Source organism: Microbulbifer mixtoriginis (SeqCode) (genome assembly GCF_052466765.1).
In genome coordinates, this window is the sequence record NZ_CP174289.1 from 57,672 (window position 1) to 288,357 (window position 230,686).

A 230,686-nucleotide genomic window follows, 5' to 3' on the forward strand; every position below is an offset into this window, starting at 1 on the left:
CCCGCCTTTGCTGCGAAGGCCAGTAAGGCCCCCTCCATGGGATCACCCTCGACGAGCCAGTTGTCATCCTCTTTTCTGAGCTCGGCGTCATTACAAAGAACCGCGACACGGGCTAACTCCTGCAGTGGGTTTGGGGCTGACATCGCTACCGGCGCGCCGCCGAGCATGACTTCACCCCGCGGTTCATAGCCTTCGCCCTCTACTTCATAGCGTTGTGCGCCTGTAACTACTGTGGCGACGCACATCTCGTTGCGGGTGAGCGTCCCAGTTTTATCGGTACAGATTACCGATACTGATCCCAGGGTTTCGATTGCCGGCAGGCGCCTGACAATGGCGTTGCGCCGCGCCATCGCCTGGGCCCCGACCGCTAATGTGATGGTTAGAACTGCCGGTAAGCCCGCGGGAATGGCCGCTACCGAAAGCCCAACAATGGCCATAAACAGTTCATTAAAATTGTGCTGCAATACAAACAGCCCAAAGGCGAAGATCAACGCAGCAACGGCCAGAATAAAAAGGGCCAGCCATTTGGCGAAGAAACCCATCTGTTCAACCAACGGAGTGGTTAAAGTTTCAACACTGGCGAGCATGCCACTGATATGACCGATCTCAGTCTCTGCTGCGGTGGCCACTACTACCCCCACTCCCTGCCCATTGGTGACAGTGGTTCCGCTATAGGCTAAGCAACTACGGTCCCCCAAGGGGGTATCGGTGTTAACCGGATCGGTATGTTTTTCTACCGGGATGGATTCCCCGGTCAGGATGGCCTCTTGTACCTGCAGACCGTGCGTTTTTAACAGCCGCAAATCGGCAGGTACTTTGTCACCAGCCTCAATGAGCACAATATCGCCGGGTACCAGTTTCTCTCCCTCCACAGTGAGCCGCTGATTGTTGCGGAGGATTGCGGCACGTGGAGCCAGCATATGGCGGATAGCATCCATGGCCCTTTCCGCTTTACCCTCCTGAGCAAAGCCGATAATCGCATTGACGATAACCACCGCCAGGATGACCCCGGTATCTACCCAGTGTTGTAGTAGGCCTGTGATAAGCGCCGCCCCGAGCAGGACGTAGATCAGGAGGTTGTTGAAATGGGAGAAGAAGCGCCGCAGAAACCCTTTGCGAGCTGGCGCTGGCAGGCAGTTAGGCCCGTAGGTTCGCAGTCTTAGCGCAGCTTCGTCCTCACTGATTCCGGCCATACTGGTCTTCAGCTCGGAGAACACCGTATCTGCGGACATTGAGTGCCAGTTTTTCTCAGGCCTTGTCTGAAGCACGGTTCACCTTTATCGGATTACCTTTCACAGTTTTCGACTGAGCTTAGTTTCGACTGATCTTAGCAATGAATAGTCATGCATTTAGACTGGGAAGCTTAGTAAAAATCAAGCCAGCCGCTTGCTGTGACAAAACGCCACTGTCATCTAATAGCGCTCTAGCATTTAGTTTAATCAGAACCTTACCCGATACTTCGGGGCGGGAATCAGGGCGATGCATGGCATTAACATGAACAAGGCCAGGGAGGTTGAGGCTGCCATCAATGTTTCTGCACGATGTTTATAAATTCTATTGGCTAACAAATTCTTGGCAATTGCTCTCCTGGCAAGCGCTGTAACAGGCGATCACACCCCAGGCTGTTTTTCAGAATAACCTGGGCACTGGGCTTGCCAGTGACTTTCCCAATAATTGCACAGGATGCCCCTACCCGTTCCTCTCTTAGGATAGCGCTGGCCTGATCTGCGCACTCTGCGGGAATAACAGCAACGAAACGCCCCTCGTTGGCCACGTAAAGGGGATCTAGGCCCAGCATTTCGCAGGCTCCGTAGACTGATTCGCAGACTGGGATCTGCGCTTCATCCAGTTCGAAGGCCTGCCCACTGGTTTCGGCCAGTTCCACCAGGGCCGTCGCGAGACCACCGCGAGTGAGATCCCGCAAACAGTGAAGCGGAATACCACCCTGGAGCAATGCTGAAATTGCAGCATTGAGCGGGGCGCAGTCACTGGTGAGTGCAGTTTCGAATTCCAATCCCTCACGGCTTGCCATAACGGTGATGCCGTGTCGGCCAATATCCCCGGACAATAGAATTCTGTCACCGGGGCGGATATAACTGGGGTCTATTGGATGATTACTCAGTAAGCTACCCACTCCGCTGGTATTGATATAGATACCATCGCCCTTGCCTCTCTCCACGACCTTGGTGTCCCCGGTAACCAGCTTTACACCGGTTTCCTCGGCTGCGCCAGCCATGGATTGCAGCACTCTTTTTAATGTGTTGAACGGCAACCCTTCTTCCAGTATCAAGCTGCAACTCAAGAATTTTGCCTCGGCACCGCCCATGGCCAAGTCATTGACGGTTCCGTAAACGGCCAATTTGCCGATATCCCCACCGGGGAAAAACAAAGGGGTAATTACGAATGAGTCGGTGGTGAATACCAGACGATCAGAATCCCAAGGCAAGGTAGCGCTGTCGTGGGCTTGGTCGATCCAGGTATTGTTAAACACCGGTTGGATAAACTCCTTCAGAAGTTGCTGGGTCATCTCGCCACCACTGCCATGCCCCAGGCGGATGCTGCCCCTATTGGTTGTTGGGAGAGGACATTGAAGATTCACGGGTTTTTACCTGTTGGCTATAGCGGTGGTAGGCGGAGCAGGCACCCTCGGAGGAAACCATGGGGGCGCCCAGGGGGTGGTCTGGGCGGCAGGTTGTGCCGAAATGGGGACAGTCGCCAGGCTTTTTGAGGCCGAGCATAATGGCACCACTAATACACTGGTGTTGCTCTCGGGGTTTGATCTCTGGTAATGCAAATTTCTTTGTTGCATCGAGATCTGAAAACTCTTCAGCAAGTGCCAAGCCACTCGCTGGAATTTCACCCAGGCCGCGCCAACACTGAGCAGAAACGCTAAATACATTGTTCAGTAACACTTGTGCCGGGCGGTTGCCGGTTCGCTCTACCGCTCTTAGATACTGGTTTTCCACCTGATAACTGCCCTGCTCTAATTGGCGCAGGCACATCAACAAACCTTCAAGAATATCCAGGGGTTCAAAGCCGGTAACGACAATCGGCACCTGATACTTTTCGGCAAGGGGCAGATATCTTTCGTAACCGGTAATTGAGCACACATGACCAGCGGCAAGAAATCCCTGCACACGTGTATCCTTGGCGGCGCATATAGACGCGATGGCCGGTGTCACCAAAAACTGGGAAACCAACAGGGAAAAATTCTTAAGCGACTTTTGTTTGGCTTGGGTGGCTGCCATGGCATTCGCGGCTGCGGTTGTTTCAAATCCTACGGCAAAAAAGACCACCTGCTTTGTTGGGTGGTCCTCGGCAATCTTCACCGCCTGTAGGGGGGAATAGATTATGCGAATGTCGCCACCATTGGCTTTCACATCGAGCAGGCTGTGCTCTGACCCAGGTACTCGCAACATATCGCCAAAGGAACAGAAAATCACTCCCGGCAGTGCAGCGATGGCAATGGCCCGATCAATGGTCTCCAGGGGGGTCACACAAACCGGGCAGCCCGGTCCATGAACCAACTTTATTGCTTGCGGTAGTAACTGGTCGAGGCGATTCTTAACGATGGCGTGAGTTTGTCCACCGCACACTTCCATAATCGTCCAGGGGCGCGTGGTTTCTTTGTGAATTTCTGTGGCTATCTTTTGGATAGTCTCGCTCTGGCGGTATTCATCGACAAATTTCACGGCATCACTCCTGGCCGCTCGGCCCGCTCAGGGATTCCAGGTCGCGAAAAACACGTTCGGCTTCTTCTTCCCGTATCTGACTGATGGCAATACCCACATGGACTACCACATAATCGCCAACGCTGGCATCTGGCACCAGGGATAAGTTGACTTGCCGGGCTATGCCGCCAAAACGTACCTTGCCCAGGCGTTCCAGGGGGGAATTGTCTGTGATCTCTTCAATAAGGCCGGGAATACCTAAGCACATGCCCACTTAATCCCCCGCAGGTTGTCCGGCTGCAGCCATGCAGTGGGCATAGTGAAGTTGCCCAAGAGCAATACCGCCATCGTTGGGGGGAACCTGGCTGTGGCAATGCACGGTAAATCCCCGCTCACGCAGCAGTGTCGCGGTGCGTTCCGTTAGTCTTCGGTTTTGGAAAACACCGCCGGAGAGAAAGACCTGACGCTCCCCGATCTCATTGACCACTGCCAGAATCATATTTGCCAAGGTATTGTGGAAAGCCGCAGCCCGCTGCGGCAGGGACTTCCCTTCATCGTGTATCAAGGCGCTAATACAGGGGGCCCAATCCAACTCCCACTTGCTTTGACGCTGATACAGGTCGAATGGATAGCTGTCACTGCTCTGAATTCCTCGGGCACTATATTCCAGCACCATGGCGGCCTGCCCCTCATAGCTCGACTGGCTACACAGCCCCAATAGTGCGGCCACTGCATCAAACAGGCGCCCGGCACTGCTACACAGAGGGCTGTTGACCTCACCTTCGAGCATGGTGACCAGGTTACGGCGTTCACTGCGGGTAAAGCAGCGCTTGAGCAGCTGGTGTTGCAGCGCCATGTATCCGGAAATTTCATATAGCAGGCCCGCCGCAGCCCGCCGTGGTTCGCGCACAGCCTTTTCTCCACCTGGCAGGGGAAATGTGCGCAGGCTGGCGACGTGTTCTACTTGCGATTTACCGTCCCAGAGGAGGAACTCCCCGCCCCTCACTATGCCGCTGCTGTCATAGCCAGTGCCGTCCCAGCAGACGCCAAGTGCGGCACCACTGTGACCGTGTTCGGCCATACAGGAAAACAGATGGGCAACATGGTGTTGTACCCCCAGGCGTGGAGCCTGCTGTTGCAGTGCCCAGCGATGAGAGCTATAGCCTGGGTGCTGGTCGTGGATCAGAGTTTGCGGTCGACGCTGTTGTAAGCCAGTGAGGTCCGCAATCGTGCGGTCAAAGTGCTCAATTGCGGTGGCGCTACTCAGGTCGCCAATATGTTGGCTCTGATAAATCCAACCATTGTGGGACAGCGCCACGGAATTTTTTAAATCTGCTCCCAGGGCTAAATAGGATTGAGTGAGTGCCTGTTGTGACAGTTTTGCCTGGGTAATGGGTAGTGGGGCATAGCCGCGTGCACGGCGTAACATCAAGGGGCGGTCTTCTACTACGCGCAGTACCGAGTCATCCAATGGCCTCACTATGCGGCGGTTATGCAGTAAAAAACGGTCGGCAATTTTGCCAAGGCGCCGCAAAGCCTCCGTATTTTCAATGCAAATTGGCTCTTCAGCCAAATTGCCGCTGGTGGCGACAAGGGGGGCCGCATACTCTTCGGCAAGTAGTAGGTGCAGTGGTGAGGCTGGCAACATCACCCCCAGATCTGGTGAACCCAGCGCTACCAGCTCGTGTACCCTGGCATTCGCTTCCGGTTTTGCTTCCAGTAGTACGATGGGGCGTGCCGGTGAAGTAAGCAGTTTTGCCTCCAACTCAGAAATCCGACAATCACGTCGCGCTGCCGATAAAGAGCAATACAACAGGGCAAAAGGTTTGTGTGGGCGCTGCTTGCGTTTGCGTAATGTCTGTAATGCCTGGCTATTGCCGGCATCTACCAATAGTTGGAACCCCCCTACACCTTTCAACGCAACAACTTTTCCACTGGCCAGGCTGGCGAACGTCTCATTCAAGGCTGCCAGGCCGGTGAGAAGCACCTTGCCTTTGCTATCACAGAGCTGCAGCTGTGGGCCACATTCTGGGCAGGCATTGGGTTCGGCGTGAAAACGGCGGTCTTCGGGATTGGTGTATTCAGCTTGGCATTTGGCGCATTGAGGAAACTGCTGCATTGCAGTGTTGGCGCGATCATAGGGCATCTTATCAATGATGCTAAAGCGCGGGCCGCAGTGCGTACAGTTGATGAATGGGTATTTGTGCCGGCGGTTACGGGAATCCTGCAATTCGGCCTGGCAGGAGTTACAGGGAGCTATATCTGGCAGCACCTGGGTAGATTGTGCGGCGGCAACGGTGCTCTCTCTAATCTCAAAATCGTTGTCACCCTCGGCAGTAATTACCTCACTATCAATACTGAGTATTAGGCTGTGCGGCGGCTTTTCCATTGGAAGACGCTGCAGGAATTTCTCGATGCCTGTGCTTTTTCCCTCAACCTCCAACTGTAATCCACCACTATGGTTGGCAACCCAGCCGGTCAGTTGGCAATCCCGCGCCAAGCGATAAATATAGGGTCGAAACCCTACGCCCTGTACCAGGCCTTTAATCGCTAGCCGGCGGCGCTCATTGTCCATCACTGGCCTCAAATTGCAGATTTTCCAGGATAATGTCCTGGGCTTCGGCGTGATGAATATCGGTGAGCTCTTCAATTTCCAGTTGCAATCCTTCCAGGCTGGTCCCGAAAGTTGCCTGCTCGAAGTGTTCCCGTAGGTGTGGGGCGGAGATATGTGCAAGGGCACCTAGGCGCAGCTTGGCACCCACTACCCTGGCGCCTTCGTTCTCGGCAAGCTGCTGTATTTTTTCGATCAGATTGCTGATCAAGGACTGTTCATGCATCACTGGTCTCCGTTGTCAGCTTTGTCCGTTATCGCCTTGTAGAAACGCAAGTAGCTCCTGCTCGGCACGCTCCGCGCCTAACCTCACTGCGGCAGTGAGATGATCACAGGAGCTGATGTTCTCGACACAGATGGAAAAAATTTCCAGCCTGCGGGGCAATGCCCCCAGCACTCTGCCCAAGTCGATCGCTTCTCTGAGGTTAAAACCGTGGCTGGAGGTCGTGCAGTTACTGGGCGCGATAATATCGGCCAGGCCATCGGCTCGGATTAGTTCGCCCGATTTTTGCTCATCGGACAAAATCGCATCTACCAGGCAAACCTGACGATCTTTCCAATGCCCCACAAGGGTTACCATGTCATTGCCGCTCTCCAGAAAATCTGCGCTTCCTTTTAATTGGCTGCGCAGCTTGTCGAGCAGATAGGGCCCCACACCATCGTCTCCCCGGAAGCGATTGCCAAGGCTGACCAGCAGCCAGCGCTCAGGAGATTCTTTTTGGCTCATGTTGCAAATGTAGCTGCAGGAAATGGGTTGAGCAGGAAATACAGGGGTCATAATTGCGAATGGCGCGCTCACATAAACCCTGTAATTGTTGCTCGGGCAGGTGCATGAATTTTGGCAGCATCAGGCGTAGATCATCTTCGATAGTTTTTTGATTTTGAGAGGTGGGAGCGACGATCTTGGCAAAAGTAATTTTGCCTTGCTCATTCATGGCGTAGCGGTGATAGAGCAATCCGCGGGGGGCCTCGGTAGCGGCACAGCCACTAGCCGCTCTAGGTTCTACAGCCAGGTAGGGTTCATCGGGGGGTTGAAACGTATCGATAAGGCGCAGTGCCTCTTCCAGGGCGTAGAGTACCTCCAGGCTGCGCACCACAATACTTTTGAAGGGATTATTGCAGGGGCCTCGGAAACCCAACGCCTCGGCAAGGCTTCTCACTTCTCCTGAGAGTTGGGGGTAGTTGAGGTTGTAGCGCGCCATGGGCCCGACAAGGTAGGCGCCCCGCTCGATCAATATACTGTGCAATGCCGTACTGTGCGGTACCTGCTGTTCGCGAAAGTGTTTTTCGTAGTCCTGTACCGAAATATCCAGCCCGCGACTGGAAACAATACGCCCCTCATTCATGGGGTATTCACTGGGGTTGGACAGGGCGACGCATTCATAGGATTGCTCACAATGGGGAAATGGCAGACCCGCCGCCCAACGCGTCATGAGTTCTGCCAGAGTATGGGCTTCTAACAATTGGGGACGCAGTGCTTGAAAGGACTCCAGGCCGGGCACTCGATAAAAGCCCCCTACGCGCACGTTGATTGGGTGGACCTCCCTACCCCCAAGCAGACGCACCAACGCATTTCCAGTTTTTTTGATTTCCAACGCTCTCTGTACAACCTCTGGGTGGTCTTTGGCCATGGCCACGGCATTGGGATAGCCGAGAAAGTCCGGTGCATGCAACATGCTGATATGCAGCATATGGCTTTCGATCCACTCTCCACAGTAGAGCAAGCGGCGCAAATTTCTCAGGGGTTCTGTAGGAACCAGACCCAGCGCGTTCTCCATGGCGTGCAGCGCGCTCATTTGATAGGCCACTGGGCAAATGCCGCAAATACGGGCGGTGATATCCGGTGCTTCGGTGTAATCGCGCCCCCGCAAAAAGGCTTCAAAGAAGCGTGGGGGTTCAAAGATCTTTAATTGCACTTCGTGCACACCATGATCGTCGTAGCGTATATAGAGCGCACCCTCGCCTTCAACGCGTGCCAAATAATCGACTTTGATGGTTTTACTTTTATCGGCCATTAGTTGCTCTACCCGTTAGGATTTTCCCTTTTGGCGATGCTCTCTATCTTGACTAATTTCTTTAAAATGAGGTGATAACCCATTGAAATTACGCAGATTTTCAATGACGGTTGATCTGTCTGCTCCTAAATTTTGTTCCCACCAGTGACACAGGGATTCACCATTAGGGTTCTCCTTCGGGCCATAGCAGGCATAGCAACCGCGGTTGTAACTAGGGCAAAGCGCGCCACAACCGGCGTGGGTTACCGGTCCCATGCAGGGGGTGCCGTGGGCTACCCATACACAGACATTGTTCTTAAGTTTGCATTCGATACATACTGAATGACTGGAAACCTGAGGTGCACGAGAATTCAGAAAAGCACTGATGACCTCTAACAGTTGCAGTTTGTTGATCGGGCAGCCCTGCAGCTCGAAGTCCACTGGCACATGGGCGGCAATGGGGGTGGACTCTTTTAGGGTGTGGATATAAGAGGGCTCGGCGTAAACCACAGAAGTAAACTCGACGACATCGGCAAAATTGCGCAGTGCCTGGATACCGCCGGCAGTGGCACAGGCGCCAATACTTACCAGGAACTTTGACTGACGCCGCACCTCCTGAATTCTCAACAGGTCGGCGGGCGTCGTAATTGAGCCCTCCACCAGGGAGATATCGTAGGGCCCCTCCTCCACCTTACTGGAGGCCTCCATAAAATAGGCGATCTCCACTTCCTGCCCCAACAGCAACAGCTCATCCTCACAGTCCAACAAGCTGAGTTGGCAGCCATCACAGGAGGTGAATTTCCAGACCGCCAGTTTGGGTTTGTGGGGCTGCCGGCTTATAAGCTGCGAATCTGCAGCCATGGGCGAATATCCTCATAGCAAAAAACAGGGCCATCCTTACAAATAAAGTTTGGACCCCACTGGCAGTGTCCGCAGAGGCCGATGGCGCATTTCATATTGCGCTCCATCGAAAGATAGATAGAGGACTCTGGCACACCTTTGCGCACCAAAACCTGGATACAAAAGCGCATCATAATTTCAGGGCCGCACAGAAATGCTACCGAATTGGCGCCATCTATTTGTGTAGCCTGTAGTGGATCGGTAATCACACCGATATGCCCAGGCCAGGAGCCATCACCGTGATCTACCGAAGTCTCAAGCTCGAGCTGGGTGCTCCATTGAGCGAGCTCCTCTCTATACAGCAATTCACTTGGGCGCCTGGCACCATAAAAGAGACGCACCTCGCGTGCGGTAAGTCGCTCCCGCCGCGCCGCATAGATTACTGGGCGCAACGGCGCCAGTCCGAGACCGCCGGCAATAATCAAAAGATCTTTGCCAGCGGCAGTATCTAGAGGCCAACCGATGCCGAAAGGCCCCCTTACACCTAAAGTGTCTCCCTCCTGTAGGCGCTCTAGGGCCCGGGTGACATTCCCCTGGGCGCGAATGGTATGGATGAGCTTGCCGTCCTCGCTCCCCAGTCCACTAAAGGAAATGGCGGATTCTCCGGTACCAAAGGCGTACAACATATTGAACTGACCGGGAGCAAAATTCATCGGTGGCTTATGCCGCCTACCGTTCTTAGCTTCCAGCTGCAATGTGAAAGTCCCCGGATATTCCACGCGCCGCTGGCACACCCGGTAAACGGAGGGGATCATGTTGGGTGGCCCTGGTGATCTGGGCCGTAAATATCCAGCAATTGAATACGTGCGGACTGCAGCCGTTCAGTAGCAATTCGCGCAAAGCGCTTCATCAGCTCAAAACCCAGTTTAGGTTCCTGTTCGCATTTATTGCGCAAGCATTCCCCGCCCAGGCGCAGGCTGCGAACATCTTCCATGGCGCGGGCATCAAAAGCAGAGATATAGGGAGGAAACAGCCAGGACCACCCGAAAATATCACCGCCATGGAGTGTGAGCAGGCACAGGGGGCCGCGATTGGGAACAAAAGTCTCTACTGCTACCCGGCCACTGCGAATTAGGAAAAAGTGGTTTGCCTGACTATTTTCCCGCGCCAGGTAGTCGCCCTTGTGATAAATACAGTTCTCACCGCAGGAAGCCAGAAACTGCAGATCACTCTCTGCCAAACCTTGAAAGAAAGGATGCTCGTGAAGAAGATCGGCAATGGTCTTCATGGTGACTCCTGGCTGGGCGTCTGTTTTTGATCCAAGGCTCGGATATTTCGGACCTCTTCGGTGAGGTCGATACCCACAGGGCACCAAGTGATGCAGCGACCACAGCCCACGCAACCAGAGCTGTCAAATTGGTCGTGCCAGCTGGCCAGTTTGTGAGTCATCCATTGCCGGTAGCGTGACCGGGTATCGGCGCGTACGGAGCCGCCGGTAATATGACTGAGATCTGCTGTAAAGCAGGAATCCCAACGCTCCCAGCGCTCAGCATGTTCGCCACTGAGATCGGTGGTGTCCTCAACGGTGGAGCAAAAACAGGTTGGACAGGCCATGGTGCAGTTGGCACAAGATAGACAGCGATCAGCGACCTTATCCCAGTTCGGGCTATCGAGGTTTCTATAGAGTAGCTCTTTCAAATCTGAGCTATCGAACTGGCGTGGTCCACGCCGCATTTCCTCCTCAAGGCGCTTCACCTTACATTTAGCCAGTTTACTTTCCCCCTCACTTGCTGGAAGCAATGGGAGTTGCTCAATAATTTCCTTACCGGCATCCGAGCCACTGCTGATCAGAAAAAAGTGCTCCCCGGCTTCAATCACCTCTGTCAAGGTGAGATCGCTGGGCAAAGTGACCTCTGGACCGGTATTCATCGAAGTACAAAAGCAGGTATCTGCTGCCGAGGTGCAATTCACCGCAACGGTAAACAACTGTTTCCGCCTTTGGTGGTAACTCTCACTGGGATATTCCCCCTGGCACAGGATACGATCCTGGATAGCAATGGCGTGCAGCTCACAGCTTCGAACTCCCAGGAATGCCTGCTTTGGGGCTGAATCCTGAATCTCAACGATTTCTATGGTTTGATGTTGCTTGGAGACCTTCCATATGGGCCGGCGGGGTAATTGCAGGTATTTCTTCCAGGAGTGAGGCCCTACGGCATAGCCAAAGTAAGCTTCATCTTCCCGGCGCTTAACTCGGTACTGCCCAGCCTGCTGCTCATCGGTCCAGCCTTGAGGCAGATTTGAGAGTGAGTGAACTTCGCCGTATGTGATGGCTCCATCGGTCAATCTGGGCCCGTACAGCAGGTATCCTCTATCACGGATTGCTTGTATAAGGCACTCCAGATCGGGCGCTTGTAGCCGATAATCCATAGTGCTTAATGCTCAATAATAAAACATGCAGCTTGGTAGCCGATAGCGGCTTTGTTAATCAGTGTAGTGTTAAAGCAGAAGTGTTTTTCAACACTGGGTTACAGGCATAAGGGAAGAAAGTCGTATTGTTATTTTCTTCTGTTTAAGAGCATTGATGACGACAGTTTTTAGGCAGTCCTTTTTATCATGCTAGACATTACAGATTATTAATAAAAGTATGAAGACGCGCCCCTGTAGCACATTAGAAAACAACAATGGTTGCCTTTGTAACAATCTTGCCGGTCCCACAACTGTATATTGAGAGCCAAGCTCCGCAGTAAGAATGCAAGTTGCAGGTGTCACTCATTAGTGCCTCTTTGATATAGTGAGCAGATAGCTGCTAATAGCCATTGTTTTATCTGTTTAACGGATTTTAAAACTGGAGATTCAGGTTGAGTCAACATAATGAAGAAGTGCCTGACATGGAAACCCCTCCGTTAGCCAAAGGGTGGATGCGTTGGCTATGGGGGGCCGTGGCTTGTTTCTTTATGCTTGTCGGAATTATTGGTGCCATCCTGCCTGGGTTACCCTCTGCCGTATTTATTGTTGTTGGTGCCTGGGCGGCCTCTAAAAGCTCTGAACGGCTGCATCAATGGATTGAGGAACATCACTTATTTGGTCACCTATTAAGAACCTGGCGTAGTGGTTACATCAGTAGGAGAACCAAACTACTGGCTACGCTGACCATGGCACTTTCTATGGCTCTTGCAGTTCATCACATTTCCAATCTGTATTTACTTTTTTTCGCTGTTGGCGGCATCGGTTGTGGGCTAATCTGGATTTGGAGTCGGCCTGAGCCAACGGGGTGATGGTCAAGGTGGCCTTTAGTATTTAATAAACGGGCGAAAAAAAAGAATGATTCCGTGAAGTGGAAATGCATTAAACCTGTAACTTATGTCACCAAAGGTTAAAACCTGACTTTGCGTTTATCGTCACAGAAATTTACCACCTAATAGGTATTGCCCCGATTTTTCCTCGGTTTTTCTGTATTCAAACAGTATGAATTTGACTAAAAACAAGAGTTTTCAGGTTGATTTCGCATTGTTATGAAAATGGGGATTGAATTAGTTGACTTTGCCTGGGATCAGAATATCCTCTGCGCCCTCTCGTTGATTGAGGCGCCCACTAATAGGCTCCTTCTTCGGGAAGCTTCAAGGATCTTGTGTTAGTAACATAAGCTTTATTGAACTGCAAAGTAATAACAATAGGGATGTTTCATGCAGGAACTCTACCGGGCCCCAGAGAGTGCTCTTGGTAATGAATCTTTAATCTACAAGCCAAGTGTACTCTGGAAGGTATTGTTTTTTCTTCTGGTTCCGATAGAAGTGATCTCTCAGTATGAAGCCTTTGCTTACAATGAATACAATCAGTCGATCTGGTGGTTGATAGCGAGCCTGATCATCTATACCACTTATTTTGTGGGTTTCTTTGGGTTGGCTTTTGCCAAAAAAATTGGCAGCGCGAGGTTTTGGTCGTTTTTCCTTCCTGTGATCATTGCCACCGATATCTATGAATTGGGGACTGTGATCATCACAATGAATATGGCGGTATTAAAAAACCAAATGGCTGTATTAATGATTACACCATTAGCCCTATTTCTTTGGTTTATTATTTTTAGGTATCGTAAAATTTTTCGGTATATAAAGTAAAAGTTGCCTTTTTAATCGGCAATTTAGTTGCGGGGTTTATGTTGTTAGTAATGAGTCTATGCCCCAATGTTAACAGCCCCTACAAAATTAATGTCCCTGTTGTGAAAGTTGCTATTAGGCTGCATGAGTTTTCAAAAGGGACTCAGCTTTACATAAAAATTTTTAACCGGCTTGCTTTTAGATTCCTCTGAAAAATTGGTACATACTCCCCATTCATTTTTAACCTAAGTATGTATGACGTGCCTATCTTGGAGCTCATTAGCAGGGCCTCTTTTCTTGTATTTTCAAGAGCACCTAAAGTAAGATTTGGAATCTACTTGCATAACATTCAAGTAGATTTGTTATAAATATATTTTTAGTGAGTGGAGTACATGAAAGGGATTCTTTTTTGTCTGTTTTTTGCTTTGATGTCTTTCGATATTCAAGCAAATTCTATAAGCGACGTTACTTTCCATGGTGCAATACCTAATGATGGTATAGATGATACTCTTGCATTTAATGCTGCGATAAAAAAATCAACAGGTGTTGTATATGTGCCAGCCGGGGAATATAACCTCTCCTCCCGGCTAAATTTCAATTCCCATACCCAAGGATTAAAAGGAGATGGGATGGGTATTACATCGCTTATTTGGAATTCAGGCAGTGGTATATATTTTAAACCACCAAAAGGGTTTGATGGCGTTGCTCTTTTACAAGGAGTATCTCTCATAACAAAAGCATCTGACTCTGGAAATGCCTTTCAATATGATGGGGAGAGCTATTTATCGAGTGGTATAATTCAACCACGTACTCGAGCAAAAATTATCGTCCGTGATGTCGAGGCATATGGTCATGATGGTGTTAATAGTGATGGCTGGAATTATGGGCTGATAATTGATAATTCGCTTGGAGCAATGATAAGTGGCTATCGATTTTCAGGACGTAACTCAGGTGATTCACCTATGAGTGATGCGGGTATTTTGATGCGCGGCAGTGGTAAGCCTGTTGAAATCACTATCTCAGAAACATCTATTTACCATGCCAAATCAGCCATTTCAGTATATGACCATGAAGGTCTTTTTGTTGAGAATTCCAATTTAGTGGCTGTTAATGAGGGGGTTCGTATGGAGACAAGAGTCGCTAGCACGAAGCCTCAGCTAAATATTAGCGATAGCCATATAAACTGCAGAACTTCGTGCGTCATTGCAAATGACATAAATGACGTTAGTGTTAAAAACAATCTTTTTTATCTGCGAAAAACAGCAGAAAAAAATGGTTTCGGTGTAAAACTTACAGGGAATGGTGTTAGATTTAATATTTCAGGTAATACTTTTGCCAACACCTCACCAAAGTACAATTTTGACTTGGTGTATTCCTCATCTGATTACGGATTAATCAGCAATAATATTTTTAATAATGGCAATCGAGGTACTGCTATTTGGCTTGGGGTTGGCAGTTCAAATGTTAAAGGGATGGGTAATCTATGTTATAGATGTGGCTCAAGAGTCTATAACCAAGGAGATGCCACTAATTCGATTACTTTTTTAAACTAAGCCATTAACAATAAATGCTTGGCCTGGCAATCTTTATCATATCAATAGTGAAGTGATTCTGTCAGGTCTAGATTAAATGATACTTTTATCACGACCTATAGAGGGTTAATAACTTCCGTGGCCAGGAAAGTAAAGACTAAGATTTTTTATAATTAATATATAGAGTCCATTCTTCACAGCTGATGATTAGAAATTATTGATAGTAAGTTTACTTCCCCCCCCAATGATGAAATAGTCACGGTGTAGACAGCCTCAGAGAGGGTGTGGCCCTAAAGTCAGCTTAGACCTTTGTCCCCTAGGCTAGTATGCTGTATAACCATACAGCCTTTCTGCCACAGCAGACCAACGCTAACCATTTGCCCCCATATTATGGCCGCCACTATCGAGCTAGCTCCTGACTACTATTTGACCAATTTCCGGGCCTTGGTTGATTTTGTAGTGTCCCGCTACAAGCAGCTGCTTTCCCCTGCTGAGCTTAACTTTTATCGTGAGTTCTGCGAGCTCAATGTTGACGGTCAGTGCCTTTATGTTCGGCTGCTATCCCGTAAGGGTATTCCATCATCTTTGGGGGCACTGTTCAGAGAGGGGAAACTGTCTTACAGAGAAATTGACGATCTTGGTGAGGCCATTGACTCTCTTTGCGCTGCTGGTTTTTTAAAAAGGAATCCACCCCTGGCAGACCGCGAACTTATAGCGCTGTTTACCAAGGCGGAACTGTTCTCAGCGGGACCTGCTGGCCTACGCAAGTCCCTAAAACGGGGAGAGTTAGAGGAAGCTTTATTGGCGGCCTCCTTTGAATGGCGAGAACGGTTAATGGCCGATGAGGCATTGCTTGCAGTTCAAAGGGCCGAGTGCTTTCAAACCTTTCAGCTTTGTTTTTTTGGCAATCTGAACCAGAGCCTTACGGAATACGTACTGAAGGACCTGGGGTTATACCGATATGAGCCCTACCCATTAGATAGTCACCAGCTGCCCTTCCAGAGTCGAGAGCAGATTGAGCAATACTTACTCTATTATAGCTGCCTTGAACAAGCTGAGGAGGTACTCTCTGGTGATGCTGGTGGAATCCATAAACTGACTGGTCAACTACCCACTGGCATTCCTGGAGATTTGACTCTGGCCAGGCGAGTAGATCGTCTACGCCTGAAGCTGGCGCGACAACTGGAAAGACTGGATAAGTTGGAAGCTGCAGAGAGACTCTATCAGGATTGTGAGCAGCCGCCTGCCCGTGAACGCCGGACGAGAATTGCCGCAAAGCGTGGTAATTTCGATCAGGCGCTTTCCCTATGCCGTGAAATTCTCGAATCTCCCCTCAATGAAGCCGAACGATGTTTTGCCGAGAGTTTTGGGTATCGCACGGCCAAGCGCATAGGCTGTGCTCAAGCTTGGAAGAATCCCCAGCCTTATCAGCCACCGCAAGAAATATTTACCCTACCCCAGACCCCAGAAAGGGTAGAAATTCTGGCAGCTGCGGAAGTGGCAAGGCAGGAAGAAGGTGTTTGCCACTATGTAGAGAACAGTCTATTCAATGGGGTACTGGGTCTCTATATCTGGGACATTCTATTTGCTTCAGTGCCAGGTGCCTTTTATAACCACTTCCAAATAGCCCCCAGTGATTTCCGTAGCCCAAATTTTTACTCATCACGCCAGAGCTTGTTTGCATCGAGACTGTCAGAGCTTTGTCAAAGCTCGCTAAAGCTGCGGGTTATGCAAACCTACCGTGAAAAACAGGGTATTGCCAATCCTCTGGTAGCCTGGGAAGCACTATCCCTGGAACTGCTGGAGCTGACCCTGGATCGTATTCCTGCAGAACATTGGCACGTACTATTTCAACGTTTACTCAGTGATATCAATCATCACCGCAATGGCCTGCCAGATCTGATTCTGTTTCCCAAAAAAGGAAGTTATGAGTTGTTGGAGGTCAAGGGCCCCGGTGATCGTCTCCAGCAAAACCAGCAGCGCTGGCTGACGTTCTTTGCCACTCACAATATTCCCCACCGGGTGATACATGTGGAATGGTTACAGCCTTGAGGGGTAAGCCTACAGTTGCAGGGCTACTGGCGGAGCCTACTGAGGAGCATGACACCTCCGCAAGCGCCTCTACCCTAAAGTTATCTGTGGGTGAATTAGTGGCTTTCTCTTGCCGCAGAGGGGATTTGATCCATATCGGCGGGCCAGGCCCAACCGCCCAGGAGGGCATTCGCGCTCACCAAAAACTGCAAAAACGTCGCCCCAAAGGCGCAGAAGCGGAATACCGTTTACAGGTTCGGCTGGAGTGCTCAGGCCAGGATATCCTCTTGGAGGGACGGGTCGATATCCTTCACCCGCAAGCTGACTTGCACCAGCCGGCACAACTGGATGAAATCAAAACCACCTATTGCCATCCAGGTAAGCTTCCCGAGACCACCCGCCTATACCATTGGGCTCAGCTTAAAATTTACGGTTTCTGCTATTTGCTACAGCAGCGCCAAAAAGGGAGTTCGGTTGAAGAGGTCTCACTGCAGATGGTCTGGTACAACCTCAAAGAGAAAAAGTCCTACCCGGAGCAAAGCCTGTTCAACTGGGAGGCTTTGGAAAGTTTTGCTGGAGATGCCCTCAGTCTGTATATCCATTGGCATAGGTCCTGGCAAGCGCATCGGCAACAAGTGATTCAAACAGCAAAAAGCCTCTCATTCCCCTTCCCTGATTACAGACCCGGTCAGCGCCAGCTGGCGGTATCCGCTTATCGCTGCCTTAGGGATGCAGGACAACTGGTTGTGGAGGCGCCCACTGGTATTGGCAAAACCATTAGTACACTGTTCCCCGCTATCAAAGCCCTTGGTGAGGAAAAGCTGGACCAGCTGCTATACCTCACGGCGAAAAACTCTGGCAGGCAGGTGGTGCGAGAGACTATCGCTAAGCTACATGGAGTTGGGCTAAAGCTTTCACTACTGGAGCTAAGTGCGCGTGATAAGACCTGCGCTTGTAAACTGGGTTTGTGTAGTCGCGATGATGAAGGCACCTGTCCTCGCACACAGGGCTTTTACGACCGCCTGCCGCAAGCGCGCAAACAACTGCTGGGGCAACACTGGATCACACCGGAAGCGCTCGCGAAGGTTGCAGATCAGTGGCATCTGTGCCCTTTTGAGTTGTCCTTGCAAATGCTGCCCTGGGCGGATTTGGTGGTCTGTGACTTCAATTACGTCTTTGATCCCTTGGTGCATATTTCCACACTACAAGATCCGCGTTACAAGCGCGCACTATTAGTAGATGAAGCGCACAACTTAAGCGAGCGGGCACGGGAAATGTACAGCGCTAGCTTGAGCCGCAGGGATAGTCGCCGCGCGGCCTTGGCCTGTAAAAGCAACCACCCACAGTTGTACCGGCGTATCCAATCCCTGGTACGCGCACTTGCTCAATGGAGCAAACGGTTTCAAGAGCAAAACCTCTATAAGGAAATACGCTCAAGCCAAAATGTACAAGCCTGGTGTAGCCCGCTGGATTCCGAAGAGGATCGCCCTGCAACTGTAACTCGCGCTACCCAGAAGGTACTAGATGCACTGAGTGAATTATCTGAACAGGAAAAATTTCCCCCTGAAGAGATCGGGGAATGGTTGAAAAGTCTTTATCGATATGACTGCATAGAACAAATAACTTCACATCAACACCAAGCCCTGACCCGTGTAATTGATCGGGACGCCCCCTGGCAGGAACACCAGCTAAAGCTGATATGTATGAATGCCGCGGGTTTCCTACAAGAATCTTGCGCCCAGTTTCATGGAGCTATTTTCTTCTCAGCCACCCTACGCCCCACACAGTTTGTCACTGAACAGCTTGGGATTGAGCCAGAAACGCCTTACTTGATGCTGCCATCACCTTTTGAGCCTTCCCACCAGGGGGTTTTTCTTTGCCCTTTTGTGGATACCCGCTATCAGGCTCGGAAAAGTGCACTCCCAGCACTAGTGGACTTGATTGCCCGAGTTTACTTCAGCCGTCCTGGCAATTACCTGGTGTTTTTCCCCTCTTACCACTTTCTGCAAATGGTCGTAGAACGTTTCCAGCAGGATTATCCGGAAATACAGCAGCTACAACAGACGCCAGGCGCCAGTGATCGCGAAAGAGAAGCCTTCCTGACCTCGTTTAGTGAGGGTGCACAGAGCCTGGGTTTTGCCATTATGGGCGGCATTTTTGCTGAGGGCGTTGATTTTGTAGGGGAGAAATTGATTGGCACAATTATCGTAGGTACCGGTCTTCCCCAAGTAAATGAAGAGCAAGAGCTGCTACGACAGTCGGCGGAGCACCCACAGACCCTCTCAGCGGTCAATGGGTTTGATATTGCCTACCGCTATCCCGGCATGACTCGGGTATTGCAGACAGCGGGAAGAGTGATTCGTACAGAGTCAGATCGGGGCGTGATTATTTTAGCTGACTACCGTTTTGCGGATATGTTTTATCAAAACCTTTACCCCAAACATTGGCAAATCCAAACAAGTAAGAGTGGTGAACAACTTTCACAGCAATTAAGCTGTTTTTGGATGCAGCAACGCTTGAACGCGTGTAACGTAGAATAAATATATCGTTTGAATTTAAAAGTGTATCTAACTAATGCCATTATAAGCGAAGTTAAATATTGGATGGTTATATCGAATTGACGCCGCCACTAGCAATGTCCTTCCATTCCACATCGTACTTAATATTGGTTTTTACTTGCCCATAAAGCCTACCATACCCTTTTCACAATAATTTTATAGGGCAGTTATTTTCTATTTCCGTCAAATCAAGCTCGCTACTTGGTAATATTCCCGCTGCTATTTTGAAGGCTATCGGTAAAGCAGATTTGGCAAATTAAATATAGTTAGTATTAACAAAGCGGCTATGAAACGGTTATCAATTCCTGCGGCAAGTGTTAAAAGGCAAAGTGAATTCAATCATAGCAATGGATAAATTACGCCCCGATCTTTCGAGCTACCCGATGGATAGGCTATGATACGCACTGTCCATTAGTTATTTGAACATTAGCGCGAAAGGGATAATAGTGCAGTGCGAGAAAGTTTGTTTACTACTGATCGTTTAATATTTAGGGAATGGAGAGATTCAGATCTCTCTATGATTCAAAAGGTATATGGCGATAGTGAGGCAATGCAATGGGTTGGGGATGGAAATACATTAAGTTATGAGGAATCTAAGGCATGGCTGAAAGTCACCCATAAAAACTATATGAGCCGTGGCTACGGTATGTTCGCTGTAGAATTAAAAAATATTTTAGAGGTTGTTGGTTTCTGCGGTATTGTCCACCCTAATGACCAAGTTGATCCCGAAATTAAATATGCATTTTCCCGAGAGTACTGGGGACAAGGCATAGCGACCGAAGCAGTGGTTGGGTTGATTGACTACGCCACAATAACTTTTGGCATTGACAAATTCATTGCGACTATTGCGCCTGAAAATATTGCTTCAGAACGTGTTTTACTAAAAGCAGGAATGCTGCCAAGGGGTATATGTAATGACAATGAGGGTATTCCGACAAAGTGTTTTTATTTAAATGCTCAGCCCTCTGTCTAAAAAGGCTTACCAAGTGGGCAATATCTATAAAGTTGTCACTAAAAACCCGTTTAAAACCCCTGTGATTTCACAGGGGCAATAGGAGTGGCTAACTGCTCAGTTAAAATGTCGTATCAACTTCTGGTTCACAAACTCTTTGATGCCCAGCTCACCCAGTTCACGGCCGTAACCGGATTTTTTTACACCACCCATTGGCATACTCGCATAGCTTGAGGCCACATGATTGACGAAGGCAGTACCACATTCGAGTTTTTCAGCTACACGCTGCCCCCTCTCGTGATCCTTGGTATAGACCGATCCTCCCAGGCCAAAGCGGCTATCGTTAGCCATCTCAATAGCTGCCTTCTCATCTTTTACCACCCAGACGCAAGCGATGGGTCCAAAGAGTTCCTCCTCGGCCGCAGGTGAGCCTGCCGGTATATCGGTTAGAATACCCGGCTCAACAAACGCTCCGTTGCGCTTCCCGCCTACTAGCAAATGAGCCCCGGCTTTCACTGACTCACTGACCTGCTCTTCTAGTTGCTCCGCAGCTTTTTCGGTGCACAAGGGCCCGTAATCTGTGGTGTCCTCAAGGGGGTCACCCGGTTTCAATTGTTCAAACAGTTTGGTGACTCGGCCAAGGAATTCATCGGCAATAGGCTCCGTCAGGATGATTCTCTTTGCCGCCAAGCAGATTTGGCCGCAATTTCCAAGCTTACCTTCCACAAATCGCTCAACAGTCAAATCCATATCTGCATCTTCGAGTACGATAAATGGGTCCACACCACCGAGTTCCATCACGGTTTTCTTCACGTTGCGCCCTGCCTGCTCAGCAACCTTTGCGCCCGCTGCATTGCTGCCTGTAAAAGATATCCCTTTTACCCGATCATCATCGATAATTGGTGCGGCACCTGCGGAAGTAATTGGCAAGTTGGTGTAGACCCCCTTGGGCACACCGGCATCGAATAACAGTTGCTCAAATGCCTCAGCACACTGGGGAACATTTGAGGCGTGTTTCGTTAGAACTACATTGCCGGCGATTAAGTTGGCTGCGGTAAAGCGGGAAGGCTGGTAGAAAGGAAAGTTCCACGGTTGGATACCATAGACAACACCGAGGGGTTGAAATACCAGCGTGCCCTCCCCCTCCCGGGTAGAAAGATGTTGCGGAGCCAAAATCTTCTCACCTTCCTCGGCATAATAAGCAAAAATCTCTGCGCAGAGCGCTAATTCGCCAAGCCCATCGTTAACCTTCTTGCCCATCTCCTGTGCCATTAATTTGGCGAGTTCATCGGCACGCTCCTCGAATAGCTGACCAGCGCGCCTGAGTATTGTTGCTCGCTCACTAAAGCTTCGTTTACTCCACTCCACGAAAGCGTTATCCGCTCGGCCAATAGCTTTATCGAGCTCATCTGGAGTCATCTCATGAAAAGTCTTTAAGGTTTCACCGTTTAATGGATTGATAGAGATCAGAGGGCGCTTGGACTTAACCATAGTTAGACTCCCGGTGAATTACCGATTTTGACAGGCAAGATAAAACTGCCACAGGCAGAAGTAGGTGTAAAAGCTCTAAGGGCTCTTGATTCGATTTTCCACAATAAGCAACTTCAGGGTATTTAGAGTCACCAAAGGCTTAGCAAAAGGAGCTTTTAGGTGCCTGGCCAAAGTGTAGCCGTTTATTCGGGGGCCCGATCAGGTAATCCTCTTGTAGAGCAGGTCGAGCTTGTAATAGTATCCCGGGCAAATTCCAGTCATCCGTTCTCACCTAAGCTAGCTATGGTAGCAACCCGAAAATTTTATCGCCGTGGACCGGATGTGCGCGGTAGTGAGCAGGTATCCTTTGTCGATGTTCGCAGGCGTTTTGGCTTTAGATCTATAGCCATTGGCCGCTGGGTGACTGCTGAGGAGCGCGATCGCGCAGCAAGGTTGTTTTATGATGCGCTTTCCGACTTAATGGTCATACTGCAGGGGCCCGAAACATTGATTTCCCTGCGCGGGAACCTCTCTTTTCAATACGGTATTGGTGGCCGCCCTGGAGTCTCCGCATTTTATGACCCTTCAGCCAAGTCGTTTTCCCTGGCTAAAAATGCCGGTCCAGGAGCTATTGCCCATGAGTGGTTTCATGCACTGGATCACTATCTTGCGCAAAAAGTATTTAGCGACACTTCGAGTAGCATGTATGCCTCTGAGGCCTGGCTACGCGATGCAACCCCGGTACCCCACCCTCTGAATGACCTGCTTTTTGCATGCTTTAAAACGGTGATGCTGGATGAAGGTGGCAATAACCCAAGTGAACTGGTGAAAGCTTCTGTTAACGTCGATAAAGTAAATGGCTCTATTTATTACAGCCAGCCAGTAGAACTTTGTGCCAGGGCTTTTGAGGCCTTTATTCAGGATTCCAGTATCAATAATAATTTTTTGGTTGCAGGCTCTAAAGCCAGCCAGGAGGCAAAACTAGGCTTATATCCGCAGGGTCAGCAGCGTCTAAGAATTAATCAGGCTTTTACGGCTTATTTTTCCTGCTTGGGAAATAGCCTCTGGTCATTAATGCGAGCCAATCAGTAATATTGACTTGCTTGTATTAACTAGAAGATTCGTCGTCCTTACTTTAAGAGTTTGATTTTATCTTCCAGATGCGTTTTGAATTGATACAGATGAATGGCGTCAAGAAAGCAATGATTTACCTCAGTATGTAATGAGGTCATAAGTCGGTTGGCTTGTTGTTGGTACTTACCCCAGGCAATAAAAGGTATCCCTGGATCACAGTTTTCTTGTTGGACCGGTTTCACTTGCATGCTTGAAAAGTCACCCCAGGGGTAGCAGGTGATATTCAAAATATCGTAGCGATCCATAAATGTATTTACGGGGAGGTATTCTGATTGATCTTTTGAGAGTTGTTTTGCTTTTTTGACGAAGTCAATGAGGTGCGTTTCCATTTCAGCCATGACAAGCCTAAAGAGATCATCATCTTTATTCAAATCAGTGAACAGCGGATGCAAGATATCGAACTCAAAGGGTTGACCATCAACTACCCTATGCCTAAATCCGGCTATCTCATTTGCGGTTTGAGTAACAAGAAAAATAAGGCTGTAATAAAAAGATATTGTATTTTTCTTACAAAAAAAGGCTAACTCCGTGACATCTAGAGGCTGGGTTAAACTTAAACGGGTCGATCCAGCACTACCCATAAAGAATTTAAAGTGGTCCCCTCTATTCCAGCTTTCAATATCTATAGGTGTGGCGGGCATCTTCATTCCTGGTAATCATTGTGTCCCAATATTCAAGAGAATGTTAATAATCTATCTTGACTTCTCATTCGCTCAAGGGGAGTAAAATCAGCTATAGGTTGTTCACAATTAGAGTTCGCGATTGATTAAATCGCAGTCCATTGCTTCATAAAGGCCCGATGGACGGCAGGGATTGAGGAGATTGCTTTAAACGATAACCATAAAAGGGATTTTGCCATGGGATTTGCGGAAGAAATTAAATGCCTTGCCAACTCAGTTTTCTTCACCACAGCTTTACCTGCTGCATGGCGTAACCGCGAGTATTCATCAACGCTCCCGTTAGTGATTGCCATTGCTGCAGCAATCGCATCCGCCATACCAAGATTCATACCCTTCCCACCAACAGGAGAATGACAATGAGCAGCATCCCCTGCCAGTAAAATCCGGCCCTTACGGTAAGATTCGGCCTGCCGTATTGAGATTTTGAAGGCTGCTGTTCGTCGAACGTTGGTGATATCCAAGGGCAGTTTTATTGCTGATAGAGCATCTTCTGTCGAGGATGCGATGCGTGCGCGGTGCTTCTCGATTGGTAATATCAGGGAAAACTGGTTATCAGGCCCATAGAGATCCAAAGTGATCTCTTCTGGATCGAAGTCACCCGCCAAATCCACATCTGCAATGGACCATTTGCTGGGTAAGTCTATTCCCGGATAGGGGATTTTCAACTGTTCGCGGGTTGCTGATTGGATGCCATCGGCAGCTATCACCCAGTCGAATGAGTCGCTGGTATTATTGGAAAAACTAACCAATGCGCTGTCTTGCGTGGTACTTATGCCGGTAACTGAGAGCCCATACTCAACCTCAACACCTTTGCCGGATAGCACATCACGCAGGATTCCCTCGGTACGGTTTTGCGGCAAACCGAGCGGCACCCTCTTCCTGAATTCATTGCCACTGTTATCCAGATAAACGAGGGTCCTCTCATCGCGTAAAATATGCATTTTCTTGAGGGGCATGGCTTCAGCAAGGAGTGGATCTGCAGCACCCAGCTCGCCCAAAGCCTCTATAGTCGCAGGCATAATGCCAACGGCTCGGGAGAGTTCCGAGGGCGCATTTTTACGCTCAACAATACGACAATTCATCCCCTTGTAGGCTAAAGCGTTTGCAGCAGTTAACCCGGTGGGGCCGGCACCAATAACCAGAATGTCCATATTCACCACTTACAATCTATGAAGAGGTGCTCGAGGCAGCAGTACATGCTAGCGCCTCCGCTCAACTACAAAGAGCAATTGCTGCAAGCTTAGACAACTTTGACATGGGGCTCAGCAACCTGGGGTAGAACCGGTTGCTGATATCCACAAAGGGGGGGTACTAGGGTGTTTCTCTCCCAGGCTTTTCCGCTGAATCAGCTACTTCGCCATACCCCAAGGAAGAGCTTGACTTATCCATAGCTGCTCCCTGCCTGTCTAAAACACCGATATCCAGAACAGGGGAGGCATCAATATGCTGGGCATCCATCATCTGGGCTACACGCTGGAGCGAAGCAATGATCATACTCTGCTCCCAATCCTTCAGGTCACCAAATTGGCGGGCGAATTGATCTTGAAGCGGGATAGGTGCATCTCTCAGTGTTTCCGCAGCTTGATCTGTGAGGTAAGCATGCACTTTACGCTTATCTGATTGAGAGCGCTGGCGATAGACAAGCCCCCTTTTCTCAAGGCGATCCAAGATGTTGGTCACTGTAGCTTGGCTGAGGCTCACTTCGTTGGCCAGTTCACCGATGGTGACTTCGCCCTTATTTCTAATGGCCTGTAACAATAACACCTGGGGAGCGGTCAGGCCTGTTGTTTTGGCCAGGTGCTTGGAGTGTAAATCTGTGGCTCTTATTACACGCCGAAGGGCCACTAGCACTTGTTCAATACTGTTCAAAGCTACCTCTCAATCTAAGAATCAGGGCGATTGGGCGGATTATATAACCCTATATCCCAATTACTAAACGCTTATGGTTCTTCCAGGAAAATATCTACAGCACTAAACAATTGCCAAGAACATACCCCTTCGTTTGGAACCCTGAATTACGAAAATCCACCATTCATAGGCGCTTCTGCCCATTTCCAGGACTTTTACCCAATAAATTTGCCCATTTTTAGGGCGGATATTGTGATCAGATTCTCTTCACCCACTAGATTTTATATTTGGTTTGTGTACGATATTTAGCGTTCTAAGTATTTGGTTGTGGTTTTTTACGAAAAAAAACCAAAATAAGTATGAATAATGATCCATCTGTACACTTATCACTCACCAAAATACTTAGAGGTGAAACTATGGGTTGTCGTATAGGAAGTTATTTTGTCTAGTCCAGAAAATATTTTTTTGAGGCCACCATCCCTGGAGGATGGTATGGCTGTTCACAAATTAATCGACAGCTGCCCACCCTTGGATGCCAACTCAAGCTATTGCAACCTCCTCCAGTGCAGTCACTTTGCCGATACTTCAGTGATCGCAGAAGAAGGTGATGAGAAGTTGGGGTTTATCTCCGGATACTTGATTCCAGGTCGTACAGACACTCTGTTTATTTGGCAGGTTGCCGTGGCGGAAAAGGCAAGAGGGCTGGGGCTAGCCTCTATCATGCTCAGAAATATCATCGAACGCCCCCAATGCAGGTCGGTGAGATTTATCGAGACAACGATCACTGAACACAACCTTCCCTCCTGGGCCCTCTTCCAGAGCGCTGCAGAGAAGCTCTCCGCAGGCCTCCAATCCTCCCCTTGGATGGATTCCCAGACTCACTTTGATGGTCTGCATGACTCCGAAACCTGTGTGCGTATCGGGCCTATTGCTCAAACAACAATTTAAAAAAAGAGAGAAGAATGAAAATCTTTGATGAGATTGAATCTGAAGTACAAAGTTATGCCCGCTCCTTTCCGCGAGTGTTCAATCGTGCAAAAGGCGAACTCATGTGGGATGAGGAGGGAAATCAATATCTGGATTTTCTGGCAGGCGCTGGCACTCTCAATTATGGACACAACAACCCGCTGTTTAAGCAAGTTCTGCAGGATTACATTCAGAGTGATGGCATTACCCATGGTTTGGATATGCACACCAAAGCCAAGGGCGAGTTCCTGCAAGCGCTTAACGATAAAATTCTCAAGCCACGCAATATGGAATACGTGGTTCAGTTTACTGGTCCAACCGGGACAAATGCGGTTGAAGCTGCAATGAAAATTGCCCGCAATGTCACCGGGCAGCAAAACATTGTGACTTTTACCAATGGTTTTCACGGTGTGAGTTTGGGCTCCCTGGCAGCTACGGGCAACTCTCATCACAGGGATGCAGCAGGGGTTAGCTTGAATGGCACTCATCGCATGCCCTATGACAACTATCTTGGCAAAAATATCGATACTACAGAGTATCTCGACAAGGTGCTTGCAGACTCCAGTAGCGGGATCAATTCTCCCGCGGCGATTATCGTCGAAACCGTTCAGGGTGAAGGAGGTATCAATGCGGCCAGTATCGAGTGGTTGAGAAACCTACAAGCTGTCTGTAAAAAACACGGGCTGCTCTTTATCGTCGATGATATTCAGGCTGGCTGTGGCCGCACTGGAAATTTTTTCAGTTTCGAAGAAGCAGGTATCGAGCCTGACATTATTACCCTTTCCAAGTCACTCAGTGGCTACGGGCTGCCCTTTGCCCTGGTTTTAATGAAGCCCGAATTAGACCAATGGAAACCTGGTGAGCACAACGGCACATTTCGTGGTAACAACCTGGCTTTTGTTACGGCCAAAGCGGCAATTGATCACTATTGGTCAGATGATAACTTTTCGCGGGAAATCAAACGTAAAGGGAAGTACATCTCCGAGCGGTTGGGAAGTATTGTCAGTCAATATGGTGAGGGTAACTTCACCACTAAAGGTCGCGGCATGTTCCAAGGTATTGATTGTGTGAGTGGCGAACTTGCAGAAAAGATTACCAAACTCGCCTTTAAGCAGGGGTTAATCATTGAAACTAGTGGCGCAGATGATCAAATCGTTAAGCTACTCTGCCCTCTGGTCATCACTGACCAGAACCTTAAGAAAGGTATCGACATTATTGAATCAGCAATTCGAGAAGTTTGTGCTGGAGAGCAGGATATCCCTGAGGAAAGAGTCTATTTCGAGGCCTGCTAGACCCAATTGTATCCAAAACTCAATGATCCAGCTGGAAAGCTAAGCCTGCTGATAACCAGGCTATATAGTTACACATACAACATAACGGAATATTCATGATTGTTAGAAATCTACAAGAAGCCAAAAAATCAAACCGAAGAATCGTCTCGCCGGATGGCAATTGGGAGAGTACACGCCTACTTTTAAAGGATGATGGCGTTGGTTTTTCCTTCCACATCACCACAATATACACCGGTGCTGACTTCCAAATGCACTATCAAAACCACCTGGAAGCAGTTTACTGCGTTTCCGGCAGAGGAGAGGTGGAGACGATGGATGATGGGAAAAAGCACCCTATCGAGCCTGGAACCATCTATGTCCTCGACAAACATGATCGGCACACTTTGAGGGCATTTGAAGAAATGACCATGGCCTGTGTGTTTAACCCTCCTTTAAATGGAAAGGAGGTACACAATTCTGAGGGCGCATATGAACTAGAAGCCGACCCCATTGAATAGGTAGTCAATTACAGGACAGCAGCTGAAATGAAGTACCTGCTAGAACGCATCCATTCGCTCAGAAATGATATGTACCCCTCCAGAAAACGAGGAGTCGCAGGTCGAGTAACACGGCGTAGAGATCCAGTAGTTTACGGTGGGCCAAATCCCCCTCCCCCGCTGGATCTTGAGCAGGTGGATGCCTACAGGCAGCAGGGATATATCGTTCTTGAAAATGTATTTTCTGAGAGGGAGGTTCAGGTCTTTCAAAAAGAGCTGAATACCCTCAAGGAAGACAATGACATCCGCAGCTCTGATGAACTCATTACGGAGTTAGAAAGTGAAGAGGTGCGCTCGATATTTCGAATTCATGAACGCAGCAGCCTATTCAGGAAGCTTTCAAGGGATAACCGGATATCAAATATCGCAAGATATATTTTGGATGATGAGGTTTATATCCATCAATCTCGGGCGAACTATAAACCTGGATTTCGTGGCAAGGATTTCTATTGGCATTCTGACTTTGAAACTTGGCATGTCGAGGATGGAATGCCGCGCATGCGCGCTCTCAGTGTATCCGTAATCTTAACCGAAAGCCGGAATTACAACGGCCCATTAATGCTCATTCCAAAGTCCCACCATCACTACATCGGCTGTGATGGTGAAACCCCTGAGGGGCATTATTTAAGCTCTTTGAAAAAACAAGAGCTCGGAATTCCATCAGATGATCATCTATGCAGGCTGGTATCTGAAGGGGGCATAATATCTGTTACAGGCAAACCCGGTAGTTTAGTCGTGTTTGATTGCAACCTGATGCACGGCTCCAGCAGCAATATTAGCCCATACCCGAGATCCAACTTGTTTTTTGTCTTTAATGCATTGAGCAATAAGGTAGAAGACCCATTTTGTAGCCTCCCACCACGGCCAGAACATATCTGCACGAGGAAATCGATTTCTATTATCTGATATGAAACTCAATCCAGTGGCATTCACCCATTGGATACGCCGTTATCAAGGGAAAGAAAGGACCAGTAAGAGACAATGCATACGATAGAAAAGATTGGTGGCACCTCAATGTCGGACTATGAATCTGTCCGGGACAACATTATTAAAGGTGACTCCAAAAGGCTCTACAATCGTGTTTTTGTAGTTTCAGCTTATGGTGGTATCACCGATCTACTTCTAGAGCATAAAAAGAGTGGCCAGCCTGGTATTTATGGCCTCTTTTCCAGCAGTATTGAGGATGATAGCTGGCTGGTGAAGTTTGGTGAGCTTCGCACACAACTGCGACAGATCAACGATCGTCTATTTGGTGACACTGACTTACTCAAGGAGGCCAACCTCTTCTTGGATGAGCGCCTGGAAGGGGCTAAAAAGTGTCTTCGAGATTTACAAAGCCTCTGCCAGCATGGCCACTTCTCTCTAGATGCCCACCTGGGAACAGTAAGAGAAATGCTTGCCAGCCTTGGCGAGGCTCATAGCGCTTGGAATACATCAAAACTGCTGCAGCGGGATGGAGTCAATGCGTGTTTTGTAGATCTAACGGGCTGGCGTACCAGCAGGCATATACCACTGGATGAGCGCATTCGTGATGCCTTTGCCAACATCGACTTGAATCAACAGTTACCGATTGTTACCGGTTACGCTCACAGCGATAAAGGTCTGCTTATTTCCTTTGACCGGGGTTATAGTGAAATGACCTTTAGCCGCCTTGCTGTACTCACAGGAGCCAAAGAGGCAGTGATCCACAAAGAGTTCCACTTGAGCAGTGCAGACCCTCGCCTAGTTGGACCGGATAACGCTGTGCCTATCGGTCGTACAAATTACGATGTGGCCGATCAACTGGCCAATTTGGGTATGGAGGCAATTCATCCCAAGGCGGCAAAGGGTTTACGCCAGAAGAATATCCCCCTCCGGGTAAAGAATACCTTTGAGCCAGAGCACGCCGGAACATTAATCACCCGTGACTATGTGAGCGATTCGCCCTGTGTGGAGATTATTGCTGGTTGTAAAGGTGTCTATGCGCTGGAACTTTTTGATCAGGATATGGCAGGCACGATCCACGATTATGATCGGGAAGTGCTTACGGTAATTAAAAGGTACAAGGCGCATATTGTGTCTAAAAATACCAACGCCAATACCCTAACCCACTTTTTGGCGACTAATCTGAAAACCATCAAGCGTATACAGGCATCTCTGGAAGAACGTTTCCCGGAAGCAGAATTGAACCAAAGGAAAGTGGCTATTGTTTCCGCTATCGGGAGCGATATGCAAATCCCCGGCGTGCTGGCAAAAGCGGTTCAATCACTGGCTTCCAACGATATTTCAGTACTCGCCATGCACCACTCTATGCGGCATGTGGACATGCAGTTTGTTGTTAGTGAACCAGATTATGACACTGCCATTAGAACACTTCATGAGGCACTGGTTGAGGTTTATGATCATGGGACCGCGATATGCCTCGCCTCCTAAACACCTGTTTTTTGACTTTTCTTTTACTTTCCCCGGCTTCCGTTTCCCAGGAAACGGAAGCGAATAAAGAAGACAGTGCGCAGAAAGAGGTGGAATCTTTACAGAAGCCGCTATATACACCATTTATAGAGCGGTATGTGCTGGATGAAATCAAACAGTTGCGTATCGACCAAGCCAAAGCTAAACAAGAGTTGATACAGCAAATTGTCGATCGTGAACACAACTCTGTCGATCGAGCCGTAGCCTACGCAACCGATACGGTCACCTACTTCTTCTATCTCATAGCTGCCGCCACTTCCATATTGGTCTTAGTGGGTTGGCGATCGCTACAAGATATTAAAGAGCGTGTGCACTCCCTAGCGGATGAGGAGATATCAAAGCTGGTTCAAGAATATGAAAAACGTCTGGAGATCATAGAGAGTCAATTACAACAAAAGACCCAGCACATTGAAGAGAATCGCGAAGAAATTGAGCTGACTCAAGAAGTACAATCTCTTTGGCTGCGGGCTCAACAGGAATCCTCAATCGCCAACAAAATTGCGATCTATGATGAGATTCTGCGTCTTCGTCATGAAGATGTTGAAGCATTGACATACAAAGCTGATGCAGTGCTGGAGTTGAACGAACCCCAATGGGCTGCAAATCTTTGTCAGCAAGCCCTAGGTATTGATCCAGATAACAGCCATGCCTTCTACCAGCTAGCTTGTGCCTATACGGCTATGGAGCAGTTTGATGAAGCTCTACGGTATCTGGCTGAGGCCATTAAGAGGCGAGAAAGTTATCGGGATGAAATTCTCAGTGACAATGCCTTACAGCCACTGGCGGTAAGTGACGTTTTCAAGGATCTAGACAAGGTTATTGCTCAAACCCCACCGCCACATAGCCGCGAAAAAGATACTTAGCAAGCTGTCACCTTGGCATTTTAAAGCTATAAGACTATGTGAGCTCAAGTATCAATACGCGGATCAATAAAGCCATGAGTGAATCAAGCCTTGATGAAAGCCGCCGTGGCTTTCTAAGAGCCATGACCGCAGCTACAGGCGCCTTACTGGCACCCTCTGCAAGTGTTGCCCTTACTCCATCATCAACAGCCAAACTGCCAAGTGGAGTTAATCCCAAAAATTTCATTATTCATGGGGTTAACCCACTGACAATAGAAACCCGTCGGTCTTTGATGGGCATGAGCGCTATTACCCCTGAGGCCCGGTTTTTTGTGCGCAACAATTTGCCATTGCCCTCCCCCCAGATTGTTGAACGACCGGACACTTGGGTGCTTGAAGTCAAAGGCGTAAAGCAGCCCATTGCTATCTCTGTAGCAGAGCTGAAAGGGCTGGGTTTAGATGCCGTCGGTGCAGTTATTCAATGTACAGGTAACGGCCGCGCTTTTTTCGAGCATGAACCGGCAGGCTCTAAATGGGGAGTTGGCGCAGCCGGTTGCGCAATTTGGACAGGCGTTCGGCTGAAAACCCTGTTTGATCATTTTGGCGGTGTGGATGCAGGCATGAACTTTTTGACCGCCACTGGAGGTGAGGTCATTCCTGAGGGGATGGAGCGCAATGATCTGGTCGTAGAGCGATCAATCCCTATCAAGAAGGCATTGGACGATACTATATTGGCTTGGGAAATGAATGGCGCACCAATACCGCTACTGCATGGTGGCCCCTTACGGCTCATCGTTCCTGGTTATTTCGGCTGTAACAATATTAAGTACGTTAAGACTCTCACCTGCGCACCGCAAGAATCCGAGGCCAAAATCCAAAAAACGGGTTACCGCCTTAGACCCATTGGCGCTCCCCCTGGCCCAGACTACCCAAGCATGTGGCGTATGCCTGTAAAGTCTTGGGTAAATGGCCCGGGTGCGGACAATACCCCAGCTCTAGCTGGAGAGGTGACTTTCTACGGTGTTGCGCTTTCTGGTGAACGCGGCGTGAGGAAAGTAGAAGTCTCGCTCGATATGGGCAAAACCTGGCAGGATGCAGCGCTAGAGGATCTGGACCTCGGCCCTAACGCTTGGCGAGTTTTTTCTTATACCGTGAATTTACCAAAGGGTCCGCACACCATCGTCTCGCGCGCCACAGATACCCAAGGGGATATCCAACCTAAAGAACGTGTAGAGAACGAACGCGGCTATGCGCACAACGGCTGGCTAGATGCAGCACTTACGGTAAACCTGTTGGGTGAGTTACCCAAGGAGAAAGTTGCAGCAACCGATCAACATATGGTGAAAGAAGAAAGCACCCCCCCAGAGCGTGAATCGGTCTCTTTATCTGCAGAGGGTCAAGCCGGAAAGCAAATCTACCTCGAGTCTCAACCTTCTTGTGGAGCTTGCCATACCTTGAAAGATGCCGGCTCTGAGGGCCTTATTGGTCCCAACCTTAATGAATTAAAACCTAATGCAGAAAGCGTGAAAAACGCTGTTACCAATGGCGTTGGCGCTATGCCAGCATACAATGACTTGATGACGAAAGAGCAGATTAATTCTTTGGCAACTTATATTGAGGAGGCTACAAAATAGTGAGATGGTCAAATGTATTCCGAGTACATTGTTTATATGATGTAACTAATTGATGTGTTAAATAAAACAACAAAAACTAGAGCGTAAATACGTACGAAATTTGTGTTTCAAAAATAAAAACAAAAATTGCTAAAATAAGGATTATCATTGGTTTATTCATTTGTTGGGTTTTTATTATTATTCGTGCTGGTAGGTGTATTCTCAGCGCTTTTTAGTCGCAACACCAAGGCCGATTATTACCTGGCTAGCAGTGGAGTTCCCCCCTGGTTAGTAGGCCTGTCGGCAGTGGCGACTAACAATAGCGGTTATATGTTCATCGGGGTTATTGGTTATACCTACATGACCGGGTTCGCTTCTATCTGGTTAATGGTGGGCTGGATCGCTGGTGACTTTATTGCTTCACTTTATGTACACAAAAGAATAAGAACTGCCACTGACTCAAGTGGTGAAGTCAGCTATGCCGGCGTGCTTAGCAATTGGTATGGGCAAAATCATTCTGCCCTACAGCGGATTATAGGTATCATATCTTTACTATTCTTGCTCACTTATGCATCAGCACAGATGGTTGCCGGCAGTAAGGCGCTACATGTACTACTGGACTGGCCTCTCTGGTCTGGCGCTGTGGTTGGGGCGTTGCTGGTATGTCTTTATTGCCTGGCCGGCGGCATACGCGCTTCAATTTGGACTGATGCTGCACAGTCGATTGTTATGATCGTCGCTATGGGCACACTTCTAGCCGTAGCCCTTACCAGCCTGGGAGGTGTCTCAAGTGCAATGGGGCAAATGCAAGCCGTCGAGGGATTTACGAACTGGTTTCCCCAAGATCTGACCTTTTCTGGTTGGGGCGGGCTCGTTATTTTTGTCATCAGTTGGGGGATTGCGGGGCTATCTGTGATTGGCCAGCCCCACATAATGGTCCGCTTCATGACTCTGAGTGATCCCGGCAAAATGCGCACGGCGCGGGGCTGGTACTACCTGTGGTTTGTTCTCTTTTACTCCATGGCCACAGGGGTCGGCTTGCTATCCAGGGTTTTCATCGCCGATTCCGGCAGCTTTGATGCTGAGCTAGCATTGCCGACCATGGCCATAGAATTGCTGCCACCAATCGTAGTTGGGTTGATCCTGGCTGGTATCTTTGCTGCAACCATGTCCACTGCAGATTCACTGCTTCTTAGCTGCTCCGCAGCCATTACTCACGATATTCTTCCCCGTAAGATTGAGAAGACTTGGTTTCTTAAGCTCATAACTGTTGTTATTACTGGGGGCGCACTACTTCTGGCGCTTGCCAACAACCAAAGCGTCTTCAATATGGTGATCTTTGCCTGGTCTGGCCTCGCCAGCGCATTTGGCCCCCTATTGCTGGTGCTTTGTTTTGGAGGAAGACCCTCACAAGCGACCTCTATTGCCGCTGTAACCGTTGGGTTTACGACAGCAATCGCCTGGAGAATACTGGACCTTCATAGCCTGATTTATGAGGGCTTACCTGGTATAGCCTTGGGTCTGATTGTGTTTTATTTGGCTAATTTTCTCCCCCAGCCATCGCCTTTGCGCGAAGTAAATAGTTAAGTTCCAAGGGGAGGCTATCCCTCCCCTAGTCACTCAGCATTACGGCTTTCAACTTCCCCCACCCTGGCATCTAATGCCGAGCTATCGAAGTCACGTTTGAGTTTGCGCCCTAAGGATAGGTTAAAATTTGCACAGTTCTTTTTGTAGAGTTCAAATGAGATTTTTGGCCCAATTCAGCTCGGTTTTTATCCTTGTATCAAGGGTTTTTCTCTCAAATTGCAGAAATATAAACCCCCTGTGAACCTGTCGGTTTTGTTGCATTGAGTGCTAACAATTAGAGTTCAAATTAAAAATATGTTATATTTTGTGCCATATAGCCCGACATTTGACCGTCGGGCCGGGGCTGGAGCCTGACGATTTGGCACAAAAGTCTACGTCAGACCAGCCCATTTTTTTGCGATGGCCAATGGGTCACTGGACGGCTATTTACCGCCCTGCCCCATCGCTAACAAATAACCGACTGACCCTCTGTTAAAGCAGTATGGAGAGACAGATGTCACTGGACAAACAACGGAATTTTGTAGACGGCCGCTACCTGGCAAACGAAAGCGGTGAATGTTTTGACGTGTTCAACCCGGCTACCAACGAGGTCAGCTACCAGGTTGAGGTTGCCGACGAGAAGGTACTCACAGAAACCATAGAGAGTGCCAAACGCGGTTTTGCCCAGTGGTCAGCGATGATACCGGTCGAACGCAGTCGCATCCTGCTGAAAGCAGTAGCACTGTTGCGCGAGCGCAACGATGAACTAGCGGCTATCGAAGTGGCTGATACCGGTAAGCCCTGGCAGGAAGCTAGTGTTGTGGACGTGGTGACTGGGGCCGACTCCATAGAATTCTTTGCCGGCCTGGCTGCAGGCATTGAGGGCAATCAGCAGCAAGTCGGTGAGGACTTCTACTACACCCGCCGCGAGCCCCTGGGCATCTGCGCCGGAATCGGTGCCTGGAACTACCCCTTACAAATCGCTTGCTGGAAAGCCGCCCCGGCCCTGGCCTGCGGTAACGCCATGATCTTCAAACCTTCCGAAGAGACCCCCCAAGGCGCTCTGAAGTTGGCTGAAATCTTTATTGAAGCGGGCATGCCCCCGGGTGTTTTCAACGTAATCCAGGGCGATGGCACCGTGGGTGCCTGGCTGACTAACCACCCGGATATCGCCAAGGTTTCCTTTACCGGCGAAGTGGGTACCGGCAAGAAAGTGATGGCCGCAGCGGCTTCCAACCTGAAAGAAGTCACCATGGAGCTGGGAGGCAAGTCCCCGCTGGTGATCTTTGATGATGCCGACCTGGAGCAAGCCGTTTCTGCTGCCATGCTGGGCAACTTCTACACCCAGGGCGAAATCTGCACCAACGGCACCCGGGTATTTGTACACCGCAGCATTCATGATCAGTTCCTCGCTCGCCTGAAACAGCGTGTTGAGCAAAATATTATTGCCGGTGATCCGATGAATCCGGACACCAACTTCGGCGCGCTGATTTCTGCCAAGCACCAGCAACTGGTGATGGACTACATCAGCAAGGGTAAAGAGGAAGGCGCGACCTTGTTCTGCGGCGGCCACACCCTCTCCCCGGAGAATTCACCTAACGGTTACTTCGTTGCTCCCACCGTATTCACCGACTGTCATGACGATATGACCATCTGCCGCGAAGAGATCTTCGGCCCGGTAATGTCGGTACTGGTCTTTGATGATGAAGACGAAGTGATCCGCCGCGCTAACGATACCCGATTGGGCCTCGCCGCCGGCGTATTTACCCGTGATATCACTCGCGCCCACCGTGTTATCCACCAGATGCAAGCGGGTATCTGCTGGATTAATGCCTACGGCGCTTCCCCGGCAGAAATGCCGGTAGGCGGATACAAGTTATCCGGAATCGGACGCGAAAATGGACTTGCGACCCTGAACCACTATACCCAGCTAAAAGCGGTGTATGTGGGCCTGGCACCACTGGAAAGTCCATTTTAAGCGGTACCCTGTATGAGTGAGTTTGACTACATCATTGTCGGCGCCGGCTCTGCCGGTTGCGTTCTGGCCAACCGCCTGTCTGCCCAGGAAGATAAAAAAGTCCTCCTGGTAGAGACCGGGGGCAGCGATCGCAGCATCTTTATCCAGATGCCCACCGCACTATCTATTCCCATGAATACCGACAAGTACGCCTGGCAGTTTATGACTGAGCCAGAGCCGTACCTGGACAACCGCAGCATGCATTGCCCCAGAGGCAAGGTGCTCGGTGGCTCTTCCTCGATTAACGGGATGGTTTACGTACGCGGGCACGCCAAAGACTTTGATGAGTGGGCACAGCACGGCGCCGAAGGCTGGGACTATGCCCACTGTCTGCCCTACTTCAAGCGCTCTGAGACCTGGGCTTTTGGCGGTGACGATTACCGTGGCGACGAAGGTCCACTAGGGGTCAATAACGGCAACGAAATGGCCAACCCCCTTTATGGAGCCTTTATCGAAGCCGGTAAAGAAGCTGGCTACGACTACACCGCAGATTACAATGGTGAGCAGCAAGAGGGCTTTGGCCCCATGCATATGACGGTAAAAGATGGAAAGCGCTGGTCTACTGCCAACGCCTACCTGAAGCCAGCCATGCAGCGCTCCAATTTGACGGTATTGACCCACGCCACTGTGCATAAGGTGATTCTGGAAGATAAACGGGCGGTCGGAATCAAACTTGAACGCAAGGGAAAGATCCTGGAATTCAAGGCGCAACAGGACGTCATCCTCAGCGCAGGTCCCATCGGCTCCCCTCACCTTCTTCAGCTCTCCGGAATCGGAGATCCCGACACACTGGCAGAAGCCGGTATCGAACTCCAACACGAACTCCCCGGCGTCGGCCAAAACTTGCAGGACCACCTGGAATTCTATTTCCAGTTCCGCTGTAACCAGCCGATTTCCCTGAATGGCAAGCTCGACCCCTGGAATAAATTCCTGATCGGCGCTCGTTGGATACTGAAGAAGGATGGCCTCGGAGCCACCAACCATTTCGAGTCCTGCGGTTTTATTCGCTCCAAAGAAAACGTGGAGTGGCCGGACCTGCAATATCACTTCCTGCCAGCAGCCATGCGCTATGACGGCCGCGAAGCTTTCGATGGCCACGGCTTCCAGGTGCATATCGGGCACAACAAGCCCAAGAGTCGCGGTAGGGTCAAAGTGGTGAGCAGTGATCCTAAGCAATCCCCTTCCATCCTGTTTAATTATTTACAGGAGAAAGAAGATATCGAGGGTTTCCGCGCTTGTGTGCGACTGACTCGCGAGATTATCAATCAGCCGGCTTTCGACGAATACCGAGGCGATGAAATCCAGCCCGGCACCGATATTCAGACTGATGAACAAATTGACGCTTTCGTACGGGAATCCGTCGAGAGTGCTTACCACCCATCCTGCTCCTGCAAGATGGGCACTGATGCAATGGCAGTGGTAGACCCGGAAACCCGTGTACACGGTTTACAGGGCTTGAGAGTTGTAGATTCCTCCATCTTTCCAACCATTCCCAACGGCAATCTGAATGCGCCCACCATTATGGTGGCGGAGCGGGCTGCTGACCTGATTTTAGGGCGCCCCGTATTGGCGCCCTCCGAGGCACCGGTAGCGACCAAGGCTACCAGCACTCAGCGACCTGGCCGCCCTGCGCGCTCAGTGAGCTGAATTTACGTCGGCGCTCTGGCAGAGATTTGACTGCCCCCTTCAAACGCGACGGGGATATTCAAATCTCGCACAGCAATGCCCTCTGGGGGCGCCGGCATACCAATAACTAGCTGGAGACTCAGCATGACAGCTTGGCTTTCCGCGGGATTATTATTTACCTTCACGGCAATAATTTTCTCGCTGATTAAATGGGGAAATGTGAAGATGGTCGGGGTAACCCCGGTCAAAACCTTCACTTTTATAGCGATCCTTTTCACCTCCGGCCTCGATGTAGGCCTGATCATGTTCCCTCTCACCGAGTTCGGTGGCTACGCAGACTTGGCCAATAGCCCAGAATATGGTTTCACCAACCCACTCGCGATTGAGTTTGGTTTTTGGGCCTTCCTGATCTGGGGCTTCTACTTCCTCACCTGTTTTTACTTCTGCATTATCGAACCCAAAGTTAAGTTCTTTGAGTTGGGACCAGTAAAACTGATCAACAATGTGGTGATTATCGGAACCTGCGCCTTTACCGCTTACTTGCTGCTTAGCAACTTGCCCTGGTATCTGCCGCAAGTTGGTGATGGTGAAACCATTGTGGGCACCTTCTACCTGATCGTATTTGCAGTGATCGCCGCAGCGGTCTACTCATCTACCAGCCTGCGCTATGTGCGCTTCCTCAGCCTGGCAACTACCTGGATGTTTATTGGCTTGATCGCGGTCATGTGGGTAGGCGCCTTTACCGGTGAAAACGGTAGCGTTGGCGACTTCGCCTCCACTTTTGCGATGCTCGGCGGTTACTTTGGCAACATCCACCAGTTCGTGCTGCCGTTAAATGATTACCACGAGTTTTACCTGTTCTGGTGGTTTGCCTGGAGCATTATGATCGGCCAGTTTACCTCCCGCTTTGTGGGCGGCCTACGCACTTACCAAGTGCTGGCGGCGATGCTGATTTTCCCATCCATCCCCATCGCACTCTGGTTCACCGTGCTCTACTACTACTCCAGCCAAGGCCTGGATACCAGTGGCTTCTACAACCTGGCTATGGTGATTGTGGGTATTACCTTCGTGATCAACTCGCTGGATTCCCTGATTCGCCTGTACACCGACAATCTGGGCATGACCGTTGCGCGCCTGGGCAAGTGGAAGTACTTCGTGCTGAACCTGGCTGCAATGAGCCTGCTCACCCTGTTGTTCAAGCTGGACTTCCTGCAAATCCAGTGGATCGGCGCTCTGGTGATTGGCATCTTCTTCTGCTGCCTGGGTTACATCCTGGTGAAGCGCTTCAGAGCGGTAGCAGCTATCGACTCCTCGCCTAAAGAAAACAAAATCGACTTTAACAAGATCGAACTGGCGAGCTAACTGTTGAAATCCCCCACCCTCTTTGGTGGGGGCTACAAAATATAAATAAGCGGTAATTTAACAATGAAATCGACGTTGAAACTTTCTGCACTCACTTGTGCTTCCCTGCTGGTACTTGCTCAGCAATCCCAAGCAGAGCTGTCTTCTACTGTAAATCTGACCACCGACTACACCTTTAATGGTGTTAGCCAGACCAAAAGCGACCCAGCCCTGCAGGCAAGCCTGGACTACGGCTTCGATAATGGTTGGTACATTGGCTCCTGGGCTTCCAATGTGGATTTTGTAGGTGATGACGTCAATCTCGAGCTAGATTTCTACGCTGGCAAATTCTTACAACTTAATGACAAGGTAAGTCTGGATACTGGTATTGCTTACTACACCTATCATGGTGATAAGGATGTCTCTAGAAACTATGACTACCCAGAAGCCTATACCAAGCTGGGTTATAGCTCCAACCTGGGCGAGTCCGAAGTGAATGGCTGGTACAGCTGGGACTACTTTGGTCTGGGCGGCAGCCACTACATTATGATGCTGGCTCACACTTTTGAATTTGCAGAGGGGCATAACGTTCGTTTCAGTGTGGACCGCTCTACCTCTACAAATTTGGACAACTGGAGTTGGGGCAATAATAAAAAATCCTACAACCACTACCGTGTAGAATACATGACTTCTCTAAACGGTTTTGATTTCAATATTGCCGCCGAGAATACCAATCTGGATTGGGACACGGCTGACGAGCGTATCGTCTTCTCTGTCGCTCGCACTTTCAGCCTGTAAGGCTAGAAGTTTATACCGGGGCCTGTGCCCCGGTATTCTCACTCTTAAAATCCTAAGACCTCTCCCCCGCACTTCCCTGTTTAGCGTTTCCAGAACCCCCTAAAGTGGCTCCATCTTGCTCGCCCGCCTCTTCTTGGCTCCATGGCCCCTTTGCAGATAGCTTTTCAAGAACTATTTCCTTTTCAATTAGAGTTGGGTGGGAGCCCAAGTCATGCCGTGCAACTTTAACGATTGAGAGGCAAAGTAATAGAGCAACTAATAATAGAGGGATGCCTGCAATAATGCTCGCCGCCAATAACGCTTCGAATCCACCCAGTATCATTAAGGCAACCGGCAGTAATGCCAAGGCAAATGCCCAAAAAATTCGGTTCCAGCGAAGAGGCTCTGTATCAACCTCCTTTTGCACAACTGAGGCGAGGATATGGGAAATGGAATCAAAGGTAATGGCAGTAAAAACCAGTGCAATCAATGTATACACCAGTACAACCCACTGGCCTGCTGGCAAAGTTTTCAGTATGGCGAAAATAGTGGCATTGGCTCCCTGGTTGTTTAGGAGCTGCACCAGATCAAGCTTCCCAGAAAACTGTAGGTATACCCCATAGTTGCCAAGCACCATATAGAAAAGAAAACAACCGAGGGTCCCAAAAAATATAGAACCAATGATCATCTCTTTTATTGTCCGCCCCCGAGAGATATGGGCGATAAAAAGGCCAACGCTTGGTGCGAAGACTAACCACCAAGCCCAATAGAAAACGGTCCACTGTTGAGGAAAGCGAAAGTAGGAAAGTTGCTCAAAATAAGAGAAGGATTCAGTCCAGGTAGCCATTCGCAGGAAGCTGTGTAACATCCGTCCTAATGTCTCCAGCCCATTATTGAGTATAAATAGAGTTGGCCCTGCAATAAGAACAAAGAGCAATAATAATAGGGCAAGCCACATAGTAAAGTTGGAAAAGGTTTTGATCCCACGCCTTAAACCAACAAAAGCACTGTAACCAAACAATAGAGCGCAGAGTATAAGTACAGCTATTTGTGTCTCAAGTCTAATAGGTAACCCTAACAACTCATGAAACCCCTGGGTGATTAAGGGTGCAGCTATACCCAACCGGGTAGCAACGCCACCCAACATACCGAACACCAAAGAGATATCAATAAGCTTTCCAGTGGCACCCCTGGCCCTGCGCTCACCCAGCACCGGGACAAGAGCCTGGCTAAATTTTAATACCCTACTTCTGCGCACATAGTAAAAGTAAGCGATTGGCAGCGCCGGGATTAGGTAGATGGACCAAGCCAGGGGACCCCAGTGGAATATGCCATAGGCGACTGCCCAGCGGGCCGCTTCCGGTGTATTTGCTTCAACCTGAAATGGCGGTTGCTGATAATAGTAAACCCATTCAACCATTGACCAATACAGAATGGAGGCGCCGATGCCACAGCTTAGCAACATGGCAACCCAAGAAACTGTCGAGAACTCAGGGGATTCCTTCTTACTTCCAAGCTTGATGCGGCCTATATCACTAAAAGCGATATAAGCCATAAAAAGAATCGACCCTATTCCCAGTAAAAGGTAGAGAATACCAAAACGTTCTGTTACAAACTCCTTTGCCGCCAAAATCCACAGTGAGCCCAAATCTGGAAACAAGATCAACGGCACTGTCGTTATCAGTAACAATAAGATTGCCCCAAAAAAAGTGGGCTTATCAATCAGCTCTCTTGACCCCTTACTCAACGACTATCTCCATTCCGAAGAGCAACAACTTAGGTTTTGGGTGTGGTTAAATTACGCCAATAATGAGAACGACACTTCTAATAACCAATTGGGCGTCAATCATCCACTAGAACGGCACATATCTCCCTGTACGGATATATTTTTAAAAATCAGCCACAATCCAGTATATCTGAACTTATACATGTAATGATCGTAAAGAACGGGCGTCGGAAACGACATGCTATTGGTGCTGAGGTTAGTTAAACATGTCCCACTACATAATTTTTGTTTTGATTCTCTTTGGCCTAATTGCCTGTGGCAAAGACTCTTTGAGAGATATCACGGAGCAAGATTTTCAACCAGGGGCTGAAACAGGCATATTTAATGTATCTCAGAGCGAGTGCGAATTAATGATGTATCGAAAAATAATAACAAAGGAATCCCCGGTTGGTTGCGAAAGATTAAAAAAAGTAGTTTTTGATTTTTATCCTCTACTGGAGGATTCAGATATTGCTGGCGCACTGAACAGTGAGCATGATTTAAAAAATAAAAATGATACAAATAGACAAAAAGGAGCGATTATAGTTCTTGATGTTGTTGCCGATAATGTTCTCGCTCTATTTGGAGAACTCTATCAACGGCAGTTCCCTATTAAGTCTGCTATCCCAATAGAATACTTCAGTAAAAAGGAGCGAAAAACAGAGGATATGAACAATTCTCTGGCATTTGATTCTCGACCCATTACCGATGGCATCAAATGGTCTGAACATGCTTATGGGGTTGCGATTGATATTAATCCAGTGCAGAACCCTTATCTTTATATTGATAAATCCTCTAAACCAATCTTGATACCAAAAAACACGAAGGAAGGTTACTTAAATCGAGCAAAGTATCGAGCAGGAAAACCAGTGCGTGCCGGGATGTCTGAAGATGTAACATCTCTATTTGCTATGTATGGTTTTGCCGTTTGGGGCGGAGATTGGGATGTGCCTATTGATTACATGCACTTCCAGGTGGGATCTCGCCAGTTTATCGAACATCTAGTAGCTCTACCTATTGAGAAGGCAAGGCTACTGTTTGAAAATTACACGAGTCAATTGAGGCAGTGCTTTGAGCATGGGAACAGTATTAGCGATGTTAACTTCCTTAGAAAGTATTGTGTAGACAAGGTAAGTGCAGCTTTTGAACCGCGCCAAGATAAAGTAAAGGGCACCAGTAATATATAGTACCCTTCTGCTCCCGCTGTCTATACTCTTAGCCTAAACCTCCCATAGGTTTCAGCCGTTTGTTATCGTTTATAAACGAGACGGATGACTACCTGGGTCCCCTTCGATATGTGGTTTGTCGTCATGAGATACCCCATGGGGGGAAGAAGCCGGTAACTCCCAATCCCCATCTTTACTCCAGGGGTCATCCTTAGGGAAGTCTTCAATGTAAATTTCTTTTTCTTCGTAACTGGGCTGGTAGCGTAAATCATAGTGAGCCGCTTTAACGATTGAGATGCATAACAGAAGCGCAACAATCAGAAGTGGGACACCTCCAATAACACTGGCTGTTTGTAAGGTATCCAGCCCACCAAGAAACATCAGTGTTACGGGCATAATGGACAGGGCAAATGCCCAAAAGACCCGATTCCAGCGCACTGGTTCCTCATCTACTTCTTTCTGTACTACTGCGGCAAGAATATAGGAAATAGAATCAAAGGTAGTGGCCGTGAAGATCAGTGCAAGAATGGTATAAACCAATATTACGAACTTACTCGCTGGCAGAGTCTGTAAAACGGCAAATATTGCTGCAGTTGCTCCCTGCTGGTTCAATACCTGCACCACATCCAATTCACCTGAAAACTGTAAGTAGACCCCATAGTTCCCCAGAACCATAAAGAACAAGAAACAGCCGAGAGTGCCAAAGAAAATCGAGCCGACTACCATTGCCTTTATGGTGCGGCCTCGGGATATCCTGGCAATGAATAAGCCTACACTTGGTGCGAAAACCAGCCACCATGCCCAGTAGAATATGGTCCAATCTTGAGGAAAATGAGTATCAGGAAACTGTTCAAATTGTGCGAAAGGCTCAGTCCAGGAAGCCATATGGAAGATGTTGTCAAGCACCCTGCCCAAAGCATCCAGGCCAGTATTCAACATAAACAGGGTGGGACCAACAAGAAACACGAATACCAGCAATAATACTGAAAGCCACATATTAATGTTGGAGAGGGCTCGAATACCGTTCTTTAGGCCCACAAAAGCACTGTAACCAAAAATAAGTGTACAGATCATAAGCACAATAACCTGTGTACCCAAGTCTCTTGGTACTCCCAGTAGCTCATGTGCGCCTTCAGTAATCAGTGGAGCGGCAATCCCCAATGTAGTAGCCCCTCCTCCCAGCATGCCAAAGATAAATAGCACATCAATTAACTTGCCAATACCACCCTTCGCGCGTTCTTCACCTAGCACGGGCATTAGCGCTTCACTAATCTTCAGCACACTGTGGTTTCTGACATAGTAAAAATAAGCAATCGGCAGAGCGGGAATCAGGTAAATCGCCCAAGCTAATGGCCCCCAGTGAAAAATGCCATAGGCAACGGCCCAGCGCGCAGCCTCAGGTGTTCCCCCCTCAATTTGGAAGGGTGGAGTTTGATAGTAGTAAATCCATTCCACCATCGACCAGTAGAGGATTGAAGCTCCAATACCAGAGCAAAACAACATGGATGCCCAGGACACTGTAGAAAACTCTGGATCTTCTTCAGAGTTGCCGAGCTTTATCTGGCCTATATCGCTAAATACGATATAAACCATAAAGAGGATGGCCCCTACCCCCAGTAATAGATAAAAGACGCCGAGCTGGTCGGTAACAAAATCCTTTGCGACTTTAACCCATACTGATCCGACTTCAGGGAAAACAATCAGAGGAACTGTAACTAGCAAAAGTAGTGCAAGTGATCCGAAGAATGTTGGCTTGTCGATAATTTCTCTAAAATTCTTAGTCAATGCACTTCTCCGAGCAGTGTACAAAGCCGACAAAATAAAAGTGGGTTCGATCTCCGAAAGGAAATGAAGACAGATAGTAGAGTGGAATAACTTTTATAGAGACGGAATACGATTGATTAGATATCATTATTATTTGGTCTGCAATTTTAACAGGAAGGCCATTAATTTCAATAACAGGCTGTTCTTAGTGTTCAAAAGCAAAACAATCTGGCCATGAAACAAGGGCTTAGAAGATAAGATATAAGACACTAAGCTCTGTAGCCTACAGCTTTTATAACCTCTTTATGAGTACATCCTGACTACACATCATTCCCAAATAGATCAGAATGTATGCAGGCTCTGGAGTTTAAGTGTAAAGCCTATATGCGCACTCATAGGTATTTTATAGTGGGCTCATATACCCTTCTCACTGAATTGCCCCTAAGACTGAGGGTATATAAGCCTTTAAGGATCCTTTTTTCTGGAAGCTTCTTTGCTGCTATCTTTCTTTACAGAGCTACAAGCTGCCCCCCAGTCACCCTCTTCACTCCAGGGGGTATCTTCTGGCGGGTGCTTGATATAGATTTCCTTTTCCTCGTAGCTCGGCTGGTGGCGTAAATCGTAATGAGCTGCCTTTACAATCGATACGCAAAGCATTATTGCAACAAGTAGCAACGGAACACCACCGACAATACTTGCTGTTTGTAGGGCCTCCAGCCCACCCAAAAAGAGAAGCGTAATAGGCATCACGGATAATGCAAATGCCCAAAACAAGCGATTCCAGCGAGCAGGCTCATCATTCACTTCCTTTTGAACAACGGCAGCGAGTATATAGGATATAGAATCAAATGTAGTGGCTGTGAAAATTATCGCGAGTAAAGTGAAAACAATAATGACCAAATTACTCATAGGAAGTGTTTGCAAGATGGCGAATATAGTTGCAGTACCCCCCTGTTGGTTGAGGAGCTGTACCACATTCAGCTCACCTGAGAACTGCAGGTAAACCCCATAGTTTCCCAGGGTTAGGAAAAACAAGAAGCAGCCCAGGGTGCCATAAAATATTGCACCAACAACCATAGCTTTTATGGTTCTCCCGCGTGATATGCGAGCAATAAACAATCCAACACTTGGGGCGAACACCAACCACCAAGCCCAATAGAAGATGGTCCAGTCTTGAGAGACGTAGGTTTGAGGGAATTCTCTGAATCGACCAAAGGGCTCTGTCCATGTGGCCATATGAAGAATACTGTTAAGCATTTTCCCCAAAGAATCCAATCCCGCATTAAGCATAAATAAAGTAGGGCCAGCAATAAGGACGAAAGCCAATAAAAACATCGCAAGCCACATATTCAGGTTTGATAAAGTCTTAATTCCCCTTTTAAGCCCGGCATACACACTGCAGCCAAATATTGCAGTGCAGAGCATCAGAATAAAAATTTGTGTAGTCAGTCCTGTAGGCGCACCCAATAGTTCATGTGCACCCTCAGAAATCAAGGGCGCAGCAATTCCTAATGTCGTTGCCCCACCACCTAACATACCAAAAACAAAACAAACATCTATCAACTTGCCAATAGACCCTTTTGCCCGCTGCTCACCTAAAACAGGCATAAGCGCCTCACTTACTTTTAAGACATTGCGGTGCCTTACATAGTAAAAGTAAGCAATTGGTAGAGCCGGAATCAGGTAAATCGACCAGGCAATAGGACCCCAATGGAATATACCAAAAGCGATTGCCCAGCGGGCAGCCTCCGGAGTAAGCCCTTTTAATTCAAATGGCGGCGTTTGGTAATAATAGATCCACTCCACCATTGACCAGTACAAGATAGATGCCCCAATGCCTGTACAAAAAAGCATGGAGGCCCAGGACAAGGTGCTAAATTCTGGCTCTTCTTCAGGTTTTCCAAGTTTGATTTGACCGATATCACTAAAAATGATGTAGGTCATAAACAGTAATGCACCAACTCCCAGCAACAGATAAAAAACACCCAAGTCATCCGTTACAAAGTTCTTCGCGTTCAGAATCCACTCCGCACCCAGTTTTGGATAAATAATGAGCGGAAGGGTAACCATGAGAAGCAAGCCAAGCGCCCCAAAGAAAGTTGGCTTATCGATGATCCGCTGAAAGTTTCCTGCCAATACTTCTCTCCAGGATACTCAAAGAACTGATCAGGCCAATTAAAAGAAACGTGCTTGTCAGCCTGGAGTTAAAATGTGGGGCTGAATCCGTTTGTTTTGGGTAGAGGCAAACTGAGTGGCTTGCTAGCAAGTTTAGCTGCCTGTGAATTAGTCAGCCAAGGCGATAAGTTCATTTTTAGAGACAGCTTGGGGCGAGACTGCCTGGACACACTGCCGCAAACTGCCATTTGCGGCCTAACAGATTCAAAGTAAGGGCTGGAATTCAGAGAAAGGGTAACTACTTGCCCTGAGTCGCTCAATTAGAGCTTCATCTAGAAGTATAGCCAGCCCAAGACTTATCTAGGGTTTTAGGGAGTTCTCCAGCTGAGAAAACTGCCCCTGAATCACCGCTTTCTGCTGGATAAGGGTGCGGTTCTCATCGGCGAGTTGTTCGAGGCGATCTTTTGTAGTGGTAAGCTCCAGCCCTAATCTGTTTAGGGCGCTCTGTTGTAGTTGCACTTCCTTCTGAGCCGAAGAGCCTTCACTTTGCAGCTTAGAGATTTGCTCGCGCAAGCTAGCCACCTCTGCCTGCCTGTCTTTCAGCTCACACGCCTGCTCTTTTGCCTGCTCCCTTAGGTTTGCAGCCTCTGTACTAGCCACCCCAACCTGTTCGCTAAGCTGCTGCTTCTCTCGATTGATTTCAGCAATCAGCGCCTGTCCCTGCTTGTAAAGCAACTCCTGCTCGTTGAATCTACGCTCTGAGAGGGTCAGCTGTTCAGTAAGTACTGCGATCTGCCCCTTCAGTTGCTCCGCAGCTGAGCGATACTGGTCTCTCTCATATTGCCGGTCATTGGCAGTACGCTGTTGAAAGTGCTCAAAGTGTTCGCGGACATCCCTATTTTCCTGCTTTATTTCCTCAATCATCTCTTTTTGCTCCGCAATACGCTGCAAAGCTTCCTGCTTCTGGTACTCACTTTTTTCCAGGGCAGACTGGGTCTCTTGTAAGGACTGCTTGAATCTACGCTTTTCCGCCTCGGTCGACGAAAGCCTGTGCTCAAGATCACGAATACTGGCGGCCTGCTGGTTACTAGTGGCTCTCAACTCCTCTAACTGTGAAGTTATCTCTTTTTCCTGCACGAGGAACTCCTGCTGAAGCTCCTCTACCTGCTTGCTTGCCGCTTCCTGGATCCTTTGGTGTAGGCCTTTCAGTGCATCCACCAGGTCTCGCGGAAGCCCACTACTATCCGTATTGCTCGCAGATTCACTGCGCCATCTTCTAAGCAGAGGGGCAATAGTGCTTTTGCTGCCGGTTCCCAACTGGGCCCTCACTCGATCAACGGTGGGCTCTTCTCCACGGGCCTTGATGACCTTGGCGGCCTGAACAATATCCAGATACGTGACCCCAGTGCGTGCCATAAGCTTCACCTTAGATTATTTCGTTACAAATTACATAATACGTAATATTACATTATTTTATATTTTTTCATGCCTGAAAAATGCCACCGTATAACCTTCGATAATGACTATTATCGCAGGTTATATTTCTGTAAGATTCCCCTAATAACGTACCTCCAGTACAAACAGGAGGTTTCCCAGCAGTTCGAGCATCATGAAAAATCACAAATCTCTTGCCGCCAGAAAGCACCTCGAAAAGAACACTCCCAGTACACTCGGGGGCACTGGTGAATTGTTGACCGATGAGGACATTCAGAAATACCTGAGTGCCGCCACATCCGATAACACCCGCAGGGCTTATCGCTCGGCAATTCGTCAGTTTGAAAAATGGGGAGGTCGGCTACCCACAGATGGCGGCACTCTGGTGCGCTATGTCCTCGGCCGTGCTGAGGAGCTTAATCCTCGTACTCTAGACCTTCACCTCACCGCAATCGGGCAATGGCATCAATACCAGGGAATGCTAAACCCCATCACAGATCCATTGGTTCAGAAAACCATGCGTGGTGTCCGTCGCACTCACGGCAAACCTAAAGAGAAATCAAAAGCGCTCAGCCTGCAGCACATTGCTAGCATGACCCGATATTTACGCACTCAATCCCAGACGAGGAAGAACGCACGTGATCTGGCTCTTATCCTGGTAGGGTTCTTTGGTGCCTTTCGTCGCAGTGAGCTAGTGGCTATTCAGGTGGAAAACTTGGTATGGGAGGAGGAAGGCGTGATCGTAAGGCTTCCTAAGTCAAAAACAGACCAAAGTGGCGAAGGAATGATGCGCGCCCTGCCCTTTGGTGCTCCTGAGGCTTGCCCTGCAAGAGCTCTGAAAACCTGGCTCAAGGTCAGCGGCATTGAAAGTGGGCCCGTATTTCGAGCGGTGAATCGGTGGGATACGGTGCAAAGCAGGCAGCTAAACCCAGCAGCAATTAATGACTTACTAAAAAACTTGGGTGCCTCCTGCGGATTTGATTTTGTTGACGAGTTAAGCAGCCACAGCTTTCGCCGTGGCTTATCGACCTCTGCGGCTCGTGAAAAGATTGGCTTTGAGCTTATCAAGAAGCAAGGTGGCTGGAAGAGCGACGCCACCGTGTGGGAGTATATTGAAGAGGGGCAGCAGTTTAGTGAGAACGCCTCGGCCATCCTAATAAAGAAAATGGCAGAGCTTCTCTAAGCCGCAACCCTCCCTTTGCTAAATTGTTTCTTTGCGTCTTTCGCTCTTTTTCGAAAGACGCGGCTATTTCCTTTTGCTGGGAGGGCCAACACTTATTGCTTCTTATGTGTCGCCTGGAAGACGGTCTCCCACTCCTGATCAAATTTTGCTGCTGCTGGTATAGGGCCTGGAGCCCTCTTGAAAGTCAAAATTCCCACATGCGCTTCGTGAACTTGAGCATCAGAAGTCACCTCCTCGGTAAACCCCTGCATTATTCCGCTACTGTCGAGAGTAAAGTTGCCCACGCTTTCATCTGAAACGTCGACAGTCACTATACGAGTGGTATCACCGGAGTTCGAAAAGACAAAGATACCGACATCCTTACTGGTAGTCGCTCCATTTTTTGTCTCTTCGTGACCGCCCAATTTATGCTTAAAGTCAGCAGGCTTCTTGAAGCTGTCAATGAAGCGGCCACCCCCACCGGTTTTAGTTTTCTTAAGGACTTTGAAAGTTCGACAATAAATATCCTTACCTACATCCAAAGCGTCTTTTTGGCTTTCATATAAAATAAACGACTCCCCATCGACAGCACACCAAGTGCCATCTAAAGTATTTTTCATGTCAGGATTTGCACTCAATGGAGCAGAGTAAAGAGCTGTCAGAATGAAAACGGCCGGTAGGAACCTATAAGTCAGAGGTAGATTCGCCTTCATGGTGCACCTCGGTAAGTCGCTTGTGAACTTTAAGTAAATAAAGTAGCGGATTAACCCAGGTACCTCCTAAAATTTTCAGACTTTTAGTGGAAGAGAAGCGCCAATTCAAATTTCAGCTAGCAGGCCTGTAGCTCCCTACCCATTTCGCTCTCATTATCAATCGTTGAAGTTCACCACTGGGATCTATGGCAGCGAGAACAGCAGTCGCGCTAATCTCATGCCTTTAGCCATTGGTTGTTGGAACCAACCGACAGCTTTAATAGCTCCCTGGCTGCTATACCTGTATGCAAATCTCGACACTTGCTCAATAGTTGATGCAAAAGGAGCTCTGAGATGCCTCTCAACAATCAACAAATCAAAGAGTGCGAATCCAGCCACTGGGATTTCTCAGATCTGAAAGCACTGTTCCTAAACTGTACCCTCAAGCCAACGCCAGAACTTTCCCATACCGACGGACTAATTCGTATTTCACGAGAGATTATGGAAAGAAATGGCATATCGGTAAGCCTGCTCAGGCCCGTTGACCAAGATATTGCCTTCGGTGTCTATCCAGATATGACCGAGCACGGTTGGGAAAACGATGACTGGCCAAAAATTTATCACCAGGTTAACGAGGCAGATATTCTCGTCATCACAACTCCTATATGGCTCGGTGAAAAATCCTCTATCTGCACACAAGCCATAGAGCGCCTCTACGCCAACTCGTCAAACCTTAATGATCAGGGGCAGTATGCCTATTATGGAAAAGTCGGCGGCTGCCTGATAACAGGTAACGAAGATGGCGCTAAACACTGTGCAATGAATATCCTTTATTCCCTGCAACACCTGGGTTATGTCATTCCACCACAAGCAGATGCCGCCTGGGTTGGCGAAGCCGGTCCAGGCCCCTCTTACCTCGACCCCGGTTCTGGCGGTCCACAAAATGATTTTACCAACCGGAATACCTCCTTCATGACCTGGAACCTAATGCATATGGCCCGAATGATAAAAGATGCGGGGGGTATACCCGCCCATGGGAACCGGCGCTCTGCTTGGGATGCAGGCTGCAAGCCCGACTTCTCCAATCCCGATTACCGATAACAACGTTCAGAGCAGACAGTAATGGGGTGAAATAGCCAATCAAGGCTGTAATTTACTCTGCCCATTTACAAAATGGGCCACCTAAAGATACATTGCGCACCTTCCTTCTTATTACAGCCCACTGATGTCGCCTTCAACTGGCCCAGTGCTCTCAATGCACCTACCTAAACAGAGGGGCTTATAAGGCTACAACCCAAGAAACAACCAAAATAAACTGAGGTCTACCACCCCGAATGAATCCCGAGTTACTGGAACAGATTTTCCACAGCAAACTCTTTATTACTCTCTGTGTAGTTGTCGTCATTCTTTTAGTCCGCGGCTTACTGACCCTTGCCATTGCTCGCAGTAACTGGGCAAAAGCCGATAAGCGTCGTAGGATCAACACCGTACATAACATCGGCAACCTGCTTTTGGTCATCGGTGTAATTGCTGTTTGGGTGACAGAATTACGAGATTTCGCCCTCTCTATTGCCGCCTTTTCTGTAGCGATTGTCCTCGCTCTGCGTGAGGCTGTGCAGTGCTTGGTGGGTGGCCTATACCAAGCCAATATGCGCTCCTTTACTGTTGGCGATTGGATCAAGGTGGGCGACCAATTTGGCGAGGTTACTGATAGTGACTGGTTAAGCACCACGCTTTTGGAGATTGACCCCCATGGCCTCGGCAATGGTTATACCGGAACCACTCTCTATATTCCCAATAATGCTTTTTTTACTCAGCCGGTAAAGAACCTGAATTTTATGCGCCGTTATATCGAGCACACTTTCTCGATAACCCGTGAGCGCAGTGAGATAAACCCCTTTGAAGCTAAGAAGTTTATTGCCGAACGGCTGAAAGAGCACTGCGAATCTTTTCGGGAAGTTGCCGAGCGCTACTGCAAGCTGATTGAGAATCGGATGGGTGTGGAGCTCTCTGGCCCTGACGCAAAAGTAAGTGTGACCACTAATGATCTTGGCCATGATGTCATCACCGCGACCGTATTTTGTCCCCGTGAAGAGGCAACCAATATCGAGCAGCTGGTAACTGAAGATTTTTATGCTTTCTGGTTTGAAAAAACCAAGCAACTAAAAGACAGCGCCTAACGCCTTATCACGTACCAATATGTAAGCTTTCAAGTCGTTGGCGGATTATCTCCGCCAAACGACTCGCTGCGGGCGATATGTCATCGCGATTAGGAAAAATAAGATACAGAGGCTGCCACCTTTCTTGCCCTCCTTTTAAGGGGAGAGGTTTGAGTGTTCCATCGGCCAGCTCCCCAAGAATCTTATCCTGCGGCAACCAAGAAAACCCATAGCCCCTACAAGTTGCCCCGATTACCGTTGCCATATTGCTCAGCGTCCATCGCTTGGCAACTTCAACTGTTAGGGTTTCACTATCGCTTTGGGGGTTTGAATCTCTAACGATCAGGTGCCGATGACTGCGCAGATCCTTCAGGGTTAGTTCGCGTTCCAGTTGATGTAATGGGTGACTGGGGTGGGCCACTGGGATAATGCGTGCCGGTGCCGGCAGTAACTCGCCATTGAAACCGGGAGGAATTCTCGGATCAATCGCAAAGTCCACCTTTCCCTCGGTAAGGGCATCGAGGGCACCGCTAATCACCACTTCGTAAACCTCTACACGGGTATGTGGGCTCTCTTGGCCAAATACCTCCAGGCAATCTAGCAATAGCCAAGTTGGAAACAGCACTTCCACAGAAATTGACACCAGCGACCCCCAACCCACAGAAGCACGCCGGGCAGCCATTTCCATTGCCGAAGCATCTTCCAGTAATTGTTTGGCATGGCGATATAACATTTGCCCAGCAGCCGTAAGTGCCGCTTTGCGGCCAGTGATTGTAAATGCCTTTACATCGAGGATGGATTCCAGCTTTTGTACCGCATAGCTCACGGAAGACTGACTCTTGTGTAGGAGTTCCGACGCCTGTACATACCCTCCCCCTTCAACAACCGCAACTAAACAACGCCATTGCTCCAGAGTGATCTTTGGGCTTAAAGCCGGGTTCGCTAACTGATCAGTCATGTATCGGATTTTTAGATGGATTTCAGCAAAATTTTCTAATTTTTTATCTAATTAATCAATGATTCAATAGTGCTCAAGTTAAATGATTCATAAGGAACCCGTCATGACAAAGTTGCTCAATATCCAATCCAGCATGTTTCAAGCCGGTGGCCAGACCTCCCAATTGGCGGCAAAGTATATTGAGCGCTGGAAGGCGAATAATCCGGAGGGCGAAGTTGTGCAGCGTGATCTGGCAGCAGATCCGGTACCGCATTTATCCTTGGATAGCTTCCAGGCCTTCAATACCCCGGCTGAGCAACGCACTCCAGATCAGCAGGCGGTTGTTGATTTTTCAGACAAACTGATCGAAGAGATCTCTTCAGCAGATGCCTTGGTCCTCGGCGTACCTATGTACAACTTTACAATCCCCTCTACCCTGCACACCTATTTTGACCATATCGCCCGAGCCGGCATCACCTTCCGCTACACGGAAAATGGGCCAGAAGGGTTACTGAAAAATAAAAAAGCGATCATCTTTGTTGCTCGGGGGGGCTACTACGGTGACAACCATGCACAGAGCACATTTTTGCGGCAGTTCCTCGGTTTTGTGGGCATCACTGATGTTGAGTTTGTTTACTCCGAAGGGCTTGCTACTGGTGAAGAGGCAAAAGAGAAAGCCACCACCGCGGCAAATGAACGTATTGCTCAACTTGCCTAAACGAAGAATATTCCTGAATTAAAAAAGCCAGGCTCTATTCTCAAGCCTGGCTTTTACAGCGTAATTTCTGCCAAGTGGCCTTTCATTGTGTCAATGTCAGTAATTCTCGGCATGGAGCTTACAGGCAGGCCAGCAAAGAACACTACCCATAAGAAACCTGTAATGGAAACTCAAGCGGGCGGTATCTACTTCACAAATACAAACTTGTCTTCACTCAAGACCTGCTCACCATCAAAACGATAAGCAACCAGTTTGCCGTTACCCGCTACGGAATAATCGAGACATGCCACATTCTCGGTTAGAGGCGCGGGTACACCTTTCAGCCAATAGTGGCCGATAAAACAAAGCTTTTCCGTTTTGAGATAATGGGGAATATCGAAGGGAACCGGCAAGCTAGCGGCGGAACCGATATCAACACCACGCGGTAACGCTATCTCACCCAGTGCTTTTGCAGAAGCGTTCCACCATTGAACGCGAACGGCAGAGCGGCGATTACCATCCTTATCCAGAAAACTCACTCCTTGAGGCAGTTCAATTTCACACCCTTTGAGCAAAGTTTCCACCGCTTTGAAGGTATCACTGCCCGGGGAGCTAGCTTGCAGCAAAAGCTCAGACGTTAACCTGCCGCTATTGGTTCTCGATGCTAAAAAATTGACTTTCTCCTCATCCCAGCAAGCATGCACCGCTCGCAAAGGGCCCAAATCAAGCCACAGAGGCAATAACCTGAAGAAATCCAAAACCTGAGATTTTTCTGGATCGTTATCCGGGTACTCATTCAAAAAAGCCTGGTGCTGTTTAGTATTTTTATCGGTATGTGGGCGCAGGGGCTTGCCATTGACTTTGGTGTGATAAGCCAGGGCGTTAAACTCGTGATTGCCCATAATTGCTTTGGCATAACCATTTTCTACCATGCTCATGACTATCTTTAGGAGCTTGCGATGCTCCACCAGATGCTCTCCTCGATCGATAAAATCTCCAAGAAAGATAACTTTGCGTTCTGGGTGCGTATAACCGCTGCTTGTTTCCCGATAACCCAGAACATCGAGCAGCTCAATCAATGCGCCGGCGTGACCATGGATATCGCCAATAATGTCGTACTTGCAGTGTTCCATCCTGCTCCTGCCTCTAAAATACAAAAAGGCTTCAGTATCAAAATCCCGCTTTTTTTGTATCAAGGATTACTCTGTTCATTTTATGAAATGAACACATTTCTCGGAAGCAGGGCATGGGGCGAAGAAAATAGCCGAAGCTACTGCCAGCCTGGGAAATACTGAGTTCACTTACATTTATGGTGTGCCCTATCAAAGAGCGAATACAAAAAAGCCAGGCCGGGAAATGCGGCCTGGCTTTTCCCTGGCTTGAGACTTACAAAGCTTCCGCAGCTTCTGTCTTTTTACTGGCAAGAACTTGATCCTGCCGAGTATCAGTACTGCTAGCTTTGCGCCCAAACAGTCTCTGCACCACTACAAAGAACAGCGGTATAAAGAAGATTCCCAGCAGTGTGCCCACAACCATTCCCCCCAGTACCCCGGTTCCAATTGCCCGTTGTGCGCCGGAACCTGCACCAGTGGCTATCGCCAGAGGAAGAACCCCCAAGCCAAAAGCCAAAGAGGTCATCAAAATTGGGCGCAGCCGATCACGGACTGCACGCATGGTCGCCTGCACCAGCTCCATTCCGTTTTCCAGATTTTGCTTGGCAAACTCCACAATCAGAATGGCGTTCTTACTGGTCAAGCCGACAGTGGTCAGCATAGCCACCTGGAAGTAGATATCCCTCTCCATGCCGCGCAAACTGTTGGCAAGCACGGCTCCGAGAATACCGAGCGGTGCCATCAACAATACGGCGGTCGGTACTGTCCAGCTCTCATAAAGAGCCGCAAGGCACAAAAATACAATCAGTAATGACAGGGTATAGAGCAGTGGTGTTTGTGCACCGGCGGCGCGCTCCTGATAGGAAAGACCGCTCCATTCAATGCCAACCCCCGCCGGCAATTGCGCTACCAAGCTCTCCACTTCTGCCATGGCCTCACCAGAACTGACCCCCGCTGCGGCCTGGCCATTGATCTGCATGGAGGGCACACCGTTATAGCGTTCCAAGCGGGGAGAACCATACTCCCAAGAAAAACTGGCAAAGGAAGATAGAGGTACCATATCGCCTTTATCATTGCGCACAGACCAAAGCTGGAAGTCTTCCGGCACCATGCGATATGGCGCATCCGCCTGCATATAAACCCGCTTGACCCGGCCGCGATCGATAAAATCATCGATATAGGCGCCACCCCAAGCGGTACTCAGCGCGCTGTTAATATCGGCAATAGACAAGCCGAGGGCCGCAGCCTTGGCGCTGTCGATTTTCACCCGAAACTGCGGCGTATCCTCCTGGCCGTTGGGGCGTACGTTAGACAGTAATTTGCTCTGCCCGGCCATCCCCAAGAATTGGTTGCGGGCAGCGGTCAGCGCTTCGTGTCCCAGGTTGCCGTTATCTTTTAAGTAAAAGTTAAAGCCACCAGAAGAACCCAACTCTGGCAGAGGCGGCGGCGCAAAGGCAAAAGCCATGGCATCTTTAATTTGCATCAGCGCGCCCATAGCACGCATGGCTACTGCGCCAGCACTTTGCGACTCTTCTTCCCGCTCAGACCAGTCTTCCATATTCACAAAGGCGATACCGGTATTCTGGCCGCTACCGGCAAAGCTAAAGCCCTGCACCGAAAATACTGACTTCACGGTGCCCTGCTCGTTATCCAGGAATTGGTCTTCTACTTTACGGATAGATTCCATGGTGCGTTCCTGGGTCGCGCCCACGGGTGCCTGCACCATAGAGAAGAGCACGCCCTGATCTTCATCGGGCAGGAAGGAGCTGGGCAAACGCAGGAATAAGAAGGCCATCACAGCGGAGAGGGCCACAAACAACAGCATAAAGCGGCCGCTACGTTTTAGGATGCCCTGCACTCCGCCCTGGTAGCGCCGACTGCCGCGCTCAAAGTTGCGATTGAACCAACCGAAGAAGCCTTTCTCACCGTGGCTTTCACCTTTTGAAAGTGGTTTCAGCAAGGTGGCACATAGTGCGGGGGTCAGGATAATCGCCACTAATACGGACAAGGCCATAGCAGCAACAATGGTTGCTGAGAACTGCCGGTAAATTACGCCAGTGGCGCCATCCATAAATGCCATTGGCACAAACACCGCCGACAGCACGACACCGATTCCGATCAATGCCGGGGTAATCTGATGCATGGATTTTTTAGTGGCTTCCTTCGGCGATAAGCCCTCTTCGCGCATCACCCGTTCTACGTTTTCCACCACCACAATGGCGTCATCCACTAGCAGGCCAATGGCCAATACCATAGCGAACATGGTAAGCATATTGACCGAGAAGCCCAGTGCTGCGAGTACGGCAAAGGTACCCAACAGCACCACCGGTACTGCGATTGTAGGGATCAGGGTTGCACGGAAATTCTGCAGGAACAGATACATCACCAGGAAGACCAGCACAATTGCTTCAATCAATGTGCTGATCACGCCTTTAATGGAGACCTCGACAAAGGGCGTGGTATCAAATGGTACGACAGAGGTAAGCCCCCGAGGGAAGAAAGGCTCCAGTTCTTTGAGCTTCGCTTTCACGCCTTCGGCGGTGTCCAGTGCGTTGGCACCGGTGGCCAGGTTAATGGCGATACCGGTAGCCGGCTGGCGATTGTAGCGGGAGATAAATTCATAATTCTCTGCCCCCAACTCAACGCGGGCGACATCGCCAAGCCGCAGTATGGAGCCATCATCATTGGCTCGTACCACGATTTCCCGGAACTGTTGCGGGGTTTGCAGGCGCTCCTGGGAGGTAATAGAAGCATTGAGTTGCTGCCCTGACACTGCCGGTGCGCCACCAAGGCTGCCCACTGTGACCTGGGCATTTTGGGCCCGTACCGCCGCGGCTACATCATTCGGTGTCAAATCGTAAGTAGTCAGCTTGTTGGGATCGAGCCAGATACGCATTGCATATTTGGAGCCGAACACCTGCACATTACCGACACCTGGCACCCGGCTAACCGGGTCCACAATCGCTGAGTTGATGTAATCAGCAATGTCGTTGCGGTTCATACTGCCGTCTTCGGAGACAAAACCTGCAACCATCAAGAAGCCACCACGGGACTTACTGACATTGACCCCTTGTAACTGCACCTCTTGGGGCAACAGCGGCATTGCCAGCTGTACTTTGTTTTGGACTTGCACCTGTGCGGTATCCGGGTCGGTACCATTCTCAAACGTAAGGGAGACAGACACACCACCGTTAGATTGACTGACAGCAGACATATAGAGAAGGCCATCGAGACCTTTCATATTCCGCTCCAGAATCTGCGTCACCGAATCTTCCACCACTTTGGCGGAGGCGCCGGGATAACTGGCCTCAATATTAATAGAGGGCGGTGCGATATTCGGATAGCGCTCCACCGCCAACTTGCTGATGGACAATGCACCTGCCAGCATGGTGATAATTGCCAGAACCCAGGCAAAGATGGGCCGGTTGATAAAAAAACTCGCCATAACCCCTACCCTCAGGAACCCTGCTCAGCAGCAGCGTTGTCGTCACCAGCTGCTGCAGGTACCTTTTTATCCTCACGTTCACTAGGCTGCACCGGCGCACCGGGGCGAATTTTCTGCAATCCAGCCACTATGACACGGTCACCGGGCTCCAGCCCCTCTTCTACCAACCAGCGGTTACCGACTGTGCGACTGACCCGAACAGAGCGTTGGGCAACAATATTCTCTTCATTGACCACCATTGCCGAAGTGTTACCTTTCGGGTCCCTTGCAATACCTTGTTGAGGCACCAGAATGGCATTTTCCCGTACACCGCTACCGACTATCGCGCGCACGTACATACCTGGCAGCAGCATATTGTCTGGATTGGGGACAACGACTCGCAGCAACACACTTCCGGTAGAGGGATCGACACTGGCTTCGGCAAACTCGAGCTTGCCTTGATGTTCAAACTCACTGCCATCTTCCAGCAAAATCTTAACTGGCAGGTTTGTGGCATCTGCCAATGTACCCGCCTGGAGGGCCCGACGCAGGCTGACCAGCTCTGCTGCGGACTGGGTAACATCCACATAGATGGGGTCCAGCTGTTGCACAGTGGCCAAAGTTGCGGCCTGATTGGCCGCTACCAAGGCGCCCTGGGTAACACTGGATTTACCAATACGGCCAGTAATCGGCGAGGTAATCTGAGCGTAGTCCAGCTGGATCTCGGCTCTGTGTAACTCAGCCCTGGCAGCAGCAACAGAGGCGCGGGCTTCCTGCAAATCTGCCTCTGCAACATCATTCTCCTGCTTGCTGACAGCGCCACTCTTAACAAGGCCTGCGGTACGCTCAGCCTTGAGGCGGGCGATATTCATAGCCGCATTTGCACCCTGTAATTTAGCGCGCGCACTATCCACATCCGCTTGGTAAATGGCGTCATCCAGCTGATAAAGTGGCTGATTTGCATCGACACGCCCACCTTCACGGAACAATTGCTGTTTTATGATGCCATTTACCTGCGGACGGACTTCCGCCACCTTGAAAGGTGAAGTGCGACCAGGTAGCTCTCTGGTAAGCGTAACCGGCTCGGATTCCAGCGTAACCACAGTCACCTGTGGCGCGGGCATCGGTGGCGCAGCGGTTCTTTCATCACAAGCGGCAAGTAATGCACTAGTGATCAAAAGACTGATAAACGCTTTTTTATTGAGCATGGTTACCTCGATCAGGGCTGACGGCCTGGATACTGCGGTCAGTTCGGGAGAAAAAGAGATGGCGACAGGAAGGTCTAACTCCAATGGCCACGCATTTTATGTGTAGTGATGAAATCCGATCAACTATTCATCAGCGCATGAATATCGACTAACATGCACTTTTACCCAGTGTTTTCAAGGGTTTGCACTAAAGTCTCATTTGTTTTCATGCGGCGAACAGCCGTGAATATGCGGTCAAATGAGGCGATTACGATAATGAAGAAGCTGCATTGCCCATGGCTAAATATAGAGAAGAGCAAATACTTAACACCCGAGAGCGTATCTTAGACGCCGCGATTCGTGTTTTTCACGAATCTGGCGTCACCCACGCCTCCCTAACGGCAGTCGCAGAGCTTGCCGGAGTCACTCGTGATTCCCTGCATAGCCATTTCCGCGACAGAGTTGGGCTACTCAACGCTCTAACCGAGCGCATGCGCCTGCCCGGTGAAGACCTCTGCGCGGCGGCCGGTGATGAGTTGAAGAGAGACCCTCTAGGCACCCTGCGTACCCGCTGGATATGGCTATTCGATGAGATTGCCTGTAATGATGAATGGCAGCGCTTACTGGAGATTATCTTCCTGCCATGCGACCCAATCAGTGAAGTATGCGAGTCCACTCACCGTATTAAGCAAGGCCGCACAGAGCGGCTGGAGCGAATGGGAGAATTGTTGGAGATTGCACTATCAGCCGGTCAATTACCTCCTGACCTGGATTTGAAACTGGCCCAACAAATGCTTCACGGAGGCCTTTTTGGTGTTCTGGAAGACTGGCTTCTTTCTCCTCGCTTTGTAGACCTTGGCGACTTAGGCGAACATTATTTTGATGCTCTCCTAGATATGATTCGCTTCTCCCCAGAACTGCGTCTAAACAGGCAGCAAGCACGAACTTTGCACTGAGCAGTGTCTTGAGCAAATTCGAATTTTCTTCCTATTGGGGCAAGTCAGCTAACTGCTGCTTGCTCCAAGAAGAAAATCAGCCGAGTTTACTTTTCGAATCTACTAATTGTGCACCGCTCGCATCTCTTACTGCATAATTAAAGCCTGGGTGAATACAGTGAGCACCGTAATTACCGGCTTTATCTAAAGCCAGGAAACCCACCTGGAACTTCTTATAGTCCCCTAGCTTGCGCGCAATACGCTCCACCGCCTCACGACAGGCTTCCTCCGGTGTGTAGCCATGACGCATCAGCTCCACTACTTGATGGCAACCGACAGTCTTGATCATTAGCTCGCCCATACCCGTGGCAGTAGCCGCACCCACTTCATTGTCGACATAGAGTCCGGCGCCGATAATCGGTGAGTCCCCTACCCGCCCGTGCATCTTGAAAGCCGCGCCACTGGTGGTGCAGGCACCTGAGAGGTTGCCGTCCTGGTCCACGGCTAAGATGCCGATAGTATCGTGGTTTTCTATATTGATTACCGGCTGGTAACGGGACTCGCGCTTCCACTCACGCCAGGCGGCTTCAGCTTTTGGAGTTAACAGGTTCTCAATGTCAAACCCCTGTTCAACTGCAAAACGCTGTGCGCCCTCGCCGACCAACATTACATGTGGAGTTTCCTCCATCACCTTTCGCGCAACCGAGATGGGATGCTTGATACCCTGTAAAAAAGCCACTGAACCACAATTTTGTTTGTCATCCATAATGCAGGCATCAAGGGTCACTACACCATCGCGATCGGGAAAACCGCCATAACCAACACTGGTTACCTGCGGGTCAGCTTCCGGCACCCGAGCACCAGCCTCAACGGCATCCAAAGCCCTGCCACCTTCACTGAGAACCTGCCAAGCTGCCTCATTGGCTGGGCCCCCATGGTTCCAGGTTGATATGACTACGGGCTTTTTTCCCGTCTTCGTATAACGCCTTGCCATAGCTGCCACTGAAGGTGTTGCCAGGGCGCCAGCAGTGCCCAGGAAGGAATATTTCAGGAATTTTCTTTTGCTGATCACAATGATTTGTCTCAAATGGAAAGCGCACAGAGACATTACTGTATCTGTGCGCCGAAGTTATGGCGGGATCAGAAGCTGTAAGTCAGCCCCATATAGGCGCGGCGACCTGAGTAAGCTGACTCCCAGACTCGATTTTCCTCCCCCCAATATCTATCCACTCGTTCTTCAGTGAGATTTATAATTGAGGCAGTAAGCGTTAGGTTATCCATCAGGTTGTAAGAAGCATTTACATCCAACTGATCGTATTCGTTGGTAAAAGTGTTCTTGCCATTGTGGAAACCATCTGCATAGGCGCTGCGATAGTTGTATGAAGCTCGCACGCTGAAGTCGTCATTCTCGTAATACACGGATAAATTGTATTGATCCTTGGAAGTGCCCGGAATCTCTGTTTTTATTTTTTCATCATTGAGATCAAGGTCAGCTAACTCTGTATCAGTATAAGTGTAATTAGCGAAAACCCCGAATCCATTATTGAATGCATACTGCACAAACAGCTCAGCTCCCTGAGCTGTAGCATCTGTGCCATTGACCGGCATATTCATATTTAGATTCCAGGCTTGACCATCAATCTCCCTAGTCTCCCGAAAGCTAGCATCAATTACGAAAGAGGCGATATCCTTGCGGAACAGTGTCAATCCAATTGCAGAAGCATCCTCGAAATACCATTCAACTCCCAGGTCAAATTGGTCCGCCTTGAAAGGATCAAGTTCCGGATTACCCGCAAATGCATTTCTTTCCCATTTAGGGTTTTCTGGATCCGTCTCAGGGAGAGGGCCATGAATCGCTTCGGAGCCACCTATATCATCGTATTCTACCCGCGCTACAACCCTTGATAGAGCAGCCCGCATAACCAGGTCATCATTAATATCCCAAGCAATATTTGCGCTTGGTAGAAAATCAATATTACTACTATCGTGAATAGTGGGCTCTTCGGCTATTGCAACCTCTATACTATCGAAGGTCCGTGCATATTGCTTAGTTTCCACCGCGCGAATACCAAAATTGCCTCGCAAGACGGTCGAAGTGAAATTCTGTTGCACATAGGCTGCAGTGACCTCTTCACCAATGCGGTAAACTTGGTTCCTCTCAACAATTACAGTGGGGTCACCATAAGTTTCATAGAGAAAGTCCTTAAGTTTCTCAAACTCCAGATAAGCAAAACTAGGCACATTTACACCACCAATAATGTTATCAATAGGTGCGTTAGACAAGATGTCAACTGTATTCGGTACACCAGCGGGATCGGTGTGGAAAGAATCGTCCGGCCACCAGGGATAGCAAAGACCATCTTTACCGTCTTCATTCGGCCAGTTAATAGTCGGACACGGCGGGTTATTATCATCCCAAGCTTGTTTAGTAATGCGTCGGTTAATTTCGTGGTCGCGGTATTTAAGTCCTACATCAAGGGAAGTCAGCCAGCCGTAATCCATATCGATAGATACATCTAGCTGGTAGTAGTTTTCATCATCTTCACTACTGGTCCAGTGCGAAGAAAACCAATCGTATAAGGGGTAAGTATTGGGATCTCCCAGATCGACACTGGTATCAATCTCTGCAGTGCCACTGCTTAGGTCCCAACTCCAGTCAGTCACAGTGCCATAGCGAGAGTTTACTGAGGCAAACAATTTCTCAGAAGGACCGCCTTCCGCACTGGTGCTGCCCACAATCAATCGTACGCTATAGCCATCTCCCTGATAAATAGCATTAAAATCCAAGGTATCTGACACATATTCTGCTCGCATGTACTCACCAGCGACTTGAGGAGACTGTAATTCGGCCTGGCCTCTGTCCATCATGCCAATACCGAGTAAGGTATCACCGTCCTCATCAAATATAAGACTACCTGGAGCGATAGCATTACCGTAATTCCACTCCGGAAATACAATACGATAATTTTCTGAGTTGCCACCCCGTTCAAAACGGAAGTAATTGACACCAAGCTCGAGTTGCTCTACAGGGCGCCACTGGGCACTGAGCTGGATTCCCTCACGAGTGCGCTCTTCTTCAAAAACGCTACCCACTACGGCTCTGGGGGCATAAAAATCGCGGTACTCATTACCGTCGATATCTACCATGGCCCCCCTTTCTTCTACCCCTTCATGGGGCTTAACGTCACCTTGCCAACCCCAATTTTCTGTAGTGGTGCTAATCACACGATTTTGACGATCCTGCTTGGAATAACCCACCAAGACACCAAAGGTTTCCTGATCATTTTTCCATGAGTAAAAACCCGTGTATTGTGGCTCATACTTCTCAGTGACATCCGCGTAGGTTGTTTCAACCGATAGCATGCCCTCTCCCGCGTCCAGATCCAGAGGTTTGCGGGTATGCAAAATGACAGTACCACCGATTCCACCTTCATCCAGCTTTGCCTCAGGGCTCTTATAAACATCTGTACGGGCAATCATTGTTGCGGGCAACAAGGAATAATCTAGCGAGCGTGATGGCTCATCGCCCGGAGTAGCAATATAGTTACCATTCAGCTGGGTAAAAGTAAGCCCAGGAGCAGTACCGCGGATACTCACTTCCGCACCTTCACCACCACTACGGACGATAGAGACTCCTGGCACCCTCTGTAAGGCATCGGCTACGTTTTTATCTGGGAACTTGCCAATATCTTCAGCGGTAATTGAGTCCACCACCGCATTGGAAAACCGCTTTACATCGAGGTTTTTCTCCATGCTCTGACGAATGCCCAATACCTCTACTTCTTCAAGAGCCAAGTTTTCTTTTTGGGCTTCCTCTGTATTTTGCGCCTGTGCCATGCCGACGACACTGCATAACACCAGTGCACTGGCGGATGTGCGAAGTAACTCCGCCCTGCGGTTTTCTTTTTGGGTTTTCTCTTTCATAGCTAAGCATCACTTTTATTATAATTTTTGAGCCTTCCGTGCACCCTCTAAACTCGGCATACCCTCATACCAAGTTTTCGGAATAAGCCCGGTTTCAGATCTCTCCATCCCTGGCTTACTTTTATAGGCAACCCCTTTCCCAGGGGTTTGCCTTACACGGTTATCAGCTTTCTAAGCCGAGTCGTTTTAATACTTCAGGCGGTGCGCCAGGGAAGCTGGCCATAGGCCTATTACCTACGTAGCCAATATCCGCCATGCCTTCCTCGGTGGTGTAGAATGCGGTAGATACAAGAACCCGTACCTTGGCAAAGAAACGTGCACCGGCTTGGAATTCTGGCTTCGCGTTACGAGTCCATTTGATGTCCTCGCAGATTGCATTTTTTTGAGATTCATTCAGCTCAACAAATGGGCCTTGGTACCTGCGCCTGGACTCTCCATCTAGCCAGACCACCCCTCCGCGAATAGTGACAAGGTCCGCCTTATTGTTGGAATAAGGTGCGCTGACATATTCATTGATGTAATGGTGTGCACCTACTGAAGAAGCGCTCGGTGAAATTTCATCTGCAGGTATAATTACATCGCAAAGTGCTGCGAGTACCGCCAACTCACGCGCATCTAATTGCATTTTCCATGGTACGACGGGGTTAAGCAGATCAGGATCTGTTGGTGTACCCCTGGCTAAAGTTTGTTTAGGTGCGTCAAGATTCTTAACCGCTGGTTTTGTAGCTGCTTTATCTTCCTTCAACTCAACTTTTGGTGCTGCTTTCTCAGAACAACCGATTACTGGGACCGCAGCCGCAGTAGTAGCAATCAAACGCAGGGCATTACGGCGGCTCAGGTTTGTTTTATCCTTGCTCATATCAAATGTTCCTCTTTTTAAACTGTTCCACGATGTAGTCACAGGTACGCCAAGCCAGCGCCATAATGGTCAGGGTTGGGTTTTTATCGGCATTGGAAACAAAGGGAGCGCCGTCGGTTAAAAAGAGGTTCGGAACCTCCCAAGACTGGCAGTAAGGGTTGAGCACAGAATCTTTCGGGTTGGAACCCATTCGCGCGGTGCCAACTTCATGAATAATCGCACCGCCGTTGATAATGGCCTTGGCACCATCGGTCTGTACCGTTGTGGTCACATTGCCGCCCATACCCTCGATAATTTCGGCGAAGGTTTTGTGCATGTGAGCAGCCTGATTGAGCTCCTGGTCGCTCCACTTCCAGTGGAATTTCAGAACCGGGATACCCCACTGGTCAACTTGGTCCTTGTCAATTTCACAGTAACTATCATCATTAGGGATCATTTCCCCACGACCATCGAACCAAACAAAGGAGCCGTAATAGCGTCGGCAGGCCTTTTTCAAATCTTTACCATAGGCACCTTCGGTAAAGTCACCCATACCACCGAAGGCCCCGGCTCCAGGCATACTGCGGCCACCACCGAATTCAATGTGATAACCGCGCGCAAAATTCAGGTCTCCGCGCAACTGCTCTTTATATAGCCACCAGGGCATATACATATGCATTGCCGACGCACCGTCTTCGTTGTGGGCGGGCATATTTTCCAGGGCTGGAATTTGGCCACCGACTCCGGCACCCACAGTATCCATCAGGTATTTACCTACAACACCACTGCCGTTGGCGAGACCGTCTGGGAATAAGGTACTTTTTGAATTGAGAAGAATACGCGATGTCTCGGCGGCACTGGCCGCGACGACAACGGCGCGGGCACTGGCAAACTTTTCCTGACGGGTATCTTTATCAATGTAAACAACCCCGTTGGCTTTGCCTTTCTTATCAACGGTAACTTCGCGCACCATCGCGTCAGTGATGATGTCTAGGTTGCCTGTAGCCAACGCAGGAGGCAGTAGTACTGTGGTGGACTGGAAATTTGCCTTGATGGAACAACCGCGACCACAGGGTGTGGCCCAAAAACAGGCAGCGCGGGATTTCATCGATTCGCGGGTTACATCCTGGGCAAGCTTGTTATCGGGGAACAGCTTCTGCGGAATATTTTCATGGTCGAGGCGCTCACTGAGAATCGCCAAGTGTGAGGGGATCACGGGGATACCCAGCTTATCACAAGCTTTTTTCGCTAGCAGTTCATAAGCACGGGGGTTAGGGGGCGGCAATAATACGCCGTCGGAAGAGTCCGGAGTATTTTCCAATCCCTCATTGGTGCCGTAGACACCAATAAGCATCTCGGTTTTATCGTAGTAGGGTGCCAGGTCTTGGTAGCTGATGGGCCAGTCAAAGCCGAGCCCATCCCTTGAGTAGGGCTTAAAGTCGTATTCACCCATACGCAGGGAAATACGCCCCCAATGGTTCGTGCGGCCACCCAGCATACGCGCTCGCCACCAGTCAAAACGTCGACCTTTCTCTTGAGATCCCTGGGTATAGGGCTCGCCGGGTACCTGCCAGCCACCATCCACTGTCGCATCGTAAAAACCGAACGGCTTTTCTGGCGTACTACCACCGCGCAGGGGTGCGTCTTTGGGCAAATTAAACATAGGGGTTTCTTTGACCGGGTCGTAGGATCGCCCCGCTTCAAGCAGTAGTACCTTTAAACCGGCTGTGGCCAGCACATAGGCAGCCATGCCGCCCCCAGCACCAGAGCCGACTATTAAGGCGTCGTACTCTTTATTCTCGATATCTTCACTCGCCATAACATCTCTCCTACATGATCATTTATTTTTCTTCTGACCGGTTAAATTCTATCAGCTGGAAATATTTTTCTGTAACCGGTTACATTTTTGGGAAATTTTTCTGCTTTTTTTCGGCGTTAATAAAGTCTAAATTTAAAATTTTTAGTGTTGGAGTCTGATTTCTTAAAAAAACAGACATTAAAGTACATATTTTTACGTCTGGAGAATTCAAAAATATGTAACCGGTTACATGCGAAACTAAATTTTATCAATTTTTTTCATTTAGTTGCGCGGACAGCTCCACCTTCCTGCCAAGCTGCTCAAGCAGCTGCTTAGTTGCCAAGATTCCATGGTCCTCATCTCCTGGCCCTTCAAACTCAATGCCGATATAGCCTCGATAACCCGCATCGCGAATTATCCGTAACATCCGAGCAAAATCCGTATTGGTTTCAATTCCCGCTGAATCGAACTCAAAGCTTTTGGCACTAATACCCTGGGCGAACGGCATCAGTTGCTGAACCCCCAAATAGCGATCGTAATCTCCGAAGTTTCCAAAATCCGGCAAGCTGCCACAGTTGGACATATCTACACGCTGAAGGACCTGTGACAACCACTCCCCGTTCGATGAATAGCCACCATGGTTCTCAACAATCACGTTAATATTGAAATCCTGGGCGAATTCCGAAAGCGCACGCAGCCCCTCAACAGCAGCCTTACCGACTTCTTCGCGACTCCCCTGCCCTGCGGCATTGACACGCACAGAGTGACAATTGAGGTACTTAGCCGCTTCGACCCATTTGTAATGGTTCTCTATGGCCTGCTTTCTCTTGCCTTTATTGGGGTCGCCTAGGTCGCCTTCGCCATCAACCATAATCAACAGACTGCGAACATTATGGTCTTCTGCTCTAGCCTTCATTGCAGCGAGAAACTTCAAGTCCTTTGCCTGATCCTTAAAGAACTGATTGACATACTCAACCGCTTCAATGCCAAAGACTTTGCGTGTTTTTACTGGAAAGTCCAGAACCTTGAGAGCCCCACTTCGCAGTTGCCGATGCAGGGACCACTGGGCTAAAGAGATATTAAAAAAGCGTTCACTTGCCGCGCTGTGGCTAAGACGACTAAACCCAATAAGGGGGGCAGCAAGCCCCAAAGCTGCCAGCCTTGCACTATTTGCCAAAAACTGCCTTCTATTGATAGTCATTGCCGCCCTCCTATTTGGGAAACCTCAGCAGCAGATTTTGAGGGAGATTCAGCAGAGAAGCCTTCTTCTCCGTTATCCTTTAAAGAGCGGCGAAAGCCACTGATTGCTCCCCCCAGGTCTTCTCCCATACGACGAATCTTGCCGCTGCCAAACAGTAAAACTGCAAGCACCAGTACTATCAGGATTTGCCAGAGACTGATTCCTGAAATACCCATGAGCTTATAGCTCCCGGATTTTTATATTGCGATACCAGACTTTGTCACCATGATCCTGCAAAGCGATATAGCCGCTTACAGAGCGTGCGAAATCTGGATAATTCGAAAACTTGCTGCCCGCCAAACGCTTGCCCCAATCCTCTGACCAAAGCTCGTAGCTAACAATCTTATTGCCGTTCAACCAATGTTCGACCTTTCCGTTCTCTACGCGTATACGAGTTTGGTTAAACTGCCCCGCAGGTTTGACACTCTCTTCACTGGGCGCATACATATCAAACACTGAGCCGGCGCTGTGGCTTGGCTTTTCCAGATTGGGAAAGGCAGCATTGTCCAACACCTGGTATTCCATGCCACTCATCCAAACAGGTGCATCTCCATCGGCGACACGATAAATAATGCCACTGTTGCCGCCCTCAGAAATTTTCCATTCCAGCTGCAATTCAAAATCCTCGAATTGTTCAGCTGTTACCAGATCCCCAGCACCTCCGGCTGTTAAGACCAGATTGCCGTTAACAACTTGCCAGGCCTCTCCAATTTGCGAGCCATTTGTACCGGTCCAGCCCCGTAACGTTTCTCCATCAAACAGGTAACGCCACTCTCCGTCCACTTGCTGGGCATTCGACACGGGCACCCGCTCGCAACCTGCAGCACCCAGCATCACTGCTGTTGCAATCGCTACGGATAGTTTGGATCTGGCTTTAGTAAGGTTTTTCATCATTATTATCTCCACACCTAACGCTGTTATCTAATCAATGCCGCTCTTCTTAGGGCAACAGTCCATGGGAATCTGCGGCTCTCACTTGTCCGAACAGGGACCTGTGCTCTCCCGTTCCACCAGCTCAAATGGCAAAATAGTCCGGCTGGATTTCAATGGCTTGCCATCGATGATCAATCGCAGCGTTTCCATTGCGTAACGGCCTAACTCCTCTGCGGGCTGGTTGATCGTAGTCAAAGGCGGATCTGTGAATTGTGAGAATTCAATGTTATCGAACCCTGTAACAGACACATCTTCCGGCACCCTGAGGCCCATTCTCTTCACTTGGTGCACAGCACCAATTGCCATCTCATCGTTCATACAAAAAATGGCAGTCGGCCGATGAGGGGTCGATAGCAAAGTCTCTGCGCCTTTCTGCCCAGAGGTCATGGTGAATTCCCCATGAACGACCATTTCAGGATCAAGTTCTAACCCACGTTTTTTTAACGCCTCGGAAAATCCGGACAGCCTGTCTCGCACTATAGGGCTCTGCGAGGGCCCGGTAATAACCCCGATGCGACGGTGTCCCATCTTCATCAAGTGCCGCGCAACTTCCTGGGCCGCACCATGGTTATCCAACTCCACCACTGGATAACGATCATCTTCTACTATGCGCTCACAGGCATTCACTAAAGGAACAGATGCAGCCAGGTTTGCGTCCTTCTCTGCAAACGGATAGCGACTACCAAGCTGAATAACACCATCCGCTTGATTGGTTAGCGCCATACCTGCATAAAATTGCTCATTGCTGGAATCCCCTTTTGTGTCCCCCAGCAGCACCGAATAGCCTTGATCCTGAGCAGCTTTTTCAATCCCGCGAATGACCCGGGAAAAAAATGGATTAGCTATATTGGGAACCAAAACCATCACTGCGTATGACTTGCCCGAACTGAAGTTCCGCGCAAGGAGGTTTGGCCGGTAACCCGCCTCCTCTACAGCCTTTAGCACCCGCTCTCTGGTTCGCGGAGAGACCATCTGCGGATCTTTCAATGCTCGGGATACGGTCGCGACCGATACGCCGGAGCGGCGTGCAACTTCGCGAATGTTTGACATAATTTCCTGCTAATTACCTGTTAGAAGCGGGTTATTTTCGCACAGATGGATACCATCTACGGATTCCCCACTGAAACGGCTGCTTCTGATTTGCTGGCTGCTTGCCTTCGATCCCAAAGCCAAATAAAGGCAAAAATGGGGAGCAGGATAAGTGGAACTACTGCCAATGACTGGAATGACTCAACAGAAGCGGTGGCTAATACCGCATCCAACTCATCCCCACTCAGCTTTTCAAAGGCTTCCAAGCCCCCCGCTGCCTCAATCTTGGCATTGTCAAAAATAGCGCCAAGCTTTGGCAGAACAAATTGGATAGACATACCACCGGCAAAACCCAGCAATCCCAGAAACAATGCCCCACCGCGCACAAAACGCTCGGAGACTGTGGCCAGCATAGTGGGCCACATATAACAAACACCAATGCCCCAGACAGTCGCTGCCAAAAATGCAGTTACTGGCGTCCTAGCCATACCCAGGCAATAGAGCCCAATTGCTGCAAGGAGACTGCTTAACCATAGAAGTCCAATAGGAGACAGTTTCTTTGCCAGCCGTCCGGCAAAGTGGCGCATCACAAACATCAACATACTGACATAAACAAGGATAAGAATACCCTTCATGCCAACAACGCGTGACAGGGTCAGGTCTACCCACTGCCCAGGGGCCAACTCGGTTGCGGCGGTCAGCCACATACACACCCACAGCAGGATAAACATCGGCTGCTTGAATACCTCTTTAAACATTTCGCCATAACTGATACCGGAAGAAACCCGTTCAGTAACTGGGAAATCTGTTTTAGCCACAAGCCAAGCCATAACAACAGCCGGCAGTGCCAACACGACAAGGTTCAACTGCCAGGGAAGCTCGAGGGCAGAGATTGACAACCCCAGTAATCCTCCAACCACAATGCCCGCAGGCCACCAGGCATGTAGTACATTTAAACGTTGCGTTTTATTTTCTGGGTCGACTGCAGCAACCATTGGATTACTGGCTGCCTCCACGGCACCCCAGCCCAAGCCTGTCAGTAGCAGGCCAGCTAGAACCAGACTCTCTACCCCCTCCCCTGGAGTCACCATAGATGCCGCAATAATAAGCAAACTGCCCAATACATAACCTATAGATGAGAGCATCAACATTCGCTTGATGCCGACCAAGTCCACAAGTGCGCTTCCAAATAGAAGTGTGAAAGCAAAACCTGTGAAAGTGAAACCCAGGGCTTCACCAAGCATGGCGGTAGAGTTGGCAAGATCAATATGATCGTAAATGTCGCTTTGGAGATCACCGGCGATTGAAGCCCTCACAGCAAATCCGAGGCCAATCATAAAAATCGAGAGGTTCCCCACAAGAAAGACATTCTTATGCAGGGATTTTGTCTGTGTACTCATCTATCCAGTCTCCGCATGATTTATTGTTATTGGTTATTCACTTGGTTTGGAAAAATTTAATCCAATCCTAAAATCCGACGATTTCGCGCGCGATCTGTTTCTGCACCAGCAAAATCATCAAAAGCCTTGCCTGCCACGGTAATTAGGTGATCGCGAATAAATGGTGCACCCTCACTGGCCCCCTGTTGTTGATCCTTAATGCAACACTCCCATTCGAGTACCGCCCAGCGGTCGTAACCGTATTGGGTTAAGCGGCTGAAAATCCCACGGAAGTCCACTTGACCATCGCCCAGGGAACGGAAGCGGCCAGGTCTATCAATCCAAGGGGCATAACCGCCATAAACTCCGGCCCTACCACTCGGATGGAATTCAGCATCTTTCACGTGAAACGCCTTGATTCGCTCGTGATAGATGTCGATAAAAGCCAGGTAGTCCATCTGCTGCAAAAGCAGGTGGCTGGGGTCATAGAGGATATTCGCTCTTGGGTGGTCCTCCACTTCGTAGAGAAAACGTTCAAAGGTCAACCCGTCGTGCAGATCTTCACCGGGGTGAAGCTCATAACAGACATCAACTCCAGCACTGTCAAACGCATCCAATATAGGGCGCCACAGCCGGCCCAGTTCGTGAAAGCCCTCTTCCACTAACATTGCGGGGCGTTGGGGCCAGGGATAAAAAGTATGCCAAAGTAGTGCGCCAGAAAATGTAGCGTGCGACTTAAGCTTTAGATTGGCACTGGCACGAGCAGCCAACATCAGTTGATTGCTCGCCCACTCGGCGCGGGCTGGCAAGTTGCCCCGCACTTCCTCTGGGGAAAAAATATCCAGCATCTCTTTATATGCTGGATGCGCTGCAACCAGCTGGCCCTGCAAATGCGTGGACAGTTCTGAGATTTCTACTCCCGCCTTCTCACAGATTCCCAAAACATCGTCACAGTAAGCCTGGCTACTGCTGGCTAATTCCAGATCAAAGATGCGCTTGTCCCAAGTGGGAACCTGAATGCCTTTATAACCCAGATCCGATGCCCAGCAGGCCATAGACTCCAGTGAAGCCGGTTGGTCGCTCGGAGGGAGGAACTGGGCGAGAAATATCCCGGGCCCCTGAATTCTGGGTGCCTTCATTTATTCTTATCCTTTTTACTGCTGTACTTATTTACCTCTGCAAGCAATCAATCCTTCCTGGGTGATCAGCTTGCTTCTTTTGAAAAGCACAGTGCTGTCTTTCCAAAAGCGGACTGGCACTGGGCCGACATCGACACCTCCCTGTGCCGTACTAACTGCCGGACTTCCACCCTGCCAGAGGTTCCTAAATTATTTGAAAATGAATCAATACGATTTAGCTGCTTATTCCCAATATGGCGACAGCGCCACCCAAGAAGAACTCGCACGGCTGCTTTCCAATGCACCGCGCACAAATGCCATAGCACGGACACCCGCATCAATATCCCCCACGACAGAACTTTCTTTAATGGGTTGTTCTTGCCGGCGGCATCTAACCTGGGCAGCAAAGTCGCGGTAAATATTCGCAAAGGCCTCTATATAACCTTCAGGATGCCCCTGCGGGGTTCGACAAAGAGCTCGGACCTCGTCATCCAGGTATTCACAGTCTGCACCAGCCTTCAAAAGGGCCACTGGCCGCCCCCTACGTTTTAACTGCAATTGATTGGGAGATTCATGCTCCCAGAACAGCGAGCCATGTTCGCAATAAACGCTGATATTCAGGTTATTCCCTTCCCCACCACAAACTTGGCTGGCTGTCAGGGTGCCGCGCGCACCCTGATCTAATTTAAATAGCGCCGCACCATCATCATCCAGAGCCCTTTGGTCGACTACTGATTGCAAGTCCGCACAGACCTCAGAGATACGCTGACCGGTAAAGAATTCGACCAAGTGGTGAGCATGGGTACCAATGTCGGCAAAACAGCCACTTTCCCCCGAGCGTGTGGGATCTGTCCGCCAACTGGCTTGTTTACTTCCGCTGGAGTCACCAGCCAATGCCAGCCAGCCTTGTGGATAGGCAACAGTCACTCGGCGGACTTTCCCTAACTCTCCCCTGGCTAAGATTGCCCTGGCCTGTGTTGCAAGTGGATAAGCCGCATAGGTATGAGTCAAACCATAGAGATGGCCGCTCCGTACGACTTCGTTTTTGAGCGCAAGGGTTTCCTCAAGTGTGCAAGCGGCTGGCTTATCAGAAAGAACATGAAACCCCGCTCGCAGTGCGGCAATAGAAACTGGGAGATGTAAATCATTGGGAGTTACCACAGAGACAAACTCTATGCGCTCATCAACAGGACGCTGGGATTCCTCCAGGAACATCTGCTCATAACTCTGGTAAACGCGCTCTGGGTTGAGGCCCAACTTCTCTCCACTGCTACGGCCACGCTCAGGATTACTGCTAAAACATCCCGCCACTAGCTCTATCTCACCGTCGAGGGAAGCTGCCATACGATGGATAGCACCAATAAAGGCCCCCTCTCCACCACCGACCATGCCCATTCTTATTTTTTTTCCCATACCACTTCCCGTATAGCTGCCTCTGGCAACCAGGTTCTTATTATTTTGAGTCTCTATCCGGCCAAGTATCTTGCCTCGCTATTGGTCCATTTCTTCTTTCACGGACCCTCGCAGCAAAATGTAACCGGTTACATTTTGTTTTTAAGATACAGAAAAAACTCACCGTTGCAAGCAACAGTTTCATTGCATGACGTTTATTTTGCTCCTTAGAGCGATGTATTTATATCCACAGCGAACAGAAACCAATCAAATTGATTAACCCGAAGAGGTTAAAGTCAACGGTGATAGCCTACTTTTCGAGCGAAATCTTCCCAGCACAGCCAATTGAGCTTGTCGCTCTGCCACTTATTTTCTATGGGATGGCCAACCCCCGAGCCTGGAGATAATCCACTATCGGCGCCCGGCTGGGGGTGACAGCTTTTGAGTTTGGTACGCACCCAACTTCCAGCGTCATCGGCAACATTAGCAGCCAAGCCCCAATGGTTTGGCCATACCGCGAGAAAATTTTTCACGCCATAATCATCCAGTTGGTATGGAGTGGGATAAGCCAAGTGCACTAATAGATCACCATCTGGTCCCGGTGCATCAGTTTTCCAGCCGGCATATACCGACCACTGGCAGCCCTGCGCCCAAGCCTCAAAAGCCACCATCGCGCTGGAAAGGCGCTCAAAAGATGCACAAAGTAGATCATTCTCTATTTCTGGCGGGATACACATATCGACAACACCCGCCTTGAACTTGGGAACTTCTGGGTTAAGCGTAAGAATCCAGAGCCCTTCCCCATCCTCCAGCGGGTGGTACATCACCACCAAGTCGATCAACAAAGCTGAAACTGGCGGGATATTGGGGCCGCGGGCTAAGAGCATATGCAGAGGTCTTACTAACTGGGCATTTTGTATCTGCTCCTCTGCCACACCCAAGTGCCGAATTACTTCAGCATTCCCCGCACCACAAGCAGAAATCACCAGCTCTGGTTTTAACTCACACGAGCGACCATCCATATCCAGAGTTACTTGCTCAATCCCTGCCCCCCCAAGCTGAAACGAGACCAACCTCCCACGATAGATTTGCTTCCTCAAGGGTTCGCTGACACTGCGATAGGCTGCAGCTCCATCAAAAATAAGATCATCAGGAAATCTGAACCTGCGATTTGATGGCAAATTATCCGGATCAAAGATCTCGGGCAACTCAACTTCCTCAAAGGGAATAGCCGCTCTGGCCCAGTTATCTTCAACAGTGTTTAGAAAGTCCGGGGGCAGCGCTGCATGGAAATCTGTTATTCGACTGTTCACGCCGCTAGTCGCAAGTTCTTTGTGCCAGCGCTGCGCGGCACATCGGTAAATTTCAGCAGCTTGGTGGTTAGCCGCATTCCAGCCGGAAGAGAAATAACCGTGGAAATGTAGAGACTCGGCGTCACCGAGCTCATCGTCGACCAGTACCACCGAGTACTCTGGTATCAGCTCTCTCATCAGGGTTACCCCCTGAATACCACCTCCTAGGATCAGTACATCAACGGGAATTTCCTGTGACATAGGTTGGCCTGCTTAATGGTTTGGCATGATTGGAGTAGTTATCAGCCCTAGTTGCCACAATGAATTTGCGACGATGCCGGAAAAACAACCTCAATCTATCTTGTTTGATACCTGCTTATTGCTGTTTTTTTATTCAACTATTTTCAATTTCCCGAGATTTGGGGTGCCGTAACCTCGCGAGAAGAGCCACCAAAATGCAAGAACATAAGACAAAAACCCACCCACGATACAAAGAAGGTACCAAAACCAGATTGGAAACTCATAGCCCAGTTTATGTAGAAAGGAAAACGGCATGTAAATTGGAAGGTTGAGAAGAATTGCTCTCCAGCTAACCGCCCATGTCAATGTAACTACGGCCGATAGTGATGGCGTTTTGCTCACTGTTGCTCCCTTGCTACTGCGCTAATGGATAGGCAGTTAGTCAAGATTGCCTTTTTTGTCAATCGATTGGCCTAAATTCAGCGGGCAGTACTGGCCATTCTTGAAGTTATTGTGAAACTTTGCCCTAAACGGACAATTGATTAATCCGTTCCAGCTTACCTCCCGTAAAGAGTTGGCCATCGCACAATTGGTACGGTGGAAAGTAATTCAATCCAATGACAAGGAAATGTGAATATGAAGGGTTTGGTAAAAGGTTTGGGGGTTCTTCTATTGGCTTTTGGAGGGCAGCTCTCTTGGGCTGATAATGAATCTGAGCTTGAGACGGTCCCCTACGTGGACGTCTATCAGTACGTTGGCAAGTGGTACGAAATAGCCCGACTGCCACAGATCTTCCAGCCTGCCTGTACAGCAGTCACGGCAGACTACGGTCTCAACGATGATGGCACACTCAGTGTTTTCAACTTTTGCCGAATCCTACACCCGAAGTACGGTTTTCCCATCAGCGTGCAAGGTACCGCTACCCCTCTAGATGATACGAATAGCAAACTTGCGGTTTCATTCTTCGATGGGAAAACCAATGGTAACTACTGGGTTCTAGAGCTAGACACAGCATATCAATGGTCCCTCGTGGGCGACCCCGATCGCAGCAGCCTTTATCTTCTAAGTCGAACTCCACAACTGGATGAGGCCATTGTAGATGAGCTGCTTGAATTAGCTGTCACTAAGCACGGTTACAATATCGACCACATCATAATGACCAAGCAGCTACCAAATTAACCCAATGAACCAAAGGCGAGCGGAGCTTTTGCTTCACTCGCCCTCTGAAAGTTAGAATTTACATTAAGTTTTAAAAAATACATATATATCAATTAGTTAAATCTATTTATTAATGTATTTTCTAGCTTAACTGTGTCCTTTCACACCACATTCGCAGGCCATAGCGTCTACTATTACTCACCGTCATTTCTCACAATCACATAACCATTTCTCTCTCCCGCAGCCTCTTGGCCACTCTCGTGAAAAAGGTCATCTAAATATCTGGGACAGCTGTGATAGCAGAAACATGAGGAATCTGCACCCACGATATCTGCAGAATGCAAAATCACCGGCAACTCCGCCAAAAGATATCTCACTGCTATTGAAACCATCTCGACAGTAACTTCTTCTTCTGCAAGATGGTGCTCCAGCACCCATCTACTAGCCTCCAAGCAACCCTCGCGGAAACCATCATTCAAGTGAAACTCCTGCTCAAACTGATAGAGCCAGCGAGAATAGAGCTCAGATTGTTTCAACCACTCGGAGTCAACCAATTCACTGTCTACAGCACACGAGCCCGAAGCGCGATAGACCTTGTTATGCAGATAGTGGCACTGTCGTCGAGCTCTTTTTCTCGCCTTCTCTTCCTCATAGCCAAGTGCGATCTGTGTATATTCAGCAGCATTATCGGGAATAAAAAACATGACTCGCTTAAAGTGACTTTGCGCCCACTTTGCAAGCCGAGCAATCTGCCCCTCGGAAAAGTAGCTGTTGAAAGGACTTACACCTATTACCGCCAGGTCAGCCATCTCATAGATTTCTTGTGAACGCGACGTTGCAAATTCAACCTTCATCCTACAACTCCATGGAACAGCACTAAGGAGCCAGTAGATCGATTCAGTGCAACATTTTTACCGGGAATAATGAGCAGCATTAAGCAGAAAAGGTTGACCTGAACCGCAATTAACTCTCGCCTAGATGCTTACCTTCAATATCAGTACATATGTCTTAGATATAAATAATCGGTAACCAATCCCATTAATTGAGCCCTCGGGCGTGACCGTTAAGCCACGTTGAAGCAGTACGCATTTAAAAGGCCTCTGAACTAATTCAGAATGACTCTGCGGGACTTGAGGATTGCCGCTGCTTGGCACAGCTCGCCGTAAAAGAAAATTCGGCCTTAGGGGCCCTTCCTGTAAGTCTTTTAGAGCAGTTCACTCTGTGTTGCGATTTCATTCTGAGGGCTAGATATCCTTGCGAAGCCGCACTTTCACCCGAACCACTCAGAACGCTAAAGACATCCCGGAACTGTTTAGGGGCTCTTAAAACAGCGGGCGTATCAACTCAATTCCTTTTCTTTTTATCGGTATCCATTTTCTCTGCACTCAATCACCCCATACTCGACTAGCTGGTCAGAAATGCTCTTCCGGCGTAAAAATCATCAAAACCGAGCCGTGCCAACCGCCTCCATTTGAGACCAAATGCCCTAAATAATGGATAGTAGGAAACTCTATTTTGCTAAATGTGCCTAATGTGGAAAAGATCCATCTCTGATTGGAGGTATTTCATGCCCTTCGGAGCTTTCAGCCTTTATACTTGTCCTAAGCTATAGGTCGCTAAGCCATAAAGGCTGGTCGCCTATGAAGTAGGACGTATAAAGAGACTCCCTATGCTTACCAATCGGATCGCCGCTCTATTTTCCGGCTTCTTGGTCATTGGCCTGCTTTCCACAACCGCTCTGGCAGAGACCGAGCCTCTGGCACCTGAAAAGGACCAGGGCAGTACTGCCAGGGAGATTGTCGGCAAGCTAGAAATGCTGCACTACAACAAAATCAAGGTCGGAGACGAAATGTCGGAAGACCTTTGGGACGAGTACATTGATGCTCTAGATCCCACTAAAAGCTACTTCCTCGCCTCAGATATCAATGAGTTCCGCGAATGGCAAACCAAGCTGGATGACCAGCTACGCGCTGGCGATGTCAAAGCAGGCTTTGAGATTTATAACCGTTTCCGCCTGCGTATGGGCGATCGGTTGGACAATATCCTATCCCAGCTCGAAAAAGGCTTGCCCGCTTTCGATTTCGATCGCGATGAATCCCTCGAACTCGACCGTGAGGAGAGTCAGTGGCCTACCTCCATCAGTGATGCCGATGATCTTTGGCGTAAGCGCCTGAAGAGCAGCGTCTTAAACCTGAGGCTCACAGGTAAAGAGGATGAGGATATTCGCGATTTGCTGGAACGCCGCTATAAAGGTCAAAAGAAGCGCCTTGAGCAGCAAAACAGCAATGACGTATTCGAGCTCTATATGAACTCGTTGACTCGCCTCTATGATCCCCACAGTAACTATCTGTCCCCACGCTCCCTGGAAAACTTCAACATGAGTATGTCGTTGTCTCTGGAGGGCATCGGTGCCGTGCTGCAGGGGGATGAGGAATACACCAAGGTTGCCCGATTGGTAGCGGGTGGTCCTGCTGACCGCACCGGTAAGATCAAGCCTAACGACAAGATTGTAGGGGTCGGCCAGGATAAAGATGGTGAAATGGTCGATGTCGTCGGCTGGCGGCTGGATGACGTGGTGGATCTAATCCGCGGTAAGGCCGGCACCTTCGTTCGCCTGGAAACTATTCCCACCGGCGGCGACGGCACCCACAAGACCATCCTGATCAAGCGCAGTAAAGTGAAGCTTGAAGATCAGGCTGCCAAGAAGGCCGTATTCGAATTTTCAGATGGTAAGAAGAGCTACAAGATCGGTGTAATCAACTTGCCGACCTTCTATATAGACTTTGACGCCTACCGTCGCCGCGACCCCAATTACAAGAGTACTACCCGCGATGTGGCTAGATTGCTCAGCGAACTGAAAGAGGAAAAGGTAGACGGTATCATTCTGGATCTACGCAACAATGGCGGCGGCTCCCTACAGGAAGCCACCATGTTGACCGACCTGTTTATCGATCAGGGTCCAGTAGTCCAAATCCGCCACGCTAATGAGCAGATTTCACGGCACAACCGCTCCCGCTCTCGCGCAATGTATCGCGGCCCGCTGATGGTATTGATTAACCGCCTATCGGCATCAGCTTCCGAGATCTTCGCCGGCGCCATCCAGGACTACAACCGCGGCTTGGTTGTTGGCAATCAATCTTTTGGTAAAGGCACCGTGCAAACCATGGCGCCCCTGAAAGAAGGCCAGTTAAAAATTACCCAGTCCAAGTTCTACCGTGTATCCGGTGATAGCACCCAGCACGCGGGCGTGAAACCCGATATCCCCATGCCGCAACTTATTGATGCGGAGAGTGTTGGTGAAAGCGCTTACGATACCGCCCTGCCCTGGGACCGTATCCACGCCGTACCACACGCCAAGTACTTTAATCTGAAGACTCTGATTCCTAATCTGCTCACTAAGCACAATAAGCGCACAGCATCAGATCCGGACTTCATATTCCTGCGCGATCAATTCAAGTTTGAGAGCGAACGCGCCGACAGAAAGCATCTCTCCCTTAATGAGGTAATGCGAGAGCAGGAACGTGAAAACGTGAACCAGCGCCTGCTCTCCATGGAGAACCGCCGTCGCGAAGCAAAAGGGCTTGAACCCTACAAGGATTTCGAGGCTTATGAAGAGAGTGAGTCTGAAGAAGTGGCAACCATTGGTGGCCCTGTGGAAATCAAATTGGAAAAAGATCCAATCTTGAACGAAGCGGGCTATATAATGGCGGACTTTATTGGACTGGCTGACAAAGCCAGCAAGGCACCGCCGCAAGTCGCCAATTTCTAAAGATGTGATGCCCTTTGGGTGTGCCAAGCGCACCCATGCGCACAGTAAACAATTAGGTCGGGCTTGCCCGACCTTTTTCATTTGGGGGAAGAAATGAAAGTCGTTTCCTTTAACGTCAACAGTATTCGCACTCGCCTGCACCAAATGCAGGCTCTGGTAGATAGCCATCAACCCGATATCATTGGTCTCCAGGAAACCAAGGTCACCGATGAGGACTTTCCTGTCGATGCCATTCGCGACCTGGGTTACGAGCTAATCTATTTTGGCCAAAAAACACACTACGGTGTTGCCCTGCTCTCACGCCTACCATTTATCGATCGCGAATATGGCTTTCCTACCGACGACGATAACGCCCAGCGCCGTATGGTCATGGGAAAGTTCGATATTGGCGGCAGTAAACCTCTCACCGTCATCAACGGCTACTTTCCCCAGGGCGAGAATCGTGAACACCCAGTAAAATTCCCGGCGAAGCAAAAGTACTACGCTGACCTCGATACCTATCTACAAACCACCTGCGATCCCGAAGCCCCGGTGCTGGTTATTGGCGACATGAACATCTCTCCGAGTGATCAAGATATCGGTATCGGCGAGCCCAATCGCAAGCGCTGGCTGCGCGACGGCAAGTGCAGCTTCCTTCCAGAAGAGCGCGAATGGCTACAGAAAATTGAGGCCTGGGGCTTGGCGGATACTTTCCGTGCGATGAATCCCAATACAGATGATGTATTTAGCTGGTTTGACTATCGCAGTAAGGGTTTTGACCGCGAGCCCAAGCGTGGGCTGCGGATCGACTTGATTATGGCTACAAGCCCTCTGATGGAACATTGTGTGGCCACAGGGGTCGATTATGATATCCGCGCTATGGAGCGCCCCTCAGACCATGCGCCGGTCTGGGCAGAGTTCAAGCTCTAAGCATTTAGTGAATAACCGGGATCTGCTCCCGGTTTTTTTGGTCCTTTGAATATTCGTTTTTCCATATATAATGCGGACTAAGTCGGACGGTTTACCGTTCGGGAGCAATTTATGAAGAGGCAGATTTTGTTTGTCTGCTCGGGGAATTCGGCTCGTTCATTAATAGCTGAGGCTTTACTGCGTAACTATGGGGGAGAGTTCTTCGAGGTTTCAAGTGCAGGGACAGACCCCACCCCGGTGGACGTTCGTGCCATCAAGGCTCTCCAACGTTTTGGTATCCCGATCAAAGGGCTCTATTCCAAGAGTTTACAAGAGGTAGCTGACCGGGATTTTGATTTAGTCATTACCTTATGTGATAAAAGCCACAATGAATATGTGCCTGCCGCTGGGCACGGAAAATTGATCTCATGGAATTTTGAAGACCCTGCCAGTCGGCATTGCTTCAAACCCTTTTACACAACGGTGTTGGAACTGAGTACCCGCATCAAACTTTTTGTACTGGTGTATAACAAGGCCGCTAAAGCGGCATAAACAAGATTTGGGGTAAGCCTTGAACCCAGTTCAGTTCTACAAGTGCCTGGCAGACGATACCCGCCTGCGTACGCTTCTACTGATCGCCCACGAGGGAGAACTTTGCGTGTGCGAGCTCACTGCTGCTATGGGTTTGAGCCAACCCAAAATATCTCGGCACTTAGCCCTACTCCGCGGCTCTGATTTATTGCGGGACCGCCGCCAGGGACAGTGGATCTTTTACCGCATCAACCCTGAACTGGGCAGCTGGGCCAAATCGATCCTTCAAGATACTTTGCAGGCAAATCAGCACTTTATTGCCGAAGATCTTCGCAACTTGATCCTAATGGGAGATAGGCCCCAAAGAGCTAGCCTATGCTGCTAAGTCACGGCAGTAGGTATTTTGCTGGCAAGTAATATCACTAAGTCGCTAAAAAATTTACCTGGATATATGCGATTTTTCATATATTCAGATTGCTCAGGAGTTACAACATGGCTATCAAAGTCGGAATCAATGGATTTGGTCGTATCGGTCGGCTTGTGCTGCGCGCAGCCTGGGACTGGCCAGAATTGGAGTTTGTGCAAATCAATGACCCCGCTGGAGATGCTTCCACCCTTGCGCATTTACTGAATTTTGATTCGGTACACGGGCGTTGGCAGCATTATGCAGAAGCTAAGGACAACACAATTACGGTTGCTGGCCAGGAAATAAGTTGTAGCCATAATCTCGCCATTGCCGACACAGACTGGAGTGCTTGCGACCTGGTTATTGAAGCCTCTGGGAAAATGAAGACTAGCGCGCAATTGGAGGGCTATTTAAAGCAGGGGGTAAAGCGTGTGCTGGTTTCGGCTCCCGTAAAAGAAGACGGGGTACCAAATATTGTTTTGGGGGTGAATCAGCACATTTATGATCCAGCCAAGCATCAAGTTGTTACTGCTGCCTCCTGCACCACGAACTGTTTGGCCCCGGTGGTAAAAGTGATACATGAAAAACTGGGCATCAAGCATGGCTCTATCACTACTATCCACGATATCACTAATACCCAGACAATCCTTGATGCGCCCCATGCAGATCTGCGCCGCGCAAGGGCCTGTGGAGCCAGTCTGATACCCACTACTACCGGCTCAGCCACAGCAATCACCGCCATCTTCCCGGAGTTGACTGGCAAGCTGAACGGCCATGCCGTACGAGTCCCGCTGGCCAATGCCTCCCTGACGGACTGTGTTTTCGAAGTAGAACGGGAAACAACTGTGGATGAAGTTAATAACCTACTGAAAACCGCAGCAGAGGGCGAGCTGAAAAATATTCTCGGTTATGAGGAACGTCCTCTGGTATCTGTGGATTACAAAACCGACCCACGTTCCAGCATTGTTGATGCACTGTCCACCATGGTGGTCAATGGCACTCAAGTGAAAATTTATACCTGGTATGACAACGAGTGGGGCTATGCCAACCGTACTGCAGAGCTGGCTCGCCTGATTGGATAAGCCAATGTCCTAGATCCCACCAATAAAAAACTGATAAATACCCGCGGGGCTGGCCTGATCTTCAGGCCAGGAGCCCCTAGTAGTTAGAGTCAAAACCCATGCAGTTTTTCTCCACCCTTTCGCCCTCGGTACGCCAATATTTATTGGTGACTGGTAACTATTGGTCTTTTACTCTAACCGATGGTGCCCTACGCATGCTGGTGCTTCTGCATTTCCATACCCTGGGGTACACCCCTCTCGAAATAGCCCTACTGTTTCTTTTCTATGAGTTTTTTGGAGTGGTCACCAATTTGGTGGGCGGATGGCTCGGTGCCCGGCTAGGCCTTAATCGCACCATGAATATTGGTCTGATATTACAGGTTTGCGCTTTAGCTATGTTATTGGTCCCTTCTAGCTATCTCAGTGTGCCTTTGGTTATGGCCGCTCAGGGAATATCTGGCATAGCCAAAGACCTAAACAAGATGAGCGCGAAAAGCTCAATCAAGCTTTTACTACCTGACGACAATACCCAAGGAACTCTTTATCGCTGGATTGCACTACTGACTGGCTCCAAGAATGCCCTGAAAGGCATTGGGTTCTTTATGGGGGGAGGCCTACTGGCATTACTGGAATTTCGTGGGGCTATATTCGCAATGGCAGTCGCTCTCGCCTCAGTATTGCTATTGAGTAAGAAATTTTTACGAGAAGACTTGGGCAAAGCAAAGGTGAAAGCCCGCTTTCAAGATGTATTTTCTAAGAGTCGCCCGGTGAATATCCTTGCGGCAGCAAGACTGTTCCTTTTTGCATCTCGTGATGTTTGGTTTGTAATCGCCCTGCCCGTTTTCCTGGCGAGCCAATTCGACTGGGGCCACTGGCAAGTCGGTGCATTCCTAGCCTGCTGGATCATCGGTTATGGCGCAGCACAAGCCTTTGCCCCAAGGATCACTGGAAGTTTTTCTTCGGCACTACCTGATGGGCGAACCGCCCTATTGTGGGGCTGCGCATTAACTCTGATACCTGCGCTGATTGCCTTCTCACTCTATATCGGCTTCCACCCTCAACTCAGCATTTTGTTGGGCCTCATGGTATTCGCTGTGTTATTTGCAGTGAACTCTTCTGTGCACAGCTACTTGATCGTCGCTTATGCCAGAGAAGATGGCGTTTCTATGGATGTGGGGTTTTACTACATGGCAAACGCTCTGGGCCGCCTTACCGGAACTCTGTTGTCGGGCTGGATTTTCCAGATTGCCGGTTTACAAGCTTGCCTGTTGGTATCCACGTGCTTGCTGTTTTTGGCAACCTTCATTTCGCTTGCATTGCCAAAACACAACGAAGAAGACAACCCGATGATCAATGCAGTAACTTAATCAGATAGTTGATTAGAGGCTTTCAATTGAAAGTATGACCAATGGTTCCACCCTCGCTATGGGGTGGAATTCCCCGGGGGGATCACAGCCAGCCAATAACAAGAGAGCTCCGGACCACAATATCCAAGATAAACGACTACACATAAGCTACCACTTAGGACCCGCAGTAAACGACCATACCGGTTATTACTTAGACTCCAAACTATCAGGCCATCTCTATGGATGGGTACATTGTTATGGGCAGAAGATTAGAAAACCGAGCGCCAAACTTCTATGCCAAATTGGCATCAAATTCTGCCAATACACCTGGGTAAAATCTTGGCGGGGTTATATATGCAAATTACTCAGTACAATAAACATTCAGGTTTCCCTAGAAGGATCTCCAAAATTTATATAAACATCAATTGCGGGAACGGCACGGAAATCTGGCGCCAATACTAGTCTCAAAACTCTGTCAGGTGCGGAGAACTTTTTAGCTCAATAGCGCTTACATAGGTATGAAAGACCAAGATTATCAGCCCCCTGCAACTTTTCAGATACTGGACTTAATCGCCAGTAAAGCCTTTTATATCTTTGAGAATGCGATTAGGTAAAGTAATTTACCTCACTAGAGTCATTAATAAAGCCTTAATACAGGCTCAACTGATTTTCAAAAATATATTCCTGGTCTCTGCAACATTATCAAGGGTCAAACAGAGCACTCTGGCTTTATGGTTATCGACCAACGAACACATAGTAGAGCCATTTAAATCAAGGGCAAGGTAAATGACTTTATAAGAGTACTTGTTTCACTGATTACCCGTAGTCATCCTAATCAGTGTACGGTCTTTCTTTATAAAGTGATGGTAAAGGGCTGCCAAGAAGTGTCCCAAAATAAGTAACCAGATAAGCCATTCACCCAGCACTTCCTTATGAATGAAATCAATAGGTTCCTCGAACTGTTTGAAGGTCAAGTCCATTTTATTCTGAACAAGGTGGGCAAAAAGGGAAGTGTCAGCAAACTGAGGGATTTCAAACAGGAAAAAGTACTCAGTATTCACCCCAGTTCCTAGGTATCCGGTTAATGGTGCAAGTATCATGACTACATATAACAGAAAATGGCCTGTATGCGCGGCAAAGTGCTCTAGCTTGGAGCCAGGTTCCAGTTTCGGAGTGGGATTAGTCAAACGCCAAAATATCCGTAACAGTACAAAAGCACCAATCGTTATGCCAATAGACAAGTGCAGCTGTAAGGCAATCCAGTTTGCTGGGGTATCCTCTTCAGTAAACCATTGGAGGTAATAGACACTGACGTAAGATCCTAGAATTAAGAATGCTATTATCCAATGAAGCCACTTAGCAACTGCCCCATATTCATAGATAGTATTTCGGGCGCCCATAGAATGCCTTCTTTATAAATTGTGCAGCCTAAGACACTATAAACCTTAAGCTGGCCCGAGGCCTTATTATAAAGCTTCAATCATGAATACTTAGGGGGAGGAGGGCGCCTTTTCTCTGCCCCACCCTTATAGATCACACTACTTTGAGTAGAGGGTTTCTATTCATAAAAACCTTTTGGATTAAATTACGAAGAAATTATATTGATGCCCGTAATGACTTTCTTACTCCTGCAAAAAAGAACAATACGCCTATTGTTTGAACCATATGATAAAGACTATTGTGGTTAAACGTCCAAATAAACGTAAACTCCAGAGCTGTTCTGACTTGCAATACCACAGCCATGAGAGAAATAAACCCGCCAACAACCATATACCAAGCCCCAGGTAAACGCCCCCTAACCCCCATCCATGTATAACCAATAACAACAGGAATCATCACTAACGCTTGATAACCCACAAATACTATGAAACCATCAATTCTAGATACTGCAATGAAATAAAATATCAGGCCAATTAAAAATATGTAGGGCAATAACTTTCTTGATATTCGCTCACCGGCAAGATCACCAATAATAGCGAGTGTAAACGACACCAGAAAAAGACCGAGGAAAAAAAATAAAACATGCCACATGAATATTCTTTCAGGTCCGGCAATCTGAAAACCATGAATTACCGAACCCAATAGGCCAACGACAAACATCACCCCAAAGAAACAAATCCAGCAATTTCTCTTCCAGCTAGACTTGAATTCCGGCCTAATAAAGTAAAGAAATATAAACAACGCCAATACAGCCAATACCAAGTCTGTTATTGCCGAAACTTGCTCAGTAGGTACATCTGTTAACTTAAGCACCTATTTCACTTCCCTTCAGCGCAGTATATTTATATGGAAAATACCACTCAATATCGTATCACCTATTAAACCGTAAAAGCCACCCATAACAGCAATGGCAACACTAGCCGACACCGAACGATCAGCCTCATTACAACCAATACCAAAGTGCCAGGGTTAAATTAATCATCATCATGATAAAATCCATAATAAATATAAACTTCATCACACCTTTCACTTTCCAAGGCCCACCCCCTCTTCGGTTCTTTAGCGCGACTGGCAAGTTATAAATAAACTGAGAACCATGTGTAACAGAAAAAACAAAAAGCAATATAGATCTTTGAATATCCCCGGAAAAGGAGGCGTGATTAACCAATAAAAGAATACTCATTAGCGCCAATGAAAAATTAAACCCGCCTAGAAATTTACCTGACTCAGCCAGTATTCCAAAGACAGGGGTATCCCTATGCTCTCTAGGAACAACCAGCTTGGCAAAAATCTTTCCCCGCAAGGAGAAAACATTGAAACCCATTAAAAACCAAATAGTATTTAGCACTAAAACCAGCTCAAAGATCACGTTACTCTCCAAATTTATTATAATAATTACTTGTGATTACATACGGCTATATACAGTACAGCGTCATCTATTTAGAACCATGTAAAGATGTTTTTTCAGGAGTTACTTAATACAGGCCAGCGCTCCACGATCTCCCCTTTGTCATACACAGCTATATCCCCAAACTGAAGAAATACAGACTCACTTTGAGTTGGTCGCAGGAAAACCCAGTCATCCTCTTGTAAGACAACCTGATTGGAAGCATTGAGCATTTCCTGGTTTGTAGAGCGTCCATAAATAGGATTGATCGAAAGACCTTCTGGAGATTCGGGCAGCGCCTTCCAATACCCCCCAGAGATAAAGAATGTCTGTTCGCGATTTGGGTTTAACCAGCGCATCGTACCCGTTAGTTTCTCCAAACCGGGAATTTGAGTCTGCGGTAACTTCTTCAATACTGGGCTGGCGATAAATGCGGCCGCCTTGTGATCACTGAGGGTGGGAATATCAAAATCTGTAGGTTTAACAAGACAGGAACCTGCCGCCAGCTCATTACAGGGTGCACTATCTGAGCGTGATTTATAAAGCTGGTAAGTCGGGCTGCCGGCGCCATTCAACGTCAACCTTTTAGGATACTGGTCACCCAACAATTGTTTAGCTTGCTCAAGCCTCTGAGTATAAATCTCCAAACCGCGATTAATGGCTTTCTCTGGGCCACCTAAAATACCCGGCATCTTAGCCGCATGGGCGTCATAGCCCATAAATCCCGACAGAGTAAGCAGTGGTTCTGCCTTAATAATATTGAGCATTTCAGTAAGGTCCCGAGCATCGCTGACTCCACCGCGATGCAACCCCACATCCAACTCGATATTGATTTGTAACCTTTGCTCAAGGCTACCGGCTAGTGCCGCATACTGTTGTAGCCGCCTAGGGCTATCAATCAGCCACTGAAGTTGTGTTCTAGGGTCAAATCCACTGGTTGTTGGGCGGCTATAAAAGCTCTTGGCCGCAGCAATCGGAAGAGGCTTACCCAGCAAAATATCTGCCTGTGGTTGTGACTGCGCCAACTGTTGCAAAAAAGGTAGATGGAAAACCATATACCGCTGCGTACCAGTCTGTTTGGCAACCGCCTCCAGTAACCCCAGAGCTGGTAACGATTTGGCAACAACTCGATAGTCAAAGTGCCCATTTAGATGCCCAGAAAGCACAGTCGCATTGGCTCTCAAGCGGTTTAAATCCACTACCATTGTGGGACCAGAGAAACCTGCGGAATCCAGAGCCTTAGAGAGACTTTGAAAATAGTTAGTGTGCCCCCCCTGCCCCAAAGCTTTAGGCCTTAATAAAGGAAATGCGGCCGCAACCCCCAATGCCGCTCCGCCCAGTAAAAATTTTCTCCGCGTTTTCTGCACAGTTCGCTCCCCTAGTCTCTCTTCAGCCCTGAGATGAATAAGGGCCCTATCAACCAATTAGTTTTTTCAGGTACGGGTTTAAAAATTTTCCTTTAGGGTCAAGCTCACGTCTTACCTCAAGAAAATCCTGCCAGCGGGGGTATAAACCAGCCAGGTCCTGCCGGTGCAAGGTATTAAGTTTCCCCCAGTGCGGTCTGCCGCCATGCTTGCGCATAATGGGTTCCAGTGCCTTAAAAAGGGGCTGGTAATCCTCCTCAAAGTAACGGTGTACCGCAATAGATACGGAATCCTGCTGGTAGAAGGGACTCAACCAAATATCATCCCCCTTTACAAAGCGCACTTCGATAGGAAAGAACACATTAAGATTGTTCTCTTCGATTGTACGGCGCAGCTCCTCAAAAGCAGCCAGTCCGGCTTCCCTGGGAAGGTGGTATTCCATCTCATTGAAGCGAACATTTCGCTCACTGGCGTAGTTTCGCCAAGAGGACTCCACAACCACCTCCTTTTCAATATCCTTCATTGCAGACTGTAAGGCGTATTGCCGTAATCTGGGCGACCAGCCAAGCCAGTCTCGAACAGTTTTAAGGGTCATTACAGCTTCGTTAGTATCTTCACGCGCGGTAGTAAAGATCTCTTCATCCGTTAATTGGTGCGTATCAGCCATACACATTCCGGAGAAAGGAATATAGTAAAACTCGAAATTGCGATTTGACTCCGCCAGTGTCTCCGCCTGCTCAAGCACCTCCCCCATGGGAGCCACCCAGGATTCTCGCCGGAGTTTGTAACTGGACTGGTTCTGCATACGCACCTTGGTCACTAACCCCAGGCTACCCAGGGAAACTTTGGCTGCTATGAAAGTCTCTGGGTTTTGCTCTGCATCGCACCACAGAGTGCTGCCATCTGCCGTAACCAGCTCCAATCCCGTTACATAGCTGGACATACAACCTAAACCGGCCCCAGTGCCATGAGTGGCAGTGGCCAGGCATCCGCCGAGAGTTTGCTCATCAATATCCGGCTGATTAATCAAGGCTTGACCAATATCTTCAAGCGGCTGGCCAAGATCGGCTATACGTGTACCCGCGTAAATCGTAGCCTGGGTGGTTTCGCTACTATGATCGGCCACACCGCTAATGCGCCCGAGCGAGAGAATGGTGTCATCGGTGGGCACCAAGGCCGTGAAGGAGTGCCCAGCCCCCACAGCTCTAACAGTACCTCTAGCATCAGCTACACGTTGCTGTAGTTCGGCGATAGTCTTTGGTGCCAGACGTTCACTGGGCAGGCAGTCTTGCGAACCAGACCAGTTGCGCCAGCGGATACCCTTACGCTTTACTGGGTCACTCGCCTGTACCAAGGTGCGTGCCATAGAGGAGATTGGAGTAGCAGCGATAGTTGTAGAACCAGCGGCAATAGTTGTAATAAAGCGGCGACGTGACTGCTGCATAATCCCTTACTCCGCAGAGGCCATAAAGACAATTAACTGCTCAAACTGCTCCGGTGAGCACTCGAAACAAAGACCCAGTGGCGGCATCCCCTGGAAACCATTAATCGCGTTTTCAACCAATACATCCATTCCCTTGTCAAGACGCGGTTCCCAGCCGGCAATGTCCCCAGTGAGTGGCGCAGCGCTGACCCCAGTGCTGTGACAGCTGCGACAGGTTCGCTGATAGATTTCAGCAATTTCTGGATCAGCGGGCGCCAAAGTCAGCGCTTGTTGGGCTAAGGCCAAACGGTTTTTAGGGCTACTGTCGTTGGATTCTGAGCAACCACTCGTCAGTAAAGCCACAATAAGAGGGGCGCAGAAGAGCCTAAGGCTCCGGTAAGGTCCTACCAGTTCCATGTATGTACACCTACTACATTATTGTTAATATTTCCCAGGCTCTGGAGCCTGAGGTGGGCGTTGTGTACTTAAACTGCAACCATTGTTAATCAGGCTGGCAGCTAAGACAACAAGCGGAACTGCCCAGTCTATTATTGATTTTAAAATTTACTAATCCGGTATCCACTCATATCACCAATCCTTTATTATTCCGATAATTACTTTCTAGTACGCTTGCCCAACCTTTTATTTTGGCCATAGCCCGCTAAAGCTCTTTCTATCTTACTTATTGATGAAATGACAATTAGTATCTATTACTGAAGTCTTTTATCCGTTCGGTAGACGCCAAATAAAAGTCGCTTAAATATTGCTAGTAAAATTAGTCAGTTAAGGAGGCCCCACAATTAATTAAAAATCGTTCCCTTTACCACGCACAATCAATAGACGATATCCGAGACACACCATTTATAGAACAATAAAATCGTACAACTCAAATAACGGATAACAATAAAATGAAAAACAAACTATTAAGATCAGCTCTTATCGTAGGAAGCCTGGGCCTAAGCGCTTCTGCTTCAGCAATAACTTTGTCAGAAATATGGGATATTCTGATTAGTTCCAGCACTCAAGTAGGTTTTACCGGCACTGTGGGCAATCAAGCCTATAGCAGGCCGGGAAGCTTGGCTGGGCAAAGTGGCCAAATTAGAGTAATGGCAGCCAACATAAAGGGCTTTCCTGAAGGTTTACAGGGTATTTCTGATGGCCAGGCATCTCTATTTTCATCCACCTATATTGCCGGGCAGGCCTACGATATTGTCGGACTCCAGGAAAACTGGGTCAGAAATTACGCGGTGATGTCTCCCCTTAGCCAAACAGAATATCCTTATCGAAGTGATCATTTCCAGGGCGGGGTCTTCAGTTTTGGCGATGGTTTAAGCACTATCAGCAAACACCCTATTAATGGAAGGCAGCTGCATGTTGAGTATTCAAGCTGTAAGGGTACCTACTCAGACTTTATCGCAAACGGCTCAAGTCCCGATTGTGAGACGGAAAAAGGCTTCACCTTCACTGAAGTTCAGCTAGCCAAGGACCTAAAAGTACACTTTTACAATACTCACATGGACACCAGTAACGGCCAGGAGAAAACAGGCCAGTTCAACCAGCTCAAACATTTTATTCAACAAAATTCGGCCGGATATCCAGTGATTGTAATGGGTGACTTTAATGCATGGATTGACAACGGCGGCTGGCAGCCAGGACCTAATCAGTCGGAGTTGGGGCGCTGGGCTTCCGAGTTGGGCTTAACCTGGTCCTGTAGCCAGGTAAGTTATGCCGCAGGTAATACGAATATTAACGATGTAAAGGGCCCCTGTAAGGGTGTTGACCATATTGCTTTTCGCGGCAACTCGCAAATTAGCTTCTCTACCAACCGGTATGATGAAGTCCACCAGAGCATCAGTGATCACAACCCCATTACGGCAACATTAAGTTGGACCAATCACGCTGCCGCCTATTCATCCACTTATGCGAGGGCACATACAGCCTCCCTGCTTAATACCCACCACAACACACGCATTCAGGCTGTCTACGGTGGTAACGATGAGGCAAAAAATATGCCTGCTGCGGCTGCAGAATGGGAGACTTTTACTCTTGCGCTGGAGCAAAAAGGGAACACCCAGCAGTGGGTGGATCACCGCTGTATTCAGAGTGGTGACACGGTTTCACTGCGCGCCCATAACGGTCATTACTTACGTGCCACTCCACATAACAACCATAATGTCGATGTAAGAGCCAGTGTGCTTTTAGGCTGGGAGAAATTTGTCCTTTACAACCATTCCAACGGATGGGCCTGTTTGAATCAAAATGACAAAATCACTTTGAAAACAGCCCACGGAAAATATGTGATGGCGGACGCAAATCGTAACCTGTCCGCTTCAGATAATCAGTTAGCCTGGGAGTTCTTCCAGGTTGAGCTTGGGAGATAGCATGTCTTCAAATACTTCCAAACAGTTGCTTTTGCGCTCACATGCTCAAGGAGAAGTAGCTCTAAACTAATGTCCAGTTTTTAGAAGCAATTCGGGCTTGGACGGGCACTTTAATTGTCAAAAGAGCTCGAATTGCATTATTTAGAATCTACCATCCTTAAGCTGGTATTTAGGAAAACTCCTTCACGCAATGAGCGATGGATGCTAGTTTCCCTTATCTCGTGGAGGCTAACACCACAATAAAACCACTAGATTAATTATCGATCGACCATCTTCAATGATCTTCCACCCAAAACTTTGTTAAGTACGGCAGCTAAGCGCACACCACCTTGCTGTAGACGCATTTCTAAGGAATCCCTACAGCGCAAGAAGTACTTTTCCCCCAATTGAGTTTCATTGGTATATGCCAGTTTATGAGCCAACTGATGGGACTCCTTTGCCCAGTCTGTTGCATCTGTAGACTGCCAAAGCTGGCTCTGGACTGCACCAATTTTTTCTGTCTGTTCTTTTGCATAACCCTGCCAATCGGTAACCACTCTTGAGACAAGATGGATATCCCAAAGAGCGTGTAAATTGGTCTCCTCTCCATAAAAGTGCACGAATACATCGTTGCCACCACGATCCGAATAAAGACCTGTGTGTAGCGGCTGATGAAGATCCCCTACAAAGTGCGCAATAAACATTAAGGCCTCGGCACGCTCTGTCCCTGACCGGGTGCGATCTGCAAGAACTTCTTCAAACTGCTGAATGGCTTTGACAATACACCCTGTTGGAGGGCAATCCCTCTCCGCGTCATAGCGGTTCCAGTCACGGGATAGATTGATATAGTGCATGGGCGCTGCCCAATTATATTGCTCGTTGGAACGAATACGATCCGCCCAGGTGGCTGACTCTGCCAGATGTGGTTCCCCAACCTCATCAAGTAACAATTCAACTTCTGCGGCTACATTAGGTGCCAAATAATACCAAGCGATTTCTCCAACCACTCTATGGCCATCATCTCCCCAAGCATGGGTTTTTAGGGTGCTGAGCAGCCCAACCAATAGAATATTTATACAAATTATTTTTTTTAGGTTAATCATCTCAATCATCCACTGCAGAAATTTGCGGCAAGCTTAATAAACACTTGTGACAAATTGGTATGCATCAATGCCATCTCACGAACCTGTTACAAAATTGCAACAAATCGTTAACCAGCCCTTCAATTTCACCCGCTAAAAAGCACTCTGGCCGAGACCTGGGGATGAGTCTCGGGAGCCGATTACAACCAGTTCTCTCAAAGCCACGCTGTTGGCCCACTTAAAGACCAGGATCTAGTTATGAAACCTTCTATCTTCCGGCGCATGTGCTTATCCGCCGCAATTATCTCCGCGATTGGTTCAACACATATCTCTTACGCTCAGGAAACTGCCGCAGCCATTCGCGGCTCTATTACTGGTAGCGCAGGCGAAGCCATCAGCGATGCAAAAATTACTGTAGTGCACACGCCATCCAATAGTCGGCGAGTGGCCGAGGCAGGAGAATCAGGACAGTTTAATCTCAGTGGTTTGCGTGTGGGTGGCCCTTATATCGTCAAAATTGAAACCGAACAGGGGAATCGTACCTTTGAAGATATTTATCTCTCAGTAGGCGATACCCTGCCCCTGATGGTATCCCTCGACACAAGTAACCTTGAGGAAGTCAGCGTGCTTGGCCAAGCTATCACTACTTCCCGACTAGCGGTAGGCCCGGCATCTCACTTCAATAGCGATGACCTAGCCAGTGCACCCGCAGTAAACCGCGATATCAAGGACTTGCTACGTCTGGACCCACGAGTTTACATCGACGAAGCCAGTTATGACTCTATTCAATGTACTGGCGCCAACCCGCGCTTCAACAGCCTTACTGTTGACGGGGTGCGCATGAATGACAACTTTGGCTTGAATAGCAATGGCTATCCAACAGAGCGCATGCCCTTCTCATACGATGCAATCGAGCAAGTTGCTGTAGAGTTGGCTCCATTCGATGTGCAGTACGGCGGATTCAGCGCCTGTAACATCAATGCAGTGACCAAGTCCGGCAGCAATGAGTGGCATGGTTCATTCTTTTATGACTATACCGATGATGGTTTCCGTGGAGATTCTCTTGAGGGTGAAAACTTCCCTGTAGCCAGCTTTGATGAGAAACGCTACAACGCTACCTTAGGTGGAGCCATTATCCAGGACAAACTGTTCTTCTTCACCGCTTACGAAAAGCTAGAAGGTGTCGCTACTTTTGACCGTGGACCAACAGGTAGTAACTCTCCCTCTGAGGTTGAGGGCGTATCTCAGGAGCAGCTGCAGGAAATCGTGCGCATCGCGAATGATGTGTACGATTATAACCCTGGCGGGCTCCCCTCAAGCCTGCCGGAAGAAGATGAGAAATTGCTGATCAAGCTAGACTGGAATATCAGCGATAATCATCGAGCCTCTCTTACCTATAACTACAACGATGGCTACTCTATTGCCGAATCCGACGACGACTACAATGAGCTAGAGCTATCCAATCATTATTATGAGCGCGGTGCCGAACTGAATTCTTATATTGTTCAGCTGTTTTCCGATTGGAGCGATATCTTTTCTACAGAAATAAAGATCGGTTATTCAGAGTTGGATAACTGGCAACTCTCTCTCGGTGGTACTGAATTTGGTGAAGTCCAGGTCACCAGTAAGGACGAAGAAGGCCTAAAGAGCGCAACGGTTTACTTGGGATCTGATGACTCCCGCCATGCCAATAAGCTGAGTTACGATAATTTGAGCATAAAACTCGCCGGGCGCTTATTGCTGGGTGAGCACAATCTCACCGCCGGCTACGAACATGAAAGTTTCGATGTATTTAACCTGTTTATTCAGGAAGCACAGGGGGAGTACCGGTTTGCTAGTATCGAAGATTTTGAAAATGGCGTTGCCAGCAAAATTATCTATGAAAATGCTGCCATCACCAATAATCCCTTGGATGCTGCAGCAGAGTTTGCTTATGACATCGATACTTTCTACCTGCAGGATGAATACACTTTTGCCGAAGTTGATCTCACAGTCGTAGCAGGCTTGCGCTATGACCGCTACAGCAGCAACGATAGGCCGGTGAAGAATCTGGATATCACAGAAACGTACGGTTTCAGTAACCAGCATAATATGGATGGCATAGACCTTTTACAGCCACGTCTCGGTCTCAACTGGAATGTCAATGATAGCCTGGAGCTACACGCTGGCCTGGGCCTATATTCTGGTGGCAATCCCAACGTTTGGATTTCCAACAATTATTCCAACAACGGGGTATTGCAGATAGAAACCACCGATAGTAGTGGAACCCCGCTCTTCGATATGGACTGGACTGGCAGTGGCCGCCCCATCTATGACATACCGCAAAATCTATATGACCAGGTTGCCAATGGAGAAGGTAGATCTGGTGGCGTCAATCTGATGGATCCGGATTTCGAAATCCCTTCAGTTTGGAAGTATGCCATCGGCGCTAGTTACGAGTTTGAATCCGGCTATTTGCTTTCTGCTGACTACCTCTATAGCGACTATAGAGATGCAGCCATTGTCCGCGATATATCCCTGCAACAAGTGGATACTGCTGTGGATGGGCGCCCAATTTATGAAAGTGCCAATGGTCGTAGCGGAGACTTTATGCTCACTAACGTAAAAGGAGATTCCGGTTTTTCCAGCGTTCTATCCCTGGGTCTAAGCAAGTCCTTCGACTTTGGTCTCAATGTAGCCTTGGGCTATGCCTACACAGAAGCCGAGGATGTGAATCCAATGACCAGTTCTGTGGCTTGGTCTAACTACACCAAAATTGCAACTATCGATGCTGAGAATCCGGGGGCCGCTACCTCCAACTATGTGGTACCCCACCGCTTCACTCTCAAAATGGACTACGCTCACGAGTTTTTTGCAGGCTATGAAACGCGCTTTACCTTGTTTGGCAGTGCAAATGAAGGGCTACCCTATAGCTATACCTTTGGCGGCGGCTTATTTGGCGATGCAGGCTCCGGCCGCAGCCTACTGTACATCCCAACCGGTAGCGATGACGCAAATGTAGTATTTGCTGAAGACTTCGATACCGAAGCCTTTTTCGCTTTTGTTGATTCTGAAGATCTTGATCGCGGTCAGATTATGGAACGAAATGAAATCCATAGTGATTGGTGGACCAAGTTCGACCTACGTATTGACCAGGAATTACCCGGTTGGCGCGCGGATGACAGGATCAACGCCTACTTTATCGTAGAAAACCTGGGGAACTTGATTAACGATGATTGGGGCGTGATGTATGAAGGAGACTTCCCGCGCTATCAGGCCGCTGTAGAGGCTGATATCGATGACCAGGGCCGCTACGTTTTCAATAAATTCTTAGAGCCATCAGGCCAGACACGGGTTGCTGAACCGTCTTATTGGAGCGCTCGTATAGGCGTTCGCTACGAATTCTAACCATAAGAAAGCCGCGGCAATTGCCGCGGCTTTCTATTATCCAATTATTAAATAATCCTAGTTCAGCAACTCTAGGCGCTACCCAACCAACGGGCCAAGGTTTCCCGTAACAGATCCTTGCTCAGGGGCTTGGTTAGATAATCATCCATTCCTGCCGCTAAACAACGCCCTTCGAATTGTTCTTCCGTGGTACTGGTTAAAGCAACGATTGGTAATCGATCATCAGGCCTGTGCTCTGTTTCCCATCGGCGCAGTATCTCGATTATCTCGGCACTGTGATCGGTATTTTGCTGACAATCTACCAGGGCCAGGTCGTAATGCCCCTCTGATAAACGCAGCAAGGCCTCCTCCCCATTGCTGGCGATATCCACCTGGTAACCGAGTGCCTGCAACATCTCTTCCGTTACCCACTGATGTGGACGGGAGTCCTCCACCAACAGCAGGGAATATTGCCGTGGCTGATCGGCACCACCTTTTACTACACGCCGAGTAGTTCGCTTGGCGCCGCCAAAGATTCTCTCCACCAGAGTATCGTGTAACTCCTTACGGGTTACCGGACGTCCCAGATAGAGAGCTGAAGGTACGAGTCTTTGCAATTCCGCAAAAGAGGACTTTTGACCAAAGCCGCCCAGGCATATCAATGGGCAATCACGGTCCTCAGCATGAGTCTTTTCAAAGAATGGTGTAACTGATTCGAAGAGTATCTCATCGCCCATGGCGGGCACCAACATGATCAGTTGCCCTCGCTCCAAAGCCTGCTGAAGGAGCTGCTGTACTTCACACTCGCAACCTTCACACCAGCGCTGGGACTTTACGTCCATACCAAAGGAGCGCAGCATCTGCATCAAGCCGGAAATAAACAGGCCCTTTTGGTGTATCAGTAAAACCTCACTATCCTGCAAACGGCGGTCCGGGGTTAAGTAGGTACGCTGATTAGGTTCAATAGTAAATTTGACTACGACCTGGTAACGGTTACCGTCTTGATTGGAGTACAGTTGTAGATACCCCCCCATAGCTTCCGCCAGACCCTTGGCGATAGACAGCCCTAAACCTGTAGTCACCTGATTGGTATCCATTCTGGAAAAAGCACCAAACAGCTCGCTCTCATCAGGCAGGATTTCACCGCGGCCGTCATCTTTCAGAGTAATATTCAACTGCCCTTCTACAGAGGTGATCGGGGTAAAACTCACTTCGCCCCAAAGCTCTCCCCGTTGGGCAATACCCGTAGCCGAGTCCACCAGATTGCGAATCAACTGAGCTGTTTTGCGATTATCGCCAGTGACCATCACCGGCAGGCTGTCATCAATCTGAAAGTTAAATTCCAAAGACTGACTATGGGCTGCTCGCGCAGCGAACTTGAAGGACTTTTCAATGGTTTTGACCAGGTTAAATGGCCCCTGGCGCATACGGATATCTTTGCGAGCAACACGGGTAAAGAGCCCCACATTGTCCACTAGCTTAAGCTGTTGGCTGCTGGCATTTTTGGCCAGCCCCACCCACTCTTTTTGACGCTCGCTGAGCGGTTCTGCCTCCAAAAGAGACAAGGCCCCCAAGGCATCAGAAAGCTGACTGCGGAATTCCTGACCAATATTAACAATAAATTCATTCGTCAATTCAACGGCTGCTTCAGAGTGCTTTCGTGCTGCGGCCAGGCTGCTCGCACGCTGCTGCAACTCCTGCATAGCCGACAGGCGCTCCCAATAATTCTCCGACTCTCGCCGCCCTTGGTGAGCGGTCAGCCAGATAAAGGCCAGAGTGAGCGTCCCGTAAATAGTACCGAGGATCATGCCAGAAAAAAGAGCCATCAATGCCGCTGGCAGTAAAGAAGTAACCGTAAACCAAGTGAGAAAACGGTGATAAGGCGAGAATACCGTAGTCACGCTAGAGCAAAAGATGACGGTATAGATCCACAGAAAGTGGGTCTCTGGGGCAAAGCCCATATAGTAAACAAAATAGAATAAAGTCAGGCCCCACCAGATAGAGCCAAGAATCGATACAAAAAAGTAATGATTACGCCAGCGATTGGGTCCCGAACTATACAAATGACCAAAACGAAAAACGTAGTAACCGCGGATCAGCGTGAGAACCACCAACCCAGCCCCTAGAATCAGCAATAAGCGCGGAGCTTCCAGGCGCATATCACCGATGGTGGCCGCGATCAAAAATGCACAGAATGAGAGTACCATGCCTCGCCGACTATATTTGGCGATACGCATATCGGTGGCTCGGCAAATACGCCGATCCTTCTGCACCTTGAGTTCAGGGCGATCAAATAATGTCATAGCGACCTTCCCTGGAGCATTGGGTATCCGGTGACATAGAGGCCCCTAGCCTATCCCAAGTACTTCAACCAGTACTGTTTTTATAATAAAGCCGAGCAGTCCAAGACCGAGTGCCAGAAACAGGATAAAGGTGCCAAACCTACCCGCTTTAGAATCCTTGGCCAGGTTCCAGACGATAAACACCATAAATAAGATTAGTGCGCCAATTCCCAACCACAGGGAATACTCTTCAAACTGCTCAAAAGTCATGCAAATCTTCGCTTGTAAAAATTGGCGCGCATTGTACAGCGCTTAACAGCTACAGGTAAGACTTGGCCGAATACAGTCGGTCAGCTCACCCATTAACATGACTGGCAGTTCAGGCACCCTGATAATAGTCACCATCTTCCTGCGCGTGGGTTCCACAGCGCAAACGACGCACTTCCTTCTCACGATAGCGGCTATCGTGCCAACATCTTGGTAGTGGCTCACCAGACAGAAAACACAAGTCTGTTTTATCGAAAACTTCTGGGTCTTGTACCTCTTCCCCCCACAGATAGCGGCCAACTACCGTGAGCTCATAGGGATTCGAGAGTGTGACAACATCTGCCACCTCAACCAAATGCTTGGTGGTTACATCTTTAAAAAGCATAGTGGCACCTTTTTCCACTTCCCATCTTCAGTATAGGGCTTTTGGCGACAATTCTGGCTAAATTAGGGTTTATTGAAAAGGCGTAAAAAAGAAATGCAGCTACAGGGCAAGGAGGAGCACATATTTGTAAAGAGCTTGTGATCTGCAGAACACACATGGGTTGATAAGGAGAAGCCTAATCTTATCCGGACTTCTCCAAATTCTATAGAAAATGATAGGGCTCCTTTAGCCCTCAATAGTCAGGCGAGCGGAAACCATACCCTGCTCCGGCAAGGCATCAAGGTTGATGGTGCGAACACCCAATTGTTCTTTCATCAGCTGGTTTAGCCATGGCTGAAGATCCTGATAGCGCACCTCTTCAACCCATAGACGAATACGATTTTCCCCTTCAGGCTCAAATCGTTTAATCGTGACCCGGTTTTGCTTGGCCGCATTGGTTACCCGCTGCAACAAAGTGCCGGAAGCTTGGCCGCCCCCACTATTGGGTTTAACACGGGAGAGCACGGGTCGCTGGGACTCCATCCACAGAACCAGCTCCTGTGACTCCTCTGCTCGCGCGCGAGACTCATCGAAAAAACCTTTGGCCGGACTGTAAAGGCCATAGACAATAAAAAGCGCCCCGGCAAAAAGACTAAGGATGCTCAAGGCACGCTGATCACTGGATGACAGCGCCTGCCACTTCTGTTTCCACTGCTCGATTTGTTCTTTCATTCTGCTTTAAATACCGAATTCTTTCGCCTTATACCTTGCGCCTCTAGCGCACACGCACCCGCCCGGATACGCCCTTCTTCAACTCATTGGCACCAAGTAAATCTGCACGCAAACCATTGCCTGACAGCTTGCTGACAAAAGTGTCCAAATCTGAGAGGTTCTGTGCCTTAAGCTGCAATACCATTTCACCGCGCTGGCCATCAAAGCGAAGTGATTGAAGTTGCAACTCTTTACCTCGCTGTTGAGTCCATACTTTGCTGAGCTGTTGCATATGGGTGGTAAAGGCGCCGCCCTGATTCCCGGCATTTTTTAAGAAGCCATTTAGCTGCCTACGCAGCTGGGCCGAGGGACGTACATTGGGGAACATCTCCGTGAACATGGCTCTAGCCTGCTCTTCTGCCTGCTCGGCCTGCCAGTGGTAGTAGGCCCCAGCACCGACAAAAAACAGAAGTTGTGCGACAAAACAGAAGGCGGCTACTTTGACCGGCTTTAGCCACCATACCGACTCAGTTTTGCCGCTGGCTAGTTGATAATCGCCACTGAGCAAATTACTAAGTTTGCCGGGCTTATAACGCTCGAGAAAAACTTCTTCAGGTGGGCGCTGATTGACTTGTAGGCGATCGGCAAAAAGTGATTCCAGCTCGGCAACAACAAGACCGTCCTCTTCACCGCCACCCAGTAATAGGAGTTCTTTGCCCTCTTCCCCTTCCTCCTCATCAGCACCTTCTTCAGAAGTAATATCTGCGCCAAGAAGGGAGCCTAACAGAGGCTGGAGGTATTCGCGGCGGATCGACAATCCCTGCCCTGTCGACTGCCAAAAATGAGCCTGCTCTCCATCCAACCAAAGGGAAAGGTCAATATCGAGTAGATCCAATAGTAAATATTCTGGTAATGCCGCAGTCAAAGGCCAGCCGAGTCGCTCCACCTGGCTGTGCAAAATTTCCATCTTGTCTTTGGAAATCGCGTAAATGCTACAGATATCACCATTGCGAGGCGCACAGACAAAATGCAGATCTTCTACATCCTCCGCAAGCTGCTCTTCGACCATATAGCCAATAGCGTTGGCCTGACGTCTAGCTGCTTTGGGGATAGATTCAACGCCACTCCAAACCCAGTTACCAGGCAGAAGTAGCAGCGCCTTGCTGCCCTCTGGCAAGTTCAACGCTGGGTGGATGTCGGGTACAGCCGATGCCTCAAACTCTGGATTGAAGGCTGAAAGGAATTCATTATCCAGAGCAGCTTCACACCAAGAGCCATTCTCCCACTGATGTAAAGTGAGCCCACCGGCGCCAGTTTCAGAGAGCCGCAGCAAGACCAAAGCTGGCTTGGGTGGCACTGCAGGCATGCCGATTTCATTTACGCTTTTCTTTTTAAACATACAATCTTATTGGCTATCTACTATCTAGACTCGCTACGGTGCCTTGTAGTCGAGTAATTCCTGCATCATTGCACCAGAAAAAGTGCGCCGCTGGCGCTGTACAACTTTGACTTCACCGTCCCCGGCCTCATCGAGCCATAGAGACGTCTCCCAATACTGGCGGTAGTCTTCACTATCTCCCAATTGGACAGCAATACGCGCCAGAAAGTGCTGGCTATGAAACACAATCTGGTTGGTGTTGTTGAAGCCATGAGAGGACAGATCCCCCGACTGGCTAAGGATGCCGCCAGACTCTCGAAACAGCAGCAACTTACTCACACTCGCGGAGGGGTCCACCGCTTCCAAAAGCTCCTGAGAAGCCAGATTGATATTGATCTTGCTTCCAGTCTCCGGCAGCGCACACAGGAATGGAGCCAGCTTCTGCCAGTCTTCCGGCTCCATACCCTGTACAGAAGACAGTTCCGATATATCACTGATTAAGGTATCTGGGGTGCGATGGGCAAGATCCCTACCGAGATAGCCATCGTCCTCGGTTGCTGAGGAACGCGGTGTGTCGTTGTCATCCATCCAGTCGGCAATAGTCCCGGCTAACTCTGATTTTCCTGTGACATTGCTCACCAGTCGGCGAAAAATATCAAACTGATCGGTCCCGTTACCGCTATCGACAAGATTATTTACATTAAAGCAAGAGTTTAAGTCTTTAATATTTATACGTATTTTTCCGTTATCAGGATTGAACTGCAACGCCGGTGCTGCCCAGGCCTCAAGAGCGTGATCGGCAGGTTGGGCAGCGTCTTTATCCTCTTCATAATCCTTGAGTAGCGCCACCCTACTCCAGGCCTCAGCCCCAGCGACAAACTCGGCTAATTGCGAATTGGCCAAAAGAGCACCGCTTCGGGTGATGGAAATCTGATCGCGGGTAATGGCGTGCGAGACCAGGGCAATTGCAATCACCATTACAAGTAAAACGGTAATTAAAGCCACGCCCCGCTGGCGGCGAAAAGTCTTTATCGACTTAGAGGCGCTCATCGTCATCACCTCTATCAGGGTCATCTTCCGTGGGATCCTCACGCTCACCAGGGTCATTGGGAGACGAGCTGAACTCTACAGTTGAGAAGGAAAAGACGCGGCGAATTTCACCGTACTGACGGGTCATTAACACGAACTCGATAGCTTTTGGCAGGCGGCTATCTGCACTAGTAGTAGATGCTGTAGTACCGGCTGGCGGCCACTGGGCAACCCAGGCATCTGAGCTAGGGTCAAAATATTGTAAAGTCAGGCTCTCCACACCGGCGAGCAGAGGTTCAACAATTGGCTCCGAGTCAGGGCCTCGGTCTAAAACTTGCCAGCGACTGCGCAATAACAAAGCCCCAGGATCTTCCTCTTCAGTAAAGGAGCTACTTCTCTCATCGTCTTCTGGGTAGCCGATACTGTAACCCAGCCGCTGAAGTTCACCCCGAGGCTCACCAATAAGGTTTGCCGCCCCAAGGCGGGTAAATTCGAATTCGTCCTGATCACCGCGCAAAGCGGGTTCATAGCCCGTATAGGCATTTTTAATCGGTCGCGCTGTTACCTGGCGCAGGTCCTCCTCCAGACGATAGAGAGCCATGGAAAAACGGCGCAACTCTTCTGCACGACGCTCAACAACACTGTCGGAATTATGAAAAACTTCTAGTAGGGAAAATGAACCAACACTGATAATCGCCACCAGCACCAGTACGACGAGTACTTCAACCAGAGTAAAGCCTGACTGGCCCTTTATTGGAGAAATCTGCATAGAAGCTACTCCTGCGCCGCCCAGGCATCCAGTGTCAAAGTTGGGTTTTCGGCATCGGGGTAACCCACTTGAATCACGATATGGCGAAGGCGCTCTTCGCTGGTCGCCTCTACCTTTGCGGTCACTTCCCAGTCTCTCTCCGCAAAGGACATTTCCTCCTTTTTCTCACCAATCGGAGGCCAGGGAGTTTGTACTCTAATTTGCGAGAGTACCTGTTGAGCGACCCAGTTAGCTGCGAGCCGCTCCTCCATAACTCTTTGGCGCTGCACGCTGCTCTGCATAGTACGCAATACGCTGGCGGCAATAACCCCAAAGATGACCAGGGCGATCAAAACCTCAACCAGGGTAAAACCGCCCTGTCGGGCCAGGGAATTGCGCTTAAAGGTCATCGGCTTGCCACTCTAGCTGCAAGCCATAGAGGCTACTGTAAGAAATTGTCGCGCCACGAGAGAAGTCACCATCCTCGACCAGAAAAACGGCTAGTTTGATCGGGAGAACTTCACCACTCGATAAAGCGACAAACTGCGGCTTGATCTTCTCCTCATCGCTCTGCTCTTCAGCAAACTCTGTGGATTGGGTGGAAGGCAGTTCCGCCTCTTCAAGCACCTCCAAACGAACGATAGCGGGAAGCTCATGAGCCGCAAATCGCTGGCTGCGTCGACCGGCAGCAGCCATATCGGGAGCCTGCCAAGTCATTGAAGTGGGATCAAATCGCACTACCGTATAAGATTCGGGTTCAAGCACTACGCCGTAATGGGCTTTATCAATCAGGGCACGGTCCGCGACAAGCTGCAACAAGGCGGAGAGACGTTGAGTCTCCCCTTCCCAGACACGCACCCCGGAACTGCCCAGGGACATCATGGCCATGCCAGCCAAGCTGGCGATGATAACAATCACCACCAGAATCTCGACCAGCGTGAAACCCTGATTACGCTTGAGCCTACTGCGGGCTGATCGCCTATACATCGATTGCTGATTGAACCGAGTTACAGGTCAGCGGCAAAAATATCGGCGGCTTCACCCTCTCCACCAGGCTTACCATCCGCACCCAGGGAGAACAGATCGAATGCGCCGGCACTGCCGGGGCTGATGTACTGGTAGTGATTACCCCAAGGATCCTTGGGTGCTTTCTTTAAGTAAGGTTCAGTCCAGTTTTTAGCTTCGGGAAAACCGGAGGGACGGGAAACTAGAGCTTCCAGACCCTGGTCAGAACTTGGGTAAACAAAGTTGTCCATACGGTACATGTCAAGGGCAGTCTCGATAGCACGAAGGTCAACGCGAGCGGCCTTCATACGGGCTTCACCAGTTTTGCCCAAAACACTGGGAACCACCATGGCGCCAAGAACACCGAGGATCACAATCACCACCATGACTTCAATCAAGGTGAAGCCACCACTTCTGCGTAGGTTTCGCATTTTTTTCTCCAAGTTCAGCTGAAAGCTGGGAACCCCCAGGGCCACGAAGGGAATCGTGGCCCCAATTTAAAAATATTCAGTTTTTGTAAAAAGAGATCTATCTACACTCTCAAAGCAGTAAGAAGCCGAGCACCCCTACTAAGCCGAGTCCAATAAGTACCCTTGAGGCCTCGCGTAGGGTAAAGCCACGGCTGTTTAGTAAGGATTTCATCTTCCCCTCCTAAATAACCTGCATCCTGAATCTGTGGACTTCACTACTTTGAACTCTACATAGCCAGTTCGTTCATGCTCATAATTGGCATCATGATCGCCATCACGATAAATAGTACGATAGCGGCCATAACAAGCAACATCAGCGGTTCGAACAAGCTCACAAAAGCAGTCACCGCCCCCTGAAGGTCTTGCTCCTGGGACTCCGCAGCCCTCTGCAGCATTTCGTCCAGGGTGCCAGAAGACTCACCACTGGCGATCATGTAGATCATCATTGGCGGGAAATACCCAATATCTTCCATGGCTCGGTGCAAACTACCGCCCTCACGTACCGTCTTCTGTGCAGTTTCCAGACGATCTTTTAAGAACTCATTGGTCATTACCCCGCGAGCAATACCCATTGCCTGCACCAGTGGGACACTACTACCGGTAAGGATCGCCAAGGTTCCCACATAACGGGCACTCTGCGCACCGCGAACCATCCAACCAATTACCGGCAGGTCCAATAGGCGATGGTGAAACTTATATTTGATCGCCGGGCGGCGCAGCATAATGACCACACCCGCAATAATGGCCCCTAGCGCTGGAGGCACCAGCCAGCCCCAGGCGGCAATAAAGTCACTCATTGAGACCAGTATCCGAGTGGGTAGCGGCAAAATTTGTCCAGTGCCGGTGAAGACCTCAATGACATCCGGCACCACATAAACCATCAGGCCGGTAACCACGAGGACACAGATAAAGACCAATACCATGGGGTAAATAAGTGCCAATTGCACTTTCTGACGAAACTGCTGCTGCCCCTCGGTGTAGTCTCCCAAACGTTCCAGCACCGCATCCAAGTGTCCGGAATGCTCACCGGCCTCCACGGTAGCCCGGTAGAGCTTGGGGAAAGCCTTGGGGAAACACCCAAGGGCCTGGGCAAAACTGTGGCCCTCCAAAATCTTTCCGCGCACCGCCAGCACTACCCGCCGGATTTTCTGGTTGCGAGTCTGGTTGGCAATTGCCCCTAGGGTCTCCTCCAACGGAATACCGGCGCGCAACAAAGTGGCAATTTGGCGGGTAAGCAGGGCCAGATTTTTAATGCTGAGCCCGGGACTTCCGGACATAAAACCGCCAGCACTCTTCTCAGATTGCTCGGCGGCAGGGGTAACATCCAGAGGCACCATGCCTTTAGCACGCAATTGCTGCCGCGCCGAACGGGCACTATCGGCCTCTAGGGTTCCCTTGCTTTTTCGACCGGATGCCGCGAGGGCTGTGTACTCAAACGCTGCCACGATTAAGACTCCTGGGTTACCCGCATGACTTCTTCAAGGGAAGTCCTGCCAGCCAGGACCTTGGCAATACCGTCATCACGGATACTCGGCCCCAATTTACGTGCTTCTGCCACCAGCTTGCTCTCGGAGGCTCGATCGTGGATCAGCTGGCGCATGATTTCATTGAGCGGCACCAACTCATAAATACCGATTCGGCCCACATAGCCGCTATGGTTACATTCATCACAACCATTGGGGCGGTAGATGAGAGTATCCTCAGCGGGGGCGACGCCAAGCACTACCCTCTCCCCTTCATCGGGAACATGGGGCTGCTTACAGGTAGGGCAAAGCACCCTGACCAGGCGCTGTGCCAGAACTCCAATCAAGCTGGAGGACAGCAAGAAAGGTTCGATGCCCATATCCATCAGACGGGTAACAGCACCAAGTGCAGTATTGGTATGCAGGGTTGAGAGTACCAAGTGACCAGTCAAACTCGCCTGGATGGCGATCTGCATAGTCTCAAGATCTCGAATCTCACCAATCATCACCACATCCGGATCCTGACGCAAAATTGCGCGCAAGCCTCGTGCAAAAGTCATATCTGCCTTGGTGTTGACCTGGGTCTGTCCAACCCCTTCCAGGTTGTATTCGACCGGGTCTTCCACCGTCAGGATATTTTTTTCCCGGCTGTTAATACTGCCTAGGCCGGCATAGAGAGTGGTCGTCTTACCTGAGCCCGTCGGGCCCGTAACCAGAATAATGCCGTGTGGGTGAGCCAAAAGCTCTGTCATGACATTGTGGTCCCGCTCGGACATGCCAAGCTTGGACAAGTCCATTTTACCCGCCTGCTTGTCAAGCAGGCGCATCACCACCCGTTCACCGGCCGAGGACGGCATGGTGGAAACACGTACATCGACTTCACGCCCGGCCATCAGCAGCGAGATACGGCCATCCTGGGGAATACGCTTTTCAGCGATATCCAGCTTAGCCATTACCTTGATACGGGAAACCAATAGCGGAGCCAGGGCGCGCCGAGGCTGCAACACCTCGCGCAACACGCCGTCTACCCTAAAACGCACAATTAAGCGTTTTTCAAAGGTCTCAATGTGAATATCCGAAGCCCCCTGTTTCAGGGACTCCGCAAAAATCGCATTGATCAGCTTAACGATGGGCGCATCGTCTTCCTGCTCTAGTAGATCTTCTGTTTCCGGTAGCGAATCTACAACTGCGGCCAAATCCAAATCATCACCCAGCCCCTCTACTTCGGAGAGGTTGCCCCCCTCGCGGTTTTCGTAGAGGCGCTGCAAGGCTACCTGGAAAATTTCATCTTCCACCGACTCCAGGCTTACCGCACCACCATTGATACGTTGCACCTCGGCAATCGCAGAGGGGCTCAGCGGTGCAACGTATTGGCACAGCGGACGCCCCTCCTGCTCCAGTAGCAGGACCTTATGGCGCTTAGCGAAAGCATATGGAAGGCGACGAATTGCTGGAGTCCCTGTTCCTGTATCAACCGTCATTTAAATTCTTCTACCTCCAGCACCTCAACCTCACCATCCAACACTTCAACCTCGCCAGGTACTCCCTCTAGGGCGTCTTCCAGGTTGTCAACGGCATTGATAGAGCCATCTACCGGCGCTGGGCTTTCGTTATAAGTTCCTGTTGGCGGCATCAGGTCAGGTAGCGCATCACCGCGGTGCCAATCCCACAGCAGGCTCGTTCTGTCTTTCAAGAAGATCTGCTTCTGCTGCATATCCATGTAGCGTTTGCGGGTTTCTTCATAGCCAGCCAACTGGGTGCTCAGGATCTTAGGCTTCAGGAACACCATCAAATTAGTTTTTACGACTTTCTTGGTATTGTTTCGGAACAGACGCCCTATTCCTGGAATATCCCCCAACAGAGGCACTTTCTGCACGGAGTCAGTAACATTATCTTCTATCAGCCCACCCAAAACCAAAATCGCACCATCATCAATCAATACCTTGGTGCGAATTTCACGTTTACTAGTAACGATGTCCGAGGCACCCACAGCAGCATCAGCTGCAGCGGAAAGCAGGTTTTCAACCTTCTGCTCAATTTCCAAAGTTACCGAGTTATTGTTATTTACACGTGGAGTGACTTTGAGGGTGGTACCAATATCTTCCCGCTGAATAGTGGTGAAAGGGTCGTCATTGCTACCGGACAACAATTGCTCACCAGTAATAAAGGGTACATTCTGCCCGACGAGGATTTCAGCCTCTTCATTATCCAAAGCCATAATGGTCGGCGTAGACAGAATATTGGTATTGCCCGCTGTGGCAAGCGCATTCACTGCAACTCGGATATCACTTCCACTCAAATAGCCTAAATGTAATGCATTCGCGCCAGTGATACTCGTGAAAGGAAGGGAGAACGGATTGATATTCCCATCTCCGTCTTCAGCCGGTAGGTTGTTCCAGCCGGCAACAAGGTTTTCATCACCCGTGATCCAGCTGATACCAAGGTTATTATTGGTATCCTCTTTAACCTCGACAATAATTGCCTCGATCAGCACCTGAGCACGACGTACATCCAGGCGTGCAATCACGCCTTTCATTGTTTCCAGTAGTGCCGGAGGCGCGGTGAGAACCAGCGCATTGAGGGATTCGTTGACCTGAATACTGACTTCAACGTTCGCAGCCTGCTGGTCTTTTTCTGTATTCTGAATACTACCGCTCATGCCTTCCAGAATTGGTTTCAGGTCGGCGGCATTGGCATACTGAACATAAACTACAGCCGTATTGCCATCACCATCCAGCGGCTGGTCCAAGCGGGCAATAACGGTTCTGATCTGCTGGCGTGTGACTGGGTCACCAGTCAAAAGAACGCTATTGGAACGCTCGTCCACTGCGATTCGCAACGGTTGAACTTCCCGGCCAGCGCCCTTGCCACCAGACGCCTGCAACAAGTCATTGAGAATTTGCTTCACTTCTTTGGCGGAAGCAAACATCAGTGGCACCACTTCAATATCGATGGCACCCGCACGATCGAGCTGTTTTACCAAGAGAACAATCTGGTCAATATTCGCCGCACGATCAGCAATAATCAGGGTATTGGTATCAGCATAAGCTGCCAGGTGGCCAGTCTGAGGAATCAGCGGGCGCAACATAGCGATCAACTGGGAAGCTGAGATATTCTCAACTCGAACAGTACGAACGACTAATGATTCGGCCGGCGCACGGGTATTTTCATCAGCAACCGGAATTGCCTGCTGCTTGGCAAGGGCATCGGGTACCACTTTCCAGGTACCACCCTGCTCTACCAGGCTGAAACCATTTACTTGAAGCACCGACATAAAAACATCGAAGGCTTCATCATGTGTCATAGGGTCACCGGCAACAACGGTGACTTTTCCCTTTACATTGGGGTGGACAATTATATTTTTTCCGGTGAAATCCGCTGCCCAGTTAATCAGGTCGCGAACATCGGCATTATCGAGAGAAAGGGTAACTCTCTCCGGGCCCTGAGCCAGCGTTGCAGTAGACACAAAAAAACTAAACCCGACCGCAATCAGCCGTCGATAAAACATCTTCATCATTATTTATCTGGCTCTAGTAAATGTTCAAAAAACTCAAAACAATCTAGTTAGACAGTTTTTATTGGGGCTGGCGCTGAGCACGACGCTCACGAGCCAGTTCACGCAGCTTTTCCATCCGCTCTCGAATACTTTCCTGGCTCGCCTCACGTCTTGAGGAGCTTCCCGCACGACTACTTTGCCTAGATTTGCGTGACAGGCTTGAGTAGTTTTTCAGCGGAACATTGGGGCGGCCATCCATCTCGGGATATGTCAGCTTTTCCATCCTGCCATTACGACGAAGAACTACATGGTCTACCTCAACAGAATAAAGTTCTGCGCCACCAGGCAGGGAATCTCCCACATACAAACGCTTTGCAGGCTTGCCTTTTTCGGCAACCAGGGCGCTGGCTTTACTCTTGTCCGAATTATCCAAAACGCCAGAGAGGACGATGTTCAGCTGGGTTATAGGGAGGTTGGAGAGATCAACTTCGGGAACAGCTTCTTGTTTCTTGGCTTCGGCATAACCAAAGAAGGGAGTGTTCGGTATTGAAGCTGCCTGGGGGGCACTCACACGACTATCATTGCGCTCAGCCAGCAGAGACTCTTCCGGCTCTGCTGGAATCAGTAAAGAGCCATAGGCGAGTAGATTGCCAGATACCCACAGCAACCCCACCGCAGATGCCGCCATGGTGCCACGAGAGAGCGATCTGCGTGAATCGCCCTGGCTAAAGCCTTTACCGACTGAGCCAATGGCTCGCTTTAATGGGGACATGAACATACCCACATACAAGTTCAACTTTCTTAGGTTATTGGTTTTTGACGCCTATTTTGTTGCCTTCGCCTTCGAAAGGCAACGCTCCTGCCCAGTTAAACGTTGCAAACCAACACTTCGTCCCCGAATTTGCACACTAGTTCCGTAGTCCAGAAGCCAAAAATGAGAAAAGGCGGCAATACGCCGCCTTTTCCAGTACTGATCAGTATACTAATCAGAAATCACAGCTTTGCTTCCAGCTCGGGGACTGCTTCAAACAAATCTGCCACCAAACCGTAGTCAGCAATGGAGAAGATTGGAGCCTCCTCATCTTTGTTGATAGCCACAATAACCTTGGAATCCTTCATGCCAGCCAAATGCTGGATGGCACCGGAAATACCAACGGCAATGTACAAGTCCGGAGCAACGATCTTACCGGTTTGGCCAACTTGCATATCATTGGGCACAAATCCAGCGTCTACTGCAGCGCGTGAGGCGCCAACCGCCGCACCCAGCTTGTCTGCCAACTTGTACAGCATCTCGAAGTTGTCGCCATTCTGCATGCCGCGACCACCGGAAACTACCACGCTAGCGGCGGTAAGCTCAGGGCGGTCGGATTTAGCAAGCTCTTCTCCTACAAAAGAAGAAACACCGGCGTCATCGGCAATATCTACAGCCTCAACAGCTGCACTTCCACCTTCTGCAGCCACTGCGTCGAAAGCAGTAGTACGAACGGAAATCACCTTTATGGCGTCAGAGCTCTGCACGGTCGCGATAACGTTGCCAGCGTAGATTGGACGCTTGAAAGTATCGGGACTCTCTACAGAGATAATGTCAGAGATCGGTTGAACATCCAGCAGCGCAGCGGCGCGCGGCAGCATGTTTTTACCGGTGGTAGTGGCTGGCGCCAGGATATGGCCGTAATCTTTACCCAGATCGGCAACCAGCTTGGCAACGTTTTCAGCCAACTGGTGCTCGTAAGCAGCGTTGTCAGCCAGCAATACTTTGCTAACGCCATCAACTTTAGCAGCGGCGTCTGCAACAGCAGAACAGCCTGCGCCAGCGACTAGGACGGCGATGTCGCCACCGATAGCCTTAGCTGCGGCGATAGTGTTGAGCGTAGCGCCCTTCAGTTCGGCGTTGTCGTGTTCAGCAATAACCAGGATGCTCATCAGATTACCTTCGCCTCATTTTTCAGTTTCTCTACCAGTTCCGCCACGTCGGCAACTTTAACGCCAGCCTGACGCTCTGCTGGTGGCTCGACTTTCAGGGTTTTAGTGCGAGGAGCGATGTCTACACCCAGCTCATCGGGAGTAGTAGTATCGAGAGGCTTCTTCTTGGCCTTCATGATATTCGGCAAAGATGCATATCGTGGCTCATTCAAACGCAGGTCGGTAGTCACGATAGCTGGCAGCTTCAGCTCAACAGTCTGCAGGCCACCATCGATTTCACGGGTTACCTTCACAGCGTCGCCTTCTACAACCACTTCGGAAGCAAAGGTGCCCTGCCCCATACCAGTCAATGCGCCCAGCATCTGGCCAGTTTGGTTGTTGTCGCCATCGATAGACTGCTTGCCGAGAATAACCATTTGCGGCTCTTCTTTATCGACAATCGCCTTCAGGCACTTAGCCACAGCCAGAGGCTGCAGTTCGGCATCGGTCTCAACCAGAATGCCTCGGTCGGCTCCCAGCGCCAGTGCTGTGCGAATTTGCTCCTGGCTCTGCTTGGGACCCATGGAAACGGCGACTATCTCACTAACAACGCCTTTTTCCTTCAAGCGAACCGCCTCTTCTACTGCAATTTCGCAGAAGGGGTTGATAGACATTTTGACGTTGGCAGTATCAACGTCAGTGCCGTCCGCCTTGGGGCGAACCTTGACGTTGTAGTCGACAACGCGTTTCACAGCTACAAGAACTTTCATGGAAATCCCGTCTCAAATATGCTTTTTAACAGCCGCGACTGACGATTCTCATCGCGAACGGATACGGTGTTCTGGTCAAACAGGTGTTTGAACGGCGTGTATGGTGGCGGTTCTATACCGCAAAATCAATAGCCAAATAGAAGTGACTTCTGCCATTCATGCAATCTATTTCAGGAAATAGAGACCATCTATTCAGCTTCCCTAACCTGTTGAAATACAGCACATTTGCCATAGCAAATGAATAGTCATGCAATTGGTAGGGTTGAATAAACGCCTATATAATCCGCCCTCTATATAAATGATAAGGCCGGAATGGCCGCAAAAAGTTGAATACAACCGCTGAGGAGAGTGCCGTGGAACGCGAATCAATGGAATACGATGTAGTGATCGTGGGTGCCGGTCCGGCCGGATTGGCAGCGGCCTGCCGTATTCGCCAGCTCAATGAAGATGTCTCAGTATGCGTTGTGGAGAAAGGTTCCGAGGTCGGCGCCCACATTCTCTCCGGCGCAGTTTTTGAGCCAACTGCTCTGAATGAACTATTCCCAGACTGGAAAGAGCGCGGCGCCCCGCTGAACACAGAGGTCAAGGGCGACGATATCTACGTTCTGCGCAGCGATGAGAACTCCATCAAAGTGCCCAACATGTTTGTGCCAAGCACCATGCACAATGAGGGCAACTACATTATCAGCCTCGGTAACCTTTGCCGCTGGTTGGCCGAGCAGGCAGAGAACCTGGGGGTGGAGATTTTCCCCGGCTTCGCCGCTGCAGAAGTTCTGTACAACGAAGATGGCTCTGTAAAAGGTATTGCCACCGGCGATATGGGCATTGGCTTGAATGGTGAGCAGAAAGACTCCTATATGCCAGGCATGGAGCTGCACGCCAAGTACACTCTTTTTGCCGAGGGCTGTCGCGGCCATCTGGGCAAGCAACTGATCGAGCGCTTCAAGCTGGATGCAGATGCCGATCCGCAACATTACGGCATTGGCGTTAAGGAAATCTGGAAAGTTCCTGCGGACAAACACCAGCAAGGCCTGGTAGTTCACACAGCAGGCTGGCCTTTGGAGCAAAGCGGCACCCACGGTGGTGGTTTCCTTTATCACCTGGAAGACAACCAGGTTGTGGTTGGCCTAATTACCGATCTCGCTTACAGCAATCCACACGTAAGCCCCTTTGACGAATTTCAGCGTTACAAACATCATCCGGTAATCAAACAATACTTGGACGGTGGTCAGCGTGTCGCTTACGGTGCACGTGCCATTGTTAAAGGTGGACTGCAATCTCAGCCGAAGATGACCTTCCCTGGCGGCCTGCTGATCGGCGACAACGCCGGCACCCTGAACTTCGCCAAGATCAAGGGCAATCATACCGCGATGAAGTCCGGCATGATCGCCGCTGAGTCCGTAGTGGAAGCCCTTGCCGCAGAGCGCAACAGTGAAGAGCTGACCGACTACACCACCAAGTATCGTGATAGTTGGGCCTGGAAAGAGCTGCATATGCAGCGCAACTTCGGCCCGGCACAACACAAGTGGGGCAACATCCTCGGTTCAGCTTACGCATTTGTCGATATCAATATCTTCAAAGGCAAGCTGCCCTGGACCCTGCGCGACACCAAAGCTGACCATGCACAACTGAAACCGGCTGCGGACTGCGCAAAAATTGACTACCCCAAACCCGACGGTGTACTCAGCTTTGACAAGCTCTCCTCTGTGTTTATTTCTAACACCAACCACGAGGAAGACCAGCCTTGTCACCTAACCCTGAAGGATCCGGAGATTCCGCTTAACCACAATCTGCCGATTTATGATGAACCAGCTCAGCGTTACTGCCCTGCAGGCGTTTATGAAGTGGTTGAAGATACCAACGGCAAACGTTTCCAGATAAATGCACAGAACTGTGTGCACTGTAAGACCTGTGACATCAAAGACCCAACCCAGAATATTGTCTGGGTTACTCCAGAAGGTGGCGGCGGCCCCAACTACCCAAATATGTAAGCAGTTTGCTTTCTGGCGCCTTCGGGCGCCATTTTTGTATCCGCGTTATTAGTCAGCGCTCTTCTAAGATCGCAAAACTAGATGAACTCCTGCTTCCAGAAGTCGGAAGCAGGATTTAGCAGGCAGAAAATCAGAATTTATACTGAGCACTTAAGGCAAAGAATTGGCCAAGCTCCTCTTCGAATACGATGACGCCATCACGCTCAATCTCGATAGACTCATCCAACAAATTTTGCATCTTGGCTTTTATTGTCACTTCTTCGATGGGATACCAGGAGTAAGTCAAATCCAAAGAATGAAAAGGTTGTTCATATGAGTCTGGATCGAGTTTACGGCCGGCGAGATGCAACCTCTCACCAAATACGTTATACCCCAATGTTGCCGAATGGTTGCCATCAGAACTATCAAAGCCCAAAAGCATATTCACGACAAACTCCGAAGCCCCCGTCATTTCCCGCTCAGGATTCGTAGGCGCATCAGCCTCACCCCCCGCAACCAATTCCGTCTCCTGCAAAGTGACGTTGCCCTGCACAAAGAAACTCTCCATAGAGTCACCCAGGAAGCCGAGCTGCTTCATGCCCTCGATTTCAATACCGGTAATTTCTCCAGACTCGGCATTAATAATTTCCCTGGCTACATTGGTATCACTGGAAGCCGCTTCAAAAAATTCTATGGGGTCAATAACATCCTTATAAAAAGCGGAAACCGTTAAGTTGTCCCCACTATCGAAGAACCATTCGGCACGCAGATCATAATTATGGATTTCAGAGGGACGAACACTGGGGTTACCTTTGACCTGCTCTCCAGTAATAGGATCGATATAATACGCATCGGTAATTTCACGAAGATCCGGCCGTACAGCTGTCTTTGAGACTCCAAAACGAAGCTGAAAAGTCTCCGCCCAAAACTCTCCCATATAAGTCAGTGAGAAAGATGGGTAAATGTCATCTTCAGAATATACGGCTTCCAGCAGTTCTTTCGGGTCAGTTATTACTTGAGGGTCATCTATGGTGTAGCCATAAGGATTCCACTCAAGTACCACTTGACTGTAATCCTCCCAGCGCGCCCCAGCCGAAATTCGCCAGGTTTCAAATAATGTCCAATCGAATTTACCAAATACTGCATCTGTAGCCGTAGCTGCTAAATAGCTTTGCTTGTTACTTCCCGCCAAGTCGAAAACGTAGTCATTTCCATTGTTGGTGATATTTTCATCACCAAATACCTCGCCCAGCGGGCCAACGAGTACATCTTCAGTAGCCACACTGAAGATATCTAGGCGCAGCTCAGTTTGCTTGTATGAGCGCCCCTTCTCCATCCTCGCGAAGCCACCCGTCAACTCCAAACTTGAAAATGAAAATTCTAGAGGCAAGTTGACTGACCAACCGTAATTTTTGACTTCGTCTTCAAGCTCTGTAAATCGGAAACCTGCACTTCGAGAACCCGTACTGACCTTAGAGCTAAGCACTTCACCCGTCGTAGGATCAGTAACTGTATCGGAAATGACGTCGACCTGATTGGGGATGTCTGTGGTCGCTGTTGCATCCGAATAAAACCAATCAACAATCACCTCTTCCGGAACCAGATTGAAGAACTCAAAAGGAAGAAGGGTTTTGGTCTCGGGCCCCAGAGAGTGATTGCCCTTGACCTGATTTAGGTTTAGCTCTCTTTCTTCATACTTCAACAAATACTCACGATAGCCTGAACCGTCTGATACCTGCCGGTTCTCATTAAAGTAATCCGTAATAGAGGTTTCATCATCAGTATTGCGCAGGAATATACTCGTAGTTTCAATCACATGCTCATCAGCAAAGCGTATACCTAAATTTAAATTCCCACTGATATCCACTGAATAAGTTGACTTGTTGCGATTATTCAATTGCTCTTTGGGGGCACCAAAGTTGCGCAGGGTTCTCTCAGACTCCCTCCACTTACTTTTATAAGAGGCTCCAGCCAGAAATCCCAACTCCCAAAGATCATTGAAGGAAAAACGGTTGCCTACACTCGCTTTCATATCCCTATCCAGATCACTGGAATCCACTTCGATAGAAATATCACGATTGAGATTTAAGGCCAGTTCACGATTTAGTGCTTGGGCTGCATCATCGGCTTCATGCTCACTGGCATACTGATTTCCCTCCTCAACCAGAACTTTTCTGATATCGGAGATACCCAAGCCCCCCCTGAAACGTTTTAGCGCTGCGGATATTTCTCCTGGGAGTGCCCTGGTACCATCATCAGTTCCGAAGATGTCATCATCTCCACCCTGATAACTCAGAACCTCGCCACTGGTTTCCGTATTGCTTCCTGTGCCAAACTCTACAGAATAAGTCAGATCATCGGGAATTCCCTTTGTGCGAATATCCACATTGCCACCGCCAAAGCTAGCAGCCTGATCAGCAGAGTAACTCTTCTGAACAGCCAGGGAATCCACTATGGAAGTAGGGAATAAATCGAGAGGAATCACATTTCGAGTCAGATCCGGTGAGGGTACTATCGCACCATTTAGCGTGGTACTTGAGTAACGCTCCCCCAATCCACGCACATAGACGAACTTATCACTCACGAGCGATAGTCCCGATACCCTACGCAACGCAGCCGCCACTGTAGAATCCCCTACCCGGCCGATCATCTCGGCACCAAGGATATCGGTGACCACTTCTTCTTGCAGGCGCTCACTGACCAGGGCCTCCGCGGAGTCCCGCAAACGCCCCTGAACTACCACTTCTTCAATCCCTCGTGCTTTACCAGTGCTTTCTTCCACCAGATCGGCATCCTGGGCAAATACACCAGGAGCCATAGCAGAGGCCGCAGTAATAGCCATTACCAACGGCAGTCTCTGGAAATTTTCATATTTATCCATTACACAGGCCTCTTATCATTCCTATTTTGGGGTATCAAAACCAAACAGGGCGCCGACCCCATCAGCGAAGGCGGCGCCCTGCAGGTTCAGGAGAAATACTCCTAACAATCCCTAAAGCTAATTATTCAAACCAGAGAGGCTGTGCGCGGTTGCCCTGGTGAAGGCCGTAAGTCCAACCTTGAGTCCAGTCAGTGCCATTTATATCGAGGGCACCCAAGTATGCGCGCTCAAACGCAGTTACAGTAGGCACGGTATCATTGATGCGCTGTTGATCAGCAGCTACCGTATAGATTGCAGGGGTTCCGTCTAGCAAAATAAAATTGGTATCAATACCGATGGTTGGACTCACCGCACCAGAAATCGGAGCAAACTGGTTACCATTATCTTCAGCCCAGGCCACTAAATCGAATGAAGCTTCGTCGGTTTTAGTGCGATCTTCACAAGCGAAAATGTTTGAGGTCAAGGCTAGCTCTGTTCCGGAGGTCGCTTCGTTACGGGTTTGAGCACTCTCCATACGTAAACAGTAGTTGCTACCATCATCAGCCGTTTCGTCAGCTTTAAATGAGGCAACGATTATTGAGTTAGTAATCATTGGGTAAATACCCTCACGCAAGCGCCACCCAGCACCCGGATCATGCGTACCTTCTTTTTGAGCAGAAACAATACAAGTCAGACCATCAATCATAGGGCGACTGTTAAGCCCTTGATTAATCAGTGCGGTGTAATCAATCGTGTCTTTATAAGAACCGATTCCATCTGCCTCAATACAGTGGTTGCCATCATTTTCACTCTGAATCACCAGGGCATTGGTGATACTTCCGCGGTAACCCTCGTCAATATCGATTGAGTCATCTCGCACATAAAGAGCAACATAATTATTAATATCTACCGCACCGCCAAAGAACTCAATCCCATCATCAAAAGTGGAATAAGCCTGCAAATTGTTTACCACAGTCCCATTTCCAACCGCATCAAATGAGATACCATTGAGTTCATCGCCACTAGCGACCAAAGCTCCAGTATGTTTTACGACGACATAGGAAAGCTCACCAGAGTTATCCGCATTGTTGTCGCCGCCGTAGTATGAAGTGTTATCGTCAGTAGACCCCTCGGCAGCAACATGACACTCTCCATCCAAGACCAAATCTCCGCCGCCAATAGAGCCTTTATATTTACATTTATTGGTAACACCAAAACCATTGATAACCATTCCACCCCACTGGGATACTGCATCAGCAGTCACAGTGCCGCGAACATCAGTTTCAGAAGTGAAGGTAATTGGTGCGGATTCAGTACCACGGGCAAAAACTTGCGAGCCACGATTCACGACCATAAAAGCCGAGTTATCCTTGAACGCAACGGTTGTCCCAGCCTGTATCTCCAGCTTTACGTTATCTCCTCCCTTGGTGATACCAGCGGCCTGCAAGTCGGCATCACTAGAGAAATTTTCACCAACAAAAAGACTACCATCAAAAATATGGGCTCCACCTTCTGAAAGCGCCGGGAGGTACAAATCTTCAATTAAAGGATTGGATGCAGAAACAAAATCGGTTCCATATCGGCAGTTACCACTCTCGTAGGTACCTTGCACGCCCGAGCTTTCGATAATTGCACAGGGGTTTTCTGAAGAACCACTTCCAGAATTATCAACAGAGTTATCTACTGAATTATCTACGGTCTTAGGCTCAACACTGACACCATCACCATCACAACCCGCCAATAAAGCCACAATTACAGCAGCCAGGACGACTCGATTTTGTATACGCTTCATACTCCCCCCCTAAAGGAATTAATATCCAAAATATGAGCAGCCTATGAATATTGACCTCAGATTTTACTTACAGGTAAAAACTTGAAATCAAATAATTGACCGCCTGAACACTATGTTTGTTTTTACGCCTAAGCGAATAGGACGGAGGGGAGTGTAGAAACGGCGTGTTGCGAATTTGTTAACTTTTTATATGTTTTCAGTAATTTTTGCACTAGAAACTTGAACTTTACATTTAATTGTATTTTTTATTTCCCTTGGATTTACATACGCTTTCAGAAAAATGAAAGAAATATAAAAACCATTAAATCTTGCCAATTGCACAAGACTACAAAGGCTTCAAAAAAAATATGAAAAGTTATGAATCTAGGGAGAACTTACGTTAAAGGCGATTTCAAGAGGGGCTTATCTAAGTAGTTAGATAAACCTGGGGGAATAGAAAACAACCCCAGGTTTAGAAAAGGGCGTTTCCTAATAAGAACCCAAAAGAAATTCGCCACCCGCACTGCGTATAAACAGCTGCCCAGAACCATTTTCCCCCAGCCTTCTCTCTTCTGCCCAATCTACCAGCTGGTAGAAGACATCACGGGACACCCTGGCCATTAGGCCATTTTGGGCTTCTACGTAGGGGACTGGCTGTGCAGGTGTGCCGAATTCTTGAAGCTGCCAATTGCTACCTTGATTCAGCTCGATAACATCGCCCACACTCGTAGTGAATAATAGCCGCTGATCTTCACCCTCTGAGGCGCTGCGCGCAACTTGGGTAGCTACAAAGGGGACATCCTCAACCTGTATTCGCAGCTTTTCGACAGGAGTGACCAGAAAGTACTCATCCCCTTCCCTCTTCAGGATGCTAGCAAACAACTTCACCAGTGGCTGGCGGCGGATTTCGGTTCCTTCATGAATCCAGCGACCATCACTCTTGATCACCATATCCATATCGCCACAGAAATCCGGGTCCCACCGGTCAACCGGTGGGTGCCCGTGGAACTCCTTTTGCAACTTTTGCAGTTGCTGAAAAAGTGGCTCAGCCAAAGGAGGACCCCGCCGTGTCGCCAGAATGGCCGCTCTCCATGGGTTTACGCTGTGAGGTATCACCAATGTGTACACCCACATCCATAATAAACTCCATCAATCCCTCACGATCCTCGATCACATCGGCAAAGGATTTGGAGTGATAGAGCTCTACTGCGCCCTGCACTAGGGCCCAGTAAGTGGAGTAATAGAAATAGGCAGGCACTTTTTTCAGCATCCCCTGCTCTATCCTGCGCTCAAATACTCGGTTTAAAGCAGAGGTGTTGGAGTTACGGATAGCGTGTAATTCGGAGATCATCTCAGGCGCCAAATTGAGAGAGATAATCTTTTCTTCCAAGCGCTGAAAGAGGCGATCCTTACCAGGATCAGCCATACGGGACTCAAAGTAGGCACGAGCGGGCGCGGTAATGTCGCCTTTCTCTGCATTCTCTACTGCGATCTTCAGGCGCTCTGCCAGGGACTTTTCATAGTCCATCAGCAGCCGCATATAGATTTCTGTTTTAGAGATAAAGTGCTTGTAGATGGTGCCTTTGCCTATATCTACACGCTCAGCAATCTGCTCAACCGTGACTTTCTCTTCACCATGCTCCAGCAGAAGCTCCAGAGCCGCATCCAGGATGCGCTGCTCACGCGCGCGAAACCTCTGAACCTTCTCTTTTGCCTTATCCATACTTCCGACCTTCTCTGCCCGTAATGTTGGGGACTGAAATTGACTATTCATTCATGAATGATAGGCAATTCGAGTCGCTTGGAAAAGAGAATCGGGAAATTAGCCTAGAAAATACGCCCAAAGAGAGAGCAGCCCGCCTAAATTTTGTCCTAATACGACATTTAAGGTCCAAGTTAGCCATCATTTTCGCCATGAATGACATCACATTGCTAACGCAAAGCGCTCAACTAAGTGAACCATCAGCCACCAATGAAACTTGATGCAAAATTAATGACTAATAATGGCCTTTACGTCATCTACTGTTATTATCGCTCTTCTGGGCAGACCTCCAATGCCAGCCCAGGCAAACCCGACTATCACTTATAGGTAACAGGTAGAGTCGTCCATGTTGGAAAAGCTGAGCAAACTTCTCGACGTCGAAGAGCTGGATCGTCACCTCTTTCGCAGTCGCCATCACGTCGAAAATTATCGAAAAGTACTCTTTGGGGGCCAGGTGCTTGGCCAAGCCCTGATGGCCGCCGCCCGTACCGTCGAGGATCGCCTGCCACACTCCCTACATGCCTATTTCTTACGCCCTGGATCAAGCGAGCTACCGGTAATCTATGAGGTGGACCCAATACGTGACGGGGGCAGCTTTACCACCCGCCGCGTTGTGGCCAAACAGCGCGGCCGCGCGATCTTTAACATGTCGGCCTCTTTCCAGATCCAGGAGCCTGGTTTCGATCATCAGGCCGACATGCCTACTGTGGACATACCTGACCCAGAAAGCTTAAAAAACACTCAGGAGCTGGCTCTGGAGGCTGGCCTCGTTAGCCCGCAGTATGACCAGCGTCGCTATATGATCGACTTCCGCCCAGTAGATCCACAAAGCTACTTTGGTGCCGAAACTCGAGAAGCCAAGTGTATGTTCTGGTTGCGTGCAGAGGGCGAAATGTCTGATGACCCTATCGAGCACCGAGCAGCACTCTGCTATGCCTCTGATATGGGACTACTGGGCACCTCTCTGCAGCCACATGATATTTCCCTATTCGATCCACACCTGATGCCAGCCAGCGTTGACCACGCCATGTGGTTTCATCGCAACTTCCGTCTCGATCAATGGCTTTTGTACGTCACTGATAGCCCGTCTGCCGGTGGTGCACGTGGATTTACCCGCGGCCAGATCTATACCCGCGATGGCGTGTTGGTAGCCTCTACCGCGCAAGAGGGCCTTATTCGACAAATTAAAAGCTAAGTCGAAAGGTTATAACGAAAGCGAGACAAGAAAGCGCCTCTCATTGTATCGGTAGAGATAGCCCAGCCGGGAATGAGCGGCGTAACCTTTTTACCTGAAAATCTAATAAATAGCTTCAGGATCTCCACGGGTGAATAGTCCCTTCTAATCCACAAAGACAATCGCTACCAATTTGGCGATCTCGCCGACATAAGCTGGCACTTTTCTTCTTAGGATATGTAACAAGCCACTCTGCATTTTTTTAAGAAGTGCGAAAAGTATGGAGCCATTTCGCTATAGGGTCTCGCGACAATATTGTCATCTACATGCAGGGCACCCTCTTAAGCCCTGCCCCATAAGAGCAAAAAATGGAAAAAGTACAGACCATTCTCAAGCACAATAACCGGAGTTTATTAATAAGGCTTTTGAACCATGTGGAAAGTTGGTGCTAGAAATACTCAGGAGAAAAGAAGCAAGCTGACAGACACAAAAAAGCCCGCAGCATGCGGGCTTTTTAAATAATGGTCGGTGAGAGAGGATTCGAACCTCCGACCCCTTCGTCCCGAACGAAGTGCGCTACCAGGCTGCGCTACTCACCGAGGTCGCGAATACTACGCGCCCACTTTTTATCGGTCAAGTATTTTCGACGCAAATTTCATCTTCGTATATTTTGCATTCAACCACCATACTTTATGGCTTTTGAAGGCTTTATCTCTCCCCTATACGAACATCTTTGGCTTTATATTATCGCCCCCTTTGAAATAACCGCTTGCCTATTCGGGAGTCTTATTTTGGATATATTTCAATCAATAGTGTACTCCTGCTGATTTCGCTCCTTCATTTCGGCAAATACCGCATGCGGTGCACTTGGTGAGCAATGGACTCTTTCAATTGCAGGGCATTATCTGCTGCGTAGATACCACTCACCTCAACACTGGTGACCAGAAATAGATGATACTTGCTTGAAACTAACAGCATGTTAACGGCTTTATAAGTGCATTCTTTAACCGCTATTTAAGCGCCTTCCAAGTTAATGGGTGTCCATCACATTATTCGTAGCCTGATGCCAGGTGACCTCTACCTTGATCCTGGATACTACGCCTTTTTAACTACACCAAAATTTTTCACGGCGTACATAGAGTTTCATTCTGCACTACCTATTGCTATTAAACCCAGCGAAGCCAATAGATTAATAAGGATCAATGTGAAACATGCAGAATAAAAAAGCCCTCCGCTCTGCCCCACATTGATTCCATAGAGAAGAATTTTTAGCTTACACAGAAAACAACTCAGAAAAGAAGAAATGCTTTATGATTATTATTTAGGAGGGATTTAAATAAGATTGCCTATTTGAAGTCACACCCTGAAACTTTTGAGCGGGGATGAATACATCGCCTCCTCCGAACAATACAATGTATAAGTTTAGAATCAACACGGCCTGCCATCTTATAGAAAATTGAGTGAATTATCGGCTAAAAATCGTTACATTTTTAAAAAGGTACAAACATTTTTCACGCCTTTATATTCAATCGATTTTAGCCACAAAAAATTCTTAAACTTTTCCAGCACACTGCGAAAGCTTCTCTATACTCTGCTCAGCCAGCTGGATACCCGACACTTAAAGCATTCCCCCTATTATTGGCACCTGATTTACTTCTAGCTGGTCAAATTGTTAATGGGGCTTTATCAAGTCTCAATACTCTCAACCCAGAAACCATGAAATACCTGGACGATAGATTTTTATATCGATAAAGGCCTACTCAAGGAGTACGTTCATGTACCAGCCATATGCATACGCTCAAGGGACTTTTGGACAGCCACTTAACTACGCTATTCCTCCAATCAACACAGTCGCAGGATTCACCAATATATTCCCTCATCATGCTGTACCACAACTGAGCCCCCAAGGTTTCCTGGGTGATTTGGTGAGTCGGGCGGCGCCATTAATTGGCGGTATTGTTGGTGGACCTCAAGGCCAGCTGATCAATTCCCTTGGCGGTCTTGGTCAATTGCTTCCCTTCCAAGCATTACCACAAATTCAGCCTCAACTTACCCAGCCATTCATTCCTCAGGGATATATTGGAGAATTAATCAACCGGGCAGCGCAACAATTTGGGGGCTATTTGGGGGCACCCCAAAACCAATTTGTGAATGCTGTGAATAACCTCAGTCAGTTGCTGCCTTTCCAGGCTGCGCCACAATATACGCCCCAGGGTTTCCTAGGAGAACTGATAAACCGCGCTGCTCCGGTAATTGGCAACTACATTGGTGGCCCACAGGGCCAACTTCTCAACAATATTGCGCGACTAGGTCAGCTACTGCCATTCCAGGCCATGCCTCAGTTCGTTCCACAATTAACGACACAGCCCTATTTAAATCAGTTTACCCCTGTTCCCCAGATTCAAGAGCAGCTGGGGACCCTCCCTGCTCAAATGATGAACCCAATGACGGGTATCGGCCATGCATTGCCATTTCAGGTAATACCACAGACTCCATATCAAGGATTGCAAAATTTAAGTGGTATCGGCCAGGCATACCCATTCCAGGCCATGCAGCAGCCTAACTCACCCCTACAGCAGCAATCCTATTTACACTAATCAAACACTGATTCTTGGTGGCGGATTTTCCGCCACCAGTTTTATATAACTTGCCCCGGCATTCTTTAAGTTGATCGTTATCAGAGAAAAATAATGAAAAAATTTGAGCAGTATGTGGCTGTCCCTAACCGCAAGCTATTAGCTACCGCCATAGAATTGGAGGAGCTGGCACGCGAGGCAAAAAATTGCCCAGATGTGAAAGAAGTCGTCTTGCGCAAAAGCAATGTCACACTACGAGCTACACCAGATGCAGTTGAAAACTTAAGAAGGAAATTAGGCGGGAAAGTGATCATAGATCCAGACAGACCTATTCAGCCAATCGGCTAATATTGAATACCCTCTCGATTCATTACTTTCGGACGTTAAGTACACGCTAAAAGTCAGCACCGCACTGAAAGCGAAGGAACACAAACATGACTGAATCCCGACAAGAAAAGGCCGCAGGAGAACCTTCGGTCGAGGTTGCAGAGAAGGTCGAGTTACTTATTTCTCCCCGCCGGAGCCAAGTGGCCAAGTCTATGGGAGTCCAGCTATTAAACGCTGGCTCAATGCACAATATAATTTCAACTATTGCCAGGCAGCCCGGTTGTGAAGTGCTTCGCGAAATTAGGCCAGGTAGAAAGCTAAAAACACTTTCAACTGCAGATGAAGCAACAAATATCTACAAAGTGCGTATGGATGTTGATGCTGCCGCTACTCTCTACCAAACGGCCCCTCCCAATATTGCAGTTGAACTGGATTCATTACTTTCTTATGGGCAAGCTAATTTTGCACCAAGCTTTACTGCAATTTTTGCCCAGCAACCCGGTCTCTTGCGTGAATATCATGCTAAGGCCCAACAAGTCCGGCTCCGAGTGGTCGGCTCAAAGGGTGAACCGATTCGGGATGCTCAAGTAATTGTAGAAAGTGCGGGCTTCCCACAAGAGGGCGTAACCAACAACAAAGGGGAAGTGGCAATCAATATTTTCGCCCAGAGTGGCGGGGCCCAGATCAAATCCCTTCTTATCCGCCCCTCTAAAGATTTCTGGAATAAATATATTCGTTGTCCCTCACTTTCTCTGACAGGAGTAAACCTGGTCAAATTGCACTCACTAAGCGAGGCAATCCCCAGCTTTCCAAATAACGCTCCCTATGGCTGGGGGCAAAAGTACATGGGCTTAGATCAACTTCCCGATGAATATACCGGTAAAGGTATTAAGATCGCCATCATTGACTCGGGGGCCGATAACCAACATCCAATACTCTCGCATCTAAAAAATGGCATTGATGTCACTAATAATTACGACAGCAAAAGCTGGGCAGAAGACATTGTCGGACATGGAACCCATTGCGCAGGTATCATTGCCGGCCAACCCTCTGGGACTGATGCTATACGTGGCTTTGCACCAGAAGCCGAAATTTATGTATTTAAAGTCTTCCCTGGCGGCCAATTTAGTAGCCTGATTGATGCAATCGCTCACTGCATTGAAATAGGTATTGATGTAATCAATATGAGCCTGGGGAGCACAGATTCATCAGAAGCCGTTGAACAGCAAATTGAAGATGCCGTGCAACATGGTATCGCCTGCGTTGTTGCCGCTGGCAATTCTGGCGGCCCTGTTCAGTATCCTGCAAGATCACCCAATGTTATGGCTGTAGGGGCGATAGGAATGCTCAATGAATTTCCAAGAGACTCCTGGGATGCTCAAACCGTTATTCCATCAACCGTTACTGCAGATGGTGTTTTCTTACCCACCTTTAGTTGCCATGGACCAGAGGTATCAGTAGCGGCTCCGGGAGTGGGTATTGTGTCATCGGTGCCAGATAAAGGATTTGATGTACAGTCAGGCACGTCCATGGCAGCACCTCATATCACTGGTCTTGCTGCCCTGCTACTTGCCCACCACCCATTATTTAAAACCACTTTCAGACAGCGTGATATTTCGCGTACAACCGGCCTCTTCCAACTGATCCGAACACTAACATCACCAATAAATCTTGGGGCAGATAGAGTAGGAGCCGGTGTTCCCAGGCTATTTGGTATTGATTCTCTATTCGAGTCAGCCAAAGAAATGGCAAAAACCGAAGGTGTTGGTGTATCTGCCGCCCAGCACACAAGCCCACACGCTTCTCCTTATACCGGATATAGCGTGCCGCCAATGCAAGGGTATACGGGGGCTGGAGCAAACTGGTCCGGCCATCAGTTTGTCCCGGCCTATTACGGGGCAGAGGTTAGCGGAATGCCCCCCCAACAACCAGTGATGGGTACTTTCCCAGACGGCTTCGCCTTTGCCTATGGAATGCCCTTTATGGATCCACGCTCCATTCGTTATTGGTAGAGACATCCACAGAGGCCACGGGAACCTGTGGCCTCTGTATCTACGTCATTCCTCAATGCTTGCGCATGGGCCATTTTCCCTATATACAGCTTGAATAAAAATCAACCACCCTTTCCCCTATCAACATTTTTCGGCGGCGCTTTTCTACATAACACAACCTCTAGTGACATATTGGGTTGTGCTTAGATATATCATTTACATTGATAACGCCTTTATAAGTGTATTCTTTAATCTGACTTGATAGTAAAAGCTGATTCTACATGCACTAACTAGACGCACCGGAACGAATGATTAAACCCAGGTGCCGTGACTCATTTGCTTGATGGCGACATGTCGGCACCTGTAGGCTTGCTCATTGTCCAAATTGGAACTTGTTGGATTTTCTGCCAGATAATGATGCGTAAACAACTTCTCTCTTTGTCTTTGATTGTTCTTATCCTTTCACCGGTTTCTAGAGCATATGAGCTCTTATACACGGCAAAAATCGACCCTGAAAGTAAGAAGGCCTTGGTTGAGGTAGCTCTAAGCGGTGAAGACGTACCCAGTAAGCTAACCCTGAACCTGGCTTCAGGCCGTTATAAGGACCTGAAGAGCGCGCAGCCTTTGGAAGAAAAGGAAGGAAAGGCTATATGGCACACCGCCGGCAACGAGGCAAAACTCCGTTATAGTTTTGTTATCAATAACCAAAGGAAAAACGGTGGTTATGATTCACGCATTACCAAAGACTGGGCAATTCTACGCAGCGATAAATTAATTCCGCCAATTTCTGCTACCAGCCTAGGACGGGCCACAGATACCCGCCTGAAGTTAGAGATGCCTAAAGGTTGGTCTTCCGCTCTGCCCTACCCTCAAATCGAAGAAAATCTCTATCAAATATCCGACAAAAAGCGACGTTTTGTCAGGCCAAAGGGATGGATGATTGTTGGTAAGATCGGTAGCCGCCAGGATTTGATTGCCAACACAGATACCAGAATTTCCGGCCCTAAGGGGCAAAACATCCGTCGACAGGACATTCTTGCATTTCTCAATTGGAACCTGCCAGAACTTAAAAAAATCTTCCCTCTATTTCCAGATCATTTATTGATCGTTACCGCTGATGACCCTATGTGGCGAGGGGGATTATCCGGGACGCGCTCATTATTTATGCATGCCGATCGGCCTTTGATCAGTGGAAACCGCACCAGTAGCATGATCCACGAGCTAGTACATGTCGGAACAGGTATCCATGGAGATGACCAGAGTGACTGGATTGTGGAGGGCCTTGCAGAATTTTACTCCCTTGAAATTTTAAGAAGAACTGGTGGCATCAGTGATGACCGCTACCAAGAGGCAATGGATAAACTGATTAATTGGGGAAAAAAGGCCCCCACTCTATTGGTGAAACGCTCCTCAGGGCCGGTTACAGCGCGGGCAGCGGGAGTTATGCTGGAACTCGATAAAGAGATTCGTGAAGCAAGCGACGGTAAGGCCAGTATCGATGAGGTTGCGAAAGCACTCGCGAGTACCCGTGGCGAAGTGACTTTGGAACGCTTTCGAAAGCTGTCAGAACAAGCAGCTGGTAGACCCGTAAAAGCACTGGCCTTAGAAAACCTCACAGAGAAAAATTCTAAGGTTGTCAAACAACAGATAAAAAAAAGCCCTGACGACGGGGGGGGAGAGCGTCAGGGCCAAGACCATTAGGAGTGAAACTTGGAGGATTTCATCCTTGCTACACTACGGGCAAATACCATCCTGGTGTGCCCTACCGGCATTGCATAACACGTTTGGGGGGAGACATGTTAGCCAGATAAAGACAGTATCGAACACCCTCAATGGATTGCCAGCAACCCTTCCAATAAATTAAGAACAAATGGAAATAGCTTCATTGGCAACCGTACTAAAAGTTATTAAGTCTATTGCCATAAGGTCATCCGTGAACTTTCCAGACTTTTTTCCTCAAGTTTTACAATTTGTTGAAAACAACGCTTGACTAATCTCTGATAGTCCATAGAATAGCGCCCACTTACGCAGCCAAGGGCACGTAAGTATAAGAAAACGCTAGGATTTTTCAGATTTATCAGATAGAATTCGCAGCGTTCTCATCCACACAAGATGTGGAACAAAGGCTAGGTGGCAGAGTGGTCATGCAGCGGACTGCAACTCCGTGTACGCCGGTTCGATTCCGACCCTAGCCTCCATTTTTCCTTTTCATTGCAGAATCCTGTGAACTGCATTGAACGTGAGGATCCAGGGAAGAGCAAAAGTGCTAAAATCCCACCTCGCAAAGGAGCTGCCCGGGTGGTGGAATTGGTAGACACAGGAGACTTAAAATCTCCCGGCTTCACGGCCGTGCCGGTTCAAGTCCGGCCCCGGGCACCACACATTTTGTTAGAATCAAAAAGCGAAATATATCTTGGCACAAATTTTGTGCACACCTTCAGAATCTCTAAACTCTTTCTCAAAATTTAAGGCAGAGAGAGTAGAAATCGTTTTCTTGATTCAAAAGTACTCCTACTCCCCTAATCACTCTATTTAAATCAGCCCGCCCTTATAATCCCAGCTGTAAAATAGTCAAGCCCCTAGACATCAATACCACCTAGGTTAATGGTTCGTCGATCCCACAAGGTGGTAAGGCACTTGACTGAAGTAAGCTTTAAGGAACCATGGGCCAGATTTTCAAACTACCATAATTTGCCTGATAGATTTCAGCTATCTTTTTTGCCAGCCGGCATCCCTTGCTCCCGAAAAAATAGGGGAGCTACGCTACTTCTTAGCATTGTATACAGCAGAAATAAATGCGGACTCTGTCTCCCCACCCATGATTTACAAAGAGTGAAAAGAGGTAATTGCCTAAATTTTCAATAGAGTGATGGGCTCAGCCTAAGAGATTCATTAATCTGAGTTGACTCTTGCTAAACAAACCTCAGCCGACACTTTCCTCCCATCGCCAGGAGAAGTCATTCACGAGCGACCCAGATTAACTCTTACAATAGCATTTTCTCACCACGCGCTTATCGCCCCAGCTTGCTTACGGTCATCATTGCTCAACATTACCCCGTTGAGATACTCACATACTGCACCTGTAGTTAATAGAGAAGCCCTCAAACCCCTTAGTTGCTAGCTTTCTGGGGAATCGCAGCCTAAGAAAAAAGCCTATTTTATTCTGTGTATATCGATGAGTTAGTCATTAGTCTTGAACATTTTTTATCCTCTTAAATTACCACCAGAAATCAACCTGGACTGACCTGATACCGGGCCATTTATAATCATACTCAATTAAATTTTCGATCATCGCGCTGTTATTTCTGGGAGACTCTTAAAAATCAAATGTCCCCCCTTCTAACCAATGAGCCACGTGATCACTAGAAAAGTTGATAGCGGTCATGATGGCCACCTTCCATTTGTCTCTACAGTACCAAGTAGCTGCAGCCTATTAATTTAGCTGTAGGAAGAAGCTAGTTGGCGTATATTTGCAAATGAAATAATAGTCGTTGTGATAAGGTCACAATGTAACTGTCAGACCAACAACATATGGATTCTTAATGTGCCAAAGCAAAGCCCTTTTAGTTATCGATGTTCAAAACGCTCTTTGTCACGGTAAAGGAGCTACATATAATGCACTTGGGGTAATCGATAACATCAATCTAGTTGCGTCGCGAGCAAGACAGGCTGGTGCCCCGGTCATTTATATTCAGCATGATACTGAGTCAGATGCTTTAAGGTATCAAACAGAGAGCTGGCAACTCCCAAAAGAGCTAGAGAACTCAGACTCAGATATTTACGTAAGAAAGCAGGCCTCAGACTCTTTCAAGGACACCGATCTCAAAGACCACCTGGATAGATTAGATATTCAGGAGCTAATTATATGCGGCATGCAAAGTGAGTTTTGCGTAGATAGTACGTTAAGGTGTGCCCTATCGCTTGGCTACACTGTCACCGTCATAGCGGATGGCCACACAACTGTAGATAACGATATTATTCCTGCAAATACGATATCCAAACATCATAACTGCACTTGGGAGAATATTACCAGCTATAGCGCAAGAGCAACTGCAATCAATGCCAGTGAGATCGTACTATGAAAGGCCTAATAGATTTAGACAAACGGACAAATTACTCTGCCTTTGGCTCCGTAATTTGCCATTGCTAAAAAAGCTATTTATCGCTCAAGTGCCAAAATTCTGGGCACCACAAGGAGGTTAGATGTTAGGAAATCAAGCCGCAAAAGAAATAACGTATTGGCATATCGCACTTAATATCAGTTTTACACTTTGGTTTTTAGCTAAAATTGCAAAGCGCAAAGAGCTATTGTCATCTGATATATCTATTACGCTAAGCGCTACTTGTGCATTGCTATTGTTTGTTACAGTCGGTGGGCTATCACTAAAATTATTCAGGAAGCTGCCTGCACTGACTGTTTCTATTTTAAGCATACTTCCGCTGATTAATTTTTTCGTCTTTTTCTACTTAAATTACAAGGTAAGGAAAGCAAAGAGACAGCTGTACGGCTAAGCCTATATAACAACTCCATTAAGCTTCTGCAGCCTTCTGCGTAGCTCACAGGGCGCGGGCTAAAGCCGACTTTCGTTTGAGCGAAGAGCGAAATCAGTTAGCTTTTGAAAAAGAAATGAGCCGTATAAGGGAGAGGAGATAATCGAATATTGAGGGCAATCAGACTCTGAAGATACGCTCAATGAGCGTAGATTTTTAATTTTAAAGTGGAACCTATTGAGAAGGCGGAGATGCATTAGTTGCACTCCAAAAGGCTTTCTATTCAATTCGAATGAATGTAACCGAGTAAAAGAAATTTACTGTATTTTGAAAGGGGGATAAACCCACCAGTGGAAAGAATTCTTGCTTAAGAGCAGAGACAATTACCATTATGCAAGAGGTTTCCCCTGTACAGTACAGAGAAGTTCGTTTACTCGATCGTATATTTGTAATTGATTTTTCATAGTATTCCTGCAACTTTGACAGACCAGTTGGTAAAAGGCTTTGTAAGTGCTATCAGATCGGTATAACAAGTGAAGAGAGTTTTTCATCTTCTCTACTTAAAACCAAAGATTGGGCGAGGCATTTATTCACAAGGTTGAAAATTAACCAAACCCTCAAATCACCACTCTCGGCAAATCCCCCCTACCGAGTGGTATAAGCAGGCGATGTAAACACCTGACGACGCATCTTCCACTTTTTCTGAATGCCTTCGGCCCCTAAAAACAAATTCCCGCGCCTAAACTTTTCATTAATCCAGTCCATCGCCTGTATGATCTCCCCTTCCCTGCCCCATTGCCCCGACTCAGGGCACGGGGGATTATTACGTCTAGCCCGGCTGCCGCTTTCATAAAGCGGCAGCCGGGAGGCTATCAATCCGCAATGGTTTCTCTTACCAGCCGCACGATCACCCCGTCGCATCGGTGGAGTATGGGGTCTGCACTACGGCGCTGCGACTGTAGTAATTGGGCTCATGGGGTAAGGCATGTAGGAATACATGTAAGGCTGTAAACCTCCACTTTGGCACCTAATACCCGCAGGATAGCCATTACTCTGTGGGAGATATGGCCATTCAGAGTAATTTCTAGAGAAGGTCGCACTAGATGAATGTGCAACCAGCACGGAACTCAGGAAGTACATCAAGTTATTAAATATTGAGATTTTTTTGCTTAGCATCAAAGTTGCGTTATGAGATAGTTGCTATAGATCTATAGAAATATGACGCAAAATATATCAATTTTTGTAACTCATTAATTTTATTTCCTTTTATTTTGATAGAGCCAAAATCAATGGGAAAAGTAAATTACAAAAGGTTGAACCTCTTTACGAATATCTTATTATGCGATGACATTCATTTGATGCGACACCTATCATGCATATCTCTCAGTTCTCAACAGGCTGTGGTGCGCTCGTGGAGGGCATACAGCTAGCTAATTTATCTAGTACCGAGCTAAGCGACCTACGCCAAGCTTTCGCTGATCATGGCGTGCTATTTTTTCGCAACCAGTCTCTATCCCCTGAGGAGCACCTGACCTTTGCCCGCCGCTGGGGCGAAATTGTCATCAATAAGTTTTTTACCCACACTCAGGAATATCCAGGCATCGCTGAAGTACGCAAGGAGAAAGATCAGGAAACCAATGTAGGCGGTGGATGGCATACTGATCATTCTTATGATCAGGAACCAGCCCTCGGCTCGATTCTGGTTGCCAGAGAATTACCCAAATCCGGAGGCGATACCCACTTCGCCAACCTACAAAAGGCGTACGAAAGTCTTTCCAATGGGCTAAAGCAAACACTGGAAACACTTAGGGCCGTACATTCCAATGTCCACGTATATGGTGAGGATGGTTACTACAAATCAACAGATTTGTCATCACAACTTGGGGGCGTCAACGAAGTTGGAGAAGCGATTCATCCGGTGGTAATCCAGCACCCCGATAACGGACGCAAGATTCTCTATGTAAATCCAGGGTTCACACTGCGCTTTGAGGGATGGACACCTGAGGAAAGTAGACCTCTATTGAACTTCCTATTTGCCCACGTGCTCACTAATGGCTATACATGCCGCTTCAATTGGGAGCCGGGCTCAGTCGCATTTTGGGATAACCGCTCTACCTGGCATTCTGCCGAAAATGATTATCAGGGACAGTTCCGCCTAATGCACCGTATCACTCTTGCCGGAAGAGCATTAGAAGCTGTCTGACCAGAGTTTGGGGCGTCGCAGTTCACCGGTCAGTGAAAAGGTTCGGCTGCGCCCCAGGTAGCCTCCTCACACTGGCCGGGGCTTTAATCATCAACGGTTAAGTATGTGTCATTATCGACTATTAAAAAAAGGCAACTTCTAGACAAAGCTCGACCCCCGAGAAGTATCCAGTTACTCCACCTTCCTCTAGTGATTTCTCTACACACCTGGCCCTACCCTCTAACCGACTCTTATCTACTGGATTTGATTAGTGTCTTGCATCGCCGCTAAACTTAGATGAAAGCGAAAGGGTTCTTCTCATCTAATTTCGAACAAGTGGCTGAAACCAGCTGGTCAAAAAAATGCGTAACGCAAGAGCGATAAAAAATATGACTATTGATTCTGTTTGGAAAGAATATCGTTCAGCCCTGCGAGCTTTTCTCAGCTCAAAGGTTTCATCTGCCGATGCAGTTGATGATCTGCTCCAAGAGATCCTGATAAAGATTCACAGGAATCTCCATACAGTAAGGGATCAAAAAAGTATCAAATCTTGGCTATTTCAGATAGCCAACAGGACAGTTATTGATTTCTACCGTGAAAATGGAAGGCTCAAGGAAGTAGAACTCGAAGACAACTTGTTGTTACCTGAAGAGGATTCAGAAACGCAGCGTAGGTTATCAGCCTGTATAGAGCCTTTTGTTAACGCGCTCCCACAGGAGTCAGCTGCTCTACTAAAGGCTATTGAACTGGAAGGTCAGTCACAAAAATCTTATGCGACAGAGCATAAAATCCCCTACTCCACCTTAAAATCCAGAGTACAAAAAGGTAGAAGCCAACTGCGCAAACTATTTGAGGACTGCTGCCATTTCACTCACGACAGCCATGGAACAGTGATCGATTATGTGCCGAAATCAAAACACCATAAAAATTGTTAAATAGTTTCGTCTTTTTCAAAAAGCTTCCGTCATATAAATACAAACCAATGACGAGGACGAATTATGATCAAGGTTGTCAGCTTTAAAATATGCCCTTTTGTTCAGCGAGTAACCGCCCTTCTTGAAGCAAAAGAGATTCCCTATGAAATTGAGTACATTAGCTTGAATGATAAACCTCAGTGGTTCCTGGATATCTCACCCACTGGCCAGGTACCAGTTCTAATCACCGATTCTGGGGAGGCCCTCTTTGAGTCCGATGCGATTGTTGAGTACTTAAATGAAATAGCCCCACCTCTAGAGTCAGGGCTCACTCCAGAACAACGTGCGCGCGACCGAGCCTGGAGTTACCAGGCAGCAAAGAACTATTTACTACAGTGCTCTGCTCAGCGTAGTAAAGATGAGCAAACACTGGCTGAGCGCAACGAAAAACTGAGCAAAGTTTTTGAGCGAGCTGAAAAGGCTTTAGGACAGGGGCCATATTTTAAAGGCGCGACGCTAAGTAATGTCGATATTGCCTGGCTACCACTTCTTCACCGAGCTGCCATTATCAAAGCACGCTCCGGGTACGACTTCATTCTCGACTACCCAAAAGTAAAGGCATGGCAAACTGCCATTCTGAATACTGGATTGCCAGAAAAATCAGTACCTGAAGATTTCGAAAAGCTCTTTACAGATTTCTACCTATCAGAAAATACTTTTCTTGGAGGTAACAAGGCAAGTACCCACAATCTAGATAACTCTTGCGCCAATGGGAGTTGCTGCTAATTTTCTCTACCGCACGCCCCTTCAAAGAGGGGCGTACAAAGAGAAAGCGTGTCAATTTACCCAGCACAAACATACTACATAACTCGAATAAATCATTAGTCCTTGTCATTTTATTCACTGCAACTACTTCGGAGCTCATAGTAGTCAACAAGTCAAAGCAACCCTATTTACACTTGATGTTACAATGTTATGCGCGATCAGATATTTCTAGATGTCTGGATTAATATCTAGATGAAGTTAAATTGTTAGGAGATTGTCAGGCTCCGAACAAATGGATAGTGATTCACATGCCCTTCAAGAATCACCTTCTCCCGAATACATCCCAATAACTCTGATCCAGTTCTTACAGGTTGGAATGACAACTCTCTCTCGAATAACCTCAGAAAGTAAATTTCAATCCCCTTGGGGTAAGTTCTTCAGGAAAAAGTCTCGCATATTTTCACCCATGACCTTGCGAATTTCCTCTTCAGTAAACCCTTGACTTAGCATTTCTGCGGTCAAAATCCCCAAATCACCAGCATCAAAAGAAACTTCAACGGTGCCATCATAATCTGAACCAAGGGCAACATGATCAACCCCTAATAGATGTATGGCGTAGCGGATTGTTTTAACAATATTGTGGGGGCTATTATCACATACCGCTTCTTCCCAAAATCCAATGCCGATCAAGCCCCCTTGATCGGCAATCTCCTTCATTAGGTCATCGCTAATATTCCGCGGCGAATCACACATACCTTTCAGGCCAGTATGAGAAATAATTACAGGCCTTTTGGTCAGAGCCAACACATCCCTCACAACAGGCTCTGAGGAGTGGGCTACGTCGATAACAATTGAACGTTTATCCATCTCCTGCACAGCTGACCGACCAAACTCTGTTAAACCAGCCCCACTTTGCCCATGCAGAGATCCACCCAGTTCATTGTCAAAAAAGTGCTGTAATCCCATCACTCGAAAACCGGCCTCATAAAGACGGTCAATATTGGATAACTCACCCTCTAATGGGTGGGCCCCTTCAATACCAAGAATTGCTGCGAGGGTGCTAGCGCCTTGTTGCCGGGCCTGGAGGACTTGCCTCAGATCTTCCGCATTACGTACAATGCGAAATTTCTCGGGAGAAGAATCCTGTAGCTTAGTAGCCCTTTCAGAGTGAAAAAGTGCCCGCTCCAACAAGCTATTCCATGTTCGCGGCGGCCAACCTTGAGCAATTGCCAGTAAGGTTATATTGTCACCAGCACTAGCAGAGTTTTCGTTTAAGTTCATGCCCCGGGGAGACTTAGTAACAGAGGTAAAAACCTGCATTCCCAAATTACCACGCCGTGCCCTGGGTAGATCCAGATGCCCATAGCTTACCTCCTTTGATAAATCACGAGACCAGAGGAAGCTATCTGCATGCAAATCACCAACAATGAGTGATTTATGCAAAGCTTCAGCTTGTTCGGGAATTTTAGGGGGCTCACCAACACTAATCTTGTTTAAACTTCGCTCAATTCCTGGCAGTAAAAGCCATTTCCAGCTCGCGAACAATATTAATGCCACTGCTGTCAAACTTATAAACCAAGTCTTCATTATGATTTCCTGATGCCAGTAGTCTTGTACACAATTGGGGTTATAACCTGAGACGTTGCGACATGTCAGGAGCCAGCTAGGTTTGGAAACACTCAACGATCAATTAAAAATCAATACGCTCAAAATATACGCACAGTATCACCTTAATCTGGTGTCCAGGCCAATAATTAGGAAAACCAAGGAATCATAGTGACAAATTATTATCGATTTATTCTGATATTGTTGATTGCAGCACTATTTAGTGGCTGTGCGGCACTTTCACCGAGCTTCCAAAAACCTGAAGTAGAAGTGGTTGCCGTGGAACCTCTTCCTGCAAGAGATGGCAATAATCTCAGATTCCGAATCCACCTTCGTGTTTTCAACCCAAACAATAGTGAATTGGCACTCTCCGGTCTTTTCTACACTCTGCGGCTAGGTGGGCATAAGGTTTTGACGGGAACCTCAAATAACCTGATGCCCATCGCCCCCTACGGCCAGGATGATATCGCTGTGGATGCAACAGCCAGCTTAGTCGGCTCAATCTTTGCCGCTGTAAACCTCATTAACTTAAATCAGCACTCAATACCCTATGAACTAGAAGCAAAAATAGGCTTGCGTAAATCACTACTTTCCTCAATTAAGGTGAATAGAAGTGGGGTCATTCACTTGAACCAATATCGGTAACTCTTTCGCTTGATTTACTACTTGTCGGTCTGTGGAGTGCGAGCCTGCTTGCCCTCCTCATTACTCACCCGCTAAATTTGCTTGGTAAGGATCAGGGACATTACAAAGTTACCCATTGGTGCACTGTTATGACTGAGGAACCCCTCGTCAGGATGGGACTGGGACTCATAAATTTTTGTGTTATACATGATCTTCAAACCGAATTCGTAAGAGTTTCGACCAAAGAAAGCGCCGATATTCGCAAACGTCACCTCCTTCTCAGGGGTGACACCATAGCTGAAGATTTTTACTCCTCCCTTAGTCTTGGAATTGCCCTCCATCAATACATTCCTTTGAACAGTTCTATGCTCTAACCCAGCCTGTAAATACCAGTAACGCCCACCCTCAAGGGGGGAGGACGCGGCACTAAAGGCGGGTAAAGAGCTTCCCAATAAAACTCGCACCCCTGCACCAAAGTCCCTGACGATATTACCTGTTTTCCAACGAAGGTAAGGCACTAGTCGATAGCTTGTGCCCCATATGACATTCTGGAGTAAGTGATAATCTAACTTAAGCTCAGGTATCAGTCCCCATTCATTGAAGACCTGGGAATCCCATCCTTTGGGGGGAGAAGACGAGACAATCCAGTGCATAAATTTCTGTGTTTGGCGAGCGCCCGATCTAGAGCCGACTGTTCCGGCATCAAGTGTTAAATCAATCATCCACTGATTTAAAATTTGATATTTGTATCTTATGCCTAAATAGCTCCAACCTGCATAGGGATGCTCTTCATTAATGGGTTCAGATCTACCAAGATGATCTGGAGTATAAATCTCCTGACCAAACCTCAAGGTGTAGGGCTTTCCTATAGGGCTCCAACGAACAAAGAAACCGCCTGTATAGTCTCTGTCTGTCTGGAAAAGTGCATCATTTACTAGTTCAAGCTGTAACTTCCCTTTTGGTGAGTCATCCGCACAAAGCATTGAGGCGTGGCAGACAGACAGCAAACCGACAATAGAAGCTGAAAGTTTTTTTCTATTAATAAGCACCCTTAACCTGCCCTCTCGAATGATTGAACCAGTTTGTCCAGATCAAATCCGGTGATTAATGCCCCCAATCCCCAACCTTATCGGCCCCAGGGATCTGAAACTCCAGGTATTCCTCAATGCTAAATGGCATTTCTTCCACGACTGCTCGAACTCGTTGGCCAATGGCTTTAGTCTCAGGGCGCGCATTGGCAAGCCCGGTGTAGGGGATACCCTTTCCGCTTGGCACATCAGGATACTTTTTCTTAAAGAGCCGATGCCGTGCAACCATATGATTGAACTGCCCTTGAGTGTATATCAAAGGCACTAATTGCGGATATTCCTCACGCGGGTCCATGTAAAGATCGTAGTAGGCCTCTGGCATTCCTGAAGACGCAACCTCACCAGCGCCTATCCAGTGACGCTTATAGCGCCCTTTTACCGTAGCTCCTAGTTGGTTGCCGGTATAGATAAAGACATAATCCCGACGACTATGAGTATCGCCATTTAGTAGTAGTGCAGTCTGATCCAAACCATCCACCACTCTGTCGGTTGGAATATACTCAGAGGCGTCAGCAAGCCTGGCAAATGTGGTGTACAGGTCGGTGATATGAATAATATCTCCCACTATCTGGCCGGGTTGAACCATACCTGGCCACCAGGCAAAGGCTGGGACTCTTACCCCTCCTTCAGTGAAATCCCCTTTGCCTCCCCGATATAACATTGGGAGCATGCCCCAACCTGCAGGGGGGCTGTGCACCATGGGACCATTGTCTGCCATGGCTATAAAAAGGGTGTTTTCTGCGATACCCAGCGCTTGTAGCTCCGCCATTAACTGGCCGGCGAAGTCATCCACTGCGGGAAATGAATCCGCCACCATCAAACCAGAAACGGATGGCTTGGGCATAAAGGCGGCCATAAAATTCAAAAAATTAGGCCAATAGGCCACAAAGAAAGGCTTGTTGGCTTCAGCGTTCTTACGAATGAATGCTAAGGTACGACGCTCCGCCTCGGGGTCGAACTTGCTGAAACACTCATTGGAAGTGCCGCACCACTCCCTACCAGGCTGTCCTTTTTCACCTTCAATATTCATTACCCAACCGGTGGGAACCAAACCGGGATTATCCAGGCGATAAGGGTCGGGTGGGTATATCTCAGGAAACATACCCAGCACCGCATTTACGGCATTAGCTTGAGGGTTAAAAAGAGAGGTTATCTGGTTCATGGGGGTAAATAACGCCTCATCAAACCCCTGGTTGTGCAAGTAGCTCTCCTCAATATCTCCCAAGTGGCCTTTCCCAAAGAACCCAGTGGCATACCCGGCTCTGGACAGCACCTCTGCAATGGTTACCTCCTCAGCACGAAGCCCGGAAAATTCATGGGGCATCCCCACAGCCCCCATGCCATAACGCACAGGATGGCGACCGGTAAGCACAGCAGCGCGGGTTGGAGTACAGGAAGGTTCAGAGTACATGCGAGTAAAGTTGATACCCTCTGCGGCCATCTTATTTAAGTTGGGTGTTGAGTAACCGAAATTTTTTTGTAATGCAGGAAATCCAACAGCACCAAAGGCGGTGTCATCCCAGAGAAGGAAAACAATATTGGGGGGCTGCCCATATTTATCCCGTAGAGCCTGTAAACGCCTGGTTATTTCTGAGTCTTCTTGCTGCCAGCGCTCACTATTTTGCATTTTCAACACATAGTATTCAGCGTCATGTACTATCTGTGCCTGCACAGGCATCCAGCTCAGAAACACCAGCAACCCGAACAAGATTTGCCTCACTGTCACAATCCATCCTCCCTCAGTAAGTGTGGCTGGAAGTGCAATACTTTTATTAACTGTGTTACAACCCCAATGCATCACTCTAGAAGAAAGGTGTCATGGGAGCGCTATAAGTGGCGACAACTAGAAAGTTATTATGAGTGGCCAGGCCCTACAAAGGCCCAGTGGTTCTGCCAGAATGGAAAGAATTTAAGTCGTGGAGGGATAGGTGCCCCACAGCATGCAGAAGGGCACCTAAAATAACAAGATTGGCAATAACAGGGATCTAGGTCACAGAGACTTATGATTATCAGCCATCAATACAGGCCAGGCTGCGCGTAAGTACATCACCATAGTCCAAAGGGTCAGAGCCGCGGCAATATACAGCAGTAGATAGCCCAGCGTTTCCATTACAGGAAAGTCGCGAACATCAAAAGCGAGAAGAACTATGATTGCCGCCATTTGAGCGGTTGTTTTTATCTTCCCGACATACGACACAGCAACACTACTGCGCTGCCCCAGTTCTGCCATCCACTCGCGCAAACCTGAGACCGCGATCTCACGGCAGATAATAATGGCTGCAGCCACCGTGAACCAGGCACTTTTGTGCAGGCCCACAAGCAATACAAGCGCAGTAGCCACCATTAACTTATCTGCAACAGGGTCAAGAAAGGCGCCAAAAGCAGTGCTCTGATTTAGTTTCCTTGCCAGGTAGCCATCAAGCCAGTCGGTAACTGCGGCAGCTGAAAAAATAACTGCAGAAGCAATGTAACTCCATTTATAAGGTAAATAGAAAACCAAAACCAGGACAGGTATCAGTGCGACGCGAAGCAGTGTAAGTTGGTTGGCGAGTGTCATACTTTTCTCTGTTCTTGCGGAGGGCGTACGTTATCAAGCTGTGGGACAAATTGAAACGCTCAATGAGAAACCCGGAGAAAAAATCCGCCGCCTATGCCCTGCATTTTTACTCGTGATGTAGTGCCGAGTATATATCCTGCGCAAGCTTGCGACTGATGCCATCTACACTAGCAATTTCTGTCACTGTAGCCTTCTTAATTTCCTGAAGACCGCCAAAATGGCGAAGCAATGCGCGTCTACGTGCGGGGCCCACGCCAGCAATACCCTCCAGAGGGGACTCCCTTCGTTTTTTGTCACGCCGCGCGCGGTGCCCGGTAATTGCAAATCGATGGGCCTCATCTCTAACCTGTTGAATCAGGTGCAATGCCGGGGAATCCGCCGAAAGTACCAGCTCCTGATTACTGGAAACGATATGTAAGGTCTCAAAACCCGCTTTACGGGTAGTGCCCTTGGCCACTCCGATTATCTGAACACCTACAACGCCCAGGCCATTGAGGGTGTCCACCGCCTGACTGACCTGCCCCTTGCCACCGTCAATTAACAGGATATTAGGGAACTTACCCTCACCTCCCGATAGGCGCTTGTAGCGACGCTTAAGTGCCTGCCCCATTGCAGCGTAATCATCACCAGCCTGAATGCCATCAATATTAAAGAGACGATAATCTGACTTAACTGGACCGCCTGAATCAAAAACCACACAAGAAGCAACCGTGGCCTCACCCGAGGAGTGGCTGATGTCAAAACATTCCAGCCGCTCGGGCAACTGTTCCAGTCCAAGCACTTCTTGAAGGGCCTCAAAACGACTAAACAACTTCTGCTGCGCAGCGGTATGGCTACTTAAATTCTGCTGAGCCGCCTGCTGGGCCATTTCCACCCAGGTAGCGCGCTTACCTCGCAGTTTATGGGTAACTGAAATGTCTCGCCCTGCCTGGGCACTGAGCGCCTGCTGTAGCGGAGCCACATCTTCTATAGATTCCGAGGCTAGAATTTCACGGGGAATTTCTCTAGGACTACCGAGATAAAATTGAGCCACAAAGGCCGAAAGCAATTCAGGGTGGCTTAAGCCCAATCGCTCACTGGGAAAAAAACTGCGACTACCAAGAATTCTCCCCTGTCGGATAAAGAGTACATGCACACAGCAGCTACCACCCTCGGTGGCAACACCATGGACATCAACATCTCCCGTATCACCCTCTGCCACTTGATCCGCTTGAAGACGCCGTAGTGCGGATATTTGATCCCTGAAGCGCGCGGCCTTTTCAAACTCCAACGCTCTTGAGGCTTCATCCATTTCATCGGCCAGTTCACGAATAATATTATCGCTCTTGCCAGTGAGAAACATTTCTGCGTGGCGTACATCCTGGCGATACTCCTCGGGACTGATGAAGTCTACACAGGGCGCCGTACAGCGCTCAATCTGATATTGCAGGCAGGGCCTGGATCGATTGCGAAACACGCTGTCTTCACAGGAGCGAACACGAAAGGTCTTTTGCAAAAAATTCAGGCTATCACGTACAGAAGAGGCGTTGGGAAAAGGACCAAAATAGCGGCCTTTCTTTCGCTTAGCTCCACGATGGAGTGCAATACGGGGAAAAGTGTCAACACTGGAAAGAAAGATGTAAGGATAGCCCTTATCATCTTTCAGCATCACATTGTAAGGCGGACGCTGGGATTTAATCAGGCTCTGTTCGAGTACTAATGCCTCGGTTTCACTACGAGTAACAGTTACTTCGATGTTGCCGATCTTCTGCACCAGCGCCATGGTCTTGGCTGTGAGCCCAGAGCTGCGAAAATAGCTGGTAAGCCGATTGCGTAAATTTTTCGCCTTACCCACATAAAGTATATGGTTACTGGCATCGAACATTTGATAGACGCCAGGCTTGCGGGTAACTGTAGAGAGAAAACGCTTGCTATCGAACATCTGACAACCGGTCTTGCCGCTTCAGTAAATACACGGATATTAGAGCGCTGCTTCCGGGTCGAGTATCTGGTACTTGACGGCAAGCAAGGTCAATTCCACATCGCTGTTAATATTCAGCTTTTCAAATATCCGATAACGGTAGCTATTTACGGTTTTAGGGCTGACCGAAAGGGACTTGGCAATCTCAGCAACCTTGGCTCCATTCACAATCATGTCCGCAGTTTGCAACTCACGTTTAGAAAGTTTTTCAAAGGGAGAAAGGTTATCCGATTGGCCTGAGACATTGCGCAGAGCCATTTTGGTAGCCATGGAGTTACTGATAAAAACTCCACCATTCATTACTGTATGAATTGCACGCACCATCTCTTCAAGATCTGCCCCCTTGGTCACATAACCCATAGCACCGGCTTGCATAAGGCGGCCAGGAAACAGGTCGTCATCCAGGGCGCTAACAGCCACTACTTTGACTTCAGGACAGCGGTTTAACAGCTTGCGGGTCGCCTCCAAGCCACCCATTCCTGGCATTTTTACATCCATCAAGATGACATCAACCGCAGTCTCACGCACGAATTCCAGCGCTTCTTCGCCACAATTCGCATCGCCAACAACTTCAATATCCTCGACGTCACTCAACATGCGCGAAATCCCCATTCGCACAAGGTCGTGATCATCCACCACTAAGACTTTGATCAAGCTATCCCCAACTACGGATAAGTGCAGTGGCTACGCGGCGTACAATCCCCTCGCGCGTGCTCTTGAACTGCGTTCTTCTTTTTACTCACGGAGAAACTACTCCGCGCAGATCCTCCCCAAGAATCCAGTCGCAACATACCAGACAAAAACGCTACTGCAAAGCGCCACCACCGTCTCAAATGCTGTTTAACTGATGTTTAGCCGCAGGATCTTGGCTTGTATATAGCGATTAATTATAACCTAGAAACGTAACAGCTAATCATTCTGCACTCAAGCCGGCCTTTGCCGCATGACTTGAGGAAACGAAAATTCAAGAAATAAAAAAAATTTTTGTACTTTGCAATAGTCAATAGATTTTATATTTCTAACAGCTATAGCAGAATTCTTTATAAAAACCAGTATAAAGTCCTGCCATCAAAACCAGACAGGACTTGGGGCTCGCACTTTGCGAATACTCGAAAGGCAGTTTATTTACTGAGCTTTAAGGGTAAAAGCGTGGCTCCGGCTCGAGGGAAACACCAAATTTTGAATGTATATCGGCAGCAATATCCTGAGCAAGCTGTACTAATTCACGGCCTGCTCCCCTACCAGGATTAATCAGCACCAGTGCCTGGCGCTCATGGACTCCAACCGCACTGCGCCGTAAACCACGCCAGCCAGCGCGATCTATTAACCAACCAGCGGCAAGCTTCCAATCCTCGCCGGCCGCGAAAGCAACTAGATCGGGATGCTCTGCTTTTAGACTCTGATAGAGATCCGTATCTACCACCGGATTTTTGAAAAAACTCCCGGCATTGGGGATCTCAGTAGGCAAAGGCAGTTTGTTACTCCGGATATCAATAACTGCTTGAGCAATCTGAGTAGGTGTCGGGTGGTTTGCATCCCAATTGTGCTGCGAAATATATTGGCGCAGTGCCGGGTAGTCTACGCGCGGCTGCCAGTCTTGTGGCAACTGCAAATTCACCTGGGTAATAATATACTGGTCGCGCAGACGCCCTTTAAAAACACTATCCCGATAGGCAAAACCACAATCGTCTTTAGTAAAATCGTGCAGCTCACCTGTGGCAACTTCCATAGCCTGCAAGCTTGTAAAGCGATCACACAACTCGATACCGTAGGCACCTATATTTTGGATCGGGGCCGCACCAATCTTACCGGGAATCAGTGCAAGATTTTCAAGTCCACCTATGCCACTGGTGACAGTAGCCATAACCAGCTGGTGCCAATTTTCCCCAGCCGCAGCTTCAATAGTATGCCCCTGGCTGTTGGGCTCTATTAAAAGTCCTCGCAAGTCGACCTGGATAACAAGACCTGGGAAATCATCGGTCAACACAACATTGCTACCACCCCCCAAGGGTAAGATTGGTAGTTTCTGTGTTCTGGCAAAGGTCAATGCCTCTCGCAGCTGATCCAGGTTTTGCACCCTGGCAAAGTGGGCGCTACGAGCCGAAATTGCCAAGGTGTTGTGGGGCTGCAGATCAATATCAGTTTCTATCATGCAGGTAACTTTAACCGAGAAGCTCACGCATTCGCTGGAGATCCTGCTCGGTGTCTACACCACCGGGCACCTCCGCGCAGGCAACAGCCACATGAATATTCTCATCGTGATACAAAAAACGCAGCTGCTCTAGGGCTTCAAACTGCTCCAGCGGCGCCACTGGCCAAGTAACAAAACTTTGCAGCAGCGCTACACGATAAGCATAGATACCGATATGACGACGTGGTTCCAACCCCTGCGGCAACTCATTTGCGTGCACAGCAAAGGCATCGCGCGGCCAAGGTATTGGGGCACGGGAGAAATAGCGGGCTAACCCGGATTGTGCAGCAACCACCTTAACAATATTAGGGTTGCGGAAATCTTCCACCGTAAGAATAGGTTCGCACAGGGTAGCCACACCGGCGCGGGCATTTTCCGCAAGGTTAGCGGCTACCTGATTAATTACCTGAGCAGGAATTAAAGGCTCATCCCCCTGTACATTCACCAGAATACGGTCATCGGCTAAACCCAGGTTAACAGCGACTTCCTGTAGGCGGTCAGTGCCCGATGCGTGATCAGCAGAGGTCATACACACCTCACCGCCAAAGCCTCGAACTGCCTCCGCTACTCGCATATCGTCGGTGGCGACGATGACCCTCTCTGCATCACTCTCGCAAGCCCTCTCAAAGACATGCTGAACCATGGGTTTGCCGGCAATATCTGCCAAGGGCTTGCCCGGTAAACGACTGGAGCCAAAGCGGGCGGGAATAATGACATCAAATGAGTGTTTATTTTTCATCTTTGGAGAACTGTTGCAGGTGCTGGTGCACCTTCTGATAAAAAAGATCTGGCAACTTGGCACGCACTTCCAGCGCCCACCAGTGACTCTCCCAGAAATCGCGACACTTCACCGCGTCTTTCATCGTCATAATCACTGGTGTCTCGCCATCGAAATGCAGCTCCTGGGGGCTGAACTGGTGATGATCCGCAAAGGGCTGCTCCATCACCTTGTAGCCCATACGTTGCAGTGCGCGGAAAAAACGCTTGGGGTTTCCTATCGCTGCCACCCCATGGCAGGGGCCTGGCTCAGGGCCTGAGGTCAGGCGCAGCGTAGAGGTCTGATCAAGGTTAAACTGGTGCCAGCAGGCAGGCTCCAGAGTCATCTGGTATTCCAGTAGCGCACCGCACTGCTGTTTCACACTGGCTTCAGGCTCGCCATTACTCACCACCAAATCGACACTCTGTAAACGACTAATGGGTTCCCGCAAAGGGCCACGAGGGAGCATATGCCCATTACCGAGACCGCGACTGCCATCCACCACGCAGATTTCAAAGCTTCGCCAGAGGCTGTAATGCTGTAAACCATCATCAGAGAGGATCACATCACACTGGTGGTAATCAACTAACGCCCTCGCCGCTTCGCTGCGATTGGGGGAAACCATCACCGGTACCCCGGTGATCAAATGCAACATCAGCGGCTCATCACCGGATTCCAGAGGGTGAGACTGAGCAGTTACCTGGTAGGGATATTGCTCTGCACGACCGCCATAGCCACGGCTAACAATCCCGGGATTTTTACCCCTCTCTTTTAGCCAGCGAGCCAACTCTGCCACCAATGGCGTCTTACCGGCACCACCGACGGTGATATTGCCTACAACAATAACAGGTACCGGTAGTGGTTCCGGTGGGGTGCGGGAACTGATCACCCTGCGCCGATTACTCACTCCGCTATAGAGCAACTCCAAAGGCGTAAGCAGAGATAAGGCAGGGCTTGTACCGTCTTTCTTGTACCAGCGCTTGTTGAACCAGTCTTCCAGTGACATCCAGTGCCCTAACCCATTGTCTGCTGTTGTAATAATGTGGCATAGCGCCCACCGCGGGCGAGCAGTTCGCTGTGCTTGCCGCTCTCTACGATACGCCCTTTCTCCATAACCAGGATTCGATCGGCACTTTCAATCGTACTGAGACGGTGGGCTATCACAAAGGTGGTGCGATTTTTCATAACTTCTGTCAGAGCCGACTGGATATGGCGCTCTGATTCATTGTCCAGTGCTGAAGTTGCCTCATCGAGAATCAATACCGGTGCATCTTTTAATAGCGCCCGCGCAATAGACAATCGCTGTCTTTGGCCACCGGAAAGCATCTGGGCATTGTCCCCCAATACAGTTTCCAAACCTTGAGGTAGCTCCTCAATAAAGTTAGCCGCATGCGCCAACTCGATAGCCCGCAAGACATTCTCTTTCGGTGCCCCTTCCAAATCGCCATAGGCGATGTTGCGATAGACGCTGTCGTTAAATAGGACGATATTTTGGGACACCATGCTGATATGTCGGCGTAAATCTTGTAGGGGAACCGTTGAAATATCGACTCCATCAAGAAGGATGCGCCCGCCAGTAGGCTCGTAAAAACGCGCCAGCAGACTGGCAAGCGTTGTTTTACCGGAACCCGACGCCCCTACCAGCGCAACTGTTTCGCCCGGCTCCACCGAGAAGCTAATATTCGACAGCACCTGGGGAGCGGCCTCATCGTAACTAAAATCGAGAGACTCAAAGGTAACCGCACCACGCACCGGCTTGGGCAGCACCTCGCGGCCGCCCTCTGGCTCACTGGGGGTATCCATTACTTCAAAAATACTTTCCGCGGCGGCAATTCCCTTCTGAATATCTGCAAAAACTTCTGAAAGGCTGCGAACCGGCTTGGCCAGAGAAGCTGCGGCACCAATATAAGCGGCAAAGACCCCCGCGGTCATGGATTCCACCATACCCGGAGCCAGGGCAAACCACACAATAGTGGCAGTAGATAGGCCAACCAGAATCTGAATCACCGACACGCTGGCATTGTTGGCCACCACCAGCTTCATAAATTGTCGGCGGTTATTGTCACTGGCAGATTCAAAACGTGAATTCTCATATTCTTGGCCACCATACATCCGTACTACTTGATAGCCATTAATCGCCTCCTGGGTAACATGAGTGACATCACCCATGGAGTTTTGGATGCGATGGCTCAGTTTACGGAATCGTTTGCCCACCGTACGCACGATTAGAGCAATCAAGGGGGCAAAAAGGAAAAAGGTCAATGTCAGCTTCCAGTTCACCAACAACAAGTAAGCCAGCAGCGCAACGGTAGTAAAAGTCTCGCGAAATAAAACCTTAACCGCCTTGGTAATGGAATTGGTAACCTGCTCAACATTGTATGAGACTTTGGAAATCAGGTAGGCACCCGTGTAACGGTCAAAATAGGCACTAGGCAGCTGGCCAATCTTCTCAAACAACTGCGAGCGCAACTGGTGAATAATTGCGCGCCCCACATAGGCGAGACCATAACTGCCAACAAAGTTACCAATCGCACGCAGCAGAATAATGATGAGCATGGCCAGAGGTACCAGCCAACGCGCAGTCTCCTGTGGCATTACCCCATCGGGATAATAGGAGGCTACGTATTTCGAGAGAAAACCTCTGCTTTCTTGGATGCCAGCGCCCACCGCATCTAACAGCAGCTCCGTAACGGCAATTAAGCTGACGCCCATGGTGGAAAACAGGAAAAATCCCAGCACTGCAACAGCAAAAATCGCTAGGTGCGGCCGAGCGTACGCGAGTAAACGACGATAGGTGTGCGCCCCGTGCTGTGGTTTACGGGGGGGCATGGTTACTTTCTTCATACAGACCAATGACTGGACTCGCCCCAAACCCTTAGGCAGTGGGGCGAGTACGCTCGCAAGGCTAATCGTCCATCCCTGGCATTAAAGCAAAGCCCAGCGCGCTAGTTCTCTTCTGGTTGCCGTGTAGTAATGCTTAGGTTGACAAAGCCTAGCTGTCCAGCGGCATCCATTGCCCGCACCACAGCTTGATGGTGAGCTGTAGCGTCGGCGGTTATCACAAGCGGGCGATTGTACTCGCCTGCAGAAACTTCCGACAGCGCAGATTTCAAAGTGGTCAACTTTTTGTTGATCAACCCCTGGCCATTTACCGAATAAGAACCATCGGCACTGATCAGAATTTCAACAGAACGAGGCTGCTCTTCTGCCTGAGGCCCAGCGGCCTCGGGCAAATTTAACTTCAAATGGCTCTCTTTGGTGAATGTGGTCGACACCATAAAGAAAATCAGCAGAAGAAAGACCACATCGATTAATGGCGTAAGGTTTACCCCATCCTGCTCTTTGGTTTGGCGGCGAAATTGCATCGATTGCTACCTCACTCAGGCCGCTTTTTCAATTTTGCGGTCACTGTGTAAGGCATCCACCAGCTTCACGGCTTCCTGTTCCATGGTTACCACAATAGTATCCACTCGGCGCTGGAAGTATCTGTGCGCCATTAGCGCTGGAATCGCCACAGTCAAACCCGCCGCCGTAGTAATCAGAGCCTGGCTGATACCGCCGGCCAAAATACCCGCATTGCCGGTGCCCTCCAGCATAATTGCCGTGAAAACCTGGATCATACCGATGACAGTCCCAAGCAAACCGATCAATGGCGCAATCGCGGCGATGGTGCCGAGGGCATTGAGGAAACGCTCCAGCTCGTGTACTACCTGGCTTGCAGTTTCCTCAATACTGTCTCTCATTACTTCACGGCCGTGGCGGGAATTGGAAAGTCCTGCGGCAAAAATTCGTCCGAGTGGGCTGGAATCACGCAGTTCCTTAAGTTTCTCACTATTGACCTGGTTGCTTTTTAGCCACCCCCACACTTCTCCAAGTAAAGTGCGCGGTGCAATACGCTGGGGATTCAGCGTCCAAAAACGCTCAATGCTGATAGCAATAACAGCAACGGAACACAACAGGATCGGCAACATCAACCAGCCGCCAGATTTTATTATTTCAAACACTTTTCTTGGCCCTAAACAGCGAGAGGGATTTCAGGAATTTCTTCTGCATCTTAGACGCAGGAGTCGCACTTTATCACAGCTGCTCTCGGCGGCTAAGTCTTCCACTAGGCTCAGCCTCACCATTGTGATCCGTATACCAAAACCGTGGCGCTGAACGACCCCAGCTGATCACAGGCTCCGAGGTGCCTCTTTGCCAAGAAAGCTCGACAGCTCCACTTTGTGCTGTATTAAAAACTTGTGTATCCATCGCACGATAACGTGCGACTACATTCGCATGGGGATGGCCAAAATGATGACGATAGCCTGCGCTGAATATCACTCGCTCAGGCCTTGCCCAGCTCAGTAAAGCCTGGGATGAAGAAGTCTTAGAACCATGATGAGGCGCCACCAATAAATCTACTGGCTTCTCCATTGGATAAAGCTCCACAAGACGGCGTTCTACGGAGCTTGTAATGTCACCAGTAAGTAAAATACGCACTTGTTGCCATTCAATTAGAGCCACACAACTTTGATCATTTTCCTCTCCATCAATTTTTTTTTGCAGTGGCCATAACCAACGTACAGAGAGCTCACCGAAATAAAGCCTTTCACCCGCGACACAGGAGTCTGCTCGAATATCAAAATCCCCCACCAGTTTTTTTCCCAGTTGCCCTGGAGCATAGAAATTATTGACGGGCAGTGACTGCAATAGCGCCGCCACCCCACCCGCATGATCCCTGTCACCATGGCTGACGACCAACACATCGAGTTCTCTCACCCCGACTCCACTCAAATAAGGAGCAACAATGGCCCCTCCAGCACTCCAACCCGATGGCGAGAGAGGTCCGGTGTCAAAGACAAGGCGCGCTTCTTGGGAGCGGACCGAGAGAGCCAGACCCTGGCCAACATCCAAAGCGGTGAAAGTAAGCCCCTGACGACCTGGTGTCGAAACAGGCAGCATAGATTGGAGCAAAGGAAGCAGAAACAAGCAGCCCAGATATCGTCCCGGCACACCCCTGGGTAAGATTAATAACAGGGCGCCCAGTGCGGATAAGACAAGCAGGGTTGTGCTTTGAGGCGTTATCAAAGGCTGCCAGGTAGGAACAAAATCCCGGGCATACTTCAGCATTTCCATGAGAAGAGTCAGTTGCCAGTCGGCAAATTTAAAGCACCAGATTCCAAGGCCAGTCCCTAACAGTAAGGTGCCAAGCATCAAGGCCGGCAGTATTATCAAACCAAGCCAGGGAATTGCCATCAGGTTCAGCAGCATTCCGCCAGAGCTGTACCCAGAAAAATACACTACCGAGGGTAAAATCAAACCCAGCGCCACCAGCCATTGGCTGCGCAATAATTGTACAAAGGTGGAGAACCAGCGTAAAAACCAAGCTTCCACGTGCCTTTTCATCCCCACATGAGCACTCGCCTCACTTCCCTCCACACCGTTCTCCGTTGTCCTCTCTTGCCTAACAGAGCTACGCCCAGAAAACCCCAAGAGAAGCGCACCCACAGCGGCGAATGACAGCCAAAACCCGGCTCCGAAGAAAGCCAATGGCTGGATAAATAGCACTAATGCCAAAGCGAGAGAAAAAGCCAAGCCAGCGCCTACCCGTCGCCGCCAATGCCAAGCCAGCAGCAATACCCAGGTCATCACCAGGGCCCTTTGGGCGGAGAGAGGAGCGCCAGCCAACAAGGTATAGGTTAGAGTGCCAATAAGCGCCAACAACATCGGAATCCACCTGGGACAGGTCCCCATCAATACCCCGAGAGCCCTCGCCAATACCTGCCCCAACAGCAGTAAAAACCCAGCCACCATGCCCACATGCAGGCCCGATATTGCCAAAAGGTGTGCCGTCCCTGTCTGCTTTAACAGGTCACTGTCGGCACGGGAAAGGCCGCTGCGATCCCCTAGTAACAGTGCTGTAACCAGGGCGCTTTGGTTTATCGGTAGCCTTTGAAGCTTCTGCCTAAAAGCATCTCGCAGGGCGGATAGCCCCATGCCCTGGCTCAACCACTGTGGGTCGCCATTTTGCGGGCGCACATACCCCGTTGCATAAACACCCCGCCGTAAGAGCCAGCCTTCATAGTCAAAGGTATGGGGATTTACACTACCGCGTGGACGCTTTAACCGCACCGGCAAATCCCAGTGGCTATTACCTCGCAGCAGCCTTTGCACCTCAACATCTGCGCGGTACCAGGTGAGATAAAGAAGGCTGCCTGAATGAACTTCCCCCGGCCCCGCCTCCAGTATTCTCGCCTGGAAGCGTATATCCCGGGTAGCGCCCCTCTGTAACGCTGGATTACTCCTCACCTCGGGGAGGGATACAACCTCAACCCTTAGGCGTTGATCAATGCCATGAGCCGATTCAGGTAAACGCTGCTCAAGCGCGGCTTTATTGCTCGATAAAGCCCAGAGAGCACCGAGCAAAGAGATGACAAGTAATAGGCAGAGAGCGCGTGTTTGAGGGAGGGAAACCAACAATAGGAAGGCAATAATATATACCCACAGTACTCCCCCTATTTCTGGTAGAGACGGCAACAAACCAATAGCAGCAACTGATAGAGAGAAGACCCAAAGGGCCAGCGTAGGGCTCCATAGCCACAGAGTAGTCTTAGGGTCCCAATCCACATCCAGCCTGCACTTTTTTTGTACAGGGTTTATGGTTCTCATCCTTGTCCGAAGCCCCGTGATAGCAATAGATCAGAAAATTTGACACCGCACACAAAACAGGCACCATAGAACCAAAACATGTCTATAACCGGCGCGCCATGCCGCATAGTGACTGCCTTAACTGCTATACATGGCACCCGCTGGTCATATTTTTTTAAGAAAAATGCCATGTTTAACATGTTTGTAATATTCAGGTCGCAGAATCCGCACCAAATCGAGGGGCAACCAACAGACTGAACGGAAGGCTTCCCCTCAACCCACAACCATAAACTGTGCGAGACGACTATGAATAAGACCGCTCTCTCTCTGGCCATTGTTGCCATGATCCCGACTCTGGCCAACGCCCAAGAAGAAGGCGATGTCCTCGACTTTTACGGCAAAGCCAATGTTACCTTCCAGTCTGCTGACGAAGGTGACGGCTCTGTAACCGATGTTCAAAGCAACGCTTCCCGCCTGGGCGTTAAGGGTGAGATCGCCCTGACCGACGGCATCAAGGGTATCTACCGTATGGAATACGAAGTAGATATGGACGGCGACGCTGATGACACTTTCTCTCAACGCAATATCTACGCTGGACTGGAAGGCAGCTTCGGTCAGGTAATCGCGGGTAAGTTCGACACCCCTTTGAAAGTTGCCCAGAAGAAAGTTGACCTGTTCAACGACCTGGAAGGCGATATTAAAAGCCTGATCACCAGCAGCGACAACCGCGAAGAAGACGCTCTGCAGTACACTACCCCGTCTTTCGCGGGCTTCAAAGCTTCTGCTGCTTATATCAGCAATAAAGATGAGGTAATTGGTTACGAGGTCATTGGCCAAAATGATGATGGCAGTGGCATTTTAGGCAAAGAAATCAAGCGCAATAACGGCATCTCCACTGCTATTGCTTACGATAACAACGGCGTTTACATGGCCTACGCTTTCGACCAAGACGTGGAAGGCCAGGACGTTGACGTTCAGCGCTTTGTAGCCCAGTACAACATCGGCCCTGTACAGGTTGGTGCTCTGTTTGAAGACCAGGAAAACGCTGACGGCTGGATGAGCTCTGTAGCTTACAAAATCGAGCAGTGGACTCTGAAAGCTCAGTACGGTCAGTCTGACATTAAGAAAGAAGACGGCGAAACTTACAGCCTGGGTGTTGACTACAAGTTCAACAGCGCCGCTAAAGTATTCGGCTTCTACACCGACGAAACAGCTGATGGCGATTACGACCGCAGCTATGCCGGTATCGGTGCTGAATACAAGTTCTAAGAGCGCTTTAAACGACGATCATCCGAATTGGGAAGCGCTGTTTGACCGTCGTATGATTTAAGAGCTTGAATTAGGCGACCTATGGTCGCCTTTTTTGTTGGAAGTTCCAAAGCCGCAATGCGGCAGTCCATCAAATAACCAACTTATCCATAAAAAGATGTACTGGCATTGCCTGTAACTGTTGTTGATCAGCAAATAAAGCTAATATTTTCTCTGCTTGGCCTGAAGGGAAACGTGCAGCTAGATTGGAATGGAATTTCTTCAACAAAAGCGGTATCCCCTCCTTACGACGGCGACGATGACCAAGCGGGTATTCCACCACTACATTATCTGTTGCCTTGCCCCCCCTAAAAAATATTTGCACACCATTCGCAATTGAACGCTTATCCGGATCAAGGTAATCCTTCGAATAGCAGCCATCCTCAACAACGGTAATTTTCCCGCGCAGCTCATCAATTTCCGGATGGGACTGATGGAATTCATCCTCATAAAAACTAGCCTGCAAATCCCCAAATAAAAGAGCCACAGCCACGATATATTGCAGGCAGTGATCGCGGTCCGCCGGATTGGAGAGGGGGCCGGTTTTACTAATAATTCGTATTGCGGATTCGTGAGTAGTCACGACAATTCTCTCTATGTCTTGCACCCTACCCCTCACCAATGGATGTAAAACTATCGCGGCTTCACAGGCTGTCTGGCCATGGAATTCTGCCGGGAAGGAAATCTTGAAAAGGATATTCTCCATTACATAGGAGCCGAATCGACGCGGAAACCGGAACTGCCGCTCCTCCAACGGTTTTATTACCTGATCAGCATTGGTTTTACTGAAAGCCACGTCATAAAAGCCCCACTGCTTCGCAGTAAGTACAGTTGGTATACCCATCTCACCACGCATGGCCATATCCGCCAGGCGAACTCCCCTTGCCGTGGCATCTCCTGCCGCCCAAGATTTACGCGAACCCGTATTGGGGAAGTGCCTGTAGGCACGCAGGGCGCTACCATCTACCCAGGCCTGGGAAATCGCCGCCAGTAATTCTTCCCTCCCTCCCCCCATCAACCAAGTAGCAATCGCTGTAGAAGCCACGCGAACCAACAATACATGGTCCAAGCCGACGCGGTTAAAGCTGTTTTGTAATGCCAGTACACCTTGGATCTCATAAGCCTTGATCATCGCCTCCATCACCTTTCCCATTGTCAGGGGCTCTTCCCCTGCACTCAGCCGCTTCTGAGAAAGGAAATCGCACACCGCCAAGATAGCGCCCAGATTGTCAGATGGATGCCCCCACTCTTCGGCCAGCCAAGTATCATTGAAATCCAGCCAGCGGATAGTACAGCCTATATCCCAGGCAGCTTTAACCGGATCCATGCAAAATTGGGTACCCGGCACACGGGCCCCATTGGGCACCACCGTCCCCTCAACTAGAGGGCCTAATAGTTTCGTACACTCGGGAAAACGCAGTGAAAGAAAAGCACAGCCCAAGGAATCCATCAGGCAGTAGCGCGCTGTTTGCCAGGCCTCATTGGAATAAACTTCAAAATTGAGAACGTAATCGGCAATATCCTGGATTACCTGATCATAAATTAGATGGCCAGTTTGGTCTGAGTCGGTGCGCATAGCAGAAGGCCTGATGGTACTGTGAAGAAATTAAATAAGCCTAGTAATTTTTTAGCTGTATCTTTCACTTTGTAAATGGATAACAAGATTTGAGCGCTACGACATTGATGGCTTGCTTTTTTGTGTATATTGTCATCCTGTGAATTTCACTAATATTCGACCAAGATTGAAAAGGTAAGAGGGTTTGTGACTAGTCTATACACTCCAACCTCCAATAAGAAAATACTAAATTGCAAACAATAGCGACTAAAACAAAAAGAGTATGCTGTACCACAGAAACAGTGTTATTTCGTCAGGGAGTGGCCTCCCGAAATATTTATTTTATACATGCCGGTTATGTTCTTATCCATAAAGTGGACTTTAATGGCAACCGGGGACTTGTAGACCTGTATGGGCCAGGCTCCTGGTTTGGCCCAGGTCTTGGCGGAAATTCACAAGAAATAGAAGCAATTGCCAAAATAGGTTGTGAGCTAGAAGTCGCTTTTCCAGAAAACCTCAATGACCTGTTACATTCACTGTCACAAACCCAGCAAGACCTTATAGAGCATCTAGCCAACAGAGAGTCTTTATTACAACAGCGTATATTTCAGCATATAACCGCGCCCCTAGCTGTTAGATTGGCAAGTTTATTATCCCAACTCTTTCATTTTCGGGGGCAACCTTGCGCTCACGGGCATGAATTAGATGTAAAGCTTTCCCAATCTGAGCTAGCGGCTATGGCCGGCGGCAGTAGACAAACCGTTAGCCAACTACTTAGCACCTGGAAACACAAAGGCATTATTGATTACACACGCCAACATATTTGCCTACTAAACAAAGGAGCCCTCGAAGGCTTAGCACAAGGCTAATTTTGGCTTTAGTGTCAGCTAGCTGACAGTTGATCGTCCCTCTCCTCCCTATACTTCCAAAAAATGAGGGCTAGACCTAGTCCCCACCTCCATGGAATCAACATAGGAAGAGGCATTATGCGCACAATCTGCTTAGTAACACTGGGAATACTGTTTAGCCTACAGGCCATAGCCCAAGAGAATCTAAAGTCCACTTTCAGTCATTTCGTTGACGCACAGGGAAACATCACATTACCCAAGGATTACCGCCAAGAATGGACATTTCTCGGCTCTTACCAAGTAAAGTCATCCAGTGGCAAGGGCTGGGATACTCACATTGTTTACACTCAACCTGAAGCAGTTAAAGCCTTTCGCAAAAATGGAAAATTCCCGGATGGCGCAGTCCTGGTAAAAGATGTCAACAGCACCAAATCAGAACCATTAACCACAGGCTTGGCTTACTACTCTACTGATCTCCAGTTCACCTTTATGATGGTAAAGGACACTGAAGGGAGATTTCCCAAGAATGAGTCCTGGGCAGAAGGCTGGGGATGGGCTTTATTCAAGCCAGGGGTAGCAAAAAGTGAAACCAAAACCTGGAAGGGCAGCGGGCTTAACAACTGTTTTGGATGCCACTTACCAGCCAAGAATAATGACTGGGTGTATACACAAGGCTATCAACAGGTCCTAAAGGATTAACAAATAAGCAGCATAAATAGAGGTTATATGTCAATTATTCGGCTATAGAAACAAGCATAGCCCTCTCCAAATCAGCTTATCACTTCCACCCCAGCACTAATTGATTTATATCAATTAGTGCAATCTTGATTACCGTTAACATGCGGCCGCGTCCGAATATTCCACTATGAGTTTTTCTGTGTTCAAACCTGAGTTACTGTCCCCCGCAGGGACTTTAAAAAATATGCGATATGCGTTTGCCTATGGTGCCGATGCCGTTTATGCCGGCCAGCCTCGCTACAGCTTGCGTGTGCGCAATAATGAATTTAAAAATATTGAAACCCTGCGCCTAGGTATAGAAGAAGCACACCAGCAAGGAAAACAGTTCTATATCGCTTCCAATATCGCCGCCCACAACGATAAAGTTCGCAGTTACCTGCGGGACCTGGAAGAAATTGTTGAAATGGGACCTGACGCCCTGATTATGTCCGACCCAGGCCTGATAATGATGGTAAGGGAGCGTTGGCCTGATCTGCCAGTCCACCTATCCGTACAGGCCAATGCGGTAAACTACGCGACCGTAAAGTTCTGGCATCGCCAGGGGTTATCTCGGGTGATACTTTCTCGAGAACTGTCCCTGGATGAGATTGAGGAAATTCGCCAGAAAGTGCCTGAGATGGAGCTGGAAGTCTTTGTCCACGGTGCACTCTGTATCGCCTATTCCGGGCGCTGCTTGCTATCCGGTTATATGACCCATAGAGATGCCAACCAGGGCGCCTGCACCAACTCCTGCCGCTGGCAATACCAAGCTCATGAAGCCAAAGAGAATGAAGTTGGCGAATTGATTCATGTGCAAAATCAGGAATCTATCCAACAACCCACCTCCGCCAGTGACAGTACTTCCCAAGCCTTTTTACTACAGGAAGAAGGTCGCCCTGGAGAATATATGCCGGCTTACGAAGATGAGCACGGTACCTACATCATGAACTCCAAAGATCTGCGGGCCGTACAGCACGTCAAGCGCCTCACGGAAATGGGGGTCCACTCTTTAAAAATCGAAGGTCGCACCAAGTCCCACTATTATGTGGCTCGTACTGCTCAGATCTATCGTCGCGCCATAGACGACGCTGCAGCAGGAAAAGACTTCGACATGAAGATGATGGACGAATTGGAAACCCTCTCGAACAGAGGCTACACGGAAGGTTTCTACCGTCGCCATCCACCAGCAGAATACCAGCAATATGAAAAGGGGTTGATATCAACTCCGGGCCAACAGTTCGTAGGCGAGCTTATTGACGGCAGTCCTGAGTATTTGACGATTGATGTTAAAAATCGCTTTGAACGCGGTGATCAATTGGAGTTAATGACTCCCAGCGGTAGCTTGTTCTTCCCCTTGGAGCAAATGGAGAATACGGAAGGCAAAGCGATCGATGTAGCTCCGGGATCCGGGCATATCGTGCAGATACCTCGACCAGAGGGGGTTGATGACGATCAACTTCAACAGGCGCTATTAGTCAAAGCTCTGGGATAACCCTCGTTTTGCAAACATATTTTGTTAAAGGTGTAGTGGTTTAGAAAATCTACCGGATTCACTAAGCCACGACACCTTTATTCCCACTACATCTCCACAATTTTACTTATGAATTGATCCTCAAAATTCATTGGGTAATCGTTAAACTTCTCAAGTGGCTGCCCGCCTCACAATATTCAAACCGTCCTGTATTTCCCCACCATTCACCGCAAGCAACTGGTTCTTGTGCCAATTTTCCTGCATTTTCAGCCTCACCTAAAACCCTTATACAGCCCTGAGTTTTGATCACAAAAATATGCTCGACAGTACTAATTACAAGATAAGAACCCGCCCTCCCTCGGAGTTCCAACAGGAATACACCCGTTTTAAATAGTTATGATTTTCCACCTCTAACTCGCCTCCGCATCAAGGTTTCACAGCAGAAAAGCGTGTAACGATTGCTTAACCAAGGAAATGCCGCAATATGGATATTATTAAACCTAAGAAACGCCCCCTGATTAAGCACCCTTTAATGCTGGGTGGTGCTGCCCTAGCTTTTGTGGCATTTACCAGCACCCTCCTGTTACTTCCTGACAGCGCCTACAAAGTTGAGCGGGAACAGCTGATGCTAGGTACCGTCCAACGGGGAGACCTGCAGGTTGTGGTAGATGGCTACGGAAGGCTGCGTTCAGACAAGCAGACTTTAATTACCGCCCTAACCGCAGCGAATGTTGAAAAAATCATGTTGCGTCCCGGTGCAGAAGTACAAAGTGATAGCGTCATTATGCAACTGAGCAATCCAGAGTTAATGCGCGATCTGGATGCAGCCGAAACCTCCCTGGAACAAGAGGAAGCTAATTTGCGCCGGCTTGTTCTGAACAACCAGCGCGATGTGCTCGCGGAGGAAGCCATACTCGCGGAACTGAATTCCAATTACCAAGTGATCAAGTTGCGCCGCGAAGCTGAGGACGAACTGGTAAAAAGTGGAGTGGTTTCCCAGCTCACCTACCAAACAACCGTCTTACGCCAAGAGCAGATGAAAAAACGTGTGGACCTGCAAAAACAGCGTATCAACCACCTGCGCAAAGTCGCCGTCGAATCAGAGTTAATCCAGCGCGAGCAAATCAACCAAGCCCAGACCCAACTACAGAGCATCCAACAGCGGACAGATCGCCTCACAGTACGCGCCGGCCTGGACGGCATACTACAACGACTACCAGTAGAGCTAGGGCAAGGTGTCGACCCCGGCCAGGAACTGGCTCTGATCGGCAGCGAGACAGATCTACTCGCCTTGGTTCAAGTCCCACAATCCAAAGCAGAGCAACTGGAGGTTGGCCAGCCCGCTGAAATTGATACCCGCAGGGAAAAAGTCGGAGGTGTGGTTACCCGTATTACTCCTGAGGTTCGGGACGGCAATATTGAAGTGGAAATTGCTTTTAGCGCAGGCGCTCCGGAGTCTGCCAGGCCACAACTCAACGTCGATGCCCGGATCTTCACCGCCACGATGGAAGATACACTGTTCGTCGAGAGACCTATCAATGTACAGAGGCACAGTGAGACCAACCTCTTCCTGATTAACGAAAACGGGGAGGAAGCGGCACTCCAGCCCATCAGCTTCGGCGAGGAGTCGGGTCGATATATCCAGATCACCCAAGGCCTCAATGAAGCGGACCGTATCATCCTCTCGGATATGGCCAATTTTAATGAAGCTGAGCATATCCAGATTGTTGACTAAAGCCTGAAACCCAAAGCGAGAACATGGAGTTCGCTATGTCCAAGCCAATCCTCCATATGGCCGGGATCACTAAGGTGTTCAGCACCGAAGAAATGGAAACTCACGCCCTGCGGGGCGTTGACCTGAGTATTTACTCGGGGGAATTTGTTTCTATCTGCGGCCCCTCGGGTTGCGGTAAATCCACACTTCTCTCGATCCTCGGCCTGCTGGACCTCCCCACCAGCGGCAGCTATCAGATTGAAGGCACTGAAGTCGCTCAATTGTCGCTGCGTGAGGCGGCGACTATTCGCAACGAGAAAGTAGGCTTTATCTTCCAGTCCTTTAACCTGATTGACGAACTCTCAGTCTACGACAATATCGCCCTGCCCCTGCGATACCGACGCAATCCAATTGCCAAGTCTGAAGCCGACAAAAAAGTGAAACATTGCCTGGAGAAGGTAGGGATGGGTCACAGGGCCTCTCACAAACCTAACCAGTTGTCCGGTGGCCAACAGCAGCGAATCGCCATAGCCCGGGCTCTAGTTGGCAATCCGTCCCTGCTGCTGGTAGACGAGCCCACCGGCAATTTGGATTCCCACAATGGCGATGCGGTAATGGAAATGCTGCGGCAGCTCAACAATGAAGGGACCACCCTGTGCATGGTGACCCATGACCCTCGTTATGCAGACATGGCCAGCCGCCAATTGCATCTGCTGGATGGAAAAATCTCAACGCCGCAGCCCATAAAAGAGCCTCACGAGATGGCCCTATGATCACCACAAAGGACCTGTCCATTGCCCTCCAGTCCCTCAGCCGGGCGCGGAGCTACGCCACCACTATTATTTTAACCCTGGGTATCACCCTCGGCGCCCTGGTAACGCTATTTAATCTCAACTACCAACTGCTAGCCGCGCCCCTACCCTACCCGGACGAAGATCGGCTGTATGTCGTGAATGGTAATCTCTACCAGAACAAGCAGCTGCGGCTGGAAAACAACAGCCAATACCCCGCCCTGGTTGAAATCTATAAGAACGACAGTTTCTTCGAATCCAGCGCCCTGGTGTACTTCTGGGAAGATGTGGTTCGCAACTTATCCGGATCACCACGGGTTAATGTTTCCTATGTCTCTCCGGAATATCTCCAGCTGGCTGGAGCACCCCTGGCCTTGGGCAGACAATTCAATACCGATGAAGGGCTCGACAGCCGGGTTCCCGTGGCGGTTATCAGCTATCAAATCTGGGAGCAGATGTTCCGGCGCAGCCCAAATGTCTTGGAGCAAAGCCTGCAATTTGGGGAGGTGGACTTTCGTATTGTCGGCGTCACCGCCAAAGACTTCATTGAACCCCAGATCTATAAGCAGGGCCGACAAACGGCGGTCTGGCTGCCCTGGGACTTTAACGATACACAAGTAGAGCGCAGAAATAATTGGAGAGGCTTCCTGCCTTTTCGCATGCTCACAGGAAAGCTGAAGCCGGGCATTGACCCCGCCAGTGCGGGGCATGAATTAAGCACATTAATGGATGCCCAGTATCAAGCGGCCCTAGCGGGAAGATCCTCTTCGGTAGAAAGGTCCGTTGAATACCGACTCACCCCCTTCGCCAATAAAATACTTGGCGACAGTGCCACGCGAACTCTAATGGTAATGGGCGGTACACTGGTGCTTCTGTTAATTGCCTGCGCCAATGTTACCAACCTGATTCTTTCTCGCGCAGCCAAACAACAACGCAATATGGCGATACAGGTCGCGTTGGGCGCACACAAAAAACATATCTTTTTGGCCCTGCTGTGTGAAATCGGCCTACTTATGTTAGGGGCTGCATTACTTTCTCTACTTTTAGCCCTGGGGTCGACGGAAGTATTAAAGGTGATGGCTACGGAACAAATTCCTCGCATTCAAGAGCTCACCTTAAACTGGCAGACACTGGTTTTTGCACTGTTGTGTGCCTTACTTCTCGCCCTGTTCTTCTCAGCCATAGTCAGTCGCCAGGTTAATTACCGCGCACTGAATCAAATGCTGCAGAGCAGCGGCAAAGGTTCCGGCGTACAGATCTCGCCTCTAATCCGCAAGGTACTCATCAGTAGCCAAGTGGCAATGACCAGCTTACTCATAGTCGCCAGTTTACAGATATTCCTGCAAGCCAATCGCCTGATTAACCAACCATTTGGTTTCCCTTTGGACAACGTTCAGGTAATGACTCTGAATATCGGCAATCTTAGGAGCGCCCCCACTACCGAGCGAGAGAGTTATCTGAAGGCCATCAGGCAAAGATTGCTGGAGCACCCTAAAGTACAAAATGCCAGCCTGAGCTTAAACACTCCTATCTCTATCAGCCGGCCACTCTGGACCACATCCCTGAGTCAGGATGCCAGCCGACAAAACCCGGTGATGGCCAAGACCACAGTAGTCGACGAAAACTACCTTTCCATTTTGCGTATGCCACTGGTAGCTGGCCGCCATATCAATGCGGCTGAGTTTTCCGATAACAATCGCATGATGCTCGTTAACGAAACCCTGGCCCAGCAGCTGGAACCGGATGGAGAAGTATTAGGCAAGCGCTACTACTGGCGAGGTGATTTGCCCTACCAAGTGGTCGGTGTAGTGCGTAACGCAAGCCTGCCAGGTAAAAAGGAACCCGCCCGCTTATTTGTGCGCGGTATCAACGTGAGCTATCCCCTACTGGTACTCAGACATAAGCCTCACCAACCACTCAGCACCACAGAGATCAATCGGGAATTTGCCGAAGTAAACAGGCAGTACAAAGTTGCCGAGCTATTCTCCCTGGAGCAGGCGCGAGACCTACTCCTAAGCAATGACCGAGTCTCAGTTTGGGTAACCACCGCCCTAACATTACTGGCACTCAGCCTCGCTGCCATCGGTATCTTTGGAGTGCTCAGTTACAGTGTACAACTGCGGCGTACCGAGCTTGGCGTGCGCATGGCAATCGGCGCCCGCCCAGCGACGATTTTCTATCACACGCTGATCGATAGCTTGACTCCCGTAATTATCGGTATCGCTGTAGCAACTTTGGTAGTGGTCCCACTAGCACTTTGGCTTGAGCAAAGCGAGTTCAGCATTGAAACCAGCCTCTGGGGCTGGCTGCTGCCACCACTGTTTATTATCGGCCTGACGGCCTCGGTTACCCTGCTTTCTGTATGGAAAATAATCAACAAGCCCGCGGTTTACGCATTGCAAGGAACAGGATAAATACTTTCCATCTGATAGCCGCTGCTTGAGGTTGCGCGCTCATCATGCAATCTTTACAGCAAGTACAACAATAAGAAATGGAGCAGCCAATGCAACCTCAGCAATGGTTATCAAACGGAAAGATATTTGATTATCAAGACCACCAACTCTTCTATGTCGATAGCAACCCAAGCTGTCGACATAAACCAGTACTGCTTTTGATTCACGGCTTCCCCACTAGTAGTTATGACTGGCAAAAGGTATGGGCCCATTTGACAGAGCACTATCGCTGTATTGCTATGGATATGCTGGGCTTTGGCTATTCAGACAAACCCAAACAGCATAACTACAGTATCCACCAGCAAGCTGATTTACATGAGGCTCTTCTGCAACATTTAAACATCAACAAGGTCCACCTGTTGGCGCATGACTATGGGGATTCCGTAGCACAAGAGTTACTCGCCAGAGCCAACAATGGCGGCACTACAGGGTATATCTCGGTGTGCCTGCTGAATGGCGGTCTATTCCCAGAAACTCATCAAGCTCGTCTCGTGCAGAAACTCCTGCTTTCTCCTATTGGCTCTCTAATCAATAAACTAATGCGCTACCAGCAGTTTTGCCGCAGCTTCAGTGCCATTTTCGGACCAGAGACAAAACCCTCCGACAGAGAATTGCGAGACTTGTGGCAAATTCTCCAATATAAGAATGGCAACCGGCTCCTCTATAAACTGATCACCTACATGTACGACAGGCGCAAACATCGTCAGCGTTGGATCGACGCGCTAAACCAATACCCTGGCCCCTTACTGCTAATCAATGGCTCATTGGACCCAGTTTCAGGGAAGCATATGGTGGATCGATTTCGTCAATTGATAGATCGGGCAGCAGACATTATTGAGCTGGGAAAGATTGGGCACTATCCGCATTGGGAGGCGCCTGATCATATGGTAAGTGCGTACTTAAATTTCGTAGAGGCGGAGAAAAAAGAGCATTTAATGCTTTCTTGAACATCCTAGATAGTTCTCTATTGCGATCATGATGGCAAGAAGCTGGGTGTCAAAATCCCAGTCTAATTCCAAGCATCCCCAATAATAAGGCGTATTTTTAGTTTCATCAAAATGTAATACTTTCTTCTTTTCAAAGCGTGTCCCATGCAATCATAGTAAGAACCATACCAAGCAACATTAAGAAATGTATCATGATCTACTCAACCACTGAAACCGTACCAGGATATGAAATCAAAGAGATACTCGGAGTGGTTACCGGTAACGTTGTTCAATCCAAGCATATTGGTCGTGATGTTATGGCGGGCTTAAAGAGTATCGTTGGCGGTGAGATAAGAGGCTATACAGAAATGCTATCCGAAGCCAGAAATAAGGCCCTTCAACGGTTGATTGATAGTGCCCAGCAGAAAGGAGCCGATGCCGTAGTAGGTATCCGATTTTCAACAAGTGCCATTATGGAAGGGTCTTGTGAAATGATGGTCTTTGGGACTGCCGTCAAACTAAGGAAGTGATATCCCCTAACTTACAATTAGTGCCCATTTTAAAAGATTCCGTAAAATATAGCTTTTACTGCTAGTTAGCTTCAATTCAGGGATACGAGGTTCCGAAATTAAATTCAATGGAGCCTCTAATTTACAGCCCAATATCTGGCGATAGGATTCACTAGCGGCAACTAGGCCAAGGCTCTACGTCAGATCTAATTTTTTCAGACATCAATGATCTATATAACCAATAACTTACAGAAAGATCGCTCATGATACGCACAATTAAATATCTTTTTCTTTCCTTCCAATTAGTATTAACACCTGTGGTAATAGCAATAACCATTCGCGATGATGTGAGTGACTCAAGATACCGTATCGATGCCTCTGAACTCCCCGCACTTGTAGATTTACCGGAAGAAGGACACGGTGTACTTATCTCCCCAGAGTGGATTGCTACAGCTGCGCATGCCGTTACTTGGCAACACTGTATTGAAGAGGTCACCATTAAAGGCACTTCCAGAAGGATCGATAAGCTGGTGATACACCCCGGCTACAAGAAGATACCTCAAAGGATGATTGATGAGGCACTAGAAACGGGAGATGCCAGTGAAATTGAAGCATTATTGGCCACATCCGATGATATTGCCTTAATTAAACTCTCTCAGCCTATCATTGATGTTAATCCGGTAGGAATTTACCGTGAAAGTGATGAGCAAGGAAAAATAGTAAAGCTGATCGGAAAAGGAGCAACGGGTACAGCTGACCTCGGCCATGACCCCAAAGGCCCCAATCGAACAGAACTCCGCAGAGCATTTAACATTATCTCATCAACTCAAAATCGTTGGCTTGGCTATGACTTTGATCAGGCCCCAAATGCGTTGCCACTTGAAGGTATGTCTACAAATGGCGATAGTGGCGGCCCAGTACTAATTGAAATTGATGGCCAGTGGTTACTCGCAGGACTCACATCCTGGAAGCACGCGGAAAACGTTGATATACGAACCTTCCGCCCTGGCACCTATGGCCAGACTTCCTATTCCATTCGCTTAAGTCATTATTCAAGCTGGATTGACGCAATGATTTCTAATGATTCATCTACTCAGCAATCTGTCAAAGCAGAATCTGATAGCTCATCAACTAACCAATAAACCGTTATTCTACAAACCCCACAACAAGAGTTATCCAAGGAAATATGATGTACAAATTAATACCTTTAATCCTGTTAACTTCTTTAAATTCATATGTATATGCCAATTCCGCTGAGGACAACACCAAAATACGCAGAGCCGTACTCGATTACATTGAATCACAACAAAAAGTTGAACCAAGCCTAATGGAAAGAGGTTTAGATACGAAACTAGCCAAACGAACCTACTGGAAATCCAAAGACGGCTCAGAATTCATCATGGAGACAGACTATGAAACCATGGTTTGGTTGGCCGAAAACTACAATAAGGAAGGCGATAAATTTACAGAGTCCCCCAGGGTTGACATCAACATACTTGATATTGATAACCGGGTAGCCTCGGTAAAGCTTACAGTCGATGATTGGATTGATTATATGCATTTATATAAGAATGATAAAAATAACTGGAAAATCATTAACGTTCTCTGGCAGTACCATGATACGAAAAGACATATTAACAAGAAATGAACTAGACATTAAAAATACCCTGTGGGCTTCCCACACAAATAGATACTATTTCTTAAGAAGTTCTTATTTATAAAAAAATATCCCCAGACGTTTAACAGGCTAAGTGCTAGAAAAAGTAGCAGCGAATACCATAAAAAATGATGACTGTTTCAAAAATCTGTCTTTGCCTTATAGCAAGCTCAATATCAATTCTTATTGCCACTATGGAATACTGGCTAGGCCTAGATGGTAACGAGTTGTTTCTAGCCAGAAGTGTTTCAGCTATGGTATCTGTCGGGCAGAGTAACCTAATTTATCCAGAACCGACTTTAGTTGCTGGCAATGGCGGTATTACAGAAGTTCGAGTCATCTTCATGGCGCTGTGTCTATCGACTCTCCTGGCCTTAGGCTCATTCGTATTGGCCACGGTTAATAGAATCAAACATGGTTCCTACAAACTCTATCTACCTTTAGCATTCTGCTCTGTAGTTCTATGCCTAAGCATTATTTATGTTGGGTTTCGGTCTGGAATTCAGTATAGTCTTTGAAGTGTGCCAAGCTTGAGCCTGTGCCCACACACAAAACAAAAAGGAGCACCAAATTGAAGAGGATCACCGTCGCCCTACTATTCTTACTAGCAGCCATTGCCTGCTATGTATTTGGTGTGCCTGTTGGCGGGGCCTTTTTTCTCGCTTTGGGTGTTGTTTTTGAGGGGATCTTTTGGGTAAAACTGTTCAACCGCAAGAGAAAGTCAGCCTAATAATTAGTATCTTGTTATTTCTACCTAGTCAAAGGCGTGTTGGCAGTTTAGTCGAGCCTAAGCGACCCTACTTGCGCGACTTCTTTTAGCAATAACGAACCATATTCTCCTATTGCCGATATCTCCTTGGCTCCTTATCCAACCTTCGCTAATACTCATTACCAAGCTCAATACCCTTACTAACTCACATTGAGCAATACGAAAGCTTGAGACAACGTTCAAGACCAACTAAATTGTCCGCCACTTTCTTTACCAACTAGGAAATATCCATGTTCCCTCACCGCTTACCGCGTTGGATTGCGGTCATTCTTCTCTGTCTTGTTGCTATAGCCTGCACGCCAGAGAAGCCAGAAAAGCTGAGCGAGCCCTCTACTAAAAAGACATCTACCCATGGGGCACTCAAAAGCGGTGATGAAAATTCAAAGGAAGAAACACCCCCATTAGTCTCTACCCCAAGGGCTAGTGTTAATGAGGCTAGTAGTGAGACCGGATCAACAACTTCCGATACCAAATCCCTAAGCCAGTCCAGTGAAGAAGCTCCTTCGCAGGCTGCTACTTCCAACAACGACACGATGCCGCTGGTTGCGAATTCAACGGAAAGTGCTCTTAAGGTGCTCCATATAGGTGAGCGGGTCTACAAGGATGCGCGAGCTATTGCGGTGATCTTTTCTGAGCCACTGCTGGGGAATGCTCACTTTGGTTCCTACCTAACCCTCACCCAGGAAAATGGTGAAGATGTCGATGGGGGCTGGGTTTTATCTGACAACCAGAAGATCCTTTACTTCACCAACATCGAGCCGAATACACGCTACAGTGTAGCGATACACCCCGGCCTGCCCAGTAAGGATGGATTCGAGTTACGAAAGTTAAAGAAGGAAACTGTTCACACTCGGCGTATCGAACCCAGTATCAGCTTCTCCAGTAACGGCAGTATATTTCCAGTTACGGTAACACCTGGCTTGCCAGTGACTGCCGTCAGCATTGAAGCGGTGCAAATCCATTTTCACAGAGTGAAGCCTGAACACTATTCCGCCTTCCTTAGTCTGGTCAACAATCAGTCTCTGAAGTACTACTACCAGTTAAGGGCACTGAACAATGTTGCTGAGTTAGTCTACAGTGCACATTTTGATCTAACCCAAGAAAAATATGTTCAGCGAGACTTCGATCTCTCCATAGGCCATATTGAACCATTAAAGCTGCCAGGCATTTATGTTGCTGTCATGCAGCCAGCCGGTGTGTACAACACCAATCTTTTCGATGTCACCCACTTTTCTATTTCCAACTTGGGCTTACATGCCCGTTACTACCCGGAAAGCATTGACCTCTATGTTTCCTCGCTGGATAAAGGAGAGTCTCTGGAAGGCATCCAGGTGGAGTTATTGGACAATAAAGGAGGGTTGATCCAGCAAGACAGCACCTCTGAAGAGGGACATGTTCGTTTTCTGCTCAGCCAGGAGCAGGAAAACTCTCAGCGCTTTTTTGTTGCGCGAGACCCGGATACCGGCCATTTCTCTCTGTTGGACTTGCGCGAACCGGCGCTGGACCTGTCCGACTTTCAATTAGGCCAACGCCCTTCCCGGCCGATGGAATTCTTTATCTATGGTCCCCGGGACTTGTACCGTCCCACAGAATCTATCCAGGTTAGCGGCCTGCTACGCAATTACGACGGGCGCTATTTAAAAGACCTGCCAATCAAGGCGGAATTGATTAAACCCGATAACACCAGTGCCCGCTCATTCACCTGGCACGCCAGCGCGCCGGGATACTACGAGAAGCTGCTTCCCCTACCTCAAAATGCTCCGACGGGTGACTGGCGCCTGGAAGTCGAATTGGCCGATGGGCGCAAAATGCGCTACCCGTTCAAGGTGGAGGAGTTTCTACCGGAACGTATGAAGCTGATACTACAGGATGGTGAAGAGCGCAGCCTGGTTCAGGGGCACGATAAAGCCTTGAAACTGGAAGTTGAAGGTAGCTATCTGTACGGTGCTCCGGCCGCGAACAACCGCTTGGAAACTCTGGTACAAGTCAGCCACTACCGGGAACCCTTCCCTCAATGGAAAGGGTTTTTGTTTGGGGACGCCACTGAGCGATTGCCCACGCGCCAGTTTAATGCGTCCACCATTGAGCTGGATGCTGAAGGGCATGGCAAATTACCGCTGCGATCCCGTTGGAATCACGCGAAGAGCCCGCTAAAAATTAATCTGGTTTCCAGCCTGTTCGAGTCCGGCGGCCGCCCCGTAACTCGGCAACATCCCGTTCTGGTTTGGCCCGAGCATCCAGTAGTCGGCATTCGCCCTAACTTTGGCAAGGAGAATCCCTCGGCCAATAGCCGACCGGAATTCGAAATTGTTGTAGCCGATGCACTAGGTGAACCGGCCACAGGCCGCAATCTCAGTGCGGTATTAATCTCAGAGGATCGCCAATATTTTTGGGAGTACTCCGCTAGCCAGGGTTGGCACTATGAATACTCCACTGCCGAGTTCGAATCTTTCAGCCGCCAACTGCAATTTAATGAAGAGACTCCCCTGAAACTCACGGTGCCTGTGGAATATGGCCACTACCGTTTGGAAATTACGGATACTAATAGCGGAGCCACCAGCAGCCTGCGCTTCCATGCTGGGCGCGACTGGTATTACTGGTGGCGTAAGGACCAAGTAGCGAAAGGCCAGGCGGCCCGCCCGGATACCGTGGCTTTATCTTTAGATAAACCCAAATACTCACCTGGAGATTTAGCACAACTCACTATAGTGCCACCGGCAGACGGTGAAGCGCTGGTATTGGTAGAGAGCGATCGATTGCTGTGGTCCGAGCGTGTATCGATAGAGAAATCGGGCACCAAAGTTGAAATTCCCATTTCAGCAGACTGGGACAGTCACGATACTTATATTTCCGTAACCGCTCTGCGCCCGGCCGATAAGAATGAGCGTATCGCCCCTAATCGCGCTTTCGGACTGGCTCATTTGCCACTGGACCGGGAAGCCCGACGCTTGCCTGTGCGCCTGGAAGCCCCGGCACACGCCCTGCCCGGCTCAGAGATAGAAGTCACCGTAATCACGGACCTGGATTCCATCGGCAAAAATGGCGGCACAGCCTGGACCACCTTAGCAGCAGTAGATGTGGGCGTACTCAATATCACCCGCTTCGAAACACCAGATCCCTTTGAAGCCTTTTTCGGCCAGCGCCGCTATGGTGTCGATGTCCGCGATATCTATCACCGAATTATTGAGTCTGGTAATGGCAAGCTGTTGGAGCAACGCTTCGGTGGAGATGCGGAACTGGCGCGTGGTGGAGAAGAGCCCAATTCCGATGTGCAGATCGTTTCGCTATTTTCCGGGCCAGTGAAATTCGATCAGCAAGGCAAAGCGAAAGTTTCCCTTCAACTGCCAGAATTCAATGGCAGCCTGCGCTTAATGACGGTGTCATTCAGTAAAGAGGGGTTTGGCAGTACTGAAGGAGAACTAACAGTAGCTTCCCCATTAGTGACCCAAGCAGCACTCCCCCGTTTTATGGCTCCCGGGGATAGCAGCACACTGGCGCTTGACCTGAACAACCTGAGCGGCCGCACGCAAAAACTGACTGTGGAAATGCGGTCTGTCGGCGCTGTGGATGTGGAAATGGGAGAGCGTCTGTTAGAACTGGCCGATGGCGAGCGCAAGACTTTGCGATTTCCAATTACTGCCAAAAACGACACTGGTGAAGCGGAGTTCCAACTGATAGTAAATGGTGCAATAGATGAAGATGGCCAGAATATCACCATCGAACGCCAGTGGCGCCTGGGTGTTCGCCCAGCCTGGCCCGCCACCACGCACACCCAGCGCCGTCTTCTAGAGCAGGATGAGAGTTTCAGCCCGGATAAGGCTTTTCTGGATTCCCTGATGCCGGACACGGTACAAACATTAGTATCCCTGGATAGCCGCCCGCAATTGCAACTTCAGGACCACCTAGCAAATTTGCTTCGCTATCCCTATGGTTGCTTGGAGCAAACTTCCAGCCGTGTTTATCCACTGGTGATGGCAACGCCGCTACAGCAACAAAAATTGGGCATCGAACCCCTGGACGAAATCGAGCGTGCGAGAAGTATTGATGCAGGTATCGAACGTATCTTCAGTATGCAAAAAAGCAACGGCGGTTTTGGCCTGTGGAGTGCGGAATCAGCAGAGAACCAATGGCTCACCGCTTATGTGGCCGACTTACTTCTGCGCGCTCGTGATCAAGGTATTGTGTTCGATAACATACGCCTGGAGTCCACCCTCAAGCGTCTGCAGGAATATGCCCGCGAGCGCGGTAGCTTTTATCAACAGCGCTACAGTAGTGACCCTGACTTTTACGCTTATGCTGCCCGCTCCTATGCCGCATATGTGCTATCCCGTGTGCAAAAAATCTCGCTCGGCCAATTGCGCAGCCTTTACGAAAGCGGTTCTGACTTAACCCGATCCCCTCTACCACAGTTACATATGGCAATTGCTCTCCAGGCCATGGGCGATAACACCCTGTCTCAAGAGGCCTTACAAAAAGCCCTTTCCATTGAGCGCAAGCGCCTTAGTTACTACGGCGATTATGGCTCTAACCTGCGCGATACTGCACAGATGATCTCCCTATTGCTGGAGCATAATTTGGCTACCGACAAAGCCGAAGAGATGCTGTTTGAAATGGTGAATCTGCTCCGTGAACGGGAGTACCTAAGCACGCAGGAACGAGGCAGTATATTTATGGCCGGCGTTCAGTTACAGCTTAATGGTGGTGAAAATTGGTCTGCTTTATTAAAAACCATTGATGGTTTACGGGAAGTGAATGATGATAATCCACACAATACTCTCTTCCGTGGTCGTGAAGCCGCAGAGGTATTTGAGGTAACCAGCCAAATAGAAAAACTCTTCGCTGCTATTACCATTAATGGTTACAGCAAACAGGCACCTACAGAGGTGATGGATAAGGGCGTTAAAATCACGCGCAGCTACCACAAACTAGACGGTTCAAGTGTGGTGCCGACTCAGGTACGTGAAGGTGAACTCTATCTGGTGCGCTTGCAAATCGACGCGGACCGACGCCTGCCCGATCTTCTCGCAGTAGACCTGCTACCCGCAGGGTTTGAGCTGGAAAACCAGAACCTCGCCGATAGTGTCAAAGTGGATGAGCTTAAATTCGACGGTAAGAGTATCGCCCAATGGCAGGACGACCAGGACAATATACAACACATGGAATTCCGCGATGATCGATTTGTGGCAGCCTTGGATCAATCTGAGTGGAAACCCACCAACCTCTTTTATATCGCCCGAGCAGTAACTCCCGGTCACTACCAGGTGCCACCTCCCTTTGTGGAGGATATGTATAACCCTGAACGCTTTTCCATTGGCAAGAACCCAATGGCGCAAGTACAGGTAATCGGCAAGCATTGAAACTGTTAGCCACACTAATAGCTCGATGGAAAAACAGCAGCCGCATGTTTCGCGTGCTGCTGATCTCACCTTTCTTTCTTTTAGTCACATTGTTGGCCCTGGATACTATTTTCCCCCCACCTTTGCCTGAAACACATGGTTTTGCGCGGGTAGTGGCTGATCGCCATGGTAAGCCACTGCGTTTCTTCGCTGATAATCGCGGCGTGTGGCGTTACCCCATCACGCAAGATGAAGTAGCGCCACGATTTATCGAGGCACTACTCACCTATGAGGATCGCCATTTTTATCAGCACCCAGGTATCAATCCCTTTGCGCTCGTTCGGGCGGCCAGCCAATACCTTCGCAATGGACATGTGGTCTCCGGTGGCTCCACCCTGACCATGCAGGTAGCGCGCCTGCTAGATCCACATCACAGGACTTTAATCGGTAAGACCAAACAAATGTTGCGCGCCCTGCAATTGGAATGGCATTTCAGCAAGCAGGAAATTCTCGATCTCTACCTCAATCTGGCACCTTACGGCGGCAATATTGAAGGCGTGGAAGCCGCCAGCCGTTTATACCTGCGTAAATCCTCCGCTGATCTCACCCACGCCGAAGCGGCACTCCTGGCAGTATTACCCCAAGCGCCTAGTCGCTTGCGACCGGACAGGTACCCAAATCGAGCACAAAAAGCTCGGGATAAAGTTCTGACCCGGTTACAGGTCTACGGCGTTTGGAGCGCAAACGAGGTCGAGCGCGCGCAGCTAGAAAACGTTTATGCGGAGCGTCTGGAATTTCCACAGAATGCCCCTCATTTATCCCGCTGGCTGGTAGAAAGCATCGGTGATCAAGAGGTGATTAACACCACCATTGACGGCAATATTCAGCGTGGACTGGAGGACTATCTGCGCGATTATATGGAGAGCTATCCGCAGAAAACTTCTGCCGCCGTTATAGTACTGGAGAATTCCGACTTATCTGTACGCGCCTATGTGGGAGCCTCCCATTTCGGTGACAAACGTCGATATGGCTATGTAGATATGGCGAGAGCCACGCGCTCGCCCGGCTCTACTCTCAAACCATTTCTGTATGGACTGGCAATCGATGGAGACCTGATCCACAGCGCCTCCTTGCTCAGTGATGCACCGCGAATTTATGGAGATTACCGCCCAGAGAATTTCCATCGTGGTTTTTCCGGCCCGGTCAGTGCTACTGCCGCTTTGCAGCGCTCTCTCAATATCCCAGCCGTGCAATTGCTAGAGCACTACGGCCCCGGCCGATTCGCAGCGACACTGGAAAATGCCGGCCTCTCACTACAATTTCCCAGCGGCGGCAAACCTAATCTAGCCATGATTTTAGGTGGCGTTGGCACCCGCCTGGACCAACTCACCGGACTTTATGCAGCCCTAGCACGCGGCGGGCTATCCGCAGCACCCCGCTATTTACCCGAAACTCCACTGCGAGAGCGGTACCTGATGTCTGCAGAGGCCGCCTGGATCACATTTGAGATGCTGGCTTCCAACAGTGGTGGCTCACGCCGCTGGCGCAATCTAGTAAGGCAAAGCAAAGCAGATATTGCCTGGAAAACAGGCACTAGTTACGGCTACCGCGATGCTTGGGCGATCGGTGTAACCCCCAGCTATACCGTAGGAATTTGGGTAGGTCGCCCAGACGGCACCCCCCTCCCCGGCTACTACGGCTCCATCAGTGCAACGCCATTGTTAAACGCAGTGATTTCATCTCTACCAGGTAACAAGCAGCAACGCCTGGCAAGACCCGAATCAATAATCCAAACAGAAATCTGCTGGCCGTTAGGAGGCCAGAAGTCGTTAACCGAAGATGAACTCTGCCACCAACTGCGCAATGCCTGGCTTATCAAGGGCCGGGCGCCCCGAACCCTCCCCCCAAAAGGAGAACCTTTACGTGCTGCACAAACTTACCACTTCTTTGCCAACCAACAGGGCTTGCGGGTAAAACCCAGCTGTATGGACTCCTCTGCTACAAAGAGAAGCCTTGCCCTGTGGCCAAAGGAGCTGGAGTCCTGGTTGCCCACCAACCAAACTCGGAACCAACAAATCCCACCGACAGCGCCCGAATGTAACGCCCCAACCGCAACTACGGGTACCCCACTGAAAATTGTCGGTGCCAGCAATGGTAACCAATACCTTCCTACCGGTAACAGCGCTCCTTTACCACGTATAAATCTCAGCGCGATAGGAGGACAAGGGAAACGCTACTGGTTTATCAACGGCGAACCCAAGGATGAAACATTGGGCACTCAAAATTTTGCACTCTCACCACAGAGTGGGCAGCATCAAATTGCAGTGTTGGATGAGAGCGGGAATGTGGATCGGATTGAAATATATGTAGGAATTAACGATTAAATTTAGCACTATCAATATGGACAGAGATAAAAGCTATCGCAGGGCTTGTGAGCTCCAAACTTCTGGGAAGCTTTCTCAAGCTCTTCAGCTTTATGCACAGTTAACGGCCTCATCTAATGACCCAAGATATTACATCGCTTATGGTATGTGCCTCCAAGAATTAAATCATTGGAAACAATCTATAGCGGTTTTAAAAAGAGCCATTGATCTAAAGCCCCACTACTGCCTACCAGATGCACAACTTTCTCTAGCGATAGCTTACCTTAAAGTCAATCAGAAAAAGGAAGCGATAAAGCTACTGAGTCTTTGTGCATCAAGGGCTCCTGAATACCCAAGTTATGAGTCAGTTCCAAACAAAGCCAAAGAGTTATTAAAAAATCATAAATAACAAACCAAAGTGATGGACGATTGAATAAGGTCCAACCCTATTTTTTCAGCCTGGATAAAATTTTATGACACAGTGAGGTCAAGTCCTGTTGCTCTTCAGCCGTTAATCTGACCTTGCAGGCCATATCTTCAAGTATATGAGAGGTTTTCTGCTTTAGATCGCGCCCTTTTCGGGTGAGGACAATCACTTTTGCCCGCTCGTCCACGCTGGACTTTTGCCTCTCGATAAACCCTTTAGCCTCTAGGCGTTTCAGAACTTGAGTCAAGGTGCCTGCATCCAGGTAAGTCTGATGGCTTAGCTCTTTGATAAAAACAGAGTCTTCATTCCAAAGGCTCATCATCACCAGAAACTGCGGGTAGGTAAGATCAAACTGATCAAGCTCCGGCCTGTATTCACGCACCATAGAGTTCGCTGTTGAATATAAGGCAAAACACACCAACTCTTGGAGATTGAACTCTTTTGGAGTCATCTTGATTACTCACTGAACAGATCTATATATTATGCGCGCAAAGTACTTGACGGTAAACCCGAACTTAAACAACAATACTTTGCGCGCAAAATATTGTTGTTTAAGATGGAAGAGTACTGCTATGAATCAAGTGAATTTTTCTGGCATCACGTCTAGTCACTGGAAGAATATTGAAGCCAGGGAGGTTGCTCCCGGCATATTCGAGAGAAGTCTTTGGAGAGAGGAAGCAGGAAGCTGGGTGTCTGTCTTCGAGTTTCTACCTGGAGCCAGATACCCAGGTGTGGAAACACATATTGACGGTGCAGAACAAATTTTTGTGATTTCAGGGATCTTTAATGATGGCAGAGACGATCATCCCGAGGGATCATTTATTCACAACCCCATTGGCTCAGCACATATTCCCCAGTCAGAAACAGGATGTACTGTCTTGTTGAAATTTCAGGCAGCTTAATATTTTCCTACCGTCTTGGGGTCCTATTCCTGGCATAGGGCGCCCAAGATGCAGTCATTTACAGCCGTCCCTTTATCTCCTTCTGCCAACTCAAATGTTTTAACAATTCTTTAGAGATTACACAGCTAATTTTTATAGGCTAAATTTTGCTTTCACCCTATTCATTACTCGAATTCCCAGGCATTGCTTTGAAATTAGTACCTCCTTCAGCAATCTATGAGGCTAGTTATCAGCAATATATAGAAGAGCTGGGTGATGAAGAGCGCTATCCCTTTCCTATGGATTTTGATCATGCGGACTTCGAAGCTCTCATCCAAAAGCTCATTAACTTTGCACAGGGTAAAAACCTACCGGAAGGCTTTGTCCCAAGTTCTACACTATGGCTTATTGATGAAACTGAAATCGTAGGTGTCACCAATATTCGCCACTACCTGAACGATAGAATTACCCACTGCGGTGGGCACATTGGTTTGGGGATCAGACCCAAGTATAGAGGTAAAGGGTACGGTAAACGCCTGATGGATCTCTCGATCCAGTGGCTTCAGGAAATGAAAGCCGGGACAATTCACATTCACTGTCACAAAGACAACCCCGCCTCTGCCAATACAATTAAGGCATGTGGTGGATTATTGGATTCTGAGATCGAAGCAGATGGGAAAATTGTACAAAGATACCTTGTAAAGCCTGGCGATTAATTGCTACAGAAAATTCACGAACCTTAGGTTTAACCAATCAATACGCTAATCTCCCCCTAGAGGTAGCACTTAAAGTAGACTAAGTACTTGGTCAAGATTATCGAAGTATAAATGGAAAAATGAACTGATTTACTTATCAAAGCTTATTCTGTATCAGTCTCACACTCTCCAGTAATCTTGCAAGCGCGGAAATTTATCAGTGGGTCGATCAAAGCGGAAACGCCAGCTTCTCTGATAAAAAACCACCAGCCATAGCAGATGCCACCCTTAAAAAAACCGTTAAGAAAAAGCGAGAGCGTAGCAGAGTAGAAATTCAGCAGGTATTTGATAAACACAAAGGCCAGCTTTATCGTTTATACTTGAGTGCGCGCAAACAAGACCCTGACCTTGAAGGCGGCGCGGAATTTATTATCGATATTGAACCTAGTGGCGAAGTCGCCAATATCGCATTGGCCAGCTCCAGCCTCGATTCCAAGCCGTTTACCGATCAGTTAATGGCAAAGATTCAGGAATTTAACTTCGGTGCCAGCGACACACGAAGAACAACAATTCACTACCCGATTCATTTTTTACCCACCCAATAACCGCCAATTGACTTTGTGCTCTAATCCACTTGTGATCAATTATCCCACTAGCGGAGATATGGATAATTGATCACAAGAACAGCCTACAGATTGCAAGCATAAATACTAAACTACGGTATGTAAGTTATGCTCAAAATTGGTTTTCAAATAACACTTCACCCAATGCTAACTGGCCACCACGTCCATTCGCTGCCTTGCTAGCCTTACCCACGACTATCATCATTCCGATCAGATAACCTTCTGGCAGGTTTATAAGCTCGGCCACTTTATCTGAGTCAAACCCAACCAGTGCGCCGGTGTCATAGCCCAGTGCTTTTGCCGCAAGCATCATGGTTTGCGCCGCTAAGCCACAACTCCTTATTGCTTCATCTCGCTGTAATTGGGGTTTATCTCTATAGAAGTCAGTTAGCATCGGGACTAAAAGTTCCCTCGCCTCTCTGGGCGCATCAGCCCAATAGCGTTCTGGTCGATCTTTCCAAGCGTTTATATCTGCACAAAGAATAATCAGCTCAGACGCATCTTCCACTTGCTGTTGACCCCAGGCAGCATCCTTAAGTCTGCTTCGAAGCCTGGAATCTGTTACTCGCAGGAATCTCCAATGCTGAATGTTATAGGATGTTGGCGATAACATTGTGGCTTGGATAAGCTGGTTAAACTCACTTGATGTCATCTTTTCAGATACATCGTAATGCTTTACCGAACGGCGAGTTTCAACAGCAGTGAACAGGTCCATAATTTCCCTCTGACAATTAATCATCTTGTGAATGTCGATGAGAGAAAGCTTATTGGGTTTCTCCTGGCTTGATAATGGGCTCTTTTGTTAAAAGATTGTTGAGAAAAAGTTTACAAACTAACAATCCCAATAGGGAATGTCGCCACCAAAGTACTCAATGGCAAAGTCTATAAAGGCCCGTACTTTGGCAGGCATATACTGCCGCTCCGGAAATACGGCATAAATAGTCTTGGCCGGCATTTGATATTCTTCAAACAAAGGCACCAGGAGACCACTCTTGATATCCGCTCCTGCGACAAAAGTCGGCAGGCGGCCGATGCCAAGCCCCTGGAGAATGGCTTCCCGCAGCGCTTCACTGTTATTGACCTGGTAGTTACCCCTGACTTCTATGGTGTGCAGATGGTTATCCTGAATAAAATTCCACTCTTTTACATCCCTGGAATAAGTAAACATCAAACAATTGTGCTCTGTTAACTGCTCAAGCTCGATCGGTTTGCCGAGCTCTTCCAAGTACGCGGGAGAGGCACAGAGCACGCTTTGCAGAGGCGCCAGCTTGCGGGCAATCAAACTGGTATCAGGCAGGTCACCACCACGGATAGCGATATCAAACCCCTCTCCAATCAGGTCTACCACCTTATCGTCCATCACCAGATCAATCGTGATTTTTGGATAGCGCTTGAGAAACACTGGGATAAGCGGTGCCAAATGCAACCTGCCAAAGGACATTGGGGCATTGATTCGCAAGCGCCCCTGAGGCTCACCTTGAAGCTGAGTCACTGCATCCTGAGCGTCCTGTGCGGCCTGATAAGCGATTCGGGCATGCTGAAAAAAATGCTCGCCCGCCTCTGTCAAGCTCAGCTTGCGGGTGGTGCGATGCAATAGTTTTACCCCAAGTTGCTCTTCCAGCTGACTGACCCGTTTACTAACTGCAGACTTGGATATCCCCAGCAACTTGGCGGCCGGGGAAAAGCCACCGGTTTCGGCCACTGTGACAAATACCGGTATGGCTGCAAAACTTTCCATAAACTACTGTTTCCTTTTTCTCAACAGTATGTATCTTAATTGATGGATTATCAGTTTATCAGAAACGAGTTACTCTGATCTCGCTTTTATTGAGGGAAGAGTCATGCGTGAACTTTCAAGGGGTATCAACCCTACAGCAACGGCAAGCAGCGGCACATCATTGTGGTGGGTTCACGGCTTGATGATAGCCTGCACATTACTTGTCGCTGGCTCATTTCCTGTTGGTGCGTTAATCGCCGATTCGTTACCGGCAGATTGCTTGATGATGATTCGGTTCTTAATTGCAACAGGGCTATTTGCGCCCTTCATATTCTTAAAGCATGGATTTCAGCTTCCACACCTCAAAAAGCTACTGGGTTATGCGCTACTCAGCATCCCATTGGTTATCTTTTTCTGGTGTATGTTTAAAGCGCTCAAATACACCACAGCAGTAAATACCGGCGCCCTTTTTACAACCGTTCCTGCAATGACTGCCGTCTTTGCCTTGATCATCAATGGTGAGCGTAGTAGCGCCCGCAAAGTCATCGGTCTTACCCTTGGAACATTGGGTGCGGCCTGGATTGTATTTGAAGGGAGTATTACAACAGCGATAACGCTGGATCTAAATAGAGGGGATTGGATATTCACCTTAGGTGCTATATCGCTCAGCTTGTATAATCCACTGATCAAGAGAGTCCACTCAGGGGAGCCTACAGAGGTTATGACATTCTGGGTTATTCTATTTGGCGCCCTCTGGTTATTACTGCTTTCATTCCCAAGTTTAAGCCAAATAGAATGGCGGAATATACCTGTCGAAACTTACGGAGGGCTATTCTATTTAGCCTTATTCACAACATTAATCAGTTTTTTCCTACTGCAATTTAGCACAATAAGAATCGGGGCGACCAAAGTTGCAGCATACAGCTTCTTGAATCCGGTATTTGTACTGGCATTGGCTACAGCATTGGAAATGACGAAATTCTCTATCAACTTTATACCTGGAATAATCTTAGTATTTGCAGCCATGTTATTTATCCAAGCAGAAAAACCCAAGAAAAAATACCCCTGAACAACTCAAGAACAATAGAATCAAATTGCCATCAATAGGGGCAATATTTCTAGTCGACAGTCTTTTCTATTTCATAAATTGCATCAGAAATATCTTCCAACTTAGAGGACACTATTACCTGAGCATCATGTAGACCTTGATTATAAAACCCTGCCCCCATCTCCTTTGCAAGAAAATCAACAAAGAACTCCGCTTCAAAACTGCCAATCTCCAACTCAAATTCTTTAGATAAATAACCCCTAATCTTTTCGATTAGCTCTAACTTTCGCCTTTCTTCCAGTTCTATTGTCGACATCACCTATTTTCCAACAATACACAAATTTAGAACAAACACTCAGCCCTATATGAGAATAACACAAATGTTGAGACCCTTAATGAATCCCAAATGCATGACTCCAAGTAACCAACATGTACAGCGGCGCATATCTTTATAAGCAAACCGGACAATGTTAGATTCGAATCTATTCGGATTAACTAAAAAACGGGATCAAAATGAGACTCTTTAACTACTTCTTTGCCCTGCTTATATTGGGCAGTAGCTCTGGCTGCTCAGAATCAAGCAGTGATAGATCAACAACTTCATACAGTCCCAATGCCCATACCACCAGCAACAGGGTTGCAGATATCCGGTTCCCAGAACCTATCACAGGGGGCAATCGAGGTGAACAAGATCAGTATATTGCTTACGAACATTTCCTGACAGCTGAACTACCTGCTGAAGAAGTTGAACCTGTATTCCACAAACTCCAATTACTTTGCCAACAGGAGATGGAGAAAAAATGCACTATATTGCATTCTAGTCTCCGTAATGATGAAAAGCCCTACGGAAGGATTCACCTTAGAATACACCCCACCGGAGTCGATAAAATCATTGATCTGGCATCAAAGCAAGGAGGAGTGATACAGCGGGAAACCAAAGCAGAAGATTTACAGGATGTAATTATCGACAGTCAAAAGCGACTTGAAATGTTACTCCAGTATCAATCGAGACTTATAGAACTGGAACAAAAATCTGAGAGTGACATTGATACTCTAATAAAGGTTGCTGAAAGGTTAGCATCAGTACAAACTGATATTGAGTATTCACAAGGTAAAAAAGCTAAACTGCTCAAGCGAATTCAGATGGATGTGGTTGAAATAGAATTACACTCAAAATCTTATACTTCTTTCTGGAGTCCCATATTAGACTCCCTATCTCATTTTGGTGAAAATTTGTCTGATGGGCTATCTGAGGCAATCACTGCAATCGCCTACCTTTTACCCTGGATGCTTATCGCCCTATTTGTATTTTATCTGATTCGCATAATTTGGCGTAAAACCAGAACCTAGCAGTTTACATAGCCCCAAGATACACACATGTCTTGATATGGGCTAAAGTACTCGTGAGAAGTTTTGACTTCACTCACGAGCCATAAAAAAAGCCGGACCATCTAAATTGACCCGGCTTTTACTATGGAGTAACAGTAGCTACTTAGAAGTTGTAGTTAAAGCGTACACCGTAGCTCATTGGAGTGGAGAATGGCCCAGATACGAGGCCATCACTTCCATCAGCGTAGTAGGGAACAATCTCATCAGTCAGGTTATTACCAAAGGCTTCAACGTTCCACTGATCGTCCGGGCTTACATACTTCACGGAAGCACTTACCATCCAGAAGGAATCACGACTGTCATCAAAAGCAGAAGTATCACCAGTGGGGAAGTCGTGCTTGTCAACATTCCAGTAGGTCAGGTAAGACTCATCTTCCCAGTGGATGCCTATAAACGGAATAATTGCACCACCCTGGGCCAACTCAAAGGTGTGATCATAATTGATTGTGAAGCTGAATTCAGGTGATACAGGCAACTCATTACCCTTCAAATTTCGGAAGAGCTCTTCATTAGTATTGTCATGAGCTAAACCGTAATCCGAAATTTCGAATAACGCTTGGTTATTGAAATTCCAGCGGTTCTGAAAATCAGAGGTGATTTCTGTTTGCATCCAGGTAGCAAAACCACTGATTCGGCCATTCGGATAGGGGGCCCAGTCAAACTCTAACTCTAGCCCCATAATCTCTGCGCTAGCAGCATTCTTAGTAAGGTAAATGACGACGGGCTCGGTTGTAATTTCACCTGCGTTCTCACCTTCTCGCTCTACCGCATAGTACGAGTATGCAGTATCAGGTGCAGCTAGCTGCATATCTTTATAGTCGGAGAAAAAGAAGGTACTAGCCAGATTTAGTCGACCATCCAAGAAAGTACCTTTTGCTCCTAGCTCCCAAGTAATGACCTTCTCCTCATCATAGCTAGTGTCAATTACCTGTTGAACAACCCGATTTCCCTCATCATCGTAGATGTACTCAGCTGTGTCCGGGTCTTGCTCATATTGGATGACAACATCACCCAAACCACCGGACTTAAATCCACTTGCAACATATGCATACAGCATGACTTCATCTGTCAGGTCATAATCGAGACCAATTCGAAAGTCGGATGAATCCCAGCTCTTGCTGGCATCATTGTAAGTATCAATTGTATAAATTGAGCTGTCAGCAAAGTGGTTGGTAGAGAAGCTATTAAAGGTGCCCTGTAAATAGGCAGGGAAGCAGCCATACTCTTCATCTGATTCAGTGGACCAGTCTCGAGTGCAACTCAGGTTGTTACCACCTACATCACTCTTCTCATCTTCCGTATATCGACCACCAACAGTTAGGTGAAGGGTATCAGTAAGGTCATAGGTAGCCTGAGCAAATACTGCGCTGGCTTCTATAGTTCTATCTGGCTGCCTCCAGAATACGGCATTATCTAATGAGGCCAGGAAGTAACCATTCAGATCAGTGATCTCGTGGAAATAAAACAAACCTGTAATCCACTGTAGGGGGCCATCACCTGTAGATTGCAACTGTAACTCATGGGAGTAAGAGACATTTTCTGAGTCTCTAATGCTCATACTCATATCCCAGGTATTGCGACCAGCATCAATATCAATCAGGTTGCTTCGTTCCTGAACTGCATACCCGGTGTTATACACAAACGCCATGGTATCGCTGAAATCCCAGCGGAAGTTAGAACGGAATGAAGTCATGGTGAGATCAAGTTCACCTGGTACATTCACCGCTACGGTGTACTCATCAGCACCGGAGCCGTAGTAGGTTTCACAAGTTGTTCCATCTTCGCGCTGCTCAGCCTTTTCACAATCAATAGTGTTGATGCCGCCTGCACTACTATCCTGATAGTGTTCCGCTACGGCATACCAAGAAATATCGTCAGTCGGTTCCCATAACGCACCTATACGCACCGCTTGCTGATCAACATTCCCATAAAAATCTTCAGCATCCGCCCTAACCAGCTGATAGTCTGTGGCTCCTTCAGCGTTATTCGCCTGAATAAAAGTTGTGATTGCGTTATCAGCTAATACACCCGCACCTACAGAGTCAGCATCAATATAGCGATTATCCCACTGGTTAACGTCATAAAACCCGGTAAGGTAGGAATCCCGTGTCTCATCCATAAAGGACGCACGAAGAGCAAAGGTATCTGAAACCGGAATATTGATAACGCCTTTGACCAGCTCTTGATTCCAGCGACCAAGCTCAACGCCCACGGAACCTTCGAATTCATTAATTACCGGTCTTTTTGAAATAACATTAATGGCACCAACAGTAGAATTACGCCCGTAAAGAGTACCTTGAGGCCCACGCATGGCTTCTACCCTTTCAGAGTCAAACATCATTGCCATTGCAGACTGGGGGCGCGAAGAATAAATACCGTCGAAGTGTAAGCCAACAGCTGGATCACCAAACTCAGTAGTATTGGTAGAGCGAACACCACGCATAGAAATCACTGGTGAAGACTGAGAAGCATCATAGCCGATATCCACATTGGGAATTGTACTGCCCAGATCTTTTACATTCTTAATACCCTGACGATCTAACTCTTCCGGGGTGAAAGCGGAAATGGCTACTGGAGTTTCCATCAGGTTGGTTTCGCGCTTCGTCGCAGTAACAGTGACTTCTTCCAACGCCCAGTCATCTTCTTGATTACTAGCTTCCTGTGCCCAGGCTGAGGCCACCGCTATATTGGCCATTGTAATCGCAAGGGTAAGTGGTTTTTTAATTGTCATTGATGTCTCTCCAATCTGCTGCAACAGGAAAGCCGGTTTGATTGTTATGCGTGGCTTACCTATGGGCCGTCGGCTGTACGTCGGCTAGGTTAAAATCTCAAAAAGGAGAGTTCTGTGAAACTGAGATACGATGGGGCGGATCGCGATTAGGATCAATCGGATCTCTAAATCAATCGAAAGGTGATTTAGTACCCTATAAACCCTGCGGTTACCGCAGGGCACTAGTAGGTTTACCTAGGTAGGTGGCTCACTAGAGGTTAATTTTAAGCGGGTAACTCATTAATTTAACGGGGCGGATCAACCCGATCGGTTACTGAAGTATTTACCCGAAACCAGCCTGCAATGGAGTAGCGATCCCGATTAGCTGGTAGAACTTCGTGGGGAAACTCCTCACTTAAGAAAGTCACTACCGTTCCCATTAACGGCATTACTTTGGTGCCGACCCTATCCTGCTCATCTTTGTAGAGCACAAGCTCACCAGCATCCGCAGTGCTCCAGCCTGGATTAAGATAGACGACCAATGAGAGCACCCGGTTCGCCTCTCCGCGAAATGCATCGTAGTGCCTTTTGTAGTAGTCCCCAGGCCGGTAATGGGCAAAATGGCTTTCAAATGAGAAGAGCCCCAGAAAAAGATGCCTGTTGAGGTAAACCTGAGGCTGGCCCGCCCAGCTGAGCCAGTCACTTCCTGTAGCAGACTCCCCGGTAATCCAACAAATTTCATCCGTTCGCACGAATTCATTTCGTAGGTAATCGTCACCTCGCCCGACCCCTGCATCAATAAATTTCTCTCCGTTCATCTCCTGCTGATAGGTAAAAAGCGCACTGGAGAGTGATTCGGGTAGTGCGGCATGGCGAATACTATAGCCCTGCTCGGTAAGATCCCTAGCGATGTGTGCAAATAGAGTTTCATCTATAGTGTTATCGCCACCGAGCGACATTAACGATTTGGCTGCTACCAAGTTTATTTCCTGCTAACAATAAGAGGCACGGCGATGTGTAATTTCGCCAAGAGCACTACCTAATAATCAAACTGTATTCTTATAGAAACAGCGTAAGACCCGAGTGAGATTGCGGCCGAGGATAAGCCAGGGGCTGGAATGGGTGGCTCGGGGTGCAGGAAAGGTAGCCCAAAGCTGTATGAGAGTCTACGAAAGTATTGTGTGAGCCGGCTAATAAAATAGAAACCCTTCAAGAGTACAAGCCGACCACTAAAAAGGGGCGTATCACGCCCCTAAAGATGTGATTATACCAAGACTAGAAACTATCGCCTGGCACTCGCACCCAGCCTTCCATCAGGATGCGCGCACTACGGCTCATAATGGCTTTGGTGGCAACCCACTGGCCATCAAGCACTTTCGCATGGGCTCCAACCCGCAATGTGCCTGAAGGGTGGCCAAAGCAGATGGAATTGCGATCACCCCCACCGGCGGCAAGGTTTACCAGGGTGCCTGGAATAGCCGCTGCAGTCCCTATAGCCACGGCGGCAGTACCCATCATGGCGTGGTGCAGCTTACCCATGGAGAGGGCTCGCACAAGCAAATCAATATCTTGCGCCGCTACCTTTTTTCCACTGGAGGCAATGTAGTCCTGCGGCTTGGCGACAAAGGCGATCTTCGGCGTGTGCTGCCTAGCCGCGGCTTCCTCCACAGAAGAAATCAGGCCCATCTTCACCGCACCGTAGGCACGGATGGTCTCGAACATGGCGAGCGCCTTGCTATCGCCATTAATGGCATCCTGCAGCTCGGTGCCGGTATAGCCAATATCTTCCGCATTGACGAAGATCGTGGGGATACCGGCATTGATCATGGTCGCCTTGAGCACACCAATTCCTGGCACTTCGAGATCATCGACTGGGTTACCGGTGGGAAGCATGGCACCCTCGCCGTCCGAGGGGTCCATAAACTCAATTTCCACTTCGGCTGCCGGGAAAGTTACACCATCCAGCTCGAAATCCCCGGTTTCCTGCACTTCACCGTTGGTAATAGGCACACGCGCGATAATGGTTTGGCCAATATTGGCCTGCCAAATGCGCACTGTACAAATACCATTTTCTGGAATTCGCGCAGCATCAACAAAACCGCTATTAATCGCAAAAGCTCCAACAGCCGCAGTGAGATTACCGCAGTTACCACTCCAATCGACCAGGGGCTTATCGATGGAAACCTGGCCAAACAGGTAGTTCACATCGTGATCGGGCTTATCACAGGCAGACAGGATCACCGTTTTGCTGGTGCTCGAAGTGGCTCCACCCATCCCATCGGTATGCTTTCCGTAAGGGTCCGGGCTACCAATTACCCGCAACAGCAAATTATCACGGGCCTCTCCTGAAACCTGCGCAACTCCGGGTAGATCCTGTAAACGGAAGAAAACGCCCTTACTGGTGCCCCCGCGCATATAAGTCGCGGGGATTTTGACTTGAGGAGCAAATTTCAACATTTAAGCCATCGCCTCTGCTTCGAGGAAGTCTTTCGCAAAGCGCTGCAAAACACCCCCAGCCTCATAAATGGAAACCTCTTCTGCAGTATCCAAGCGGCAGGTTACCGGCGCCTCAACCGTCTCACCGTTGGCACGGTGGATCAGTAGAGTCAGCGTGGCATGGGGGGTACGCTCACCGATTACGTCGAAACTTTCAGTACCGTCGATGCCCAGGGTTTCGCGAGTAGTTCCCGGCTTAAACTCTAGCGGCAACACGCCCATACCGATCAGGTTAGTGCGGTGAATACGCTCGAAGCCTTCGGCGGCAATCGCCTCCACGCCGGCCAGGCGTACACCTTTCGCAGCCCAGTCACGGGAAGAGCCCTGCCCATAGTCGGCACCAGCAATGATAATCAGCGGCTGCTTGCGATCCATATAAGTCTCGATCGCCTCCCACATACGAGTAACCTGCCCTTCCGGCTCGACACGAGCCAGAGAGCCCTGGCGAATCTCGCCCTTATCATCGCGCACCATTTCGTTGAGCAGCTTCGGGTTGGCGAAAGTTGCACGCTGGGCAGTGAGGTGGTCACCACGATGGGTTGCGTAGGAGTTAAAGTCCTCTTCCGGCAATCCCATCTTCGCCAGGTATTCACCGGCAGCACTGCTGGCCAGAATGGCATTGGACGGAGACAAGTGGTCGGTAGTGATATTGTCACCCAGCACCGCCAGCGGGCGCATGCCCTTCAAGCTGCGCTCGCCTGCCAGGGCACCTTCCCAATAAGGTGGGCGGCGAATATAGGTACTCATCGGGCGCCAGTCGTAGAGTGCGTGGCCCTGCTCTTCTGCGGCATCCCGCTCTTCGAACATGGGAATATACACATCGCGGAACTGCTGTGGCTTCACGCTCTGACGTACGATCGCATCAATCTCTTCGTCGCTGGGCCAGATATCTTTCAGGGTAATCGGGTTACCATCGGCATCGTATCCCAGCGCATCTTTTTCGATATCAAAACGGATGGTGCCGGCAATAGCGTAGGCAACGACCAGCGGCGGTGAAGCCAGGAAAGCCTGCTTGGCATAGGGGTGGATACGACCGTCGAAGTTGCGGTTACCTGACAGGACTGCTGTAGCATACAGATCGCGGTCGATCACTTCCTGCTGGATTTTCGGGTCCAGGGCACCGCTCATGCCGTTACAGGTGGTGCAGGCGAAAGCCACTACGCCGAAGCCCATCTGCTCCAGATCCGGTAGCAGGTCGGCCTCTTCCAGATACATTTTTACCGTTTTGGAGCCCGGCGCCAGGGAGGATTTCACCCAGGGCTTGCGGGTCAGGCCAAGCTTGTTCGCATTGCGGGCAATCAGGCCTGCGGCAATCATATTGCGCGGATTACTGGTATTGGTGCAGCTGGTAATCGCCGCAATAATCACGGCACCATCGGGCATCTCACCGGCTTTCTCTTCCCAGGCCTTGGCGATACCGCGATTGGCCAGTTCCGAGGCCGGCAGCAGCGCGTGGGGGTTGGAAGGACCTGCAAGGTTGCGGCCCACTGTGTCCAGATCGAACTTCAGCACGCGCTCATATTCGGCATCCTTCAAGGTATCGGACCAGAGGCCCGTTTCCTTGGCAAACTTCTCTACCAAAGCTACCTGCTCATCATCGCGGCCGGTGAGTTTGAGATAGTCGATGGTTTGCTCATCGATAGAGAACATGGCCGCAGTAGCGCCATACTCCGGAGTCATATTGGAAATAGTGGCGCGATCGCCCAGGGTTAGGTTGGAAGCCCCTTCACCGTAGAATTCCAGGTAGGCTCCGACCACGCGCTCGCGGCGCAGGAATTCAGTGAGAGCCAGTACCAAATCGGTACCGGTAATCCCGGGCTGCAATTTTCCAGAGAGTTCAACCCCAACGATATTCGGCAGACGCATATAAGAGGCGCGGCCAAGCATTACGCTTTCAGCTTCCAGGCCGCCAACGCCCACAGAAATCACACCCAGAGCATCGACCATCGGCGTGTGACTGTCGGTACCAACACAAGTATCCGGGAAGGCCACGCCTTCACGCACCTGCACCACCGGAGACATTTTCTCCAAGTTGATCTGGTGCATGATGCCGTTACCGGGGGGAATCACATCGACGTTTTCAAATGCGGTTTTGGTCCAGTTGATAAAGTGGAAGCGATCTTCGTTACGACGCTCCTCTACCGCACGATTTTTTTCAAAAGCATCCTTCTCAAAACCGGGGTGCTCTACCGCGAGGGAGTGATCCACAATCAACTGGGTAGGAACAACTGGATTTACCTTGGCGGGATCACCGCCTTTATCGGCAATGGCATCGCGCAGACCGGCCAGATCTACCAATGCGGTTTGGCCGAGGATATCGTGGCACACCACTCGCGCCGGGAACCAGGGGAAATCCAGCTCGCGCTTGCGCTCGATAATCTGCTTCAGGGAGTCGGTCAGTTTTTCCGGCTCACAGCGACGCACCAGGTTTTCCGCCAGAATACGTGAGGTATACGGCAGTTTGGCATAGGCTCCGGGCTGGATCGCGTCAACGGCGGCGCGGGTATCGAAATAATCGAGGTCGGTACCGGGCAGTGATTTGCGGTAATCAGTATTCATAGCTAGGTAAATCAGTTCAGTCGAATCTTTTTAAAATCGTGTCTCTTCTGAGAGAGGCTCCAGATCACCCAAAAAGGCAACCTGAAGCCGGCACACTGGGTGTGCCTCATTTCAATAGTGAAATGAAAATTAACCGCGCTCGGCGATAGGCGGTACTTCGCGCGGTTCGACACCTACATATTCAGCGCTCGGGCGAATAATGCGGTTGTCTGCACGCTGTTCAAATACGTGGGCAGCCCAACCAGTAACACGCGACATTACAAAAATCGGCGTGAACAATTTGGTGGGAATTCCCATAAAGTGATAAGCGGATGCATGGAAAAAGTCGGCATTACAGAACAACTTTTTCTCGCGCCACATGACTTCTTCGCAGCGTACGGAAACCGGGTACAAGACCTTATCGCCCACATCTTCAGACAGTTTCTCAGACCAGGCTTTGATGATCTCGTTACGCGGATCGGATTCGCGATAAATCGCGTGGCCGAAGCCCATGATTTTCTCTTTGCGCTCCAGCATACCCAGCAGTTCTTTCTCTGCTTCATCCGGGTTGGCAAAACGCTCGATCATTTCCATTGCCGCCTCGTTGGCGCCGCCATGCAACGGGCCACGCAGAGTGCCGATAGCACCGGTAATGCAGCTAAACAGATCAGACAGGGTAGAGGCACAAACACGCGCAGTGAAAGTGGACGCGTTAAACTCGTGCTCTGCGTAGAGGATCAGGGAAACATTCATCACCTGCTCATGCAGGGCATTGGGTTTCTTACCGCGCAGCATATGCAGGAAGTGGCCGCCGATGCTGTCATCGTCGGTATCCGTTTCAATGCGCACGTTGTCGTGGGTGAAACGATACCAGTAGCAAATGATGGAGGGAAAAGCAGCCAGTAAGCGGTTGGCTTTTTCCAGCTGCTGCGCGAAGGACTCTTCCCCTTCCAGGTTGCCCAGCATGGAGCATCCAGTACGCATTACGTCCATCGGATGGGCATCGGCGGGAATACGCTCCAGCACTTCTTTCAGTGCTTGCGGCAAACCACGCATACCTTTTAATAAGGCCTTGTATTCCGCCAACTGGTCGCTGGTGGGCAGCTCTCCGTAGAAAATCAGGTAGGCAACTTCTTCAAACTCGCAGTGTTGGGCCAGGTCTTTGATATCGTAACCGCGGTAAGTGAGGCCAGAGCCGGATTTACCTACCGTGGACAATGCAGTTTTACCCGCTACCTGGCCACGCAAGCCGGCGCCACTCAATGCTTTTTCTGCCATCTTCCTTATCTCCCCTTTGTAGGCACAGTTTCTGTGTTCGTCCGAAAACCGCCATGCAAGCAACCTAACCCGGCATCTCACACGGTTTATAAAGTAAATTACTTCTTGAACAGCTCATCGAGCTTCTGCTCGAATACGTGATAATTGAGGTAGTCGTAAAGCTCCTCGCGGGTCTGCATGGTATCCACTACCGCTTTCTGGTCACCATTTTGCAGAATGCTGGTATACACATTCTCCGCCGCACGGTTCATAGCCCGGAACGCTGACAGCGGATACAGTACGATATCTGCGCCGGCTTCGCCCAACTCTTTGGCGTTATAGAGCTCGGTTTTACCAAATTCGGTGATATTCGCCAGAATCGGCACGTTCAGCGCGTCTTTAAATGCGCGATAGTGCTCCAACTTGGTAACGGCTTCCGCAAAAATACCGTCTGCGCCGGCTTCGATACAGGCCTGAGCGCGCTCTATAGCGGCATCCAAACCTTCTTGAGCGAAGGCATCAGTGCGGGCCATGATAAAGAAGTCATCATCGGTGCGTGCATCCACGGCAGCCTTGATGCGATCCACCATCTCCTGCTTGGAAACAATCTCTTTATTCGGGCGGTGGCCACAGCGCTTCTGTGCCACCTGATCTTCGATATGCACCGCTGCGGCACCGGCGCGAATCATTTCTTTGACAGTACGGGCGATATTAAAAGCGCCACCCCAGCCGGTATCGATATCCACCAGCAACGGCAGCTCACTGGCTGCAGTAATACGACGCACATCCTCTAGCACATTGTCTAGGCTGGTCATACCCAGATCCGGCAGGCCGTAGGAGGCATTGGCAACACCAGCACCGGAAAGGTAAATCGCCTTGTGGCCAATACGCTCGGCCATAATGGCGGAATAGGCGTTTATGGTGCCAACCACTTGAAGCGGTTGGTTCTCGGCAAGGGCGCTGCGGAAACGCGCGCCGGCGGAAGGCTTTTGGCTCATGCTCTACCTCAGTTTATTTTCAATATTCTGCCTGGAAGCACGGATATGTCGGCGCATCAACAGCTCCGCCAATTCACCATCCCCCGCTTCTATGGCTTCGATAATGTGGCTGTGTTCGCGAAAAGCGCGCTGTGCCCTGGGGCTGGCCATGCCCAGCTGGTAGCGATACATACGAACACGGTAATAAAGACGGTTGCACAGGGTGTCGATCAGTAGATCATTCTTCGAGGCCTGCACAATACGGAAATGGAAGTCGAAGTCTCCCTCCGGCTGAAAATACGCCTTACCGGCTTGCAGCTCTTCCTGCTGTTCGTGGCGCGACAACATCTGGCGCAGTTCCAACAGGTCTTCCTCGCTGCGCTGCTCAGCGGCAAGGCGGCAGGCCATGCCCTCCAAAGCTTCTCGCACTTCGTAGAGTTCCAGCAGACCACGCTCACTCAGCTCCACCACACGGGCACCTATGTTTACCCGGCGCTCCAGCAAACCCAGAGACTCCAAACGCATCAGGGCTTCACGCAAGCTGCCGCGACTGGCATTGAAGCGGCGGGCCAATTCCGGCTCACTAATCTTGCTGCCTGCAGGTATGCGACCTTCCACAATTTCACCGCGCAAGGTCAAAAACAGGCGCTCAGCCAGGCTCTGATGTGGCTCCCGCAAGGGGCTGTTGGCTCCAGTGACACCCATATGACTTTAACATTGTCGACAATTCTTTGGGATTGCAGACCATAAATGAGTGCGACCTGGGCGTCAACTCGAATCCGCATGACTAATTGTTGACAATTAATGGCGCAAAATGACTTCTATCACGGTAGTAGTTTTGCCATCACTAAGTGGGCATAATAGCGCCCGCGCCAGATACGGCATGCCCTACCACCCTGGGCGCTCTATGCTTATCTGGGGTAGGGAAAAAATCCCGACGAACGAATTTTCCAAACCCCGGTACAGCACTCATTAACAAGGCTGCCAGCACCCAGGTTTCAGATAGAGTTATGCCGAAGAGTATTATCAGGCGATGGCTGCCAAGCCCCGAAGAAATCCGAGCCAAGAATGGGCTCAAGTTTCTGGGGACTCTTCTCCACGATCCCAACCTATTTCACCTGAACCGACACTCAGTTTCAGTCGCCTTTGCCGTTGGCGTGTTCACCAGCTTCCTGCCCTTGCCAGGGCAGATGATTATTGCCGCACTGCTCGCTCTATGGCTGCGCTGCAATCTTCCGCTGTCGATTATTTTGGTGTGGATCAGCAATCCGGTGACTATGCCGGCAATCTTCTACAGCACCTACAAACTGGGCGCATGGATTCTGGGCACGCCCCCGGTGGACTTTGATATCGAGCTCTCTTGGGAGTGGTTGACGGAAGAAGTAGGGAAAATCTGGATGCCGCTGTTTTTTGGCTCAGTCCTGGCGGGGGTTTTCTTTGCCACTATCGCCTATTTTTCTATGCGCGCCCTATGGCGCTGGCATGTAGTAAAACGCTGGAAGCTACGTATTGAGCGACGCTCAGCGGTCAGCAGCTAGCCTCACTTCCAAAGCACTTGTCGACCCAACCCAAAGCCGCAGCGCCTGCTGCTATGGCCAGCAGTGCTGGCAGGGCATGACCGGTGACAGCCCCCAATGCCAGGGCTACAAAAGTCCCTAGCAAAAAAGATATGGATGCAGCCTTAACCTGACTTCCTGCGGCGGTTAAGGCCACCACCCAAACCACCACCAAGGCAGAGATCATAGCGCCCAGGCAGATCAACCATAGAGGTAAAACCTGCCAGCCTGCGGCATAGCACACAGATCCTTCGCGCATACCATCCGGGCAGAAGGTCATTACCCGCCAGTTTTCAAATTTCAGGCTCGCCACAAGAACGAGGACCCAGGCAGTAAGTGCCGCCGGTAGCGGCAGCAGTTTGCGCAAAACATGTAAAGCCTTGCTCGGCACCAATCAAAACCGCCTATTCGTTTCGCAGCGCCGCCGCAGGCTGCACACGACTGGCCTGGAACGCAGGATAGAGCGTGGCCAGCAGACTGAGCAGGAAGCCCGCACCAACTACCAAAGCCACATCTGCCCAAGATAGTTCTGATGGCAGGTAATCCACCGGATACACATCGGACTTAAGGAACTGAATGCCTAATGTGGATTCAAGGCCCGCCACCAGGTCGGTGACCGCCAGTGAAGCCAGGACCCCCAATACACCGCCAACGAGTGCGCCAACTAATCCCACTAACGCCCCCTGACTGACAAAGGTGAGGAGAATCTGCCGTGTGCTAGCGCCCATTGTGCGCAGAATGGCGATATCCGAGTGCTTGTCGATTACCACCATCACCAAAGTCGAGACCACATTAAAAGCGGCAATGGCAATGATCAGCAGCACCAGCAACCCCACCAGATTGCGAGACATCTGGATCGCCTGGTAGAGATTACCGTGGGTGCGGCTCCAATCAGTTCCGTAATAGCCATCGCGAGGCAGGTCTTTCAACAGCCGCCGCATAATCCAGTTGGCTTCCAGCATTTCGGTCACACGTAACTGGATGCCTGCGCCACCCTTTTGGCCAGCCAGGCCCTGGGCCTGCTCCCAGGAAACCAGGGCCAACGATTGATCCAGAACTGTCCCAGAATGAAAGACCTCCGCCACCTTGAAACCGGCCACACGAGCGGCGCGGCGGCTACCCGAGGCCGCATCGTTATTGGGCACGATCAAAGACAGGTAATCGCCCTGCTCCACTCCCAGTTTTTCTGCGATTCCGCGCCCGAGAATCACACCCGGCTCGGAATCATCGAGCATAGCTGGAAAAGCATTGGAACTGAGGAAATCATTGATATTCGATACATTGACGATGGTGTCGGGATTTACCCCCTGCACCAGCAGTGGTGTAACCTCGCTGCCACGACGAGCCAGTGCGTTCACCTGCCAAACTTCCGCCGCGGACTCCACCTCAGCATCCGCCGCCAATTGATCGCGCAGAGCAGGCCAATCCACCGCCACAGTGGCGTTATAGATAGTCGCGTGGGGCATGATGCCGAGAATACGCTCACGCAGCTCGCGATCGAAGCCATTCATTACCGACATCACCACGATCATCAAAGCAACGCCGAGAATCAGACCAATCATCGACAGGCCGGAAATAAATGACACCAGGCCTACGGAGTCATCGCTGCGGCGCTGGGCCCCGGCATAGCGCAGGCCGATAAAGGCTGGGAGTGGCTTAAACATGATCACCTTGGTGCCAATCACTGAGAAGCTCGCCATCCACTAGGTGCAAGCAGCGATCCAGGGCTGCGGCAAGGTCCGGGTCATGGGTGACAATCACAAAGCTGATACCCATCTCCTGATTGAGTCGGTCCATCAATTTGTGAATCTCCCCTGCCGTGGTTCTATCCAGGTTGCCGGTGGGCTCATCCATCAGCACACAGGCAGGGCGAGTCACCAGCGCCCTCGCAATCGCTACACGCTGGCGTTCTCCCCCGGAGAGCTGCGAAGGCTTATGATCAACCCTCTCACCCAGGCCTACCGCTTCCAGCATGGATTTGGCCTCGGTCCGTGCATTGGCCACACTGTGCTTACCGATCAGCAGTGGCATTGCCACATTTTCCAAGGCACTGAATTCATTGAGCAGGTGGTGAAACTGGTAAACAAAACCGAGACTGCTATTACGCAACCAGCCGCGCTCATTGGCATTGAGTGTCGCCAGGTTCTGACCGGCAACCCAAACCTCTCCACTACTCGGCGTATCCAACCCGCCGAGTAAGTTGAGCAAGGTGGACTTGCCGGAGCCCGAGGCCCCCACGATGGCAAGCTTCTCACCCCGCTCTACTTGCAACTCCACACCACGCAGAACCTCAAGATCTCTGCCGCCCTGGCGATAGCTCTTGCGCAGCTGGCGGCAGGCCAGGACAGCATCACCGGGAGCCGTTGCCGGCCTCGCCTTCTCAGTGTCTATTTCCACTCGACTATTCATCAATATTTGCCGCTTCCAAATTCTGAGAAATCACTTTAGATACTGATCGTACCTATATGATTTATATGACAATTATTCGTAACGCAAAGCTTCCGCTGGCTCGATTTGGGCCGCCCGCCATGCGGGCAGCAGTGTCGCTAATAAACTCATACAGATAGCGGCGGATAAGACTACCACTGCATCGCCAACACGAAACTCCGATGGCAAATAGCTCACGAAAAATACCCGCGGATCAAAAATCTTGGCGCCCAAAAGGTTTTCCATCCAGCTCACCATCTCGGTGAGATTGAGCGCGATTAGGATACCCAGTAAGGCGCCAGTAAATGCGCCTATCAGCCCGATCGCGCTGCCCTGCACAACGAACACTGCCATTATTTGGCGTGAAGTGAGCCCCAGGGTTCTGAGCACGGCGATATCGGAGCGCTTGTCCGCCACCATCAGCACCAGGGCCGAGACAATATTAAAAGCCGCTACGGCTACGATGATCATCAACATTAAAGTGACCACCGTCTTCTCCATCTTCACCGCCTGAAACAGGCTTCCCTGGGAATGGCTCCAATCCTCACCACTAAAACCCTCTCCGAGGGCCGCGGCGTAGGGCTCAACCCTACCCAGGGCATTATCCATATCGTCAAAACGCAGCTGTAATCCCTGCACCCTGCCGGACATACGCATTAATCGGGCTGCATCCTCTACATTCATCAATGCCACATTTTGGTCCACCTGAGCGCCTACCGAGAAAACTCCGGCGACGGTAAAGCGTTTGGTGCGTGGGAAGATACCAGCGGGAGTTACCGCCACCTCGGGCAGGGTCAGAGTGACGGACTCGCCAGGCAGCACATTGAGCTGCTGAGCGAGAATACGGCCGAGCACTATTTGGTAACTGCGGGGCTGCAACTCATCCAGGCTACCCATCACCATATGCTCGCCAACTTCAGAGACGTCGCGTAGGGCCTTGGGATCTACACCTTGGAACTCGACCCCGTGGCTATCGCCGTAGGCGCTCAACAGGGCAAACCCTTTCACAAAGGGACTCACCGCCTCCACATGGGGCTGCTGTTCAAGCTTCTGAGCCACGCCCTGCCACTCTTGCAAGCCGCCTTCGCGCTCGATAAAGCCGTGGGGAACCACGCTCAATATTCGCGTTTTCAACTCACGATCGAAGCCGTTCATCACAGAAGTCACGACGATCAAGGCAAGAACGCCTAACGCCATGCCAATCAGGGAGAAGCCATTAATAAAGGAAATGAACTGCTGCCTGCGGCGGGCAGCCACATATCTCAGGCCAATAAAAAGGGGGACAGGTTTTAACATAGAGCCGATTTAAACGGAAAATAGTCAAGAAATCCAAGGATTTAGACAACTTCAGCGCTTGGGAAAAATTTTTAGCTTAGCCCGCAGGCGCTGCAGCTCTGCCTCGCTCCAATCCGGAGGCTCGGTCAGGGCGATCCAGGCGAGCGTGTATCCTGCTGCCGAATAGCGGTGTCCGAAATCCCGTGGTGTGACCCCTACATTAAAGTCCGCTAACAGCTGCAACATAGTGACAACAGGGAACCAGCGAAGGTCCGGAGACACATCGGGCCCTCTGGGGCGCTCCAGCCAGTCAGGTCTGCGAAACGCCCAGCGAAAGTCAAAAAAGACAATCGGATCACTAGCATGCTGCAGGAAGGCGATACGGAATCTACCCCAGGGCTTCTGCCCCAAATAACCACCGTACTGATTTCCAAAGCGCACCACCTCTCCCCCTTTAAACTGGGGGAGCCAAGCGGGGGTGCCGGGATCACGATTATCGGTAATCATTCTCCAGGACCGCATACTAAACGGAGGGCCAGCCCAAAGAGCACCATTAATGGGGCTATCAATCACATCGTAGAACTGAAAGGAGTCTTCAGAGAGCTTGGCTCCTAAACTTAGCCCGTATAGATAAAGTCTGGGGCGAGTGTTTACCGGTAGCTCCTCCCAGTAATCGTAAATCACCTTGAACAGTATGCGAGCGGATGTTCTGATCGACTGAGCATCTGTAAACAATACGATGGGGCCCGGTAAATACGAGTACTGTACGGCCACTGTAGCTACATCCCCTCGGTACAGAAATTCAAGAGAATTCACTGCCCCTGGGTCGATCCAGCCATCCCCAACCGGGGTTGCAATCAGCAAAATTTCTCGCTCAAACGCCTTTACGCGCTTCAACTCTTCAAGTGCCAATAGTGCACGCTGCTGTGGCGTGTCTGCTGAGTGCACTCCCACATAAACTCGAATGGGGTCCATGCCCTCCCCTGCAACCTCCCGAATATCTTCCGCAGATGGCCCAAGAGACAAAAATCGGCGCCCCTCATGTCCCAACCTATCCCAGGCAAGTAGCGAGTTCGCTCCACCTGACTTGCTGGGATCTTGCGGAGGCGGCAAGTTCGCAACAACAATCAGATCCAGCTTTTCATAGATAAGTGAGACTGCATAGAGGCCCGACTGCAACAACACTCCATTCAACACACTCCAATAAAGCAACAACGCGACAAGCAGCCCAGTAAGGGCTGCCACCCTTGGAGGGATGGTCTTTTCTAAACGGGCAGATACGCGCAAAACCACCCTGAGAAAGCCTTTGCCTGCCCATCTAAAGAGCAGGAATACGCAGAGTGCGACAACACCAATCGTAATTGGGGCGACGCCAGAAATTGCCGGCATGCCCATCAATGAGCGCACTGAGTTCTGCCACTCCGTCCCTTGCCTAAGAAAAACTAAAATAAGGCTGACACCCAAAATAATTATCAGCCCTCTCAATATTCGTCGCTGCCGATGGTCTAGCGGGATATCGGGAACGCCCAAATACTTCCAAACATAGCGGACCAGCACAGACAGTGAATACCCAACGGTGAATGAAAAACCAGAAAGAATACCCTGCACATAGGCATTCCGAGGAATCAGAGAAGGAGTGAGGCTCAGAGCGAAGCATATCGCGCCCAACAGTAAACCTGAAATTGAGAAAGCGGTTAATTTTTGCATTCATGCCGCCGATAAGCTTGAGTCCCAGGTCAAAATGGCTTGCGCCAATTTCTCACTGTACAGCCCCATGTAACCCAATAAACAACCAGAAATGTTTTGATCTTGAAAGAGTACCTTTCTTACGGCAGACCGCACTCAACGCACTGGATATGTTCTAAGCTTTTCCCGCAGGCGCTTTAACTCCTCATCACTCCAATCGGGCGGCTCGGTTAACGCCATCCAGGCGAGGACATACCCTTCAGGTGCATAGCGGTGCCCGAACCCCAGTGGCGCAATCCCCAAGTTTAGGTCTGCCAGTAGTTGCAGCATGGTCACTATAGGAAACCAGTAGAGGTCTGGAGAGACATCCGGCCCTCGTGGGCGCTCCAACCAATCCGGCATTTGAAGCATCCAACGCAGATCAAAAAAGACTATTGGATCACTGGCGTGCTGCAAAAAGGCGATTCGGAAGCTTCCCCAGGGTTCCTGCCCTAAATAACCACCATATTGATTACCAAAACGAACAACCTCTCCCCCCTTAAACTGCGGTAGCCAGGCTGGGGTTCCGGGGTCGCGACTATCCGTGATGATGCGCCAGATGCCTGTGCCAAATGGCGGCCCTGCCCAGAGTACGCCATCGATAGGGTCATCAATAATGTCATAAAAATCAAAGGAGGCCTCTGACAACTGAGCACCGAGACTCAAGCCAAAGAGGTACAGCCTTGGGCGAGTTTCAACTGGCAGCTCCTCCCAGTATTCGTAGATCACCTTAAACAAAGCCCTGGCGGAATCCAGCCCATATTGATTATCTGTTAATAATGCAATCGGGCTTGGCAAAAAGGAGTATTGGGTAGCAACGGTAGCCACATCCCCTCGATAAAGAAATTCCAGGGAGTTTATAGCCCCAGGATCTAACCAGCCTTCGCCAGTGGGTGTCGCAATTAGTAATATCTCTCTATCGAATGCATTGAGGCGCTTTAGCTCAGCAAGTGCCAGGAAGGCTCTTTGTAATGGAGTTTCTGCAGCACGCAAGCCTACAAAGACCCTTATCGGCTCTTTACCTAACCCGGCAACCTCACGGATATCCTCCACAGAGGGGCCAAGGGTTAAAAAGCGACGCCCCTGATGCCCGACACTTTTCCAAGACAATAGAGAGTCCGCACCGCCAACCTTGTTGGGGTCCTCAGGTGCCTTCAGTCCTTCTGCAATTACCTGATCATGTTTTTCCCATATGACCGAGACAATATGCACCCCTACCTTCAGGAGCACCCCATTTAGAATGCCCCAGTAAAGTGCCACTGCCACCAGCAACCCAATGAGCAAAGCCACCCTTTCAGGAATATGCACGGATAGATACTTGGTAACAGCATGAATGACTCGGCGAAACCCTTTACCCATCACCCAGAATGAGAGAAAGACCAGCAGGGCCACGGACCCCACGGTAAAGGGCCCGATCCCGGTAACCGGCTGCATACCCATCAAGGCCCGCACCGAGTTCTGCCAGTGCGCCCCCTGCCAAAGAAAAATAATGATCAGGCATATGCAGGCAACCAGCGCTAAGCGTTTAAGCACTCTGCGCACCCCAGGACTGAGAGGAATGTCGGGCAGCTCAAAGTAATTCCACAGCCAGTGCATAAACAAGCCGATCACATAGCCAAAAGTGAAGGAGGTTCCGGCGAGAACACCTTGCATGAGGGCAGTGCGTGGAATCAGAGAGGGCGTAAGAGAGAGAGCAAAGAGAATAGCGCCAAGCAATAGCCCCAGAACTGAGAAGGTTTTTGAGAGTCGCATCCATGCCCGCCCACAGGACTAAGCCCAATGGTCAGCCTAGCACACACATACTCTCCTTCCCCGGACCTTTTCCCCTACAAGGCGTCTTCTTCGGTATAAAAACGTGAAGAAGTCCAAGTGTTTTGGCATTTTTTCTGCTTTAATGGCCTGGCGTATTCGAACACCTAAATCGGAGAACAATAAATGTTCAGCAGAAATCGCAACGGAGTGGCCCAGATCGCTGGTACCGTGGCACTTCTTTTGGCATTTGGCGCCCAGGCAAAAACCCTGGAGATCCCTGTGGGCTCCCAGGGCGCAGAGCTGTCCTTTGGTGAAGCTCGCGGCATGAAGAAAAACGATATCAGCACGCGCCTTGGTGAGCCCCTCAGTATTATGGGCCCCGTCGGCGAGCCCGCTATCACCCGCTGGGAATACAACGACTTCTATGTCTTCTTTGAGCGAGACACAGTACTGCACACGGTGAAGAAGCCGCGCGGCTAGGCCCGTGCGATTTTGGGGCAGGTATCGAATCCAGGCCCCACTCCCTCCTTCCCGCAAGCCGCCAAGTACTTTAACCCACACAATCCTGATGCTTTTCAATGGCGCCACCCAAATAGGCCCGCTTTCCCGGCAAGCTTCCAAATTACCAAGGGACTGGATTTCCCCTCAGCAACAGGTCAATATGCCCGCCGTAACTTCACCTTGGTGGCGTGGTCAGCTTTTAGGCAAGCCGGCAGAACACCACCTTCAGGACTAGCGAGAAACCGATAGAAAATGACAGTAAAAGTCGAATCCGTAGATAGCCTATTAAAATCCACCGGCCGTGAGGGCGAAGAAGTTCGCGTACAGGGCTGGATCAGAACCCGTCGCGACTCCAAAGCCGGTCTTTCTTTCCTGGCAGTACACGACGGCAGTTGCTTTGACCCTATTCAGGTCATTGCCGAGAATCATCTGCACAATTACCAGTCTGAAGTACAGCGCCTGACCACAGGCTGTGCAGTGGATATTGTTGGAACCGTCAAGCCTTCAGAAGGCAAGGGCCAATCGATCGAATTGTTAGCTTCTGAAGTTCAAGTGGTCGGCTGGGTAGAAGACCCGGACACCTACCCAATGTCCCCCAAACGCCACACCATGGAGCACCTACGCGAACACGCGCATCTACGCGTCCGTACTAATGTCAGCGGCGCGGTGGCTCGAGTTCGCAACTGTATCGCTCAGGCGATTCATCGCTTCTACCACGAGAACGGCTTTAACTACGTACACACGCCCATTCTCACCGCCTCTGACTGTGAAGGCGCCGGAGAAATGTTCCGGGTTAGCACTCTGGATATGGAAAACCTGCCACGCAACGAGCAGGGCGCTATCGATTACAGCAAGGACTTTTTTGGCGAGGAGAGCTTCCTTACCGTATCTGGCCAGCTGAATGTTGAGAGCTACTGTCTGGCCCTATCCAAGGTTTACACCTTTGGCCCCACCTTCCGTGCGGAGAACTCCAACACCACTCGCCACCTAGCCGAGTTCTGGATGGTAGAGCCGGAAGTGGCTTTTGCCGATCTAGCCGATATCGCTGATCTATCTGAGCAAATGCTGAAGTACATCTTCAAAGCCGTACTGGAAGAACGTGCCGACGATATGGCCTTCTTCGCCCAGCGCATCGATAAAGAGGCCATCAGCCGCCTGGAGAACATCATCGAGAATGATTTCGCTCGCATCAACTACTCCGAAGCCATCGAAATCCTGGAAAACTGTAAAGAGAAGTTCGAATTCCCCGTCTCTTGGGGCATAGACTTGGCCTCTGAGCACGAACGCTACCTGGCTGAGAAACACTTCAAGAAGCCAGTGATTGTTCTGAACTATCCGAAGGATATCAAAGCCTTCTATATGCGTATGAACGATGACGGTAAAACTGTAGCCGCCATGGATGTACTGGCACCGGGTATCGGTGAAATTATCGGCGGTGCCCAGCGTGAAGAACGCCTTGAGAAGCTCGACGAACGCATGGATGAAATGAACATCCCCAAAGATCACCTCGACTGGTATCGCGACCTGCGCCGCTACGGCACAGTGCCTCACGCAGGCTTTGGTCTGGGCTTCGATCGCATCGTGTCTTACGTAACTGGCATGGGTAACATCCGCGATGTTATCCCCTTCCCGCGCACACCAAAGAACATCTCGTTCTAATTAAAAAGCCCCGCTCTGCGGGGCTTTTTCTTTTTCAACCTGGGTTTAGCAAGGCCCTATCAGGCAATCTGGCCCGTTGCCGCCGCAATAATATCATCGCTAGCTTTTTCACTAATCATATACACCGGCACCACGATAAAGAAGCCCGGAATACGTGGAAATACCGAAGCATCCACCACTCGTAAATTATTGGTGCCATGTACCCGGAATTTACTATCCACTACTGCCATTGGATCACTAGCTGGCCCCATTTTATTGGAACAGGAAGCGTGGTGACCCCATGCCTGATTTTTAACAAACTGGCCGATTTGCTCATCGGTCTGCACATCTCCACCGGGCAATAACTCCCTGGCTACCTGCTGGCCAACGATAGGGGCCGACATAATATCCCGGGATATTTTTACACCCTCGACTACCGCCTGTAAGTCTTTTTCATAATCACCACTACCCTCATCAAAATAGTGAAAATTAATCTCTGGGGTGTCCTGCGGATTGGCAGAGCGCAAAGTTACCCGCCCAGCCCTATTATTAGTATGACCTTTAAGTACGATCCAGGAAAAGCGATCTTTGTAATCCCTTAGCGCCTGAGAATAACCGGGGTAATAACCGTGGAAATCAGAGGGCGCTCCAAAAATAAACAAATCAGGATCTGGTAGGTCGGGGTGGGAGCGCTTCACCAAAGATAGTACTGGACCATTACCACTGTAGGGGCCTTTATTCAGCCAACCGTAGCGATATCGATTCAGACAGGGGTCACCCTGCTCGCCCCAGGTACAATCCTTGAGAAGGGCCAAATCCTCGGTCATCTCACTAACAATGCCGACTTCGTAACGATCCTGCAGGTTTTCACCTACACCCGGCAAGTCAACTATCTGATCAATTCCGTGCTGAAAAAGCTCTTGGCTTGGACCCACTCCGGATAATTTCAGCAGCTGAGGACTATTGAATGCTCCTCCCGAAAGAATCACCTCCCTACTCGCCCTCACCTGCCGCATAGTACCAATGGAGCCGGTATCATCGTGATAAGGGTCAGCCTTATAGAGGTTCGCCCCCTCCATAAACTCCACCCCAATAGCCGTTTTACCTTCAAACATCACCCTTGTTGCCAGCGCATTGGTGCGAATATGTAACAGGTTTGGATAGCGACTCTGGGTATCCAAAAGGTGCTCCCGTACGCTCTTGCGACGACTCCTGCTATCTGCAGCCATCGGGGCAATAAAAGGCCCCTCCTCTCCTGAGGCCACATCCCAGTGATTGATATCTAAGCGTAGGTTTCCAGAAATAATCTGTTCAAGGGCTCCCTCCAGTCCGTATTTCGCCAATGCTGCCTTGACGATTTTTAATATTGCCGGGTCTTCCAACAGCAAAGCCGGATTACCTCTGTTAGTAGGAAGCCATCCATCAAAACCATGGCGAGAGGGATTCGAAAAAATTGGACGGGAAACATATTGGCATCGCTCAAGCCGCTCAAAATATCGCCGCATATTGCTGCTGCCCCAAGAACTATCTCCTGTCGCTTGAGCAATACGGTCAAAGTCATTGTTGTGGGGATAGACAGTAATCAGCGCATGGTGTGTCGTACAGCCCCCTATAGTACTAGCCCGCGGATATAAAACACCTTTACCTGGAATATACTTATCATCCAGCTGTTGTTGATTAAAATCCGCGTAATGCTTAATAAAGAAATCCCAGCTCAGCTTGCGGTCTTCTGACGCAAAAGGGTGCCAAGCGGGAATATTATGTGTGTCATCACTAGGGTCATTGGCCCCCGCCTCAAGCACCAATACCGAAAAGCCCGCCTTTGCCAGGTTTGCCGCTAATGGACCCCCTCCCGCACCAGAACCAACAATTACGTAATCATAAACATCATAAAACTGATTAGAACTACCCGAAAATGCAGAGCCAAACCCAGAAGCAACAGCACCTGCTGCCAAGCCCATTTGAAGGGCGCGTTTGGTAAAAGTTCTTCGGTCAATGCCTGCTAGATGATTTTTTTTCTCTGGCGTTTTCTTCTTATCCATATTAGTTATTCGCTCTAATGTTTTAAAGGCTGCACGACGCACGCTAAGGGATGAAACAGATACATTCTAAAAAACCAATACTAATTATTTAACTCTAAAGCTTTTCAAGCCTATCTAGAACATATTTTTAAGCAACCAGTAAAATCTCGTTTTAAAACGAGCATCGCAAAATGTCAGCACAATGAGTTATAACAAACTAAGCCTTTTCGCCACCCAGAACTCCAATCCAATCCCCAAGAGAACCTTCTCCAGCAACGTCTCTATCAAAGCCATTACCCTCATAAACTGGAATTTTTGATTAACTTGCGAGTTGAACTCCCCCGGAGTTACAAAAGGCGACAAAATGTGAACTAGTGTGAACTTTACACTCGCCAATTATCGAATTTTATAAAATATAACAGTTAAACAATCGTACTTGTTGCACCAAACACCAAGCCACAGTTATGATTCAAGTCAAGAAGCAAAAAAATTAAAAAAAACACTTCTGCTTTCAAAAAAGCAGAGAAGATAAAAAGCTTCTGAATTAGCAACTATCAACAGCTATTGACCAATGGCCAAATTGGTTTTAAAAGGGAGAAAGAGATGTCCCTCAGAGAAATCTATATTGACTCCAATTCCTTACCTAAATTTGGTTATTCCAGAGAGGAGGATGTCAATATGCTGATATCTAATCTGGATACTACCTTTCTAAATAATATCAGCATCGTTATTGCAAACGGAAAAGGAATAAGAATCTTCGACCAAGAGAGCATTAATCAATCAACGCTCATCGGATGGGTCTGTCGCTTCCCTGCCGGAACAACCCCTCCAAACGGCCTAAGAATTTCTGAACAAGGCCCTGGGCAATATTACATTTCCCCTGAAAGAAATATGACAGCAACACGTTTTATCGAACTTCTGAAAGAAATGTCTCTGAAAGCAATAACTCTTTTCAAAAGAGCCGATAAAGCCATTTAGTGCTATTAGACACAAACAATCAAACCAATAACAATCGAAGGTCTTTATTGCCTACAGACTTAGCAAATAATATTGTAGGCAAAAATTAAAAAAAAGGCTTTTCTCAGAAAATTTTATTTAATCCACTCTCTTTTAATTTACCTTAACTGTAACTAATGCTAAAGAAGTGGCCACTTAAACATTCCTTTTGAAAATAACTACGGATTTAAATCAACATCAATTCGTTTTGCCTTAAAAAACCACCTTAAAAAGAACCCAATAGAAACAACCCCCTGTATTGAAGGAGAATACACTATGCCCAATCAAGTCCGGAGCCGCACTACCGCTACCAGTTGCAATGACATGCTCGCCGATCTGAGCACCGCTCTGGGAGTACCTCAAGCCAATATGCGTTGTATAGGTGTTATGATACAAGCAGGTAAAACCCTAACGTCATTTAGTAATTTTAAGAAGACCATAGGCGGTGGACATGTATCACCATTTGTTGTGGACGCCAACGGATTACAGAGCTGGGACGAAGTCTGCGACAGCAGCTGGCAAACCTGGGCACAAAACTCTGCCACTGGTGAAACCCATGGGACTGTAAATGATGTTATGTTCTACCCAAGCTCAGCAAATGACATCACTATCTATGTACACCCTGCTACAAATACCGAAGTAGCAACTGTTGTAAATAGAGCCCAACAGCTCTTGAACGCCACCAATCTTGTTTATAACCACAACCCAACTCTTACCTCCAGCTTTCCCACAAGTGGAGACTGCGTTACCAAGAGTGCCTGGGTAATGGGGGCCTTCTCCTATTCAAAACCTATGCAAGGTGCAGTAACTCCCTGGGGACAAGCGGTAATCTATGAAGCCTACACATCACCAGTTAACTTTATGAGTAAATGGGTTAAGATTAAAAACAAGGGCTGTAAGCTTGGTGTGATGAACTAATATCTGGCTATAAGATAAATTCTTTATCAAGGCACCTGCATCTATAACCCGGCGAAGAGTTAGGCGAGTTCTGTTCTCTTTTGCCGGGCCTCTAACTGACCACATCGAAGAGAAGTGTTCGATGCTATAGTTAGTCCAGACGCCCCCTAATAATCACTGCTTGAGGAATATCTAATGGTTTACCTCTTTATGCAGGCCTCAGTGAAAGATTTTGATAAATGGCAGAGAGTCCTTATAGACTTCATGCCAATTTTAAAGCGAATGGGCAGTACAAATACATCAGTGTATCAAGAAATAGGCAGCCCCAATAATGTGACCGTGATTCATGAATTCACCTCCAAGGTGAAAGCTGAAGCATTCGTGAACAGTAACGAGTTACATGACTCCCGAAAAGAGGCTGAAGTCATAGGTACACCTAAGATTTGGTATACCGAAATGCTATAAAAAGACTAGCTTCATATACACACCAAGGTGCCCTCCACTACTTAGGTTTCACCTATTTACTTTGAGCAGATGATCAAAGAGCTTACCTGAATTCAATGTCGTGATGCATTAGTGCATCTTCCACTGATCCTGATAAAGCCACCTTAAACCTTTTGCCAAGCCAATTGGAAAGGTTGAATAGTGATCAGCCCCGCTTACCACCTCATCATTGAGAGACATACCCTGATAATTTCGTGAACGCAAACGCCCAACAAAGGCCTTGTGACCGCCCACCATGTCATGATTCATCCTCCCGTTTTCTTGAGTCTCCAGAGCACCAGTTGCAAGGTAAATATTTGCACTTAATGATTTATTCCTTTTTGAATACGCCTCCTCAACATCAAAAATCATTTCATTTTTATACCAAAGCGATGGGCTAGTGAGAATATAACTGGAAAACAGATCCGGCTTATTCAACAATACCCAGGCTCCAAATGACCCGCCTAAAGACTGACCAGCCAAGATTCTTTTTATAGGATTTGCACGATAATTTTTCTCTACAAACGGGATAACCTCTCCCTCAATAAACCTAAGATATTCTGGAGCACCGCCGGTCTTGTAGCGCCTCCAACTTTTATCAACCACCGGGGTAAGATCCCGCACTCGACTAAACTGTCCCAGCTCCCCTTGCGCAAAAGAGATACCGATTACAATCGCCTTATTCATACTTTTCAGATGTGTCACACCTGCAGCAACTTTGAAAGTATAAGGGCCATCATTTAGATAAAGGGTGGGATAAGTTTGATCACTCTGAGAATCATCATAATAGCTAGCAGGCGTTTTAATGTATAAATCATATTTTCGCCCTAATATTTTTGAATGAATTGTAAAAACCTCAGAATTATCTAGCTCAAAAGCTCCAGGCTTGGGAACAACAAGTTCTTCAGCCAGCGCAGGAACGGAACATAGGAATAACACGACTACAATATATTTTAACTTATACACACCCTACTCCTCAGAGTTTACTTCTATACTCTAAAAACCTCTTCCTACCCAAATAGCAATCAGATCATAAAAGCATCAATTACCACAGGTATATGAGAGACACGCGGCATAGAAGCGAAAATAAAAAATTACTTGGCAACAAGTAAGGAGTTTAGATTTTTACATCCAACCGAGACAATTATCTCACTCAAAGGTAAATCTCAGGTCTCTGCTTTCCTACTCTCATTATTAATAAACGATCACTATCGGAACCAAACATGCAGTACAGCTAAGCTCAAGCTCTGCCACCCACGTAAGATAGAAAAAATGCTCTATCATTTATACTGGGCCCCTAGCTCAAACAAACAAATAAATAATCTTTCAGCTTTTAAGTGCCTTGTAGACCCTTAAGGTGTCATCTACCGCCTCAACAAATTCATAAAAACGTTCCAAACTTTTTCCTGTTAAACGATCAGAAGTAGGAAGGTCCAATCTAAGTGGATCTATTGCTTTACCATTTTTATGAATTTCATAATGTAAATGCCGCCCCTTAACCCTACCTGTAGCCCCGAGATAACCTATCACCTGCCCTTGCTTCACTTTCATACCGGCCTTGATACCCTTGGCATAACCTTTAAGGTGCGCATAAATAGTTTGAATACCCGATTTGTGGGCAATGCGAATATAATTTCCAAAGCTACCAAAGTAAGAGGCCCTTTCTATAGTGCCATCTCCAGCGGCAAGTATTGGTGTACCTGATGGAGCACCAAAGTCAAGACCATTATGCATTCTTGTATACCCCAATACTGGATGTTTACGTCTGCCGTAATATGATGATAGACGTGCATTCTTTAATGGAGTCTTCATAAGGAAGCTTCTTGAGCTTTTTCCACTAGGGTCCAAGTAATCAACAACGCCTGACTCACGATCTTCATAGCGATAAAGGGAAACGAAATCACTTTCTAGAGAAATCTTAGCAACATGTATTGCATTGAAAACTTCATCACCCTCTATATCATCCCTCAAAGTACTATAAAAGATGGAAAAGCGATCACCTGAACGAATCTCACGCTGAAAATCTATCTCGTAACTTAAAATTTCATTCAGCTTAGCCAGTATCGCATTATTCAAACCAAGTTGTAGACCAGACTTATATAAGCTACCTGTAATCTCACCTTCCACATAATGTTTTTGCAAAGTAGTTGGGTTTTTCTTCTTGATAACGATGAGTTTTTGACTAGATTTCTTAATCTCTAGACTCTCAGCAAATGCCAATTTCACCCCAACACTTTGAAACCGTGATTGCTCATCAAAAGTTAATTGAAAAACCTTCCCCACTGGTATTGCATTGACATCAAAGTGCTCAGATAAAAGCTGTATGACTCTATATGCATCCTTATAACCAACGGAGTTTTCAATAAGCAAGGATAACAAACCCTGATTTTTAGCAAGCGATACGGACTTTATTCGGTTATATTTATTGGTAACAAGGGATACACCACCCATTTCAGACTCATCAATTTGAGCATTTTCCACCCTCAAATAGAACCTATCCGTTTTTGCCGAATAAAATATAGACAGAACATCTTCATTAAGCTTAAAGATATTCTCTTTCTGATCAAAAGACTTTGCCTGCAGTACCTTTGGGTATAGCAGCACCATCATTAGAATATAAATCAATTTAAGAGTAATACTACCAAAAGAAAACAGTATTCTTTCAGAATCAGCATTTCCAACTAGATACTTTTTCATATCTCAACCAAACCACAATGCAAGCAAATGTTCCGGATCAACTCTTTCACCTTGCTCAATCAACTCAAAATGAAGATGAGGACCTGTTACTTTCCCTGTAACACCAACTGTTCCAATCTTTTGCCCGGCTTTCACATTTTCACCAACCCTCACCTCCCGAGAATCTAAATGCGAGTAAAGTGTCTGTGTATTATCTCCATGATCAACAATAATTATCTTTCCGTAATTTTTATGTTTGTAGTGATCAGTTGAAACAACAACAATTCCACTAGCAACAGAAACTATTGGCGAACCGAGCGGAGCTGCGAAATCCGTACCAAGGTGAGGTTTCCTTCTGAACTCCTCTAAACCTCCAAATTGACTGCTTATACGTGCATCTTCAACCGGGGCTATCCATGTTTCTTTTTTAGAGCTAGCGATTGAAAAGCTAGAATTTACTAAAACTCCAAAAAATATTAGAAATATGGTAAAAAATACAAGTACTCCCCTAAAGATCCCTGAAGCCAACCTATTAAGCTCAGAACTTTCACAAGCAGCCTCCCTGATATTCACCACTCTCTTTTTTAAAAAAGTTAACTGATTAGCCTCTTCAAATACTGAAAAGGCAGCAACACCCTTACAGCTGGCTTGCCTAGAGCACTGCTGTAATGTTCGCAGCATTGCCTGGGCATACACTCTTCCACTTCCTATTTCGGAGGATTTTAATACTTCTCGGTCGCAGGATAGTTCAATAGCCCATAACAATTGCTCTTTAGCCCACCTAACAAATGGAATGAACCATAAAAAACTCACCAAAACATGGGCAACCATGATAAGCAAGGGGTCTCGCCTTCTTATATGGGTTAATTCGTGCTCCATAATTAATTGCCTTTCCTTGGCATCCATCGATATTAGATAACCAGGCAAAACGAGCCTCAAGTTAAGCAAACCAAAAACGAAGGGTGAGCACTGGGCCTTTGTAACAATTAGTTTTACATTCTTTTTAGACAGGTAATCAGACTGCTTACTGGTTAGCAGATTACTGACAACTTGTCGCTTGAGGTCCACCTCATTCGCAATATCCAGCATTTTAACCAATCGACTATGCCTTCTAAACATCATTATCAGGCTTAGTAATACCCCGCCAAGATACAAAATCATCCAGGAGCCCGTTAGAATGTCGATATAATTCAAAGTTAGTGCTTTATTCTCCAGCTGAGCACTTTCAATTACCGTATAACTAAAAGCCGCCTCTGGAGGCGTAAGATCATATCTAAATTCAGGCGCCAAGCCTGTTGAAAAGAAACCCAATAATTGCGCAAGAAAAAATGGCAGACTAATCACACATAAAACACACACCCAAAAGCTACGCCAGCTAGTAACACGCCTAGACTTAAAACTGGCCAGAGAGGTTATTGCTCTTACAGTGATATAAATAAAGCATGCCCAAATTACGGAAAATATGGATGTAACAAAAAGATTGGGTGTAAAGAATGACAACGAGGATAGTAATTCCTGCATATAATCTCACAGCCTCCCCGATTCAGTCTGCTTCAGGCCAGGCATTCAACATTTCCTGTAGCTCTTCCAGGTCTTGGTCATTCATTAATTTACTGTTAGCAAACATAGCTATAGGAAGCGGACCATCCAGCTCAAGAACCCGTGAGGCGAAGTCTGTGGCATATTGTGCAAGTGTTTCGACCTTTTCAAGAGCTGCCTTATAGACTTGAATGCCGTGTACTTCAGACTGAATCACAAAAGACTTATCCCGCATTCTATCCAACGTTTTCCTGGTGGATGAATAGGACCAGCAGAGTTCTGATTTCACCTCTTCATGCAATTCTCTTGCACTTAGTGGACTCTGCTTCCAGAGTGCCTTTAGCAAAGTAAGCTCTGAGGGGGAGGGTTTGGCTTCTCTCATTTATTTTCTTCTCGTGACGTTAATCGCATTTCCACTACAGCTGGTGCAAGTATGCGACATGAGTCGCATGCCGTCAAATAGTAGATAGCACTACCGGGCTTCATCTCCCGATTAATTTTTTGCGCAGCAATTTATGATGGGAACTAAACCAAAATTGATAACAACCAAGCACGAAGATTCGTAAGCCGTCACCTAGTAATCAAGTGGAATTAGGCTAGAAAGAGTGGATAGTCTGGGAGGACTAGCTATAAATCAAACATTAGCAAAACGCACAGGAATTTTTGGATAAACCTTAGTTAACCACTTTACCAGGGAGTCCGGATTCAAATTCAATCAGAAAATCGCTGCAGAACCTGCAGAGAGCGTATAGGTACTTATATCCATATTCTGCTTTCCAGCCACTCCAACGATAGCTTCATTGACAATCCAATGCATCTTCTTATCAAGCTGAATAGGTCAGCATGACTCATACCGAGACTGCTCACTACACTTCAACATGGGTTCAAGCGGTAAAAATAATAAAACTGGTCGAACGCCTAGACCCACCAAGCGCAATGTCGATTAAGAAAGCCGCATGAAAGATCATACGACTTTCTTCAAGTCTAGGATTAACTAGGCTACAACAAGTGTTTCTTTCTGATGCGAACCCGCCACCTCTCCCTCCTCCAGGTTTTCAGTAAACCCAAAGTCCTCCAAAATCCCATAAAGCGCCGGCAACACCAAAAGGATCAACACCGTTGAGCTACTGATTCCAAATACAATGCTGGTTACCAGAGGTACCAACACCTGGGCTTGTAAGCTTGTTTCAAACAGTAGGGGCAAAAGACCAGCGATCGTTGTAAGGGAGGTCAAGAAGATTGCGCGGAAGCGGTCGCGACTGGCTTGGCTTGCAGCGCTATGAACATCCATACCCTCGCGTACACGCCGCTTTACAAATTCCACCAATAGGATGGAGTCATTCACCACAATACCGGCGAGAGAGACAAAGCCCATCATACTTGGCATAGACATATTCTGCCCCATAATTAGATGGCCCCAGATAACGCCGATCAACGCTAGTGGAATGGCGACCAATACAATTAAGGGCTCTACATAGCTGCGAAATTGTAAAGATAATATCAGGTAGATACCAATAGCACCGACCAACAAGGCGCTGCCGATGGACTTACCTGTGACTTCACTGTTCTTAATCTCTCCCTGCATATCGACACGAAGACCAGGAAATTCTTTTTTAAGTTCAGCGAGGAATTTCTCTTGGGTATCCCCAAGCACCTGGCCCGCATTAGCTTTCTCAGTGAAGACGTCGGCAAATACACTTACTACTCGTTCACCATCTATTCGCTGAATCCGTGCGTAATCGCGATTCATCTCAACATCGGCAATGGCAATCAAAGGGACGCGCTGCTTGGTAACAGGATGGATAATGACCAGTTCATCAAAACGGCTCAGGGCTCCACGAGAATCCGCATCCATACGCACTTGGATCTCATAGGTTTCTCCCCGGTACTGAATCTCATCAATCTCCATTCCTTGATAAGCCGCGCGTAACTGGTTGGCAACATTACTGGCATCCAGGCCAGATGCGTAGGCACCCTCACGCATTTTTATGTTTAATTGCGGCTTGCCTGGACGTAGGTCATCCACCACATTCACTACACCGTCGTATCCTCGCAGCCAATTCTGCAAGCGAATAGAAACCTCTTTCAGCTGATCCAGCTCCAGTCCGCTGAGGCGTATGTGAATAGCACGGCCCGCGGGACCTAAGGCTGGTTCTTTATAAAGAATCGCGATCGCACCAGGGGTTTCACCTGCAGCCTCACGCCAAGCATGGCGCAATTCATCCAAACTGGTTTTACGCCCTTCCGCAGCCAGTAAGTCGACATTAATCGTTGCCACATGGGGTCCAGTTTCAAAGGCATCACCATTGACACCAAAGGTTACACTTGTGTGATTGACGAGAGGAGCGCTTTCCCTTTCAGAAAATTCAGCGGCTACTAAATCAAGAGCATCTAACTGTTTATCGACCAGTTTTTCCATATCCTGCAAGGAGGTACCCTGAGGCATTAGGATGCGAGCTTGCAGCAAATCGCCCTCCAAAGTTGGAAACCCCTGAAACTTCACAATCCCAGCCGGCAACAAACTTACAGTCAAGAAAAATAGACCGAGTACCCCACCAACAAAGGCGTAACGGTATTTAACGGCCCAATCTGCCGCACGCCCCACACTCTCACGCCAGCCTTCAAAGCGTTTGGCAAAAGCCTTCTTCCAAGCGGGTGTTCGGCTTTTGTGTTCAAGCGCATGGCGCAAGTGTGCAGGCAAAATTAAGAAGGCTTCTAACAAGCTAACAATTAATACTGAAATCAGGACAATCGGCAGCACTTTAAGCACCTGCCCCATATCCCCTTTAATAAAGATCAGCCCACCAAATACCATCACTGTGGTTGCAAAAGAAGACAGGACTCCACGGGCAACGCGCTTGGTCCCATTCACTACAGCCTCTAACGGGGAGCGACCATCGCGATGTTCGCTGGCAATACTTTCTGAAAGTACTATGGCATCGTCCATCAAAATACCGATAGCAATTAGTAAACCTACCAAGCTGATCATATTGATGGATACGCCCATGGCGGTGATCAGGGCAAAGGAGCCTAGAAAGGATACCGGCAGTCCCATCACCACCCAGAATACATAGCGACCACTAAAGAAAAGATACAGCGCTAGGGCAACTAGAATCAGGCCCTGCCAGGCATTGGAGATAATCATTTGCAATCGATCGGCAACGATGGAGGCGCTGTCTTGGGTAAGGGTTAGCTTGATCCCCTCGGGCAACTTCGCACTTTCACGATCGACAAAAGCACGCACAGCTTCCAGTACACGCAGGCTATCATCCACACTGTTTTTTTCTACATTGAGCAAGGCTGCGCGATGACCATCGAAAATAATCTTGTCCTCCGCCAGCTCAAAGCCATCATAAATTTCCGCGATATCGCCAAGGCGCACTTCGGCACCATCTTCGCCTTTAAGGACTACAAGATTTTCCAACTCTTCTACGTTACGGCGCTCTTCAGTAAAACGCAGCTGATATTCACGATCAGGTGTGGATACCTTGCCGGCAGGCATATCAATGGCTTGCTGATCAATAATATTGGCCAACTCCATCACACTGAGCCCGTACTGGCGCAGGTTGTAATCGGATATTTCGATCTGCAGCTGATGATCTGAGAAGCCCGAGATACGCACTATAGGGATGGCTGGGTCACGCAGTAATTCGCGGCGATAGTGTTCCGCCAATTGATTCAATTGTGGCAATGGCAGATCGGCACTGATAGCAATACTTACAACGCCTTGAGTGCGCCCCATTTCCTTGACTACCGGGCGCTCGCTCTCTGCTGGCAGCGAATCAATGCTATCAACCGCAGACTCCACATCCGCAACAAACTGGTTCATATCTCCAGCTTCCTGCATTTTCAGGGTCATCAGCCCGAGATTATCCTTAGCTTCACACAGGCGTTCATCAATAAAGCTGATACCGTCAGTGGCCTCCTCCAAAGGAAGGCAAATACTGTCTTCGACCTCAGCAGCGGCAGCACCGGCATAGGGGACGGAAACCTGCACTTCGAATTTATCGATTTCCGGCATGGTTTCGCGCTTCATACTGGGTAGGACAAACAGTCCGCTCAACATGAGTGCAACCATTAACAGGTTCGCTGCGGTGGGGTGTGCGGCAAAAAAACGAATCACTGCAGTGTACCTCCAGTATTCACCACCACGGCCTGCTGGCCGCTGCTCACAGACACGTCCATGCCATCAATCGCCGGTATCACATCGGTGACAATAACCTGCTCACCGGGAAACAAGCCTGCACGAATCACCGTAGTATCCCCCTGATGGTAATCCACCTGCACTTGCCGCAGGCGTAACTTGCCATCCTCCACCAGATACACCCTACCCTCATGCAAGGCGCGGCGGGGAATGGCTAGAGCTGGAGCGGAGGGTGCTATTAATTCCACACGAGCATACATGCCTCGAAATAGCGGCGGCTTTTTTCCGGCGAGGGCTTCGCCATAGGGATCGTCTACGGCAACCACTACTGAAAGCGTACGACTGGTACTATCGAGGGCCCCTCCCAGACGTACGACCTGGCCCTTCCACTCATTGTCTCCAGGCCCACCAACCAGAGTGATGCGCGCCTCCAAGCCCAATAGTATTTTGGGAAGCTCTTCTGGCGCTGGCACAAGGTCACTGCCTGGCCTGAGATTACGCAACAGTGGCGCCACATGAAGCATGGGAAGCTCAGCGGCAATTTCCACCTGATCCAGACCACTGGCATCGAATAAGCGCGCATTGCCTGCCACATATTGATTTTCCTCTACATGGACCTCACCAATACGCGCATCGAAGGGTAAGGTTACCTGGGTACGCTCCAGACTGTATTTACTATCCCGCACTTGAGCCTCAGAGCGCGCAATCTGGGCCTCGATTACCTTGCGGCGCGTTGGAAATAAGGAGAGCTGACTGGTTTGGTTTTGCACTTCCTGACGCAGGCGCAGCACATTTTGCTCTTCGACATCCACACTTGAGCGAGAAACCGTGCCCTTGGCCACTAACGTTTGCTTGCGCTCTAATTCTTTCTCACCCAGCTTCAACGTACGTTCGGCAATCTCCAAAGAGCGCTGGCTATTGACCTCCTCCACCTTGAGCTCCTGCAAATTAGCACGGTTAGCTGCCAAATCACTTTCAGCCCGCGCCAAGGCTAATTGGTAGCTAGTGTCATCAACTTTCAATACCAGGGTGCCGGCAGGAATAATATTTCCACTCTCTAACTCCGGCGCCGTGTAGACTATCCGACCACTTACCTCAGCATTGGCTTCAAGAAAGGTGCTGGGTTTCACTTCACCGTAAGCTACTGCTTGGGCACGTAGCGGCAGCTCTTGCACCAACACAACATTTACCGGGGTGATCAGTGCATCCTGCACATCGTGGTTGGGCGGGCTCTTACTCATGACCAATGCCATTGAAAGAGAAATACCAACGGCAACAAGAATAGGAAGCGCCAGGCGGCGATTCATCAGTTTCTGTAGCTGGACCTTTTTCATCACCACCAATCTCCCAATATTCGACTGTTACTCGGCTATAGCGTTGTTGGCCACTCCATGGAGCAGCAACTTAACGGTGTGGTCAATCCACTTATCGCTGGTTTCTTCATCCAGCCTAAAAGAGAAAATCTCCTTGAAGGGATCCCCCGCAATAAAGGGGAATGCAACCAAACTGACGAAAGAAATCGGCATAAGATTAATATCTAAATCTGGACGTAGGTGGCCGGCGCATTGAAGTGCTTGTAAGAGCTCCCGCAACATAGGGCCCAGTACAGATGCCAGTCTATCGGTGAATAAATCGCGCATTCGACCAGGCTTGGAGGCCACCTCCCCCACAATAAAGCGGGGTATCCAGGGCTCACGGATATAAAGGCGGATAATACGAGCCATTGCATCCCTCAGGGTTTCTAGACTGGGCTCCTTATCCCCCAAACTCATAGTGAGAAATGCCGGGCCACTCTGCATAAACTGACCGCGTATAACCTCGATAATCAGCCCTTCTTTACCGTCAAAGTGATAGCTGATCATGGCGGAATTTACCCCAGCACCCTGAGCGATCTCGCGAATTGAGATATCACGAAACGCTTTCTCACGAAGAAGTCTATGGGCAGATAGCATCAGGGACTCGCGTACCTGCCTTTCACGCTCCGGGTCCCTGGGCCGTCCACGGCCACGACTGGGTGTGGTGTTAGTCAACTTGATATCCAATTTAATTAATCACATGATTAATTAAATTGGATATTTACCGGGAACACAAGATGAAAAACAGACTAACAAGTCACAAAATAAAGAGGCTCTCCGAGGCACTCACACAAAAAGTACTGCCAGACTGCCCCGTCACTCCAGGGGCCCTTGGCTCATTAGAAAACTGGAGAGCAGCCTTTAGCACCTGGGTACATTTATCCCCAACGGACAGGGAAAGAAAAAGCCAGCGCGTGGTAGCAGATCAGAACTTCAGACAAAAACAAAAAAAGGCCCACGAAGGGCCCTTTTAGGGAGGTAAATGACCCAGCAGAAAAAACTAAAAGAAATTTCCTGAGCTATCCATTACTTACAGAGACTTAAATCTAGCCGTAAAGTGTCGCAACACTGGCGGCTCATATTCAAAGGTCAGCCCTTTCAATTCATGTGCTCGATTCTGCAGCTCTATAATCGCATCAGCGATATAGTCCATATGATCATTGGTATATACACGACGCGGAATCGTCAGGCGCATCAATTCCAAATCCGCCTTCTTCTGTTCACCGGTTTCCGGGTCACGCCCCAACAATAAGGAGCCAATTTCCACCGCACGGATACCCGCTTCCAGATACAGCGCGTTAGTTAAAACTTGTGCGGGGAATTGCTCTGGTGGGATATGCGGCAGAATCTTAGCCGCATCGACAAACACCGCATGGCCACCTGTTGGAGACTGAATGGGCACCCCACCCTCGCGCAAACGCTCACCTAAGTAGGCTACTTGGCTGATGCGGTATTGCAGGAAATTTTCATCGGCGGCCTCATAAAGACCCCGCGCCAATGCTTCCATATCACGCCCCGCCATGCCCCCGTAGGTTACAAAGCCCTCCATAGGTACGCAGCGGGTACGCACCGCCTGGAAAAGCTCCTCATGATCACGGATACAACATAGGCCACCAATATTCACCATCGGATCTTTCTTGGCAGACATGGTCAGCATATCGCCGTATTTATACATCTCGCGAATAATCTCCAGGATCGACTTGTCCTGATAACCTTCTTCGCGCTGCTTGATAAAGTAGGCGTTCTCACAGTAACGTGCCGAATCGATCACTACTGGAATATCGTATTTCGCGGCAATCTCATATACTGCGCGCATATTCGCCATGGAAACTGGCTGGCCACCCGAGCTATTGCAAGTTACCGTGGTGATAATTGCACAAATATTATTCGCCCCATGTTCCTTAATGGTCTCGACCAAAAGATCCAGGTCAAAATTACCTTTCCAGTCATAAGCCGTTAAGGTATCAAAGGCCCGCTTGTCCAACACATTAACCGCTTTACCACCATTCAACTCAATATGGCCCGCGGTGGTATCGAAGTGATAGTTGGAGATAAAGACTGGTGTAGTACCGCCACGTACCTGGCGCATACGCTCAATCAGAGCGGGAAACAGGATCTGTTCAGCACCACGGCCCTGGTGGGCGGGAACGGTTAATTTATAACCAAAAAAGTGCTCCACTGCTTGGCACAAGTTGTAATAGTTGCGGCTACCTGCGTAAGACTCATCCCCCAACATCAAACCGGCCCACTGGTTATCGCTCATGGCCCCAGTGCCAGAATCTGTTAGCAGATCAATATAGACATCATCACTGCGCAGCAAGAAAGGGTTCAAACCAGCTTCCGCCAGAGCCTTCTCTCTATCGTCCAGAGTGGTCATTTTGATCGGCTCAACCATCTTAATCCGGAATGGCTCAGGAATACGCTTCATCATTATTTTCCTTATCAATCCTGACAGCGTGAACTGAATTATTGACTCAGTCACACTGCATGCTGTTTTTAACGCGGATATAGTACAGATGAAGTGGTAAATGTGCGAATGAGAAGTGATTGGAAGTAGGATTGCCTTACCTGTGAAGGGCATAGAGGGTATCAAGATACTAGTAGCGTGGACTAACCCTACATATATGGTTTTGACGATTTTTTATAGGCATCTATACCAAACATGAAAAAGATTGTTGGTGATATAACAGTTGCAAAGAAAAATCTTAGCTACTTACCATGCCAAAGTAATAACGCCGCCAGTGATTTAAAAATCAACTTCTGGGTAGCCAGGTGCGCCAACTTTTAACATTCTAACTGGATCCATCTCGGCCATTTCTTCAAAGCCTCTCTGAGTAATGGAAGGTCCATCGAAACAGCGTAAACCCAAAAGCGAGCCAACACGGACGGGGCTCATCGTAGCCACATTGCTAGGCCCTACCTAAACCCACTCACCGTAAAAGCAAACTCACTCACATGAATATTCATACACGTTTCTACTCTGCCAAAATAACGAAGCATATTCACTCAAGCTCATCTAATCATAATTGAACCTTAAAAGAGCAAAAGACTAACAAATATGGAATTACAGTACCAAATACAGTGTACACCTTGAAACCAGCTTTATTTACTTATTTAAAACCGTACTGTAAGCTCTCCATAAATTATTGGATAATTTTAATCATGGAGGGATAAATTAATTCAGATATTTTACCTCAAGCGATCAATCGCCTGAAAAAACTGAAAATTCTTACAACTTATTTCACACTTCAAGATTTAAGGCTCTTTTTTTCAAGAGACACTATTTCAAAGTGTGACATTTAACACATCAAGTGGGCAGGCCAATAACCTCACTATTTAGACCTTCAGCATCACTTGGTGAAAAAATACAATTATTAAGCAGTAGATTGATATGTTTCCTAAATATGCCTTAGTAACAGCAGCTATTTCTGCAGCCTTCATTGCCTTTGAAGCACAAGCAAAAACCTTCAAATACGAAATTCAAGATATTACTTCATCTAATGCTTCATTACAGTATCCAGGCCTCGACTTAAATGGAGCCAACTCTGCAACACTGATCATTGATCAGACAGATCCTTCATCTCCCGCTGTGATAACCTCGCTAGATGTAAACTTCCCCAATGCGTCCAAATTATCCGTAAGGAATTTCAACTCCACTGATGGATTACACCGGGCCACAGTTGGCAACACCTGGGTATACCGCCAACTCAACATTGAAGTGCATGGTGTAGATTTTCAAAATTCTAGCGATCAGAATATTTACATTGACGGCTTTGTATCTGAAGCAGAGAGTTTTATCGGTGCAAATCAACCAGGAAACCAAGGACAACCATTATTTCATGTCGGAGGTCGATTGGTTGATGTAACCCCAGGAAAAGTCACTGATATTAAAATTCTTACTCTCGACGGGAACAGGCTCAGATTATCACTAAACGACAAGATAGCGGCGAACCCAAACAACAACCATGAGAGTGTCATCGTTATTGATTCACTATGGTTTGGAAACGGGGAAGCAAAGCTATATATCCCGATCCCTATGGCTAACAATGAAGCTAAATTTGCTGCGCCATACAAACTCAACATATCTACAACTTCTGGTCCTGAAGGGGAAGAACACTTCATTCATGTACTCGCAAAAGACGAGCGCGGCAACGAATTCCCCACTGCGGAATTCCCCCTCCAGCATCTGCTCGAGGAAGCTTACCGCAACCACCAATAGTTTTAGTTAAACCCTAATACTCTAAAAGTGGAAATGAGTGGCTTTGCTGGATTTATTTTACAATACTCCTTCAAAGTCACTTCCATATCTATACTCTTTATCCAGAAATGGAAAAGTCTAAAACCAACATCTCTATAAATTACCAATTGATCATGCTGAACGACAACAACGTTGACAAACCTGTTGCTCCCAGCCGACTGATGATAACTACTGATAAGCTCTTCCAAAGTCAGATTAAACATCTCAGATCAGCACCATAAAGCCTTTTGGGGGGTCTTTAACCATCTAAACCAACGCATTCACTTCCACCTTGATCCCCACCGGATCAAAAAATACCAACTGCCTTAGATTACGGCCAGGTACATCCCTTTGCTCGCTGGCAACACCCATCGAATCCAACTGTTGTTTTATCGGTTGAAGATCCTCGGTAAGGAAAGCCATATGGTCCAAATAGGGCTTTTTAGCTTGTTGCTCAGAGACTTCTCCCTCCATGAGATGGATAATCGGTTTGCCATTACCGTAGAGCCAAAATCCGTTGTTTTTAAGGTTTGGTCGCTCTCCCTCTATAAGACCAAGAACATTTGTATAGAAGTCCCGCACCTGCAGCAGTTGACTCCAAGGTGCAGTAATATTGAAATGGTCCAATTGCATAACGCTTCCCTGTGCTATTTCCTTTATAAAATATAGGCAAAAGATAACCCGTTTACGAGCCTATCGCGATCTATTCACAGCATGTCTTAAAAGTAGGGCTTCCTTGCCTCCCCAGTTAAATCTGACTCGATATTGTGATTTAAGCCCGGCAAAAAATGTTTGCCGGGCCCGGGTATTAACTACACGACGCCGTTGCGGCGCAGTTGGTTAATTTGCTGCTCATCTTTTCCCAGTAACTCGCGCAGTACTTCTTCAGTGTGCTCACCCAATACCGGTGGAGCCTGCTGGTAATCGAGGGCAGATTCGGAAAAGAGTACCGGGTTGCGAACAGTTTTTACTTTGCCGGCTTGCGGGTGATCCTGCTCCACCACCATACCTCGCGCTTGCACCTGTGGATCGGCAAAGACCTCTTCGAGAGTATTGATCGGTCCGCAAGGCACATGGGCTTCGCTGAGTTTTTCCAACCACCAGGCAGAGTTCTGCTTGCGGGTGGCATTCTCAATTTGAGGGATCAGCTCATCGCGGGCTATTACCCGTGAGGAATTACTGACATAAGCGGGATTTTCTGCAAGCTGTTCTATACCCGCGATCTTACAAAAACGCTTGAACTGGTCGTCGTTGCCAACCGCCAACATAAAATAGCCGTCTTGCGAGGGCACAGCCTGGTAAGGCACGATATTGGGGTGGCCTGTGCCCTGGCGCTCGGGACTTTTACCCGAGGTGAGGTAGTTCTGGGCCTGATTAGCAAGCCAGGACACCTGGGTATCCAGCAGGGCCAGATCGATATGCTGCCCCACTCCCGTCTGCTGGCGGTGCACTACAGCGGCGAGCACCGAGGAAACCGCATACATGCCCGTCATCAGGTCGGCAACGGCCACCCCCACTTTTTGCGGCCCGGCACCTGGCTGCCCTTCGGGCACACCAGTGATACTCATCAATCCGCCCATCCCCTGAATCATGGCATCGTAGCCGGCGCGGTTTTTATAGGGGCCGGTTTGACCGAAGCCGGTAATGGAACAATAAATCACTCCAGGATTAATAGCCTTGATAGCGTCATAATCCAGGCCGTATTTTTTTAGGCCACCTACCTTGTAGTTCTCCAGAAGAATATCGCAGCGGGCAGCCAGTTGTTTAATCAAGTCCTGGCCGGCTTCCGTGGTGATATCTACAGTGACCGATTTCTTGCCGCGGTTGGCGCTCAGGTAATACGCAGCATCGGCGGTGTCATTGCCCTCGGCGTCTTTGAGGTAGGGAGGGCCCCAGTGACGAGTGTCATCACCGCGCTCAGGGCGCTCCACCTTAATCACTTCGGCGCCAAAATCGGCGAAAACCTGTCCGGCCCAGGGGCCTGCAAGAATACGACTGAGATCGAGTACTTTGAGATGCGCGAGCGGTCCTGCCATAACTTCCTCGTTTCACTAATACGGGGTGCATCCCCGAAAATTTTTGCGGCAGACTAACAGATATTCCCGATATGCGCCCAGCTTGGAAGACTATTGAATTGGCCTTACACTGCGGGAGCAATAAAAATAAGGAGGCATAGCATGGCTGCTATAGAAGCCCAAAAATTCGAATCTTTCCGCGACTTTTACCCATTCTACCTGCAAGAGCACAGCAATCTAACCTGCCGACGATTGCACTTTATTGGTACCAGCCTCGTATTTGCCTCCGTGATCGCAGCGATCAGCACAGGCAATATGCTGTGGTTTGCCGCTACACCGCTGGCTGGTTATGGTTTTGCCTGGATTGGGCATTTCTTTTTTGAACACAATCGTCCTGCCACTTTTAAGTACCCCTTTTATAGTTTTATGGGGGACTTTGTGATGTTTAAGGATATGCTGTTGGGGCGTATTGAACGCTGAACTCGCCTATTTTTTGTGGGCCGACAGGCCGTATTTACGCAGCTTGTTGGCCACAGCGGTATGGGAAATGCCCAACTCCTTGGCTAGCTCTCTAGTAGAGGAGCGCCCCACCAACAATTCACTGAGTAATGATCGCTCCAGCTGCTCCATCATCTCTTTGTAGCTGAGCCCCCTGCCCCATTCCCGCCAGGGTAAACTCGCCGGCACGGTTAAGTCCGGAAGGTCCTCAATATCTATTGTGCTGGCGCCACGACGTTTACAGCTGCCCAGGGCAGCTGCCAGGTAGTCACGTAAACCATTGAAGTTTTGCGGCCAGTCATGACGGCGAATCAGTTCGAGCACCTCCAACGCCAAAACAGGCGCCTCCTGATCGGGGAACTCCTGTCGCAAGAGCGTTTCAGCAAATCGTGGTAGCGCCGGTCGCATATTGCGCAAAGGAGGCAAGACCAAGGAGAGCGCACTAAAGTGCTGAGCTAGAGCCGGCACCAATGACCGAGGCTCGGAACAAGTGGCCACTAAGCGTATTGAAGGTGGCAGGCCGCGCAAACGGCGGGCGATTGTCAGCTGGGCCTCGCCATCCAGCTGATGAAGATCCTCCAAAATTAAGGTTCCAGTTGAGCGCAGATGCCTGGGGATTTCCATTTTCCCATTCTGGGGCACAATACGGTGGCAATCTGCACGGGCAGCAGCGGGTGATAAATAATGCACCGCACAGGCAAAAGTAGTTTTACCGGTCCCCGCCTCGCCACAAACCAGCAAAGGAGAATTCAATTCAGAGAGGTCCTGCAGTTGCAGGCAAGTCTCCCGGCGTAAATCAAAATCCCACAGCGCCACAGGGCGTGGAAGTCCTGCAGCAAACTCACTTTTCTCCGCAGGTTGCATACGCAACACGGCACCGGCCAAAGAGTCCACATCACCAGTGTTATCTAAGGCTATCGGTGACCAGTCCACTCGGAAGTTCTGACCCCGCACCACAACTGGGAGCCCAAAACGGGGCACCGCAAAATCTCTCAGCAACTCGGCCACTTGCATCAACGGTAGAAAACGCTGTAACTGTAAACCCGGTACCCGATCGAGACTGACCCCGAAGGCGCGCGCAGCAGCAACGTTAGCGGCAATAACCCGGCCGGCATGGTCCACGCTGAGCACTGGATCGGTCACATGCTGTAAGAGGGTATCCAGTTCAAAATATCGCCGTTCCAAGGGTAGCAACGAGATGCGCCTGACCCTTTGGACACCGGGAACCCGGTAGAGAGACTTCTCAATAGCCTGGTACTGGGTCGTGAGCATACCCGGCGCCAACAGGTAGACCTTGTCTCCACTGTCCCCCCCCAGCTCCCCAGAGGTTACATTAATCCGATATTCGCCAAATATTTGCATAATTTCATGCAAAATACCGACACGATTAGCGCAGGTTATTTCGACTCTCACCAGCCCACCTGTAAAGTTTTCTTTACAAAAAGTGTAAGAGGTTTGTATTGGAGGGCGCAATACCTCCACGCTAAGCCTCCCCTAAAGGCAGGCCTCTGACTAAAAATAGAGGTGACACATAACAACAAGGATTCAGCGGCAGGGCCACTAGCCTTCAACACTTGGAGAGACTGGCAGGCCGCAGGAGACAAAATCATGAAAAAAGAAGCAGCCAAGAAGAGCACCCAGTACGTGGCCCGAGAGCCCAACGCCGAGGGCTTTATTGAGTACACCGAGCTGGAACATCAAACCTGGCAGCGCCTGATAGAGCGCCAGCTGGAGGTATTGCCCGGTCGCGCTTGTGATGAGTATATGCACGGCCTTGAGCTGCTCGACCTGCCCCGCGATCGCATCCCCCAGCTTGAGGAAATCTCCTCTGTACTGCGCCGGGAGACTGGCTGGGAAGTGGCACGTGTACCCGCTCTGATCGGCTTTGAAACCTTTTTTGGCCTGCTCGCCGATCGCAAATTCCCTGTTGCCACTTTTATTCGCACCCCTGAGGAATTCGACTACCTACAGGAACCGGATATCTTCCACGAAATTTTTGGCCACTGCGCCATGCTGACCAACCCGGCCTTCGCCAACTTTACCGAGAAATATGGCCAGTTAGGTCTAAAAGCCTCCCCTAAAGAGCGTGCTTATCTGGCGAGACTCTACTGGTTCACCGTGGAGTTCGGTCTGCTCAGCACCGAAGACGGCCTGCGTATTTACGGAGGCGGTATTCTTTCCTCTCCCAAGGAAACCCTCTATGCACTGAGTAATGAACCAGAGCGCTTCGACTTCAGCGCCATCGACGCACTGCGCACGCCTTATCGTATCGATATTGTGCAGCCGGTTTATTATGTACTGAACAATTTGCAGCAGCTGCAGGAGCTTACCGAAATTGACCTGATGGCCATGGTGCGCGAAGCCATTGAACTTGGTTTGTTCGAGCCCCGCTTCCCGCCGAAGAATGCCGCCTAAAAGTTATCTGCCGGGCGCTACCACAGCGCCCGGCACTCTCTCTCCCATATCCTTTCAATACCCGCATCCACTTCCTATTTGCACAAAGTGCTCTCATTGAAGTTGCACTTGGGGAAAATTCCACTACCGGCGCAATTCCCATGAGCCTATCGTTACGTCAGGTGGAAAAGGAAGAGGCAAACTACCTGCCAGCCTTCTAACCACCCAGAACATCAAACCACCGCCAGGGCAATGCCAGTGAGGGCTTCTACTTCGATACAGGGACACAAGACCCTAGGCCAAGGGAGCGCTGTAGCACTATGTCCTCACTTGACGCGATTGATAGACATCTGCTCGCTATTCTGCAATCGGACGTCAGCCTTTCTATTGAGGAGCTGGCGGAGCGTGTGGGACTCACAAAGACCCCTTGCTGGCGCCGGGTGCAGAAGCTGGAAAAAAGCGGCATCATCCGCCGCAAGGTCGCCCTGCTCAATGCGGAAATTCTGGGCCTGCCAGTTTCGGTGTTCGCCCAGGTTAAAACCGACCAGCATACCCCGGAGTGGGCAGAAGCCTTCTCAAAGCATGTAGGACAACTACCGGAGGTGGTGGATTGTTACCGAATGGCCGGGGACTACGACTACCTGCTGCGGGTGGTAGTGAGCGATATTTCTGCCTATGACCGCTTTTACAAGGAGTTGATCAGGCACGTAGGCATCAGCGATATCATTTCGAATTTCGCCCTGGAGCAGATCAAAAGCACTACTGAGCTGCCCATTCCCTCAGAAAACCAGGAGTGATAAGGGTTTAGCTGTTCGCCCATCTGTGGATAATGATGAGACCTCGCTCACTTTCAAGGATGACTTGTGGCGGACAGCTCCCTCTTCCAATCCTTTTTTCTCATTTTTAGTGGCGCCGCGATAGTCGCCACCCTGGCACTCTTCGGCCGCCAACCCTTATTAGTCGCCTATATCGCCCTGGGTGTACTGCTGGGACCATCTGGGCTTGCGGTCATCGATAATCTGCGCCTGCTCTCAGATATGTCCAACGTGGGCATCATTTTCCTGCTGTTCCTGCTGGGGCTGGATATGCAGCCCCAGGCATTGGTCTCGGTGCTGCGCAAAGCCACTTTTGTTGGCATTATCAGTTGCGCCATCTTCCTGGGTATTGGTTTTTCTATCGGTCAGCTGTTTGGCTTTACCACCATGGAGAGCTGGGTGATCGGTATGGCCTTGATGTTTTCCAGCACCATTATCGGTATCAAGTTATTGCCTACCACGGTACTACACCACAAGAAGCTGGGGGAGTTGATGGTGGGCCTGTTACTGTTTCAGGATTTTGTCGCCATCGTCTGCTTGATGATTCTGCTCAGTGACAGCAGTGGGGATATGCACCTGGGACAAGTAGCCCTATCTTTCGGAGCCCTGCCCTTATTAGTAGCGTTTGCCTGGGTAGTGGTGAAATACCTGTTGCTGCCACTGTTTAGCCGTTTCGACCGCTTTCACGAGTATGTATTTTTGATGGCGCTGGGCTGGTGCATGGGCATGGCGGAACTGGCAGAAACGCTGGGGCTGTCACGGGAGATCGGCGCATTTATCGCCGGCATCACCCTCGCCGCCAGCCGGATTTCCCAGTACATAGCCCTCAATTTGAAACCACTACGGGATTTCTTTTTGATCCTGTTTTTCTTCAGCCTTGGCGCCCAGTTCAAACTGTCAATGCTACCGGAAATTCTGGTTCCTGCACTGGTAACTGCCGTGGTGGTGCTGCTAGCCAAGCCAGTGGTATTCCGCTATCTACTTGGCGGCCACAGCGAACTTAAAATATTGGCCTGGGACATCGGCTTCCGCCTGGGGCAAATCAGTGAATTCTCCCTACTGATCGCCCTACTCGCCTTTAGCCAGAACTTAATCGGCAGCGAAGCCTCGCACCTGATACAGGCCACCGCCATCCTGACCTTCCTGGTGTCCTCTTATATCGTGGTGATGAATTTTCCCAACCCTATCGCCACCAAAGACGAACTGCGCAGGGATTAAACCTGCGCAGGCCTGACTAGGGATTTAATCGCTACTTTCGCCTTCTCCAGCAGTAAGGGAATATCCTTTCCGAACATCAGGTAAAGGCAGGGAACCAACAAAAGAGAAATAGCTGTAGCTGCGAGAATTCCGTAGCCGAGGGAAATCGCCATCGGAATCATAAAGCGCGCCTGCACCGAAGTTTCAAAAATCATCGGCATCAGGCCGCAGAAAGTGGTGACCGTAGTCAGCACAATTGGGCGAAAACGGCGCGCCGCTGCGCGCTTAATTGCAGTTTCCAGATCAGCACCCTCATTGCGCAAGCGGTTGCTGTATTCGATCATCACCAGGGTATCGTTAATAACCACCCCGGCGAGCGCCACCATACCCAGCAGGCTCACCATACTGAGGCCATAGCCCATCCCCAAATGGCCGAGCAGTGCGCCGATCACACCGAAGGGAATGGCAATCATCACAATTAACGGCTGTATATAACTCTTCAGAGGAATCGCCAGCAACAGGTAGAGCACCGCCATCGCCAGCATAAATGTCATCCCCAATGAGGCGAGTCCCTCACGCTCATCCGCCTGACGTCCCTCATAGGAGATACCAAGGCCGGGAAATTCCGCTTTCAGTTGCGGCATCACACTGATATTCAGCTCGTTAATCACCAGTGCCGCCTGATCGCTGGGCTCCACATTGGCAGTAACCGTAGTCACCCTACGCCCTTCGCGACGGTTGATCTTGGCGTAGGCCCGCCCCTGCTCAATTTCGACCAGGTCGAGAAGTGGCAACCACTGGCCATTGCCGGCGCGGATCATCATATTGTGTATATCGTCCATCGTAACCCGCTCAGTTTCCGGCAGGCGCACCATCACCTTCACCTGGTCGCGCCCGCGCTGTTGGCGCAAGGCTTCAGCCCCATAGAGGGAGGCACGCAGCTGGCGGCCAATTTCCTCCGCAGAAACGCCCAAGCTTTTGGCCGTTTCCGTCAGGGTCAAGTCGAGCTGGGTTTTACCGAGAGAAATACCCGCATCGATGTCGCTGACACTGGGGAATTTCTCCAGCTCACCAGCCAAGCGTAATGCGGCCTGTTCCAGTATGTCCGTATCCGTGTGGCGAAGCTCTACAGTGAGAGAGGAACCGGCACCAGGCCCACCGCGATCGGATGCAGTAATTGCGCTGAGAGAACCGGCTATCGGCCCTACCTCCCTTCGCCACTGACGTACAAACTCCCCGGTAGAAAAACTGCGCTGATCCGCCGCAACAAAATAGGCATCCACCTGAATCGCATCATCCCCGATCAGGCCACGACTACCGAGGAAAACCTGATCCCGATCATATTGTTCGAGCACTCTATCGGCCGCATCAATAATCTGCGCCCTGGCTTTCTCCAACTGCTGTTGAGGGGTACCGGTAGGGAAAGTTACCGCGAAGCGTCCGGAATCCCGCTCCACTCGCGGCATTAAGGTGAAGCCCATACGCCCACTGGCCGCATAGCCCGCCATCACCAACAAGATGGCAATAGCGATGGC

General features: G+C 49.0%; 187 protein-coding genes and 3 tRNA genes (2 of these 190 only partly in view). 79 read left to right on the forward strand and 111 right to left on the reverse strand.

Annotated elements, in window-relative coordinates; translation table 11 throughout:
• The 12 genes from ACJJIV_RS00280 to ACJJIV_RS00335 form a co-directional block, all read right to left on the reverse strand.
• A protein-coding gene (locus tag ACJJIV_RS00280) for a cation-transporting P-type ATPase (RefSeq protein ID WP_444890303.1) crosses the window boundary here: on the reverse strand, positions 1-1,268 show its start. Its footprint begins 1,462 nt before the window's first position; only the first 1,268 of its 2,730 coding nucleotides appear in the window; its start codon is at positions 1,266-1,268; the stop codon falls past the left edge of the window.
• 293 nt (positions 1,269-1,561) lie between these two features.
• Entirely contained in the window at positions 1,562-2,599 is a 1,038-nt protein-coding gene (gene hypE / locus ACJJIV_RS00285; RefSeq protein WP_444890304.1) for a hydrogenase expression/formation protein HypE, read from the reverse strand.
• Positions 2,565-3,692 (reverse strand): hydrogenase formation protein HypD, encoded by a 1,128-nt coding sequence (gene hypD, locus ACJJIV_RS00290; RefSeq protein WP_444890305.1) that lies wholly within the window; start codon positions 3,690-3,692, stop codon positions 2,565-2,567. The genes hypE and hypD overlap by 35 nt, the downstream gene beginning before the upstream one ends.
• Before the next feature lie 4 nt (positions 3,693-3,696).
• Entirely contained in the window at positions 3,697-3,939 is a 243-nt protein-coding gene (locus tag ACJJIV_RS00295) for a HypC/HybG/HupF family hydrogenase formation chaperone (RefSeq protein WP_444885911.1), read from the reverse strand.
• 6 nt (positions 3,940-3,945) lie between these two features.
• Positions 3,946-6,246 carry a carbamoyltransferase HypF gene (hypF, locus tag ACJJIV_RS00300; RefSeq protein ID WP_444890306.1) on the reverse strand — a complete coding sequence of 767 codons (2,301 nt, stop codon included), beginning with the start codon at positions 6,244-6,246 and terminating at the stop codon, positions 3,946-3,948.
• The gene (locus tag ACJJIV_RS00305; protein ID WP_444884905.1) at positions 6,236-6,508 is read right to left on the reverse strand and encodes a hydrogenase/urease maturation nickel metallochaperone HypA; all 273 of its coding nucleotides are present in this window, start codon (positions 6,506-6,508) and stop codon (positions 6,236-6,238) included. Before ACJJIV_RS00305 ends, hypF begins: the two co-directional genes overlap by 11 nt.
• A 15-nt stretch (positions 6,509-6,523) precedes the next feature.
• Entirely contained in the window at positions 6,524-7,009 is a 486-nt protein-coding gene (locus tag ACJJIV_RS00310; RefSeq protein WP_444890307.1) for a hydrogenase maturation protease, read from the reverse strand.
• A complete protein-coding gene (locus ACJJIV_RS00315; protein WP_444890308.1) occupies positions 6,987-8,297 on the reverse strand; it encodes a Ni/Fe hydrogenase subunit alpha in 1,311 nt (436 codons plus the stop codon). Before ACJJIV_RS00315 ends, ACJJIV_RS00310 begins: the two co-directional genes overlap by 23 nt.
• Before the next feature lie 15 nt (positions 8,298-8,312).
• A complete protein-coding gene (locus tag ACJJIV_RS00320; protein ID WP_444886182.1) occupies positions 8,313-9,137 on the reverse strand; it encodes an NADH-quinone oxidoreductase subunit B family protein in 825 nt (274 codons plus the stop codon).
• Positions 9,113-9,931 carry an FAD/NAD(P)-binding protein gene (locus ACJJIV_RS00325; RefSeq protein WP_444890309.1) on the reverse strand — a complete coding sequence of 273 codons (819 nt, stop codon included), beginning with the start codon at positions 9,929-9,931 and terminating at the stop codon, positions 9,113-9,115. Before ACJJIV_RS00325 ends, ACJJIV_RS00320 begins: the two co-directional genes overlap by 25 nt.
• Positions 9,928-10,404, reverse strand: coding sequence for a cyclic nucleotide-binding domain-containing protein (locus ACJJIV_RS00330; RefSeq protein ID WP_444884910.1), 477 nt, complete (start codon positions 10,402-10,404; stop codon positions 9,928-9,930). The genes ACJJIV_RS00325 and ACJJIV_RS00330 overlap by 4 nt, the downstream gene beginning before the upstream one ends.
• Entirely contained in the window at positions 10,401-11,543 is a 1,143-nt protein-coding gene (locus ACJJIV_RS00335) for a 4Fe-4S dicluster domain-containing protein (RefSeq protein ID WP_444890310.1), read from the reverse strand. The genes ACJJIV_RS00330 and ACJJIV_RS00335 overlap by 4 nt, the downstream gene beginning before the upstream one ends.
• 431 nt (positions 11,544-11,974) lie before the next feature.
• On the opposite strand from ACJJIV_RS00335, the gene ACJJIV_RS00340 reads away from it, so the two are divergent.
• From ACJJIV_RS00340 to ACJJIV_RS00365, 6 genes are all read left to right on the forward strand, one after another.
• Entirely contained in the window at positions 11,975-12,391 is a 417-nt protein-coding gene (locus tag ACJJIV_RS00340; protein WP_444886180.1) for a YbaN family protein, read from the forward strand.
• Positions 12,392-12,799: 408 nt separating this feature from the next.
• Positions 12,800-13,231 (forward strand): hypothetical protein, encoded by a 432-nt coding sequence (locus ACJJIV_RS00345; RefSeq protein ID WP_444890311.1) that lies wholly within the window; start codon positions 12,800-12,802, stop codon positions 13,229-13,231.
• A gap of 371 nt (positions 13,232-13,602) precedes the next feature.
• Entirely contained in the window at positions 13,603-14,763 is a 1,161-nt protein-coding gene (locus ACJJIV_RS00350; RefSeq protein WP_444890312.1) for a glycosyl hydrolase family 28-related protein, read from the forward strand.
• A 438-nt stretch (positions 14,764-15,201) separates the two neighbouring features.
• Positions 15,202-16,794 carry a VRR-NUC domain-containing protein gene (locus tag ACJJIV_RS00355; protein WP_444890313.1) on the forward strand — a complete coding sequence of 531 codons (1,593 nt, stop codon included), beginning with the start codon at positions 15,202-15,204 and terminating at the stop codon, positions 16,792-16,794.
• On the forward strand, positions 16,779-19,313 hold the full coding sequence (locus ACJJIV_RS00360; RefSeq protein WP_444890314.1) for an ATP-dependent DNA helicase: 2,535 nt from the start codon (positions 16,779-16,781) through the stop codon (positions 19,311-19,313). The genes ACJJIV_RS00355 and ACJJIV_RS00360 overlap by 16 nt, the downstream gene beginning before the upstream one ends.
• A 469-nt stretch (positions 19,314-19,782) precedes the next feature.
• Entirely contained in the window at positions 19,783-20,304 is a 522-nt protein-coding gene (locus tag ACJJIV_RS00365; protein WP_444890315.1) for a GNAT family N-acetyltransferase, read from the forward strand.
• A gap of 96 nt (positions 20,305-20,400) precedes the next feature.
• On the opposite strand, the gene ACJJIV_RS00370 is transcribed toward ACJJIV_RS00365, so the two are convergent.
• Positions 20,401-21,774 (reverse strand): NAD-dependent succinate-semialdehyde dehydrogenase, encoded by a 1,374-nt coding sequence (locus ACJJIV_RS00370; protein ID WP_444886176.1) that lies wholly within the window; start codon positions 21,772-21,774, stop codon positions 20,401-20,403.
• Between the two features lie 159 nt (positions 21,775-21,933).
• Here ACJJIV_RS00370 and ACJJIV_RS00375 point away from each other — a divergent pair, with 159 nt between their 5' ends.
• On the forward strand, positions 21,934-22,845 hold the full coding sequence (locus ACJJIV_RS00375; protein ID WP_444890316.1) for a CLCA_X family protein: 912 nt from the start codon (positions 21,934-21,936) through the stop codon (positions 22,843-22,845).
• Between the two features lie 38 nt (positions 22,846-22,883).
• Here the strand turns inward: ACJJIV_RS00375 and ACJJIV_RS00380 are convergent, their stop codons facing one another.
• The 3 genes from ACJJIV_RS00380 to ACJJIV_RS00390 form a co-directional block, all read right to left on the reverse strand.
• Positions 22,884-23,528, reverse strand: coding sequence for a CatA-like O-acetyltransferase (locus ACJJIV_RS00380; RefSeq protein WP_444890317.1), 645 nt, complete (start codon positions 23,526-23,528; stop codon positions 22,884-22,886).
• 125 nt (positions 23,529-23,653) lie between these two features.
• Positions 23,654-24,718, reverse strand: coding sequence for an FAD-dependent oxidoreductase (locus ACJJIV_RS00385; RefSeq protein WP_444890318.1), 1,065 nt, complete (start codon positions 24,716-24,718; stop codon positions 23,654-23,656).
• Positions 24,719-24,878: 160 nt separating this feature from the next.
• On the reverse strand, positions 24,879-25,436 hold the full coding sequence (locus ACJJIV_RS00390) for a MarR family winged helix-turn-helix transcriptional regulator (RefSeq protein ID WP_252085909.1): 558 nt from the start codon (positions 25,434-25,436) through the stop codon (positions 24,879-24,881).
• Positions 25,437-25,880: 444 nt separating this feature from the next.
• Between ACJJIV_RS00390 and ectA the strand changes: the two genes are divergently transcribed.
• The 12 genes from ectA to ACJJIV_RS00450 all read left to right on the forward strand — a co-directional run bounded on the left by ectA (position 25,881) and on the right by ACJJIV_RS00450 (position 40,463).
• A complete protein-coding gene (ectA, locus tag ACJJIV_RS00395; protein ID WP_444891740.1) occupies positions 25,881-26,363 on the forward strand; it encodes a diaminobutyrate acetyltransferase in 483 nt (160 codons plus the stop codon).
• A gap of 14 nt (positions 26,364-26,377) precedes the next feature.
• Positions 26,378-27,673 carry a diaminobutyrate--2-oxoglutarate transaminase gene (ectB, locus tag ACJJIV_RS00400; protein WP_252085907.1) on the forward strand — a complete coding sequence of 432 codons (1,296 nt, stop codon included), beginning with the start codon at positions 26,378-26,380 and terminating at the stop codon, positions 27,671-27,673.
• 95 nt (positions 27,674-27,768) lie between these two features.
• The gene (locus tag ACJJIV_RS00405; protein ID WP_444886172.1) at positions 27,769-28,170 is read left to right on the forward strand and encodes an ectoine synthase; all 402 of its coding nucleotides are present in this window, start codon (positions 27,769-27,771) and stop codon (positions 28,168-28,170) included.
• 27 nt (positions 28,171-28,197) lie between these two features.
• Entirely contained in the window at positions 28,198-29,115 is a 918-nt protein-coding gene (gene thpD, locus ACJJIV_RS00410; protein WP_444890319.1) for an ectoine hydroxylase, read from the forward strand.
• Positions 29,116-29,190: 75 nt separating this feature from the next.
• Positions 29,191-30,621: an aspartate kinase gene (locus tag ACJJIV_RS00415; protein ID WP_444890320.1), complete on the forward strand. Its 1,431-nt coding sequence runs from the start codon at positions 29,191-29,193 to the stop codon at positions 30,619-30,621.
• Positions 30,606-31,523, forward strand: coding sequence for a TPR end-of-group domain-containing protein (locus ACJJIV_RS00420; RefSeq protein ID WP_444890321.1), 918 nt, complete (start codon positions 30,606-30,608; stop codon positions 31,521-31,523). The genes ACJJIV_RS00415 and ACJJIV_RS00420 overlap by 16 nt, the downstream gene beginning before the upstream one ends.
• A 74-nt stretch (positions 31,524-31,597) precedes the next feature.
• Positions 31,598-33,136: a molybdopterin-dependent oxidoreductase gene (locus ACJJIV_RS00425; RefSeq protein ID WP_444890322.1), complete on the forward strand. Its 1,539-nt coding sequence runs from the start codon at positions 31,598-31,600 to the stop codon at positions 33,134-33,136.
• Between the two features lie 147 nt (positions 33,137-33,283).
• Entirely contained in the window at positions 33,284-34,702 is a 1,419-nt protein-coding gene (locus tag ACJJIV_RS00430) for a sodium/proline symporter (protein ID WP_444890323.1), read from the forward strand.
• 493 nt (positions 34,703-35,195) lie between these two features.
• Positions 35,196-36,659, forward strand: a complete 1,464-nt coding sequence (betB, locus tag ACJJIV_RS00435) for a betaine-aldehyde dehydrogenase (RefSeq protein WP_444890324.1) — start codon at positions 35,196-35,198, stop codon at positions 36,657-36,659.
• Positions 36,660-36,671: 12 nt separating this feature from the next.
• Positions 36,672-38,345 carry a choline dehydrogenase gene (betA, locus tag ACJJIV_RS00440; RefSeq protein WP_444890325.1) on the forward strand — a complete coding sequence of 558 codons (1,674 nt, stop codon included), beginning with the start codon at positions 36,672-36,674 and terminating at the stop codon, positions 38,343-38,345.
• A 123-nt stretch (positions 38,346-38,468) separates the two neighbouring features.
• Positions 38,469-39,686 carry a BCCT family transporter gene (locus ACJJIV_RS00445; protein WP_444890326.1) on the forward strand — a complete coding sequence of 406 codons (1,218 nt, stop codon included), beginning with the start codon at positions 38,469-38,471 and terminating at the stop codon, positions 39,684-39,686.
• Positions 39,687-39,749: 63 nt separating this feature from the next.
• Complete coding sequence (locus tag ACJJIV_RS00450; RefSeq protein WP_444890327.1) at positions 39,750-40,463, forward strand: TorF family putative porin; 714 nt, start codon at positions 39,750-39,752, stop codon at positions 40,461-40,463.
• Positions 40,464-40,515: 52 nt separating this feature from the next.
• Here ACJJIV_RS00450 and ACJJIV_RS00455 read toward each other — a convergent pair whose 3' ends face one another.
• The gene (locus ACJJIV_RS00455; RefSeq protein ID WP_444890328.1) at positions 40,516-42,189 is read right to left on the reverse strand and encodes a BCCT family transporter; all 1,674 of its coding nucleotides are present in this window, start codon (positions 42,187-42,189) and stop codon (positions 40,516-40,518) included.
• 245 nt (positions 42,190-42,434) lie between these two features.
• On the opposite strand from ACJJIV_RS00455, the gene ACJJIV_RS00460 reads away from it, so the two are divergent.
• Complete coding sequence (locus ACJJIV_RS00460; protein ID WP_444890329.1) at positions 42,435-43,394, forward strand: M15 family metallopeptidase; 960 nt, start codon at positions 42,435-42,437, stop codon at positions 43,392-43,394.
• 69 nt (positions 43,395-43,463) lie between these two features.
• Here ACJJIV_RS00460 and ACJJIV_RS00465 read toward each other — a convergent pair whose 3' ends face one another.
• From ACJJIV_RS00465 to ACJJIV_RS00475, 3 genes are all read right to left on the reverse strand, one after another.
• The gene (locus ACJJIV_RS00465; protein WP_444890330.1) at positions 43,464-45,158 is read right to left on the reverse strand and encodes a BCCT family transporter; all 1,695 of its coding nucleotides are present in this window, start codon (positions 45,156-45,158) and stop codon (positions 43,464-43,466) included.
• A gap of 444 nt (positions 45,159-45,602) precedes the next feature.
• The gene (locus ACJJIV_RS00470) at positions 45,603-47,273 is read right to left on the reverse strand and encodes a BCCT family transporter (protein WP_444890331.1); all 1,671 of its coding nucleotides are present in this window, start codon (positions 47,271-47,273) and stop codon (positions 45,603-45,605) included.
• Positions 47,274-47,612: 339 nt separating this feature from the next.
• Positions 47,613-48,668, reverse strand: coding sequence for a DNA-binding protein (locus ACJJIV_RS00475; RefSeq protein WP_444890332.1), 1,056 nt, complete (start codon positions 48,666-48,668; stop codon positions 47,613-47,615).
• Between the two features lie 190 nt (positions 48,669-48,858).
• Here ACJJIV_RS00475 and ACJJIV_RS00480 point away from each other — a divergent pair, with 190 nt between their 5' ends.
• Positions 48,859-49,869, forward strand: coding sequence for a site-specific integrase (locus tag ACJJIV_RS00480; RefSeq protein ID WP_444891741.1), 1,011 nt, complete (start codon positions 48,859-48,861; stop codon positions 49,867-49,869).
• Positions 49,870-49,961: 92 nt separating this feature from the next.
• On the opposite strand, the gene ACJJIV_RS00485 is transcribed toward ACJJIV_RS00480, so the two are convergent.
• Complete coding sequence (locus ACJJIV_RS00485) at positions 49,962-50,468, reverse strand: hypothetical protein (protein WP_444890333.1); 507 nt, start codon at positions 50,466-50,468, stop codon at positions 49,962-49,964.
• Between the two features lie 426 nt (positions 50,469-50,894).
• Between ACJJIV_RS00485 and ACJJIV_RS00490 the strand changes: the two genes are divergently transcribed.
• On the forward strand, positions 50,895-51,641 hold the full coding sequence (locus ACJJIV_RS00490) for a flavodoxin family protein (protein WP_444890334.1): 747 nt from the start codon (positions 50,895-50,897) through the stop codon (positions 51,639-51,641).
• A gap of 233 nt (positions 51,642-51,874) precedes the next feature.
• On the forward strand, positions 51,875-52,720 hold the full coding sequence (locus tag ACJJIV_RS00495) for a mechanosensitive ion channel family protein (RefSeq protein WP_444890335.1): 846 nt from the start codon (positions 51,875-51,877) through the stop codon (positions 52,718-52,720).
• 7 nt (positions 52,721-52,727) lie between these two features.
• Here the strand turns inward: ACJJIV_RS00495 and ACJJIV_RS00500 are convergent, their stop codons facing one another.
• Positions 52,728-53,657, reverse strand: coding sequence for a LysR family transcriptional regulator (locus ACJJIV_RS00500; RefSeq protein WP_444890336.1), 930 nt, complete (start codon positions 53,655-53,657; stop codon positions 52,728-52,730).
• 103 nt (positions 53,658-53,760) lie between these two features.
• On the opposite strand from ACJJIV_RS00500, the gene ACJJIV_RS00505 reads away from it, so the two are divergent.
• The gene (locus ACJJIV_RS00505) at positions 53,761-54,354 is read left to right on the forward strand and encodes an FMN-dependent NADH-azoreductase (RefSeq protein WP_444890337.1); all 594 of its coding nucleotides are present in this window, start codon (positions 53,761-53,763) and stop codon (positions 54,352-54,354) included.
• 185 nt (positions 54,355-54,539) lie between these two features.
• On the opposite strand, the gene ACJJIV_RS00510 is transcribed toward ACJJIV_RS00505, so the two are convergent.
• From ACJJIV_RS00510 to ACJJIV_RS00520, 3 genes are all read right to left on the reverse strand, one after another.
• Complete coding sequence (locus ACJJIV_RS00510) at positions 54,540-55,466, reverse strand: metallophosphoesterase (protein ID WP_444890338.1); 927 nt, start codon at positions 55,464-55,466, stop codon at positions 54,540-54,542.
• 253 nt (positions 55,467-55,719) lie between these two features.
• Positions 55,720-58,890 carry an efflux RND transporter permease subunit gene (locus tag ACJJIV_RS00515; RefSeq protein WP_444890339.1) on the reverse strand — a complete coding sequence of 1,057 codons (3,171 nt, stop codon included), beginning with the start codon at positions 58,888-58,890 and terminating at the stop codon, positions 55,720-55,722.
• 11 nt (positions 58,891-58,901) lie between these two features.
• Entirely contained in the window at positions 58,902-60,161 is a 1,260-nt protein-coding gene (locus ACJJIV_RS00520; protein WP_444890340.1) for an efflux RND transporter periplasmic adaptor subunit, read from the reverse strand.
• 191 nt (positions 60,162-60,352) lie between these two features.
• Between ACJJIV_RS00520 and ACJJIV_RS00525 the strand changes: the two genes are divergently transcribed.
• A complete protein-coding gene (locus ACJJIV_RS00525; RefSeq protein ID WP_444890341.1) occupies positions 60,353-61,012 on the forward strand; it encodes a TetR family transcriptional regulator in 660 nt (219 codons plus the stop codon).
• A 76-nt stretch (positions 61,013-61,088) separates the two neighbouring features.
• Here ACJJIV_RS00525 and ACJJIV_RS00530 read toward each other — a convergent pair whose 3' ends face one another.
• The 12 genes from ACJJIV_RS00530 to ACJJIV_RS00585 form a co-directional block, all read right to left on the reverse strand.
• Complete coding sequence (locus ACJJIV_RS00530) at positions 61,089-62,063, reverse strand: isoaspartyl peptidase/L-asparaginase family protein (protein WP_444890342.1); 975 nt, start codon at positions 62,061-62,063, stop codon at positions 61,089-61,091.
• Positions 62,064-62,131: 68 nt separating this feature from the next.
• Positions 62,132-64,915: a TonB-dependent receptor gene (locus ACJJIV_RS00535; RefSeq protein WP_444890343.1), complete on the reverse strand. Its 2,784-nt coding sequence runs from the start codon at positions 64,913-64,915 to the stop codon at positions 62,132-62,134.
• Positions 64,916-65,078: 163 nt separating this feature from the next.
• Positions 65,079-65,774, reverse strand: coding sequence for a gluconate 2-dehydrogenase subunit 3 family protein (locus ACJJIV_RS00540; RefSeq protein WP_444890344.1), 696 nt, complete (start codon positions 65,772-65,774; stop codon positions 65,079-65,081).
• A gap of 1 nt (position 65,775) precedes the next feature.
• The gene (locus ACJJIV_RS00545) at positions 65,776-67,572 is read right to left on the reverse strand and encodes a GMC oxidoreductase (protein WP_444884948.1); all 1,797 of its coding nucleotides are present in this window, start codon (positions 67,570-67,572) and stop codon (positions 65,776-65,778) included.
• Positions 67,573-67,819: 247 nt separating this feature from the next.
• Complete coding sequence (locus ACJJIV_RS00550; protein WP_444890345.1) at positions 67,820-68,752, reverse strand: sugar phosphate isomerase/epimerase family protein; 933 nt, start codon at positions 68,750-68,752, stop codon at positions 67,820-67,822.
• A complete protein-coding gene (gene tatA / locus ACJJIV_RS00555) occupies positions 68,749-68,967 on the reverse strand; it encodes a twin-arginine translocase TatA/TatE family subunit (RefSeq protein ID WP_152453619.1) in 219 nt (72 codons plus the stop codon). The genes ACJJIV_RS00550 and tatA overlap by 4 nt, the downstream gene beginning before the upstream one ends.
• A gap of 4 nt (positions 68,968-68,971) precedes the next feature.
• Positions 68,972-69,685, reverse strand: a complete 714-nt coding sequence (locus tag ACJJIV_RS00560) for a 3-keto-disaccharide hydrolase (protein WP_444890346.1) — start codon at positions 69,683-69,685, stop codon at positions 68,972-68,974.
• 78 nt (positions 69,686-69,763) lie between these two features.
• Positions 69,764-70,774: a LacI family DNA-binding transcriptional regulator gene (locus tag ACJJIV_RS00565; protein ID WP_444884951.1), complete on the reverse strand. Its 1,011-nt coding sequence runs from the start codon at positions 70,772-70,774 to the stop codon at positions 69,764-69,766.
• Between the two features lie 56 nt (positions 70,775-70,830).
• Complete coding sequence (locus tag ACJJIV_RS00570; protein ID WP_444890347.1) at positions 70,831-72,153, reverse strand: MFS transporter; 1,323 nt, start codon at positions 72,151-72,153, stop codon at positions 70,831-70,833.
• A 56-nt stretch (positions 72,154-72,209) separates the two neighbouring features.
• Positions 72,210-73,271, reverse strand: a complete 1,062-nt coding sequence (locus ACJJIV_RS00575) for a sugar phosphate isomerase/epimerase family protein (RefSeq protein ID WP_444890348.1) — start codon at positions 73,269-73,271, stop codon at positions 72,210-72,212.
• 222 nt (positions 73,272-73,493) lie between these two features.
• Entirely contained in the window at positions 73,494-74,663 is a 1,170-nt protein-coding gene (locus ACJJIV_RS00580; RefSeq protein ID WP_444890349.1) for a Gfo/Idh/MocA family protein, read from the reverse strand.
• 275 nt (positions 74,664-74,938) lie between these two features.
• Complete coding sequence (locus ACJJIV_RS00585; protein WP_444890350.1) at positions 74,939-76,195, reverse strand: FAD-dependent oxidoreductase; 1,257 nt, start codon at positions 76,193-76,195, stop codon at positions 74,939-74,941.
• Between the two features lie 615 nt (positions 76,196-76,810).
• Here ACJJIV_RS00585 and ACJJIV_RS00590 point away from each other — a divergent pair.
• Positions 76,811-77,353 (forward strand): lipocalin family protein, encoded by a 543-nt coding sequence (locus ACJJIV_RS00590; RefSeq protein WP_444890351.1) that lies wholly within the window; start codon positions 76,811-76,813, stop codon positions 77,351-77,353.
• A 173-nt stretch (positions 77,354-77,526) separates the two neighbouring features.
• Here ACJJIV_RS00590 and ACJJIV_RS00595 read toward each other — a convergent pair whose 3' ends face one another.
• Positions 77,527-78,186: a tRNA-dependent cyclodipeptide synthase gene (locus tag ACJJIV_RS00595; protein ID WP_444890352.1), complete on the reverse strand. Its 660-nt coding sequence runs from the start codon at positions 78,184-78,186 to the stop codon at positions 77,527-77,529.
• Positions 78,187-79,001: 815 nt separating this feature from the next.
• Here ACJJIV_RS00595 and ACJJIV_RS00600 point away from each other — a divergent pair.
• The 6 genes from ACJJIV_RS00600 to arsJ all read left to right on the forward strand — a co-directional run bounded on the left by ACJJIV_RS00600 (position 79,002) and on the right by arsJ (position 85,354).
• Positions 79,002-81,101: a carboxy terminal-processing peptidase gene (locus ACJJIV_RS00600; RefSeq protein WP_252085868.1), complete on the forward strand. Its 2,100-nt coding sequence runs from the start codon at positions 79,002-79,004 to the stop codon at positions 81,099-81,101.
• A gap of 93 nt (positions 81,102-81,194) precedes the next feature.
• Positions 81,195-82,010 carry an exodeoxyribonuclease III gene (gene xthA / locus ACJJIV_RS00605; protein ID WP_444890353.1) on the forward strand — a complete coding sequence of 272 codons (816 nt, stop codon included), beginning with the start codon at positions 81,195-81,197 and terminating at the stop codon, positions 82,008-82,010.
• 111 nt (positions 82,011-82,121) lie between these two features.
• Positions 82,122-82,541 carry an arsenate reductase ArsC gene (locus ACJJIV_RS00610; RefSeq protein ID WP_252085866.1) on the forward strand — a complete coding sequence of 140 codons (420 nt, stop codon included), beginning with the start codon at positions 82,122-82,124 and terminating at the stop codon, positions 82,539-82,541.
• Positions 82,542-82,560: 19 nt separating this feature from the next.
• Positions 82,561-82,905: a metalloregulator ArsR/SmtB family transcription factor gene (locus ACJJIV_RS00615; protein WP_444890354.1), complete on the forward strand. Its 345-nt coding sequence runs from the start codon at positions 82,561-82,563 to the stop codon at positions 82,903-82,905.
• Positions 82,906-83,012: 107 nt separating this feature from the next.
• Positions 83,013-84,008: an ArsJ-associated glyceraldehyde-3-phosphate dehydrogenase gene (locus tag ACJJIV_RS00620; RefSeq protein WP_252085864.1), complete on the forward strand. Its 996-nt coding sequence runs from the start codon at positions 83,013-83,015 to the stop codon at positions 84,006-84,008.
• 98 nt (positions 84,009-84,106) lie between these two features.
• Positions 84,107-85,354: an organoarsenical effux MFS transporter ArsJ gene (gene arsJ, locus ACJJIV_RS00625; protein ID WP_444890355.1), complete on the forward strand. Its 1,248-nt coding sequence runs from the start codon at positions 84,107-84,109 to the stop codon at positions 85,352-85,354.
• A gap of 788 nt (positions 85,355-86,142) precedes the next feature.
• Here the strand turns inward: arsJ and ACJJIV_RS00630 are convergent.
• The 6 genes from ACJJIV_RS00630 to ACJJIV_RS00655 form a co-directional block, all read right to left on the reverse strand.
• On the reverse strand, positions 86,143-86,733 hold the full coding sequence (locus ACJJIV_RS00630) for a cytochrome b (RefSeq protein WP_444890356.1): 591 nt from the start codon (positions 86,731-86,733) through the stop codon (positions 86,143-86,145).
• A gap of 196 nt (positions 86,734-86,929) precedes the next feature.
• Complete coding sequence (locus ACJJIV_RS00635) at positions 86,930-87,586, reverse strand: DUF6962 family protein (protein WP_444890357.1); 657 nt, start codon at positions 87,584-87,586, stop codon at positions 86,930-86,932.
• A 130-nt stretch (positions 87,587-87,716) separates the two neighbouring features.
• Positions 87,717-88,142 carry a hypothetical protein gene (locus tag ACJJIV_RS00640; protein ID WP_444884962.1) on the reverse strand — a complete coding sequence of 142 codons (426 nt, stop codon included), beginning with the start codon at positions 88,140-88,142 and terminating at the stop codon, positions 87,717-87,719.
• A gap of 95 nt (positions 88,143-88,237) precedes the next feature.
• A complete protein-coding gene (locus ACJJIV_RS00645) occupies positions 88,238-89,527 on the reverse strand; it encodes a DSD1 family PLP-dependent enzyme (RefSeq protein ID WP_444890358.1) in 1,290 nt (429 codons plus the stop codon).
• Between the two features lie 49 nt (positions 89,528-89,576).
• Entirely contained in the window at positions 89,577-90,968 is a 1,392-nt protein-coding gene (locus ACJJIV_RS00650) for an FAD-linked oxidoreductase, L-gulonolactone oxidase family (RefSeq protein ID WP_444890359.1), read from the reverse strand.
• Between the two features lie 6 nt (positions 90,969-90,974).
• The gene (locus ACJJIV_RS00655; protein ID WP_444890360.1) at positions 90,975-91,364 is read right to left on the reverse strand and encodes a c-type cytochrome; all 390 of its coding nucleotides are present in this window, start codon (positions 91,362-91,364) and stop codon (positions 90,975-90,977) included.
• 491 nt (positions 91,365-91,855) lie between these two features.
• Here ACJJIV_RS00655 and ACJJIV_RS00660 point away from each other — a divergent pair, with 491 nt between their 5' ends.
• A complete protein-coding gene (locus ACJJIV_RS00660) occupies positions 91,856-93,328 on the forward strand; it encodes an endonuclease/exonuclease/phosphatase family protein (RefSeq protein WP_444890361.1) in 1,473 nt (490 codons plus the stop codon).
• A 257-nt stretch (positions 93,329-93,585) separates the two neighbouring features.
• Here the strand turns inward: ACJJIV_RS00660 and ACJJIV_RS00665 are convergent, their stop codons facing one another.
• The gene (locus ACJJIV_RS00665) at positions 93,586-94,410 is read right to left on the reverse strand and encodes a S1/P1 nuclease (protein ID WP_444890362.1); all 825 of its coding nucleotides are present in this window, start codon (positions 94,408-94,410) and stop codon (positions 93,586-93,588) included.
• Between the two features lie 237 nt (positions 94,411-94,647).
• Here ACJJIV_RS00665 and ACJJIV_RS00670 point away from each other — a divergent pair, with 237 nt between their 5' ends.
• Positions 94,648-97,776 carry a TonB-dependent receptor gene (locus tag ACJJIV_RS00670; RefSeq protein ID WP_444890363.1) on the forward strand — a complete coding sequence of 1,043 codons (3,129 nt, stop codon included), beginning with the start codon at positions 94,648-94,650 and terminating at the stop codon, positions 97,774-97,776.
• 71 nt (positions 97,777-97,847) lie between these two features.
• Here the strand turns inward: ACJJIV_RS00670 and ACJJIV_RS00675 are convergent, their stop codons facing one another.
• The 16 genes from ACJJIV_RS00675 to ACJJIV_RS00750 form a co-directional block, all read right to left on the reverse strand.
• Positions 97,848-100,058, reverse strand: coding sequence for a hybrid sensor histidine kinase/response regulator (locus ACJJIV_RS00675; RefSeq protein ID WP_444890364.1), 2,211 nt, complete (start codon positions 100,056-100,058; stop codon positions 97,848-97,850).
• A gap of 45 nt (positions 100,059-100,103) precedes the next feature.
• Positions 100,104-100,307 (reverse strand): DUF2788 domain-containing protein, encoded by a 204-nt coding sequence (locus ACJJIV_RS00680; RefSeq protein WP_252085852.1) that lies wholly within the window; start codon positions 100,305-100,307, stop codon positions 100,104-100,106.
• A gap of 109 nt (positions 100,308-100,416) precedes the next feature.
• Complete coding sequence (locus tag ACJJIV_RS00685; protein WP_252085851.1) at positions 100,417-100,689, reverse strand: acetyltransferase; 273 nt, start codon at positions 100,687-100,689, stop codon at positions 100,417-100,419.
• 225 nt (positions 100,690-100,914) lie between these two features.
• Positions 100,915-101,400, reverse strand: coding sequence for a type II secretion system protein M (locus ACJJIV_RS00690; protein WP_444890365.1), 486 nt, complete (start codon positions 101,398-101,400; stop codon positions 100,915-100,917).
• 43 nt (positions 101,401-101,443) lie between these two features.
• The gene (gspL, locus tag ACJJIV_RS00695; RefSeq protein ID WP_444890366.1) at positions 101,444-102,778 is read right to left on the reverse strand and encodes a type II secretion system protein GspL; all 1,335 of its coding nucleotides are present in this window, start codon (positions 102,776-102,778) and stop codon (positions 101,444-101,446) included.
• Positions 102,779-102,811: 33 nt separating this feature from the next.
• On the reverse strand, positions 102,812-103,831 hold the full coding sequence (gene gspK, locus ACJJIV_RS00700) for a type II secretion system minor pseudopilin GspK (RefSeq protein ID WP_444890367.1): 1,020 nt from the start codon (positions 103,829-103,831) through the stop codon (positions 102,812-102,814).
• Entirely contained in the window at positions 103,794-104,555 is a 762-nt protein-coding gene (gene gspJ / locus ACJJIV_RS00705; RefSeq protein ID WP_444886124.1) for a type II secretion system minor pseudopilin GspJ, read from the reverse strand. The genes gspK and gspJ overlap by 38 nt, the downstream gene beginning before the upstream one ends.
• A 5-nt stretch (positions 104,556-104,560) precedes the next feature.
• Positions 104,561-104,944: a type II secretion system minor pseudopilin GspI gene (gene gspI / locus ACJJIV_RS00710; RefSeq protein ID WP_252085846.1), complete on the reverse strand. Its 384-nt coding sequence runs from the start codon at positions 104,942-104,944 to the stop codon at positions 104,561-104,563.
• Positions 104,934-105,521: a prepilin-type N-terminal cleavage/methylation domain-containing protein gene (locus ACJJIV_RS00715; RefSeq protein WP_252085845.1), complete on the reverse strand. Its 588-nt coding sequence runs from the start codon at positions 105,519-105,521 to the stop codon at positions 104,934-104,936. Before ACJJIV_RS00715 ends, gspI begins: the two co-directional genes overlap by 11 nt.
• Before the next feature lie 20 nt (positions 105,522-105,541).
• The gene (gspG, locus tag ACJJIV_RS00720; RefSeq protein WP_252085844.1) at positions 105,542-105,970 is read right to left on the reverse strand and encodes a type II secretion system major pseudopilin GspG; all 429 of its coding nucleotides are present in this window, start codon (positions 105,968-105,970) and stop codon (positions 105,542-105,544) included.
• A 266-nt stretch (positions 105,971-106,236) separates the two neighbouring features.
• Positions 106,237-107,454: a type II secretion system inner membrane protein GspF gene (gene gspF / locus ACJJIV_RS00725; protein ID WP_252085843.1), complete on the reverse strand. Its 1,218-nt coding sequence runs from the start codon at positions 107,452-107,454 to the stop codon at positions 106,237-106,239.
• A gap of 2 nt (positions 107,455-107,456) precedes the next feature.
• The gene (gene gspE, locus ACJJIV_RS00730) at positions 107,457-108,953 is read right to left on the reverse strand and encodes a type II secretion system ATPase GspE (protein ID WP_444890368.1); all 1,497 of its coding nucleotides are present in this window, start codon (positions 108,951-108,953) and stop codon (positions 107,457-107,459) included.
• Positions 108,950-110,989, reverse strand: coding sequence for a type II secretion system secretin GspD (gene gspD / locus ACJJIV_RS00735; RefSeq protein ID WP_444890369.1), 2,040 nt, complete (start codon positions 110,987-110,989; stop codon positions 108,950-108,952). The genes gspE and gspD overlap by 4 nt, the downstream gene beginning before the upstream one ends.
• Positions 110,990-111,047: 58 nt before the next feature.
• Positions 111,048-111,740, reverse strand: a complete 693-nt coding sequence (locus tag ACJJIV_RS00740) for a type II secretion system protein N (protein WP_444890370.1) — start codon at positions 111,738-111,740, stop codon at positions 111,048-111,050.
• Positions 111,741-111,961: 221 nt separating this feature from the next.
• On the reverse strand, positions 111,962-112,891 hold the full coding sequence (locus tag ACJJIV_RS00745) for an electron transfer flavoprotein subunit alpha/FixB family protein (RefSeq protein WP_444890371.1): 930 nt from the start codon (positions 112,889-112,891) through the stop codon (positions 111,962-111,964).
• Positions 112,891-113,640: an electron transfer flavoprotein subunit beta/FixA family protein gene (locus tag ACJJIV_RS00750; RefSeq protein WP_252085838.1), complete on the reverse strand. Its 750-nt coding sequence runs from the start codon at positions 113,638-113,640 to the stop codon at positions 112,891-112,893. Before ACJJIV_RS00750 ends, ACJJIV_RS00745 begins: the two co-directional genes overlap by 1 nt.
• A gap of 353 nt (positions 113,641-113,993) precedes the next feature.
• On the opposite strand from ACJJIV_RS00750, the gene ACJJIV_RS00755 reads away from it, so the two are divergent.
• Positions 113,994-115,631: an electron transfer flavoprotein-ubiquinone oxidoreductase gene (locus tag ACJJIV_RS00755; protein ID WP_444886120.1), complete on the forward strand. Its 1,638-nt coding sequence runs from the start codon at positions 113,994-113,996 to the stop codon at positions 115,629-115,631.
• Between the two features lie 130 nt (positions 115,632-115,761).
• Here ACJJIV_RS00755 and ACJJIV_RS00760 read toward each other — a convergent pair whose 3' ends face one another.
• The 4 genes from ACJJIV_RS00760 to ACJJIV_RS00775 form a co-directional block, all read right to left on the reverse strand.
• Positions 115,762-118,491 (reverse strand): TonB-dependent receptor domain-containing protein, encoded by a 2,730-nt coding sequence (locus ACJJIV_RS00760; protein ID WP_444890372.1) that lies wholly within the window; start codon positions 118,489-118,491, stop codon positions 115,762-115,764.
• Between the two features lie 121 nt (positions 118,492-118,612).
• Entirely contained in the window at positions 118,613-120,262 is a 1,650-nt protein-coding gene (locus tag ACJJIV_RS00765; protein ID WP_444890373.1) for a beta-helix domain-containing protein, read from the reverse strand.
• Between the two features lie 468 nt (positions 120,263-120,730).
• Positions 120,731-121,294 carry a DUF1285 domain-containing protein gene (locus ACJJIV_RS00770; protein WP_444890374.1) on the reverse strand — a complete coding sequence of 188 codons (564 nt, stop codon included), beginning with the start codon at positions 121,292-121,294 and terminating at the stop codon, positions 120,731-120,733.
• On the reverse strand, positions 121,287-121,964 hold the full coding sequence (locus ACJJIV_RS00775; protein WP_252085834.1) for a TetR/AcrR family transcriptional regulator: 678 nt from the start codon (positions 121,962-121,964) through the stop codon (positions 121,287-121,289). Before ACJJIV_RS00775 ends, ACJJIV_RS00770 begins: the two co-directional genes overlap by 8 nt.
• Positions 121,965-122,349: 385 nt before the next feature.
• Between ACJJIV_RS00775 and ACJJIV_RS00780 the strand changes: the two genes are divergently transcribed.
• Positions 122,350-123,198 carry an acyl-CoA thioesterase gene (locus ACJJIV_RS00780; protein WP_444890375.1) on the forward strand — a complete coding sequence of 283 codons (849 nt, stop codon included), beginning with the start codon at positions 122,350-122,352 and terminating at the stop codon, positions 123,196-123,198.
• Between the two features lie 501 nt (positions 123,199-123,699).
• Here the strand turns inward: ACJJIV_RS00780 and ACJJIV_RS00785 are convergent.
• Positions 123,700-123,776 (reverse strand) — tRNA-Pro (locus tag ACJJIV_RS00785).
• Between the two features lie 1,176 nt (positions 123,777-124,952).
• On the opposite strand from ACJJIV_RS00785, the gene ACJJIV_RS00790 reads away from it, so the two are divergent.
• From ACJJIV_RS00790 to ACJJIV_RS00825, 8 genes are all read left to right on the forward strand, one after another.
• Positions 124,953-125,774 carry a hypothetical protein gene (locus ACJJIV_RS00790; protein WP_444890376.1) on the forward strand — a complete coding sequence of 274 codons (822 nt, stop codon included), beginning with the start codon at positions 124,953-124,955 and terminating at the stop codon, positions 125,772-125,774.
• Between the two features lie 93 nt (positions 125,775-125,867).
• The gene (locus ACJJIV_RS00795; protein ID WP_444884983.1) at positions 125,868-126,101 is read left to right on the forward strand and encodes a hypothetical protein; all 234 of its coding nucleotides are present in this window, start codon (positions 125,868-125,870) and stop codon (positions 126,099-126,101) included.
• 86 nt (positions 126,102-126,187) lie between these two features.
• On the forward strand, positions 126,188-128,092 hold the full coding sequence (locus ACJJIV_RS00800; protein ID WP_444890377.1) for a S8 family serine peptidase: 1,905 nt from the start codon (positions 126,188-126,190) through the stop codon (positions 128,090-128,092).
• 393 nt (positions 128,093-128,485) lie between these two features.
• Complete coding sequence (locus ACJJIV_RS00805; protein WP_444890378.1) at positions 128,486-129,772, forward strand: hypothetical protein; 1,287 nt, start codon at positions 128,486-128,488, stop codon at positions 129,770-129,772.
• A gap of 423 nt (positions 129,773-130,195) precedes the next feature.
• A tRNA-Cys gene (locus ACJJIV_RS00810) sits at positions 130,196-130,269 on the forward strand.
• Positions 130,270-130,363: 94 nt separating this feature from the next.
• Positions 130,364-130,450, forward strand: a tRNA-Leu gene (locus ACJJIV_RS00815).
• A gap of 1,163 nt (positions 130,451-131,613) precedes the next feature.
• Positions 131,614-132,153, forward strand: coding sequence for a cysteine hydrolase family protein (locus ACJJIV_RS00820; RefSeq protein ID WP_444890379.1), 540 nt, complete (start codon positions 131,614-131,616; stop codon positions 132,151-132,153).
• A gap of 121 nt (positions 132,154-132,274) precedes the next feature.
• Positions 132,275-132,583 carry a hypothetical protein gene (locus ACJJIV_RS00825; RefSeq protein ID WP_444890380.1) on the forward strand — a complete coding sequence of 103 codons (309 nt, stop codon included), beginning with the start codon at positions 132,275-132,277 and terminating at the stop codon, positions 132,581-132,583.
• 624 nt (positions 132,584-133,207) lie between these two features.
• Here ACJJIV_RS00825 and ACJJIV_RS00830 read toward each other — a convergent pair.
• Positions 133,208-133,483, reverse strand: coding sequence for a DUF4113 domain-containing protein (locus tag ACJJIV_RS00830; protein WP_444890381.1), 276 nt, complete (start codon positions 133,481-133,483; stop codon positions 133,208-133,210).
• 451 nt (positions 133,484-133,934) lie between these two features.
• On the opposite strand from ACJJIV_RS00830, the gene ACJJIV_RS00835 reads away from it, so the two are divergent.
• The 3 genes from ACJJIV_RS00835 to ACJJIV_RS00845 all read left to right on the forward strand — a co-directional run bounded on the left by ACJJIV_RS00835 (position 133,935) and on the right by ACJJIV_RS00845 (position 136,444).
• Positions 133,935-134,765, forward strand: coding sequence for a TauD/TfdA dioxygenase family protein (locus ACJJIV_RS00835; protein ID WP_444890382.1), 831 nt, complete (start codon positions 133,935-133,937; stop codon positions 134,763-134,765).
• A 341-nt stretch (positions 134,766-135,106) separates the two neighbouring features.
• Positions 135,107-135,679: an RNA polymerase sigma factor SigZ gene (sigZ, locus tag ACJJIV_RS00840; RefSeq protein ID WP_444890383.1), complete on the forward strand. Its 573-nt coding sequence runs from the start codon at positions 135,107-135,109 to the stop codon at positions 135,677-135,679.
• Positions 135,680-135,742: 63 nt separating this feature from the next.
• Positions 135,743-136,444 (forward strand): glutathione S-transferase family protein, encoded by a 702-nt coding sequence (locus tag ACJJIV_RS00845; protein WP_444890384.1) that lies wholly within the window; start codon positions 135,743-135,745, stop codon positions 136,442-136,444.
• A gap of 393 nt (positions 136,445-136,837) precedes the next feature.
• Here ACJJIV_RS00845 and ACJJIV_RS00850 read toward each other — a convergent pair whose 3' ends face one another.
• Positions 136,838-138,010, reverse strand: coding sequence for a dipeptidase (locus ACJJIV_RS00850; RefSeq protein ID WP_444890385.1), 1,173 nt, complete (start codon positions 138,008-138,010; stop codon positions 136,838-136,840).
• Between the two features lie 189 nt (positions 138,011-138,199).
• On the opposite strand from ACJJIV_RS00850, the gene ACJJIV_RS00855 reads away from it, so the two are divergent.
• The gene (locus ACJJIV_RS00855; RefSeq protein ID WP_444890386.1) at positions 138,200-138,673 is read left to right on the forward strand and encodes an LEA/WHy family protein; all 474 of its coding nucleotides are present in this window, start codon (positions 138,200-138,202) and stop codon (positions 138,671-138,673) included.
• Positions 138,674-138,744: 71 nt separating this feature from the next.
• Here the strand turns inward: ACJJIV_RS00855 and ACJJIV_RS00860 are convergent, their stop codons facing one another.
• The 12 genes from ACJJIV_RS00860 to ACJJIV_RS00915 all read right to left on the reverse strand — a co-directional run bounded on the left by ACJJIV_RS00860 (position 138,745) and on the right by ACJJIV_RS00915 (position 153,856).
• Positions 138,745-139,701, reverse strand: a complete 957-nt coding sequence (locus tag ACJJIV_RS00860; RefSeq protein ID WP_444890387.1) for a lipid A-modifier LpxR family protein — start codon at positions 139,699-139,701, stop codon at positions 138,745-138,747.
• A gap of 55 nt (positions 139,702-139,756) precedes the next feature.
• Positions 139,757-141,466 carry a sulfatase-like hydrolase/transferase gene (locus ACJJIV_RS00865; protein WP_444890388.1) on the reverse strand — a complete coding sequence of 570 codons (1,710 nt, stop codon included), beginning with the start codon at positions 141,464-141,466 and terminating at the stop codon, positions 139,757-139,759.
• A gap of 264 nt (positions 141,467-141,730) precedes the next feature.
• A complete protein-coding gene (gene pgsA, locus ACJJIV_RS00870) occupies positions 141,731-142,297 on the reverse strand; it encodes a CDP-diacylglycerol--glycerol-3-phosphate 3-phosphatidyltransferase (RefSeq protein WP_252085819.1) in 567 nt (188 codons plus the stop codon).
• Positions 142,298-142,403: 106 nt separating this feature from the next.
• Positions 142,404-144,218 carry an excinuclease ABC subunit UvrC gene (gene uvrC / locus ACJJIV_RS00875; protein WP_444890389.1) on the reverse strand — a complete coding sequence of 605 codons (1,815 nt, stop codon included), beginning with the start codon at positions 144,216-144,218 and terminating at the stop codon, positions 142,404-142,406.
• 39 nt (positions 144,219-144,257) lie between these two features.
• Complete coding sequence (locus ACJJIV_RS00880; RefSeq protein WP_252085817.1) at positions 144,258-144,911, reverse strand: response regulator; 654 nt, start codon at positions 144,909-144,911, stop codon at positions 144,258-144,260.
• Positions 144,912-145,392: 481 nt separating this feature from the next.
• Positions 145,393-146,409 carry a UDP-N-acetylmuramate dehydrogenase gene (murB, locus tag ACJJIV_RS00885; RefSeq protein WP_444890390.1) on the reverse strand — a complete coding sequence of 339 codons (1,017 nt, stop codon included), beginning with the start codon at positions 146,407-146,409 and terminating at the stop codon, positions 145,393-145,395.
• A gap of 10 nt (positions 146,410-146,419) precedes the next feature.
• Positions 146,420-147,187, reverse strand: coding sequence for a 3-deoxy-manno-octulosonate cytidylyltransferase (gene kdsB / locus ACJJIV_RS00890; protein WP_444890391.1), 768 nt, complete (start codon positions 147,185-147,187; stop codon positions 146,420-146,422).
• Positions 147,177-148,211, reverse strand: a complete 1,035-nt coding sequence (gene lpxK / locus ACJJIV_RS00895; protein WP_444890392.1) for a tetraacyldisaccharide 4'-kinase — start codon at positions 148,209-148,211, stop codon at positions 147,177-147,179. The genes kdsB and lpxK overlap by 11 nt, the downstream gene beginning before the upstream one ends.
• An 8-nt stretch (positions 148,212-148,219) precedes the next feature.
• A complete protein-coding gene (gene msbA, locus ACJJIV_RS00900; protein ID WP_252085812.1) occupies positions 148,220-150,034 on the reverse strand; it encodes a lipid A export permease/ATP-binding protein MsbA in 1,815 nt (604 codons plus the stop codon).
• A gap of 116 nt (positions 150,035-150,150) precedes the next feature.
• The gene (locus ACJJIV_RS00905; RefSeq protein WP_252085811.1) at positions 150,151-150,570 is read right to left on the reverse strand and encodes an ExbD/TolR family protein; all 420 of its coding nucleotides are present in this window, start codon (positions 150,568-150,570) and stop codon (positions 150,151-150,153) included.
• 15 nt (positions 150,571-150,585) lie between these two features.
• A complete protein-coding gene (locus ACJJIV_RS00910) occupies positions 150,586-151,209 on the reverse strand; it encodes a MotA/TolQ/ExbB proton channel family protein (RefSeq protein WP_252085810.1) in 624 nt (207 codons plus the stop codon).
• 73 nt (positions 151,210-151,282) lie between these two features.
• A complete protein-coding gene (locus ACJJIV_RS00915) occupies positions 151,283-153,856 on the reverse strand; it encodes a DNA internalization-related competence protein ComEC/Rec2 (protein WP_444890393.1) in 2,574 nt (857 codons plus the stop codon).
• 285 nt (positions 153,857-154,141) lie between these two features.
• Here ACJJIV_RS00915 and ACJJIV_RS00920 point away from each other — a divergent pair, with 285 nt between their 5' ends.
• Positions 154,142-155,104 carry a porin gene (locus ACJJIV_RS00920; RefSeq protein WP_444890394.1) on the forward strand — a complete coding sequence of 321 codons (963 nt, stop codon included), beginning with the start codon at positions 154,142-154,144 and terminating at the stop codon, positions 155,102-155,104.
• Between the two features lie 130 nt (positions 155,105-155,234).
• Here ACJJIV_RS00920 and ACJJIV_RS00925 read toward each other — a convergent pair whose 3' ends face one another.
• Positions 155,235-156,719 (reverse strand): bifunctional 2-methylcitrate dehydratase/aconitate hydratase, encoded by a 1,485-nt coding sequence (locus tag ACJJIV_RS00925; protein ID WP_444890395.1) that lies wholly within the window; start codon positions 156,717-156,719, stop codon positions 155,235-155,237.
• Positions 156,720-156,949: 230 nt separating this feature from the next.
• Between ACJJIV_RS00925 and ACJJIV_RS00930 the strand changes: the two genes are divergently transcribed.
• The 14 genes from ACJJIV_RS00930 to ACJJIV_RS00995 all read left to right on the forward strand — a co-directional run bounded on the left by ACJJIV_RS00930 (position 156,950) and on the right by ACJJIV_RS00995 (position 176,661).
• The gene (locus ACJJIV_RS00930; protein ID WP_444890396.1) at positions 156,950-157,567 is read left to right on the forward strand and encodes a Crp/Fnr family transcriptional regulator; all 618 of its coding nucleotides are present in this window, start codon (positions 156,950-156,952) and stop codon (positions 157,565-157,567) included.
• A 117-nt stretch (positions 157,568-157,684) separates the two neighbouring features.
• Entirely contained in the window at positions 157,685-158,245 is a 561-nt protein-coding gene (locus tag ACJJIV_RS00935) for a cytochrome P460 family protein (protein ID WP_444890397.1), read from the forward strand.
• 166 nt (positions 158,246-158,411) lie between these two features.
• A complete protein-coding gene (gene trhP / locus ACJJIV_RS00940; protein ID WP_444885057.1) occupies positions 158,412-159,755 on the forward strand; it encodes a prephenate-dependent tRNA uridine(34) hydroxylase TrhP in 1,344 nt (447 codons plus the stop codon).
• A 463-nt stretch (positions 159,756-160,218) separates the two neighbouring features.
• Complete coding sequence (locus tag ACJJIV_RS00945; protein WP_444890398.1) at positions 160,219-161,469, forward strand: efflux RND transporter periplasmic adaptor subunit; 1,251 nt, start codon at positions 160,219-160,221, stop codon at positions 161,467-161,469.
• Between the two features lie 35 nt (positions 161,470-161,504).
• Complete coding sequence (locus tag ACJJIV_RS00950; protein ID WP_020412957.1) at positions 161,505-162,221, forward strand: ABC transporter ATP-binding protein; 717 nt, start codon at positions 161,505-161,507, stop codon at positions 162,219-162,221.
• Complete coding sequence (locus tag ACJJIV_RS00955) at positions 162,218-164,653, forward strand: ABC transporter permease (protein WP_444890399.1); 2,436 nt, start codon at positions 162,218-162,220, stop codon at positions 164,651-164,653. The genes ACJJIV_RS00950 and ACJJIV_RS00955 overlap by 4 nt, the downstream gene beginning before the upstream one ends.
• Before the next feature lie 89 nt (positions 164,654-164,742).
• Positions 164,743-165,639 (forward strand): alpha/beta fold hydrolase, encoded by an 897-nt coding sequence (locus tag ACJJIV_RS00960; protein ID WP_444890400.1) that lies wholly within the window; start codon positions 164,743-164,745, stop codon positions 165,637-165,639.
• Between the two features lie 191 nt (positions 165,640-165,830).
• Positions 165,831-166,148 carry a heavy metal-binding domain-containing protein gene (locus tag ACJJIV_RS00965; protein ID WP_252085798.1) on the forward strand — a complete coding sequence of 106 codons (318 nt, stop codon included), beginning with the start codon at positions 165,831-165,833 and terminating at the stop codon, positions 166,146-166,148.
• Between the two features lie 242 nt (positions 166,149-166,390).
• Entirely contained in the window at positions 166,391-167,269 is an 879-nt protein-coding gene (locus ACJJIV_RS00970) for a S1 family peptidase (RefSeq protein ID WP_444890401.1), read from the forward strand.
• Between the two features lie 47 nt (positions 167,270-167,316).
• Positions 167,317-167,775, forward strand: coding sequence for a nuclear transport factor 2 family protein (locus ACJJIV_RS00975; RefSeq protein WP_444890402.1), 459 nt, complete (start codon positions 167,317-167,319; stop codon positions 167,773-167,775).
• 580 nt (positions 167,776-168,355) lie between these two features.
• Positions 168,356-168,514 carry a hypothetical protein gene (locus ACJJIV_RS00980; RefSeq protein WP_444890403.1) on the forward strand — a complete coding sequence of 53 codons (159 nt, stop codon included), beginning with the start codon at positions 168,356-168,358 and terminating at the stop codon, positions 168,512-168,514.
• A 269-nt stretch (positions 168,515-168,783) separates the two neighbouring features.
• Complete coding sequence (locus ACJJIV_RS00985) at positions 168,784-173,910, forward strand: alpha-2-macroglobulin family protein (protein ID WP_444890404.1); 5,127 nt, start codon at positions 168,784-168,786, stop codon at positions 173,908-173,910.
• Between the two features lie 44 nt (positions 173,911-173,954).
• Positions 173,955-176,273, forward strand: coding sequence for a penicillin-binding protein 1C (pbpC, locus tag ACJJIV_RS00990; protein WP_444890405.1), 2,319 nt, complete (start codon positions 173,955-173,957; stop codon positions 176,271-176,273).
• Between the two features lie 16 nt (positions 176,274-176,289).
• A complete protein-coding gene (locus ACJJIV_RS00995) occupies positions 176,290-176,661 on the forward strand; it encodes a hypothetical protein (RefSeq protein ID WP_444886090.1) in 372 nt (123 codons plus the stop codon).
• 37 nt (positions 176,662-176,698) lie between these two features.
• Here ACJJIV_RS00995 and ACJJIV_RS01000 read toward each other — a convergent pair whose 3' ends face one another.
• A complete protein-coding gene (locus tag ACJJIV_RS01000; RefSeq protein WP_444886089.1) occupies positions 176,699-177,130 on the reverse strand; it encodes a MarR family winged helix-turn-helix transcriptional regulator in 432 nt (143 codons plus the stop codon).
• A gap of 121 nt (positions 177,131-177,251) precedes the next feature.
• Here ACJJIV_RS01000 and ACJJIV_RS01005 point away from each other — a divergent pair, with 121 nt between their 5' ends.
• The 3 genes from ACJJIV_RS01005 to ACJJIV_RS01015 all read left to right on the forward strand — a co-directional run bounded on the left by ACJJIV_RS01005 (position 177,252) and on the right by ACJJIV_RS01015 (position 178,860).
• Positions 177,252-177,581, forward strand: coding sequence for a cupin domain-containing protein (locus ACJJIV_RS01005; protein ID WP_444890406.1), 330 nt, complete (start codon positions 177,252-177,254; stop codon positions 177,579-177,581).
• Between the two features lie 188 nt (positions 177,582-177,769).
• The gene (locus tag ACJJIV_RS01010) at positions 177,770-178,276 is read left to right on the forward strand and encodes a GNAT family N-acetyltransferase (RefSeq protein ID WP_444890407.1); all 507 of its coding nucleotides are present in this window, start codon (positions 177,770-177,772) and stop codon (positions 178,274-178,276) included.
• Positions 178,277-178,428: 152 nt separating this feature from the next.
• Positions 178,429-178,860, forward strand: a complete 432-nt coding sequence (locus tag ACJJIV_RS01015) for an AgmX/PglI C-terminal domain-containing protein (RefSeq protein WP_444891742.1) — start codon at positions 178,429-178,431, stop codon at positions 178,858-178,860.
• A gap of 130 nt (positions 178,861-178,990) precedes the next feature.
• Here the strand turns inward: ACJJIV_RS01015 and ACJJIV_RS01020 are convergent, their stop codons facing one another.
• Positions 178,991-179,593, reverse strand: a complete 603-nt coding sequence (locus tag ACJJIV_RS01020; protein ID WP_252085787.1) for a nitroreductase family protein — start codon at positions 179,591-179,593, stop codon at positions 178,991-178,993.
• Between the two features lie 117 nt (positions 179,594-179,710).
• The gene (locus ACJJIV_RS01025; RefSeq protein ID WP_444890408.1) at positions 179,711-180,616 is read right to left on the reverse strand and encodes a LysR family transcriptional regulator; all 906 of its coding nucleotides are present in this window, start codon (positions 180,614-180,616) and stop codon (positions 179,711-179,713) included.
• Positions 180,617-180,719: 103 nt separating this feature from the next.
• On the opposite strand from ACJJIV_RS01025, the gene ACJJIV_RS01030 reads away from it, so the two are divergent.
• Positions 180,720-181,664: a DMT family transporter gene (locus tag ACJJIV_RS01030; protein ID WP_444890409.1), complete on the forward strand. Its 945-nt coding sequence runs from the start codon at positions 180,720-180,722 to the stop codon at positions 181,662-181,664.
• A 49-nt stretch (positions 181,665-181,713) separates the two neighbouring features.
• On the opposite strand, the gene ACJJIV_RS01035 is transcribed toward ACJJIV_RS01030, so the two are convergent.
• Entirely contained in the window at positions 181,714-181,959 is a 246-nt protein-coding gene (locus ACJJIV_RS01035; RefSeq protein WP_444890410.1) for a DUF2164 domain-containing protein, read from the reverse strand.
• A 197-nt stretch (positions 181,960-182,156) separates the two neighbouring features.
• Between ACJJIV_RS01035 and ACJJIV_RS01040 the strand changes: the two genes are divergently transcribed.
• A complete protein-coding gene (locus tag ACJJIV_RS01040; protein ID WP_444890411.1) occupies positions 182,157-182,993 on the forward strand; it encodes a DUF4349 domain-containing protein in 837 nt (278 codons plus the stop codon).
• A 142-nt stretch (positions 182,994-183,135) separates the two neighbouring features.
• Here ACJJIV_RS01040 and ACJJIV_RS01045 read toward each other — a convergent pair whose 3' ends face one another.
• The 7 genes from ACJJIV_RS01045 to ACJJIV_RS01075 form a co-directional block, all read right to left on the reverse strand.
• Positions 183,136-185,763, reverse strand: coding sequence for a TonB-dependent receptor (locus ACJJIV_RS01045; RefSeq protein ID WP_444890412.1), 2,628 nt, complete (start codon positions 185,761-185,763; stop codon positions 183,136-183,138).
• 284 nt (positions 185,764-186,047) lie between these two features.
• Positions 186,048-186,722 carry a 2OG-Fe(II) oxygenase gene (locus ACJJIV_RS01050; RefSeq protein ID WP_444890413.1) on the reverse strand — a complete coding sequence of 225 codons (675 nt, stop codon included), beginning with the start codon at positions 186,720-186,722 and terminating at the stop codon, positions 186,048-186,050.
• Positions 186,723-187,017: 295 nt separating this feature from the next.
• Complete coding sequence (gene prpF, locus ACJJIV_RS01055) at positions 187,018-188,199, reverse strand: 2-methylaconitate cis-trans isomerase PrpF (protein ID WP_444890414.1); 1,182 nt, start codon at positions 188,197-188,199, stop codon at positions 187,018-187,020.
• On the reverse strand, positions 188,200-190,797 hold the full coding sequence (gene acnD / locus ACJJIV_RS01060; RefSeq protein WP_444890415.1) for a Fe/S-dependent 2-methylisocitrate dehydratase AcnD: 2,598 nt from the start codon (positions 190,795-190,797) through the stop codon (positions 188,200-188,202).
• 129 nt (positions 190,798-190,926) lie between these two features.
• Complete coding sequence (prpC, locus tag ACJJIV_RS01065) at positions 190,927-192,054, reverse strand: bifunctional 2-methylcitrate synthase/citrate synthase (protein WP_444890416.1); 1,128 nt, start codon at positions 192,052-192,054, stop codon at positions 190,927-190,929.
• Positions 192,055-192,152: 98 nt separating this feature from the next.
• The gene (gene prpB, locus ACJJIV_RS01070) at positions 192,153-193,031 is read right to left on the reverse strand and encodes a methylisocitrate lyase (protein ID WP_444890417.1); all 879 of its coding nucleotides are present in this window, start codon (positions 193,029-193,031) and stop codon (positions 192,153-192,155) included.
• Positions 193,032-193,034: 3 nt separating this feature from the next.
• Entirely contained in the window at positions 193,035-193,715 is a 681-nt protein-coding gene (locus tag ACJJIV_RS01075) for a GntR family transcriptional regulator (protein WP_444890418.1), read from the reverse strand.
• 305 nt (positions 193,716-194,020) lie between these two features.
• On the opposite strand from ACJJIV_RS01075, the gene ACJJIV_RS01080 reads away from it, so the two are divergent.
• Positions 194,021-194,548, forward strand: a complete 528-nt coding sequence (locus ACJJIV_RS01080) for a DUF2062 domain-containing protein (RefSeq protein WP_252085776.1) — start codon at positions 194,021-194,023, stop codon at positions 194,546-194,548.
• Here ACJJIV_RS01080 and ACJJIV_RS01085 read toward each other — a convergent pair.
• From ACJJIV_RS01085 to ACJJIV_RS01110, 6 genes are all read right to left on the reverse strand, one after another.
• Entirely contained in the window at positions 194,538-194,957 is a 420-nt protein-coding gene (locus ACJJIV_RS01085; protein WP_444890419.1) for a hypothetical protein, read from the reverse strand. The two genes, ACJJIV_RS01080 and ACJJIV_RS01085, sit on opposite strands and share 11 nt — an antisense overlap.
• A gap of 13 nt (positions 194,958-194,970) precedes the next feature.
• The gene (locus tag ACJJIV_RS01090) at positions 194,971-196,230 is read right to left on the reverse strand and encodes a lipoprotein-releasing ABC transporter permease subunit (RefSeq protein ID WP_444890420.1); all 1,260 of its coding nucleotides are present in this window, start codon (positions 196,228-196,230) and stop codon (positions 194,971-194,973) included.
• The gene (lolD, locus tag ACJJIV_RS01095) at positions 196,223-196,975 is read right to left on the reverse strand and encodes a lipoprotein-releasing ABC transporter ATP-binding protein LolD (RefSeq protein ID WP_444886076.1); all 753 of its coding nucleotides are present in this window, start codon (positions 196,973-196,975) and stop codon (positions 196,223-196,225) included. Before lolD ends, ACJJIV_RS01090 begins: the two co-directional genes overlap by 8 nt.
• A 72-nt stretch (positions 196,976-197,047) precedes the next feature.
• Positions 197,048-198,289, reverse strand: a complete 1,242-nt coding sequence (locus ACJJIV_RS01100; RefSeq protein WP_252085772.1) for a lipoprotein-releasing ABC transporter permease subunit — start codon at positions 198,287-198,289, stop codon at positions 197,048-197,050.
• A gap of 51 nt (positions 198,290-198,340) precedes the next feature.
• On the reverse strand, positions 198,341-199,975 hold the full coding sequence (locus ACJJIV_RS01105) for an alpha/beta hydrolase (RefSeq protein WP_444890421.1): 1,635 nt from the start codon (positions 199,973-199,975) through the stop codon (positions 198,341-198,343).
• Between the two features lie 135 nt (positions 199,976-200,110).
• A complete protein-coding gene (locus ACJJIV_RS01110) occupies positions 200,111-201,745 on the reverse strand; it encodes an alpha/beta hydrolase (RefSeq protein WP_444890422.1) in 1,635 nt (544 codons plus the stop codon).
• Positions 201,746-201,928: 183 nt separating this feature from the next.
• Between ACJJIV_RS01110 and ACJJIV_RS01115 the strand changes: the two genes are divergently transcribed.
• Both ACJJIV_RS01115 and asnS read left to right on the forward strand, forming a co-directional pair.
• Positions 201,929-202,225, forward strand: a complete 297-nt coding sequence (locus ACJJIV_RS01115; RefSeq protein ID WP_252085769.1) for a hypothetical protein — start codon at positions 201,929-201,931, stop codon at positions 202,223-202,225.
• 273 nt (positions 202,226-202,498) lie between these two features.
• A complete protein-coding gene (gene asnS, locus ACJJIV_RS01120; RefSeq protein WP_444890423.1) occupies positions 202,499-203,905 on the forward strand; it encodes an asparagine--tRNA ligase in 1,407 nt (468 codons plus the stop codon).
• Positions 203,906-203,964: 59 nt separating this feature from the next.
• Here the strand turns inward: asnS and ACJJIV_RS01125 are convergent, their stop codons facing one another.
• Positions 203,965-205,926, reverse strand: coding sequence for a GMC family oxidoreductase (locus ACJJIV_RS01125; protein ID WP_444890424.1), 1,962 nt, complete (start codon positions 205,924-205,926; stop codon positions 203,965-203,967).
• A 582-nt stretch (positions 205,927-206,508) separates the two neighbouring features.
• Between ACJJIV_RS01125 and ACJJIV_RS01130 the strand changes: the two genes are divergently transcribed.
• The 3 genes from ACJJIV_RS01130 to ACJJIV_RS01140 all read left to right on the forward strand — a co-directional run bounded on the left by ACJJIV_RS01130 (position 206,509) and on the right by ACJJIV_RS01140 (position 208,263).
• Positions 206,509-206,883: a hypothetical protein gene (locus tag ACJJIV_RS01130; RefSeq protein ID WP_444890425.1), complete on the forward strand. Its 375-nt coding sequence runs from the start codon at positions 206,509-206,511 to the stop codon at positions 206,881-206,883.
• A 294-nt stretch (positions 206,884-207,177) separates the two neighbouring features.
• Positions 207,178-207,819 (forward strand): hypothetical protein, encoded by a 642-nt coding sequence (locus tag ACJJIV_RS01135; protein ID WP_252085765.1) that lies wholly within the window; start codon positions 207,178-207,180, stop codon positions 207,817-207,819.
• Positions 207,820-207,993: 174 nt separating this feature from the next.
• Entirely contained in the window at positions 207,994-208,263 is a 270-nt protein-coding gene (locus ACJJIV_RS01140; protein ID WP_252085764.1) for a hypothetical protein, read from the forward strand.
• Positions 208,264-208,371: 108 nt separating this feature from the next.
• Here the strand turns inward: ACJJIV_RS01140 and ACJJIV_RS01145 are convergent, their stop codons facing one another.
• From ACJJIV_RS01145 to ACJJIV_RS01180, 8 genes are all read right to left on the reverse strand, one after another.
• Positions 208,372-209,247, reverse strand: coding sequence for an alpha/beta hydrolase (locus ACJJIV_RS01145; protein WP_444890426.1), 876 nt, complete (start codon positions 209,245-209,247; stop codon positions 208,372-208,374).
• A 360-nt stretch (positions 209,248-209,607) separates the two neighbouring features.
• Positions 209,608-210,978 (reverse strand): M23 family metallopeptidase, encoded by a 1,371-nt coding sequence (locus ACJJIV_RS01150; RefSeq protein ID WP_444890427.1) that lies wholly within the window; start codon positions 210,976-210,978, stop codon positions 209,608-209,610.
• Between the two features lie 3 nt (positions 210,979-210,981).
• Positions 210,982-212,478 (reverse strand): peptidoglycan DD-metalloendopeptidase family protein, encoded by a 1,497-nt coding sequence (locus ACJJIV_RS01155; protein WP_444890428.1) that lies wholly within the window; start codon positions 212,476-212,478, stop codon positions 210,982-210,984.
• A 22-nt stretch (positions 212,479-212,500) separates the two neighbouring features.
• Positions 212,501-212,878 (reverse strand): BlaI/MecI/CopY family transcriptional regulator, encoded by a 378-nt coding sequence (locus ACJJIV_RS01160; protein WP_444890429.1) that lies wholly within the window; start codon positions 212,876-212,878, stop codon positions 212,501-212,503.
• Between the two features lie 612 nt (positions 212,879-213,490).
• A complete protein-coding gene (locus ACJJIV_RS01165) occupies positions 213,491-216,619 on the reverse strand; it encodes an efflux RND transporter permease subunit (protein WP_444890430.1) in 3,129 nt (1,042 codons plus the stop codon).
• A complete protein-coding gene (locus ACJJIV_RS01170) occupies positions 216,616-217,974 on the reverse strand; it encodes an efflux RND transporter periplasmic adaptor subunit (RefSeq protein ID WP_444890431.1) in 1,359 nt (452 codons plus the stop codon). Before ACJJIV_RS01170 ends, ACJJIV_RS01165 begins: the two co-directional genes overlap by 4 nt.
• Positions 217,975-218,001: 27 nt before the next feature.
• The gene (locus tag ACJJIV_RS01175; protein ID WP_444890432.1) at positions 218,002-218,670 is read right to left on the reverse strand and encodes a TetR/AcrR family transcriptional regulator; all 669 of its coding nucleotides are present in this window, start codon (positions 218,668-218,670) and stop codon (positions 218,002-218,004) included.
• 355 nt (positions 218,671-219,025) lie between these two features.
• Entirely contained in the window at positions 219,026-220,423 is a 1,398-nt protein-coding gene (locus tag ACJJIV_RS01180; RefSeq protein WP_444890433.1) for a tryptophanase, read from the reverse strand.
• A gap of 963 nt (positions 220,424-221,386) precedes the next feature.
• Between ACJJIV_RS01180 and ACJJIV_RS01185 the strand changes: the two genes are divergently transcribed.
• Positions 221,387-222,214: a hypothetical protein gene (locus ACJJIV_RS01185; RefSeq protein ID WP_444890434.1), complete on the forward strand. Its 828-nt coding sequence runs from the start codon at positions 221,387-221,389 to the stop codon at positions 222,212-222,214.
• A 285-nt stretch (positions 222,215-222,499) separates the two neighbouring features.
• Here ACJJIV_RS01185 and ACJJIV_RS01190 read toward each other — a convergent pair whose 3' ends face one another.
• Positions 222,500-222,865: a VOC family protein gene (locus ACJJIV_RS01190; RefSeq protein WP_444890435.1), complete on the reverse strand. Its 366-nt coding sequence runs from the start codon at positions 222,863-222,865 to the stop codon at positions 222,500-222,502.
• A gap of 179 nt (positions 222,866-223,044) precedes the next feature.
• A complete protein-coding gene (locus ACJJIV_RS01195; protein WP_444890436.1) occupies positions 223,045-224,268 on the reverse strand; it encodes a CaiB/BaiF CoA transferase family protein in 1,224 nt (407 codons plus the stop codon).
• 141 nt (positions 224,269-224,409) lie between these two features.
• Here ACJJIV_RS01195 and ACJJIV_RS01200 point away from each other — a divergent pair, with 141 nt between their 5' ends.
• Positions 224,410-224,727 (forward strand): Mpo1-like protein, encoded by a 318-nt coding sequence (locus ACJJIV_RS01200; RefSeq protein ID WP_444890437.1) that lies wholly within the window; start codon positions 224,410-224,412, stop codon positions 224,725-224,727.
• 6 nt (positions 224,728-224,733) lie between these two features.
• Here the strand turns inward: ACJJIV_RS01200 and ACJJIV_RS01205 are convergent, their stop codons facing one another.
• Positions 224,734-226,158 (reverse strand): TyrR/PhhR family helix-turn-helix DNA-binding protein, encoded by a 1,425-nt coding sequence (locus tag ACJJIV_RS01205; RefSeq protein WP_444890438.1) that lies wholly within the window; start codon positions 226,156-226,158, stop codon positions 224,734-224,736.
• Between the two features lie 195 nt (positions 226,159-226,353).
• Between ACJJIV_RS01205 and phhA the strand changes: the two genes are divergently transcribed.
• The 3 genes from phhA (at position 226,354) to ACJJIV_RS01220 (ending at position 229,172) form a co-directional block, all read left to right on the forward strand.
• Positions 226,354-227,160 carry a phenylalanine 4-monooxygenase gene (phhA, locus tag ACJJIV_RS01210; RefSeq protein ID WP_252085750.1) on the forward strand — a complete coding sequence of 269 codons (807 nt, stop codon included), beginning with the start codon at positions 226,354-226,356 and terminating at the stop codon, positions 227,158-227,160.
• Between the two features lie 299 nt (positions 227,161-227,459).
• Positions 227,460-227,936 carry an Lrp/AsnC family transcriptional regulator gene (locus ACJJIV_RS01215; RefSeq protein ID WP_252085749.1) on the forward strand — a complete coding sequence of 159 codons (477 nt, stop codon included), beginning with the start codon at positions 227,460-227,462 and terminating at the stop codon, positions 227,934-227,936.
• Between the two features lie 66 nt (positions 227,937-228,002).
• Positions 228,003-229,172 carry a cation:proton antiporter domain-containing protein gene (locus ACJJIV_RS01220; RefSeq protein ID WP_252085748.1) on the forward strand — a complete coding sequence of 390 codons (1,170 nt, stop codon included), beginning with the start codon at positions 228,003-228,005 and terminating at the stop codon, positions 229,170-229,172.
• On the opposite strand, the gene ACJJIV_RS01225 is transcribed toward ACJJIV_RS01220, so the two are convergent.
• A protein-coding gene (locus tag ACJJIV_RS01225; protein ID WP_444890439.1) for an efflux RND transporter permease subunit crosses the window boundary here: on the reverse strand, positions 229,169-230,686 show its 3' portion. Its footprint extends 1,632 nt past the window's final position; only the last 1,518 of its 3,150 coding nucleotides appear in the window; the start codon falls outside the window, past its right edge — the gene reads right to left on this strand; it ends in the stop codon at positions 229,169-229,171. The genes ACJJIV_RS01220 and ACJJIV_RS01225 overlap by 4 nt on opposite strands.

Excerpts from the sequence above, each read along its gene's own strand:
- ACJJIV_RS00295 (WP_444885911.1), bottom strand. The coding sequence starts at position 3,939 with ATGTGCTTAGGTATTCCCGGCCTTATTGAAGAGATCACAGACAATTCC.
- hypF (WP_444890306.1), bottom strand. The coding sequence starts at position 6,246 with ATGGACAATGAGCGCCGCCGGCTAGCGATTAAAGGCCTGGTACAGGGC.
- ACJJIV_RS00305 (WP_444884905.1), bottom strand. The coding sequence starts at position 6,508 with ATGCATGAACAGTCCTTGATCAGCAATCTGATCGAAAAAATACAGCAG.
- ACJJIV_RS00310 (WP_444890307.1), bottom strand. The coding sequence starts at position 7,009 with ATGAGCCAAAAAGAATCTCCTGAGCGCTGGCTGCTGGTCAGCCTTGGC.
- ACJJIV_RS00315 (WP_444890308.1), bottom strand. The coding sequence starts at position 8,297 with ATGGCCGATAAAAGTAAAACCATCAAAGTCGATTATTTGGCACGCGTT.
- ACJJIV_RS00320 (WP_444886182.1), bottom strand. The coding sequence starts at position 9,137 with ATGGCTGCAGATTCGCAGCTTATAAGCCGGCAGCCCCACAAACCCAAA.
- ACJJIV_RS00325 (WP_444890309.1), bottom strand. The coding sequence starts at position 9,931 with ATGATCCCCTCCGTTTACCGGGTGTGCCAGCGGCGCGTGGAATATCCG.
- ACJJIV_RS00330 (WP_444884910.1), bottom strand. The coding sequence starts at position 10,404 with ATGAAGACCATTGCCGATCTTCTTCACGAGCATCCTTTCTTTCAAGGT.
- ACJJIV_RS00335 (WP_444890310.1), bottom strand. The coding sequence starts at position 11,543 with ATGGATTATCGGCTACAAGCGCCCGATCTGGAGTGCCTTATACAAGCA.
- ACJJIV_RS00345 (WP_444890311.1), top strand. The coding sequence starts at position 12,800 with ATGCAGGAACTCTACCGGGCCCCAGAGAGTGCTCTTGGTAATGAATCT.
- ACJJIV_RS00350 (WP_444890312.1), top strand. The coding sequence starts at position 13,603 with ATGAAAGGGATTCTTTTTTGTCTGTTTTTTGCTTTGATGTCTTTCGAT.
- ACJJIV_RS00360 (WP_444890314.1), top strand. The coding sequence starts at position 16,779 with ATGGTTACAGCCTTGAGGGGTAAGCCTACAGTTGCAGGGCTACTGGCG.
- ACJJIV_RS00370 (WP_444886176.1), bottom strand. The coding sequence starts at position 21,774 with ATGGTTAAGTCCAAGCGCCCTCTGATCTCTATCAATCCATTAAACGGT.
- ACJJIV_RS00380 (WP_444890317.1), bottom strand. The coding sequence starts at position 23,528 with ATGCCCGCCACACCTATAGATATTGAAAGCTGGAATAGAGGGGACCAC.
- ACJJIV_RS00385 (WP_444890318.1), bottom strand. The coding sequence starts at position 24,718 with ATGGACATTCTGGTTATTGGTGCCGGCCCCACCGGGTTAACTGCTGCA.
- ectB (WP_252085907.1), top strand. The coding sequence starts at position 26,378 with ATGAAAATCTTTGATGAGATTGAATCTGAAGTACAAAGTTATGCCCGC.
- ACJJIV_RS00405 (WP_444886172.1), top strand. The coding sequence starts at position 27,769 with ATGATTGTTAGAAATCTACAAGAAGCCAAAAAATCAAACCGAAGAATC.
- thpD (WP_444890319.1), top strand. The coding sequence starts at position 28,198 with ATGAAGTACCTGCTAGAACGCATCCATTCGCTCAGAAATGATATGTAC.
- ACJJIV_RS00415 (WP_444890320.1), top strand. The coding sequence starts at position 29,191 with ATGCATACGATAGAAAAGATTGGTGGCACCTCAATGTCGGACTATGAA.
- ACJJIV_RS00420 (WP_444890321.1), top strand. The coding sequence starts at position 30,606 with ATGCCTCGCCTCCTAAACACCTGTTTTTTGACTTTTCTTTTACTTTCC.
- ACJJIV_RS00425 (WP_444890322.1), top strand. The coding sequence starts at position 31,598 with ATGAGTGAATCAAGCCTTGATGAAAGCCGCCGTGGCTTTCTAAGAGCC.
- betB (WP_444890324.1), top strand. The coding sequence starts at position 35,196 with ATGTCACTGGACAAACAACGGAATTTTGTAGACGGCCGCTACCTGGCA.
- betA (WP_444890325.1), top strand. The coding sequence starts at position 36,672 with ATGAGTGAGTTTGACTACATCATTGTCGGCGCCGGCTCTGCCGGTTGC.
- ACJJIV_RS00445 (WP_444890326.1), top strand. The coding sequence starts at position 38,469 with ATGACAGCTTGGCTTTCCGCGGGATTATTATTTACCTTCACGGCAATA.
- ACJJIV_RS00450 (WP_444890327.1), top strand. The coding sequence starts at position 39,750 with ATGAAATCGACGTTGAAACTTTCTGCACTCACTTGTGCTTCCCTGCTG.
- ACJJIV_RS00460 (WP_444890329.1), top strand. The coding sequence starts at position 42,435 with ATGTCCCACTACATAATTTTTGTTTTGATTCTCTTTGGCCTAATTGCC.
- ACJJIV_RS00475 (WP_444890332.1), bottom strand. The coding sequence starts at position 48,668 with ATGGCACGCACTGGGGTCACGTATCTGGATATTGTTCAGGCCGCCAAG.
- ACJJIV_RS00485 (WP_444890333.1), bottom strand. The coding sequence starts at position 50,468 with ATGAAAAATACTTTAGATGGCACTTGGTGTGCTGTCGATGGGGAGTCG.
- ACJJIV_RS00490 (WP_444890334.1), top strand. The coding sequence starts at position 50,895 with ATGCCTCTCAACAATCAACAAATCAAAGAGTGCGAATCCAGCCACTGG.
- ACJJIV_RS00495 (WP_444890335.1), top strand. The coding sequence starts at position 51,875 with ATGAATCCCGAGTTACTGGAACAGATTTTCCACAGCAAACTCTTTATT.
- ACJJIV_RS00500 (WP_444890336.1), bottom strand. The coding sequence starts at position 53,657 with ATGACTGATCAGTTAGCGAACCCGGCTTTAAGCCCAAAGATCACTCTG.
- ACJJIV_RS00505 (WP_444890337.1), top strand. The coding sequence starts at position 53,761 with ATGACAAAGTTGCTCAATATCCAATCCAGCATGTTTCAAGCCGGTGGC.
- ACJJIV_RS00510 (WP_444890338.1), bottom strand. The coding sequence starts at position 55,466 with ATGGAACACTGCAAGTACGACATTATTGGCGATATCCATGGTCACGCC.
- ACJJIV_RS00515 (WP_444890339.1), bottom strand. The coding sequence starts at position 58,890 with ATGGCGAGTTTTTTTATCAACCGGCCCATCTTTGCCTGGGTTCTGGCA.
- ACJJIV_RS00525 (WP_444890341.1), top strand. The coding sequence starts at position 60,353 with ATGGCTAAATATAGAGAAGAGCAAATACTTAACACCCGAGAGCGTATC.
- ACJJIV_RS00535 (WP_444890343.1), bottom strand. The coding sequence starts at position 64,915 with ATGAAAGAGAAAACCCAAAAAGAAAACCGCAGGGCGGAGTTACTTCGC.
- ACJJIV_RS00540 (WP_444890344.1), bottom strand. The coding sequence starts at position 65,774 with ATGAGCAAGGATAAAACAAACCTGAGCCGCCGTAATGCCCTGCGTTTG.
- ACJJIV_RS00545 (WP_444884948.1), bottom strand. The coding sequence starts at position 67,572 with ATGGCGAGTGAAGATATCGAGAATAAAGAGTACGACGCCTTAATAGTC.
- ACJJIV_RS00550 (WP_444890345.1), bottom strand. The coding sequence starts at position 68,752 with ATGACTATCAATAGAAGGCAGTTTTTGGCAAATAGTGCAAGGCTGGCA.
- tatA (WP_152453619.1), bottom strand. The coding sequence starts at position 68,967 with ATGGGTATTTCAGGAATCAGTCTCTGGCAAATCCTGATAGTACTGGTG.
- ACJJIV_RS00560 (WP_444890346.1), bottom strand. The coding sequence starts at position 69,685 with ATGATGAAAAACCTTACTAAAGCCAGATCCAAACTATCCGTAGCGATT.
- ACJJIV_RS00565 (WP_444884951.1), bottom strand. The coding sequence starts at position 70,774 with ATGTCAAACATTCGCGAAGTTGCACGCCGCTCCGGCGTATCGGTCGCG.
- ACJJIV_RS00570 (WP_444890347.1), bottom strand. The coding sequence starts at position 72,153 with ATGAGTACACAGACAAAATCCCTGCATAAGAATGTCTTTCTTGTGGGG.
- ACJJIV_RS00575 (WP_444890348.1), bottom strand. The coding sequence starts at position 73,271 with ATGAAGGCACCCAGAATTCAGGGGCCCGGGATATTTCTCGCCCAGTTC.
- ACJJIV_RS00580 (WP_444890349.1), bottom strand. The coding sequence starts at position 74,663 with ATGGGAAAAAAAATAAGAATGGGCATGGTCGGTGGTGGAGAGGGGGCC.
- ACJJIV_RS00585 (WP_444890350.1), bottom strand. The coding sequence starts at position 76,195 with ATGTCACAGGAAATTCCCGTTGATGTACTGATCCTAGGAGGTGGTATT.
- ACJJIV_RS00590 (WP_444890351.1), top strand. The coding sequence starts at position 76,811 with ATGAAGGGTTTGGTAAAAGGTTTGGGGGTTCTTCTATTGGCTTTTGGA.
- ACJJIV_RS00595 (WP_444890352.1), bottom strand. The coding sequence starts at position 78,186 with ATGAAGGTTGAATTTGCAACGTCGCGTTCACAAGAAATCTATGAGATG.
- ACJJIV_RS00600 (WP_252085868.1), top strand. The coding sequence starts at position 79,002 with ATGCTTACCAATCGGATCGCCGCTCTATTTTCCGGCTTCTTGGTCATT.
- xthA (WP_444890353.1), top strand. The coding sequence starts at position 81,195 with ATGAAAGTCGTTTCCTTTAACGTCAACAGTATTCGCACTCGCCTGCAC.
- ACJJIV_RS00610 (WP_252085866.1), top strand. The coding sequence starts at position 82,122 with ATGAAGAGGCAGATTTTGTTTGTCTGCTCGGGGAATTCGGCTCGTTCA.
- ACJJIV_RS00620 (WP_252085864.1), top strand. The coding sequence starts at position 83,013 with ATGGCTATCAAAGTCGGAATCAATGGATTTGGTCGTATCGGTCGGCTT.
- arsJ (WP_444890355.1), top strand. The coding sequence starts at position 84,107 with ATGCAGTTTTTCTCCACCCTTTCGCCCTCGGTACGCCAATATTTATTG.
- ACJJIV_RS00630 (WP_444890356.1), bottom strand. The coding sequence starts at position 86,733 with ATGGGCGCCCGAAATACTATCTATGAATATGGGGCAGTTGCTAAGTGG.
- ACJJIV_RS00650 (WP_444890359.1), bottom strand. The coding sequence starts at position 90,968 with ATGCAGCAGTCACGTCGCCGCTTTATTACAACTATTGCCGCTGGTTCT.
- ACJJIV_RS00655 (WP_444890360.1), bottom strand. The coding sequence starts at position 91,364 with ATGGAACTGGTAGGACCTTACCGGAGCCTTAGGCTCTTCTGCGCCCCT.
- ACJJIV_RS00660 (WP_444890361.1), top strand. The coding sequence starts at position 91,856 with ATGAAAAACAAACTATTAAGATCAGCTCTTATCGTAGGAAGCCTGGGC.
- ACJJIV_RS00665 (WP_444890362.1), bottom strand. The coding sequence starts at position 94,410 with ATGATTAACCTAAAAAAAATAATTTGTATAAATATTCTATTGGTTGGG.
- ACJJIV_RS00670 (WP_444890363.1), top strand. The coding sequence starts at position 94,648 with ATGAAACCTTCTATCTTCCGGCGCATGTGCTTATCCGCCGCAATTATC.
- ACJJIV_RS00675 (WP_444890364.1), bottom strand. The coding sequence starts at position 100,058 with ATGACATTATTTGATCGCCCTGAACTCAAGGTGCAGAAGGATCGGCGT.
- ACJJIV_RS00680 (WP_252085852.1), bottom strand. The coding sequence starts at position 100,307 with ATGACTTTTGAGCAGTTTGAAGAGTATTCCCTGTGGTTGGGAATTGGC.
- ACJJIV_RS00685 (WP_252085851.1), bottom strand. The coding sequence starts at position 100,689 with ATGCTTTTTAAAGATGTAACCACCAAGCATTTGGTTGAGGTGGCAGAT.
- ACJJIV_RS00690 (WP_444890365.1), bottom strand. The coding sequence starts at position 101,400 with ATGAAAGAACAAATCGAGCAGTGGAAACAGAAGTGGCAGGCGCTGTCA.
- gspL (WP_444890366.1), bottom strand. The coding sequence starts at position 102,778 with ATGTTTAAAAAGAAAAGCGTAAATGAAATCGGCATGCCTGCAGTGCCA.
- gspK (WP_444890367.1), bottom strand. The coding sequence starts at position 103,831 with ATGACCCTGATAGAGGTGATGACGATGAGCGCCTCTAAGTCGATAAAG.
- gspJ (WP_444886124.1), bottom strand. The coding sequence starts at position 104,555 with ATGCAGATTTCTCCAATAAAGGGCCAGTCAGGCTTTACTCTGGTTGAA.
- gspI (WP_252085846.1), bottom strand. The coding sequence starts at position 104,944 with ATGACCTTTAAGCGCAATTCCCTGGCCCGACAGGGCGGTTTTACCCTG.
- ACJJIV_RS00715 (WP_252085845.1), bottom strand. The coding sequence starts at position 105,521 with ATGTATAGGCGATCAGCCCGCAGTAGGCTCAAGCGTAATCAGGGTTTC.
- gspG (WP_252085844.1), bottom strand. The coding sequence starts at position 105,970 with ATGCGAAACCTACGCAGAAGTGGTGGCTTCACCTTGATTGAAGTCATG.
- gspE (WP_444890368.1), bottom strand. The coding sequence starts at position 108,953 with ATGACGGTTGATACAGGAACAGGGACTCCAGCAATTCGTCGCCTTCCA.
- gspD (WP_444890369.1), bottom strand. The coding sequence starts at position 110,989 with ATGATGAAGATGTTTTATCGACGGCTGATTGCGGTCGGGTTTAGTTTT.
- ACJJIV_RS00740 (WP_444890370.1), bottom strand. The coding sequence starts at position 111,740 with ATGTCCCCATTAAAGCGAGCCATTGGCTCAGTCGGTAAAGGCTTTAGC.
- ACJJIV_RS00745 (WP_444890371.1), bottom strand. The coding sequence starts at position 112,891 with ATGAGCATCCTGGTTATTGCTGAACACGACAACGCCGAACTGAAGGGC.
- ACJJIV_RS00750 (WP_252085838.1), bottom strand. The coding sequence starts at position 113,640 with ATGAAAGTTCTTGTAGCTGTGAAACGCGTTGTCGACTACAACGTCAAG.
- ACJJIV_RS00760 (WP_444890372.1), bottom strand. The coding sequence starts at position 118,491 with ATGGATAAATATGAAAATTTCCAGAGACTGCCGTTGGTAATGGCTATT.
- ACJJIV_RS00765 (WP_444890373.1), bottom strand. The coding sequence starts at position 120,262 with ATGAAGCGTATACAAAATCGAGTCGTCCTGGCTGCTGTAATTGTGGCT.
- ACJJIV_RS00775 (WP_252085834.1), bottom strand. The coding sequence starts at position 121,964 with ATGGATAAGGCAAAAGAGAAGGTTCAGAGGTTTCGCGCGCGTGAGCAG.
- ACJJIV_RS00780 (WP_444890375.1), top strand. The coding sequence starts at position 122,350 with ATGTTGGAAAAGCTGAGCAAACTTCTCGACGTCGAAGAGCTGGATCGT.
- ACJJIV_RS00790 (WP_444890376.1), top strand. The coding sequence starts at position 124,953 with ATGTACCAGCCATATGCATACGCTCAAGGGACTTTTGGACAGCCACTT.
- ACJJIV_RS00795 (WP_444884983.1), top strand. The coding sequence starts at position 125,868 with ATGAAAAAATTTGAGCAGTATGTGGCTGTCCCTAACCGCAAGCTATTA.
- ACJJIV_RS00800 (WP_444890377.1), top strand. The coding sequence starts at position 126,188 with ATGACTGAATCCCGACAAGAAAAGGCCGCAGGAGAACCTTCGGTCGAG.
- ACJJIV_RS00805 (WP_444890378.1), top strand. The coding sequence starts at position 128,486 with ATGATGCGTAAACAACTTCTCTCTTTGTCTTTGATTGTTCTTATCCTT.
- ACJJIV_RS00820 (WP_444890379.1), top strand. The coding sequence starts at position 131,614 with ATGTGCCAAAGCAAAGCCCTTTTAGTTATCGATGTTCAAAACGCTCTT.
- ACJJIV_RS00825 (WP_444890380.1), top strand. The coding sequence starts at position 132,275 with ATGTTAGGAAATCAAGCCGCAAAAGAAATAACGTATTGGCATATCGCA.
- ACJJIV_RS00830 (WP_444890381.1), bottom strand. The coding sequence starts at position 133,483 with ATGCGACGGGGTGATCGTGCGGCTGGTAAGAGAAACCATTGCGGATTG.
- ACJJIV_RS00835 (WP_444890382.1), top strand. The coding sequence starts at position 133,935 with ATGCATATCTCTCAGTTCTCAACAGGCTGTGGTGCGCTCGTGGAGGGC.
- sigZ (WP_444890383.1), top strand. The coding sequence starts at position 135,107 with ATGCGTAACGCAAGAGCGATAAAAAATATGACTATTGATTCTGTTTGG.
- ACJJIV_RS00845 (WP_444890384.1), top strand. The coding sequence starts at position 135,743 with ATGATCAAGGTTGTCAGCTTTAAAATATGCCCTTTTGTTCAGCGAGTA.
- ACJJIV_RS00850 (WP_444890385.1), bottom strand. The coding sequence starts at position 138,010 with ATGAAGACTTGGTTTATAAGTTTGACAGCAGTGGCATTAATATTGTTC.
- pgsA (WP_252085819.1), bottom strand. The coding sequence starts at position 142,297 with ATGACACTCGCCAACCAACTTACACTGCTTCGCGTCGCACTGATACCT.
- uvrC (WP_444890389.1), bottom strand. The coding sequence starts at position 144,218 with ATGTTCGATAGCAAGCGTTTTCTCTCTACAGTTACCCGCAAGCCTGGC.
- murB (WP_444890390.1), bottom strand. The coding sequence starts at position 146,409 with ATGATAGAAACTGATATTGATCTGCAGCCCCACAACACCTTGGCAATT.
- kdsB (WP_444890391.1), bottom strand. The coding sequence starts at position 147,187 with ATGAAAAATAAACACTCATTTGATGTCATTATTCCCGCCCGCTTTGGC.
- lpxK (WP_444890392.1), bottom strand. The coding sequence starts at position 148,211 with ATGTCACTGGAAGACTGGTTCAACAAGCGCTGGTACAAGAAAGACGGT.
- msbA (WP_252085812.1), bottom strand. The coding sequence starts at position 150,034 with ATGCCCCCCCGTAAACCACAGCACGGGGCGCACACCTATCGTCGTTTA.
- ACJJIV_RS00905 (WP_252085811.1), bottom strand. The coding sequence starts at position 150,570 with ATGCAATTTCGCCGCCAAACCAAAGAGCAGGATGGGGTAAACCTTACG.
- ACJJIV_RS00915 (WP_444890393.1), bottom strand. The coding sequence starts at position 153,856 with ATGAGAACCATAAACCCTGTACAAAAAAAGTGCAGGCTGGATGTGGAT.
- ACJJIV_RS00920 (WP_444890394.1), top strand. The coding sequence starts at position 154,142 with ATGAATAAGACCGCTCTCTCTCTGGCCATTGTTGCCATGATCCCGACT.
- ACJJIV_RS00925 (WP_444890395.1), bottom strand. The coding sequence starts at position 156,719 with ATGCGCACCGACTCAGACCAAACTGGCCATCTAATTTATGATCAGGTA.
- ACJJIV_RS00935 (WP_444890397.1), top strand. The coding sequence starts at position 157,685 with ATGCGCACAATCTGCTTAGTAACACTGGGAATACTGTTTAGCCTACAG.
- trhP (WP_444885057.1), top strand. The coding sequence starts at position 158,412 with ATGAGTTTTTCTGTGTTCAAACCTGAGTTACTGTCCCCCGCAGGGACT.
- ACJJIV_RS00945 (WP_444890398.1), top strand. The coding sequence starts at position 160,219 with ATGGATATTATTAAACCTAAGAAACGCCCCCTGATTAAGCACCCTTTA.
- ACJJIV_RS00950 (WP_020412957.1), top strand. The coding sequence starts at position 161,505 with ATGTCCAAGCCAATCCTCCATATGGCCGGGATCACTAAGGTGTTCAGC.
- ACJJIV_RS00955 (WP_444890399.1), top strand. The coding sequence starts at position 162,218 with ATGATCACCACAAAGGACCTGTCCATTGCCCTCCAGTCCCTCAGCCGG.
- ACJJIV_RS00960 (WP_444890400.1), top strand. The coding sequence starts at position 164,743 with ATGCAACCTCAGCAATGGTTATCAAACGGAAAGATATTTGATTATCAA.
- ACJJIV_RS00965 (WP_252085798.1), top strand. The coding sequence starts at position 165,831 with ATGATCTACTCAACCACTGAAACCGTACCAGGATATGAAATCAAAGAG.
- ACJJIV_RS00970 (WP_444890401.1), top strand. The coding sequence starts at position 166,391 with ATGATACGCACAATTAAATATCTTTTTCTTTCCTTCCAATTAGTATTA.
- ACJJIV_RS00975 (WP_444890402.1), top strand. The coding sequence starts at position 167,317 with ATGTACAAATTAATACCTTTAATCCTGTTAACTTCTTTAAATTCATAT.
- ACJJIV_RS00985 (WP_444890404.1), top strand. The coding sequence starts at position 168,784 with ATGTTCCCTCACCGCTTACCGCGTTGGATTGCGGTCATTCTTCTCTGT.
- pbpC (WP_444890405.1), top strand. The coding sequence starts at position 173,955 with ATGTTTCGCGTGCTGCTGATCTCACCTTTCTTTCTTTTAGTCACATTG.
- ACJJIV_RS00995 (WP_444886090.1), top strand. The coding sequence starts at position 176,290 with ATGGACAGAGATAAAAGCTATCGCAGGGCTTGTGAGCTCCAAACTTCT.
- ACJJIV_RS01000 (WP_444886089.1), bottom strand. The coding sequence starts at position 177,130 with ATGACTCCAAAAGAGTTCAATCTCCAAGAGTTGGTGTGTTTTGCCTTA.
- ACJJIV_RS01005 (WP_444890406.1), top strand. The coding sequence starts at position 177,252 with ATGAATCAAGTGAATTTTTCTGGCATCACGTCTAGTCACTGGAAGAAT.
- ACJJIV_RS01020 (WP_252085787.1), bottom strand. The coding sequence starts at position 179,593 with ATGGACCTGTTCACTGCTGTTGAAACTCGCCGTTCGGTAAAGCATTAC.
- ACJJIV_RS01025 (WP_444890408.1), bottom strand. The coding sequence starts at position 180,616 with ATGGAAAGTTTTGCAGCCATACCGGTATTTGTCACAGTGGCCGAAACC.
- ACJJIV_RS01030 (WP_444890409.1), top strand. The coding sequence starts at position 180,720 with ATGCGTGAACTTTCAAGGGGTATCAACCCTACAGCAACGGCAAGCAGC.
- ACJJIV_RS01035 (WP_444890410.1), bottom strand. The coding sequence starts at position 181,959 with ATGTCGACAATAGAACTGGAAGAAAGGCGAAAGTTAGAGCTAATCGAA.
- ACJJIV_RS01040 (WP_444890411.1), top strand. The coding sequence starts at position 182,157 with ATGAGACTCTTTAACTACTTCTTTGCCCTGCTTATATTGGGCAGTAGC.
- ACJJIV_RS01045 (WP_444890412.1), bottom strand. The coding sequence starts at position 185,763 with ATGACAATTAAAAAACCACTTACCCTTGCGATTACAATGGCCAATATA.
- prpF (WP_444890414.1), bottom strand. The coding sequence starts at position 188,199 with ATGTTGAAATTTGCTCCTCAAGTCAAAATCCCCGCGACTTATATGCGC.
- acnD (WP_444890415.1), bottom strand. The coding sequence starts at position 190,797 with ATGAATACTGATTACCGCAAATCACTGCCCGGTACCGACCTCGATTAT.
- prpC (WP_444890416.1), bottom strand. The coding sequence starts at position 192,054 with ATGGCAGAAAAAGCATTGAGTGGCGCCGGCTTGCGTGGCCAGGTAGCG.
- prpB (WP_444890417.1), bottom strand. The coding sequence starts at position 193,031 with ATGAGCCAAAAGCCTTCCGCCGGCGCGCGTTTCCGCAGCGCCCTTGCC.
- ACJJIV_RS01075 (WP_444890418.1), bottom strand. The coding sequence starts at position 193,715 with ATGGGTGTCACTGGAGCCAACAGCCCCTTGCGGGAGCCACATCAGAGC.
- ACJJIV_RS01080 (WP_252085776.1), top strand. The coding sequence starts at position 194,021 with ATGCCGAAGAGTATTATCAGGCGATGGCTGCCAAGCCCCGAAGAAATC.
- ACJJIV_RS01090 (WP_444890420.1), bottom strand. The coding sequence starts at position 196,230 with ATGTTTAAGCCACTCCCAGCCTTTATCGGCCTGCGCTATGCCGGGGCC.
- lolD (WP_444886076.1), bottom strand. The coding sequence starts at position 196,975 with ATGAATAGTCGAGTGGAAATAGACACTGAGAAGGCGAGGCCGGCAACG.
- ACJJIV_RS01100 (WP_252085772.1), bottom strand. The coding sequence starts at position 198,289 with ATGTTAAAACCTGTCCCCCTTTTTATTGGCCTGAGATATGTGGCTGCC.
- ACJJIV_RS01105 (WP_444890421.1), bottom strand. The coding sequence starts at position 199,975 with ATGCAAAAATTAACCGCTTTCTCAATTTCAGGTTTACTGTTGGGCGCG.
- ACJJIV_RS01110 (WP_444890422.1), bottom strand. The coding sequence starts at position 201,745 with ATGCGACTCTCAAAAACCTTCTCAGTTCTGGGGCTATTGCTTGGCGCT.
- ACJJIV_RS01115 (WP_252085769.1), top strand. The coding sequence starts at position 201,929 with ATGTTCAGCAGAAATCGCAACGGAGTGGCCCAGATCGCTGGTACCGTG.
- asnS (WP_444890423.1), top strand. The coding sequence starts at position 202,499 with ATGACAGTAAAAGTCGAATCCGTAGATAGCCTATTAAAATCCACCGGC.
- ACJJIV_RS01125 (WP_444890424.1), bottom strand. The coding sequence starts at position 205,926 with ATGGATAAGAAGAAAACGCCAGAGAAAAAAAATCATCTAGCAGGCATT.
- ACJJIV_RS01130 (WP_444890425.1), top strand. The coding sequence starts at position 206,509 with ATGTCCCTCAGAGAAATCTATATTGACTCCAATTCCTTACCTAAATTT.
- ACJJIV_RS01135 (WP_252085765.1), top strand. The coding sequence starts at position 207,178 with ATGCCCAATCAAGTCCGGAGCCGCACTACCGCTACCAGTTGCAATGAC.
- ACJJIV_RS01140 (WP_252085764.1), top strand. The coding sequence starts at position 207,994 with ATGGTTTACCTCTTTATGCAGGCCTCAGTGAAAGATTTTGATAAATGG.
- ACJJIV_RS01150 (WP_444890427.1), bottom strand. The coding sequence starts at position 210,978 with ATGAAAAAGTATCTAGTTGGAAATGCTGATTCTGAAAGAATACTGTTT.
- ACJJIV_RS01155 (WP_444890428.1), bottom strand. The coding sequence starts at position 212,478 with ATGCAGGAATTACTATCCTCGTTGTCATTCTTTACACCCAATCTTTTT.
- ACJJIV_RS01160 (WP_444890429.1), bottom strand. The coding sequence starts at position 212,878 with ATGAGAGAAGCCAAACCCTCCCCCTCAGAGCTTACTTTGCTAAAGGCA.
- ACJJIV_RS01170 (WP_444890431.1), bottom strand. The coding sequence starts at position 217,974 with ATGAAAAAGGTCCAGCTACAGAAACTGATGAATCGCCGCCTGGCGCTT.
- ACJJIV_RS01180 (WP_444890433.1), bottom strand. The coding sequence starts at position 220,423 with ATGAAGCGTATTCCTGAGCCATTCCGGATTAAGATGGTTGAGCCGATC.
- ACJJIV_RS01185 (WP_444890434.1), top strand. The coding sequence starts at position 221,387 with ATGTTTCCTAAATATGCCTTAGTAACAGCAGCTATTTCTGCAGCCTTC.
- ACJJIV_RS01190 (WP_444890435.1), bottom strand. The coding sequence starts at position 222,865 with ATGCAATTGGACCATTTCAATATTACTGCACCTTGGAGTCAACTGCTG.
- ACJJIV_RS01195 (WP_444890436.1), bottom strand. The coding sequence starts at position 224,268 with ATGGCAGGACCGCTCGCGCATCTCAAAGTACTCGATCTCAGTCGTATT.
- ACJJIV_RS01200 (WP_444890437.1), top strand. The coding sequence starts at position 224,410 with ATGGCTGCTATAGAAGCCCAAAAATTCGAATCTTTCCGCGACTTTTAC.
- phhA (WP_252085750.1), top strand. The coding sequence starts at position 226,354 with ATGAAAAAAGAAGCAGCCAAGAAGAGCACCCAGTACGTGGCCCGAGAG.
- ACJJIV_RS01215 (WP_252085749.1), top strand. The coding sequence starts at position 227,460 with ATGTCCTCACTTGACGCGATTGATAGACATCTGCTCGCTATTCTGCAA.